The 230,686-nt window shown below is 40.3% G+C and carries 213 protein-coding genes, 8 pseudogenes and 1 riboswitch (2 of these 222 running past the window's edge); of the genes and pseudogenes, 33 read left to right on the top strand and 188 right to left on the bottom strand.

What is annotated here, in order from left to right; genetic code table 11:
* The 18 genes from NQ550_RS09320 to NQ550_RS09235 all read right to left on the bottom strand — a co-directional run.
* Positions 1-1,006, bottom strand: the 5' portion of a protein-coding gene (locus tag NQ550_RS09320) for an NADH-quinone oxidoreductase subunit NuoF (protein WP_022380689.1). It extends 866 nt beyond the left edge of the window; the window shows 1,006 of its 1,872 coding nt (coding positions 1-1,006); it begins with the start codon at positions 1,004-1,006; its stop codon lies off the left edge, out of view.
* A complete protein-coding gene (locus tag NQ550_RS09315; protein ID WP_008703034.1) occupies positions 1,003-1,482 on the bottom strand; it encodes a complex I 24 kDa subunit family protein in 480 nt (159 codons plus the stop codon). Before NQ550_RS09315 ends, NQ550_RS09320 begins: the two co-directional genes overlap by 4 nt.
* A gap of 323 nt (positions 1,483-1,805) precedes the next feature.
* A complete protein-coding gene (locus NQ550_RS09310; protein WP_025576998.1) occupies positions 1,806-2,507 on the bottom strand; it encodes a YoaK family protein in 702 nt (233 codons plus the stop codon).
* A 322-nt stretch (positions 2,508-2,829) separates the two neighbouring features.
* Positions 2,830-3,396: a Fe-S-containing hydro-lyase gene (locus NQ550_RS09305; RefSeq protein ID WP_022380686.1), complete on the bottom strand. Its 567-nt coding sequence runs from the start codon at positions 3,394-3,396 to the stop codon at positions 2,830-2,832.
* A gap of 1 nt (position 3,397) precedes the next feature.
* A complete protein-coding gene (locus NQ550_RS09300; protein WP_025576997.1) occupies positions 3,398-4,240 on the bottom strand; it encodes a fumarate hydratase in 843 nt (280 codons plus the stop codon).
* Positions 4,241-4,410: 170 nt separating this feature from the next.
* Positions 4,411-6,024 carry an FAD-dependent oxidoreductase gene (locus NQ550_RS09295; protein ID WP_025576996.1) on the bottom strand — a complete coding sequence of 538 codons (1,614 nt, stop codon included), beginning with the start codon at positions 6,022-6,024 and terminating at the stop codon, positions 4,411-4,413.
* A 14-nt stretch (positions 6,025-6,038) separates the two neighbouring features.
* Entirely contained in the window at positions 6,039-6,716 is a 678-nt protein-coding gene (locus NQ550_RS09290) for a 2Fe-2S iron-sulfur cluster-binding protein (protein WP_008703029.1), read from the bottom strand.
* A 178-nt stretch (positions 6,717-6,894) separates the two neighbouring features.
* Positions 6,895-7,749, bottom strand: coding sequence for an FAD/NAD(P)-binding protein (locus NQ550_RS09285; RefSeq protein WP_022380684.1), 855 nt, complete (start codon positions 7,747-7,749; stop codon positions 6,895-6,897).
* Positions 7,749-8,780, bottom strand: a complete 1,032-nt coding sequence (locus tag NQ550_RS09280) for a 4Fe-4S dicluster domain-containing protein (RefSeq protein WP_008703028.1) — start codon at positions 8,778-8,780, stop codon at positions 7,749-7,751. The genes NQ550_RS09285 and NQ550_RS09280 overlap by 1 nt, the downstream gene beginning before the upstream one ends.
* Positions 8,781-8,783: 3 nt before the next feature.
* The gene (locus NQ550_RS09275) at positions 8,784-9,758 is read right to left on the bottom strand and encodes a 4Fe-4S dicluster domain-containing protein (protein WP_022380682.1); all 975 of its coding nucleotides are present in this window, start codon (positions 9,756-9,758) and stop codon (positions 8,784-8,786) included.
* Positions 9,746-10,189, bottom strand: a complete 444-nt coding sequence (locus NQ550_RS09270) for a hydrogenase iron-sulfur subunit (protein WP_008703025.1) — start codon at positions 10,187-10,189, stop codon at positions 9,746-9,748. The genes NQ550_RS09275 and NQ550_RS09270 overlap by 13 nt, the downstream gene beginning before the upstream one ends.
* Positions 10,180-12,168 (bottom strand): CoB--CoM heterodisulfide reductase iron-sulfur subunit A family protein, encoded by a 1,989-nt coding sequence (locus tag NQ550_RS09265; RefSeq protein ID WP_022380681.1) that lies wholly within the window; start codon positions 12,166-12,168, stop codon positions 10,180-10,182. Before NQ550_RS09265 ends, NQ550_RS09270 begins: the two co-directional genes overlap by 10 nt.
* A 6-nt stretch (positions 12,169-12,174) precedes the next feature.
* The gene (locus NQ550_RS09260; RefSeq protein ID WP_008703021.1) at positions 12,175-12,564 is read right to left on the bottom strand and encodes a 4Fe-4S dicluster domain-containing protein; all 390 of its coding nucleotides are present in this window, start codon (positions 12,562-12,564) and stop codon (positions 12,175-12,177) included.
* Positions 12,561-13,355 (bottom strand): CoB--CoM heterodisulfide reductase iron-sulfur subunit B family protein, encoded by a 795-nt coding sequence (locus tag NQ550_RS09255; RefSeq protein WP_022380680.1) that lies wholly within the window; start codon positions 13,353-13,355, stop codon positions 12,561-12,563. Before NQ550_RS09255 ends, NQ550_RS09260 begins: the two co-directional genes overlap by 4 nt.
* A 596-nt stretch (positions 13,356-13,951) precedes the next feature.
* A complete protein-coding gene (locus NQ550_RS09250) occupies positions 13,952-14,902 on the bottom strand; it encodes an L-lactate dehydrogenase (RefSeq protein WP_008703016.1) in 951 nt (316 codons plus the stop codon).
* A gap of 227 nt (positions 14,903-15,129) precedes the next feature.
* On the bottom strand, positions 15,130-16,461 hold the full coding sequence (locus NQ550_RS09245) for a threonine/serine exporter family protein (RefSeq protein ID WP_020993881.1): 1,332 nt from the start codon (positions 16,459-16,461) through the stop codon (positions 15,130-15,132).
* A 68-nt stretch (positions 16,462-16,529) separates the two neighbouring features.
* The gene (locus NQ550_RS09240; protein WP_022380679.1) at positions 16,530-17,330 is read right to left on the bottom strand and encodes a DUF4866 domain-containing protein; all 801 of its coding nucleotides are present in this window, start codon (positions 17,328-17,330) and stop codon (positions 16,530-16,532) included.
* Between the two features lie 206 nt (positions 17,331-17,536).
* On the bottom strand, positions 17,537-19,132 hold the full coding sequence (locus NQ550_RS09235) for an AAA family ATPase (RefSeq protein ID WP_022380678.1): 1,596 nt from the start codon (positions 19,130-19,132) through the stop codon (positions 17,537-17,539).
* Between the two features lie 993 nt (positions 19,133-20,125).
* On the opposite strand from NQ550_RS09235, the gene NQ550_RS09230 reads away from it, so the two are divergent.
* Positions 20,126-20,467 (top strand): hypothetical protein, encoded by a 342-nt coding sequence (locus NQ550_RS09230; protein ID WP_278287266.1) that lies wholly within the window; start codon positions 20,126-20,128, stop codon positions 20,465-20,467.
* A 129-nt stretch (positions 20,468-20,596) separates the two neighbouring features.
* The gene (locus NQ550_RS09225; protein ID WP_334319809.1) at positions 20,597-21,604 is read left to right on the top strand and encodes a tetratricopeptide repeat-containing glycosyltransferase; all 1,008 of its coding nucleotides are present in this window, start codon (positions 20,597-20,599) and stop codon (positions 21,602-21,604) included.
* Positions 21,605-21,679: 75 nt separating this feature from the next.
* On the opposite strand, the gene glmS is transcribed toward NQ550_RS09225, so the two are convergent.
* From glmS to NQ550_RS09120, 21 genes and pseudogenes are all read right to left on the bottom strand, one after another.
* Positions 21,680-23,521: a glutamine--fructose-6-phosphate transaminase (isomerizing) gene (glmS, locus tag NQ550_RS09220; protein WP_022381098.1), complete on the bottom strand. Its 1,842-nt coding sequence runs from the start codon at positions 23,519-23,521 to the stop codon at positions 21,680-21,682.
* 263 nt (positions 23,522-23,784) lie between these two features.
* A complete protein-coding gene (locus NQ550_RS09215) occupies positions 23,785-25,407 on the bottom strand; it encodes a hypothetical protein (protein ID WP_008703003.1) in 1,623 nt (540 codons plus the stop codon).
* 78 nt (positions 25,408-25,485) lie between these two features.
* The gene (locus tag NQ550_RS09210; protein ID WP_008703001.1) at positions 25,486-25,749 is read right to left on the bottom strand and encodes a hypothetical protein; all 264 of its coding nucleotides are present in this window, start codon (positions 25,747-25,749) and stop codon (positions 25,486-25,488) included.
* 361 nt (positions 25,750-26,110) lie between these two features.
* Positions 26,111-26,830 carry a glycosyltransferase family 2 protein gene (locus tag NQ550_RS09205; RefSeq protein ID WP_008703000.1) on the bottom strand — a complete coding sequence of 240 codons (720 nt, stop codon included), beginning with the start codon at positions 26,828-26,830 and terminating at the stop codon, positions 26,111-26,113.
* A 235-nt stretch (positions 26,831-27,065) separates the two neighbouring features.
* Complete coding sequence (locus NQ550_RS09200; protein WP_025576993.1) at positions 27,066-28,223, bottom strand: ABC transporter ATP-binding protein; 1,158 nt, start codon at positions 28,221-28,223, stop codon at positions 27,066-27,068.
* A 79-nt stretch (positions 28,224-28,302) separates the two neighbouring features.
* Complete coding sequence (locus tag NQ550_RS09195) at positions 28,303-29,289, bottom strand: FecCD family ABC transporter permease (protein WP_370865700.1); 987 nt, start codon at positions 29,287-29,289, stop codon at positions 28,303-28,305.
* 172 nt (positions 29,290-29,461) lie between these two features.
* Positions 29,462-30,601: an ABC transporter substrate-binding protein gene (locus NQ550_RS09190; protein ID WP_120062355.1), complete on the bottom strand. Its 1,140-nt coding sequence runs from the start codon at positions 30,599-30,601 to the stop codon at positions 29,462-29,464.
* Positions 30,602-30,679: 78 nt separating this feature from the next.
* Positions 30,680-31,699, bottom strand: coding sequence for a hypothetical protein (locus tag NQ550_RS09185; RefSeq protein ID WP_020993880.1), 1,020 nt, complete (start codon positions 31,697-31,699; stop codon positions 30,680-30,682).
* Positions 31,700-32,023: 324 nt separating this feature from the next.
* On the bottom strand, positions 32,024-33,421 hold the full coding sequence (locus NQ550_RS09180; protein ID WP_008702995.1) for a sirohydrochlorin cobaltochelatase: 1,398 nt from the start codon (positions 33,419-33,421) through the stop codon (positions 32,024-32,026).
* 200 nt (positions 33,422-33,621) lie between these two features.
* Positions 33,622-33,798: riboswitch (cobalamin riboswitch) on the bottom strand.
* Between the two features lie 197 nt (positions 33,799-33,995).
* Positions 33,996-34,322: pseudogene (hisI, locus tag NQ550_RS09175) on the bottom strand (phosphoribosyl-AMP cyclohydrolase); the annotation flags it as partial.
* A gap of 78 nt (positions 34,323-34,400) precedes the next feature.
* A complete protein-coding gene (gene hisB / locus NQ550_RS09170) occupies positions 34,401-34,988 on the bottom strand; it encodes an imidazoleglycerol-phosphate dehydratase HisB (RefSeq protein ID WP_008702993.1) in 588 nt (195 codons plus the stop codon).
* A 107-nt stretch (positions 34,989-35,095) separates the two neighbouring features.
* Positions 35,096-36,400, bottom strand: coding sequence for a histidinol dehydrogenase (hisD, locus tag NQ550_RS09165; RefSeq protein ID WP_008702991.1), 1,305 nt, complete (start codon positions 36,398-36,400; stop codon positions 35,096-35,098).
* A 2-nt stretch (positions 36,401-36,402) separates the two neighbouring features.
* Entirely contained in the window at positions 36,403-37,050 is a 648-nt protein-coding gene (hisG, locus tag NQ550_RS09160) for an ATP phosphoribosyltransferase (protein WP_008702990.1), read from the bottom strand.
* A gap of 3 nt (positions 37,051-37,053) precedes the next feature.
* Complete coding sequence (gene hisZ / locus NQ550_RS09155) at positions 37,054-38,172, bottom strand: ATP phosphoribosyltransferase regulatory subunit (protein ID WP_008702989.1); 1,119 nt, start codon at positions 38,170-38,172, stop codon at positions 37,054-37,056.
* 763 nt (positions 38,173-38,935) lie between these two features.
* Entirely contained in the window at positions 38,936-39,469 is a 534-nt protein-coding gene (locus NQ550_RS09150) for a Holliday junction resolvase RecU (RefSeq protein WP_025576992.1), read from the bottom strand.
* A gap of 25 nt (positions 39,470-39,494) precedes the next feature.
* Entirely contained in the window at positions 39,495-40,055 is a 561-nt protein-coding gene (gene lepB / locus NQ550_RS09145; protein ID WP_008702987.1) for a signal peptidase I, read from the bottom strand.
* Complete coding sequence (locus tag NQ550_RS09140) at positions 39,979-41,004, bottom strand: RluA family pseudouridine synthase (protein WP_025576991.1); 1,026 nt, start codon at positions 41,002-41,004, stop codon at positions 39,979-39,981. Before NQ550_RS09140 ends, lepB begins: the two co-directional genes overlap by 77 nt.
* Before the next feature lie 81 nt (positions 41,005-41,085).
* Positions 41,086-41,739, bottom strand: a complete 654-nt coding sequence (locus NQ550_RS09135; protein ID WP_008702984.1) for a hypothetical protein — start codon at positions 41,737-41,739, stop codon at positions 41,086-41,088.
* Positions 41,736-43,682 carry a YgiQ family radical SAM protein gene (locus NQ550_RS09130; RefSeq protein WP_025576990.1) on the bottom strand — a complete coding sequence of 649 codons (1,947 nt, stop codon included), beginning with the start codon at positions 43,680-43,682 and terminating at the stop codon, positions 41,736-41,738. The genes NQ550_RS09135 and NQ550_RS09130 overlap by 4 nt, the downstream gene beginning before the upstream one ends.
* A gap of 102 nt (positions 43,683-43,784) precedes the next feature.
* Complete coding sequence (locus NQ550_RS09125) at positions 43,785-44,597, bottom strand: GTP pyrophosphokinase (RefSeq protein ID WP_025576989.1); 813 nt, start codon at positions 44,595-44,597, stop codon at positions 43,785-43,787.
* A 199-nt stretch (positions 44,598-44,796) separates the two neighbouring features.
* Positions 44,797-46,248 carry an aminoacyl-histidine dipeptidase gene (locus NQ550_RS09120; protein WP_020993878.1) on the bottom strand — a complete coding sequence of 484 codons (1,452 nt, stop codon included), beginning with the start codon at positions 46,246-46,248 and terminating at the stop codon, positions 44,797-44,799.
* A 169-nt stretch (positions 46,249-46,417) separates the two neighbouring features.
* Between NQ550_RS09120 and NQ550_RS09115 the strand changes: the two genes are divergently transcribed.
* Positions 46,418-47,344, top strand: coding sequence for a hypothetical protein (locus tag NQ550_RS09115; protein WP_025576988.1), 927 nt, complete (start codon positions 46,418-46,420; stop codon positions 47,342-47,344).
* A gap of 108 nt (positions 47,345-47,452) precedes the next feature.
* Here NQ550_RS09115 and NQ550_RS09110 read toward each other — a convergent pair whose 3' ends face one another.
* From NQ550_RS09110 to NQ550_RS09095, 4 genes are all read right to left on the bottom strand, one after another.
* Positions 47,453-48,085 (bottom strand): hypothetical protein, encoded by a 633-nt coding sequence (locus tag NQ550_RS09110; protein ID WP_008702979.1) that lies wholly within the window; start codon positions 48,083-48,085, stop codon positions 47,453-47,455.
* Positions 48,086-48,143: 58 nt separating this feature from the next.
* Entirely contained in the window at positions 48,144-48,638 is a 495-nt protein-coding gene (coaD, locus tag NQ550_RS09105; RefSeq protein ID WP_008702978.1) for a pantetheine-phosphate adenylyltransferase, read from the bottom strand.
* 126 nt (positions 48,639-48,764) lie between these two features.
* Entirely contained in the window at positions 48,765-49,316 is a 552-nt protein-coding gene (gene rsmD, locus NQ550_RS09100; protein WP_020993877.1) for a 16S rRNA (guanine(966)-N(2))-methyltransferase RsmD, read from the bottom strand.
* Positions 49,313-49,708, bottom strand: coding sequence for a methylglyoxal synthase (locus NQ550_RS09095; RefSeq protein ID WP_008702973.1), 396 nt, complete (start codon positions 49,706-49,708; stop codon positions 49,313-49,315). Before NQ550_RS09095 ends, rsmD begins: the two co-directional genes overlap by 4 nt.
* A 289-nt stretch (positions 49,709-49,997) precedes the next feature.
* Between NQ550_RS09095 and NQ550_RS09090 the strand changes: the two genes are divergently transcribed.
* Positions 49,998-50,225: an alpha/beta-type small acid-soluble spore protein gene (locus NQ550_RS09090; protein WP_025576987.1), complete on the top strand. Its 228-nt coding sequence runs from the start codon at positions 49,998-50,000 to the stop codon at positions 50,223-50,225.
* A 100-nt stretch (positions 50,226-50,325) separates the two neighbouring features.
* On the opposite strand, the gene feoB is transcribed toward NQ550_RS09090, so the two are convergent.
* The 5 genes from feoB to NQ550_RS09065 form a co-directional block, all read right to left on the bottom strand.
* Positions 50,326-52,659: a ferrous iron transport protein B gene (feoB, locus tag NQ550_RS09085; protein ID WP_025576986.1), complete on the bottom strand. Its 2,334-nt coding sequence runs from the start codon at positions 52,657-52,659 to the stop codon at positions 50,326-50,328.
* Between the two features lie 413 nt (positions 52,660-53,072).
* Positions 53,073-53,732 (bottom strand): DUF6465 family protein, encoded by a 660-nt coding sequence (locus NQ550_RS09080; protein ID WP_008704312.1) that lies wholly within the window; start codon positions 53,730-53,732, stop codon positions 53,073-53,075.
* 223 nt (positions 53,733-53,955) lie between these two features.
* Entirely contained in the window at positions 53,956-56,010 is a 2,055-nt protein-coding gene (gene recG / locus NQ550_RS09075; RefSeq protein ID WP_025576985.1) for an ATP-dependent DNA helicase RecG, read from the bottom strand.
* A 454-nt stretch (positions 56,011-56,464) separates the two neighbouring features.
* Positions 56,465-58,099, bottom strand: coding sequence for a DAK2 domain-containing protein (locus tag NQ550_RS09070; protein ID WP_044996080.1), 1,635 nt, complete (start codon positions 58,097-58,099; stop codon positions 56,465-56,467).
* Between the two features lie 58 nt (positions 58,100-58,157).
* Complete coding sequence (locus NQ550_RS09065) at positions 58,158-58,517, bottom strand: Asp23/Gls24 family envelope stress response protein (RefSeq protein ID WP_020993850.1); 360 nt, start codon at positions 58,515-58,517, stop codon at positions 58,158-58,160.
* Positions 58,518-58,725: 208 nt separating this feature from the next.
* Here NQ550_RS09065 and rpmB point away from each other — a divergent pair, with 208 nt between their 5' ends.
* Positions 58,726-58,914 carry a 50S ribosomal protein L28 gene (rpmB, locus tag NQ550_RS09060; protein WP_019161496.1) on the top strand — a complete coding sequence of 63 codons (189 nt, stop codon included), beginning with the start codon at positions 58,726-58,728 and terminating at the stop codon, positions 58,912-58,914.
* A 333-nt stretch (positions 58,915-59,247) separates the two neighbouring features.
* On the opposite strand, the gene NQ550_RS09055 is transcribed toward rpmB, so the two are convergent.
* The 16 genes from NQ550_RS09055 to rsxC all read right to left on the bottom strand — a co-directional run bounded on the left by NQ550_RS09055 (position 59,248) and on the right by rsxC (position 74,599).
* The gene (locus NQ550_RS09055; RefSeq protein ID WP_020993849.1) at positions 59,248-59,619 is read right to left on the bottom strand and encodes a GerW family sporulation protein; all 372 of its coding nucleotides are present in this window, start codon (positions 59,617-59,619) and stop codon (positions 59,248-59,250) included.
* Between the two features lie 2 nt (positions 59,620-59,621).
* Positions 59,622-60,650, bottom strand: coding sequence for a DUF2953 domain-containing protein (locus NQ550_RS09050; RefSeq protein WP_025576983.1), 1,029 nt, complete (start codon positions 60,648-60,650; stop codon positions 59,622-59,624).
* Between the two features lie 4 nt (positions 60,651-60,654).
* A complete protein-coding gene (locus tag NQ550_RS09045; protein WP_025576982.1) occupies positions 60,655-60,966 on the bottom strand; it encodes a hypothetical protein in 312 nt (103 codons plus the stop codon).
* 104 nt (positions 60,967-61,070) lie between these two features.
* On the bottom strand, positions 61,071-61,526 hold the full coding sequence (locus NQ550_RS09040) for an NUDIX hydrolase (RefSeq protein WP_008704324.1): 456 nt from the start codon (positions 61,524-61,526) through the stop codon (positions 61,071-61,073).
* A gap of 180 nt (positions 61,527-61,706) precedes the next feature.
* Positions 61,707-63,209, bottom strand: a complete 1,503-nt coding sequence (locus NQ550_RS09035; protein WP_081703157.1) for a peptidoglycan D,D-transpeptidase FtsI family protein — start codon at positions 63,207-63,209, stop codon at positions 61,707-61,709.
* Positions 63,118-64,491: an FtsW/RodA/SpoVE family cell cycle protein gene (locus tag NQ550_RS09030; RefSeq protein WP_022380997.1), complete on the bottom strand. Its 1,374-nt coding sequence runs from the start codon at positions 64,489-64,491 to the stop codon at positions 63,118-63,120. The genes NQ550_RS09035 and NQ550_RS09030 overlap by 92 nt, the downstream gene beginning before the upstream one ends.
* Before the next feature lie 5 nt (positions 64,492-64,496).
* A complete protein-coding gene (locus NQ550_RS09025; RefSeq protein ID WP_025576980.1) occupies positions 64,497-66,692 on the bottom strand; it encodes a U32 family peptidase in 2,196 nt (731 codons plus the stop codon).
* A 128-nt stretch (positions 66,693-66,820) separates the two neighbouring features.
* The gene (locus NQ550_RS09020) at positions 66,821-67,228 is read right to left on the bottom strand and encodes a cell division protein ZapA (RefSeq protein ID WP_008704329.1); all 408 of its coding nucleotides are present in this window, start codon (positions 67,226-67,228) and stop codon (positions 66,821-66,823) included.
* A gap of 134 nt (positions 67,229-67,362) precedes the next feature.
* Entirely contained in the window at positions 67,363-68,367 is a 1,005-nt protein-coding gene (gene ruvB, locus NQ550_RS09015) for a Holliday junction branch migration DNA helicase RuvB (protein ID WP_008704331.1), read from the bottom strand.
* A gap of 79 nt (positions 68,368-68,446) precedes the next feature.
* A complete protein-coding gene (ruvA, locus tag NQ550_RS09010; RefSeq protein WP_025576979.1) occupies positions 68,447-69,055 on the bottom strand; it encodes a Holliday junction branch migration protein RuvA in 609 nt (202 codons plus the stop codon).
* 532 nt (positions 69,056-69,587) lie between these two features.
* Positions 69,588-70,379, bottom strand: coding sequence for an RnfABCDGE type electron transport complex subunit B (locus tag NQ550_RS09005; RefSeq protein WP_022380994.1), 792 nt, complete (start codon positions 70,377-70,379; stop codon positions 69,588-69,590).
* Positions 70,380-70,392: 13 nt separating this feature from the next.
* On the bottom strand, positions 70,393-70,968 hold the full coding sequence (rsxA, locus tag NQ550_RS09000) for an electron transport complex subunit RsxA (protein ID WP_008704334.1): 576 nt from the start codon (positions 70,966-70,968) through the stop codon (positions 70,393-70,395).
* Positions 70,969-70,974: 6 nt separating this feature from the next.
* Positions 70,975-71,685: an electron transport complex subunit RsxE gene (rsxE, locus tag NQ550_RS08995; RefSeq protein WP_022380993.1), complete on the bottom strand. Its 711-nt coding sequence runs from the start codon at positions 71,683-71,685 to the stop codon at positions 70,975-70,977.
* Positions 71,685-72,293, bottom strand: coding sequence for an RnfABCDGE type electron transport complex subunit G (locus NQ550_RS08990; RefSeq protein WP_008704336.1), 609 nt, complete (start codon positions 72,291-72,293; stop codon positions 71,685-71,687). The genes rsxE and NQ550_RS08990 overlap by 1 nt, the downstream gene beginning before the upstream one ends.
* Complete coding sequence (locus NQ550_RS08985; protein ID WP_022380992.1) at positions 72,290-73,267, bottom strand: RnfABCDGE type electron transport complex subunit D; 978 nt, start codon at positions 73,265-73,267, stop codon at positions 72,290-72,292. Before NQ550_RS08985 ends, NQ550_RS08990 begins: the two co-directional genes overlap by 4 nt.
* Before the next feature lie 15 nt (positions 73,268-73,282).
* Positions 73,283-74,599 carry an electron transport complex subunit RsxC gene (gene rsxC / locus NQ550_RS08980; RefSeq protein ID WP_022380991.1) on the bottom strand — a complete coding sequence of 439 codons (1,317 nt, stop codon included), beginning with the start codon at positions 74,597-74,599 and terminating at the stop codon, positions 73,283-73,285.
* A gap of 184 nt (positions 74,600-74,783) precedes the next feature.
* Here rsxC and NQ550_RS23065 point away from each other — a divergent pair.
* Positions 74,784-75,326: pseudogene (locus NQ550_RS23065) on the top strand (ribonuclease H-like domain-containing protein); the annotation flags it as partial.
* A gap of 374 nt (positions 75,327-75,700) precedes the next feature.
* On the opposite strand, the pseudogene NQ550_RS23060 reads toward NQ550_RS23065, so the two are convergent.
* Positions 75,701-75,889, bottom strand: a pseudogene (locus NQ550_RS23060) (DUF6783 domain-containing protein); the annotation flags it as partial.
* On the opposite strand from NQ550_RS23060, the pseudogene NQ550_RS22545 reads away from it, so the two are divergent.
* A pseudogene (locus NQ550_RS22545) lies at positions 75,827-75,985 on the top strand (DUF6783 domain-containing protein). The pseudogenes NQ550_RS23060 and NQ550_RS22545 sit on opposite strands and share 63 nt — an antisense overlap.
* Here the strand turns inward: NQ550_RS22545 and NQ550_RS08970 are convergent.
* The 10 genes from NQ550_RS08970 to NQ550_RS08930 form a co-directional block, all read right to left on the bottom strand.
* Positions 75,986-76,633: a 4'-phosphopantetheinyl transferase family protein gene (locus NQ550_RS08970; protein WP_025576977.1), complete on the bottom strand. Its 648-nt coding sequence runs from the start codon at positions 76,631-76,633 to the stop codon at positions 75,986-75,988.
* Between the two features lie 11 nt (positions 76,634-76,644).
* Positions 76,645-76,947, bottom strand: a complete 303-nt coding sequence (locus tag NQ550_RS08965) for an STAS domain-containing protein (RefSeq protein ID WP_008704342.1) — start codon at positions 76,945-76,947, stop codon at positions 76,645-76,647.
* Positions 76,948-76,966: 19 nt separating this feature from the next.
* A complete protein-coding gene (locus NQ550_RS08960; RefSeq protein ID WP_025576976.1) occupies positions 76,967-85,951 on the bottom strand; it encodes a non-ribosomal peptide synthetase in 8,985 nt (2,994 codons plus the stop codon).
* Positions 85,952-85,964: 13 nt separating this feature from the next.
* Positions 85,965-87,710 (bottom strand): MATE family efflux transporter, encoded by a 1,746-nt coding sequence (locus NQ550_RS08955; protein ID WP_025576975.1) that lies wholly within the window; start codon positions 87,708-87,710, stop codon positions 85,965-85,967.
* 132 nt (positions 87,711-87,842) lie between these two features.
* Positions 87,843-89,270, bottom strand: a complete 1,428-nt coding sequence (locus NQ550_RS08950; RefSeq protein WP_025576974.1) for an outer membrane protein assembly factor BamB family protein — start codon at positions 89,268-89,270, stop codon at positions 87,843-87,845.
* Between the two features lie 40 nt (positions 89,271-89,310).
* Entirely contained in the window at positions 89,311-89,703 is a 393-nt protein-coding gene (locus NQ550_RS08945; RefSeq protein ID WP_025576973.1) for a hypothetical protein, read from the bottom strand.
* Between the two features lie 21 nt (positions 89,704-89,724).
* Positions 89,725-89,784 (bottom strand): hypothetical protein, encoded by a 60-nt coding sequence (locus tag NQ550_RS22825; protein ID WP_416386864.1) that lies wholly within the window; start codon positions 89,782-89,784, stop codon positions 89,725-89,727.
* 56 nt (positions 89,785-89,840) lie between these two features.
* Positions 89,841-90,677, bottom strand: coding sequence for a deoxyribonuclease IV (locus NQ550_RS08940; protein WP_008704353.1), 837 nt, complete (start codon positions 90,675-90,677; stop codon positions 89,841-89,843).
* Between the two features lie 265 nt (positions 90,678-90,942).
* Positions 90,943-91,503: a VanZ family protein gene (locus NQ550_RS08935; protein WP_025576972.1), complete on the bottom strand. Its 561-nt coding sequence runs from the start codon at positions 91,501-91,503 to the stop codon at positions 90,943-90,945.
* 250 nt (positions 91,504-91,753) lie between these two features.
* Positions 91,754-91,999 carry a hypothetical protein gene (locus NQ550_RS08930; RefSeq protein WP_025576971.1) on the bottom strand — a complete coding sequence of 82 codons (246 nt, stop codon included), beginning with the start codon at positions 91,997-91,999 and terminating at the stop codon, positions 91,754-91,756.
* Between the two features lie 353 nt (positions 92,000-92,352).
* Between NQ550_RS08930 and NQ550_RS08925 the strand changes: the two genes are divergently transcribed.
* The gene (locus tag NQ550_RS08925) at positions 92,353-92,517 is read left to right on the top strand and encodes a hypothetical protein (RefSeq protein WP_173698229.1); all 165 of its coding nucleotides are present in this window, start codon (positions 92,353-92,355) and stop codon (positions 92,515-92,517) included.
* A gap of 24 nt (positions 92,518-92,541) precedes the next feature.
* Positions 92,542-94,215, top strand: a complete 1,674-nt coding sequence (locus NQ550_RS08920; protein ID WP_259839887.1) for an IS66 family transposase — start codon at positions 92,542-92,544, stop codon at positions 94,213-94,215.
* A 490-nt stretch (positions 94,216-94,705) separates the two neighbouring features.
* On the opposite strand, the gene NQ550_RS08915 is transcribed toward NQ550_RS08920, so the two are convergent.
* From NQ550_RS08915 to NQ550_RS08900, 4 genes are all read right to left on the bottom strand, one after another.
* Positions 94,706-95,185 (bottom strand): hypothetical protein, encoded by a 480-nt coding sequence (locus NQ550_RS08915; RefSeq protein ID WP_025580435.1) that lies wholly within the window; start codon positions 95,183-95,185, stop codon positions 94,706-94,708.
* Positions 95,186-95,316: 131 nt separating this feature from the next.
* Positions 95,317-95,730, bottom strand: coding sequence for an SOS response-associated peptidase family protein (locus NQ550_RS08910; protein ID WP_025580433.1), 414 nt, complete (start codon positions 95,728-95,730; stop codon positions 95,317-95,319).
* Between the two features lie 156 nt (positions 95,731-95,886).
* Positions 95,887-96,642: an SDR family NAD(P)-dependent oxidoreductase gene (locus NQ550_RS08905; RefSeq protein ID WP_025580431.1), complete on the bottom strand. Its 756-nt coding sequence runs from the start codon at positions 96,640-96,642 to the stop codon at positions 95,887-95,889.
* Positions 96,643-96,655: 13 nt separating this feature from the next.
* Positions 96,656-99,466, bottom strand: coding sequence for an oxidoreductase (locus NQ550_RS08900; RefSeq protein WP_025580430.1), 2,811 nt, complete (start codon positions 99,464-99,466; stop codon positions 96,656-96,658).
* A 178-nt stretch (positions 99,467-99,644) separates the two neighbouring features.
* Here NQ550_RS08900 and NQ550_RS08895 point away from each other — a divergent pair, with 178 nt between their 5' ends.
* The 4 genes from NQ550_RS08895 (at position 99,645) to NQ550_RS08880 (ending at position 102,956) form a co-directional block, all read left to right on the top strand.
* Positions 99,645-101,219: a PucR family transcriptional regulator gene (locus tag NQ550_RS08895; RefSeq protein ID WP_081703303.1), complete on the top strand. Its 1,575-nt coding sequence runs from the start codon at positions 99,645-99,647 to the stop codon at positions 101,217-101,219.
* Positions 101,220-101,525: 306 nt separating this feature from the next.
* Complete coding sequence (locus NQ550_RS08890) at positions 101,526-102,299, top strand: DUF134 domain-containing protein (protein WP_025580427.1); 774 nt, start codon at positions 101,526-101,528, stop codon at positions 102,297-102,299.
* An 86-nt stretch (positions 102,300-102,385) separates the two neighbouring features.
* The gene (locus NQ550_RS08885) at positions 102,386-102,589 is read left to right on the top strand and encodes a hypothetical protein (protein ID WP_226839703.1); all 204 of its coding nucleotides are present in this window, start codon (positions 102,386-102,388) and stop codon (positions 102,587-102,589) included.
* Positions 102,555-102,956 (top strand): flavodoxin family protein, encoded by a 402-nt coding sequence (locus NQ550_RS08880; RefSeq protein WP_259839882.1) that lies wholly within the window; start codon positions 102,555-102,557, stop codon positions 102,954-102,956. Before NQ550_RS08885 ends, NQ550_RS08880 begins: the two co-directional genes overlap by 35 nt.
* Positions 102,957-103,125: 169 nt before the next feature.
* Here NQ550_RS08880 and NQ550_RS08875 read toward each other — a convergent pair whose 3' ends face one another.
* From NQ550_RS08875 to panD, 3 genes are all read right to left on the bottom strand, one after another.
* Entirely contained in the window at positions 103,126-104,109 is a 984-nt protein-coding gene (locus NQ550_RS08875; RefSeq protein WP_008704363.1) for a bile acid:sodium symporter family protein, read from the bottom strand.
* Positions 104,110-104,112: 3 nt separating this feature from the next.
* Positions 104,113-104,952 (bottom strand): pantoate--beta-alanine ligase, encoded by an 840-nt coding sequence (gene panC, locus NQ550_RS08870; protein ID WP_008704364.1) that lies wholly within the window; start codon positions 104,950-104,952, stop codon positions 104,113-104,115.
* Positions 104,953-105,061: 109 nt separating this feature from the next.
* On the bottom strand, positions 105,062-105,454 hold the full coding sequence (panD, locus tag NQ550_RS08865; RefSeq protein WP_008704365.1) for an aspartate 1-decarboxylase: 393 nt from the start codon (positions 105,452-105,454) through the stop codon (positions 105,062-105,064).
* An 829-nt stretch (positions 105,455-106,283) separates the two neighbouring features.
* On the opposite strand from panD, the gene NQ550_RS08860 reads away from it, so the two are divergent.
* Complete coding sequence (locus NQ550_RS08860; RefSeq protein ID WP_008704366.1) at positions 106,284-106,415, top strand: hypothetical protein; 132 nt, start codon at positions 106,284-106,286, stop codon at positions 106,413-106,415.
* A 64-nt stretch (positions 106,416-106,479) separates the two neighbouring features.
* Positions 106,480-106,689, top strand: coding sequence for a DUF6219 family protein (locus NQ550_RS08855; RefSeq protein WP_008704367.1), 210 nt, complete (start codon positions 106,480-106,482; stop codon positions 106,687-106,689).
* 594 nt (positions 106,690-107,283) lie between these two features.
* On the opposite strand, the gene NQ550_RS08850 is transcribed toward NQ550_RS08855, so the two are convergent.
* The 5 genes from NQ550_RS08850 to NQ550_RS08830 form a co-directional block, all read right to left on the bottom strand.
* Positions 107,284-107,937 carry a DUF2290 domain-containing protein gene (locus tag NQ550_RS08850; protein WP_008704368.1) on the bottom strand — a complete coding sequence of 218 codons (654 nt, stop codon included), beginning with the start codon at positions 107,935-107,937 and terminating at the stop codon, positions 107,284-107,286.
* Entirely contained in the window at positions 107,934-109,166 is a 1,233-nt protein-coding gene (locus NQ550_RS08845) for a DEAD/DEAH box helicase (protein ID WP_242833657.1), read from the bottom strand. Before NQ550_RS08845 ends, NQ550_RS08850 begins: the two co-directional genes overlap by 4 nt.
* Positions 109,167-109,217: 51 nt before the next feature.
* Positions 109,218-110,051, bottom strand: a complete 834-nt coding sequence (locus NQ550_RS08840) for a hypothetical protein (RefSeq protein ID WP_242833656.1) — start codon at positions 110,049-110,051, stop codon at positions 109,218-109,220.
* A gap of 287 nt (positions 110,052-110,338) precedes the next feature.
* Positions 110,339-111,592, bottom strand: coding sequence for an AbiH family protein (locus NQ550_RS08835; RefSeq protein ID WP_025580425.1), 1,254 nt, complete (start codon positions 111,590-111,592; stop codon positions 110,339-110,341).
* A gap of 211 nt (positions 111,593-111,803) precedes the next feature.
* On the bottom strand, positions 111,804-113,057 hold the full coding sequence (locus tag NQ550_RS08830; protein ID WP_025580423.1) for an AAA family ATPase: 1,254 nt from the start codon (positions 113,055-113,057) through the stop codon (positions 111,804-111,806).
* Positions 113,058-113,210: 153 nt separating this feature from the next.
* Here NQ550_RS08830 and NQ550_RS08825 point away from each other — a divergent pair, with 153 nt between their 5' ends.
* From NQ550_RS08825 to NQ550_RS08810, 4 genes are read left to right on the top strand one after another with little or no spacing between them, the layout of a single operon-like run.
* A complete protein-coding gene (locus NQ550_RS08825) occupies positions 113,211-113,543 on the top strand; it encodes a hypothetical protein (protein WP_259839867.1) in 333 nt (110 codons plus the stop codon).
* A gap of 33 nt (positions 113,544-113,576) precedes the next feature.
* A complete protein-coding gene (locus tag NQ550_RS08820; protein WP_259839865.1) occupies positions 113,577-114,125 on the top strand; it encodes a hypothetical protein in 549 nt (182 codons plus the stop codon).
* Positions 114,126-114,141: 16 nt separating this feature from the next.
* Entirely contained in the window at positions 114,142-114,780 is a 639-nt protein-coding gene (locus NQ550_RS08815; RefSeq protein ID WP_259839862.1) for a Mu transposase domain-containing protein, read from the top strand.
* A complete protein-coding gene (locus tag NQ550_RS08810) occupies positions 114,777-115,157 on the top strand; it encodes an ATP-binding protein (RefSeq protein ID WP_259839860.1) in 381 nt (126 codons plus the stop codon). Before NQ550_RS08815 ends, NQ550_RS08810 begins: the two co-directional genes overlap by 4 nt.
* A 31-nt stretch (positions 115,158-115,188) precedes the next feature.
* Here NQ550_RS08810 and NQ550_RS08805 read toward each other — a convergent pair whose 3' ends face one another.
* Together NQ550_RS08805 and NQ550_RS08800 are read right to left on the bottom strand one after the other, a co-directional pair.
* A complete protein-coding gene (locus NQ550_RS08805) occupies positions 115,189-116,052 on the bottom strand; it encodes an IS3 family transposase (protein WP_259838605.1) in 864 nt (287 codons plus the stop codon).
* A 56-nt stretch (positions 116,053-116,108) separates the two neighbouring features.
* Entirely contained in the window at positions 116,109-116,402 is a 294-nt protein-coding gene (locus NQ550_RS08800) for a transposase (protein ID WP_025581345.1), read from the bottom strand.
* A gap of 90 nt (positions 116,403-116,492) precedes the next feature.
* On the opposite strand from NQ550_RS08800, the pseudogene NQ550_RS08795 reads away from it, so the two are divergent.
* Positions 116,493-116,909, top strand: a pseudogene (locus NQ550_RS08795) (ATP-binding protein); the annotation flags it as partial.
* Between the two features lie 568 nt (positions 116,910-117,477).
* Here the strand turns inward: NQ550_RS08795 and NQ550_RS08790 are convergent.
* Entirely contained in the window at positions 117,478-117,894 is a 417-nt protein-coding gene (locus NQ550_RS08790) for a hypothetical protein (RefSeq protein ID WP_044996945.1), read from the bottom strand.
* Between the two features lie 163 nt (positions 117,895-118,057).
* On the opposite strand from NQ550_RS08790, the gene NQ550_RS08785 reads away from it, so the two are divergent.
* A complete protein-coding gene (locus tag NQ550_RS08785; protein ID WP_226840140.1) occupies positions 118,058-118,762 on the top strand; it encodes a PD-(D/E)XK nuclease family transposase in 705 nt (234 codons plus the stop codon).
* A 308-nt stretch (positions 118,763-119,070) separates the two neighbouring features.
* Here NQ550_RS08785 and NQ550_RS22540 read toward each other — a convergent pair.
* From NQ550_RS22540 to NQ550_RS08735, 10 genes and pseudogenes are all read right to left on the bottom strand, one after another.
* Positions 119,071-119,321 (bottom strand): annotated as a pseudogene (locus tag NQ550_RS22540) (sugar transferase).
* 104 nt (positions 119,322-119,425) lie between these two features.
* The gene (locus NQ550_RS08775) at positions 119,426-119,875 is read right to left on the bottom strand and encodes a PX domain-containing protein (protein ID WP_025581163.1); all 450 of its coding nucleotides are present in this window, start codon (positions 119,873-119,875) and stop codon (positions 119,426-119,428) included.
* Positions 119,872-120,342: a hypothetical protein gene (locus NQ550_RS08770; RefSeq protein ID WP_025581164.1), complete on the bottom strand. Its 471-nt coding sequence runs from the start codon at positions 120,340-120,342 to the stop codon at positions 119,872-119,874. The genes NQ550_RS08775 and NQ550_RS08770 overlap by 4 nt, the downstream gene beginning before the upstream one ends.
* Before the next feature lie 328 nt (positions 120,343-120,670).
* A complete protein-coding gene (locus tag NQ550_RS08765) occupies positions 120,671-121,900 on the bottom strand; it encodes an HNH endonuclease (RefSeq protein ID WP_081703341.1) in 1,230 nt (409 codons plus the stop codon).
* Between the two features lie 394 nt (positions 121,901-122,294).
* The gene (locus NQ550_RS08760; protein WP_172730366.1) at positions 122,295-122,888 is read right to left on the bottom strand and encodes a hypothetical protein; all 594 of its coding nucleotides are present in this window, start codon (positions 122,886-122,888) and stop codon (positions 122,295-122,297) included.
* 191 nt (positions 122,889-123,079) lie between these two features.
* Entirely contained in the window at positions 123,080-123,904 is an 825-nt protein-coding gene (locus NQ550_RS08755) for a transposase (RefSeq protein ID WP_259839844.1), read from the bottom strand.
* Positions 123,886-124,359 carry a hypothetical protein gene (locus NQ550_RS08750; protein ID WP_259839841.1) on the bottom strand — a complete coding sequence of 158 codons (474 nt, stop codon included), beginning with the start codon at positions 124,357-124,359 and terminating at the stop codon, positions 123,886-123,888. Before NQ550_RS08750 ends, NQ550_RS08755 begins: the two co-directional genes overlap by 19 nt.
* A gap of 460 nt (positions 124,360-124,819) precedes the next feature.
* On the bottom strand, positions 124,820-125,719 hold the full coding sequence (locus NQ550_RS08745) for a hypothetical protein (RefSeq protein WP_259839839.1): 900 nt from the start codon (positions 125,717-125,719) through the stop codon (positions 124,820-124,822).
* Complete coding sequence (locus tag NQ550_RS08740; protein ID WP_025579575.1) at positions 125,716-127,119, bottom strand: HAMP domain-containing sensor histidine kinase; 1,404 nt, start codon at positions 127,117-127,119, stop codon at positions 125,716-125,718. Before NQ550_RS08740 ends, NQ550_RS08745 begins: the two co-directional genes overlap by 4 nt.
* Positions 127,103-127,774 (bottom strand): response regulator transcription factor, encoded by a 672-nt coding sequence (locus NQ550_RS08735; RefSeq protein WP_025579574.1) that lies wholly within the window; start codon positions 127,772-127,774, stop codon positions 127,103-127,105. The genes NQ550_RS08740 and NQ550_RS08735 overlap by 17 nt, the downstream gene beginning before the upstream one ends.
* 214 nt (positions 127,775-127,988) lie before the next feature.
* Here NQ550_RS08735 and NQ550_RS08730 point away from each other — a divergent pair, with 214 nt between their 5' ends.
* A complete protein-coding gene (locus NQ550_RS08730) occupies positions 127,989-128,345 on the top strand; it encodes a helix-turn-helix transcriptional regulator (RefSeq protein WP_025579572.1) in 357 nt (118 codons plus the stop codon).
* A 74-nt stretch (positions 128,346-128,419) separates the two neighbouring features.
* On the opposite strand, the gene NQ550_RS08725 is transcribed toward NQ550_RS08730, so the two are convergent.
* On the bottom strand, positions 128,420-128,779 hold the full coding sequence (locus tag NQ550_RS08725; protein ID WP_044996579.1) for a helix-turn-helix domain-containing protein: 360 nt from the start codon (positions 128,777-128,779) through the stop codon (positions 128,420-128,422).
* 197 nt (positions 128,780-128,976) lie between these two features.
* Between NQ550_RS08725 and NQ550_RS08720 the strand changes: the two genes are divergently transcribed.
* From NQ550_RS08720 to istB, 6 genes are all read left to right on the top strand, one after another.
* Positions 128,977-129,660, top strand: coding sequence for a response regulator transcription factor (locus NQ550_RS08720; RefSeq protein ID WP_025579569.1), 684 nt, complete (start codon positions 128,977-128,979; stop codon positions 129,658-129,660).
* Positions 129,661-129,739: 79 nt separating this feature from the next.
* Entirely contained in the window at positions 129,740-130,654 is a 915-nt protein-coding gene (locus NQ550_RS08715) for an ATP-binding cassette domain-containing protein (RefSeq protein WP_044996577.1), read from the top strand.
* Positions 130,647-131,402: an ABC transporter permease gene (locus tag NQ550_RS08710; protein WP_025579566.1), complete on the top strand. Its 756-nt coding sequence runs from the start codon at positions 130,647-130,649 to the stop codon at positions 131,400-131,402. Before NQ550_RS08715 ends, NQ550_RS08710 begins: the two co-directional genes overlap by 8 nt.
* A 19-nt stretch (positions 131,403-131,421) precedes the next feature.
* Positions 131,422-132,339, top strand: a complete 918-nt coding sequence (locus NQ550_RS08705; RefSeq protein WP_025579564.1) for a sensor histidine kinase — start codon at positions 131,422-131,424, stop codon at positions 132,337-132,339.
* 296 nt (positions 132,340-132,635) lie between these two features.
* Positions 132,636-134,174: an IS21 family transposase gene (gene istA, locus NQ550_RS08700; protein WP_025579562.1), complete on the top strand. Its 1,539-nt coding sequence runs from the start codon at positions 132,636-132,638 to the stop codon at positions 134,172-134,174.
* A gap of 6 nt (positions 134,175-134,180) precedes the next feature.
* Positions 134,181-134,957 carry an IS21-like element helper ATPase IstB gene (gene istB, locus NQ550_RS08695; RefSeq protein ID WP_019161580.1) on the top strand — a complete coding sequence of 259 codons (777 nt, stop codon included), beginning with the start codon at positions 134,181-134,183 and terminating at the stop codon, positions 134,955-134,957.
* A gap of 386 nt (positions 134,958-135,343) precedes the next feature.
* Here the strand turns inward: istB and NQ550_RS08690 are convergent, their stop codons facing one another.
* From NQ550_RS08690 to NQ550_RS08575, 25 genes and pseudogenes are all read right to left on the bottom strand, one after another.
* Positions 135,344-135,667: a reverse transcriptase family protein gene (locus NQ550_RS08690; protein WP_044996580.1), complete on the bottom strand. Its 324-nt coding sequence runs from the start codon at positions 135,665-135,667 to the stop codon at positions 135,344-135,346.
* A gap of 67 nt (positions 135,668-135,734) precedes the next feature.
* Positions 135,735-139,226, bottom strand: a complete 3,492-nt coding sequence (locus NQ550_RS08685; RefSeq protein WP_025579560.1) for an ABC-three component system middle component 1 — start codon at positions 139,224-139,226, stop codon at positions 135,735-135,737.
* On the bottom strand, positions 139,214-140,701 hold the full coding sequence (locus NQ550_RS08680) for a hypothetical protein (RefSeq protein ID WP_172730335.1): 1,488 nt from the start codon (positions 140,699-140,701) through the stop codon (positions 139,214-139,216). Before NQ550_RS08680 ends, NQ550_RS08685 begins: the two co-directional genes overlap by 13 nt.
* Complete coding sequence (locus NQ550_RS08675) at positions 140,679-141,812, bottom strand: MBL fold metallo-hydrolase (RefSeq protein ID WP_025579557.1); 1,134 nt, start codon at positions 141,810-141,812, stop codon at positions 140,679-140,681. The genes NQ550_RS08680 and NQ550_RS08675 overlap by 23 nt, the downstream gene beginning before the upstream one ends.
* Positions 141,813-141,993: 181 nt before the next feature.
* Entirely contained in the window at positions 141,994-143,076 is a 1,083-nt protein-coding gene (locus NQ550_RS08670; RefSeq protein WP_025579555.1) for a hypothetical protein, read from the bottom strand.
* A gap of 356 nt (positions 143,077-143,432) precedes the next feature.
* Positions 143,433-145,046 (bottom strand): transposase, encoded by a 1,614-nt coding sequence (locus tag NQ550_RS08665; protein WP_025579554.1) that lies wholly within the window; start codon positions 145,044-145,046, stop codon positions 143,433-143,435.
* A gap of 579 nt (positions 145,047-145,625) precedes the next feature.
* Positions 145,626-146,021, bottom strand: a complete 396-nt coding sequence (locus NQ550_RS22820) for a tyrosine-type recombinase/integrase (RefSeq protein ID WP_416386863.1) — start codon at positions 146,019-146,021, stop codon at positions 145,626-145,628.
* A gap of 578 nt (positions 146,022-146,599) precedes the next feature.
* Positions 146,600-147,475, bottom strand: a complete 876-nt coding sequence (locus NQ550_RS08660; RefSeq protein WP_025579550.1) for a hypothetical protein — start codon at positions 147,473-147,475, stop codon at positions 146,600-146,602.
* A gap of 89 nt (positions 147,476-147,564) precedes the next feature.
* Complete coding sequence (locus tag NQ550_RS08655; protein ID WP_259839821.1) at positions 147,565-148,545, bottom strand: hypothetical protein; 981 nt, start codon at positions 148,543-148,545, stop codon at positions 147,565-147,567.
* Between the two features lie 467 nt (positions 148,546-149,012).
* Positions 149,013-150,032 (bottom strand): helix-turn-helix domain-containing protein, encoded by a 1,020-nt coding sequence (locus tag NQ550_RS08650; RefSeq protein WP_025579547.1) that lies wholly within the window; start codon positions 150,030-150,032, stop codon positions 149,013-149,015.
* A gap of 121 nt (positions 150,033-150,153) precedes the next feature.
* Positions 150,154-153,627 carry an HD domain-containing protein gene (locus NQ550_RS08645; protein ID WP_025579545.1) on the bottom strand — a complete coding sequence of 1,158 codons (3,474 nt, stop codon included), beginning with the start codon at positions 153,625-153,627 and terminating at the stop codon, positions 150,154-150,156.
* 11 nt (positions 153,628-153,638) lie between these two features.
* Complete coding sequence (locus tag NQ550_RS08640) at positions 153,639-154,421, bottom strand: hypothetical protein (RefSeq protein ID WP_172730333.1); 783 nt, start codon at positions 154,419-154,421, stop codon at positions 153,639-153,641.
* Positions 154,422-154,451: 30 nt separating this feature from the next.
* On the bottom strand, positions 154,452-156,377 hold the full coding sequence (locus NQ550_RS08635; RefSeq protein ID WP_172730332.1) for a hypothetical protein: 1,926 nt from the start codon (positions 156,375-156,377) through the stop codon (positions 154,452-154,454).
* 373 nt (positions 156,378-156,750) lie between these two features.
* Positions 156,751-157,266 (bottom strand): antiterminator LoaP, encoded by a 516-nt coding sequence (loaP, locus tag NQ550_RS08630; protein WP_025579541.1) that lies wholly within the window; start codon positions 157,264-157,266, stop codon positions 156,751-156,753.
* Between the two features lie 182 nt (positions 157,267-157,448).
* On the bottom strand, positions 157,449-157,649 hold the full coding sequence (locus NQ550_RS08625) for a hypothetical protein (protein ID WP_044996574.1): 201 nt from the start codon (positions 157,647-157,649) through the stop codon (positions 157,449-157,451).
* 231 nt (positions 157,650-157,880) lie between these two features.
* Positions 157,881-158,045: pseudogene (locus NQ550_RS08620) on the bottom strand (nucleotidyltransferase); the annotation flags it as partial.
* A gap of 3 nt (positions 158,046-158,048) precedes the next feature.
* Complete coding sequence (locus NQ550_RS08615; protein ID WP_025580016.1) at positions 158,049-158,576, bottom strand: VanZ family protein; 528 nt, start codon at positions 158,574-158,576, stop codon at positions 158,049-158,051.
* Positions 158,573-159,961 carry a DUF4062 domain-containing protein gene (locus NQ550_RS08610; protein WP_259839811.1) on the bottom strand — a complete coding sequence of 463 codons (1,389 nt, stop codon included), beginning with the start codon at positions 159,959-159,961 and terminating at the stop codon, positions 158,573-158,575. Before NQ550_RS08610 ends, NQ550_RS08615 begins: the two co-directional genes overlap by 4 nt.
* Positions 159,962-160,691: 730 nt before the next feature.
* Positions 160,692-161,354: a DUF6444 domain-containing protein gene (locus NQ550_RS08605; RefSeq protein WP_242833632.1), complete on the bottom strand. Its 663-nt coding sequence runs from the start codon at positions 161,352-161,354 to the stop codon at positions 160,692-160,694.
* 75 nt (positions 161,355-161,429) lie between these two features.
* A complete protein-coding gene (locus NQ550_RS08600; protein ID WP_025579983.1) occupies positions 161,430-161,963 on the bottom strand; it encodes a hypothetical protein in 534 nt (177 codons plus the stop codon).
* The gene (locus NQ550_RS08595; protein WP_147412352.1) at positions 161,956-162,177 is read right to left on the bottom strand and encodes a hypothetical protein; all 222 of its coding nucleotides are present in this window, start codon (positions 162,175-162,177) and stop codon (positions 161,956-161,958) included. The genes NQ550_RS08600 and NQ550_RS08595 overlap by 8 nt, the downstream gene beginning before the upstream one ends.
* Positions 162,178-162,187: 10 nt before the next feature.
* Positions 162,188-163,123, bottom strand: coding sequence for a hypothetical protein (locus tag NQ550_RS08590; RefSeq protein WP_025579987.1), 936 nt, complete (start codon positions 163,121-163,123; stop codon positions 162,188-162,190).
* Between the two features lie 416 nt (positions 163,124-163,539).
* Positions 163,540-164,457 carry a tyrosine-type recombinase/integrase gene (locus NQ550_RS08585; RefSeq protein WP_025579988.1) on the bottom strand — a complete coding sequence of 306 codons (918 nt, stop codon included), beginning with the start codon at positions 164,455-164,457 and terminating at the stop codon, positions 163,540-163,542.
* Between the two features lie 157 nt (positions 164,458-164,614).
* Positions 164,615-166,084 carry a hypothetical protein gene (locus NQ550_RS08580; RefSeq protein WP_025579989.1) on the bottom strand — a complete coding sequence of 490 codons (1,470 nt, stop codon included), beginning with the start codon at positions 166,082-166,084 and terminating at the stop codon, positions 164,615-164,617.
* A gap of 12 nt (positions 166,085-166,096) precedes the next feature.
* Positions 166,097-167,134, bottom strand: coding sequence for a nucleoid-associated protein (locus tag NQ550_RS08575; RefSeq protein ID WP_025579991.1), 1,038 nt, complete (start codon positions 167,132-167,134; stop codon positions 166,097-166,099).
* Between the two features lie 209 nt (positions 167,135-167,343).
* On the opposite strand from NQ550_RS08575, the gene NQ550_RS08570 reads away from it, so the two are divergent.
* A complete protein-coding gene (locus NQ550_RS08570) occupies positions 167,344-170,667 on the top strand; it encodes a restriction endonuclease (protein ID WP_025579992.1) in 3,324 nt (1,107 codons plus the stop codon).
* Here NQ550_RS08570 and NQ550_RS08565 read toward each other — a convergent pair.
* Together NQ550_RS08565 and NQ550_RS08560 are read right to left on the bottom strand one after the other, a co-directional pair.
* Positions 170,657-171,766: a glycosyltransferase family 2 protein gene (locus tag NQ550_RS08565; RefSeq protein ID WP_025579994.1), complete on the bottom strand. Its 1,110-nt coding sequence runs from the start codon at positions 171,764-171,766 to the stop codon at positions 170,657-170,659. The genes NQ550_RS08570 and NQ550_RS08565 overlap by 11 nt on opposite strands.
* Positions 171,766-172,953 (bottom strand): CDP-glycerol glycerophosphotransferase family protein, encoded by a 1,188-nt coding sequence (locus NQ550_RS08560; RefSeq protein ID WP_025579996.1) that lies wholly within the window; start codon positions 172,951-172,953, stop codon positions 171,766-171,768. Before NQ550_RS08560 ends, NQ550_RS08565 begins: the two co-directional genes overlap by 1 nt.
* 238 nt (positions 172,954-173,191) lie before the next feature.
* Here NQ550_RS08560 and NQ550_RS08555 point away from each other — a divergent pair, with 238 nt between their 5' ends.
* Positions 173,192-173,410 carry a hypothetical protein gene (locus tag NQ550_RS08555; RefSeq protein WP_147418325.1) on the top strand — a complete coding sequence of 73 codons (219 nt, stop codon included), beginning with the start codon at positions 173,192-173,194 and terminating at the stop codon, positions 173,408-173,410.
* A 222-nt stretch (positions 173,411-173,632) separates the two neighbouring features.
* On the opposite strand, the gene NQ550_RS08550 is transcribed toward NQ550_RS08555, so the two are convergent.
* The 21 genes and pseudogenes from NQ550_RS08550 to NQ550_RS08455 all read right to left on the bottom strand — a co-directional run bounded on the left by NQ550_RS08550 (position 173,633) and on the right by NQ550_RS08455 (position 190,542).
* Positions 173,633-175,231, bottom strand: a complete 1,599-nt coding sequence (locus NQ550_RS08550; RefSeq protein WP_025579999.1) for an AAA family ATPase — start codon at positions 175,229-175,231, stop codon at positions 173,633-173,635.
* Positions 175,232-175,509: 278 nt separating this feature from the next.
* Complete coding sequence (locus tag NQ550_RS08545; protein WP_025580000.1) at positions 175,510-176,187, bottom strand: recombinase family protein; 678 nt, start codon at positions 176,185-176,187, stop codon at positions 175,510-175,512.
* A 17-nt stretch (positions 176,188-176,204) separates the two neighbouring features.
* Positions 176,205-176,579 carry a hypothetical protein gene (locus NQ550_RS08540; protein ID WP_025580002.1) on the bottom strand — a complete coding sequence of 125 codons (375 nt, stop codon included), beginning with the start codon at positions 176,577-176,579 and terminating at the stop codon, positions 176,205-176,207.
* Positions 176,580-176,641: 62 nt separating this feature from the next.
* Positions 176,642-177,091, bottom strand: a complete 450-nt coding sequence (locus NQ550_RS08535) for a phage holin family protein (protein ID WP_025580004.1) — start codon at positions 177,089-177,091, stop codon at positions 176,642-176,644.
* Positions 177,092-177,488: 397 nt separating this feature from the next.
* A complete protein-coding gene (locus NQ550_RS08530; RefSeq protein ID WP_025580006.1) occupies positions 177,489-177,728 on the bottom strand; it encodes a hypothetical protein in 240 nt (79 codons plus the stop codon).
* A complete protein-coding gene (locus tag NQ550_RS08525; protein WP_044996666.1) occupies positions 177,728-177,937 on the bottom strand; it encodes a hypothetical protein in 210 nt (69 codons plus the stop codon). Before NQ550_RS08525 ends, NQ550_RS08530 begins: the two co-directional genes overlap by 1 nt.
* A gap of 190 nt (positions 177,938-178,127) precedes the next feature.
* Positions 178,128-181,184 (bottom strand): AAA family ATPase, encoded by a 3,057-nt coding sequence (locus NQ550_RS08520; protein WP_025580008.1) that lies wholly within the window; start codon positions 181,182-181,184, stop codon positions 178,128-178,130.
* Positions 181,185-181,245: 61 nt separating this feature from the next.
* Entirely contained in the window at positions 181,246-181,644 is a 399-nt protein-coding gene (locus NQ550_RS08515) for a hypothetical protein (protein WP_025580010.1), read from the bottom strand.
* Between the two features lie 60 nt (positions 181,645-181,704).
* The gene (locus NQ550_RS08510) at positions 181,705-182,478 is read right to left on the bottom strand and encodes a hypothetical protein (RefSeq protein WP_025580012.1); all 774 of its coding nucleotides are present in this window, start codon (positions 182,476-182,478) and stop codon (positions 181,705-181,707) included.
* Between the two features lie 160 nt (positions 182,479-182,638).
* On the bottom strand, positions 182,639-182,863 hold the full coding sequence (locus tag NQ550_RS08505) for a VOC family protein (protein ID WP_025580014.1): 225 nt from the start codon (positions 182,861-182,863) through the stop codon (positions 182,639-182,641).
* Between the two features lie 44 nt (positions 182,864-182,907).
* On the bottom strand, positions 182,908-184,149 hold the full coding sequence (locus NQ550_RS08500; RefSeq protein WP_147418324.1) for a hypothetical protein: 1,242 nt from the start codon (positions 184,147-184,149) through the stop codon (positions 182,908-182,910).
* A pseudogene (locus NQ550_RS08495) lies at positions 184,091-184,237 on the bottom strand (nucleotidyltransferase); the annotation flags it as partial. The gene NQ550_RS08500 and the pseudogene NQ550_RS08495, both read right to left, overlap by 59 nt.
* Positions 184,238-184,240: 3 nt before the next feature.
* The gene (locus tag NQ550_RS22815; protein ID WP_416386860.1) at positions 184,241-184,345 is read right to left on the bottom strand and encodes a hypothetical protein; all 105 of its coding nucleotides are present in this window, start codon (positions 184,343-184,345) and stop codon (positions 184,241-184,243) included.
* Positions 184,346-184,353: 8 nt separating this feature from the next.
* Entirely contained in the window at positions 184,354-184,767 is a 414-nt protein-coding gene (locus tag NQ550_RS08490; RefSeq protein WP_259839800.1) for a VanZ family protein, read from the bottom strand.
* Positions 184,764-185,930, bottom strand: coding sequence for a hypothetical protein (locus tag NQ550_RS08485; RefSeq protein ID WP_259839798.1), 1,167 nt, complete (start codon positions 185,928-185,930; stop codon positions 184,764-184,766). The genes NQ550_RS08490 and NQ550_RS08485 overlap by 4 nt, the downstream gene beginning before the upstream one ends.
* Positions 185,924-186,151, bottom strand: coding sequence for a hypothetical protein (locus tag NQ550_RS08480; RefSeq protein WP_259839796.1), 228 nt, complete (start codon positions 186,149-186,151; stop codon positions 185,924-185,926). Before NQ550_RS08480 ends, NQ550_RS08485 begins: the two co-directional genes overlap by 7 nt.
* 398 nt (positions 186,152-186,549) lie before the next feature.
* The gene (locus NQ550_RS08475) at positions 186,550-186,744 is read right to left on the bottom strand and encodes a hypothetical protein (protein ID WP_119242000.1); all 195 of its coding nucleotides are present in this window, start codon (positions 186,742-186,744) and stop codon (positions 186,550-186,552) included.
* A 303-nt stretch (positions 186,745-187,047) separates the two neighbouring features.
* Complete coding sequence (locus NQ550_RS08470) at positions 187,048-188,328, bottom strand: IS4 family transposase (protein WP_259839790.1); 1,281 nt, start codon at positions 188,326-188,328, stop codon at positions 187,048-187,050.
* A gap of 296 nt (positions 188,329-188,624) precedes the next feature.
* The gene (locus NQ550_RS08465; protein WP_025581200.1) at positions 188,625-189,140 is read right to left on the bottom strand and encodes a hypothetical protein; all 516 of its coding nucleotides are present in this window, start codon (positions 189,138-189,140) and stop codon (positions 188,625-188,627) included.
* The gene (locus NQ550_RS08460) at positions 189,127-190,209 is read right to left on the bottom strand and encodes a hypothetical protein (protein ID WP_025581201.1); all 1,083 of its coding nucleotides are present in this window, start codon (positions 190,207-190,209) and stop codon (positions 189,127-189,129) included. Before NQ550_RS08460 ends, NQ550_RS08465 begins: the two co-directional genes overlap by 14 nt.
* Before the next feature lie 129 nt (positions 190,210-190,338).
* Positions 190,339-190,542 carry a hypothetical protein gene (locus NQ550_RS08455; RefSeq protein ID WP_025581202.1) on the bottom strand — a complete coding sequence of 68 codons (204 nt, stop codon included), beginning with the start codon at positions 190,540-190,542 and terminating at the stop codon, positions 190,339-190,341.
* 14 nt (positions 190,543-190,556) lie between these two features.
* Here NQ550_RS08455 and NQ550_RS08450 point away from each other — a divergent pair, with 14 nt between their 5' ends.
* Positions 190,557-190,706, top strand: a complete 150-nt coding sequence (locus tag NQ550_RS08450; protein ID WP_172730367.1) for a hypothetical protein — start codon at positions 190,557-190,559, stop codon at positions 190,704-190,706.
* A gap of 183 nt (positions 190,707-190,889) precedes the next feature.
* Here NQ550_RS08450 and NQ550_RS08445 read toward each other — a convergent pair whose 3' ends face one another.
* From NQ550_RS08445 to NQ550_RS22535, 4 genes are all read right to left on the bottom strand, one after another.
* Positions 190,890-191,162: a hypothetical protein gene (locus NQ550_RS08445; protein ID WP_025581203.1), complete on the bottom strand. Its 273-nt coding sequence runs from the start codon at positions 191,160-191,162 to the stop codon at positions 190,890-190,892.
* A gap of 2 nt (positions 191,163-191,164) precedes the next feature.
* Positions 191,165-191,605 carry a hypothetical protein gene (locus tag NQ550_RS08440; RefSeq protein ID WP_025581204.1) on the bottom strand — a complete coding sequence of 147 codons (441 nt, stop codon included), beginning with the start codon at positions 191,603-191,605 and terminating at the stop codon, positions 191,165-191,167.
* Positions 191,606-191,712: 107 nt separating this feature from the next.
* Positions 191,713-192,048: an NAD-dependent epimerase/dehydratase family protein gene (locus NQ550_RS08435; RefSeq protein ID WP_025581205.1), complete on the bottom strand. Its 336-nt coding sequence runs from the start codon at positions 192,046-192,048 to the stop codon at positions 191,713-191,715.
* A gap of 172 nt (positions 192,049-192,220) precedes the next feature.
* Complete coding sequence (locus NQ550_RS22535) at positions 192,221-192,457, bottom strand: NAD-dependent epimerase/dehydratase family protein (RefSeq protein ID WP_242833707.1); 237 nt, start codon at positions 192,455-192,457, stop codon at positions 192,221-192,223.
* Positions 192,458-192,627: 170 nt separating this feature from the next.
* Between NQ550_RS22535 and NQ550_RS08425 the strand changes: the two genes are divergently transcribed.
* Positions 192,628-192,945: a DUF6618 family protein gene (locus NQ550_RS08425; RefSeq protein ID WP_025581206.1), complete on the top strand. Its 318-nt coding sequence runs from the start codon at positions 192,628-192,630 to the stop codon at positions 192,943-192,945.
* Here NQ550_RS08425 and NQ550_RS08420 read toward each other — a convergent pair.
* The gene (locus tag NQ550_RS08420; RefSeq protein ID WP_044996961.1) at positions 192,928-193,341 is read right to left on the bottom strand and encodes a hypothetical protein; all 414 of its coding nucleotides are present in this window, start codon (positions 193,339-193,341) and stop codon (positions 192,928-192,930) included. The genes NQ550_RS08425 and NQ550_RS08420 overlap by 18 nt on opposite strands.
* 166 nt (positions 193,342-193,507) lie before the next feature.
* Positions 193,508-193,693, bottom strand: a complete 186-nt coding sequence (locus NQ550_RS08415) for a group II intron maturase-specific domain-containing protein (protein ID WP_242833709.1) — start codon at positions 193,691-193,693, stop codon at positions 193,508-193,510.
* Positions 193,694-193,960: 267 nt separating this feature from the next.
* Between NQ550_RS08415 and NQ550_RS08410 the strand changes: the two genes are divergently transcribed.
* On the top strand, positions 193,961-195,241 hold the full coding sequence (locus NQ550_RS08410; protein WP_055058306.1) for an IS4 family transposase: 1,281 nt from the start codon (positions 193,961-193,963) through the stop codon (positions 195,239-195,241).
* A gap of 483 nt (positions 195,242-195,724) precedes the next feature.
* Here the strand turns inward: NQ550_RS08410 and NQ550_RS08405 are convergent, their stop codons facing one another.
* The 33 genes from NQ550_RS08405 to NQ550_RS08250 form a co-directional block, all read right to left on the bottom strand.
* Positions 195,725-196,645: a sugar phosphate nucleotidyltransferase gene (locus NQ550_RS08405; RefSeq protein WP_025578319.1), complete on the bottom strand. Its 921-nt coding sequence runs from the start codon at positions 196,643-196,645 to the stop codon at positions 195,725-195,727.
* A 55-nt stretch (positions 196,646-196,700) separates the two neighbouring features.
* A complete protein-coding gene (locus NQ550_RS08400) occupies positions 196,701-196,925 on the bottom strand; it encodes a hypothetical protein (RefSeq protein WP_259839781.1) in 225 nt (74 codons plus the stop codon).
* Between the two features lie 261 nt (positions 196,926-197,186).
* A complete protein-coding gene (locus NQ550_RS08395; protein ID WP_025578323.1) occupies positions 197,187-198,605 on the bottom strand; it encodes a flippase in 1,419 nt (472 codons plus the stop codon).
* Positions 198,606-198,856: 251 nt separating this feature from the next.
* Complete coding sequence (locus tag NQ550_RS22075) at positions 198,857-199,456, bottom strand: group II intron maturase-specific domain-containing protein (protein WP_326929098.1); 600 nt, start codon at positions 199,454-199,456, stop codon at positions 198,857-198,859.
* Between the two features lie 9 nt (positions 199,457-199,465).
* Entirely contained in the window at positions 199,466-200,161 is a 696-nt protein-coding gene (locus NQ550_RS22070) for a reverse transcriptase domain-containing protein (protein WP_326929096.1), read from the bottom strand.
* 24 nt (positions 200,162-200,185) lie between these two features.
* The gene (locus tag NQ550_RS08385) at positions 200,186-200,491 is read right to left on the bottom strand and encodes a hypothetical protein (protein ID WP_259839780.1); all 306 of its coding nucleotides are present in this window, start codon (positions 200,489-200,491) and stop codon (positions 200,186-200,188) included.
* A gap of 255 nt (positions 200,492-200,746) precedes the next feature.
* Positions 200,747-201,622, bottom strand: coding sequence for a 4Fe-4S cluster-binding domain-containing protein (locus NQ550_RS08380; RefSeq protein WP_025578327.1), 876 nt, complete (start codon positions 201,620-201,622; stop codon positions 200,747-200,749).
* 226 nt (positions 201,623-201,848) lie between these two features.
* Positions 201,849-202,073 carry a hypothetical protein gene (locus NQ550_RS08375; protein WP_025578328.1) on the bottom strand — a complete coding sequence of 75 codons (225 nt, stop codon included), beginning with the start codon at positions 202,071-202,073 and terminating at the stop codon, positions 201,849-201,851.
* Between the two features lie 13 nt (positions 202,074-202,086).
* Positions 202,087-203,190, bottom strand: a complete 1,104-nt coding sequence (locus tag NQ550_RS08370) for an acyltransferase family protein (RefSeq protein ID WP_025578330.1) — start codon at positions 203,188-203,190, stop codon at positions 202,087-202,089.
* 125 nt (positions 203,191-203,315) lie between these two features.
* The gene (locus NQ550_RS08365) at positions 203,316-204,674 is read right to left on the bottom strand and encodes an O-antigen polymerase (RefSeq protein WP_025578331.1); all 1,359 of its coding nucleotides are present in this window, start codon (positions 204,672-204,674) and stop codon (positions 203,316-203,318) included.
* 44 nt (positions 204,675-204,718) lie between these two features.
* Positions 204,719-205,420 carry an L-ribulose-5-phosphate 4-epimerase gene (locus NQ550_RS08360; protein WP_025578332.1) on the bottom strand — a complete coding sequence of 234 codons (702 nt, stop codon included), beginning with the start codon at positions 205,418-205,420 and terminating at the stop codon, positions 204,719-204,721.
* Between the two features lie 56 nt (positions 205,421-205,476).
* Complete coding sequence (locus NQ550_RS08355) at positions 205,477-206,535, bottom strand: NAD-dependent epimerase/dehydratase family protein (RefSeq protein WP_242833566.1); 1,059 nt, start codon at positions 206,533-206,535, stop codon at positions 205,477-205,479.
* Positions 206,532-207,242 carry an IspD/TarI family cytidylyltransferase gene (locus tag NQ550_RS08350; RefSeq protein WP_025578335.1) on the bottom strand — a complete coding sequence of 237 codons (711 nt, stop codon included), beginning with the start codon at positions 207,240-207,242 and terminating at the stop codon, positions 206,532-206,534. The genes NQ550_RS08355 and NQ550_RS08350 overlap by 4 nt, the downstream gene beginning before the upstream one ends.
* A 146-nt stretch (positions 207,243-207,388) precedes the next feature.
* Positions 207,389-208,477, bottom strand: coding sequence for a glycosyltransferase (locus NQ550_RS08345; protein WP_025578337.1), 1,089 nt, complete (start codon positions 208,475-208,477; stop codon positions 207,389-207,391).
* Between the two features lie 16 nt (positions 208,478-208,493).
* Positions 208,494-209,411, bottom strand: a complete 918-nt coding sequence (locus NQ550_RS08340) for a LicD family protein (protein WP_025578338.1) — start codon at positions 209,409-209,411, stop codon at positions 208,494-208,496.
* Positions 209,412-209,417: 6 nt separating this feature from the next.
* Positions 209,418-211,457 (bottom strand): pyruvate formate lyase family protein, encoded by a 2,040-nt coding sequence (locus NQ550_RS08335; protein WP_025578341.1) that lies wholly within the window; start codon positions 211,455-211,457, stop codon positions 209,418-209,420.
* A gap of 60 nt (positions 211,458-211,517) precedes the next feature.
* Positions 211,518-212,642, bottom strand: a complete 1,125-nt coding sequence (locus tag NQ550_RS08330; protein ID WP_259839773.1) for an acyltransferase — start codon at positions 212,640-212,642, stop codon at positions 211,518-211,520.
* Positions 212,643-212,697: 55 nt separating this feature from the next.
* Positions 212,698-213,543 (bottom strand): DUF4422 domain-containing protein, encoded by an 846-nt coding sequence (locus NQ550_RS08325; RefSeq protein ID WP_025578346.1) that lies wholly within the window; start codon positions 213,541-213,543, stop codon positions 212,698-212,700.
* A 31-nt stretch (positions 213,544-213,574) separates the two neighbouring features.
* On the bottom strand, positions 213,575-214,687 hold the full coding sequence (gene glf, locus NQ550_RS08320) for a UDP-galactopyranose mutase (RefSeq protein ID WP_025578347.1): 1,113 nt from the start codon (positions 214,685-214,687) through the stop codon (positions 213,575-213,577).
* Positions 214,688-214,858: 171 nt separating this feature from the next.
* The gene (locus tag NQ550_RS08315) at positions 214,859-216,310 is read right to left on the bottom strand and encodes a sugar transferase (protein ID WP_025578348.1); all 1,452 of its coding nucleotides are present in this window, start codon (positions 216,308-216,310) and stop codon (positions 214,859-214,861) included.
* 510 nt (positions 216,311-216,820) lie between these two features.
* Positions 216,821-218,491, bottom strand: coding sequence for an AAA family ATPase (locus NQ550_RS08310; protein ID WP_025578349.1), 1,671 nt, complete (start codon positions 218,489-218,491; stop codon positions 216,821-216,823).
* A 349-nt stretch (positions 218,492-218,840) separates the two neighbouring features.
* Positions 218,841-219,443: a hypothetical protein gene (locus NQ550_RS08305; protein WP_025578350.1), complete on the bottom strand. Its 603-nt coding sequence runs from the start codon at positions 219,441-219,443 to the stop codon at positions 218,841-218,843.
* Between the two features lie 141 nt (positions 219,444-219,584).
* A complete protein-coding gene (locus tag NQ550_RS08300) occupies positions 219,585-220,619 on the bottom strand; it encodes an LCP family protein (protein ID WP_025578352.1) in 1,035 nt (344 codons plus the stop codon).
* A 22-nt stretch (positions 220,620-220,641) separates the two neighbouring features.
* Positions 220,642-221,610 carry a hypothetical protein gene (locus NQ550_RS08295; protein WP_025578354.1) on the bottom strand — a complete coding sequence of 323 codons (969 nt, stop codon included), beginning with the start codon at positions 221,608-221,610 and terminating at the stop codon, positions 220,642-220,644.
* Positions 221,611-221,680: 70 nt separating this feature from the next.
* A complete protein-coding gene (locus tag NQ550_RS08290; RefSeq protein ID WP_025578355.1) occupies positions 221,681-222,388 on the bottom strand; it encodes a polysaccharide biosynthesis tyrosine autokinase in 708 nt (235 codons plus the stop codon).
* A gap of 21 nt (positions 222,389-222,409) precedes the next feature.
* Positions 222,410-223,195 (bottom strand): YveK family protein, encoded by a 786-nt coding sequence (locus NQ550_RS08285; protein WP_044996356.1) that lies wholly within the window; start codon positions 223,193-223,195, stop codon positions 222,410-222,412.
* Positions 223,196-223,388: 193 nt separating this feature from the next.
* Entirely contained in the window at positions 223,389-224,078 is a 690-nt protein-coding gene (locus NQ550_RS08280; protein WP_259839762.1) for a CpsB/CapC family capsule biosynthesis tyrosine phosphatase, read from the bottom strand.
* A 140-nt stretch (positions 224,079-224,218) separates the two neighbouring features.
* Complete coding sequence (gene rpsA, locus NQ550_RS08275; protein ID WP_025578361.1) at positions 224,219-225,295, bottom strand: 30S ribosomal protein S1; 1,077 nt, start codon at positions 225,293-225,295, stop codon at positions 224,219-224,221.
* Positions 225,276-226,154 (bottom strand): 4-hydroxy-3-methylbut-2-enyl diphosphate reductase, encoded by an 879-nt coding sequence (gene ispH / locus NQ550_RS08270; RefSeq protein WP_025578363.1) that lies wholly within the window; start codon positions 226,152-226,154, stop codon positions 225,276-225,278. The genes rpsA and ispH overlap by 20 nt, the downstream gene beginning before the upstream one ends.
* 188 nt (positions 226,155-226,342) lie before the next feature.
* Complete coding sequence (cmk, locus tag NQ550_RS08265; RefSeq protein ID WP_025578364.1) at positions 226,343-227,014, bottom strand: (d)CMP kinase; 672 nt, start codon at positions 227,012-227,014, stop codon at positions 226,343-226,345.
* A gap of 185 nt (positions 227,015-227,199) precedes the next feature.
* Positions 227,200-228,567, bottom strand: a complete 1,368-nt coding sequence (locus NQ550_RS08260) for a BaiN/RdsA family NAD(P)/FAD-dependent oxidoreductase (RefSeq protein ID WP_025578366.1) — start codon at positions 228,565-228,567, stop codon at positions 227,200-227,202.
* 216 nt (positions 228,568-228,783) lie between these two features.
* A complete protein-coding gene (locus NQ550_RS08255) occupies positions 228,784-230,196 on the bottom strand; it encodes an oxaloacetate decarboxylase subunit alpha (RefSeq protein ID WP_025578367.1) in 1,413 nt (470 codons plus the stop codon).
* A 25-nt stretch (positions 230,197-230,221) separates the two neighbouring features.
* Positions 230,222-230,686: the final stretch of a sodium ion-translocating decarboxylase subunit beta gene (locus NQ550_RS08250; RefSeq protein WP_008704466.1), read on the bottom strand. It continues 684 nt past the right edge of the window; the window shows 465 of its 1,149 coding nt (coding positions 685-1,149); its start codon lies beyond the right edge, outside the window — the gene reads right to left on this strand; it ends in the stop codon at positions 230,222-230,224.

Below are 230,686 nucleotides of genomic sequence, written 5' to 3'. Positions count from 1 at the left end.
TCTCTACTGTACGGGGCGGTTTTACACGAGGCATACCTCTGTTACCCTCGATAGATGCGGTAAGTGCCGAACCTTCTCCACATACGAAAGCTCCGGCACCTCTGTTGATATGTAAATGGAAGTTTACACCGGAATTTAAAATATTATCACCTAACAGGCCATATTTTTCTGCCTGTTCAATCGCCATCCTAAGTCTCTTTACAGAAAGAGGATACTCTGCACGAACATAAATATATCCATTCTCCGCACCGACTGCGTAGGCTGCAATAGTCATACCTTCGATCATCTTATATGGATCACCTTCCATGACGGAACCATCCATAAATGCACCGGGATCACCCTCATCACCATTACATACAACATAGCGGGTTTTCTCTGCCTGGCGTGCAACCTGAGACCATTTCTTGCCTGCCGGGAATCCTGCACCGCCACGACCGCGAAGCCCGGATTTAGTTACTTCATCAATAACTTCCTGCGGGGACATGCTTCCCATCACTTTTGCAAGTGCCTGATAGCCTCCCACAGCAATATACTCTTCGATAGATTCCGCATCGATTTTTCCGCAGTTTTCAAGAACGATACGTGTTTGTTGATTTAAGAAAGGAATATCATCAGGATGTGGACAGACTGTATTATTATCACGATAAAACAGTCTCTCTACAGGTTTCCCTTCCAATATAGTTCTCTCCACAATTTCCTTACAGTCTTCCGGCTGTACGTGAACATACTGATAATCATATGGTTCAATTCTCATCAGAGGTCCAAGTTCACATAAGCCCTGGCACCCTGTCTTGATCACGCCTACATGAGGCACATCCTTCTGCATTTCAACTGTTACTCCATCAATTCTCTCACAGAGTACTGACATCTCTTCATAAATCTTCTGCGCTCCGGATGCGATACATCCGGTACCTGAACAGACAAGAACGCGGCAGGTATAAGATTTAATCTGCTCATTTACTTCAGCCTGCTTATTTAACAGGTCTTCTTTACTCTTAATACTCATACGCACTCTCCTCTCAGTTTATTCAAAAGTTCTACAGCTTTCTCAGGAGTCATCTTCGGATGTACTTCATCATTGACAGTCAGTGTGGGGGCAAGTCCACATGCACCCAGACAGGATACTGTTTCTACGGTAAAAAGCATGTCATCTGTAGTGTGTTTCTTGTTGCTCAGTCCAAGTTCCTTCATCAAAGCCTCTTTTACAGGCATGGATTTTCTCACATGACAGGCTGTTCCGTCACACACTTTAATGACATATTTCCCTTTCGGCTCAAAAGAAAAATTCTCATAGAATGTGGCTACACTGTAGGCCTTGGCTTCTTTTACTCCGATTTCTTTCGCTACATAAGTCAGCAATTCTCCCGGCAGGTAACGATATTCCGCCTGAATATCCTGCATGATCGGAATCAGCGATGCTGCTGTACGTCCATAGTGCTCGATGATCTCATCCGCTTTTCTGTAATAAGACTGGTCTAACATTCGGTTCCCTCCTTAAATAGTAATTTTGATATATCGGTTTTAATATAGTACCGATATATCGATTCCCACGCAGCTTTAGTTATTTTCAACATATGTGTTGTTGATATTATACATTATATAGTTGTTTTGCACAATATCATTTTTGAAATTTTCTGAAATTAATTTATAACAATTTGTTATAGATGTATAGTATTCATAAATGTATATAAATGAAAAGCAATTTCTTTAACAGGGTTGTTAATTTAATAGCAATATCAAAACAAAAAAAGATCATTGAAAAGAATATTATCTTCTTCTCAATGACCTTTCTGGAAATGGCTGCATTATTTAATTTCATGTTCCTCATGGAAATGCTTATATTTTTCTATAAACATCAACAGAAAGCTGATCATAAGGAATCCACAGGAAACCCAGATCATTCTGATTCCATAGCGTATGGACAGATTTCCACCAATGCCGGCACCCAAGGCAAACATAAGGATGATTCCAAAATAATACATCGCCTGTTTTAGCTGTTTTGATTTTTTTTCACGAAAATAAACTGACAACGCAGCTGTACCACTGCGCAAATTACCGATACACATAGTACTTGCATAGGAATATCCGTTTACCTTGCGGAAGGACTGTACCTGCATTGCACAGGCGAAAGATGCCATGGCATTTGCCAGCATATTGTATTCGGTTGGCAGGAAACCTACTGTAAATAAGATCAGGATTTCTGCCAGCAGAACACCCTGTCTCCAGTGGAGCTTCTGCGCATATTTATAATTTGCCTGTATTTTCTCCGCAACCCATACGCCCAGTGCAAAGAAAATAATAGGAAAGAAGTATCCCAGTCCTGCTGTCAGTTCTCCTGCCATAAAGTGCTGGCTCATAAGAACGACGTTTCCTGTCTGTGCATTACAGAATACTTCGTTTCTTGCATTATAGGTGTAAGCATCCTGAAAACCTCCTGACAGTGCCAGGAATGCACTGTTTAAAAAGGCTTCCGACATTTGTATTTCGTGTTGATTATGATCTTTCATGATTTTCCCCGTTCAAGTTTATTTGCAGTTATCTCCTGTACGGATAACTGCCTTTATTCTTTTACCGTTTATTTTCAAACATTCGAAATCCGCTGCTTTACTGCGTAAATCGCTGCTTTCTCATGTTTGGCGGGTCCCTTTTTGACCCTGATTATCATGTTATACGTTTATAGGTCAAATGTAAAAGATATAATTCATATTATTGTATATATGATTTTTATATATTGGATACAATATATATATAATTTTGGCTATATAAAGCAACTTCCATATACTGTATGTCTACAGCATATGGAAGTTATTTTTTTATGTATCTGCAGAATTACTTATCTCCGTGTTCTTTGAGATATTCTGCTTTTCCCATCTCGTACAGATTATTGCCTTCTGAGTCAATGATGACTACAAGAGGCATATCCTCTACATACAATTTACGAAGTGCTTCTGCTCCCAGATCTTCATAGGCGATCAGTTCGGCCTTTTTGATGCATTTTGCAAGAAGCGCACCTGCACCGCCGATAGCTCCGAAGTATACACCATCATATTTCTTCATGGCGTCTACTACTTCCGGAAGGCGGGCACCTTTACCGATCATTCCTCTTGCTCCCACAGACATCATTGTGGGTGCATAGGCATCCATACGTCCGCTGGTTGTAGGGCCTGCGGAGCCGATGACTGCGCCTGGTTTTGCAGGAGTTGGTCCTACATAGTAGATGGTTGCATCTGTAGGATCAAATGGAATTTTCTCACCTTTTGCAAGGGCCTCACACATTCTCTTGTGTCCTGCATCACGTGATGTATAAATAGTACCTGTTAATAATACCTGATCACCTGCATGGAGAGTTCTTGCCAGCTCTCTAGTAAGTGGAAGCGTAATTTTCTTTCTTTCCATCTCAGATCACCTCCGATTTATGGCGGGTTACATGGCAGTTGATATTAACTGCACATGGCATACCTGCAATATGAGTCGGCATTGTTTCGATATTCAGGCCGATGGCTGTTGTCTTTCCGCCAAATCCCTGAGGTCCGATTCCAAGCTTGTTTACTTTTTCCAGCATTTCTTTCTCAAGATCAGCATAGAACGGATCCGGGTTCTGAGTATCCAGAGGTCTCATCAGTGCTTTCTTTGCAAGAAGTGCACATTTGTCAAAGGTTCCTCCGATACCAACTCCGACTACCATTGGCGGACATGGGTTGGGACCTGCGGTCTCTACTACTTCAAGGATAAAATCCTTGATTCCCTGTAATCCTGCAGATGGTTTGAACATACGGATCTGGCTCATGTTCTCACTTCCGAAGCCTTTGGGGCCTACTGTGATCTTTACCTGATCTCCGGGAACGATTTCTGTGTAGATCATAGCCGGTGTATTGTCGCCTGTGTTTCCACGGCGAACCGGATCCTTTACTACAGATTTTCTTAAATATCCCTTATCATATCCACGACGTACACCTTCATTGATGGCATCGTTCAGATTTCCCCCGACAAAATGTACATCCTGTCCGATTTCAAGGAATACACATGCCATTCCTGTATCCTGGCAGATCGGCACATTCTCATTATCTGCAATATCAAAATTCTCAATAATGTTGTCAAGGACACCCTTGGCAATCTCTCCGTCTTCGCATGCGCGGCATGTTTTGATGGCGCATTTTACGTCTTCCGGAAGATGTTCATTTGCTTCGATACAGAGTTTTTCGATGACATCTGTAAGTCTGCTTACTTCTACTTCACGCATTCTGGTAAGCTCCCTTCTCTATTTCTGGATATGCCATTAAGAAATGACATATTCCCTTTTTCATTATATCAAAGGTTTCCGGTAACGGCAATTTCCCGGCACCGATACCGGAACATTTTTATCGTATACTGGTTACAGTAACTTTTATATTCTGATTGTCTGACCTTTTATCAGCGCTGCTCGTGACGGGCATATTTTGGAAGCAGTAACGGAGATACTTTGTCAGTATGTAAATCTGCTTTGTCCAGTTCATCTGCATATTTGTAGATATGATCCAGGTTCATTTCACCAAGCTCTACATTCTTGCATTTTGCAGCTGCTTTTTTACCTGCATTTCTTCCGAATACGATAACATCCAGAAGAGAGTTACCCATCAGTCTGTTTCTTCCGTGGATTCCACCTGCGGCTTCTCCTGCAACTAACAGGTTTGGAATTTCTTTTGTGAATCCGTCTCCGTTAATCTCAAGACCACCGTTCTGGTAGTGAAGTGTCGGATAAATAACGATAGGAACTTTTCTCATATCAATGCCGTAGTTCATGTACATACGGAACATAGCCGGGATTCTCTTTTCGATGGTTCCTTCGCCACCGAGGATCTCGATCATCGGAGTGTCAAGCCATACACCTTTCAGTCCGCCTGGAACTTCTACGCCACGGCCTTCTTCGCATTCACGGATAACACCGGAAGCATTTACGTCACGGGTTTCAAGCGGATGAATATAAGCTTCTCCGTTTGCATTTACAAGCTGTGCACCAACGGAACGAACTTTTTCTGTTACCAGAGCACCCATGATCTGTGATGGATAGATTGCTCCTGTTGGATGGTACTGGATAGAATCCTGATAAAGAAGGGAAGCACCAGCTCTATATCCAAGTACAAGTCCGTCTGCAGTTGCGCCATAATGGTTAGATGTCGGGAATCCCTGATAATGCATTCTTCCTGCACCACCTGTTGCGATTACAACAGTTTTGGCTCTTGCAACAGAATAATCTCCTGTTTCCATGTTAAGAAGAACTGCACCTGCAACCTGTCCTTTTTCATCTTTCAGAAGTTCAACAGCTGAAGTAAATTCAACTACCGGAATCTTAAGATTCAGAACTTCATCTCTGATGGTACGCATGATCTCAGATCCAGAATAATCCTTTGCAGCATGCATTCTCTTTCTTGAAGTACCGCCGCCGTGTGTGGTAACCATGGTTCCGTCTTCTGCTTTATCAAATTCAACACCAAGGTCATTGAGCCATTTGATGGCATCCGGAGCTTCCATTACCAGTCTCTTTACCAGTTCCGGTTTTGCAGCAAAATGTCCGCCGCCGAAGCAATCCAGATAATGCTGTACAGGAGAATCGTTCTCTTTGTCAGCTGCCTGGATACCACCTTCAGCCATCATTGTATTGGCATCACCGATACGAAGCTTTGTAACGATCATAACGTCAGCACCTGCATTATGTGCTTCGATTGCACAGGAAGAACCTGCACCGCCGCCGCCGATTACAAGTACATCTACATCATAATCAATTTTTGTAAGGTCAATTTTTTCGTTGATCAGACGGCTTGTTGAATGAAGCATTTCTGCCAGTTCCAGAGGAGCTTTCTGTCCTTTGTTCGGTCCTACTTTGATTTCTGCAAACGCGTCTGGATTATAATCCGGATGGAATTTCTCAAGAAGAGCGTCTTTCTCTTCAGCTGTCAGACGTCTTGGCTCTGTTGCCATACGCTGTGCTCTTGTAGCCTCTACCTTTTTGATGGATTCCATCATATTTTCTGGATATGGTGCATACATGTTTTACGCCCTCCCTATTTCTCAATTTCTCTGTTGTTGTAAAGTTCCTGCATGTCTGTGATTGGTTTCTGCATGATCTGCTCGATCAGATCATCATATTTACCTTCGTGGATTTCTTCTACACGTTTCTCCAGATGTTCGCTCTTAGGCGCGATATATTTACCTGTGAGACGTCTTGCCAGAAGACCTACCATCGGATGGGAAATACCGGCCGGACATCTTACAGAACAGCATCCGCAGCTTACGCAGTCGAAGGATTCCTCTGCACATTTTTCAAGTTCGCCTCTCTGTGCATATGCGATGTACTGCATTACATTTAAGTCCTGAGTACATGCTTTTGTACAGGCATTACATCCGATACAGCTGTAGATTTCCGGATAGAGTTCCATCATTACCTGCTGATTCGGTTTCAGGTCTTCGATGTTGTAGAGTCTCTTATCTGTAGGGAAGAACGGGATGCTTGCTACATACATTCCTTCCTGTACCTGTGTCTGACAGGCAAGACATGTTTTCAGCTCGTTTTCACCTTTGATTCTGTAGATTGTTGCGCAGGCTCCGCAGAATCCGTGTCTGCAGCCGCATCCTCTCTTTAATGTATAACCGGCATATTCCATGGCAGTCATAATTGTAAGTTCTGCAGGTACGCTGTATTTCTTACCGAAAAAATATACGTTTACCATATTCTTTTCCATTTGAGATTACCAGTCCTTTCTATATATATCATCTGTCGTCAGCAGCACATACAAGCTCGAATCCGCTACGCTACTTCTCGCTTGAGGGCGTTCGCCCTACAGAATGTTCTGTGAAAGAATGCTTATATGCAAGCATGACGCATTCCTTCACATCACTTTCTGCACTGCTCATTGCTTATCAATATTCTGCAGGTAATTCATCAATCTCGTCGCATCTGAATACCGGACCGTCTTTGCAGACGTATTTGGAACCGATATTGCAACGGCCGCATTTACCGATACCGCATTTCATACGAAGCTCCAGAGTTGTGTAAACCTGTTCTCTGGAGAAGCCCAGTTCTTCCAGTCCTGCAAGAACGAACTTGATCATGATCGGCGGTCCGCAGACAAGTGCTGTTTTGTTTGTATCGAATCCAATCTCTTTCAGATAAGAAGGAACGAATCCAACGTGTCCGTCCCAGCCTTCCTGTTCACGGTCGATTGTCAGATAAACATTAACTCCCTCTGCTTTCATCCAGACTTCCTGGATTTCTTTTAACTGTACCAGGTCATCTGCGGAACGGGAACCATAGAGGATATCTACTGTTCCGTAATCTGCACGGTTATCCAGTACATAGTTGATAACAGAACGAAGAGGTGCAAGTCCGATACCACCTGCGATAAACAGAAGGTTTTTACCTTTTAATTTATCTTCTACAGGGAAATGATTTCCGTATGGTCCACGGACTGTGATCTCATCTCCAACCTGAAGGCTGTGGAGATAATCGGTCAGTGCACCGCACTTCTTGATACTGAATTCCTGATATTCTTTATTTGTAGGTGAAGAAGTAATGGAAAACATACCTTCACTTACACCTGGTGCGCAGACCATTGCACACTGGCCAGGCATATGTTCAAAAAGTTTTCCTCCTTCAGGAGCGTTTACACGGAATGTTTTAACATCCGGTGTCTCCTGACGGATATCTGTGATCACACCAACCTTCGGGATCAGTGTGTCTAATGTGTAGTTTTTATGGCAGGTACATTCGCTCATTATTTTTCACCTCCCTGATTTTCAAAAGCTTTGATGACTTTTACGATATTTAAGGATGATGGGCATTTCTCAACGCAGCGGCCGCATCCTACACATGAGAACATTCCATTGTTGTTTACCGGATAGTAAACAAGTTTATGCATGAATCTCTGACGGAAACGCTGCATCTGGCTGTTACGGTTATTTCCGTGTGCCATCATGGTAAAGTCAGAGTACATACAGGAATCCCAGCAACGGTAACGCTGTACGCCGTGTCCTGTGTCATAATCTTTGATATCATAGCACTGGCAGGTAGGGCATACAAATGTACAGGTACCACATGCCAGACATGGTTTATAAAGTTCTTCCCATACAGGAGAATTGAAACGATCCATGTAATCTTCCTGTCCCCATCCTTCCAGAGAAAGATTAGAGTACGGAAGCTTCTCTACGATTGCGCGGATCGCAGCTTTCTCTTCTTCTACTTTTGCTTCGTCAGCATCGTTGAGAAGTTCTGCAACTGCTTTTGTAAGGGCTTCCCCTTTCTCTGTAAGAGGTTTCCAGTAAAGCTCTCCCTCGATCATCCATGTTGCAACATCTGCAACAGGGTCTGCGCAGTCAATACCGAATACTTTACAGAAACAGCTTTCTTCCGGCTCATGGCATGCAAGTGCTACAATCGTACCATGATCTCTTCTGGCTGCATAGAAAGTATCGATCGGATCACTTAAGAATACGTTATCCAGTACTTTTACACCCTGGATATCGCAGGCTTTCATTCCGAACACAACAAAGTTCTTTTCCTGTAATGCCTGTGGCTCAATGGAGATATTCTTCTCCTCTTTCTTACAGGTGTAGAGGTTTTCACTCTGTGGAAAAAAAGCATCTTTTGGTGATTTTACAGTTTTTAAAGTATCAAGACAAACTTCTGCATCTTCGCTCCATGCTTTGAAGTTTACCTGATCACTGACTTTGACCGGTAAATATAAATCCTGATCTGCGGCAATCTTCTGGAATAATGCCTGCAGATTCTCTGCTGCTATCTTATACATACATTATCCCCTTTCTGCCACGATACTCGGCTCAACATCTTCAAATGTAAAGTTTGTAAGAGGTCCCTTGGATGTTGAATCCTCTCCTGCCTGATATTCACCATAGAATGTATCAATATCTTTGATAAATTTACGATTGAACAGGTGAAGCGGAATTCCCTGAGGACATACTCTGCTGCATTCGCCGCAGTCTGTACATCTTCCTGCCACATGGAATGCACGGATGATATGGAACATCTTCTCTTCGAAAGAGTCCACGTTTGCTTTCTGCGCACTGTCAAACTTATTGCTGTCGAATACACATTTACGGCAGCTGCATGCAGGACAGACATTACGGCAGGCATTGCAGCGGATACATTTGCTTAACTGGCTCTGGAAGAATGCAAATTTTTCTTCCGGGCTCATTGCTTCGATCTTCTCTACTTCTGCAAAACGATCTGCATCTTTTGTGTCTTTGGACTCACCGATAAGTTCATCATAAATCTTATGTTCTTTTCCTTTACATACGTGACATCTTTCAAGCATTGCATCTTTGTATGCACAGGTCTTCTCACCATAGATTGTCTGAATAGTCAGTGTTTCTGCCTCATCTGTGATCTCTGCACCGGAAATGCTTTCGATACCTTTGATTCCCTGTTTGCGGATTCTCTCGATATCCAGTTTTCCTTTACATCCAACACCAATGATATAAGCTTTCTCACGGTCTACACGATGCTCTTTGATCAGCTGATTAAAGCTGTATGTATCACATGGTTTTAAACAAACCAGTGTCTTGCCTTCCAGTTTGGAAGCTTCGATCATATATTTGCTTAAGTTTGCACCGCAGAATCCGTTATATACAAAATCTTTCAGAGATTCTTCTGTTTCAAAGTAAGCCGGTTCCGGATTGTAAGGCAGATCTCCGGCTTTCCATCCCAGAACTCTTGCAACTGTACCGTCAGCAAGCAGTTCTTTTGCACGATTTATCAGCTCCTGCATCTTAAATCCTCCAATCTTACGTTCTTACCGAGTGAATGGATCTTCTCTACAAACTCATTCATAGTCTGGGAGAATTTCACACCTTCAGCAGCGGAAACCCATTCTACTCGTGTTCTTCCGTTTTCCACACCGATGTAGTCGAGCATGGAGAAAAGAAGCGTCATACGTCTTCTTGCATAGTAGTTACCTGTGCTGTAATGACAGTCTCCAGGATGACATCCACACATGATCACACCGTCAGCACCTTTCTCAAAAGCACGGAGGATGAACATTGGATTGACACGGCAGGAACATGGAACACGGATGATCTTTACGTCAGCCGGGTAAGAAAGACGGCTGCTTCCTGCAAGGTCTGCACCTGCGTAACTACACCAGTTACAGCAGAATGCTACAATCTTAGGTCTGAATTCTTCGTTTGTTTCTATCGACATATTGCATCTACCTCCGCGATAATCTGTCTGTTGGAAAAGCCCTGCAGATCCATAGCACCAGACGGGCAGGCTACTGTACAAGCGCCGCATCCCTGGCAAAGTGCTGTATTTACAACGGCTACTCTTCTTGTTTCACGGATACCGTGGTCATTTACCTGTTTATCCTCATAGGAAATTGCTCCATATGGGCAGACATTTGCACATGTAGAACATCCGTTACATAACAGTTCATCGGATTTTGCTGTACATGGGTTGGTTGTCAGTTTATCTTTGGCAAGAAGGCCGATTGCCTTAACTGCTGCTGCGCCAGCCTGTGCAACTGTCTCCGGAATATCTTTCGGTCCCTGGCATACACCGGAAAGGAAGATACCTGCTGTAGGAGATTCTACAGGACGGAGTTTTGCATGGGCTTCTGTGAGGAAGTTGTTTGTATCAATACTTGCTGTAAGCATAGTAGCGATCTTACGAACATCCGGGTTCGGTTCAATGGCTGTTGCAAGAACGACCATATCTGCTTTCTTAAGGATTTGTTTGTTGTCGATCAGGTCAGATCCCTGTACAAGAAGGCTTCCGTCCGGCTGTGGAATAACTTTTCCTACCTGGCCTTTGATGTAGTTTACGCCGTACTGTTCTACGGCTCTTCTGTAGAACTCATCGAAGTTCTTACCAGGTGTACGCACATCAATATAGAAGACTGTTACATTTGTATCCGGATATTTATCACGGATCAGCATTGCATGTTTTGCTGTGTACATACAGCAGATCTTGGAACAGTATGGCTTTCCTCTGTCATCAGAACATCTGCTTCCCACACACTGGATAAATACCAGCTCTTTCGGAGCCTTTCCGTCGGAAAGACGCTCTAAGTGTCCTTTTGTAGGACCTGCTGCATTCATAATACGTTCCAGTTCCAGGGATGTAATAACATCTTTACTCTGGCTGTACGCATATTCATCATATTTGTCAAGTTTGATGGTATCAAAACCTGTAGCAACTACGATTGCACCGTATTTCTGTGTTACGATCTCATCCTGCTGATCGTAATCAATGGCTCCTGCCTGACATACTTTGGAGCAGACACCACATTTTCCTGTTTTAAATTTCAGACAGTTCTCACGGTCGATAACCGGAACATTCGGGATTGCCTGTGCAAATGGAGTGTAAATAGCAGTTCTGTTATTTAATCCTCTGTTAAATTCGTTCGGAATCTTCTTGGACGGACATTTTTCCTGGCAGACACCGCAGCCTGTACATTTGTCCATATTTACACTTCTTGCTTTCTTTCTGATATCAACGGTGAAATCACCTACGAAACCGCTGACATGTTCTACTTCACTGTATGTATAGATATTGATCTTCTCATGTGCTGCTGCCTCTACCATCTTAGGTGTGAGGATACATGCAGAACAGTCAAGTGTCGGGAATGTTTTATCAAGCTGTGACATTCTTCCACCGATACTTGGAGTCTTCTCTACGATATCTACTTCATATCCTGCATCTGCGATATCCAGGGCTGTCTGAATTCCGGCAATACCGCCGCCGATGATCAGGGCTCTCTTTGTAACACGGCTCTCCCCTGGCTGAAGAGGTGTGTTTAAGTTTACTTTTGCGATTGCTGCCCTGGCAAGGATCACGGCCTTCTTTGTAGCCTCTTCCATATCCTTGTGGATCCAGGAACAATGCTCACGGATATTTGCAATCTCCACCATGTATGGATTCAGGCCAGCTCTTTCAGCTGCTTTTCTGAATGTTGCCTCATGCATACGTGGAGAGCATGAACAGACAACAACGCCTGTCAGGTTTTTCTCTTTAATGGCTTCCTGAATTTTAGCCTGGCCTGCTTCTGAGCACATGTACTGGTAGTCTTCTGCATGAACGACACCCGGCTCTTTGGCAGCTAATTCAACAACTTTTTTTACATCTACCGTAGCGGCGATATTACTTCCGCAATGACAGACAAATACACCAATTCTCTGCACGCTGGCTTACCTCCTGTATCTTCTGAATGCACTTACCAGAAGCTGCTGTGGCAGTTCCGGATCAAGAAGCTGTGGTATCTCATCTGCTTTCAGATAATCGCCGCCTTTTTCACGGACAACTAACTGTCTTGCTGCATCGATGATCTTTCCCGGTTTTACATCTCTTGGACAACGCTCTACACAGGCGAAGCAGGAAAGGCATTTCCAGAGAGACTTTGAATTGACAAGTGCTTCGATATCTTCATTTACAACATAGGATACAAACTGATGTGGCTTGATATCCATTTCATTGAAAGATGGGCAGGTAGCAGAACATTTTCCACATTTCATACATTTCAGCGGATTGGTTCCGGAGATCTCTTTGATCTTTTCTGCTGCTGAATGCTGGTTTCTCATTTTGCCACCTCCTCTTTTACTCCGAGGGCTTCTGCAAGGAGCTCTGTGAAATAATATACAGGCAGTTCGCTGGAAGCGTTTTTATTTAAATTATATTTACACAATGGACAGGCTGTGATCAACATATCTGCGCCAAAGCCTTTCGCACTGTCTTCGATTTTCTGACACATGTTCTGAGACATATCTTTTTCTTTCAGAGAAATGTAACCGCCGCAGCATTCATTTCTGTATGGATAGATTACCGGTTCTGCCCCAAGTGCACGGATGAAATCTTCCATGATTGTCGGATTCTCAGGATCATCGAAAGCCATGATCTTACCCGGACGTAATAAGAGACATCCGTAATATGCTCCGATCTTCTTTCCTGTAAGCGGGTTTACTACTTTCTCTTTCAGCTTGTCAAAGCCAACTCTGTCGCGAAGCACTTCCAGATAATGGAGTACTGTTGTCTCGCCAGCATAAGGCTCGTCAAGCTGCATGTAATTATTTGCTCTGGTGCGGATATCTTCCACATTCTTCATGTCGTCATTGACACGTTTGATCACGTGATGACAGGCAGAACAGATTGTCACCAGATCCTGGCCTTTTTCTTTGGCCTGATTAAGAGCACGTACGGAAGAAAGTTTCGTAGCGATCTCGTCAGTTCCCAGAGGATAAACACCTCCGCAGCACTGCCAGTCTTCGATCTCTTCCAGTTCAAACCCAAGTGCTCTGGCGCTGGCTCTGGCATATTCGTCCAGATCTTTCGCCTTGTTTCTCAGGGTACAACCCGGATAATAACTGTACTTCATACTTAACATTATCCTTTCTTAGTTGTTCAGATAAATTCATGTTGCTCAAATAATGATATCAGGGTCCAAAAGCAATTTGCCCCGATATATAGCGCCCGTAAATAACAGCCGCTAGTCCTTGTCTTTTTTTTAACAATATATGGACAAAAATATAAATCAAGTCTAATACAATTACTTTTTATATCTTTGTTGAGACATAGAAAATAAAAGAGTTCGCACACCCTTCCTCCGCAATTAAAGGAGTGTATCAGCTCGATTTCCGAAAAATATTATATCATATTGACAACATTTTAACAAGAGGTTTTTGATAATTTTTTTATCACGCATCATTGCTCAATTCTTCTGATCTAAATTAATCTTTTTCAGGCAGATAAAATCTTCCGCTTTTCTATTTACTCACAATCATAGTATCTTTCAAAAAATTAATAAAAATATTATTTATATATTTTTTTGCTTTTGATATATGTAAGCCAAAATTCGTCTGTTTCCGCTTACAGTACAGAATTTTGGCTAATAATTAAAAAGGAGTAAACAGTAATATGGATTCAGAAGAACAGGCTGTACCTGTACTTCTGAATGTTTTGTCTGATATATTATTAATTAAGGTCAATCTGAGCAATAATTTCTTTCAGTGCATCTGCACTCTTCTTAAGCTGTTCGATCTCAGCTTTTGTCATTCTCATTGGAACTTTGCCCTGTACACCATTTGGTCCTACCAGAGTTAATGTACTCAGGCATACATCATCGATTCCGTACTCTCCATGCATCATAGTAGATACTGTAGAGATAGACTCTGAAGAAGATACAAGAAGGCTGCAAAGTTTGCATACAGAAGAGGATACTGCATAGAAAGTTGCACCTTTCTTGGAAATGATCTCACCGCCAGATTTCTGTACATACTGAAGCATTGCTTCTTTATCAATCGGTTCAATATCCTTACCGAGTTTCTTCTCAAGGTCGTAATATTCATCCACACTTACACCTGAAATATAGGCACCAGACCACGGAATAAAGGATGTATCTCCATGCTCACCGAATACATAGGCATGGATATTACTCTGTGCAATCTGGAAATGTTCGGATAATCCGCAGCGCAGACGTGCAGAGTCAAGAATTGTACCGGAACCAAGGATCTGGTTTTCTGGAAGTCCGGAAATCTTTGTAAATACATAAGTCATGATATCAACCGGATTGCTTACGATCAGATAAAGGGCATTTGGAGCTGCCTTTACGATCTCCGGTGTGATAGATTTGAGGATATTTACATTTGTCTGTGTAAGTTCAAGTCTTGTCTGTCCTGGTTTACGGGCAATACCGGATGTGATGATAACGATGTCAGAATCCCTAGCATCTTCGTAGTCTCCGGCAATGATAGAGATAGGATCTCTGAAGCAGGTTCCCTGGATAATATCCAGAACTTCACCTTCTGCTTTCTTTTTGTTGATATCGATCAGAACAATTTCAGATGCGATATCCTGGCTTGATAAAGTGTACGCGATGGTAGATCCGACGCTGCCGGCTCCAATGATAGTAATTTTACTGCTCATAATCTTAATACTCCTTTTCTCCTAACAAAATTGACGTCTTAATGATAACACATTGTCAAAAAATTGACAAGAGCTTTTGTACAGAAACCTGAACAATTTTTTCGTTTAAATATTTGTTTGGAAGCATAAAATTGTTTGTTAGTTTGATATAATTTTCACATTTTCCTATTGGAGTAGATACTTGCAATTTAAGCAGTGGTTGGGGATTTCCCTGATTTTTGATTCGGTTAAGTACAGTATCTGAAAGCTTTATCTGTCAGAATACGTGCAAAGATTAGTCCTAATGGCAACGCTGCAATGATAAGGATCGCAGACGCAAACCAGGATGCAGCTACTGATAATGACATAATACCAAGATTATAAAATCCTCTGTATAAATATAATCCCGGAACCATGATAACGATTGAGGGAACTGTTACAGATATCCTTGGATATCCGACTTTATTCTTCAGCAGGGACGCCAGAAGTCCCGCAGTAAGTGCACCAATAAATGCGGCTGCAGCAGGAGGAATATTTGCAAGGTCTACCAGTTCCAGTCTCAGAGTATTGGCAACTGCTCCTATCCCGGCTGCTGCGACTGCCAGACGAACCGGGCTGTTAAACATGATAGAGAATCCAAACACTCCGCAGAAACTTGCAAGAAGCCTGAATAAGATCCACTGCTCTGTTGACAGTGAAAGTTTTATAAAATCTACAGGTTTCAAATGCAGGATCAGTGCCATGATCCATGCTGACATAGTAGCTACCAGAATAACGATCAAAGCATAAGTCAGACGTTCTATTCCTGAACGCATATCCAGTTTTGCAAGGTCAATACCACTGGTAATAAACGGAAATCCCGGTATGATAAAGAGCATTGCACAGATATATCCCGCTTCGTGCTGAACAGAAATACCAAATAATATTTCTCCAAGTTTGAGCAGACCTGCATATGCAAAACATGCCAGAGATACAGAAGACACAATACATAAGAACAATGTAAAATGGTGTTTGGTCAGTTTGCAGCGGAGATAATTTCCAATTCCTGCCCCGACAAATGCACAGAACATCTCAATCGGACCGCCCCCAAGAAGGAATGTAAATCCGCAGCATGCGATCGCTGCAGCAAGTCCCAGTGCAGGCGGGGAATATAGACCATGTGTTTTTTCAATATTGTCAAGAAATGTATGCAGCTGTTCTCCTGACATATGTTTTCCTTCTTTTTCAAAGTTTCGGATAAAGTGTTCCAGACGATTTAACTTCAAAGTATTTACGCCTGTATTAGTCAGGCACAACGACTGGGTAAAACCATTTTCTCCGTCATAACATGTATATTCAATGGACATCAGACCAATATCCTCCGTACACGTAATGCCAAGTGCTTCTGCCAGTGTATTCATGGAACTTCTCACTCTCCATGCTCCGGTACCGCATGAGAGAAACATAATCCCCACACGTCCGATAATGGATGCTTTCTCTGCGATGCTGGAATCTACAACTGGTACATTTCCCCCATTTTCATCTGTATACTCATGCCAGGCAACATCCATATGGTTCTTTTTAATCACTTCCTGCGGCATTTTTCTCACTTCCTCATTCTATATTGTCAATCGGATAAAATCATCCGCTTTGCTACTTGCTTGATTTGTTAAAGCTGCAGACTGTCATTTCCTGCTTTCTCCATCATTTTCTCTCTGCATGCCAGTACGATTCCGTCAATCTCGTCTAAATGCTGCAGCATTTTTTTCTCAAATTCATGGATAGGAAGAAGAATTCCAATTTCATCATAGGGTTTATCCGGATTCTCTTTCTTCAGACCTGTTTCCTGTCCGTAGTATACCATGGCTCTTGGGGCTTCTTCCTGAATCTTCTGGAAAGCATCCCATACAACGGCATATGCCTGTGCTTCTGTCAGACCCAGTTTACAGGTGTCGGGAAGTGCATAAAGAGCCAGGACACCACGTTTACGGTTATCTTTTTCTTCTGTAATGTTCAGACCTTCTGTATAGGTACGGACAAGATCATAACCATCTGCAAGATACAGTGCAGATCTGGGGGCACATTCATGATGTTCATATGTTTCCTTGAATTTTGCATATTCTCTGGCTGAAACCTTTTCCCCGGGAAGAAGTCCTCCGGCTGCATCTGTAAGGAGCACCGGGTTCTCTCCTGCTTTTCCGTGGAATTTCTTCGGGATCAGATAAGCCTCCCTTAACAGGTCAAACATACTTCTGCCGCATAATTCCAACAGCAGTGCACTGATATCACCGTTCTGGTACGCATGAAACAATACCTGCAGGAAATGATCTCTGTCATTATCTGTCAGACGATGGTCGTCATCTATATGGTCATAAAAAACTCCGCTTAATCGTCCGGATGCTTCCGGCGAAGCCAAAATTTTAGAAAAAATTGTTTCTACTGCTTCTTCTCTTGGCAAAACTGTACTCATAATTAACTTCCCCTTTCCAATCGTATCAGATTCTTTTTTCGGTTTTCATTATAGTCTTGCTTTTAGTAATGTCAACATAAAAAGAGGGAATTTTCTGATATCAATTTTACATAGATGCAAGCTAAAAATTATATAAAAAAGACATTCCATCCACTGGGGTAGAATATCTTTTCTCATAACTTATATGATTCTTTTGAAGTTACGTTCTATATACACAGTGGAAACCATTTTTCGATTACACATCGATGTACTTTTTCTTTTTTATCGTAGTTGATCCCCACCAGCAAAATATCTCCTGTATACTGCTGTAATGACTCTGGATATTTTCGTTCTTTTATCTGATTCAGAGCAGTTTCTGCGTCTTTGTTCCATTTCAATTCGACGAGTAATGCAGGATAATAGTCTCTGTACAGTGGTTTGGGGATGAAGACGAAATCTGCGAAGCCTCTTCCTGTCGGGAGTTCCCGGATTGGCTTAAAATAGTATTTTATTGCACTTAGGTACGCAATACTGAGTACGCTGCTCAGGGAATTCTCGTTATTGTACTGAATCACTGATGTGTATTCTGCATGGATTTTCTCTATCTGTTCAGCAACTGTTTCTGCATCCATTTCCCAGGTGGCTTCCAGTAGTTTCTCAGATTCCTGCTGGAATTCAATCAGTTCGTTCCATTTATTTCGTTTGGTTGCGGCACGAAATTCCTGACGGATTTCTTCATTGGGAATATAAGCTCTCTGGGTTCTCTGGTCGTAGGCAAGGTAACCCAGGTGGATCAACAGAGTCAATACATCATCTTTGTCTGCGAAGCTGACCATATCATTCTGAAATTCATTGACATTTACTTCTACAGAGGAACCGGACAGCATTTCTATGATGGATGTCCGCAGACCATCAAAATCCATGTTGATCAGTGGCAGGATTGACAGATAGGTTCCTGTCTGTGACCAGTAGCTCTGGAATGTCCGCATAATTGTCAGATTTACTAACGCATTTGGATTATATACATGGTAATCTCCAAGACGGTAACCATCGTACCACCGCCTCACTTCTGCAAAATCTATCTCATATTTTTCACACAAATCGATTACTTCATCTTCATTAAAACCGATATATGGTGTCAATGGGCCGGCATTAAGCATTGTAAACTGGGTGAAATTATTTAAGGCAGACTGGGTTTTTAATTTCTTTATCGGTAAAATTCCGGTCAGATATGCAAGTGCGATATATTTTGATGCCTCAATTCCTTTAAACATGTTTCTGAGAAAGTCAATATACATTTCCTGTGCTGCCTGATTATGGGCTTCATCACGAATCAGAACATCCCATTCATCAATGATTACAATAAACTGTTTTCCTAATACAGTATTAATGCGTGCCATTGCTCCATATATAGTGCTGTTTTCCACCAGATTGACTTCAGGATAAGTCTCTCTTAATTCGGAAACAACGATATTCGTGATATATGAAATTAAATTCTCACTGGAACCTGCTGATATACAGCACCATTGTACATCAAAACGAATGACATCATATTTATTTAAATGTTCGTAAAAATCCGGACATTTGCTGATTTCCAGTCCTGAAAACATTTTTTCAGTGTCGCATCCTTTACTGTAATATGCAGTCAGCATATCTACAGTAACAGATTTCCCGAATCTGCGCGGACGACTGTTACATATAAACCTGGCATTTGTGCCCAATACTTTATTTGTATATTCCAATAATCCCGTTTTGTCTATATATACTTCTGAATTGACTGCACACTGAAATGCTGCAGCATTCGGATTTACAAACATACCCATTATCTCACCCTCCCTCTTTATTATTGATAGCTTTTCTGTCTTCTTATACAGCATCTTATAACCTCCTTAATAAATATGTTCAGGAGTTCCTGTCTTTTAGAAAACTCCTGCTAGAAATAAATAGTGAAAATTAAAGCATGACTTTTCTGAAAGAACAGATTCATGATCTGTATATGAATTGAGATTTGGCTGTAACTGTTGAAAATACCGGACAGTTACATAGATTTAGATAATTAGAAAATATGCTTTTGTTTATCATAGCATACCGGAACTTATTGGGCAAGAGACAAAAAAGAATCCAACGCATAAACCTATATGTTTTATGCATCAGACTCTTTTCATTTTTGATAATTATCCTGTCAGGAAAATATAATTATTTTCCACAGCAGTTTTTATATTTCTTTCCTATAAAGTAAAAAACTCGCGTATTGCGTAAAATCTTACCCGTAAAAGAATGTTTGCTGTATAGCATGGGAAGTTTAGTACCTGATACAGTTACAGATGAGTATATCTTGTCTGTAAAGGATGCTGTCAACCACCCTATGATGTAGCGCCACTTTAGGCAGCAATACCTATTGGGGATAAAAGGTCGAAGGCGTAAACCGTTACTACGACTGGGCAGTTACAAGCCCATTGCCTTTAGGTAATGGGTAGTTGACAGTTATACAATAGTAAGTCACAAACTCACATATGAAACATATACTAATATCGAGAACTGCAATCTATTATTGTCAGATTCCACGACAACTGCCGGAATGTCCTGTAAAATTACAGTCTGCCGGGCAGACTGTCTAGTCTGACGATATAAGATTTTTCCAGAGGTGATACTTTTCTATGCTGTTTAGTCGTCATACCTCAGATGATCCGGAATTATCCGGTACATCCTGTTGTAACAATAACAATCGCTGTAGCTGTGACTGTCAGGGACCTCAGGGGCCGCGCGGTTGTCCTGGTCCTACCGGACCCAGAGGCTGTCCCGGTCCCGTTGGTCCAATGGGACCTCAGGGCCCCCAGGGTGAACCCGGACTTCAAGGCTACCCAGGTCCTGTCGGACCTGTTGGAGCCACTGGCGCTACCGGACCTGTCGGAGCTACCGGAGCCACTGGCCCTGCCGGACCTTCCGGAGCTATCGGACCTACTGGCCCTGCCGGGCCTATCGGACCTACTGGTGCTGCCGGGCCTGCCGGACCTACTGGAGCCACTGGTGCTACCGGACCTGCCGGTACTGTAGCTCCGGCAGCGGCCGTAGCAGATGCCACAGGTCAGACAGATATTGTAACCCAGTTTAATCAGCTTCTCGCAAATCTCCGCGCAGCCGGACTTCTTGCAGCTTAAACCTCAGGAGGGGCAAATGCTCCTCCTGATTTTCTCAAAAGGTGCTTTAAATTATCTTCCATGATTTCTCTCAGCCTTTGTATGATTGTAAAAAATGAAGAAAAAGTATTGCCACGTATCCTGAAACCCATGAAAGAAATTGTAGACAAAATTCTTATCTGTGATACCGGTTCTACAGACAGGACCAAAGAAATTATCAGAGAATTTACAGCAGAAGTTTATGATTTTCCATGGAAAAATGATTTTTCTGCTGCCCGGAATTTTATTTCGGAAAAAGTCAGTACTGATTACTGGATGTGGCTGGATGCAGACGACATGATCACTCAGGAAAATCTGTACAGACTAAAACAATTAAAAGAAACACTGAGTCCGAACACAGATATGGTTATGATGGATTATGTCACAGATTTCGATGAATGGAATCATGCTGCATTCTCCTGTTACAGAGAACGCATCTTAAAAACTTCCCGAAATTTCAGATGGCGGGGAAGAGTTCATGAATCCATCATTCCCACCGGGAACATCCTTTATTCTCCCATACAGATTGAACATCGCAAAATAAAACCCTGCTCTTCCTTTCGAAATCTGCACATCTATCAACAGATGATCGAAGAAGGAGAGCCTCTGGAACCCAGAGACTTATTTTATTATGGCCGGGAACTTTTTTATCATAAGCAATACGAGTATGCCATCTGTGTTCTGAAAAAATTTCTGAAAGAGCCGGACGGCTGGATTGAAAACAGACTGGACAGTTGTCTGGTTCTCTCCTATTGTTATCAGGCATCAGGCAATGACCAGCATGCTCTTGAGATACTGTTTCACAGTTTCATGTCAGATATTCCAAGAGCCGAAATATGCTGTGAGATTGGGAAAATATTTTTTATGAAACAGAACTTTTCCATGGCAGCTCACTGGTATCATCAGGCACTTCTTGCACCGGACAACAGCCAAAACGGAGGATTCTATATTCCGGACTGCCATAATTTCATACCATTTCTGCAATTATGTGTATGTCTGGACAAATCCGGAATGCACAAAGAAGCTTTTGAATTTCACCGGAAAGCCAGAACACTGAAACCGGAACATCCTTCTGTTATTCAAAATCAGATCTATTTTCATGAGATTCTGGGATTTTGAAAAAAAATGCCACAGACCGTATTAATCCTTTACAGTCTGTGGCATTACGCTACATATTGTATTGTTTTCCCGGCACTATTCTACAGTTACACTCTTAGCCAGATTTCTCGGCTTATCTACATCCAGGCCTTTGGCTACGCTGACATAGTAGCCAAGCAGCTGCAAAGGAATAACTGCCAGTGAAGTTGCAAAGTGTGGATCTGTTTTCGGAATATAAACTGTGAAATCTGCAGTATCTTCTATATTATAATGTCCATATGTGGTGAGTCCCATCAGGTATGCACCGCGACTCTTACATTCTACCATATTGGAGACTGTTTTCTCATAGAGATGATTCTGCGTGAGAATACCGATCACAAGAGTTCCGTCCTCAATCAGAGAGATTGTGCCATGTTTCAGTTCTCCGGCCGCATAAGCTTCTGTGTGTACATAACTGACTTCTTTCATCTTAAGGCTGCCTTCCATACTGATGGCATAGTCAATACCACGCCCGATAAAGAAAGCATCCCTGGCATTTGCCTGCTTAGCCGCAAACCACTGGATACGCTCTTTGTCATCTTCAATGATCTTGGCAATCTTATCCGGAAGTGTTTTCAGCTCTGCGATCAGCTCCTGATATTTTTCTTCTGTAATCTGTTCTCTGACTTTTCCAAACTGCACTGCCAGTGCATAGGAGGCAATCAACTGAGTACTGTATGCCTTGGTAGTTGCTACAGAAATTTCCGGTCCCGCCAGAGTGTAAAAAACATTATCCGCTTCTCTGGCAATGGAAGAACCTACCACATTGACAATTCCCAGTGTACGGATACCTCTCTGTTTCGCCTCACGAAGTGCCGCAAGGCTGTCTGCTGTTTCCCCTGACTGGCTGACAATGACCACAAGACCTTCCGGATCTAAAATCGGATTTCTGTATCGGAATTCCGATGCCAGTTCCACACGTACCGGAATCCTTGTCAGATCTTCGATCACATACTGGGCTGCCATTCCCACATGGTAAGCAGAGCCACAGGCTACAATATAGATCTGGCTGATCTTTTTGATCTCCTCATCTGTAAGACCTACTTCTGAGAGATCAATACGATCATCTTTGAGTACAGAATTCAAAGTATCCCGAACTGCTTTCGGCTGTTCATGAATTTCTTTTATCATGAAATGTTCAAATCCCGCTTTCTCCGCCGCTTCTGCATCCCATTCAATTGTTTTCGGCTCTTTCTGGATCTCATCACCATCCAGATTGTAGAACGTGATCTCCCCTTTTCTGATACGAGCCATCTCCAGATTTCCAATATAATATACATTTCTGGTGTATTTTAAAATTGCAGGAACATCGGATGCAATGTAAGATTCACCGTTCTCCACCCCAAGGATCATCGGGCTGTCTTTTCTTGCCACATAAATCTCTCCCGGGTAGTCTTTAAACATGATCGCAAGAGCATAGGAACCGCGGATACGGACCATTGCATGGTTAATGGCATCTACCGGTGTTCCGAGATATTTCTTATAATAATAATCCACAAGTTTAACTGCTACTTCAGTGTCTGTAGATGAATAAAACTCATAGCCATTGCGGATCAGTTTGTCTTTCAGTTCCTGATAATTCTCAATGATTCCATTATGAACTGCTACTACGTTACCGTCATCACTCATATGGGGATGCGCATTTGTCTCAGATGGTTCTCCATGTGTCGCCCAACGGGTATGTCCGATACCACATGTTCCAGGTACAGATTCTCCATTATTAGTTTTATCTGCAAGAACTTTCAGTCTGCCTTTCGCTTTAATAACCTCTGTATCACCTTCGCCGTCGCGAACTGCAAGTCCCGCTGAATCATAACCTCTGTATTCAAGTCTGGACAGACCATATAATAATATAGGTGCTGCCTGATGATTACCTGTAAATCCAACAATTCCACACATTTATATTTATTCCTCCCATATTTTCCAGATATTTACAGCATTATAAAAATACTGCTTTATTATATTATAAGAGCATTATGGAGTAATTTCTTATAATATAATAAAATTTCAGGGGTTCTCTCTGTCATATCGTGTCTCATTGTATCATGATGTTCCACATATGGCAAGAAAATCCCCTGAAACTGTGTACTCTGTTTTTACGAAAGTACTTTCATCATTGTTTTATCCACGTTATCCTTTGTGTCTTTTTCTGATTACCGATTTCATTTTACTTTCTGCTTCTTTACTGTTGACCAGCCGCTGTATATCTTTCTTCCATTCTCATCATATCTGTATGAACGGATTCTGTAATAATATGTATGTCCTTTTTTCAGTTTTGCATTTGTGTATTTTGTAGTTGAACCGGATTTAATTACCGCTGCTCTTACGTATGGATTAGTGGTTCCTGCCCGGCGATAGATCTCATATCCGTCTGCACTCTTTGCCTTTTTCCATGTAATCACAAGTTTCCCGGCAGTCCTGTTTGATATACCTGTAATTGAAGTTTTTGCCGGTTTTGCAGTCAGATCATCAGCAGAATACGTTTCCTGCGTCATATAAAGAATGGAATTTTTTCCGGTTCCATATAAGCTCTTTGCTTCTTTGTCATATGCAAAATATATATTCGCACTGTCTGTCGCATATGTATAGCCCCGGGAAATACTTCCTGAAATCGGAGTATCCAGAAACAGACCTCCGTCTTCTCCAACTGTTCCTTCATCGCTGTTTGTGATATCTGCCATATAATATTTACCGTTATTTGCCACAATATTCCACATATGAGGACCTTCACCTGTACCGCCATTCATTATACCGGTCACTGTATAGCAGGTAATGTCACTGAGATCGCACAGATACTGAAATGCCTTGGAATAACCTTCACAGACCACATTAGTACTGTCATCTCCGTCAAAAACATAGATTAACTGCCATGGATCTCCGTATTCATCATCCTCCGTCACATCATCATTGTAGGAAGTCAGGTAGCAGATCATTTCTTTATATCCGTACAGCTTTTCTGTCTCTGTATAACCCTGAAATTCTTTTACGATCATTCTGGCATTTTCTGCTGCACTTTTTGCAAGCTGTACAATCCCTGCATTTACTTTATATTTACCGGAAGCATAACTGCTGATCACCGGCATAGATATGGAAAGATTTTCAATTTTTACAGTTGTTTTGTTTCCTGCTGCCTTTGTGCTGTAACCATACTGCCAGGTAGTAGCTGCAGTCTTTTCGTACCAGTACAATTCATATGGACAATCTACAGCCAGGCAATCGATAATCTTTGAAATATCCAGTTCATTAAGGTGTGCGGCTACTTCTCTTTTGAGCGCATTACCGCTTGCTGTTGTCTGCCAGGTCAGTCCCAGATCTGAACTGACTTTAAACCTGGTAGAACCACCTTTCGATGCCACTGCGCTGATTTTACTCTTAAGTTCCTCATATAAGGTCTGCTGCTGTCCATTCAGTACATCCTCACCCAGAGAAGCTGCTGGCTGTGTGTCCGGATCCTGTCCGTACAGAATGTCATTCAGATATTTCTCCAGAAGCTGTCTGTTATCCACAGCACCGTTTTCGTCCGGAATTACAGCCTCTGCAAAGACTTCTTCGTCTGAATCTGCTTCATTTGAACCTTCTTTGTCCGAAATGCTATCCTCTGTATCTGATGCAAACTCCGCATTATCCGCAGTTTCCTGTTGTACATCAAATTCTGTTGCATCATCTGAATTAAATTCAGAAACTGTACCATCTGTGAAATCTGCTGCTGTTACAGGTGTTACCGTAATTCCTGCTGCCAGAACCAGGCTCATTCCCAGACTTATGAAATTTTTCTTTCTGTACATAACGCATTTTCTCCTTATCTGTCGTAAATATAGTATATTACTACAATACTTTATTTCGACAGATAAAACAAGATTTTTTTATAATCCTTGTTCTCCCGCCAGATAGCACAGGTCTGCAAGACGTTCATATTTTGTCTGCATACACGCAATATAGTCATCCAGAAATCTTTTTACACGATACGGGATATCTAAACGCTCATATCGGTTCTCAAATTCCGTCAGGTCACTGTTATCCTGCCTGATATACTCATCTGCTGCACTGATTTCCGCCTTCAGAGCAGAAAGTTTCTCCTCGTAACGACCTGTTAATTCCATTTCGCACAATTCATTCATTTTGTTCATCTTATTCTTTTCTCCCTATTATTATTTTTACATTTGTGGTAACCTTGTTACCTGTGTGTGTTGTTTTGTTATATGTTGATTTGTTGTGTTATGTGTGTTATGTACCCGATGTGTGCAGATCGGTACATACCGTTTTCTGTCTTATTACAACTATAATTGTAATTTTGTTTAAAGAAAATGTCAATTCATTTCGTCCGACATCTTATGATATGATTCGACATTTATCTGAAAATACAAGAAAGAATCCTGCCCGGAGGGCTTTTTTATGTTATAGGAACATTACGAAGTAATTTCCTATAACATAAAAAAACTGCTATTCCTCACGATCACTGTAGGAACAACAGTTTTTTTTCATCATTTTTTATGTTCGGCGGATAATCCTGTTCAATTTCACAAAATCTATTACCGCCTGTTTTCCGATCTTACAGATTTTCTTCATGTTAATGGAATTCACCCCGCCCTGACGAGGTCTGAATGTGACAGGAAGAAATTTGATGCTGCATCCCTTCTTCTTATAAATAACAGCCAGAAGTACATTGGAAAGATTAAAGTCCTTCGGAATCAGATGTATGTACCTGGCCATCGTCTCTGCTTTCATCAAACGGTACGGAGTGTTGGCATCTGTCAGATTTACCCCAAAACAGATACGGATAACCAGTTTCAGAGTTTTTGTTACAAAAACACGTGATATTCCATCCTGTCTGTCTTTTCTCCAGCCGATGACCATATCATATTTCTGTCTTCGTTTCCAGAACGGTTCAAATTCTTCCGGCAGTGTCTGGCCGTCTGAATCTGTCTGGAAAATGTAATCTGCACCATTTTTGAGTGCATACTTATAGCCATAAAGCACAGTTGCACCATGACCGCCGTTTGGTTTTGTTATCGGAATCAGCAGAGGGCGTGTCTTTGTACACTGTTTCAGTTTTTCATATGTAGAATCTTTGCTCCCGTCATCAATGACAATCAGACGTGACTGACCGTTTCCGTTATGCTTCTCTATAACAGGATACCAGTCATTAATGACCTGTTCAATGTTATCCTGCTCATTGTATGCCGGGATAACAATGTATAACTTATCCATATTTCTCTCCTTTGGATGATTGATGGTATCCATTATAGCATACATATACATGAAATAATAATATTATTTCGAAAACGATGTACTATAGCTGTTACTGTTCACTGCTAATATCCCGCGAGGTGTTTTTTGTGAGCGAAGGTCACAGAAAACCCGAGACATACTGCGCGAATTTATGCGATTAGCATAAATTCTGTGCATCGCGAAGCGTGTTGCTGGGAACGGAGTGAACAGTAACCTATAGCTCTGCCAGTATTCCCAGCTCCCGCGCAAGGCGAAGCAGTTCCCTGTTTGCGGCATTCACTGTTCCGAAGTCTTTCAGAGGACAGATAACTTTCTGACATTTTTTCATCAATTCCACAGCCTTATCATAAGATTCCTGTGAAATACTTTCGAAAGGTTTCTCTGTAATCACCTGGTCTGCAAGTGCACCGGCTACCTGACAGTCTACATCATTCGTGTGAAGCACTCCTGCCGCAAATGGAATTCCCTGTCTCTGCAGTTTTCGATAATACGGAATTCCGCTTCCATTACCGCCAATTACAAACACCTGAGGTTCACCTCTGGGCGGATCCATCTCCACACATCCAAAAGCAGCATTATAGCTTCCTCTGGTAATTCCATACAACTTCTGAATATACTCAGAAGTAAAGATTTCTTCCGGAGCACCATATTTTTCTATATATTCTCCATGTACACAGATAACTTTATCAGATATTTTCTGTGCAAGATCCAACTCATGCAGCGACATGATCACTGTAAGCTGATGATCCAGCACCATCTGTTTCAAAATGGTAAGAAGTTCCAGCTTATGACGGATATCCAGAAAAGAAGTCGGCTCATCCAGTACAATGATCTCCGGCTCCTGACAGATAGCCCTGGCAAGAAGGATTCGTTGTCTCTGACCATCGCTGATGGCTGTAAAATCCCTGTCTTTTAAATCCCATGCATGGACGGTTTCCATTGATTTCTTTACCTTTGTCTTATCCTCTGCGGAGAGTATTCCCAAAGTTCCTGTATAAGGATAACGCCCTGTGGCTACAATGTCTTCGCAAGTCATCAGTTCCGGACGCATACGCTCTGTGAGCACGACTGCCAGTTTCTGAGAGACCTCTTTATTGGTCATCTTTGCCATTTTCTCTTTATCCAGATAAACAGTACCGCTGATCGTGGCAAGCTGTCTGGTGATGCTTTTAAGAATAGTGGATTTTCCGGCACCGTTAGGACCGATGAGAGTGAGGATTTCTCCCTTTTTCAGCTGAATATTGATTTCTCTGATAAGAGGTTTTCCGTCATATCCCACAGTCAGCTGATCCGTACGGAAAAAATACTGTTCCTGCCGGTCTGCTTTGTTATTTTCTGTTTCCTTTATTACATCTGCTATTTTCTCTGACATATTTTTTCCTGTTTTCCTTTTTTATGCTGCATCTTATAGTAATCTGCCCGGATAGCGTATTCTACTCCTGCTTTTTATATCAATTTCTCTTCTGTCTGCGGATCATGATATAGATTACAACCGGTGCGCCAAACACTGCTGTTACGGAACTGATACTGAGTTCTGTAGGTGCAAATACGGTTCTGGCGATCAGATCACAGAAAAGACAGAATACTGCCCCTCCCAGAAAACAGGCCGGGATCACAAGGAGCGGTCTGGCTGTTTTCAGCAGGCTTTTTACAATGTGAGGCACTGCAATGCCAACAAAAGAAATTGGTCCTGCAAAAGCTGTCACACAGGCAGACAGAATACTGGATAAGAGAATCAGTCCTATGCGGAACAGCTTGATATTCACTCCCATATTCTGGGCATAAACTTCACCCAACTGATAGGCACCGATAGGCTTAGACATAAAGAACACGATCACCATTGTGAGCAGAACTACTATTGCCATTACTTTCACATTACCCCAGGACATTCCTGAAAAACTTCCCAGTGACCAGTTGTGAAGATTGACGATATTGGAGTCATCCGCAAATGTAACTACGAAATCTGTAACTGCAGAACAGATGTAACCGATCATGACACCGCTGATAACCAGCATGGACATGTTGTGGACTTTTTTGGCAACCAGCAGGACAAATCCCATGGAAATCATAGAACCGATAAATGCTGCAATGATCATGGCTGCAGAACCCATGGAAATAGATCTGCTCAGAAAATAAATCATCAGAAGTGCAACTACCAGCTTGGCTCCTGAAGAAATTCCAAGTACAAAGGGACCTGCAATAGGGTTATTAAAAAATGTCTGAAGAAGAAATCCGGATACAGAAAGTGCTCCTCCAAGAATGATCACTGACAGAATCCTGGGAAGACGGATTTCCCATATTATATTGTAAGCAGTCGCATCTCCCTGATGTCTGAAAATAATATTCAGAATCTCACTCACTGAAAGATGAATGCTTCCGGCATTTACATTCCAGACAAATAAAATCATCAGAAACACCGCCAGTATAAGAAATGCCATCCAGTATCTGGCTGTACGTTTTTTGTCATCCATATTTTTTGTTCCTTTTGTTTTTATATTTCCTGCTTTTGGCAGTTATGCAGAATCCCGCAAACATATTTCAGTGCCGTTCGTAAATAACTATACCAATCGCATAGGATGCGGATTCGAGTGTGCCGAAAAGTTATAAATATCATTTTAACTTATGCATATATGCAAGTTCATCCAGCGAATCATCATCTGTAGTAAGGATTGTATGAATATCTTCGATCATGGTTCCAAGTTCGGTGGTTTCCTGGAAAAGATTTTTACCCGTACACCACACATTTCCATCCTTCACTGCCTTAAAATCTGCCAGAAGATTACTTTTTGCCAACAATTCATCAATAGTAGAAAGTTCACCGTCGATAGTACTGTTATAGATGATATAGTCCGCATCTTTTGCTTTGGCATAAAATTCTTCCATCTGCATATTCATGGTAGACAAAGCGTTATCACTTTCTCCTGTATCTTCGGGAACATATTTGCCGCCTGCCAGCTCGATCATGTTTGAAACATAATCACCATTCTTTCGCACATTGACAGCACCTGTGGAATTAATGTAAAAGAATGCTACTGTTTTACCTGTATCTTTATCATCAGAGGTCAGAACTTTGTCAAGCTTGTCTGTCTGCTCCTTAAATGCCTTCTCAGCTACATCTTCCTTTCCGAGAAGCACAGCATAGAGTTTCATCCATTCAGTTCTTCCCAGAGGATGGCTCTCATAACTGGAACGTTCTACCATTACCGGGATACCAAACTGTTCCAGTTTCTCTTCCACCTCCGGATTATGATGGATCATAGTTGATTCAATGGCAAGACCACAGCCTTCATCCAGGATCAGTTCATAATCCGGTGCATTGTACTTGCCTGCATAAATCATTTTTCCGGATTCCATGGCATCTTTTGCTTCCTGGATATACCATCCATTCTCCTGAGTTCCTGAAAGACGAATGCTGTCAATACCGTCAATTGCGCGGAAAAGATCCATGGCAGAGGTTGCTACCAGATAGATGTTGTTCAGCGGTTGTTGAATAACTGTGATATCTTTTTCAAGCCCCTTTGGAGCCTTTTTTCCCTCTGGAACTACAAGAAACTGTCCTTCCTGATCGATAGTAATCAGAGCATAGCCATCATTGTAATAGTCTACGCTGAATTCTTCTGCGTAGGAAAGTTCCATACTGTGGTCATAGGTAAGTCCCGGGATATCCACAGGAGTTTTTGCATTGTCTTTATCTGCTGCGTATGCTGTACAGACAGTGCATATACAGATAATAAATAATGCAACTGACATAAAACCGATAAATATTGTTTTTTGCTGTTTCTTTATTATGTTTTTCATCTTCATAATTGTTTCTTTGTTTGTATGTGATTATTTTGCTGTTTTTTCTGCTTCTTTGGCAGTTGTGGAATCAAAATTTAAGGTGTAGTCAATCTCGTGAGGCTCACTCATTGCTACTGTATCTGCTGTTACCTCCATCTCTGCATCAAATACGCTGACAGGGATTTCAAAAGTGGAGTTTCCGTCTTTATTAACCGGCTCATATTTCTCACCATCCACAAGCATATAATCATAGTTCGGACTGCTCCATACGATAGTTGCTGTAGCTTTATCGCCTTCTACATTAATGGCTGCAGGAGAATCAATGGTTGCTCTTCCTGAACCGCCTGTAAGAGTTACATCCATGGTATAGTCGCCGTCTTCAAGATTCAGATCTGCCAGAGTCTTACCTTCACTTGTCTTACTGTCTTTCGCATCTTTGTCTGTGTCATCTGCTTTGGAATCTGCATCTTTATTTTCTTTATCATCTTTTTTTGCATCTGTATCATCAGATTTTACAGGATTTTTGACACTTACCTTATGGTCATACCATTTTCCTTTTGTTCCGATCAAAGCTACATCGAATTCTTCATCAATTGCGGGTACCGGGATATCAAATCCATATACTTCCTCACTCATTCCATCGCTGTATGTAACAGTATCTGTGGTTGGCTCAAGAACCTCTGCCCCGTCTTTCTGTGCATCTTCTGCCTTTCCGACGAAAAGGTTTACAATTTTCTTAGAAGCAAGGCTTACATGGATAGTCATCTTGCCCTCCTTTACTGTAAGGGTTCCTTTTCCATCGTTTGCTTCATTTACATGGAACATTCCGCTGTCTGTATCAAATTCTGCTGTGTAGGTGCCATCCTCTAATGTATCACTCTTGGATGCATCTGTTTCTTTATTATCTGTGTTTTCTGAATCAGCATCTTTTGCAGTTGTTTCTTCTTTATCAGTGGTTTCTTCTGTTGCCGTATCAGTATCTGTCTTTGCAGCAACCGGGCTTGTACCGATCAGAGTAGCTGAAATAGTAAGTGCTGACATTAATAATGTAAATGAACGTTTCTTCATGATTATTTCTTCTCCCTTATCTTCATATTTTTTATAGTTTTTTCTATCGTGCTGTTCAACCCATCTGCTGCAGAGCAACAGGCTTTTGAACAGGTGATGGCAAATATATTATAGTAATTCCAGAAAATAATGCAATTAAGACAGTTCCTCTGGATCTTTCTCAGATGTGCGCACGTTACTGTGAACGGAATGAACAGAAACGTGCGAACTGTTTGCAGTATTTTATGGAATTGCTATGACTTCTTTTTTTCTTATCATATAATATATCTGCCCGGAAACTTTTGCAAGTTCTCCGGGCAGTTTATCTTGTTTGAACAATATTTTTTATTCAGCGTCAGCCTCTGCAGTATCAGCTGTTGTCTCAGCTGCGTCATCTGCCTGTGCATCGTCTGCACTGTCATCTGTTGCTTTGGCATCAGTATCTTCTGCTGCTGCATCGTCAGATGCTCCAAGAGAATCAATTGCTGCTTTTGTATGAGCCACATACAGATCTTCTACTGCTGCGATTCTTCCAAGACCTGCGATCTGACAGTCAACACTGTCGAAATCACCGGATGCCTCAAACTGAGATTTCCAGGAATCTGCATCATCACCAGCCATATCATTGTTAGCGTGGTCTCCGGCAACAACCATCAGAGGACGAAGGATTACATTCTTGAATCCTGCTTCTTTTACTTTCTCGATAACCTTGTCACATGCTGTGTCTTCCGGTTCTCCCTCTACAGTTCCGATGAAAGCGTTTGTGAATCCAAGATCATCCATCTGTGTCTGCATCTGGTCATAGGTTACGTTAGCTGTATGGGATGTACCATGTCCCATGAATACAAATGCTGTGCCTGCATCTGCTGCTGCTTTCATATCATCAAATCCAGCTTCCTTGCAAGCTTCATCTGTGATCGCCTGAGCAACTGCTTTCTTGTCATCATTGATTACTGTAGCGTCATCACCAACTTCACCGAGCATTGGCTCTGCAATTGCAACAGATTCAAATTTGTCTTTGTATCCATCAATTGCCTCTGTCATTTCATCATATTCTGCACCATGCATCAGATGTGTCGGCTGTACAACAAGATTCTTAACACCGTTAGCTACTGCACGGTCAAGAGCCTGCTGCATATTATCGATTACTTCATCATCTCTTGCCTGTACATGGTTGATGATAATCTGTGCTGTAAATGCACGTCTTACTGACCAGTCCGGATATGCTTTTGCAAGGGCATCCTCGATTCCTTTGATATCCTCTGCACGGCTGTCGTTGAAGGATGTACCAAAACTTACTACAAGAAGTTCATTCTCACCAATCTCATCCTGGTTACGAGGATCATCTTTGGAAGCATCACCTGTGTCACGTCCAAAGTATTCAGGGCTTGCTTCTTCACCTGTTACCAGTTCTTTCTGAGCATCTGTAAGTTTGTCCCATGCTTCTTTTGCTGCTTTGCAGTCTTCGTCAGTTGTGTCTGTTCTTTCCTGAACATAAATCTTATCGATCAGGGCACCAACTTCGTCTGCGGCTTTCTGATCATCATCAGAAGCTTCTGTTGTATCATCAGATGCTTCCTCTGTATCTGCTGCATCTGCATCGTCTGCAGCTGCTTCTGTGTCATCTGCAGCCTCTTCTGTTGCTGCATCATCAGATGCAAAAGCAACTGTACCTGTTGCTGCTGTCATGGAACAGGTCATGGATACTGCCAGTAATAAGGCTAACATGGATTTTCTTTTCATTTCGTTTTTCCTCTTTTATTTCTCGTATTTCCGGACAATTGTATGCACAAAAAAGGCAACTGCATATTCTGCAGCTACCGCTTTCCCATAAATACATGGTTTATATGTACCAGATATATCTGTAATTTCGATTCTGTCTGATTCATTTAATAAAAGAGCTATGTATCGTTATGAGAATACAGGTTCTGTATACCGCAGACCTTAAATTCTACGCCAAGGCAGTTCTCCTGACTTCGATCATCGCTGTTTCTCCCTTCCCGGTTTCCCAGTGGTTTCTGAAAAGCAGCTCCCATACACAGTGACGGTATCGCTCCGGATTCTCACCGGATTCTCTTTTGCACATCAAGTACGATGCAACCTTTGCGTTATAACATTGCACATATTCAATTCGGATATTCTTTTTTTATCACATTTTAACAAAAATGTCAATACAATTCGTGTATATTTTCCTTTAATGTTTGGCATTAATGTTACTGTTCACTCCGTTCACAGTAACGTAGCCAAAATTCATTCCAGATTGCCTGCGGCAATGGAATTTTGGCTTGTATGTATATTATCGCGTTATTCATTACACTTCTGTCAGGGCTTTGAAAAAACAGGTTCTGTTTCCGGTATGGCAGGCTGCACCGATCTGCTCTACTTTAGCAAGGATCGTATCATTGTCACAATCCAGTGTAAGGGATTTTACAAACTGGAGATGTCCGGATGTGAGTCCCTTCGTCCAGAGTTCATTGCGGCTTCTGCTCCAGTAAGTCATTTTACCTGTTTCAAGAGTGGTATTAAATGCTTCTTCATTCATATACGCCAGCATCAGCACTTCGTTTGTCTGATAATCCTGGGCTATAACAGGTACCATTCCATCACTGTTTAATTTAAAATCAGACCATGCGATGCTGCTTTTTAAATTCACTGTATTTTCCATTTTCTGTCTCCATCTAATTTATTGATTGCCATAAATCATTTCGTAAATTTTCAAATTTTACAAACTGCCCTTGGTAGACAGAACATCTGTGATCCTTGGATCATAGGATGTGGCTGCGTCCAGTGCTTTGGCAAAACTTTTGAACATTGCTTCTGCTACATGGTGATTATTCCCACCTGCCAGAACCCTGATATGAAGATTCATGCCACAGGCATAGGAAATGGCATAGAAGAACTCTTTTACCATTTCCGTGGACATGTCACCGATCCTGTCTGTGGTAAACTCTGCATCCCATACAAAGTAAGGTCTTCCGGACAGATCAATCGCACAGAGCACCAGGGATTCATCCATGGGAAGGATGCAGCTTCCATAGCGCTTAATCCCCTTTTTGTCACCAATTGCTTCTTTTAATGCAGTTCCCAGAACAATTCCTGTATCCTCGATGGTGTGATGGTCATCCACCTGAAGATCACCATGGACTCTGACACTGAGATCAAAGAGCCCATGACGGGTAAATCCATCCAGCATATGGTTAAAAAATCCCACACCTGTCTCAATATCAGAATATCCGGTTCCATCCAGATTTATTTTTAATTTGATTTCTGTTTCTTTTGTATTTCTTTCTGCTGAGGCTTCTCTTGCCATGGTTAAGTCCTCTCTGTCTTACTTATTTTCAAACACTCTGAATCCATTGTTTTAATGCGCAAACTACAGTTTACATTATAGCAGATTTCAAATTCAAAGCCTTACCATTATTCTTTATCTTCATCCTCAAAACGAACTGCAATAGAATTTGCATGTGCAGTAAGCTGCTCAGAAGTTGCAAACTGAATGATATCTTTGTGTATATTACGCAGTGCGGATTTTGAGTAATATACAATACTTGATTTCTTGATGAAATCATCTACGGAAAGGGCTGAGAAAAATTTGGCTGTTCCGTTTGTAGGAAGTACATGGTTCGGACCTGCAAAATAATCTCCCAGTGGCTCGGAACTGTACTCTCCGATAAAGATCGCACCTGCATTCTTCACTTTCATCATATCTTCAAAGGGATTGGCTGTCACGATCTCCATATGTTCCGGAGCGATTTCATTGGCTGCCTCAATCGCCTCGTCCATATCCTCTGCGATCAGAATGTATCCAAAGTTATCAAGAGACTTCTGAATGATTTCTTTTCTGGAAAGAACCTCCACGAAACCTTTTACTTCTTCATCTACTTTCTTCGCAAATTCCTCACTTGTAGTGATCAGGATAGCACATGCCAGTTCATCATGCTCTGCCTGGGAAAGAAGGTCAGCTGCCACAAAATGCGGATTAGCTGTCTCATCTGCAAGAACAAGGATCTCACTCGGTCCTGCAATGGAGTCAATGCTTACATAGCCATATACTGCTTTCTTTGCAAGAGCTACGAAAATGTTTCCGGGACCTACGATCTTGTCTACCTTCGGAATACTCTCTGTTCCGAAAGCAAGGGCACCGATCGCCTGTGCACCACCCACCTTATAAATCTCATCTGCTCCTGCTTCTTTGGCTGCTACCAGTGTGGAAGCGCATACTTTGCCATCCTTTCCGGGCGGTGTTGTCATAACAATATGCGGGACTCCTGCCACTTTCGCAGGTACAATATTCATCAGTACAGAAGACGGATAAACTGCTTTTCCACCGGGTACATAGACACCCACACGATTTAACGGTGTTACTTTCTGTCCAAGCATAGTTCCATCTGTTGTGCTTGTAAACCAGCTGTTCTGGATCTGTTTTTCATGATACTGACGGATATTGACCAGAGCTTTGCGGATCACTCCAAGAAGTGCAGGATCAATCTGCGCATAAGCCTCTTCAATTTCTGCATCTGTGACGCGGATAGTCTCTTTTGTCACATCAGCTTTGTCAAATTCTTTTGTATAGGCAAAAAGGGCTGCGTCCCCTTCATTTTTTACTTTATCAAGGATCTGAGCTACTGTGGATTCAAATTTCCCATAGTTATTCGGGCTTCTTTTCAGCAGATTCTCAAGAATATCCTTTGTTGATTCTTTTGTTAATTTTACTGTACGCATCTTTACATCTCCTCCTGAAGAACTCTTCTTAAGTCTTCAATAAGTTTACGGATTCTCTCATTTTCCATCTTCATGCTCACCTGATTGACTACCATTCTGGCAGACAACGGGCAGACCTCTTCCAGCACCTTCAGTCCGTTTTCCTTCAGTGTACTTCCGGTCTCCACAATATCTACGATCACTTCAGACAGACCAACGATGGGTGCCAGTTCAATGGAACCGTTTAATTTGATCAAATCTACTGTCTGGTGTTTTCTGTTAAAGAAGTAATCCTTGGCAATATTTGGATATTTAGTCGCCACACGGATCAGCTGGTTGTTCTCCAGAACTTCTCTGGCACTCTCCGGTCCGCAGACACACATCTTACATTTTCCAAATCCAAGATCCATCACTTCATAAAGCTTACGGCCTTCCTCCAGGATCGTATCCTTTCCCACAATTCCGATATCTGCCGCACCATACTCTACATAGGTAGGAACATCCGGCCCTTTTGCAAGGAAGAATTTCATCTTCAGTTCTTCATTAGTAAAGATCAGTTTACGGGAATCTTTATCTTTCATCTCTTCGCAGGTGATTCCTGCTTTCTCAAACATCTCCATTGTTTTGTTGGCAAGTCTGCCTTTTGTCAGGGCAACTGTCAGGTATCTCATGGCTTATCTGACCTCCTTTTTCAAACGTAATGCCACACATCTGCCCTCTGCACGAAGTTTCTGTGCCTCTTTAATGGCTTCTGTACGGTTCTGTGGCTCGTATTCGATTACTTCCGGCTTCTCCTCTTTCTCAGAGATCAGTTTCTGGCTGGAAAGTGCAAGAAGAAGGTTATCTACTTCAAGGGCAAATCCGATAGATGCCGCAGGTTTGCCAAAGTGTTTCATCAGGCCATTGTAACGGCCTCCCTTGATCATAGGTTCACCGGTTCCGTAAGTATATGCCTGGAAAATGATACCTGTATAGTACTGATATTTACTAAGCATTCCAAAATCGAAAGAGATATACTTTTCATATCCGTAGTTTTTCATAATCTCATAGATTTCTTCCAGTCTGGAAACTGCCTCCAGTGCGCAGGCGTTGTTTGTCAGACTTCTGGCTTTCTTTAAGACTTCTTCTGAACCAAACATCTGTGGGATTTCAGTAAAGGCTTTCTGCATACTGTCTTTGAGTTTCTGTTCTTCTACAAACTCTTCTACTCCGAAAGAATTTTTCTGCGAGATCAAAACACGAAGACGTTCTTCTGCTTCCGGACCGAGTTCGGCTTCTTTTAATAAGGATTTGAAGTAATCTACCTGTCCGACACTGACCTGAAATTCTGTAAGACCTGCTGCCAGAAGGCATTCCACTGTCATGGCAAGAAGTTCTGCATCTGCATCTGCGGATTCATCACCGATCCGTTCTACTCCCATCTGTGTGGTTTCTTTGAGATGTCCTCTGTAGCTGGTGTTATTAATAAATGTGTTTCCTGTGTAGCAGAGGCTTACAGGTTCTTTGTCCGGGGAAAAGTAGGTTGCACAGGCTCTGGATACAGACGGGGTGAAGTCAGGTCTGAGTACCAGGGTATTGCCTTCTCTGTCAAAGAATTTATAAAGTTCTTTGGATGGGATGGTTCCTACTTCGCGGCTGAATACTTCAAAGTATTCGAATGTCGGGGTTTCTATGTCTTCATAGCCATACTGGTGGAAGACGCGATGGATTTTCTCCTGTACCTTTCTTTTCTGGCTGCATTCGCCGTTGTAGATGTCTCTTACACCTTCAGGGGTGTGGAAAATACGCTGCATGGGTGGTCCTCCTCTTGGTTATGTTGTGATTCTTTTTGTTATTATTTTATATTTTACTTTAGTGCGGTAACGTGCTACCAAATCAATGTGTAACTAGGTAGAATTATAATAGGTTTTCAAATAAATGTCAAGTACAGTTAATGTTATTATATTGTTGTTTTTGTCTATTCGTTATGTATGTTTAGAGGGACGCTCAGAAACATATTGTATTTGAGGTGCGGTTTCGGTGCCTAAGAGCTTCTAAGTCTTCAGAAAATCTGCTAAAACCATGAGAAGAAAAGCCCGGAATTACTCGCTATCGCTCAGACAAGGGGCTTTTCTTCTCATAACGCAGATTTCCTGAAAACTAAGAATCTCTAAGACACCTGCAAATGCACCTCAAATACAATATGTTTCCGAGCTGGTTCTCGCAATGCGGAAGACAAGGATATCTGACGCAAGATTTCACACTCTGATAAGCTGAATCAATATGTATTAATTAAGAGGCTTGCTATAGTGTGCCAACAAGTTGATTTCTTCATAGTTACTGCCAATACACAGCGCAGAAATTTATTTTATTTCCGGTGCATTTGCAGGTATCTTAGAGTTTCTTAGGCAAAAAAAATCTGCGTTATGAGCCGGCTGTTTCACTGTCTGAGCGAAGTCGGCGACGGAGCGAGTTTGAGAAGACGGCTCATGCTTTTAGCAGATTTTTTTTGCCTTAGAAACTCTTAGATGCCGAAACCGCACCGGAAATAAAATAAATTTCTGCGCGTCCCCTTTCCTATTCCCGTTCATTAAGATCAGTCTGAACTCCATCAAGAAAGGGCACAAGAAACCCGCTTTTTTTGTTCAAATAGTACTGAGGCTCCAGTTCTTCGCGCCGGAAGCTCTTGCGGCCGCCTTCCTGCATCCGGTTCCAGAAAGTAAGGAGACTGCGCAGTGTAAGGTAATAGAACTGGTTTTCATGGCTGTAGAATATAAGAAAAAAAGCCACCCCTCCCTGCTTTTCAAATGCCTGCATAAATTCCACCTGATGAGGATGGATATTCGCAAGCGGAAAAGTATCCGCCGCACATTCTTTGGCATCAAAGCAGACAGGGATGCCCTGTACTGCTCCAATATAGTCTACAGTGCTTCGTTGCTCGAAATATGCCAGCGTAATATGACGGTTTTCCTTATCCATACGGACAGGTGTGATCGGAGTGGGAATTTTTTGGATAAGTGCCAGTCCCTTTTCTCTGTATTGTTCATTTGTACGATTTACAAGATCCTCCAGAGTGGATCCCCGCAAACCTCTGCTGTTCCATGTTGCCACTTTATTTCTCCGTAAATTTTATTTTCTACTTCAATAATTTTACCGACGGATAATACCTGATAACTGCCTTTCCGACAATCTCATCAAAGGTCACAAAACTGGTGCTTTTCCAGCAACGGGAGTCTTTGGAATGATTGCGGTTATCACCCAGGACGAAATAGCTGTTTTCGGGAACTTCATACGGGCCAAAGCTGCCCCTTGGTTTTTCCGGAACGAAACTGTCATCCAGAGGAATCTCTGAATCATTGATATAGACTTTGCCGTCCTTAATCTGTACTTTTTCTCCCGGAAGTCCGATGACTCGTTTGATGAAAAGCTTGCTTTCGTCATCCGGGTATTTGAAAATAACAATGTCAAAGCGTTCCGGATCTTTTATTTTTTTTGATATTTCATGTCCGAAGAAATCCAGATTGAGTCCATATGCAAGGCGGAATCCGAAAATACGGTCTCCTGTCATAATGGTTTTTTCCATTGATTCGGAAGGAATTTTGGCATTGATCAGTACTACGCTATTCACAAGCGTTACGATCACTACTACTATGATGATCATTTTTGCGTAATCCCATATTTCTTTCCAGATTCTCATGATAAGCCTCCTCAAGATTTTCCTCTTTGATGATTTTACAGAAAAGCTCCGGTGCCGGCGCCACAAAGGTCTGGTCTGTCTCCGGAATTACTAACCTGTATGCATGGAGAAGCTGATGCCTGACTCCATGGCGGATATATTGCTTATTAAATTCAGAATCTCCGTATTTGGTGTCTCCAAGCAATGGATGTCCTGTTCCTGCAAGGTGAGCACGAATCTGGTGAGTACGGCCTGTGATCAGCTCAACTTCCAGAAGAGTTATTTTTCCGTTGCTGCCAAGAGGACGATATTTCGTTTCAATCGGCAGGGAATCTTTGAATTCCTGTCTGCTTACGATTACTTTGTTTGTTTTTTTATCTTTGTGCAGATAACCCCTGATATGATCCGGTTTTTCTATTTTGCCTTTTGTGAGGCAGATGTAGTATTTGTGAAGTGTTCTGTCGTGGAATATCCTGGACAGAAACTGCAGACCGGCAAGGCTTTTACCTGCACAGACCATTCCGCTGGTATTACGGTCAAGTCGGTTACATACAGAAGGTCTGAAGGTTTTGAGCTGTTCTTCTGTAAGGTCACCTTTCTTTAAAAGGTAGCCGGTCAGATATTCTACAAGGGACGGTTCCCCGTCATCTGCCGGCTGTGAAAGCATCCCTGCCGGTTTATTGATGATAATGATATCAGAATCCTCGTAAACAATATCCAGTTCGCAGTATGCTCTTGCTGCCTGACTGCTTCCTGCAAATTTATCGAAAGTTTCATCACTCAGAAACAGTTTGATGGTGTCGCCTTTGAGAAGTTTTTCGTTTCCTGTGGCTTTCTTTCCATTTAGAGTGATGTTCTTTTTGCGGAGCATTTTGTAAAAAAAACTTTTAGGTGCTTCTCTGAGAAGCTTGGCCAGATATTTATCAAAGCGCTGGCCCGCTTCATTTTCTTCTATAATAAATTCTTTCATATTTAATTGTTCCTGTATAATTATACCAAACTCCGAAATAACACATTGCTATAGATATATTTTGTAATTGAATTCCGGCGACTACAGACACAATGCCAGAATGGTCTGTCGGATCAGTTCGTTTCTGGAAAGATCCGGATATTTTTCGTCCGGGGTAAATTTGATTCCTTCTTCCAGACTTTCTCTGTGATCGTTCATGGAATCAAGACGTTCCAGGAACGGACGGAGATCTGTAAAAATTTTCACCGTCACTTTATAACCGTTTTTACGGATGATCTTCTGGGAATTGGTTTCCATGAAAGATGCATCGATTTTCGGATCACTGCTGTAAGCCACTACTGTATTTCCACATACTGCTGCTGCATCAATATAGGCACTTTTTTCATAAAAAGTCATGTAAAGTTCATATGCCATATCCAGACTGCCCTGATGCTCATGGATTTTCTGATATAATCCGGCATCCATTGGTCTGCATTTCAGAATCATGATCAGATTCACCATGGATTTACATGCCGGAAGACAGCCAACTACAGTTACAACTGTCCAGACAGTCATTCTTGTCTTAAAATAGAACCAGGATGTAAAAAAGATGAATAAGGGTACTGCAAAAAGAATTGCAGTGATGATCAGGCGGCGTCTCTTTTCACTTCTGAAATATCCGAAGTTCCCTTTGGATACTTTTGAAGATGTTTTCGCTTTACTTTGTTTTTTATTTCTGTTTTTCTTTTCTGTCACTTACGTCCTCCTCTGGAATTTTTCTTATGTATATTTCTGATAGTATTCTTCTTTGCAGATGCTGAACTGTTTTTGTTATTTTTGCTATTTCTGCTGTTTTTCGCATTCCGACTACTGCCCTGAGTATGCTGTTGGCCTCCATGATTCTCTCGAAGCGGCCGGATCAAACATTTAGGGCCGTAACCTACCAGGTCCATTCTTCCGGTCATTTTGAGGCCTTCCAGCACCAGTTCTCTGTTTGCAGGATTCTTGTACTGCATCAAAGCTCTCTGTATTGCTTTTTCATGGGGGTTCTTCGGCACATATACCTTCTCACCTGTAAGAGGATGGATTCCCGTATAGTACATACAGGTAGAAAGAGTAGACGGGGTTGGATAGAAATCCTGTACCTGTTCCGGGGTAAAGCCAAGATCCCGGACATATTCCGCAAGTTTTACTGCCTCTTTCATGGTACATCCCGGATGGGAGGACATGAAATACGGGACAGCATACTGCTGCTTTCCTGTTTGCCTGTTTGCCGCATCATATTCCTTAAGAAACTGCTGATAGACGCTGTGACTTGGTTTTCCCATATACTTCAGAACCTGATCAGACACATGTTCCGGTGCCACACGCAACTGCCCACTTACGTGATGTTCCACCAGTTCACGCAAAAAAGTCTTGTCCCTGTCTGCCACCACATAATCAAAGCGTACACCGGAGCGGATGAATACCTTCTTCACTCCCGGGATCTTCCGCAGCTTCCGAAGCAGAGAAACGTAATCCGAATGATCTACAGTCAGGTTTTTGCATGGCGTGGGAAACAGGCACTGCTTATTCTTGCAGACCCCTTTCGTGAGCTGTTTCTGACAAGATGGTTGTCTGAAATCTGCTGTGGGACCACCCACATCGTGAATATAACCCTTGAACTCAGGATCATTTGTCATTCTGGTAGCTTCTTCGATCAGAGACTCATGACTTCTGGTCTGAAGAATTCTTCCCTGATGAAAAGTCAGGGCGCAGAAATTACAGCCGCCAAAGCACCCTCTGTTGCTTGTCAGGCTGAACTTGATTTCTTCCAGTGCCGGAATTCCGCCCAGCTTCTCATACATGGGATGAACTTTCTCCGTATAAGGCAGGGCATATACATCATCCATTTCCTCCTGTGTCAGGGGCAGAGCAGGAGGATTCTGTATAATATATCCCTTTGTCCCATAAGATTCTGCCATTGGTCTGGCGCTGAATGGATCTGTATTCTGATACTGAATGGCAAAGCTGTCTGCATAAACCTTCTTGTTTACTTTTACTTCCTCATAAGAAGGAAGAATAATCGGATCATAAACTCTCGACAGATCCCTGCACTTAAATACAGTTCCTGCAATATAGGTAAGTTCCTCTACCGGCAGTCCACTCGCCAGCGCATCTGCAATCTCTATGATCGAATGCTCACCCATTCCATAGGAAATCATATCTGCCCCGGAATCAAGGAGTACACTGTGTTTTACTTTATTCTCCCAATAATCATAATGTGCCAGTCGTCTCAGGCTGGCTTCAATCCCACCCAGGATAATGGGTGTCTTTTTATAAGTCTGACGGATCAGATTGCTGTACACGATCACCGCGCGGTCAGGACGAAGTCCCATCTGGCCTCCCGGTGAATAGGAATCTTTCTGCCTGTGCTTTTTAGAGACTGTATAGTGATTTACCATAGAGTCCATATTTCCCGCAGACACCAGAAATCCCAGTCGAGGCTCTCCAAATACCTGAATACTCTCCTTCTTTCTCCAGTCAGGCTGAGGAATGATCCCCACTTTATACCCACGACTCTCCAACAGTCTGCTGATGATCGCAGTACCAAAGGAAGGATGGTCCACGTAGGCATCACCTGTAATATAGGCAAAATCTACCTGCTCCCACCCTCTCTGTTTCATTTCTTTCTTTGTTACCGGTAAAAAATCCTGCATTTATATTTTCCTCGTATGTATTATAGTCATGCGGATACGATCATCCGCCACACAGTTCTACATCTGCAGCAAACCTTTCAAATTATCATTTCCGGATAATAATCAGACATGATGATACACTGCCTGTGCCCGGTATCCTTCGGATATAATATCAAGCTGTCTGTGGAACCGCTTCAGTTGCTGAAGATCTTTTGTTTTAAATACTCTCAGGAACTCATCCTGAATCTTCATAATCTCCCGCTTATTTGCAATCTTGTACAGATTTTCAATGTTGATCAGAATATCCTTCACCAGATTAGACTGCATCTGTGACGAATTCTGTGCATCCATAATCTCATTCCGCACAGAAGACATCTCATGGTCAAGAGCATTAATGGCATCTGCTGCCTTGCTCAGACGTTCTGCCACATGCTCCGGCATATCCCCTTTATATTTATATTGCAGGGAATGCTCAATCGTCGCCCAAAAGTTCATAGCCATTGTACGGATCTGTATCTCCGCCTGCAGCTTCTTTGGCCCTTTGATCGTATCCACTGTATAATAAATAATCAGATGATAACTTCTGTAACCACTCTGTTTAATATGCTTCAGATAATTCTTCTCACTCTTTATAACCATATCGCTTCTCTTCTGGATCAGGGAAGCAACCGTCTCTATATCCTCCTCAAACTGGCAGATAATACGAACACCGGCAATATCCTCCAGTTCTTCTTCCATTCTCTCCATAGGAATATGCTTGCGCTGCATTTTCTCAAGAATACTGCTCACGCTCTTAACCCTGCCCTCCACCTGCTCAATCGGGCAGTAAACATCATTCTCTTTACATTCATCAATAATGTGATTGAATTTCACTTCCAGCTCTCTCACAGCCAGTTCATACGGGCACAAAATGCTTCTCCATAACTGTATTTCCATTTTCACTCGCTCCTTGCATTTCATACATTTTGTTATTATAGCATAGATTTTGAAAAATATCTCGCTAATATGAATAGTTTCTGTTTTTTTTAGAAATGCCTAGTTCCGCATTCTGATACAGTATATGCAAAGCACCGGACATATAGAACATTCAAAAAAGCACCCCTGCCGCCAAAGCGCAACAGGGATGCTTCCAACATCACTCTTTAAGAGCCTCCAGAACTTTCACCAGATACTTCCAGACTCTCTCTGTAGAAGAAATACTAAGCACCTCTTCAGACGTATGAATATCCTTCATATCAGGTCCCAGAGACACACAGTCAAGTCCTTCCATCTTCTTATAGAAAAGTCCACACTCAAGTCCTGCATGGATTGCCACCACATTCGGTTTCTGTCCATACATTTCCTCATATACTTCCACCATCTTATCACGAAGCGGTGAATCCTTGCGATACTCCCACGCAGGATAAACGCCCTGTCTCTCATACTCTCCGCCAAGGAACTCCGTCAGATAGGCAATCTTGTCAGAAAGGGAATCTCTGGCTGTCTCCACAGAACTTCTGATACTGGAACTTCCCATTACCTCATTCTCAGAAGTCTTCAGAATACCAATATTCGTAGAAGTCTCTACCAGTCCTTTGATCGTTCCGCTCATTTTCTGAACACCATAAGGTACATTTACAAGGAAGAAAATTACTTTTTCTTTACTTGTGGGATGAAGAACCCTTACTTCCTGTTTTCCCTCATCTTCAACAGTTACTGTGATACCCTCATCAGTTCCTGCATACTCTTCTCTCCATGCTCCCTGCACAGAAGCCGCATATTCTCTGACAGCATCTACATTTTCTTCAAGAACAAGGATTTCTGCTGTAGCCTCCCTTGTAATGGCATTATCTTTCTGTCCGCCCTGCACACTGATCAGTTCAAAATCTGTTTTCTCATCCAGACCATGGAGAAATTTTCCGAGAAGAGAATTTGCGTTTGCACGATTCTTGTCAATCTCAGCTCCGGAATGACCGCCCATCAGTCCGCTGATCTTAACTGTCAGCTTCTCTCCCTCTGCATCCAGTCTTGTCACTGGAATATGGCTGACTCCGGAAAGTCCGCCTGCACAGCTGATCCAGAGGCTTCCTTCTGCTTCAGAATCCAGATTGATAAATCTTCTTCCTTTTAATACACTGCAGTCAAATCCAACTGCACCCAGAAGACCGATTTCCTCATCTACAGTAATAAACACTTCAAGCGGCGGATGAGCAATTGTATCACTTTCCAGAAGTGCAAGACCATAAGCAACAGCAATTCCGTCATCACCACCAAGGGTTGTTCCGTTTGCAGATACATAGTCACCTTCTACAGAAAGATTTAATCCGTCTTTTGTAAAATCATGCTCTACATCCGGACGTTTCTCACATACCATATCCATATGTCCCTGAATGATCACTACAGGAGCATTCTCGTATCCCGCTGTGCCCGGTTTATAAATAACCACATTATTCATCTCATCCTGAACATATTTCAGATCATGATCCTTTGCAAACTGAACCAGATAGTCGCTGATCTGCTTTGTATTTCCTGAGCCATGAGGAATTTTGCATATCTCCTCAAAATAATGGAACACTCTTTTGGGTTCACAATTCTCTAAAACTGCCATAATTATATTACCTCCAAAAATCACACATTTGTCTTATAATATACCATTGTTTTCCCGATATACGACAAATTTTCCAGATATATTTTACCCAAATACTATAGCATTTATTTTCATTCTGCGCCATATAAATTTTATAAAGAATGGCAAACAATTGCAAAGAGGTTGTTGTATGTCCAAAAACACCATACTCACCGGTGGTATTTGTTTTCTTCTTGTCTTTCTTCTGCTGCATCCTGCTGAAAGTCTGTCCTGTGCCAGAGCCGGAATGACTCTGTGGCTGAATACATTAATCCCAACGCTTCTCCCATTTATTATTCTCACAGGAATGCTTACACATACCGGTCATATCCGGAAACTTCTCCTGCCATTTGAATCATTCTTTCATATTTTTCCGGGTGTCAGCATCTGGGGTGGTTATGTTTTCGTTCTCGGAATGCTGTGTGGTTATCCTCTGGGAGCCAAACTTGCCTCTGATCTGTATGGATTACATAAAATCAGCAAAAAAGAAGCTCTTTATCTCACTACCTTCTGTAACAATCCAAGCCCTGCCTTTATCATTACCTATCTCTGTAAGTCCTGTCTTAAGGATACAGTACCTGCCGGCATGGTCTTTGCGAGTATTTTTTCAGCAAATCTGATATGTATGCTGTTCTTTCGTTTTTTTGTGTACCAAAATGCCACCATCTCAGATTCCCCAGGATTTTCACCCGAGATTTCTTCTCGAAAAAATATACTTGATTTTTCTATAATGAACGGTTTTGAAACCATTACACGTCTCGGAGGATATATTCTATTGTTCTCCATTCTGGCAGGATGTATCAGATATTATGCGCCTTTTCCACTTCTCTATCAATACCTGCTGCTCGGATTTACAGAGATCACTTCCGGACTTTCTCTTATTTCAGTTTCCGGACTGCCATACATGACTCGTATACTTTTGTCCGCTGCAGCCACCGCATCCGGCGGTCTGTGCATCCTTGCTCAGACAAAAGGTGTTCTCCACCATGACCTCAGCATTCTGCCTTATTTTATTTCCAAGTGTATCTGTACATTCCTTACAGCAGGTATTCTTTACTGTCTGATTTCCTATCTGTGAAAATAAATTCTTTCCGGGAACTGTCATCATTTCATTATACAAAATCAGGGCAGGAAATTTTCCTGCCCCTTGTTTTCTCATCTTCTATATTTAATAACTGATTTATTTTTAGTTCTCTCCCAGATCATCTAACAGATCGTCATCATCATCTTTCGCTCCGTCATTATCATGATAAGAGCCTGTAATTGCTGCAGCCTGTGCTGTCTGAGGTGCAAGTTCCTGACGATTGTGGTTTACAACATCAAGACAGCTCTGCAGGGAATCAATAAATGTTTTGTATTTCACACCTGCATCCTCTAATGTTGTATTAAGCACACTGCCAATATTGGCCATCATATCATCTGTATAGGTGATCGCGCTGAGACGAATGCTGTTTGCATCCTGTGTTGCAGAATCCAGAATCTCCTGTGCCTGTTTGTTAGCTGCATTGATCGTATCATTTGCCTGTGCATATGCTTTCTGCATAATCTCATGCTGTGTTACCAGTTCCTGTGCTCTTGCCTGCGCATCTGCGATCAGTGCATCTGCCTTAGTCTGAGCATCCTCAAGGATAGCGTCCTTATTGTTAATGATCTTCTGATAACGTTTAATCTCATCCGGAGTTTTCAGGCGGAGTTCTCTCAGAAGTTCCTCAATTTCTTCTTTATTTACCACAATCTTAGTAGTTGACAGTGGCTGGAATTTACAGCTGTCCACATATTCCTCAATCTCACCGATAATCTGTTCAATTCTGCTGCTCATAGTATATACACTCCTTATTTTCTATTTCTGTTACTGTACGCTCTATGTGAACAATAACTTATTTGTTGTCTGCTGTAAGACGAATCTTCTCAATAACTGCATCCGTTATCTCGGCCGGTGCAAACTTACTCAGGTCGCCTCCAAAATGTGCAACTTCCTTCAATATTGTAGAACTCAGGTATGCATATTCCAGACTTGTAGTCAGAAATACAGTATCTACATCCGGTGCAAGTACACGATTGGTCTGAGCCATCTGGAGCTCATACTCAAAATCTGTAACTGCACGAAGTCCACGTATGATCACCTGAGCGTGATTCTCTCTGGCAAAATTCACAGACAATCCCTCAAATGGTTTTACCTCGACATTAGGAACGTCCCGAGTCGCCTTTTCTAATATATTAACACGTTCCTGCACAGAAAACAACGGACTTTTTGAAGAATTATGTAAAACGCCCACTATCACTTTGTCAAAAGAAACTGCTGCTCTCCGGATCACATCAAGATGTCCATAGGTAGCCGGATCAAAGCTGCCGGGATATACTGCTATTTTCATTTATTTTTACTCTCTCTTTCCTCTGGCACATACACATATGCATAACAACACGAATGCTGCCTGCAGGCAGCAATCTTATGATAATTTCAGGAAGCAATGCATTCATTCTGAAATTATTATAGTTAATTATGCACGTTCTAAAAATACATGCTTATTTGTTTTATACTCTTTCGAACGCAGCTGCCTGTAACCGAGAGATTCCACATAACTGAAATCCGTCTGAAGATCCGCTTCCACAATAATAAGTGTATTCTTATCTGCAACTGTGCTGTCTTTCAGATATTCCAGCACCTGTCTTTCCAGTTCATTATTATATGGGGGATCCATAAAAATAATGTCAAAAACACCTTTTCCCTCAAGGGAACGCAATGCCTGCAACACGTCCATGTTCAGCAGTTTACCATCTTCTGCCAGTTTTGTAAATGCAAGATTTTCTCTGATGCATGCAGCAGCTTTTGGATTCTTCTCCACAAACACTGCATAAGAAGCCCCTCTGCTCAGAGCTTCGATTCCGATCCCGCCACTTCCGGAAAAAAGATCCAGGAAACGGCATTCCAAAAGCTCCGGCTGAAGTATATTAAATAATGTTTCTTTGATTCTGTCAGTAGTAGGTCTTGTGTCTATCCCCGGAATTGTTTTCAAATTAAGCCTTCTGGCTTTACCTGCGATCACTCTCATTTCAGATTCAGTCTCCAATCCAGGTCTCCTCTTGCAAGCCCTAAAATAAGAAGTTCTGCTGTGGCAATATTTGTCGCTACAGGAATATTGTACTGGTCGCATCTTCTCACGATGCTTGTGATATCCGGTTCTTTAGGATCGATCATGACCGGATTGTAGAACAGAATGACCATATCAAGATCCTGACGCTCTACCATCTCCATAAACTGCTTGTCTCCACCAATACTGCCGGCAAGGAATTTATGCACATGAAGGCTTGTCGCTTCTTCTATTCTCCGTCCGGTTGTACCTGTGGCATAGACCTCATGTTTGGCAAGTATATTCTTATAAGCGATGCAGAAATCTTCTATCAGTACTTTTTTACTGTTATGTGCGATTATACCTAAGTTCATAGTTTCTCCTCTCCGTTTCTCCTATTTATTTTGCGGATTTTATCTTTTATCCACAATCCTAACTGTAATTATAACAAAGCACTAAATAAAACGCAATTAAAACTTAAAAAATATACATAATTCATAATTTATTAATATTTTTCTTACAGTCATCATGCAAGTTTTCCTGTTTCCATGCTCTTCCTGTCCATGCGAAAACTTCCAGTGTATTATTTCTGCATCTTCATATACTAGCATTGCAACACAAAAACACTTTCAAAAGAAAACAACAACCAAGGAGGAAATTGATATGTCAAACACAAAATCTTCTAACCAGACAGCTGTACCGGAAGCAAAAGGTGCGTTAGACCGTTTCAAATTCGAGGTTGCAAATGAATTAGGCGTACCGCTTACAGACGGGTACAACGGTAACCTGACTTCTAAACAGAATGGTTCTGTCGGAGGTTATATGGTCAAAAAGATGATCGAAGCCCAGGAAAGACAGATGTCCAGTGGTTCCCAGGGCGGACAGTACTAATCAGATAAAAGCCTCTCAGTTGAGGAACTGAAAAAAACCGATGGTGATGACTGAAAACAGTCAAATCCATCGGTTTTTCTATAAAAGCGAATTAATAAAATCAGATCATCCCTATCAGATGTACGATCAGTGCAGCCACCCAGGCAATCACACACTGCCATACCACAACACCAACAGCCCATTTGCTGCCCATTTCACGTTTGATCGAAGCGATAGCCGCCACACATGGTGTATAGAGCAAACTGAATACCAGCAGGGATGCTGCTGCCAACGGAGTCAGTACAGAGGCAATATTTCCACCGAAAAGTACTTCCAGAGTAGATACCACGCTCTCTTTTGCCATAAATCCGCTGATAAGAGCTGTACAGATTCTCCAGTCTCCCAGTCCGATTGGTTTAAATATAGGTGCCAAGACTCCCGCCACCATTGCCAGAATACTGTCTGCAGAATCTTTTACAAGATTTAAATGCAGATCAAAGCTCTGCAGGAACCAGATTATCATTGATGCAAGCAGGATAATAGAAAACGCTCTCTGCAGGAAATCTTTTGCTTTTTCCCACAAAAGCTGACCTACATTCCTTGCTCCCGGCAGCCGGTAATTGGGAAGTTCCATGACAAACGGGACGGGATCTCCCTTGAAAAGAGTTCTGTTATACAAAAATGCCGCCAGGATTCCCACCAAAATTCCAAGCAGGTAAAGACCTGCCATAATAAATCCGCCCTTCTTCGGGAAAAAAGCACTTACAAAGAAAGAATAAATCGGCAGCTTCGCAGTACAGCTCATAAATGGAGTCAGCAAAATCGTCATCTTTCTGTCACGCTCACTTGTAAGTGTACGTGTGGCCATAACAGCCGGAACCGTACATCCGAATCCGATCAGCATTGGTACAATACTTCTTCCGGAAAGGCCGATCTTACGCAGAAGTTTGTCCATCACAAAAGCAACACGTGCAACGTATCCGCTGTCTTCCATAAGAGACAGAAAGAAAAACAGGGTTACAATAATCGGCAGAAAACTGAGTACACTTCCCACACCTGTAAAAATACCGTCAATGACCAGGCTATGCATGGCACTGTTTACATTTGCTGCTGTCAGTGCTGCTTCTACCAGCGCAGAAACCTTATCAATTCCAATCTCCAGAAGCCCCTGAAGCCACGCTCCGATCACATTAAAGGTAAGATAAAATACCAGTACCATGATTCCGATGAAACAGGGAATCGCTGTATATTTTCCTGTAAGAATCTTATCAATTTTCTCACTTCTGATTCTCTCCTTACTCTCTTTTGGCTTTACAACTGTCTGTTCACACAAACGCTCAATAAAGTCAAAACGCATATCTGCGATCGCAGCGCTTCTGTCAACCTGACGCTCTGTTTCCATCTGCTGTACGATATGCTCCAGCATCTCCGTCTCATTTGTGTCCAGCTTCAGCTTCTCAAGAATCAGCGGATCTCCCTCGATTGCCTTGGTTGCTGCAAAACGGGTAGGAATATCAGCCTGCGCCGCATGATCCTCAATCAGGTGCATGACCGCATGAATACAGCGGTGTACTGCACCGTCATGGTCACTCTTATCACAGAAATCCTGACGCAGCGGATGTTCCTGATATTTCGCTATATGTAACGCATGGTCAACCAGCTCATCAACCCCTTCATTCTTTGCTGCGGAAATAGGGATTACAGGTACTCCAAGCAGCGATTCCATCTTATTTACATCTATAGAACCCTGATTTCCCAGCACTTCATCCATCATGTTCATTGCAACTACCATAGGAATATCCATCTCCAGAAGCTGCATGGTCAGATACAGGTTTCTCTCAATATTGGTAGCATCCACAATGTTGATGATCGCACTTGGTTTCTCATCCAGGACAAAATTTCTGGAGACAATCTCCTCACTGCTGTAAGGGGACATGGAATAAATTCCCGGAAGGTCTGTGATTTCTGTATCCGGATGGCCTTTAATCGAACCGGTCTTACGATCCACCGTTACTCCTGGAAAGTTTCCCACATGTTGACTGGAACCTGTCAGTTGGTTAAACAATGTAGTTTTTCCACAGTTCTGATTTCCCACCAATGCGTACGTCAGTGTAGTTCCCTCAGGCAGTGGATGTTCATCTTCTCTGGAATGATACTTTCCATCCTCTCCAAGTCCCGGATGTGCCAGGTCGCTTACAGCCTCTATTCCGGCGTGACTTCTGCTTCGCTTCGGGATCTGTTCGATTTCTATCTGCTCTGCTTCCGCAAGTCTTAATGTCAGTTCATATCCATGTACCTGTAATTCCATGGGATCTCCCATGGGTGCAAACTTCACGACTGTGACCTCAGCTCCCGGAATCATACCCATATCCAGGAAATGCTGACGCAGGGCACCCTTGCCGCCAACCGACGTGATCACAGCACTTTTTCCGATTTCCAAATCTTTTAATGTCATTTTCAGTCGCTCACCTTTTGTATTTGTATTTGGTTATCATCGTCGTTATTATAGCAATCCTCGTAAATAATGCATCTTAATCCAGCCCATCAGAGTGTGAAACCCTGCTGAACTGTCTTAAATGCATTATTTACGAGGATTGCTATAGCCGATTTTTCTCAATAACCTTATGCAGATAGCTTATACTAACTGATAATTTTTGTCAAGTAGCAGGTATGTCTCAATTTTTTTATAACCGAAAGCACAAAAAACTCAGATGAATTTATGTTATCATCTGAGTTTCTCAATGTCTTAACCTGACAGGTCATTAAACCTGTCTGTGATTACTTCATTACTTATTATTCTGATCATTCTCAAGTAACTGATTTATGTGATTGCCATAAGATTTGAAAATTGTTCTTATCTTTTATATGTCAGATCCACACAGAACCTGTAATATCACCGTTAATTACATAATATGCTTTGTTCTCTTCAGGTTTGATATAAATCTTAATATCTTTGAGATCTTTCTCCTTTTTACCCAGTTCGTCTGTCCAGATTCTTCTGACATTACTTAAAATATTTTTTGTATATACTTCTCTGCCCATGAACTGAATATATACTTCTGCTGTTGCTTCTTTCTTAGTGGTTCTTCTTGTTGTCTTCTTCTCGGCAGCTGTCTCTTCAGCCGGTTTCTCAGCTGTCTTAGCAGGAGCCTTCTTTGTAGTTCTTTTCGTTGTTTTTGTTGGTTTTGCAGCAGTCTTTGTTGTTTTAGCTGTCTCTTTTTTCTCGGCTTCTTTCTCTGTTTCTGCCGGTTTCTTTTCTACAGTGTCTGCTGCTTTAGCTGTTTCTTTCTTCTCGGTTTCTTTCTCTGCTTCTGCTGATTTCTTTTCTGCAGTCTTTCTTGTTCTTCTTGCTGCCGGTTTCTTTGCTGTTGTTTCTTTCTTTACAGTCTCTGTTTCAGCAGTTTCTTTCTTGTTTGCTTCTTTATTTACAGCTACTTCTTCAGCAGTTGTCTTTGCAGGAGCCTCTTTAACTTCGGTTGTCTTCGCAGTGGATGTGTTGAGATCTGCTGTAGTTGCTTTTGTTGCCATATGATTAGCCTCCTTACAAGGTATAAGTATTCGTAACTGCTCAGTTTTGTACAGTTACAGGTATTCTTATGTTACCGAAAATATGATAAACAGTAACATTCTTTTATGAAAATAGAATACTACGAATCTTCTGCTTTTGCAATGTTTTTCTGTTTTTATAATCTAGGCATCTTATAAACAGTAACATGAACAGTATTATTTTTTACTCTGTATCCGTCATTTTCTATAGTCCTAGATTCTGCAGATCTTCCTTCATATATGCCGAAAGTCTCCTCTGAAGTTCCTCATTCTGCGGAAGGCTTAAATCCGCATCAAGGGACAGAATCTCCGAAGCCGTTTCACTGGCAGCTTTCAGGATATCCGCATCCTGATAGATGTCCCCCAGTTTAAATTCCAGCAGACCACTCTGGCGGATTCCAAAAAGATCACCAGGACCGCGAAGCTTCAGATCCTCTCCTGCAATATAAAATCCATCATTGGATTTGTTCAGAATCTGCAGACGTTTAGAAATTTCCTTTGCACCATTTCCCTGCATAAAAATGCAATATGACTGATATTCCCCTCTACCGACACGCCCGCGAAGCTGATGAAGCTGTGCCAGCCCGAAACGCTCGGCATTCTCCACCATCATCACTGTAGCATTAGGCACATTCACTCCTACCTCAACTACAGTAGTAGATACCAAGATCTGAATTTCCCCTGCGGCAAAAGCCTCCATGATCACATTCTTCTCTTTCGCTTTCATCTTTCCATGAAGAGAAGCAATCTTTATATCCGGCGAAAAAACATTGCGAAGCTTCAGGGTATAATCCAGCACATTTTCCCCATCCATCCCTTCGCTCTCCTCCACCATTGGACAGATCACATAAACCTGCCGTCCCTGACGGATCTGCTTCTCCATAAAAGAATAAGCCTTCGGCCTGTAAGAAGTATCCACCACACAATTTTTAATGGGAAGTCTCTGCGCAGGAAGTTCATCAATTACTGAAATATCCAGATCCCCGTATATAATGATCGCCAGCGTCCTTGGAATCGGTGTAGCACTCATCACCAGCACATTAGGCGGGTTTCCCATAGTAGTCAGTGCTTCCCTCTGTTTCACACCAAAACGATGCTGCTCATCTGTAATAACCAGTCCAAGATTATTGTACTGCACTTTTTCCTGAATCAGCGCATGCGTTCCTATTACCAGGTTAGCCTCTTTTGACGCGATCAGCGCATATTTTTTCCTTTTCTCCTTCGCAGTACCTGATCCTGTCAGCAAAACCGGATGCCCAAAATCAATATTCTGTTCCTGCAGCAACTTCTCCATTGCCTGAAAATGCTGCCTTGCAAGAACCTCCGTAGGTGCCATAAGCACTGCCTGATATCCATTCTCCACAGTCATGATCATTGCGAGAAACGCAAGGATCGTCTTACCGCTTCCCACATCTCCCTGCACCAGTCTGGACATCAGGGCCTGGCCACTTAAATCCCTCTCAATCTCATGCCACACATTCAACTGCGCCTTTGTCAGATCATAGGGCAGACTTTCAATAATCTGCTCTGTCGTCCACACCGGATGCATGGGAAACGCATTCGGTGCTTCCTCCGTCTTCTCCTTCAAAGACTGCACAGCAAGAATAAAAAGAAGAAACTCGTCAAACACCAACCTTCTCCTTGCAGCTAACAGCTCCTGCATATTTTTGGGAAAATGAATCGCAGGAATCGCAAAATTCCTGTCTGCCAGGTGGTACCTTTCCTTATACTCATCTGCCAGATACTCTGCCTGAAGCTTCTGCTCATCAAGCACCTGATGGATCAGCTTCACGATCGTCTTATTAGAAAGCCCCGCAGTCAGTCCATAAATCGGCTGAAGACTGTGCAGAATCTCCTCATAAGCCGCAGGAGTAAAAATCTCAGGATGCTCCATCTGCAACTTCCCCTGCTTCCTGACGACACGCCCCCGCAGAACAAACCTGCTGCCTTTCCTGACTGCAGAGCGCAGATACGGTGCATTAAACCACGTAACAGAAATTTTCCCCGTAAGATCTGCCACAGTGGTCGTGATCACCTGAAGATTCCGCACCTGATTCACATACACACCCGTTATAACCGCCACAGAAATCGCCACAACAGCTCCCTCTTCCAGAGACCGGATCTCAACAGGCTCCTCATACGCATCATAATTACGTGGATAATAACTCAGAAGAGATTCCCTATCCGTAACTCCTATTTTCGCAAATAACTTTTCCGTTTTCTCCCCCACGCCCTTAAGGGTTCTCAAAGATATCGACATCTATCTCCTTTTCCTTTCTAAAAAATCCATCACAAATATAAATTTAACCAAATCAAGTATCCGGCTATCCGGCAGAGCAATTATTCGGTTATAATCAAGTAAAAACGGACTATGTCATCCGCCCAGCCAGCTGCCAGGCGGGAAAATTATTTGTTTTTGTGTGCATTTGCAGGGATCTTAGATATTCTTAGGTTCCGGAAAACTGCGTTATGAGCAGACAGTCTCACTGTCTGAGCGAAGTTTGCAACGGAGCGAGTTTGAGAGGGCTGCTCATGCCCTTAGCAGATTTCCGGAACCTTAGAATATCTTAGTTCCCGAAACCGCACACAAAAACAAATAATTTTCCTGCCGTCCCTTTTTAATACGAAAACGGATATACCCACCCTCAACAATGGCCTATACCCGTTTTCATCACATGAACTATTCGTTTATCTCTCTCAAAAACTCTATTATCCTACTCTACAGAAATAACATAATAATAAATCGGCTGTCCACCCGCATTCAGTTCCACATCACAATCCGGACAAGCCTCCTCCAGAGCCGTTGCCAACTCCTCAGCTTCAGCCTCCTCAGTATCAGCACCATAATAAATACTGATCACCTCAGACTCATCATCCACCATCTGGGCAACTGTCTCCTTGGCAACTTCCATGCGGTCCTTGCCAACAGCCAGGATTCCATGATCACCGATACCCATCATATCCCCCTCATGGATCTCCTTATCATCAATCCTTGTATCACGCACAGCATACGTGATCTGTCCGGTCTTCACATGTTCGATTGCCTGAAGCATAGCCTCAGTATTCTCCGCACTGTTCTTCTCGGGCACATAACTGATCATGGCAGTAATTCCCTGCGGAATGGTCTTAGTCGGCACAACCACGATCTCTTTATCCTCAGTAAGATCCCTTGCCTGGTTTGCAGCAAGAACAATATTCTTATTGTTCGGGAAAATATAAATAGTCTTTGCATTTACTTTTGCAATGGCATTGAGCATATCCTCTGTACTCGGGTTCATTGTCTGACCGCCCTCGATCAGGTAATCCACACCCAGTTCCTTAAAGATCTCTGTCATTCCCTTTCCCACAGATACGGAAATAAAGCCAACTTCCTTCGGTGGCTGTGCTGCTTCTTCTTTTTCTTCCTGTTCTGCCTGTTCTTTCGCTATTTTCTCGGCATCCTTTATAAGCTTCTCCTGATGCTCCTCACGCATATTGTCGATCTTCATACGTGAAAGTGCACCAAAGGTAAGGGCTTTCTCAATAGCCTGTCCAGGATGATTGGTATGAACATGAACTTTCACGATCTCGTCATCTGCAACAAGCACAATAGAATCACCAAGGGACATCAGGAATTTCTTAAATTCATGCTCTGTCTCCTCGGACATCGGCTGGTTCAGAAGAATAATAAACTCTGTACAATAACCAAATTTAATATCAGCCTCTGTCTGTGCATCGATCTTAGTCACAGCAGGACCTTTTGCCTTGTCAAACTGTGTATAATCAATCTCTTTGCCAAGGAAACCATCATATGCACCATGGTATACTTCCAGAAGTCCCTGTCCACCGGAATCCACTACTCCTGCTTCTTTCAGAACCGGCAGCATCTCCGGTGTCTTTGCCAGAGTTTCCTCCGCATGAGCGATCACGCTCTGGAAAAATGTATCCAGATCCTCTGCTGTCTCCGCAAGCTCTACAGCCTTGGCAGCAGCCTCTCTTGCAACAGTAAGGATTGTTCCCTCCTTCGGTTTCATGACTGCCTTATATGCAGTCTCCACACCTTTCTCCATGGCTGCCGCGATATCAATGGCATCCAGTTCCTTACTGTTCTTAACACTTCTGGTAAAACCACGCAGAAGCTGAGAAAGAATAACACCTGAGTTACCTCTTGCACCGCGCAGAGAACCGGAAGAAATCGCCTTGGCCAGTGACTCCATGTCAGGCTCTCCCAGAGAACCTACTTCTGCTGCTGCTGCCATGATCGTCATTGTCATATTGGTTCCTGTATCTCCATCCGGTACCGGAAATACGTTCAGTTCGTTGATCCATTCTTTTTTAGCTTCCAGATTCTTGGCTCCTGCAAGAAACATCCTGGAAAGTATTCTGGCATCTATGGTTTTGTTATTCACCACAAGTTCCTCCTCTATCCTAATCAATTGCGCGTACACCTTCTACATAAATATCGATCTTATCGATCTCCATTCCTGTAAAGGCCTCGACTTTATATTTGACATTGCTGACAAGGTTGTCTGCAATTGTACTTATGTTCACGCCATATGCCACAATAACATGGAAATTCAGGCGGATTTTATTGTCCTCTGTAATTCTGACGCTGATGCCATGTTTCAGGCTGTTCTTTCCAAGAAGCTTTACCAGTCCGTCCTTCATACTGACTGCAGCCATGCCTACGATACCAAAACATTCTACAGCAACGCTTCCTGCGTAGGTTGCGATTACATCTGTGTCAATTATGATCTGACCTAATCCGGAATCTATACGTCCATTCATATGGTTACCTCCAATGCTCATTATTGTATGTAAGTGTATTATAACCTCTTTTCACAGAAAAAGAAATATAATTTTTGAGTTTTTTCCTTTTTTTGCTTGCAAAAGCACAATTCATCTGTTACAATGTAATCTGTTGAACACAAGGTTACTGTTCAGACGCTATGCACACAGCACGACAGTAACAATAAAGCGTCAAGGAGGTGCTATCATGGCTAAATGTGCAATCTGTGAGAAAGCTGCTCATTTCGGAAATAATGTAAGTCATTCACATAGAAGATCCAATAAAATGTGGAAATCTAACGTAAAATCCGTTAAAATCAAGACTGCTGAGGGTGGAGCTAGAAAGACATATGTATGTACTTCTTGCTTAAGATCCGGTAAAGTAGAAAGAGCATAATAACACCATTACCCCTGTTGCAACAGGGGTATTTTTTTTGCAAAAAAGACTGTCCCTCTGTTCAGATATTCTTTACCGAATATTCTGCCTGAGCTGACAGTCTTTTTTTATTTCATATGTCAAACGGGATATTCGCAATCTTCTGTAAAGTTAATGACAGAAAAGATGATATCCCAACAACAGGAAAACTCCGGCCGAAACCACCAGAACCACATTTTCTGCGATCAGCATCCCGATTATCATCCCAATCCCTATGAAAAACAGCATAAAGCCGAACAGCTTTTCCAATTCTTCTGCACCTTTTTCATCGGTTTGCTATAGTCTATGCAAAAATTATTTTTCTGATTCGCCGACAGATTCTTCGTCACCTTTTCCGGAGGTAAAACGGTCTACAAAATCCGGAACCATATCAAGGATCTTGGTGAGACCATCCTGATTTTTCACATTGACCAGCTTTGTTGTTCCATTCTGGATCACAAGCACTGCACAGGGAGTCATCTTTCCTGCCATTCCGCCGCCGCCGTTATCCTTCTTCTCTCCGGAAAAAGCACCGGCACCTACACCGAAAGATACATCCATCAGAGGAAGAATGATCGTATCGCCTACATGGATTGCCTCTCCTACCACTGTTTTCGCAGAAATAAAACTGTCCATTCCCTTGAATAATGAATTTACGGTTTCTTTAAAATTGTTTTCATTTGCCATGGTCATGCCCTCCTGGTTTTCCAACGTTTTATAACGTATTTTATATTTTTATTGAAATAAATACTCACTGCTGCCCGCACAGGAACAAATCCGTAAATCCTGCCTTTTGCCCTGATGTTTCCATACAGATAATTCTCACTGTCAAAGCGGGGATCGATCTGTATACAGTTTTTGTGAAATGGAATTGTCATCCCAAGTACAGCAAGTGCCGCACCTGTCAGCGCCGGATCTTCAAAAGAAAAAGTAACCTGCCCTTCTATCCTTGTAGGAAAAATATGCTTAAGCAAAAATTTTCCATGTTTCCATACAAGTTTTCTGGCAGCTGTCACTCTGGGATGTTCTATAAACGCCTTCCACCAGGACACATTCTTCTTAATCTTCCCGAATGTCCTGCGGATATTTTGCAGTTTTGTACGAATCGACTGAAAAATATTTCGGATCCGGTCATAGATCCCTTTTATAAAAAACTGCCTCTTCTTTAGACTATTCCGATCTGTATCATCTGCATTCAGTTCCTGCTGTCCGGATATCTGACTGTTTCTGATCCTCTCTGTATCAGCAGATGTATCTGAAGCTGAATTTCTGTCTGTTTTCAGATCCTCAGTCTCCATATTCTCTGATTTCGGGTGATCAACCACTGATTTTTTATGCTCTTCTTCCCTGTTTCCGTCTGTGCCGGATACAGATACCTTTTCTGCGCCGGATTTCTCCGGATTTTTCCCGGATTTCTTTGTTACAGCCCTCTTCTCCTGCCGTTTTTTCAACAACTTGTCTACGGGAATTCCAAACAGATGAAAGGATATCTCCATCTGCTGATCTTTCCATTCCGCTCTCAGCGAAATCCCATGAAACAGCCAACTTACGATACCCTCTCCCTCTGTCTGTTTCCAGCCACCTTCTGCCTTGACAGCTGATGCCTTATATCTTACAGGACAGAACAGTACAAGAAGAACTGCCAGTAAAAGAAGGCCCAGCAGAATTCCCAGGATGATCAGTATAAATTTAAGGATCAGCCATAAAATATGTAACATATTCTCACCTGTTTTCTATATATTCAGCTGTTGCGAAGGTTCCCGTTTCCCTGTACATTTCATCGATCAGACTTCGCACCATCTCCAGGGCTTCCTCTTTGCCCTTCGCCATTCCTATGATCTTCGGACAGATTCCATAAAAGCTCTTCTGTATCAGCATTGCTGCAGGAATAATATCCATCAGATTCACAGGATTCTCTGACAGAGTAAGGAGATAAATTCCCAGAACCGGTTTTCCGCTGTTCAGTTTCTTTTTTATCTCCTCAGGATCCTTTACAGATTCCCCTGCAAGAAAATTCTCCTGCCATTTCAGCATCTTACACCCTCTCCCGTTTCTATAACACTTCAGTTACAGTATTTCCATTTTCTCCAAAATTTAAACCGGGCTGCGTTGCAAAAAAACACAGCCCTGTTCTCTCGTTAATAATACTTATGCTGTTTTCCCCAGAGTCCATTGCTTCTCATCTCCAGATATTCCTGATAAGCACGCTCTACGATCTGCTTCTCGTTTGAAAACCTCAGCAGATGATAGATCTCATGAAATTTATAATATCCGGAATCTACAAAAAACTCCTCTCTCTGGGGCTTACTATGATAATTATCCGCAGTCATAAGATACCAGTGTACCTCTTTGAAAACCACGTCCTCCGGAACGGTAAAGTTATATTGGCTCTTTCCGATGTATTTCACAATGGTCGCACGCACTCCAGCCTCTTCCATCACTTCCCGCAATGCTGTCTGTTCATGCGTTTCGCCTGGTTCCACTGTTCCTTTCGGCAATACCCAGCCCTCATAACGGTTCCTGTAAGATTTATACAAAGTAAGAATCTTACCCCGATGAATTACCACACCGCCACAGCTCGTTGCTTCTATCATAATGCAATCCCTCCTGTTTTGCGTGGTATTATAAACTGAGTATAGTATATCTCTTTTTTTCCAAACCCGCAAGCTATAAATATCATTTCATAACATATTACCGATTAATTAGTTACTGTTCACTCCGTTCACATTAACGTAGCCAAAATTCATTCCAGATTGCCTGCAACATGGAATTTATTATTGCTTATCATAATAATACGCATCAAATATCTGCTCTGCGATGGGCACTGCTGCTTCACTTCCGGTACCGCCATTCTCAACAATGATCGCAACTACCAGATCCGGATCATCCACGTTGGAATAACCGATAAACCAGGAATGACTGGAACCATTCTCATCAAATTCCGCTGATCCGGTCTTGCCTGCCACTGTATATCCTCTTCCGTTCAGAGCCGATGCGGTTCCGTTTTCCACAACACCTTTCATAAGCTTTCCAAGGATATTCGCCTCATTTGTTGTCATCAGACGTTTATAGCTCTCCGGCTCTGTTGTCTTCACTGTCTCTCCGTCTGAACTTACAACAGAATCAATGAGATAAGGCTTCATGAGCTCCCCGCCATTGGCGATCGCACTGGTAATCAGCGCCATATGCATAGGTGATACCAACGTATTACCCTGTCCGATGGCAGTCTGCATAACCTCTGCAACAGAAGATTTTCCATTTAATGTAAAAGTACTCTTTTTATAGGAAGAAAGCGGAAGACTCTTATTAAAAAGAAGATCCTCGGCTGTTTTTTTCAGAGAACTGCCTCCGAGCATGGTTCCGATCTCTGCAAATGCACTGTTACAGGAATTGGCAAAAGCACTGTAAAAATCTTCCTGTCCATGAACAGTTCCGCCATAGCACCTGATCGTGTGATCTTCTCTGGTAATACTTCCCTCACAGAGATAGGAAAATCCCTCCAGACTGCCCTTGGTTCTGAAATAGTCCAGGGCAGTTACCACCTTAAATGTAGATCCCGGAGGATAGGCTCCGTTTGTAGCTCTGTTCAACAGACTGCTGTCATTGGAATCATTTACCAGTGTGTCCCAGTTCTGGGAAATAGTATTCGGGTCAAAGTCCGGTCTGCTCATTTCCACCAGAATCTTACCTGTAGAGGGTTCTATGGCAACAACCGCCCCTCTCCTGTCACCAAGTGCATTATAGGCAGTTGACTGAAGATCTGCGTTTAACGTCGTGTTCACAGAATCACCCGTATTTTTCTGATTCTTAAACTCATTTTTCATCTGGTTCAGGAAAAATTCATGAGAAGTCAGAAGTTGGAAGTTCGCCTCTGATTCCAGTCCGCTTTTTCCATTAGTGTCATATCCGACTACATGAGCGAACATATTTGCATAGGGATAAGTACGTTCCTCTGTTCCGTCTTCGTAAACATTGGTCTGGGCAAGCACCTGCCCATCTGCAGATATGATCTTACCTCTTACAACCCTGTCTGAAAAAGTATCCTGCCTTGTATTATAGGGACTATTGATAAAATCATCGCTCTTTGCATAATTAAAGTAGATCAGATATCCGATCATACTGACAAAGATCAGCACAAAAAAGCAGGATACCAGTGTATACTCTCTGTTACGGGGCCTTCTCTTTTCAGAAATCTCCCGGGCTTTGCGCTTCTGGCGCTTCTTCAACTCTCTGCGCCGTTCCTTTTCTTCGATATCTCTCAATTTCTTCGTCCTCATCTTCTCTCAAAATATACAATCCCTGAATGATCGCCAGCATCAGTACTGTACACGCGACAGAACTTCCTCCATAGCTGACCAGAGGAAGAGTTACACCTGTCATAGGGATAAATTTCGTTGCTCCGCCAATTGTCAGAAATACCTGAAATGCATATTCCGTACCAAGTCCAAGTGCGATCAGTTTGTAGAATGGTTTCTTAATTTTAAGCGCAATATTTACGATCATCAAAAAGAAACTCATACATACCAGGATCAGGCAGATTGCAAAAATCCCACCCAGTTCCTCACAGATTGCACTGAATATAAAGTCATTCTTGACAACAGGGATCTTCTCAGGCGAACCCTGACACAATCCCATTCCAAACCATCCGCCGGTTCCAATGGCAAACAGTGACTGGACGATCTGGTATCCTTCATTCTGATATACCGCCATGGGATCCTTCCAGGCTGTCACTCTCTGACGCACATGGCCAAACAGATGATATGCGACAACTGCCCCTGCAGATCCGCCTGCAAGACCAAGTGCCAGATATCCCACATTTCTGGATGCCACATAAATCATCACAAGATATGCCGCAAAGAAGATCACTGCACTTCCAAGGTCTCTGGAAAGTACAAGAATCCCCACATGCAGTCCCGCCACTACCGTAGCCTGGACCACTTTTGAAAAATCAGCACCTTTTCTCAGCAATGCCGCCATAAAGAACACAAATGTAATCTTTATCGCCTCTGAAGGCTGGATTCCCATCAGGGAAAGTTTTGCTCCATAGCTTGTCTTTGCAAGCACAAATACCGCCGCCAGCAAAACGATTCCGATTCCCGCATAAACCCATGTCAGGTCCTTGAGAAATTTCATCTTCCTGATCAGGACAGGTACGATCAATGCCACCACATTTACGCCTGCCACAATCACCAGCTGTCTGGTAGCTGTGGAAACATCCAGCCTGCACAGCATAATAAATCCTACGCTGAGAAGCATGCACATATTGTTGAGCAGTAAAATCGATGCTTTCTTATAAAAAATCCTGTACAAAATCTGGATTCCCGCAAAAAATGCCATCATTTCGATATAAAACAACACGACCTGAAACTTACCTGTCTTCAGGTAGATGACCAGAAACGCAGTGAAATCCATAAAAAAGATAAGCATCAGCTGCTGGCGCAGCGATTCGTTTCTCTCCTCCTCACTCTGCTGTTTCACCAGATAGAAACAGTGAAAAGTATAAATCACCATCAGGGTAAGGATCACATACTTGGATAATTCTACAATTACATTAATCATATGCCTTACTCGGCTCCTCTTTTAAAATGTCCCTTTGTATATTCCCGTTTCGGAGGATTCTTCCCATCACGATAAACAGCTCTGAACTCTTCATATATCTTCACCGCATCCTGAGGCTTCTCAATGGTAAATGCAAGTCTCAGGGAAGAGACACCAAGTCTGTCTATCTGTGATTTCTCTTTCAACAGGCCGTAAGGGATACTGTTGTAAATGATATTATAGCAGGGTATACAGAAATCTGTATTCTCAGTTTTCCATGGGTTACATATACATTTCGCCGTAAATTCTTTATCGTAACGGTCTTTTAAAGTTACCCCTTCTTCCTTATGATTACATCCGTAAAGATTTTTATGCACACACTGGGCCGATATCATAAGAGGCAGATATCCGTAGATCAGCATCTCGCTGTCCCGGTTATCTCTGTGGCGGATTTCCCCTTCGTTCAGCTCAAGCGGTACCGTATTTCTGAGGACTTTCTGATCTTTCCAGAAATCAGCAGCTTCATCATTCCATGTATACATACTGTGATCCAGAACACATTTCTCAGCCAGACCTGCCTTTCGCAGAACTGCAAAAGTCTCCAGATTTCTTACCAGAAATCCTGTCATTCCTCTGTCCATCCACTCTCTGATCCTGGTAAGAAGCTCCCGGGGCATCTCACCTCTCATAATATGCGGAAGAGACAGATACATCTCCATTCCTCTGCTTACACAGTCATCCAGGCAGACCTCCATGGCATCAGCGTTCAGATACATTCCATGTATCCCCTCTCTTTTATATAACGCCAGTGCAGTGGATTTTTCTTCACAGGAAATATAAATCGGAAGATTTTTCTGCTTTGGCGAATCTGCTTTTCTTCCGGCATCCTCTGATAAGCGTTTCTTCCCATTATTTTCTTCTCTCTTATATGGTTTGAGCAATTCATTTTCCAGCGATTCCAGTGCCTCTCTTCTCGCCTCATTCAGCATTTTCATCGGGATAAAAATATTCTCATCCATCTGGATTTCCAGATTTTCCCACTCATATTCTGTATTTCCAAGCTTCTCCATCTGTGAACGGATGCGCTCTTCTGTCAGCGGCTGGTTCTGCGCATACTGTACCTCACCCACAGACGCAAATCCATGGATTCCCCTGCATGACACATCCAGTATAGCAGGACTTCCTGGAAAAAGAATGAATGTTCCCTGAATTTTTTCTTTCTTTTTTCTTAATACAGGACTGACATCTCCTGTTTTCTTCTCATTACTGAATGCCATCATGGACGGACCATTCTGCATCTGATAATAACCGGTACAGGAACCTCCCCTGTTAAACAGATCCAGCAGATATCTCTTATCCTCCTCTGCTACCCTGTAATTCTCAGCTCCCTTCTCAAAAAGAAGATCCAGGTACTTCCGATATACAGAAGTTACCCCTGCTGTATATCCCGGCTGCTTCATCCTGCCCTCTATCTTAAGAGAAGTAACACCAACCTCCAGAATCTGCGGAAGAATCTCTATCGTAGAAATATCTTTCAGACTCAGAGGACATAGTTCTTGCGCTTTCCTTTTCTCTGACCGTCTGCCATTTTCCCCGCAACAAAGCGCCGTCTGGTAAGGCAGACGGCAAGGCTGTGCACACCTTCCTCTGTTACCGCTTCTTCCACCCAGGATACTGCTCATCAGGCACTGTCCCGAATAACTGTAACATAAAGCTCCATGGACAAAAGATTCAATCTCGATAGGACTTGTCTCATGCATCCTCCGGATTTCCTCAAGGGAAAGCTCTCTGGCAGTTACCACTCTGGAAGCACCCTGTTCTTCCAGAAACTTCATCCCCTCCGGACCTGTCACAGTCATCTGCGTGCTGGCATGAAGATGCATACCCGGAAACATCTCCCTGATCATCTTAAACACACCCATATCCTGAACGATCACCGCATCCAGACCTTCCTTATAATATGGAAGCAGATAATCATACAACTGTTCAGACAGTTCCCTGTTCTTCAACAGCGTATTCACTGTCAGATAAAGTTTCCTGCCATGGATATGAGCAGTATCAATGGCACGCAAAAGCTCTTCCTCTCCGAAATTCTTCGCATAAGCCCGCGCGCCAAAGGCTACTCCCCCTACATAAACCGCATCTGCACCTGCACCGATCGCTGCCTCAAATCCCTCATAGGAACCGGCAGGTGCCAGAAGTTCAATCTCTTCTCTTTTCAATTCTATACCTCACGTTTTCTATAACAGTCATCTTAAATGCATTATTTATGAGCATTGCTATAATATTCAAATCGAATACATATGAAACAAATCATAAAGGGGAAATCACCGAAGTAATCCCCCCTCTATTATTTCAGCAGCTCATCAATCTGCTTTTCCAGTTCCTTATTCTTTCCCTCCAGAAGGCTCTTCTGTTCCAGGGCTTCCTGTTCATGCTTCTGCGCTTCCTCAATCTGCATACGAAGCGAGATCAGCTCATGCTTCAGATCATACATCTCCTGATCCTTCTGCTGTAAATCCTGTTCAAAAACCTCCGCCTGTTTCTTTGCCTTAAAATAGTCATCTGTAATATTCAGGCTGATAAGTGTATGCTTGGTCTCCATGGGCTGTCTGCTGTAACCCGGCATAGCACTTAACTCATCCATCTTTTTATTTATATAGGATGCTACTTTCTGAAAATATTCTTCCGATTCATAGCCTCCCAGCGTAATAATCTTACCACCTATGATTACCTTTGCTGTATTTTTGACCGCCATCCGTACGAGCCTCCTGTATCTTCCTTCAATCTGCCCGGAACCCCGGACATTTACTTCATTATACTCGAAAGCAGTCGAAATGTATAGGAATTTTTAAAAAACTTTTACTTTTTTATATTTTTACACCCTTAACTTCAGTTTTTCTCCGGCATCTGATAGCCCAGATGCTCATACGCAAGCGCCGATGCCATACGTCCTCTCGGCGTACGGTTCAGGAATCCATTCTGCAGCAGATAAGGCTCATACACATCCTCCAGCGTACCGGAATCCTCCCCTATCGCCGCAGCCAGAGTCTCCAGTCCCACAGGACCACCCTGAAAATTCACGATCATAGTCTGAAGAATCCTTCTGTCAATCTTATCCAGACCATACTGATCCACTTCCAGAAGATTCAGCGCAAAACACGCCACATCATAAGTAATCCGTCCATCATACTTCACCTGCGCAAAATCACGAACCCTCTTCAGCAGACGGTTGGCAAGCCTCGGAGTTCCCCTGGATCTCTTGGCAATCTCAGCCGCACCCTTCTCATCAATCTCCACTCCAAGAACCTGAGCAGAACGGATAATGATCGTCTTAAGCTCCTCATGAGTATAAAACTCCAGATGATGCATCACACCAAAACGGTCACGAAGAGGTGCAGACAGAAGTCCTGCCCTGGTAGTCGCCCCCACCAGCGTAAACTTCGGCAGATCCAGACGTATAGACCTGGCAGAAGCCCCCTTCCCGATCATAATATCAATAGCATAATCCTCCATAGCAGGATAAAGGACCTCCTCCACCTGCCTGTTCAGGCGGTGGATCTCATCCACAAACAGAATATCTCCCTCCTGCAGATTATTAAGGATTGCAGCCATCTCCCCCGGCTTCTCAATAGCCGGCCCGGAAGTCACCTTCATATGAACCCCCATCTCATTGGCAATAATCCCCGAAAGAGTAGTCTTACCAAGCCCTGGAGGACCATAAAACAAAACATGATCCAATGCATCATGCCTCTGCTTCGCAGCCTCTATATAAACCTTCAAAGTACTCTTGGTCTTCTCCTGACCAATATAATCATCCAACGTCTGCGGCCGGAGATTCCCCTCCAGAGAAAAATCCTCCTCCGTCACATCCGTAGTTATAATACGTTTCTCCATCTGTTACCCATCCTAACCTATAACAATTCTATAACAATACAGGCAATCCAATCTACCAGAGCGTGAAATCCTGCTTCAGTTAAAAATTCTTCAGCGCAGCCTTCAAAAGACCTTCCACATCATCCGGTGACACATCCGTAACCTTACGCACCGCACGAAGCGCATCCGCACTGCTGTATCCCAGCGCAACCAGAGCCTCAACAGCTTCCTGCCTGCCATCCGAAACCTCACCGGCTCCCACTGCTGCCCTCTCCTGCTCATGAACCAGCTTCAATTCAAACGCATCCTCCAGCTTCATCTTATCCTTCAGTTCAAGGATCAGCTTCTGAGCAGTCTTCTTCCCGATACCCGGAGCCTTCGACAACGTCTTCACATCATCCGAAAGAATTGCAAACCTCAATTCATCCGCCGTAATCCCCGCCAGAACCCCCAGCGCAGCCTTCGGCCCCACACCATTCACGCCAAGAAGCAGCTTAAACATCTGCAGATCATCCTTAGTCCTGAACCCATACAACTTCATGGCATCCTCTCTCACACTGAAATAAGTATGGACCTTCACATCCTCCCCCATACGAATCTCAGACAAATCTGCCCCCGTCATATATATCTCATAACCAATCCCCCCGGCCTCAACAACCACCGAGCTCTCAGTCATATCCACAGCCATTCCATGAACAAACGCAATCATGATACATCCTCCGTCCCAAATTCATCACTTCCGATTCATCATACCACATCCCACCCCATAACGCAAACATATATTCGCGTATATTGTTCGCGCGCCTTACGAAACAGTTACTGTTCACTCCGTTCACAGTAACTTAGCCAAAATTCATTCCAGATTGCCTGCGGCAATGGAATTTTGGCTTGTATGTCTCGGGATTTTGGCATATTCATGCCAAAACACCTCGCGGGATAGTGGTGTGTGAACAGTAACGCGAAACAACCAGTAAACAGCGCGGGGCATTACTTCGGTTTGGGTGAATTTTGCAGGAAGCGTAGTAACTCTTAGTTCCGGGAAATCTGCGTTATTCGAAAAATGCTCACTGTCTGAGCCGCTTCGCGGCGAGTTTGAGCATTTTTCGAATGCTTTTAGCAGATTTTCCGAAACTTAGAGTTCCTAGCTTCCGAAACTGAACCCAAACCGAAATAATGCCCCGCGCGTCCCTTAATCGAAAAAAAAGAACCGCCATGCCTTCACACAGCAGTTCTTCCTCCCATTACTGAATAATATGTCTCGGACAAACCTCTTTACAAGCCCCACAATTCGTACACTTACTATAATCAATATGCGCACAGAAATTATCAACCGTAATCGCCCCATTCGGGCAAGTCTTCTCACACTTCTTACATCCGATACAGCCAACCTCACACGCAGAAGTAACAGCCTTACCTTTCGCATGAGAACTACACTGCACAAACGTAGTCTGCTCATAGGGCACAAGCTCGATCAGATGCTTCGGACACTTGGCAACACACTTACCGCAGGCCTTACAAGCCTCCTTATCAACAACCGCCACACCGTTCACAACATCAATCGCCCCAAACGGACAGGCCTTCACGCAGCTTCCAAAACCAAGGCATCCATAAGTACAGGACTTCGCACCACCACCGGGAATGAAAGCCATCATCTCACAGTCTTCCACACCTGTATACTCATAATTATCCTTCGTCTTCTCACAGGTACCCGCACACTTCACATACGCCACCTGACGGGCAGTCTCCACAACTTCCTGTCCCATGATCGCTGCGATCACTTTCCCGACTGGCTCACCGCCTACCGGACATCCGTTTACAGGTGCCTCACCTTTGGCGATTGCTGCTGCCAGGCCATCACAGCCGGGATAACCACAGCCACCGCAGTTATTACCGGGAAGCGCCTCACGAACAGCAACTTCCTTCTCATCCACTTCCACAGCAAACTTCTTACCGGCAACACCAAGGAAAACACCGATAAAAAGACCTACTGCCGCAACCAGTACAGTTGCCGCGATAATTGCTCCTATATTCATACCAGTCCCCTCCTTAAATCAGTCCTGAAAATCCGAAGAAGGCAATTGCCATCAGTCCGGCTGTCAGCAGAACTGTAGGGAATCCCTGGAAGGATTTTGGAATGTCATTGTATGCGATTTTCTCACGGATACCAGCCATCAGCACGATGGAAATAGTAAATCCCACTGCTGTTGCAAATCCGTTCACTGTTCCCTGAAGAACATTATACTCTTTCTGCACGTTTGTAAGGGCAACACCAAGAACCGCACAGTTTGTTGTGATCAGCGGAAGATACACACCAAGTGCCTGATACAGGGAAGGCATTGTCTTCTTAAGGAACATCTCTACAAACTGTACCAGCGCCGCGATCAGCAGGATGAATACGATAGTCTGCAGATAAGTCAGGTTCGTAGGAACCAGGATAGCATTGTAAATAATACCTGTCACAAAAGATGACAGTGTAATAACGAAAATGATCGCACCGCCCATGCCGGCTGCTGTCTCAACACTCTTGGAAACACCAAGGAAAGGACAGAGGCCAAGGAACTGGCTGAGGACTACGTTATTTACAATCGCTGAGCTTACAAGTATGATCAAAAGTTCTTTCATAATCCATTACCCCCTTTTTCCCTTACACATGGTATTGCCACAGGCTGCACAGCTTCCGCCGCAATCAGGATTACTTGGATCAATGCCACGTTTGGCTGCACCGATTTTGAATTTGTTCTGTAATGCAGAAAGCGCTGCCAGAACAAAGAATGCTCCGGGTGCCAGGATAAAGATTGTGATCGGTTCATAACCAGCCTTACCTGCTGTAGCATCTGCCAGAGGAAGGATCTGATGTCCGAACAGAGAACCTGCGCCGATCAGCTCACGTACTGCACCGATACAGGTGATACTTAAGGTAAATCCAAGACCCATACCAATACCATCAAACAGAGAGGCAATCGGTTTATTCTTGGATGCATATGCTTCTGCACGTCCAAGGATGATACAGTTAACTACGATCAGAGGAATATAGATTCCAAGGGAGTCATACAGGCTTGGGATAAATCCCTGTAAAAGAAGCTGTACAACTGTTACAAAGGAAGCAACAACTACGATAAATGCAGGCATACGCACTCTGTCCGGAATAAAGTTTCTCAGAAGAGAGATCATTAAGTTGGATGCTGCAAGGATCACTGTTGTAGTAAGTCCCATTCCGATACCATTGGTTGCAGATGTGGTGATAGCCAGTGTAGGACACATACCAAGCATCAGTACAAAGGTAGGATTTTCTTTGATGATTCCGTTATATAAACGTTCAGCAGGTGTGTTTGGTTTCATCACTGATTTCCCCCTTTCTCATACTGGAATGCACATAATCCGGCATTAACACCGTTTGTCATGGCATTCGTTGTAATAGTGGCACCACTTAACGCATCGATCTGATCATCCGCTGTGGCACCGGTCTTTGTATATTCAAATTTATCTACGTTCTTATCTTTGAACTGATCCTTAAATGCATCTGTGTTTGCTCTCATACCAAGACCTGCGGTCTCACCGATGGAAAGAATGGAAATTCCATTTAAGGTACCGTCATCCTGGATACCCATTGCAAACTGGATATCTCCGCCGTAACCCTCGGAAGTGGTTACTGTAAATGCATATCCCAGTTCATTGCCTGAAGCATCCTTGGCAAGCATAGTCTCATCTATGGACTGTGCCGCATATCCGTTCTCATCCAGATAAGACTGCATGGCATCCGCATCCACATCCACTGTCTCAAAGCTGTCCGCATCTGCAAATACTGCCTTATAAGCATCCTGTTTCGCCTGAGCTTCCTGCTTTGCAATAGGATCTGCCGTAATATCCTGGACTACACCAAGGGCAAGTCCTGCCACCAGTGTGATCACTGTAATGGCTATGGTATCTTTGATAATTCTGTTACTCATGCCTTTTTGCCCCCTTTCCCAAATGCCGGGTGACGAGTCACACGTTCAATCATCGGAACTAACAGGTTGCAGAAAATGATCGCATAGGATACGCCCTCTGCGGAACCGCCAAAGAGACGGAAGACCGCAGTCAGTACACCAAGACAGACACCGTATACATACTGTCCTCTTGGTGTGATCGGTGTTGTGACATAGTCTGTAGCCATAAACCATGCACCAAGCATAAGACCACCGCCGAAGATGTGGCTGAACAGATAGTTCACGTCAAATCCCTTGCCTGTTCCAAGCATGTAAAGGATTACAAATACTGCGAAACTTCCAATATAGGTAAGCGGAATCTTCAGATCGATCACCTTGAAAACCAGAAGGATTGCTGCTCCGATCAGGATCGCAAGGGCAGAAGTCTCACCGATAGTTCCCTGGATATCACCGATAAACATATGTAATACAGATACAGAACTGTCTGTAAATCCATTCTGTTTCAGAGCTGCCAGAGGAGTTGCACCGGATACAGTATCTACCACACCTCTGAAGCTGTCGCTTACTGCGAAATCTGTCATCTTTCCTGCGAAAGAGATCATCAGGAAACATCTTCCTGCAAGTGCCGGGTTCATGAAGTTCTGTCCCAGACCACCGAAGAGCTGTTTTACAACGATAATCGCAAATGCACTGCCAAGTACAGGCATCCAGAGCGGAATTGATGCAGGCATATTTAATGCAAGTAATAAACCTGTAACAACTGCACTGAAGTCTGTAATTGTGTTCTTCTTATGCATCAGCTTGTCATAAATCCACTCAAAGAATACACTGGAAGCGACGGTGATCACTACTACCAGTAAGGCACGAAGGCCAAAATTATAAATTCCAAACAGTGTGGCCGGCAGAAGCGCCAGTGCCACAAGCTGCATGATTTTGCTTGTTGTCATCTTATCCCGGACATGGGGATTGGATGATACATGTAACATCTGATCCATTACGATGTCCCCCTTTTACTTTTTCTTACGGCTTGCCAGAACCATCTTACGCATAGATTTGATCATCTGGGTCAGCGGACGCTTGGCAGGGCAGATATAACTGCAGCAGCCACATTCGCAGCACTCCATACCATCAAATTTCTGGAAGCTCTTCATGTCACCATGCTCTGCAAAGGTTGCAAGTCTTGCAGGAATGACATGGCCGGGACAGACTCCTACACATCTGCCGCAGTTAATGCATGCAGTCTGTTCGGCATCTGCCACATCATCCTTCTCCAGGCAGAGACATGCGGAGCTTGTCTTAATACATGGTACATGAGTGTCATACATGGCAAATCCCATCATAGGACCACCTGAAATTACTTTGGATACATTGTCTGTCAGTCCGCCAGCAGCTTCTATAAGCTCTGCCATATCTGTTCCGGAAAGGACATCAAAGTTCTGCGGATTCTTAATCCCCTGTCCTGTTACTGTCACGATACGGTCCATAACAGGTTTTCCAAGGATAACGGCTTCATAAACAGCAATTACGGTATCTACGTTGTCAACTACGCATCCTGCATCTGCCGGAAGCATGGCAGAGTTGATCTCTCTGTCTGTGACAGCTTTGATCAGGAAACGCTCACCACCCTGTGGGTACTTGGTCATCAGCTCTGCTACTTCAATACGTGGAATATCTTTTACCATTTCTTTCAGTTTCGCAATACAGTCAGGCTTGTTATCCTCAATACAGATATATCCCTTCGCATTGTCAAAGAGCTTCAGCATAACTCTTAAGCCCTCGATCAGCTTCTCAGAGTCATCCAGCATTCTTCTGTAGTCACTGGTAAGATAGGGTTCACACTCGGCACCGTTTACAAGGATATGATCGATCTTCTCCGGTTCCTTTGGCGCAAGCTTTACCTGTGTGGGGAATCCGGCGCCGCCCATTCCCACTACTCCGCCTTCTTTAATTCTCGCCAAAATCTCCTCTTTCGAAAGATCTTCCAGACGTGCAGGAGTAAATTCCACACTTTCATACTGCTGGTCATTCTCAATGATAATGGAATTGACCATAGAACCTGTTGCTGTCAGGCGCGGTTCGATTCCTTTTACCGTACCGGAAACAGACGAATGGATCGGTGATGAGACAAACCCCGCAGCATCTGCGATCTTCTGTCCTGCGAGCACATGGTCTCCCTTCTGAACTATCGCTGCAGCCGGAGCACCGATATGCTGGGAAAGAGGATATACCATATCTCCCTTTGGCAGATATTTCACTACCGGACTGTTCTTGGATAATTCTTTTCCGTCATAAGGATGAACACCACCCTTAAAGGTTAAAATTCCCATTTCGTTCCCTCCTTTTATATTAAGCACCACCAAAGTGCTCTATTTTTGATAAAATCCATATACTTTTTTGTACATTTTTATCAACCTGTTTATAATATAAACCATTTTTTCAAAAAAAGCACTACCCAAATTTCATTTTCTTGTGTATAATTAAAAACAATTTCAGAAAGGAAAAATTATTAACATGATTGTTAAAAAAATGCCCATTTTACAAGGGTTTCCAGACTTTGAGACTGTTAAATTTTTCACTGGAAAATTCTTCCAAAAATACAATTTTACACCTGTTTTTTACGACATTGAAACCACCGGATTATCAAGAAATTCCACGTATTTATACCTGATCGGAGCTGTTGGAATTGAAGATGAAACTTGGAATTTTTATCAATGGATGGCCGAAAATGCCAGTGAAGAAGAGACAATTCTGAGAATTTTTTCACAATTTCTTCAGCAATATAATTTGATGATTTCTTACAACGGAGAACGATTTGACCAGCCCTATCTGGAAGCACGATATGAAAAATATGGAATTCCCTCTCCGTTTACAGGAAAACAGTCGCTGGATCTCTACCTGACATTAAAACCGTTAAAGTCACTTTTAAAACTGTCTGCCATGAAGCAGCCCTGCATGGAAGAATTTCTGGGGATCAAAGACAGGATTTATGATAATGGTAAGGAATGCATTAAACTTTACAAAGATTTTCTGAAAAAAAGAGATGCCTTTACAGCTGATGAAATCCTTGGACATAACCTGGAGGATGTGCTAGGACTTGGAAGAATCTTTGATATGCTGGGATATCTTTGCATCTATGATGGAGATTATGAAGTTACATACAGTGAATTTGACGGAGACAACCTGATTCTGAAACTGAAGCTCCCCTGCACACTGCCACAGGAATTTTCCAATGGAAACACCGACTTCTATCTGACAGGAAAAGACGAAGAAATCAATTTAATTATCAAAACAACTGACGGGAAACTGAAACAATACTATGCAGATTATAAGGATTACTATTATCTCCCGGAGGAGGATACGGTTATCCCGAAATCTCTCGGATCCGGAATTGACAGAAAGCACCGGAAAGCAGCAACCAGAAATACCTGTTACACCTGGTTTACCTGCTCCGATGCCTTCCTCAGTTCTCCCGTACAGCAGAAGCAATATCTGACATATACGCTTTCCTGTCTGATTGGAACTCTAGAGCGCGTCTGAAAAAGGCTTTCTGCAAGATGTGCGTCACAATTTGTGGGATATTTTGCCCGGATGAGGGCGCCGTAGCGGGCTACGGCAACTGAATTCGGGTGAAATATCCCGCAAAGTGGGGCGTGCAGATTGCGGGAATGATTTTTCAGACACGCTCTAGAACGTGTCTGAAAAATCATCTGTGATCATACATAAATATCGTCAAAAGCAATTTCCAATGGATTGTGAAGAGAAAAAGCCCTCTCACTGCTGACCGAGAAAATATAACCGTCAAATTCCATTGTCTCAAAAAAGCATGGCCTTTCTGAGGATTTTCCGAGGACAAACCCCTCTTCTGTGGGAACCACTTCAAAAGAATCCAAAGGGAGGCTCATTCCTCTGCCTGTCATTTTCATATAACTTTCTTTTAATGTCCAGAGCGTAAAAAACGCCTTATCTTTGTTCTTCGCAGCCTTGATGTAAGCAAGCTCTGAATGGTAGAAATAATGTTCTGCCACCTCAAGAGGCGCATTGGCATTTTTCTCAATATCGCACCCGACTTCGCAGTCTGACAGCACACCCACAACATAGTCCCCCGCATGAGATACATTAAAAAAAAGGCCATCCACAACCGGCTTTTCATTGTCAGAATATCTCAGGCAGCTTTCCGTAAGCCCGTTTTCATCGAGGATTTTTCTGATGATGATCCCTGCACCCAGACTTCTTTTGCGGTCATCAGGCATACGATACCTGATGACCTTTTCTCTTCTTCTGATCCCAACCAGATCCAGAAGCCTTTCATTCTTAAGCGGATCCTCAAAATGATTAATATTGATCCTGTATAATTTCTGCATCTGATCAACAGTTACTTCTTCTGAATATCGATCTTGCTGTCAAACCCTGTAAGGCTGAATACATCGTAAACCTCATCAGAAACATTGATGATCTTAAATCCATCCTTTTGAGCCATTTTTTTGTAGGCCACGATCACCTGACGTAAACCTGCAGATGAAATATACTCCAGATTTGTAAAATCAAATACCAGACTTGTGATGCTGTCTTCAAGTCCGGACAGAGCCTCCCCTAACTGGGGAGCTGTCTGTGTATCAAGCCATCCGCTGATTTCCATAGTTGCTTTGTTACCTTCTGTTTTTGTGATAATTTCCATTGTAATTTTCCCTCCTGAATCAATCAAAAAATGTAAGTCTGTCAAGTGCTGCAATTGCATTTTCCAGATATCTGTCATCTGTAACCGGCCATTTATAATCCAGCCTGTACAGAACCTGTGCTGTAAAACGATTGCTGTAATCAATGGTATAGATTTCATTTTCATTATGTGAGGTATAGGCGATCAGTCCGGAAACCGCATCAGAATCCTGACCGGTCTTTGCAAATTCCTTCACTGCTGCCTCAAACTCCTCATCTCTTACAATATCAATCCTGAATCCATAGCTGCGCATTGCGTAGATCAGGTCTGCCATATAAATATGATGGCTGTTACATGCATGGAATACAGTAAATCTCCGGTCGGTCTGAGCCAGTCTCAGAACTGCCAGCGCAGTAGAATCAATCGGTGAGAATTCTGCCACCTCATGCATACCGCCCATAGGGAATTTACCTACAGCCGCATAACCTCTCAGGCTGCGAAGGAATCCATTGGTAATGAAATTAATCTGGAACTCGCCGTCAGAGTTTCGGCTCATCAGATTACCTACCCGGACTACCTTGCCGTCCAGTCCCTCGGAAACTGCTTCCAGAACCGCCCTCTCTGCCAGGAATTTGGTGCGGATATATTCGTTGGTAATATTCTGTCCGATGTACAGATCATTCTCACAGAAAACTCTGGACATTGGCGGAACACCGTCAGAACCTTCTCCCGCAACGGAAACCGTAGAAATCTGGATCAGTCTGCGGCCGTTATTCTTACAGAAATCGATCAGATTTTCCACACCCTGCACATTAATTCTTTCCAGTACATCATCAGCCGCAAAATGCTTTACGCAGGCAGCGCAGTTAATGATGGTGCTGAATTTATATTCTGAAAATCCTGTTACCTGTTCCTTTGAGGTAATATCCCCATCCACACAGATAATACGGCTTTCAAACAGCTCTTTGTATGGATCATCAAAATAGTACATCAGCATGTTCATCATTCGCTTTTCAGGCGATTCATATTTGCCCTTACGTACAAGACAGTAAACCTTACCGTCATAATTGTCAAGGAATGCTTTAAGGACATGGATCCCCAAGAAACCTGTGGCACCTGTGACCATAATATCTCCCAGCTTTTCCTTTGTGATCCGGTCTGCATTTTCTTCTGTATTTGCGCTGATCACATTCTGGATCCTGTTATAGTTATAATCCGAAAATTCATTCTTGCTCTGTGCAGCCTCTGTAACTCCGTCATCATCAACCAGAGCTGCAAGTTCCCGTACAGTAGGATATTTGAAAATATCCGCATATACCAGTGAAATATTCTTTGACAGACACATAACAGCAACCTTGGATGCAGTAAGGGAAGATCCGCCCAGCTCAAAGAAGTTGTCCTCAATCCCTACTCTTTCAATTCCCAGTGCTTTCTCAAAAATCTCACAGAGTGCTCTCTGAGCTGCAGTAACCGGCTCTACATAGCTGGCAGTGTTCGTGGTTACCTCCGGCATTGGCAGTGCTTTTTTATCAATCTTACCGCCCGGTGTCACAGGCATTTCCTCAATGCTGACAAAGAAAGACGGCATCATATAATCCGGGATCAGCGGCTCCAGGAAGGTCTTCAGTTCATCCTCCGGGATGGCTTCTCCTGTATAATAAGCTGTGATATATTTATTTCCACCCTTTTCAATTACTGTAACGGCTGCATTTTTCACCAGCTCATGTTTCAGAAGGGCACCTTCGATCTCACCAAGCTCCACACGATATCCTCTGATCTTCACCTGTGAATCGATCCGGCCTATGTACTCAATATTTCCGTCACCTTTCATGCGGACCATATCACCGGTCCTGTAAAGACGGCTTTCATGCTCACATACAGCAAATGGATTTTCTACAAACACAGATGCTGTTTTTTCCGGAAGATTATGATATCCTCTGGCAATCTGCCTTCCTGCGTGACAAAGTTCGCCGGACGCACCCACCGGAAGCCGGTTCAGATTCTCATCCACAATGTAGCTGCGCACATTCCGCTGTGATTTTCCGATCGGGATGTTGTCATACTGTCTGTCTACCAAAAACTCTGTGGAAGAAACCGTATTCTCTGTAGGACCGTAGCCATTGATCATCTGATAGGTACGGTTACGGTAATGCTTGAATTTCTCGCCGCCAAGTGTAACAAATTTAAGAGCAGGTGCATCCTCCAGAAGTTCTGTAACCAGTTCTCCCATCTGGGTAGGGAAGGTTACGGTGGTGATCTCTTTTTCCTTTATATATCTGCTTATGGCAATGGCGTCCTTACGGATACTCTCCGGTAAAATATACAGGACTGCTCCTGCGGTAAGAGGTGCAAACAGATCGATCACTGATGCATCGAAACAGAAGCTCGCAAACTCTGCCACAATGTCATCCGGTGAAGTATTTCTGCTCAGTGTGATATATTCGATCAGGTTCAACAGATTTCTGTGCTCGATCATAACACCCTTTGGCTTTCCTGTGGAGCCTGAGGTATAGATCATATAGGCAAGGTTCTCCGGTTTCGGAGAAATAAGCTCTGCAGAAAGTTCAAAATCCTCAGCCTCATCTGACACACTGTCCAGACTGATCACATTTCCGTCATAAAATTCCACAAGATTCTGATACTGATCGATCACAAGGAGATTTCTTGCTCCTGAATCCTTCAGCATATATTCAATTCTGCTCTGTGGATACTCCGGATCCAGAGGAACATAAGCTCCGCCGGCCTTCATAACACCCACATAGGCTACTGTATATTCCTTTGTCCTGCCGCACAGGATACCTGCTGCCTGTTCCGGTCCAAATCCGTTTTCCGTAAGCTTCTGAGCAATATAATCAGACATTCTGTCCAACTCTCTGTAAGTAAAATCTCCGGAGTCATCCCGCACTGCCGGTCTGTCCGGATATCTGGCAGCCATCTCCTTAAACAAATCTATGAAGGTCTTTCCTGCATGTTCCGGAATATCCTCCATCTGAGTTTCTTCCTCAAACATCAGCCGGATATCAGCCGGATCGCATTCCCTTAAGATTCCCTCTGCAGTGGTTTCCAGATTGTCAGCCAGATACCGGATAGTTTCCTCATGGTACATATCCCCTCTGTACTCAATCTCAAAGACAAATCTGTTCTTTTCAATGGAAATGCTGACAGAAACCGGTGCCTTTGCCATGTTCAGGCTGACAGGCTCCTCCTGTGCATATTCCCCGCCAATGGTGTCAAAAGCAAAATTGTCGCCCTGGTAAATAACCATGGCATCTGCCTTAATATCAAACTCATGGCTGATCTGTGAGAAAGGATAAATATCGTTGTTCATGGAATCGATCAGCTGTTTCTGTACACCGCTTAAGCAATCTTTGGCTGTTCCTGAGAAATCGCAGAAAACAGGGAGTGTTTTTACCAGCATACCCACTGTTTCCGAAAGTCTGGAATCGTTTCTTCCATGGTAAATAGTGGTAAATACAGCATCCTTTTTGAAATTATATTTTCCAAGTGTGATACCAAAAGCGGAAATGAAGAATACATTCTCCGTAATTCCATGCTTTTTACAGAATTCCTTCACATCCTGCACAGAAATGGATCTGGTCTCTCTGTGGTAAAGTTCTGCTGTTGGAGCCGCACCGTTTTTGTCCGGATAGAAGCTGATGCTTCCACCTGCATGTTCAAATACTGACTTATAATAATTCTCTGCATTTTTATAGATATCACCTGCCAGGGCATCTCTGTTATCCAGTGCCAGATCATAGGAAGTATAACCTTCCGGTTCCAGCTTCTCACCGCTGTAAGCTCTGTTAATATCATTAATTATAATAGCCAGAGATGTACCATCGGCAACAATGTGGTGAAGGTCCAGGAACAGATAATTGCCATCACAGGTTCTGTAGATTTCAAACCGGAAAAGCTGTTCATTAAACAACATATATGGACGTACCAGAGTGTCTCTGTTCATTCCGTTTAAAATCGGTGTTTTATAACTGAGCCCATCGTTTCGTTTCTGAAGTACATTTCCGTTGTCATCCATAAACAGACGGGTTTTCAGATAAGGATGCGCCTCAACAGTACTGTCAATGGCTTCTGCCAGTCTGTCCAGATCCACCTTGTTATCAAGCTTTAACAGATACGGGATATTGTAAATGGTAGAACCCATATTTGCAGTACACTCAATGAAAATCCCCTCCTGAGTGTTGGTAAGAGGATAACTTTCCTGTACTTCTCTTTTGCTTTCTTTTCCCGCAGTTTTTACAAATTCCTCCATCATTCGGATAGTGGGATGATTCTTAATATCTGAAGTTTTGATCACAATGTCAAAGGCTTTGGAGATCAGGATATTCAGCTTAATGGCAGTGATGGATGTCAGACCTGCCTCATAAATATCTGTGGTAATCCCAAAATCCGTATACCCCAGAACCTCTGCGATACAGTCAAATAATATCTGCTGAACCTCATTCTCAGGCTTAATGATCTCCGCTGCTTTTTTCTCAGGCAGAGGAAGAGCCTTTTTATTTACCTTCTGGTTCTGGTTCAGAGGAATTTTGTCAATCTGCATGGTAACTGCAGGTACCATATAGGCAGGCTTTGTCTCTTTAATAAAATCATTCAGGGCATTGATATCAACAGTGCTGTCCGATACCACATAGGCAGCAATATATTTTCCACCATTTGGATCATCAAAGGCAACTACAGTGGCATCCCTGATGCCCTCATATCTGCGGATCACTTCCTCAACCTCAGAAAGCTCAATCCTGAAACCTCTGATCTTAACCTGGGAATCCTTTCTGCCAATGATCTGGATATTTCCATCCGGAAGAAATCTTGCCACATCACCTGAATGATACATCACTTCGTATCCCGGTGTATCATCATAAAGATTCTTTGTATAGACCTCGGCAGTTTTTTCCGGCTTGTTAAGATATCCTCTGGAAACCTGCCAGCCGGTGATCATCAGCTCTCCGCATGCACCGGGAGGAAGCATATGCCCCAGCTTGTCTGTAATATAAAGCTTCACATTGTCAAGTGCTTTTCCGATCGGGACATTTGGATAATATTTGTCCACTTCAAATACAGTCGTAAAAATAGTCGCCTCTGTAGGTCCATAAGCATTGATAAACTTATAATCTTTTGGCGGCTCACATGGAACCAGTTTCTCTCCTCCTACAGAAAGATATCTCAGGCTCTTACAATCCATCTCCAGCGCAAACTGCCTTCCCACCTGAGTAGTCATAAAGGAATGCGTGATGCCATTTTCCTCAAAATAGCGCTGCAGTCCAATGAAATCCAGACGGATCTCCTCCGGAATAATGTGAAGCTGTGCACCGTTTGTGATGGCACCGTAAATATCCATCATGCAGGCATCAAAACCAAAGGAAGCATATGCAGCTACCCTGGAATCCGAATCTATGCCATAATACCTCTTGAACCAGTGACAGAAAGCAGTAATATTTCCATATTCCAGCATACAGCCCTTTGGCACACCTGTGGAACCGGAAGTATACAAAAGGATAAACAGATCATGCAGCTGCGGCTTCTTAAGCACAACATCCCTATCCTCCAGCTGCCAGATCTGATCTGTAAACAGCACCGGTCCTTTATATCCGTCTACCAGAGGAAGAAGCTCTCTGTCAGCAATGAGAAGCTTTGCAGAGGAATCCTCCATCATGTACATCAGGCGGTCCCTGGGATAGGTTGGATCCAGAGGCTGGTAAGCTGCACCTGCCTTTATCACGCCCATCGGCGCGATCGCCATATATTCACAGCGAGGGATCAGAATGGAAACAACATCCTCACTGCCGATTCCCTGGGATGCGATATATTTTCCAAGTCTGTCGCTGATCTCATCCAGTTCTCTGTAAGTATATTTTTTATCCTTAAATACCACAGCCGTATGGTCAGGAATGGTCTGTACCAGCTCCTCAAACATATCAGCGATGGTCTTACTTCTGTCATATTCGCAGGCAGTATTATTAAATTCCGCAATTGTGTCCGCTCCATTTTGGGAAAGAACAGAAACTTCCGAAATATATTTTGCTTTCAGCAGGGAATCCATAGCTGCCTCATAGGATTCCAGCATTCCACGTACAAAGGCTTCACTGTACATGTCACTGCGGTATTCTGCAGTAAGCACATATTTATGATCATATTCTCTTACCTGGATCAACAGAGGCATCTTTGACATATCCGGAGAAAGGTCATGACCCCTGGCAACGGTATCACCGATTGGGAAATCATCCCCAAGCTCTGCCTGATATGCAAATACCAGATCAGAATTAATCCCGTACTTTGCACAAATATCAGAGAACGGAAAAATATCATTTGCCATGGAAGACAGAATCTGCTCAGAGAGCTCTGTCATATAGGCCTGTATGGTGACTTTCGGATCACAGGAACAGTAAACCGGCAGAGTCTTTACAAGCATGCAGACTGTATTCTCCAGTCTGGAATCATTTCTTCCATTATAAATAGTTGCAAAAAGACTCTCCTCGGAATTGGAATATCTGCTCATGAGAATGCCGAATACACCTGTAAACAGAATGTTTGGAGTAACCCCCAGCTTCTCGCAGGCAGAAAGTACCAGAGACTCTCCGGTGTCCACAGGCATCGACTGATATCCTCTCTCAGGAGTCTTTCCTGAGCAGTCAGGAAGAGGCAGGGATTCTGTCTCAATTCCCTCGAAAATACTGTCATAATATTTCTCGGCCTTCTTATATTTTCCCTCTTTCATCTGCTGTTCTTCATCAAGGGCAGCATCAAAGCCTGTGTAGGATTCTTTCTCCAATTTCTCACCCAGATAGGCCCGATCGATATCCTCAAAAATAATATCATAGGAATTACCATCTGCCAGGATATGGTGGAAATCTGTAAAAAGATATTTCCTGTCTTCTGTCACATAAATCCCCGCCCGGAACAGCCGTCCCTTTTCCAGCTTAAAGGGACGCACCAGCTCATCTTTCATCTTTTCAAACTGCTCATTTGTGGTCCGGACCACCTCTGGTACAAAGGCTTCCTCACAAGGCTTCTGCACCATCTCTCCGCTGTCACTTAAATAAACCTTTGTCAGCAGATACGGATGTGCAGCGATCATCTGAGAAATGGCATCTGACAGCTTCTGAACGTCAACAGAGCTTTCCAGTTCAAACAGGAACGGAATATTGTATACCGTACTCTCAGGATTCTTCATGCACTCTGCAAAAATACCCTTCTGGGAGCCGGTAAGAGGGTAAACTTCTCTCTTTTCATAGGTTCTGATCTTCGGTGCAAGCATCACATATTTTTCCAGTTTCTCCACCGTATTGTTTTCGTGGATATCACTAGTTTTCACAGTCACTCCGAATTCCTCTGAGATCAGAATACAAAGCTTCATGGCACTGATAGAAGACAGCCCCGCCCTGTAAAAACTTGTGTCAGTTCCAAAAAAATCATTCTCCACAACGTCTGCAACGATTTCAAAAATCTTCTTCTGCATAGGAGTCTGGGGTTCTTTCAGATTCTTTGGCTGTGCAACCGGCTTTGGCAGTGCTTTCTTATCAATTTTGCCATTCTGTGTCACAGGCATCTTTTCCAGTTGGACAAAAACCTCAGGAACCATATAATGAGCCAGGGACTCTAATGCATAGGCAGAAAGCTCCTCTGTATTGATCTGGCGGTCAGCCATAAAATAGCAGCAGAGGAATTTGTTATCTACAGGCAGAGTAATGCTGGTAATGATTCCCTCATAGGAATTGATCACTTCCTCGATCTCACCAAGCTCAATCCTCAGACCGCGAAGCTTGATCTGATTGTCTATTCTTCCGAAAAATTCAATCTCACCCTCAGGGCTGATCCTTGCAAGGTCACCGGTCTTATAAGCTCTCTCTCCGTTAAGATCAATGAATACAGCCTCTGTTTTATCCGGCAGATTCATATAACCTCTGCCAACACCCAGTCCTGCGATCACAAGCTCTCCGGTCTCTCCGTCCGGAAGGATCTTATTCTCTTTATCTACAATATATACCTTCACATTACCGTTAGGCGTACCAATGGTAATGTTTCTGCTGTTCGTAATTACCTTCATGGTACAGCTGATGGTAGTTTCCGTAGGTCCATAACCATTCATAATATAAGCATCCGGGTTTACTCTGCGAATCTTGTCATACAGAGCCGGAGGAAAAGCCTCTGCACCTACATCAAACACCTTAATCTGAGAAACTGCTTTTTCAAGCTGGGGCAGATCGATCATATTGGACAGGTAAGTAGGAGTTGTGGTCATAATATCCACTTTATTTCTGACGATCAGCTCACCCAGCATAAGAGGATTCAAAATCTCCTCATCAGAGGCGATCACCACAGTCATCCCGTTGGTAAGTGGCAGAAATTCCTCCAGAACAGACACATCAAAGGTCATGGCTGCCATGGAAAGAGAAACCGATCCCCTGCTGACATAACCATAAGTTTCCGCATTTTTCGGATCCGGATTTACAAAATTGGCAAGGTTGATATGTTCGATCAGCACACCCTTGGGCTTGCCTGTGGAACCAGAAGTATAGATACAATAACAAAGATCATGCTCCCCGATCTTTACCTGAGGATTCTCTGTATTCTCATTCTCCAGAAGTTCCTCGATCAGAAGTACTGTACAGGGAAGCTTAGCAAACAGTTCCCTTCGTTCCTCTGCGATCTCCTTTGTTGTGATAATAAAAGGAGCTCCTGAATCCTCAAAAATATACCGGATCCTGTCATCAGGATAATCCGGTGTGGCAACTGCAAATGCACCTCCTGCCTTCAGGATACCCTGTCGCACTGCATAGAAATCACAGCATCTCTCAAGAACCACACCTACGATGGTCTCCCGTCTGACACCTTTTTCCACAAGTGCATTGGCAATCCTGTTGGCCCGTTCATTGAGCTGTGCATAGGTAAAGCTCTCTTTGCCGGAGACAACTGCACATTTCTCAGGATGAAGCTTCACCTGTTCCTCGAACAATTCTGTTACCGGCCGAAACTCAAAAACAAAATTGTTCCTTTCATTAATATTTTTCATTTTCATGTACCTCCTAAAAAGATATTATGGTATTATTCATATCAATCGCACGAATATAATCCATGGATTTTGATACCTTCTTGACAAGTTCAATCCCATGTATATCAAAGTCTTCACTGTCATACTGATATTCCAGAGGGTTGAAATTTACACCGTTATCTCTGATCCTCAGTCTGCAGAGATCATCCTCCAGACAGAGGTTAATGTCGATCCAGTTGGAGGTTTTTCCCCCGAATCGTATAATATTTACAGTCATTTCCTCCGCACACACTGCGGCAAGATTTGCCTTGCTTTTAGAAGCTCCCTGTTCCTGGCAGAACTCTATGATCCTCTTATGAACCGTTTGTGCTTCCTCCATGGTACTCTTAATGGAAAAATCCAGATTAATCCCCGGATTTTTGTCAGGAACAATATAAAAGCTTGTATTCTTATGCCTGATTTTTCTGAAAATACAGGCTGCAACTGCAGTTATGATCTCAGTGGCAACAAATCCTGCTGCAATTCCGTCGATACCGATCCCGTCAATCTGTTTCCATACAAGGATTCCCACCAGGGTTGCAGGCAGAACTACCACCGCATTCTCCAGAAATGTGGCAAAGCTTGCAATGGCTGTCTCCTCAATGGACTCGTAATAGCTGATAATAAACTTATTCCACAGATAAGGTGCCACACACAAAGCAAAGATTCGTAGCGCCTGGACCATATGGCTACCCAGCTCGCCACCGCCGCTTCCGAACATAACAGTGATTTCCTCGGTAAACAGCATAATAAGGACAAAGATCACAGCCAGCAGAATGTAACTGTATTTCAGCATCTTTTTACAGAGAACCCGGATTCCCACGTAGTCCTTCTCTCCAAAAAGGATTCCTGCCACATTTGGGATCACACCGATAATTCCGCCTGTAAGCATCTCGACGATCAGCAGCACATTGTCACAGACAGTAAATACTGCCATACCTTCCTCGCCCAGCTGGTTCATGATAATGGTATTCAGTCCAAGCGCCTTTACAAAATTAGCTGCCATAAAGATCAGCATTGGCACGCCTGTGATGATTGCTTCCTTTGTGATTCCAAGTTCGCCCGGCTTTAGCAGGATCAGGTGGAGGTTTCGCTTATCAGAGCGGATATAAAGCACAAAAATTCCCATTGCAAACAGGAAACCAAGAACAGTTGATAAGGATGCACCTGTAATTCCCAGCGGAGTATATCTGAGGAATATATAGTCCAGCACAAGATTGATCACATTGGCTGCGATAAGGTAGGCTGATGCCAGCTCCGGATGATTCTCCACCCCAAGGTAATTGACCATCATCAGTCCAATTCCGATCACCGGTGCCCCCAGCATACTTACACGTATGTAATCTCTGGTATAACCGGTCAGGACACCGTCACCTGATACCAGAAGTCTGGCAACAGGTTCTGCTGCAGGAAGGGCACAGATTGAAAAAATGATTCCCACCACAAGTGTTACTATAAATGTGGCAGAAAACAATTTCGATGCCCCTTCTTTGTCTCGTTTGCCAAGCATGTTTCCCACTGCTATGGAACCGCCGATACCAAGGCAGTATCCTGTCAGCTGAACGATTGTCTCCACAGGCAGGCTCAGGGTAACTGCAGACATTGCCTCCACCCCGATCAGGTTACTTACAAATATCGTATCTACGATATTTCCCAGCTGAAGCGCCAGAGACATCATAATCCCCGGAATGATGTACTTATTCAGCTTGGCATTCAACAATCTGTTATTTCTCTCTTCCATCGCTCCCTCTCCTTTGTTTTCAGTTTTTTCAAAATATTGTGTCGTAAAACTGTAAGATATTTAAATTTTACCATTTAGTGCGATAAATAGCAAGTTAATAAAGAATGGGAGAAAGCAAATAAATATTGCTATTTACTGCAGTCTGATTCCCCATATTTTACAGTCCCTGGTGCCTACAACCGCATAGTTATCGTAGACAGCCGGGGAAGCCTCTATCACACCCTCGCTGACAGATAATACATCTTCCTGTTTACCTGTTTTACCATCAAGAAGGCGGATGTCACCTGTACTGTTGCAATAAAGAACCTTTCCTGATCCGTCTTTGTTATAAACGCACACCGGAGAAGACCAGGCATATGAGGAAGAATCCTCCCATGCTTTAGATCCGTCAGATTTTCTCAGACAGGCAAGAACTCCGGATGCATTGTCAGAGGTCTTTGCCACTGTCACATATATATAATCGGCAAGACTGTTCTTTCCACAGGCAATCGTAGACTGAACTCCACCGGAAACACCGTCATCAGTAGTACATTCATAATCTGTATGCCACACGATCTCACCGGTTTCTGCATCAATCTTCCAGACAGGGACAGTGGCTGTGTCATAACTTCTCCATCCAAGGCGGAAGGAAGTACTTACATACAGATACAGATGTCCTTTTTCGATTTCCAGAACAGGCGTTGAATTAGAATCATCCAATGTATCCTGAACCCATACCAGCTGAAGAGTGTTCAGATCCAGACACATAAGATTTCCCCCATTATCGGTCATAAATATATAGCCTTTATAGATTGCCGCACTGTCTTCCATTCCAAGCCAGAAAGACTCTGTACTGCTTCTTGTTCCATAGTAGCGCCATTTTACAGTTCTGCCCGGATCAATGGATAAAGTCCCACTGTTCAGATTATATTTTGTATTCAGCCTGATCAGATAAAGGATTCCATTCTCTCCCGGATAGATCAGGGTATCTGTCTCTGCATCCACAAGTGCTGATCCGTCAAAAAAGCTCAGACTTCCTCTGAGTGAAAACTCATCATTGTCTCCAAAAGTATACATAACACTACAATCCAGCAAGTTTACTACAAATACCTTTGCAGTTCCTTCGTTGCTGTTATATCCGGCGCCAACATACATAATCGGATATCCTCTCGGATCAAGGGCACCCGCACCCTTAAAAGTATATCCCAGATATAATGGGTCACGTGTCTTTTCTCCCGTTCTCAAATCCAGAAAATACACATAACCATCCATACAGGCATAAATCACCTCAACCAGTTCATCATCTGCCTTTGCTTTCTCTGTCATATTCATATGTGCTTTGACCTCTTTTGGCCATTTCATCATAAGCGGCTGTCCTGTCCAGCCACTTCCTGTCCAGACTGCACTGCCCGAAGAAAGAGAACCTGTATCTGCAGACCACAGTTTGTCCAGCCTGAAATCAGTCATATCTGCATAACCATGGGAAGGAGCATCGCGAAAACTGTTTCCGCGGAATGTGACGATCCCATCCACCTCAATATTAGTATAGCTGATCAGATTTTCCGGTTTTGTAGAATCCACACAATGAGGCTGAAAATTAATCTCTTTAGTCTCTTTCCTCCTAAAAAATATATCCTGTGAACTTCATCTTCTGCCTGGCTGTATCCGGCACATCGATCAGCCCAAAGCGGTAGAACATTCCATATATATAACTCACTCCGCGGATGTCGCCCAGAGCTTTGGGTCTGTCAACCACAGCTCCCACCTTCTTTATGTTTCTCAATGCCAGCAGCACTGAACTTAACGCCAGACTCTTACTGTTCTCCCTACGGTCGATCCACAATTCCCTTGTGTAGTCTCCATTCCGACCCTTTCTTACTTCATAAGTGAACGGAAGCCCTGTATAGGTTTTGAAACTCTCACCTGCATAGAGTAAAATAACCTCCCACAGATACTTCTCGTCCAGTGTTTCTCTCAGCTTCTCTACTGCCTGATATCCTTGTCTTTGCTGCATTCCTTCCTTTTGATCTCACTCCTACTCTTTTGATTTGCACTTACAATTTGTCAGAACGCTAAAGCGCGTTTGAAAAATCATTTCCATAATCTGCACGCCCCAATTTATCTTTCTGATTCGGACAGATATATTTATACTCATTTCTGTTTATACTCATTTCTGAGCAACGCAATTTCATGAGTCCATCCCTCATCGTCATTTGGTGTCTCCAGAATAAACGGAATTCCCTCTGTGGCAGGATGATTGATAACGCGGACAAGTGCCTCCAGTCCTATTTCACCTTCTCCGATTCTGGCATGGCGGTCCTTATGGCTGCCAAGGGGATTCATGCTGTCATTTAAATGGATGGCTTTTAGTCTGTCCAGACCTATTATCCGGTCAAATTCTTCAAATACGCTGTCAAGATCGTTTACAATATCATATCCACCATCCCAGACATGACAGGTATCCAGACAAACACCTAATTTATCTTTTAACTCCACCCTGTCAATGATCTGACGAAGTTCTTCGAAATTTCTTCCTACTTCTGTGCCCTTTCCTGACATAGTTTCCAGAAGTACAATCGTACTCTGATCTTTTGTCAGCACTTCATTGAGAATTTCTGCAATTTTACTGATTCCTACTTCTGCACCCTGTCCTACGTGACTGCCCGGATGAAAATTGTAATAATTTCCCGGTGTCATTTCCAGACGTCTCAGATCATCTGCCATGATTTCCCTGGCAAAATCCCTGAGGTTTTCTTTGGCAGCGCAGCAGTTCATAGTGTAAGGCGCATGAGCCACCAGCTTTCCAAAATGATTCTCCTCTGCCAGCTGCCCAAATGCCTGCACATCCTGCGGATCAATGTCTTTGGCTTTCCCTCCTCTTGGATTTCTGGTAAAAAATGCAAATGTGTTACCGCCATTTGCCAGCATCTGCTTCCCCATTGCAAGGTAGCCCCGGGATGAGCTTGTGTGATTTCCTATATATAACATCTTTTTACTCCTCTTCTGTCGTATTTTCACAGTACCAGTTTATAGCAATCCTTTTATCATACATTATAGATTTTTTCAAAATTTTCTTTTTCATATCTGCATTATAGCATTTTAACAGATTTTGTTAAACATTTTTACTGTTATAAACAACTTTACGTCAAAAAGACATTGCTGTGAACGGAGTCAATTGTTCCAAAATTTTTCAGGTTGCGCTTATGAACTATCTTCATGTCAATGAAGACAATATTTCATCTGGTCCTGCCCTTTACTTTCCATGCACCAACCTTAACATCCTATTCCCCAACAAACACCCCAGCATACATCCCAAACTATTATGAATAATATCGTCAAACTCAAACAACCCTCTGCAAAGCAGCAGCTGACTAATCTCGATAGCAGATGATACCGCAATTCCCACAAGCAATCCCATCCACCATTTCAGTTTTCTGCCTGTCAACCCCGGCAATAAAATCCCTGCCGGAAAAAGCAGCAGAATATTCAACAGATTCTCCTGCAGTAAGCCATCTCCCGTAGTACTTCCCAGTCTGCCACATGTACCAATCCCCAGGATTTCCTTCCATGACCAGAATACCTCCGGCTGATACTGCCTGATCCCCGGAGTCCTCGTAAAAACAGTAGAACCAAATACAATTGCAAAAAACGTCAGAAGCAACAGTCCACAGACTGCCTGAATAATCACTATTTTATGCAGCCTTAATAATACTGCTGCCAGAAAAACAGCCATCAGGAAAACCACTGCAAAAGCAATAATTTCCCTGATTGTCCAGCTTCGATTATGTGTAATAATAATCTGATAAATGTCCACTATCTATCTCTCCCCATCCCATGAATTCTGATTTTAACTGCCTGTCAATCGGATATTCGCAGTTTATCAGAAGGAGCTTACAATCCTCCTGATATAAGCAAGTTCCCACCCACTGCTTATCGCTTTTTGCAACCTCCGCAGAGGACTTACCTGATTCGGTTATATTTTCATTTACAATGAATTATACCAAAACTACCTGATTCTTACAAAGCACTTTTATCAATATCCTTCATATAAATCCCCGGGCATTTCATGGTGTCTGACCAAGAGTATTACGCAGTACCTGAAACCAGTAGTTGCGGACACGGATCGTTTCTTTATGGGCATCCGCTACCTCCGTCTGCAGTGCCTGGATCTTATGTTCATAGGCTCTGCACTCCTTTTGGTGGAGTTCGTTCAACTTAACATACCGTTCACCGGATTCCAGTTCTTTATTTTTGGTCTGTGTGGCTTTCAGCCGACATATAAGTGAGATGTGATTATACGCATCAGGCATATGTTTTCCTCCAGAACAGTTATAATCACATAGAAAAAAAGCGAATCACCAGAAAGTGCCTTTTCGTCAATCTGACTGTGGATAAATAGCTGTTTTATAATAAAAAAAGTATTCATGCAGACCTTGAAGCTTCAAGAATGGGTTCCCAAAACTAGAATCTAGTGTATAACTTTTTCACAAAAGTTATACACCGAATCCTATCCATTCTTTCAGACAGAGGCCTTATATCTGCTCATTTCCAATCTTATAATGGAGATTTATCCACAGTCAGATTGCCCAATGGGTCATTTCCGGGAATTCGCTTTTTTCCTGCATTTCTGCTATACTTTTTTCAAGAAAGAGAGGTTGTTTTTATGGAGATTGATTTTATACAGGAACTAAAAAAACGTGATGAACTTCTTGACGGCTATCTCAGGCAGATCGAGATCCAGGAGAAATTCATCCAGAAACAGAAAGAGCTGATCGAATATCTCGAGGATCATATCTCAAAGATCACAGATATCGTCAGCAGTGTTTAGCAGGACTGTACCGGAGGAAAACGTATGCCTGATACTTATGATCATATCACTCTCATGTGTCGGCTGAAAGCTGCACAACGCAGAAACAAAGAACTGGAATCTGGTGAAAGATATATCCAGTTAGAAGAACTTTATCAGAAAGAGTACAACGTTTATGAACATAAGATTGAGAAGCTGAAAAAAGAACTTGCAGATGCGCACAAAGAAACGATCCGTGTGCGCAATTACTGGTTTCAGATACTGGAGGATATGCTCCGGGAGTTTGAAAAGGCACAAAAAAGGTCCGCGCAGGAACTCCGAAAAATGGAGATCCGTGCACTGAATGCAGAAAAGCAAAGAGATGATGCACTGGATAAAGCAGCCGTTTTCAGACATCAGTTTTATGAAGCGGCATCCAGACTGGAAGAAGAACAGGGAAAGAATCTGAAACTACGGGCACAGATCAACCGCGATTATGAAAACTCTTCTATTCCTTCTTCAAAAGCAGTACGACGCAAAAAGATCACAAACAACAGGGAAAAAACAGGCAGAAGACCAGGCGGGCAGCCCGGCCACAAAGGGCACTGCCGGAAAAGGCAGGAGCCTACACAGCCAGTTATTCTTCTTCCTCCACCTAAAGAAGTGCTCGAAGACTGTGCTTTTAAAAAGACTGCCAGGACCATCGTAAAGCAGATGGTAAGTATCCGTATGGTCCTGAATGTAACGGAATATCATGCAGATGTTTATTATAACAGTCATACGGGAGAACGTGCACATGCAGCATTTCCAGACGGAGTTATCGATGATGTGAATTATGATGGCAGCATACGGGCATTTCTGTTCCTTCTGAACAATGACTGCTGTACATCTATTGATAAGAGCAGGGCATTTCTGTCCGACCTGACGGGTGGAAAACTGAATATTTCCAAAGGCATGATAAGCAGACTAAACCGGGAGTTTGCTTTAAAAACTGAGCCTGAACGCAGGTCTGCCTATGCAGATATGCTGCTTTCCCCTGTTATGCATACGGATTGTACAAATGCCAGGGAAAACGGAAAGAGCTGCCAGGTATATGTCTGCGCAACACCGGACGGAAAAGCCCTGTACTTTGCCCGCGAGAAAAAGGGACACGAAGGAGTAAAGGGTACGGTTACAGAAGACTATCAGGGGATTCTTGTCCATGACCATGATATTACCTTTTATAATTATGGAGCAGATCATCAGGAATGCCTTGCCCATGTACTGCGGTATCTGAAAGCCAGCATAGAGAACGAACCAGACCGTACCTGGAATAAAAAAATGCATGCACTGGTGCAGGAAATGGTCCACTTCCGAAATGGATGCCGGCAGCCACACGGACCAGATCCGGAAATAGTCTCCGGATTCGAAAAACGATACCGTGAGATACTGGAAACTGCCCGGAAAGAATATGAAAACATTCCGGCAAATGATTATTATAAAGACGGGTACAATTTATTCCTGAGAATGGAGAAATACATGCACAACCATCTGTTGTTCCTGCATGATATCCGGGTACCTGCCACGAATAATGAAGCCGAAAGGCTTCTAAGGAATTATAAGCGGAAACAGGCGCAGGCCGTGACATTCAGAAGTTTCGAAAGCATCGATTATCTCTGCCAATGCATGAGCATGCTTGTTTTGATGCGCCTTGAAGATCCGGCAAATATATATGACAGAGTGTCTAGAATATTTGGATAAAGAAAACCGATGACTTTGACTGTTATCAGTGACTGTTATCAGTCTACACCATCGGTTTTCTCAAGTCCAGCTAACCCTTGAACAGTAACAGGAACAGAAAAAAGTGCCTCAAACATTGATGTAGGTATTACGCATGATCCCTACAATATCTCCACTGCATATATTCATCTTCGGAAATCATTGTAGCTTTTCATAACATTATAACGAAATGCTGTGATTCTCTCTGAATTGTCAGTGATGCCATAGCAAAAGAGATCGGTGGTTTCGACAAGATAAGCAATCTTTATTACGACGGGAACTGGAGCGAACACTGGTATGCCCGTGTGACTATTGGGAACCAGACAAAAGATTACACGTTTTGTCCGGATGTGAGTACTGGAGACATTGAAGAAATCCAGAAAATAAATTTTATGGACACTTCTAAAATGACAAAAATATACTAACCAAACAAATGGGCAGAAACAGCTTTAAAACTGTTTCTGCCCTGCTTTTATAAATCTATGTTATCCATTTTTGTATTACCACTCTTGCGGTAGATTTTCATATATTTTCCGCTTGTATCCAGAGTACTCCGATTCCACCTGGCGGTATATGTCTGCTTTACTTTTAATTTGACGTATCCTTTGTACAATTTTAATGTTCCAGTGCCGGAATTGCCCCATGTATCTTTCCACTTAAAAGAAACTGTGTTTCCTTTACGCTTTGCTGTAATGGGAGCAGTCGCATAGATAGGCGAACCATTGACTCCCAGTTTTTCAAGCTGAAGCCTGACTTTGGTACTGGTAACCTTATTTACAATGACGGAATAGCTCGGCTTGATGGTGACCGTCATATTGCTTGAAACAGACCATGTTTTTGTGTAGGTCCCGGTGTATTTACCGGAAGCTGCTTGGGCTGGCTGGTAAAACGTAACAGTAATCATGATAGTCAGCATTAAGAATAGTAATCTGGAAAACCTTTTTCTCTTCATGGTAATCAAATCCTCCTTTATGTTTATAAACATATTGTACTACTGGATTTATATGGAAACAAGGACGAAATACGGATTTGGAAGTTTTAAAAACCTTGACCAGGGCGAATATGAAATCACAGAAATTAAGACTAAGCCTGCAGAAGTACAGGCATTTTGCTATTATCAAACCAGTCACAGAACCCTGCCATGTACAGCACAGAGGAATCCAGTCTGGTAAAGATACTCTTTTCTTTCAGGGAATTCCATTCGTAGAAACCGCCTGCCGGAATCAACAGCCGGTGATATAAGATCCCGTTTTGAAAAGAAGGTTTATCCAAAACAGTTTCTACCCTTGCACTGATGACCAGACCCTTGCTTTTTGACAGGGGATATCCCCATCTGCATATACCCAGTTCCAGTCCGTGTTCTGACTGTCCAATGACTGGTGCGACATCGGTCGGACGGATATCTCCTTGTGCCAGCCGGATCCTCCCATCTATGTTCTGTACCACTCTGGAAATATCTTCCGTCATACCGGGATCAATGTAATATCTGCTGCACATAGTTCTCTCCTATTTAAGAATTCATGTACTGACAGTACGTTAGACTTGGATGATTTTCCTTAGGGTACTATATTTTGATTTATCTCTGCAGTCAGATCCTAAGTACTGAAAAAAGGAGTCCAAATGACTCCTTTTTCTAATGCATATCAATTATTTTTAAAATATCGTATATCCGCCATCTACAGCCAAAGCCGCTCCATGGATGAAACTAGCTTCGTCTGATGCAAGGAATGCAATAGCCTGTGCTACTTCGATAGGTTCTCCAGGACGTTTTGCCGGACTCATTCCAATCTTCATTGTTACCGGATGCTGTGGAATTGCAAGCACACGTGCAATCATATCTGTTGCAATCGGTCCTGGAAGAACAGCATTTATACGCACTCCTGTACGTCCATGATCCAATGACATCTGACGGGTGAGTCCAAGAAGGCCATGTTTGGCAGAAGTGTAAGCAAGCCCTCCGCGGCCTGCTGCGGTTGCTGCCATGGAAGCTACATTGACGATGGTTCCAGCCCCTTGTTTTTCCATAATAGAGATTATTTTCTTGCAAAGAACAAATGGTGCTGTGAGATTTGTTGCAAGAACGGTGTTCCATTCATCCATTGTAATCTGATCCATATTGGCAGTTGTTCCGCCTACTCCTGCATTATTTACGAGAATGTCAATTTTTCCGTAGGTGTCCAGAGCTGTTTTAACCAGGTTATCAAGACTTTCATCAGATGTCACGTCTGTTTTACAGAAAATTGCTTCTCCTCCGGCTGCCTTGATTGCATTCACACAGCTTTCTCCCAGTTCTTCCTTTGTTCCAACAACTATGACTTTTGCTCCTTCTTTTGCAAAGAGTTCTGCGGTTGCTCTTCCGATTCCTCTTGTTGAACCAGTAATGATTGCTACTTTGTTTTCAAACTTCATGGCAATGCCCTCCTTATCTTCTTCCTGTTTCCATGAATGCTGTTCTGTCATACCGTGCGGTAAGCAGATACGGTGCCAGAACATCTGCGTCAATCTCTTCACATAAATTCAGTTTATGAACCATCAGATCATTTGAGGAATACGCACCTCCAATGACTGTTCTGATTGGAAGTTCTCCCCATGGATCATCAATGGACGATTGTAATTTAATCGCTGCAAAACCAGGCTCCCATGAATGGTAATTGTATTCACAGAGATTCTGAAGCAGAGCACCATTCTGGAAATGTGATTTTCCTTCTTTATCCGGTTCGCGGTCAAGGTGGAAGTAGAAACCACCGCCATATGTCTTTTTACCGGCTTCTGGGAACTGATACAGCATTCCGGTCATTGCGTTATTATATTCACCAATCTTGAGATCAATATTTACAAGTTCAGTACCACGACGGCAGACTTGAGCGGTCACATGATCATTGTTTCGACGGATTACAAATTCAGATCCCAGTTTCTTTGGAATTGATCCATTGTCACGTCCACACTGAACTGCCATTTCTGCACCAGTTCCCCCAAGTACAAGCCCTATTGGATATAATCCAAGCTGTGTTCCATATGTACAGTAAACACCAAGGATTGCTTCATAATAATCATCAGCAAAGGTAGGCTCCTTAACATGGCACACAGATACCGTAACTACAGGCACGGAAAATGGTTTTAACGGTGCAGGCAGAACCTTTGCAACCGCCGCAGGATCGGTAAGGTATGCAAGATATATTCCCTCCTGATTTTTCATAAGAGAGATCTTACCGAAATTAGGCATTTCCTCCGGAGCGGTGATAAAGCTTGGAGTTTTGACAGATGTCTTAAACAATTTTCTTGCTGCTTCAAAACCACTTCTGGATGCAGGAGCAATCGTACCGTCTTTCACAGCATTTCCGATAGCCTGAGCATGGATTCCTTTTTCTTTTAATTCTTCAACAAGATGGTTGTCCGGGCGGAAACCAAGTGAAAGAACAACAGCATCTGCAGCGACTTCCACATTTATCTTATCGTTCAATCTTTCAAGAACAACTCCATCTTTTTTGATCTCTTTAAGGGCATGTGCCATCATGAACTGGGCATTGTATTCTTTCAATCTTCCACATACATCTGCAACATTTGTATGATTTGCATTAGGAGCAACTTTGTCAAGCATATCCGCAAGTACAACAGTATTTCCTTCGTAACAGAGATATTCTGCTGTTTCAAGTCCCGTAACACCTGCTCCGATGATCATTACTTTTTTATTCTTCAGTCCGGCTTTTCCGGAAAGAATATCTTCGATTGTATATACATTTTCTCCAGTTATTCCGGGAATAGATCCTGGAATGACAGATTTAGAACCTGTTGCTACAAGCACCGCGTCCGGATTCATTTCTGCAATTTTATCCGCAGTCGCTTCCATATCAAGTTTTAATTCAACTCCAAGTTTCTCAAATTCAACATTATAATAATCAGCAATCCAGCCCATACGTTCTTTGAAAGGAGGCTTCTTTGCAAGGTTTATCGTACCTCCAAGCTCACTCTGGCGGTCAACCAGTGTTACCTTCATGCCGCGTTCAGCAAGTGTTTTAGCAGCGATCATACCACATGGACCGCCACCAACAACTACTACCTTATGTTCCTGAGTGTCATATTCTGCATTTCCATAAAGACGTTCGCGGCATGCACGTGGATTAACTGCACATTCCGCCGGAATACCCGCGCCCATCCATGCATTCAGGCTCTCAAAGCAGCGCAGACAATTGATACATTTACAAATTTCATTCTCTCTTCCTTCAAGTACCTTGAGTCCCCACTGTTCGTCTGCGAGCCAGCTTCTTCCCATGGAGACAAAATCAACAATACCTCCTTTCAAAAAGCTCTCAGCTACCTGTGGTTCACGTATGCAGGAAACTCCTATCACTGGAATAGAAACGTGATCTTTTACAGCCTTGATCAGATCTTTTCTCCAACCCTGGGGGAAGGAGATCGGCTCTACACATACACTTCCTGTTTCGTATAAACCAACAGACACATCAATAAAATCAATCCCGCATTTCTCAAGCGCCATTGCAATCTTAACTCCATCCTGGATATGGATATAATCCTCTGTTACTCCTGTCTTATCCAGAAATTCTTCCACGCTTAAACGGACACCGATTGGAAAGTCTGGTCCACACTGTACGCGGATTCCATTTATGATCTCAGTGATCATACGAAGCCTGTTTTCAAAGGAACCACCATACTCATCTTCGCGTTTATTTGTGTAAGGGGAAAGAAACTGTTGTAATAGATACCCATGAGCCGCATGAAGCTCTACTCCATCGCAACCCGCTTTTTTTACTCGTACAGCACCTGAGATAAACTGTTGGATCAAAGCTTTTACTTCTTCTGTTGAAAGAGCCCTTGTTTCCTGCTGAAGATATTTGCACGGTATTGCTGAAGCAGATACTACCGGGCCGCCTGTAAGAGCAGTTACTGTTTCACGTCCAGGGTGATGCAGCTGGATGAATATCTTTGTCCCATATTTATGTACTGTTTCTGCAAGCTTTGCAAGACCTTCGATATGTCTGTCTTTTGAAACAGACAGCTGACGCATCATCCCTGCACCATGCAGATCGTTTACCCTTGCAATCTCCGGAATAATAAGCGCTGCGCCACCAATTGCACGTGCCTTATAGAATGCAATCATGTCTTCCGATGGAGACCCATCCATCTCCGCCAGGCTTGTACCCATCGGTGACATTACAAGTCGGTTTTTAAGTGTAATATTTCCAATTTTTCCCTGTTTAAAAATTTCCTGATACATGTACACCCTCCTTTACTTGTGTCCCTTGATTATTATGGCTTAAAAATAACATTTTCTTTGTTAAAAAAGCAACGGCATAAATATAAAAAAGACATTGTGTATTTATGCACAATGCACTATAATTAATAATAATCAGCAAAACACTGTGCATTATGCACAAAGAATTGTAAAGAGGAGTATGAAAATGCTGTTTTCCGATCTTATTGATTATTTAAAAAATGAAAAAAATTTTAACATAATACTAAATTGTTCTACTGATCTTCATGAAATACGAGATGTAGAGCTGCTGGATGGCACTCAAACAAGATACGCCACAGATATTGTCTATTTTGGTTATCCCAATGTTTTGTCTCCTGATATGCAGCCTTCTCAATGTATCCTTGTTCGTGGAGAAAACTATCTTTTTCCTTATTCCTGTACGGATCGTGCAACAGTACAGGCAAAAGAGCTTTTTGCAGTTTTTAATGCAGCAAAACAGTTTCTTCAGACACATGAACAGGTTAGTTTATATGAAGAACTGGTTCAAAAAGGCCACTCTTCCCATAGCCTGGATGAAGTGATTAACTCTGCATCCATCAAATTAGGATATTCCTTGGTATTTTGTGACAAGAAATTCCGTATCCTGTCATATTCTACATCAATTCCGGTTACGGATAAATTATGGAAAAAGAATATTGAACGTGGATATTGTACATACGATTTCATTAAAAATGTAATGTCATTGGAAGCTGTCCAGGGGGCTTCAGCCAGCATTGAGGCTGTTGAAGTATCTTGCCCGGAATCACCATATCGTAAATGTAGTTCGAAAGTGTTTTTAAACGGTGTTCAGGTTGGTTTTGTTCTGATGATAGAAAACAATATCCCTTTTACCGCAGAACACTTAGCAGCTATGAGTGATGTAAGCCGGGCAATCAGCTCTGTAGTTGGACATTATCATCCTGAACTGTTTCAGTACACCAGTGCGGACCAGCAGCTTCTTGAAGCCCTGCTGATTGGAACTCCGGCTGATATATTGGCAGATTCCATTTCTCATCTTCGAGTATCTGATGCAATGTATGCACTTTGTATCCAACCGAAGACATTTTTGAAGGAAAATAAATTAAAGCAGCAGCTTTATCCTGTGATCCGACATATCTTTCCGGAAGCATATATGACTGTCCACGACAATGCACTAGTCCTTCTTGTACCAGATCAGAGTTCTGTTATATTTGTAGATACTCAAAAAATAATGCTTAAAACGATGGCAGAGTATCATCTGGATGTAGGAATCTCCCTGGTTTTTTCAAAAATGGATGAATTTTACAGAGCTTATCAGCAGGCGCGGACAGTTCTTGAATGGAATCACAGAATCCCTGATAACCTTAAGAAGGAAATATCATGGGATCAAAGGTATCCGATGGAGCATCAAATTCATCGGTATTCTGAAATTGAGTTCTACGAAATGATGAACAAGATCAAAGAACCAGAAAAACTTGCAGATTATATCCACCCTGCCCTTTACAGACTGAATAAATATGACCAGAGAACGGGAAATGAACTTTACCATACACTTGAGGTATATCTACAGTGTTTCCATAACAATAAGGAAACAGCTAACATTTTGTGTATTCACAGGAATTCGCTGGCTTATCGAATGGAAAAAATCATTGAAATAGGTAAAGCCGATTTAAACGATCCCATGACAGAGTTTCTGTTGAGAATGTCTTTTAAGCTTGTGGAATATTTGAAGATAAGAGACCTCGATCTCCCCTGATATTTAAAATTGTAGCTTTTCATAACATTATAACGAAATGCTGTAATTCTCTCTGAATTGTCAGTGATGCCATAGTAATGGAGATAACCAGTCAGTATCTCATTAAGCTTCTCTCTGTTGACTGTGAGTTTCAGCTTCTCTTCAAGATATTTCGTACTGCTTTCCAGAAGTCTCTCCGATGCCCGTTTGCTCTTCGCAATTGAAGCAGGGGACTTACTTGATTTGGTTAAAAAGGCATATGTCAAAAATGTTATTGACATATGCCCTTTATAGAACTATTATATTATAACAAGAAAGGAGCAGTTTATGCCAAGACCAATAAAATGCAGAAAAGTCTGCCATTTTCCCAATGTTTTAGAATTTCTTCCGGCAGATGATACGGAGAAAAAAGCCCCCATTATTCTGACGGTAGATGAGTATGAAACAATTCGTCTTTTGGACAAGAAAGGTTACAGTCAGGAGCAGTGTGCAGTATCTATGCAGATCGCAAGAACAACAGTTCAACGAATTTACGAGATTGCCAGGAAGAAAATAGCAGATGCACTTATTGATGGACATCCGCTTAGAATTGAGGGCGGGGATTTCAGAATCTGCGATGGTCAAAGTAGCGACTGCAACCTTGGAGGATGTTACAAGCAGGAGCTTTATCAAAAATATGCAGTGGAAAAAGGAGAAGGTATTATGAGAATAGCAGTAACATATGAAAACGGACAGATTTTCCAGCACTTTGGACACACAGAAACATTTAAGATTTATGATGTAGAAGAAGGGAAAGTGGTACATTCAGAGGTAGTAGATACCAACGGAAGCGGACATGGCGCATTGGCAGGAGTTCTTAATGCATTGAATGCAGATGTTTTGATCTGTGGCGGAATCGGAGGGGGCGCACAGACAGCTTTAGCGGCAGCCGGTATTAAGCTTTTCGGAGGAGTTTCCGGAGATGCAGATGAAGCGGTAGAAGCCTTTATCAATGAAACACTTGCGTATAATCCAAATGTGAAGTGTTCTCATCACGAGCACAACCACGGGGAAGGACATACATGTGGCGAGCATGGATGCGTAAGCCATAGCTGTCATTAAGAAGAATGGTTCGCCTAAGAGCGGCTACTGGGAGATTGTAGATAAATATCTATACTTTATAGGGCCGTACTTCATAGGGTCGAACCATGACATTCTTTACTAACAGTAAAAAATATGCCAAAAAGATTAAGAAGGCAGAGAAATGTGTGGTATATGAAAATACAGTCAGAGAACTGTTTAGCTGTGAGCAGTTCAAAAAAGGTGCAGAAGCAAAAGGACATCAGGTGAACATGGTACAGAGCCTGCGACGGCTGTATGAGAAATGGCGGTACCTGTGTATTAAAAGATGACATGGCTGAAATACTCGGAATGTTTCGGAAAGCAGATGTACTTGTACTGGCTACTCCGGTTTATTTTTATGGAATCAGTGCCCAGATGAAGACCTTTATTGACCGCACTTATCCTATCTGGCAGCATCTTGGTAAAAAAGAAGTTTACTATATTATATCGGCTAGTCTGGGCGAGGACATCATTGAAAGACCGCTTGGTGATCTGGATGGTTTTGTAGAACATCTGGAAGAATACAAGATTGCAGGAAAGATATATGCAGCAAACGTGATGGATGCCGGATTAGTCAGAAATCAAAGTGTTTTCAAAAAAGCCTATGATATGGGATATTCCGTTCAAAATGCTGAGAAATTGAGAGTTGGCGAATAAAGCTTATAAAAAACAAAGGGATAATTATAGATGTCATAAAAGCAAAAAAATTCAAGTAGTTATTTTTGCCCCGGAATCCGTTAGCTGGCAGTAGATAAGCAAATTAGTTTCTTATCACTGTTAAGCCAAGGATTCCGGGGATTTTTTGTTTTCTACGTTCCCTTGTTATTTATGCTGCTGACACACCATTTTCACCTGTGCGTGTCCTGTTTTCTACGCCGGAACGGCGGATTCCTGCAAAGATGGAGCCTGCAATATTATGCCATACACTGAAAATAGCACCTGGAAGAGTTGCCAGTGGATTGGCTACAAAGTTAGCTGCTGCCAGAGAAACTGCCAGTCCGCTGTTTTGCATGCCCACTTCAATAGCTATAGCTGTTGCCCGTGTATATTCTACATGGAAAATTTTTGCTGCAAGGAGCCCAAGCATCATACCACAGAAATTGTGGATCGCAACAACGCCAAGGACCAGAACTCCGCAGCTTAAGATTTTCTCTGCATTAATTGCCACGATTCCGCCAATGATCATAACAATGGCTACAACAGAGATCAATGGCATAACATCTGAAACTTTATCTACATGATCTCCTGCAAGTGTACGGAGAAGGATTCCAAGAAGTACAGGAACCAGAATTACTTTTACAACAGAAAGTACCATTGCCCAGAAGGATACTTCCACCCAGGCACCTGCCAGAATGTACACAAGAAATGGAGTCATAACAGGAGCAGCCAGAGTGGAAACGATGGTCATTCCTACTGAAAGTGCAACATCACCGCCTGCAATATAGGTGATCACATTGCTGGCTGTTCCACCAGGACAGCATCCCACAAGAATCACACCCAGAGCCAGATCTGCGGGAAGATTCATAACTTTACACAATACCCAGGCTACGACTGGCATGATCGTATACTGTGCAACTGCGCCAATGATCACTTCCTTTGGTCTGGAAAAAATTGCCCGGAAGTCTTCCAGACGTATGGTCAGTCCCATACCAAACATGATCACGCCCAGAAAAACAGATGTATAATTTGTCATCCATGCAAATCCATCCCTCCAGAAAAAGGCAAGGCATGAAAAGGCAATGATGATGATTCCAATATATCTGGATGCAAAACTGCTGATTTTTCCTATTTTCTTTAAAATATTTTCCATATATTATACCTCGTAGCTGAAGTTATCGATCAGTCTTGTTTTGCCAATATAGACAGCCATTGCTACGAGAACATTATGATCAGCTTTTTCCACAGGCTGCATGGTAAGTGCATCTACCATGGAAACGTAATCGATTTTTGCCAGAGGCTCTGCCTCGATCACTGCACGCATTTTGCCGAGAAGTTCTTCTGCGGAAATGCCTGCGTGAATGATTTCCTGTCCGAGTTTTACGGATCTGGACAGACAGAGAGCAGCCTTTCTCTCTTCATCGCTTAAATATGTATTTCTGGAGGATTTTGCCAGTCCGTCCTCTTCACGGACAATCGGGCAGCCTACGATTTCTATATCAAAATTCAGATCCTGGACCATTTTGCGGATGATGGCCAGCTGCTGAGCATCCTTCTGTCCGAAATATGCTCTGTCCGGGGCTACAATATGGAACAGCTTGGTTACAACTGTGCACACACCTTTGAAATGGATAGGACGTGTTTTTCCACAAAGTGTCTCAGATAATGTATCGATACTTACAAATGCATGGGGATCATGATACATTTCAGAAGGTTCAGGGCAGAAGATCAGGTCTGTGCCAAGACTTTCACAGAGTTTGCTGTCGCGTTCGAAATCTCTTGGATATGCCTCAAGATCCTCTGTCGGACCAAACTGTGTTGGATTGACAAAGTCAGACACAACTACAATGTCGTTCTGTTCTCTGCATTTTTTGATCAGACTTGCATGTCCCTCATGAAGAAATCCCATTGTTGGAACAAGACCTATAGTTTTACCTTCTTTTTTCCATGCTTTGATCTGTTTTCTTGTTTCTTCTACTGTTTTTGTTACCTGCATTGTTATCTCCTCTTTCTCGGTCAATGGACCGGTATCATAGTTTTTGAGATAGCCTCTTTTCTGAATTCACTTTCATCTTATGATAGCCTCTAATCTGATATCAACGTTTTCAGGCCATGTCTTTCAGCAGACCATGTTTCTCATAATTGGTCACTCTGCTGATCTTATTCTCTTCATCTACAAATACAACTGCAGGCTTATGAGTGCGTGCCTCTTCAGGCTCATATCCTGCGTAAGCCATGATGATAATCTTGTCACCTGTGCTTACACATCTTGCTGCTGCTCCGTTCAGACAGATCATACCGCTTCCGCGTTTTCCGCAGATTGTGTATGTCTCGAATCGACTGCCATTGTTCACATCTACAATCTGAACTTTCTCATATTCCAGTATTCCGGCAGCTTCCAGCAGTTCTTCATCCACAGTAATGCTTCCCACATAATCCAGTTCAGCCTGGATAACAGTTGCTCTGTGGATTTTTCCTTTTAACATTTCTATTGTCATCTTATATAGTCCTTTCCTGCGGGAAAAATCAGAGTCAAGCAGCACCATAAAAAGGAAATATACCTTTATGATCTGCAAAAAAAGCGCATCAGGATACACTTTGACCCTGAAACGCTTCTGATTGATTCCCTGTATATTGAGTCCTGTTTCTGATACATAAAATATGTTTTACTATTCCATAGATTATTGGAAATCTGATTTTTTGTATCATAAATACCGGCTCGTATCTTTTAAAATTACATACATCCCTCCGTTCCCGTTTCCGGATTCCGGCTGGCTGCTTTTATATAAGATTCCAGTGATTTCAGCCAGAGTATAGTTTTGAGTCCAAATACTATCTCTGAGTGGTATTATTACATCTGGTCAGTTATTTGTCAATAAATTGTTTATTTACTGGTTACTGTTCACTCCGCGTCCAGTAATACACTGCGAAATACAATAAATATGAATCTCCTTGTGCAAAGCCCAAGGAGTATCGTTTGCTTCGCAGACTTAATTTATGCTAATCACATAAGGAACCAAAAAATCACTCATCTGACAAACAATCAGACGGATAGCCTCATCCAACCGTACCTTCCCGGGAGTTATTTCCAATTCGTTCATATGTGCAAAGAAATTTTTCCGAAAGACTTCATACGGCATCAATAACTCTGCCGCAAACAGGTTTGTAATCTGAATGTCAGAAACTAAACAGCTATTACCATAAAAATAAAAAGTTTCTCTTTATGATACAGCTCTCCGAACACTGAAAGAAAAATCTGTCGGAAATAAGCTGCCTTCCACGAAATCCCTCTATGCTGAAAAAGACCGACTTATTGAATTGCGAAATATGCAACGGGAAGATTTTTCTAACCGCCGGAATTATGAACGGGAGTTTCGTACCGTGTCTGCCAATATTGATATGATCCTTGGGAAGAGCTACGAACAGGAACAGCAGATTGAGAAAGAACAGAATTTATAAATTTCCTGTTTTCATGCTTTCTAAAAAGAGGTATTATATAAAAAAACGCAGGAGGTATATTCAAATGAAAGCACATAAATATTGGTCACTTGGTGCATTGGCAGCCATGATTGGAACCTTTTATACCGGCTATAAAAACATGAAAACTGCTCACAAATATTTTGCTTGCAGCTCTCTTCTCTGCATGATTATGGCTATCTACTCCGGTCATAAAATGATTTCTGGTAAATCCAGAAAAAAGAAAAATTCTGTTTCTAAAGAATCTGCAGAATAATCAAAACTAAAGAAATGTTTACATAGGATTGCCTGATGGAATAAATATTTTCCATCAGGCAATCTTGCTATTTTACATCTTTTTTCAATCTGTCGTATAATATATGTAATCCTGTAATCCCATCAAATGAAAACAGTCCTTCTTATCAAACGTTATTATAAGTTTAACCGCAACATTTTTTCTTCCCAGAACAATTTCATACTCTGTTGATTGTTGATAAGAGAGGAATAAATGATGATACACAATCAACAACTGTTCTCATCTATATTTTCCGCAACTCCCTTTATTTTCATAATAAAATTAAGAAAGGCCCTGCACTTGGCAGAGCCTCCCAGCATTTTCTTTTGAGAGCTTTTGCTCCCTAGCCAGATTGTGGTAAATGCTAAACCCTTATAAAGCTGGTAAGGCACTGCCTCCTGGCACAACACCTTACTTCAACGCTTGACAGACACTCCTGTTGCCTGTTGTTAATATTATATTAACTTGCCACCATGAATATGTCAATTACTTTTCTACTATAATTTACACTATAATTTTATAGCTGTTTGTATGAATATAGATTCTCTAACAATTTCCATATTTCATTCTCCATTTTCATACTATTATTCTGCTCTTATTTATGTCTTTTTCTGCAATATGTTCTTCGAAAGCTACTATACCCTCAATTTCAAAATTGAATTCCAACTGTGAACTCGGAACATAATAAAAATGTTCCATAATAAATTTCACAAATTTCATCGGTGATATTGGACGATCTACAGGAATTCTACAATTTTTATATCCCCCTAAAGTAATATGTGAATATGGATGATGCAGTTCGCTCTCCTCCGGATCTCGATTGTAATCAGCTCGAATAATCACAGGCAATACAGATTTATTTAAAATATCTCCGTAAATATAGTCAACATCGTATAATTCCGGATCATTCTGATAAAGTTCATACGACGGTGATGGATAATACCCCAATCTGTGCGAAATCAATTCTTTTCCCGTTCTATTAAAGCGATACATCAACTGTATGATACCGCCATCTGGCAATTTAACATTATAATTATGATTTTTTTCTATTTCATCATAAATTGTACTGTAATCCATATTCCTTAAATATAACGAAATATTTTGATATTTTTCCCATACAATATCCATTTGTTGAATTACAGGATAGTTATATTCTTCTGCCAGTCCACATCTGATCAATTCCCTTGTAACTTTCTTTAACTCTCGAAATACTTTTTCTTGTTCTTTCAATTATACAGCACATCCTTTAAGCGATTCACAGTATCTTCATCTAAATCTTCTTTTCGAATTTCTCCATTTGCAAGTTTACTGGTAATATCCGCCAGATTAGAATTGCTTTTTCTGATATCTCTTAATTCATTTTGAGTCATGTCTCTATGAATAATTCTCATATTCTTTCGTTGTGATTTGTCCGGGTACGTGAACTCTAATTGAAAATTCCTTTCCTTAACGCTGTTAAACTCCTGTATTAACAGATCCATATCATCTCCGATTCCGCTAACCCGTACCCATGCCTTCGATCTTGTCATAGCAGTAAATATAATATTTCGTTTTCTTGATAAGTTGATGCCTCTTGCGCAAAGATCCGCATTTATCAGATAAACAATTGCTGCTTCATTTCCTTTTGCTCTGTAAATCTGAGAGATTGCAATAGAATCCTCCTGAAAAAAATCATCTGGTGTTGTCTGTACCCCAACAATATGCGATTTAATTCCCTTTTCCATTAATTTAACACGGATATGTGACACGTAACTCTTCGTAATTTTGGGATCAGGGTGAATGATCATAATGTCCTGATATCTTAATTCTTCATCATGCAGATTTTTTTCGATATCTTCAACTATCCAATCCGCTTCCTGTACATTATTTTCAAATCTTCTAAATTGTATAAGATCGTCAATTGACGAATGATCCTCTAAAAATGCAGGACTTGTTTCTTCTGTTCTATATAGCGTTACAAATTCTCCATCTCTGATCACACCTTCTTTCACTGTATATCCAATATCTTCCCATAACTGTTTATCTTCAAATAATTGAACTAACGATGTTTCCTCCCGTGCCTCTTTTTTTCTGTAAATTCCAAATCCCAGGCTGTGTGCTGTAATAAGAACTGGTCTTGAATTACGATAACATTTTGATAAGACAATATCCTCCGCCTTACCATTACTGTTATCAAGCACTACATTCGGCCGTCCATTACTGTATCCAAAAATGTCTTCCGGAGATTCAACGTTTTTGTTATCCAGGCTTTGGAGTTCATCATATGCATATACAAGCATACGGCTTTCATGTGGGAGTGACATATAACACATCTGAAGAAAATATTTTGAAAAATCCTGTGCTTCGTCTACTAAAATCACATCATACAATGGCTGGGGATTCGTTACTGATTCTACGGCTTCTTCACATACTCTGTCAAAAGCAGATGAATTTCTTCCATATTTCTGGCACGCATCCATATAATCATAACAAACTAGATTATTTGCCTTACAAAAATTGAAATACAGACCTTATGAATTTTTACTTCCCCATGCATGAATTATTTTAATTCTGCTCCAATCAGGTTCCTCATTTGTATTTTCAACAATAAAGTTTGTGATCAGTTGAATAAATTGACCCTTTAATGCCCGGCTGTTAAATGTAACTGCTATCATCTTATTTTCATACATAGTATACAGATATGCTACCTTTAATGCCAGAACAATTGTTTTTCCCGATCCTGCCAGACCCCGGATTCGTTGAACACCTTCTACCGTTTCAATGACTGCCTTACTTTGATACTTGTCCAGGCAGGAAATCTGGTCTTCAATTGCTTTTAATTTTGATCCCCTTGACGAAGCCTTCTGAAGATTTTTTCTGCCACCTCTTTTTTTCAGTTGTGAAATCATCTGAATCGCTTCCAGTAATTTCTTATAATATTCTTCGCCCTGTTTCCATTCCAGACTTTCTAAATATTCCTTTACTTCTTCTATTGATGTACAAATTTCATCACTCTTCGTTTTATAAAGGGGTGCATAAGACAGTACATTAATCGGCACTTGTAAAACTCGTCTTTTTGACAGATATCCATATCTTTTCAGCTTGGCTTCCATATTATTATATAGTTCATCCAATAACTGAATTTTATCTTCCATATTTTCTTCTGCTAATGTTTCCAGATCAAAAAGCACAATACCCGTCTGTTCGCTCACTAACAATGCATCAACTTTAATTTTTCCATCAATTCCCCCTAAAACAGGGTAGCCCAAATAAAAATATCCGTCTAATCCCATTGTTTCCAAAAGATTTATAATTTCATTTGCAAGCACCTGTTTAGATGTAACTCCATTTACAATTGTAAGCATCTTATCACCCTTTACTTTTAATATGTCATGTTTTTCTGAATATCATTTCTATCATATTGTCACACAGGGAAATTAAATAACCGAACGGTTAACGATTTTTCTCAGATATATGTCTTAATATAGCAGATATACTACCGATTGTCAATCATTGACAAGACATTTCTTCATCTCTTTCTCCATCGTGCATACTAACAATATCTGTCTTATCCACATATATTCTGGAATTCAGAGCAAACTGAAATGCACTATTGTCTGGATTCACAAATCTTCCCATGCTTTATTCTTTTTTATTTTTCCCTCATGGAATCAGATTCCAATGTGCACGTATTTATCTTTTGAAACACTATTGTTTTATTTTTCCCACCCGTTCTCTTTACCAATTCATCCTGCCCTATAATTTTTATCAGATTGATAATCTTCTTTTTATAATCCTCTTTATCAGTGTAAAAAATTATTATCTTAACATTTTCGTTTAAAATAAATTTTTTTAATATATCCTTATCCGTAATATCTAATGAATGTCCAAATATAAAAACTTTATGGTACTTAACTACTCTGTGATGCTTTTTAACTATTCCATTCTCTTTAACGATTGCTGATATTTCATATATTTTTTTCTCAGACTGAATTTCCTCAAGCCAGCCTTCATATAACCCCCCTGTTTCCTTATGTATTCTTTGAAAAAATTTCTTAAATTCTATAAATTCGAGGTCTTTATCTCTCGCATCTCCTTCCAGATATTCATCAATTCCAAGCACCATATTTGTAGATTGGATATCATTCCTTAAATCAGCTTTTCCATGCACATAATCAAACTCCAAAAACGGATGTTCTCCGTATATCCTCTGATATGCACATGTATAGTTGAACGATAAAATTTTGTCCAAATATGGCAAGTTTTTTATATCTGACAGTCCATTTCCCAGCATAAAATTGCTAATATAATCTGAGAGATAAATTTCAAGTGCACGTGTAAGTTTATTCAGATCTTCCAGAAGTTTCTGTTTCCAAAAGTCAATTTCTTCTTTTTTCCAGACATGGGTCGCCATTCCTGATGAACTATCCATCTTTTCCACAAATAGTGCAAGAACGTTTAATTGCCTTTGTGAAAGCACCGTTCCTACGCCTCCCTTTTGTATGGTCTCTTGTATATCCCTGCTTACACTGTTGAATGTCTGTATAATCAGGGAAATTTCACTTTCAAAGTCAATCCACCCGTCTTTCCCTTTTTGCTCTCTGCTTTTATACACCTCTGAAAAATATTTAATCCATGCATTATCCTTGCACAAATCACTTAACTCATGAATTGTTTTTCTTGATTGATCATATAAATACTGATCAAATTCAGAATCTTGTTTGCTATTAAATAGGTCTGTAAAATACTTATAGCAATGGATATCCTCTCCCGCAATCAGTTCTAATCTTGAACTTTCTTGTGCCTTATGCTTGTAAAAAAAATCTATAAACTTCAAAAAATCCGCATATTTCGTGGGCAAACCATGTGCCAAATCAAATCCATTTCCTATTATTAAAATATTCATCCTTTGTCCTTTACTGGGTATGGATTTCTCCTTCCTCTTTTCTCTCTCATTTACATAATGACATAATCCAATTACATTCTGTTCATTAATCTTTTATTGGCAGTCGTATACCAAAAACATATACAAATTTTTATTTATCACTAAGTAATTAGCTATTTCTGCATACAGCCTTTTTAATTCTTCACAGACTTCATCTGGTATTTTCCCTCGTTCAAGCTTTATCATCTGCTTCAATCATCTCCATATCCAATTTTAAAATCTTGCTTTCATGGCTGCCTGGACTCACCATTTCTTTTAATTCTTTATAAAGTGTTTTGGCTTTTTCATAGTTCTCATCATCCATAGCAGATGAAAATTCTTCCAGATACTGATTAAAAATAGCGGTTTTAGGTTCTACACCCATCTTGTGTTCCTGAATAGCTTCTATACTCCAACCTTTATAGCTGCCTTCTTCTCCTGCGTACTGCATCGTTTTAATATCAAATAACTCTTCTGCATTTAATGACTGAATAACAAATGGTGAATGCGTTGATACAATAAACTGGCAATTAGGAAATGTCCTCTTTAAATCATCAACTATTTCTTTCTGCCACTTTGGGTGTAAATGCAAATCTAGTTCATCTATCAAAATAACAGCATCTTCCTCTAATGGATTTTGAGAATCCGGATTCGCCATGGACAATCTTTTTGCAATATCTGCAATAACTGATAAGACTGCTTTATACCCTCCGCTTAACTGATCAATCTGAAGATCTACCCCATCTGCATTCGTCATCACCATTCTGGCCGGTGCCAACTCGATTCTTAAATTGGAATAGCCCTTTATCATTCTTTCCAGAGCTGTTCTGACACAATTTAATTTAGGATTTTTATATTCTGGATTCTCTCGGAGTCCCCGAAGTTCAATATCTTCTTCTGTCTTAAACCAATCATAAAAATCTCTAAAATAATTAACGTTATCAAAACAATTTCTGAGTGCATCTGTTACCTGAAAGTTTTTTATATGACCTCTCTGTGGCACTTCTCGTATAATCCTATCTGTTCCATAGTAAAGAATTAACGGCAACTTTCTCTCTTCAACACATTGAGAATATTTTGCCTTTAATTCTTTTAAAGACTTGACATCTTCAACTTTTACATCTCCATTATTTTCAAACGGCTGCTGTGATGAAAGTCTACGTCTATTTGTCCAGACATATTTTTCACCATCCAATGTTATCCCCAATGTAACTGTTGTGCCATTGGCTCCATTTCTTATATCCTTATTTGCCAGATCACATTCTTTCATTGCTTCTACATTAATTGTTCTCAATACCGGTACAAATCCTTTTGTGATTCCCTCCAGGATTGTTGTCTTTCCGCTAGCATTATCACCAATCAACGCAACAAAATTCTTATTTTTAAACCTGATTCTTTGTTTTTGAATACCTCTAAAATTCGTTAATTCTATAAAATCGACCTTCACTGTGCAAATTCTGCTCGAACGGTACGCCTATTCTGAAATCGGCGGTACATTCATTCTGATTTAGCGGTACGCGTTTTCTGCTCAAAGCGGTACGTTTTTCCTTTATTATTGTGATGTAACTATTATTCATCACAGTGCAAAGGAGAAACTATTATGCACGACTACAATACTATTCTTGGAGTCATAGAACTTCGGCTCAGTAAAGTCAGTTATGACTCTGTACAAAAACGTTACCGGATCGAACGGAGCGGGATTGCATTAATCATGAACCGCTACAAAGATTCAGGCTTATCATTGGATAATCTTCGGCAAATGCCAGCCTCAAAGGTGGTTGATCTCATCTATCCAAAAGAAAACCTTCGACATAAGGATATCCAACTGCCTGATTTTGAAAAAATACATGAGCAGATGATCCAAATGGGAAAACATGCTGACTTGAGTTTTCTATGGATTGATTATAAAAAAGAGCATCCTAACGGTTACTAGCTTGCTCAGTTTTATAAGCTGTATCGTGATTTTATGGTAGATACTTATGGTACTTCAAAAACATCTATGCCTGTGGAACGGATCCCTGGTGAAAAGATGTATATTGACTGGGTAGGCGACCAGCCGGAACTGCTATTGGACACAACAACTGGCGAACTTCGGAAAGTTCACATTTTTACAACTACACTTGGTTTTAGCAGTCTTGTTTATGCAGAGATCTTTCCGGATGAAAAACTTCCACATTTTATTACCGGTACAGTACATGCACTGTCTTATTATGGGGCAGTTCCTAAATATCTTGTCCCGGACAATCTAAGAACAGCTGTTACCAGGCATAGTAAAGATAAACTTGTGCTGCAGTCAGCTTTTTCAGATCTGGAAACTTTTTATGATACGATCGTTCTGCCGCCGCCACCAAGGAAACCGAAAGGCAAACCAACAGTTGAAAATCATGTGCGTTTCTTGGAGACGCATCTGGTAGAAGAGTTAAAGAAAGATACTTATATCTCTCTGGAAGCTCTGAATGCTGCGGTCAAAAAGATCGTAGCGGACATCAACCAGTCCTTTCCAGAAAAAATCTGACATTCGGAAATCCCGCATGAATGGATTTGAAAAGTACGACAAACCGCGTATGAACCAGCTTCCAGGCGAAAGTTACACACTTTGTGATTATAAATACTTTCTTAAAGTTCCAGATAATTACCACCTTGAGTATGATGCCCACTACTATTCTGTATTGTATACCAATAAAGGGAAGCCTGCAATTCTTAAGGCTACAATGACGGAGATACGGATCTGTGATGAGTATAACCGGCTGATCTGCCGCCATCCAAGATCTTACCGTGATTTTCCTCTTTACATTACAGATGACAATCACATGCCTCCAGAACACCTGTATTACAAAGAAGTGAATGCACATGACGGAGCTTATTACAGACGATGGGCATCTGTTTATGGAGAATCTATGGTAACTCTTATTGACAGGATACTCCGCAGTTCCAAGCATGAGGAACAGGCATACAACAGCTGTGCCGGTGTACTCCATTCCTGTAAAGATGTTCCTCACAGACTGATTCAGGAGGCTGCTGAGAAATGCGTAGAAGCCAATGCTTGCAAGTATTCCTATTTCAAGAAAGTACTTAGCATGGTTCAGAATAATCATTCCAGCAGCGCTATAAACGGAACCGGAAAACTTCCTTCCCATACAAACATCCGTGGAAAGGAGGCATACAAATGAGTTCATCCCATGACATTACATTAACACCTCAGGAACAGGCTCTGATCATGCGTCTGAAGAGTTTCCGTGTTCCAGAAATGGCACATATCCTGGAAGAACAGTTGAAAGATCCCAATGCAGATCTGAACACTTTTATGGAACGCATGGCATCAATGGTTGATGCAGAGTGGCAGGCACGGGCAGATAAACGCTTTAATCGTCTGATGAAAGAAGCGCATCTGCGATACCCGGCGGCGGATCTGGACGATACTATTTACCGTCCAGAACGTCAGCTTGATACCCAGACAATAGAGCGACTGAGTACCTGCCATTGGATAGAGGAAGGAAAGAATCTCATTGTAACAGGTGGTCTTATGTCAAGAAAAAGTACAAATTAAATACAACCAATTTTCTCTTTTTATGTAATTGTTAACTTGCTAAGCTTGTTACAGTCGTTTCCAGATTTTTTAGATATTGTTCCTCATATTCATTTGGAGATAAATATCCACAATGACTATGAATACGGACGGTGTTGTAGAACGTCTCGATATATTCAAAAATCAATTTATATGCATGAGTATAATTGAAAATTTTGAAACGATTAATCCACTCTCGTTTTAAAAGGGCATGGAACGATTCTATGCAAGCATTGTCCCAAGGATAAGCCTTCTTGGAATAGCTGTGAATCATTCCTTCCGTTGCCTTGTGAAATGCTTCTGATACATATTGACATCCTCTGTCACAATGAAAAATAAGCGGATTTTCAATATGTCTGGACTGTTTTGCCTTTTCAATACATTTTACTACATGAGATGCCTCCAGCGTCTCACTTAGTACCCAGGAAATGATTTTTCTGGAATATAGATCCATAATACTGGTAAGATATACAAATCCTTCATATGTCCAAATATAAGTGATATCTGAGCACCATACAGCATCTGGATGTTCTGGATTAAATTTTTCGTTCAAAATATTTTTTAGTTTCTGGCTTAGATCAGAATCAATGGTTGTTTGAGTATACGGTTTGATCCATTGCGCTTTTATTCCCATTTGACGCATATAATTTCCCACTGTTTTTTCAGTAATAGTTTCTCCGGATTTCCGCAATTCAGCTGCAATTTTAGGAGCACCATAGTTTTGATGTGAATCATCATAAATCTTTTGGATTTTTTCTTTTAAAACAGTTCGACGAATAGACGTGTCCGAAGGAACCCGCTTCTTCCATGCATTATAACCAGATCGTGAAACGTCCAATTTTTTCAGTATCCCGCTGACAGAAACTTGACGTTTCACAGGCAGGTTGTTAATTTCTTCTACATATTTAGATGTAGCAGCGTAAAGAGTTTTTGTCATTTTCCCAGAATACCGATTGCTTTTTTTAACACTTCAAGTGCATCCTTTGTATCGCGTAATTCTCGTTGCAGACGTGCGATTTCTTTTGCTTCATCACTTGCGTAATTGCCTGAACCACGAGTAGGAACAGTTCCTTCATGTTCCTTTGCTGATTTCATCCAAGTCTTTAGTGCTGATTCACTAATTCCAAGATTTTCAGCACACTTACGAAGCGCAATCTCAGGATGCTCCAACCGATATCTTACTGCATCTTCCTTAAACTCTTGTGAATACCTTGTACCTCTTGCCATAACCATTCTCCTCTCTTGATCTATGACTATCATATAATATTTATTGAAAATGGTCATGTTTATTTTGTACTATTTATATTCTAACATCAAGGATCTTCCGCCAGTGGAAAAACTTATCTAATCAATGCTTTTTGTGTAACTGCAATGAAGCAGTCTAAGAGTGTAAAGTATATAAAAGCGAACACTCTTATGAGCGAAATGGAACAGGCACGTATCAAATCCACAAATCTGGATTACCTGAATAAGCTGACCAAGCTGGATCTTCTTGTGATCGATGATTTTGGCCTTATGGATCTCGATCTTGATAAATGCCGGGATCTTTTTGAAGTCCTTGACACCAGGGATGGAAGGAAATCAACTGTAGTCATCTCACAGTTTCCAGTCAGTACATGGTTTGATATGTTTGCCGATAACACCTACGCCGATGCGTGTCTTACACGAATCACGGATAAGCACCATACGTATCGTCTGGAGATGAACGGTATAAATATGCGTGAAACAGAATGATGTAATCTAGCGGTACTTCGTACCGTTAAAAATGGAATAGCCGTTCCGCAGTAGCGGAACTGGCGTTCCGTTTAAGCGTAATTTGCATTCACTGCGTCACCTTCTTTGTCTAATATATATTGATTATATCTTACCCTTTGCCTACCTGCAAGGTTTTACTATTCTTATCTAAGGTTTTCATTCGACACATTCACTAATAGTTGTGTATATTTTTTCAGATTCGTTGCTTGTCATCTCCTGCAAATCCAAATAAAATAAAATTTTTTCACTTAAAAAGGCCCTGTGTTCAAACAGAGCCTTTTAACATTTTCTTTCAAGAATTTCTCTCTAGCCAGCTTGCGGTAAATGTAAAACCCATATTAAGCTACTAAGATACTGCTTTCTGGCACAACATCTTACTTTAATGCTTAACAGACACTCTTGTTGTCTGTTGTTAACATAATATTACTATTCTAATATAAATATATCAACTTGATTTTTGCAAATCCTTTTCTTTGTTATTACCTCACTTTTTCTAATTCATCACACAAAGCAAGCAAAATCAAAAATACTCCCTCAGAATAAAAACCTATACTAAATCCACAGATCTTTGAAATAACCCGACTCGTTTTTTATAATCGCAAACATAGCTTGGCAATACATTCTTTGCTAGCAAATTATTATAACGAAAAACACAACAAATACCTTTATCAACTCTTTGGTCATATAACTCATATACTAATTGTATTGTTTCGTCATCTGAATAAAAGTCTCCTGGGATCTCTTTATGTATTACAATTTTAACTGGATACTCTGCTTCTATTGCTTCTACACATTTTTTAAAACCAAAAATCGGATGAATTTCTATTTGTAAATCATTAATTTCATTCAACATCTCTTTAACTGTTGGATGAATATTAAGGTAATCCCTCTCTATATTTCCCCTTGATTCTTCATCGGTATTTGGCTTTTTAAAATTGAGGTATTGAGGATTACTATTTGTCATGTTAAAATAAAGATATAGAAATTCATGTTCACTATATCCCATTTTAAAGGAAAGCAGGTGGTGTTTTCACAATGAATAATACAGAAGAAGCACTAGATTTTGAACAAAACATAAAGAAGATCTACAACGCCTTAGAGGTTTCCGCCTTTTAGACGATGATTTTATGAGTAAAGTTTTTGAAGATAAGACATGTGCTGAATTTCTACTTCAAATCATTTTGCAAAGGCATGACCTTAAAGTACAGTCTGTGCAGGGACAATATGATATAAAAAATTTACAGGGACGTTCTGTTCGCCTGGATATATTAGCTGTCGATACCAATAACCGCACTTATAATATAGAAATCCAAAGAAGTGATCGTGGTGCCGGTGCAAAACGTGCAAGATATAATAGCAGTCTTATAGATGCCAATATCACTGAAGCTGGCGATAAATATGATGCCCTCACTGAAACCTATGTGATTTTTATTACCGAAAATGATGTATTAAAAGCCGGGCTTCCAATTTATCATGTTGACCGCATCATCCAGGAAACCGGCGAACCATTTGGTGATGAAGCTCATATTATTTATGTAAATTCCCAAATTAAAAATGAAACCGAACTCGGAAAACTAATGCACGATTTTTCCTGTACTGATCCGAAAGATATGTATTATAAAATACTTGCTGACAGGGTACGTTATTTTAAAGAAGATGAGGAAGGAGTTTTGACTATGTGCAGAGAAATGGAAAATATGCGAAAAGCTGAACGCATTGAAATTGCTAAGCGTATGCTGGCTTCCGGTAAACTCACTTACGAAGATATTGCCGCTTTTACAGACCTGACCTTAGAAGAAATCAAAGCTCTGGCTGTACAGAAGACCGCATAACGAGACAAAAATGACTCCCCATGAAACACACTACATGTCATGTGGGAGTCTTTTATGTTACCATAGCAATTTTAATGTTATGTTCTTCTCTGACACAGTTCTACTCCAAATAATCTTGTGGAAATTTTGCTTTTGATAATATATTCTCATAACAATCAGGATTTTCTTTCACATACTCATTCATATCACTATCACTCGCAAAACATAAAATAGCAGTAAATGGTTTTTGACCTTTGTCTTTTGTGCCTAAGATAACCTTTGTCTTATTATCTAAAATTTCATATGATTCTCCACTTCCGGTCTTTCACTCACATCGACCCTTCATGCCTCAAAACCGAAGCCACCGTCTTAATCAAAATCTTAATATCCAATCCAAAGTTCCAATTCGCAATATACTTCATATCCAGTTTCACAACTTCCTCGAAATCCGTAATATCGCTTCTCCCCTCACCTGCCACATACCAGTAATCCCTGGTTTTATCGCAAGTCGTGCTCGATGATGCAGTTCATACTTATCCCATTCATCCAGTGTCGGTGGTCTTGTGCCTACCAGTGACATGTCTCCTCCTTATGTCAAGTCAGGAACAACTTTAGAGTACAAAAAAAGCCTCTGATTACTCAGAAACCCTTTTCACTAAACTAGCTTTTGCAAACACAAAATATCTATTCTGTTTTATCATCAAGCACCTTATCCATAAAACTATATAGCACATCCGGATAACAGTATTTTTCTTCAAGATAATTTTCTACCAGTAATTTTAATTTTTCCATTTCCTCTTGCATTGATTCTGTATATCCTAATAAGCTATTAAGTGGTAATACACTATTGATTTTCACCATCAACCCTATCGTATTATCCAAAGAAGAGGCTGCTTGTGGATCTCCATGATAGATTTCAAATAAAAAAACAAATCCTTCTCCTGATTGTAAAAAATAAGATTTTGACTCTTTTATAGAATTTGTCATATAATCAAAATCGCCTCGTCCATTTTCCAGTTCTTCTAAAATATCTCTTCTATTTTTAAAAGAAGAAAATGGTTTCCAATCCAATTTTCCTTCTCTTGTTTGTTCTATTAATCCTCTAATAAAACCTTCCACATGATCTCCCATCATAATGCATATTCTCCTTTTTTCAATATATTCAAAATATCAGAAACTATTACATCAAATTTTTGAGAATCTTCTAAATTATCTTTTTTCTGCCCATTTAGCTCTTTCGATATTTTCATCAATTCTTCACGCTTCTCATTAATACAATCCATATCTTTTTTTGATATAACTCGATCATATCCCCGCAAATCATTAAGATTTGCCAATACATCATTGCATAAAGAATATGTTACAACTCCCTCATCTGCTACAACCTTTCTTTTCAATTCTAATTTTTTTATGCAGCTTTCTTTATATTTATTAAAACGATCTTTATCTATAGCTTTTACTTCTGCTTCTTTTATATCTCTTTCAATTCTTCTTGCTGATCGCATTGTCTTTACAGTTATAATCAAGCTAATTATCCCTATTATCAAAGAAATAATTCCGACTATATTACCCGTTAGAGAATCCTTCAATACTACTATCAATTTCTACTTACCTCTCTTTACATTTACATAAGCAAAAATTTATCTTTATCCGATGTTCCATCTATATATTCTATTTTTTTCGTTGCAGCAAATTTTTTTCATAATTTCTGTCAACCCTTTATTTATCTTTTATTACTACAATCTTACAATACTTTTTACATAACTCAAGCTCTTATGCCAAAATATGTACTCTAAAATATGCTTATTGCTGAATTTTTCAAAACTACATTTAATAATGCACATTCATTATCCTAGATAACATTAAAAAATCTTAAAATATTTTATTATCGAAACAAAAATCTTTATTATCACTGGATACATAAACATCTTATACTTCTATTTTATCAATTTTAGTAAGAAAAGCATCCATTCTCTTAAATTTTTTCATAGTATATGAGTAAATATTTATTTTTCTTTTTTTGACAAGCATATTTATAAGTAACGGATATGATACCACTTCGCTATATCCTTCTTTGATTATTTTGGTTACTTGTCTAAAAGTATTATCTTTTAATTTATCATCTGCATCAAAATATAGTAACAAACTTTCCAAATAAAATCCCATCAAATCATAAAAACTAGAGCTTTTTTCTTTTCTTTCCATTTCTTTGAACTTATCAACCTGGAAATAATCCATTCCTAATTTATCAGAAATTACATCGGACATATTCTTCTTTAATGACTCTTTTTGTATTGCTACTTCCACACGCTTCTTTAAAATATTTATCTCCATACAAGGTTTCACATTAAAATACATTGCATATGTAAGTATATCCTTAGGTCTTCTTATGTAAAATTGTGGGTTTTTTCTGTCTAATTTTTGCAAAAGCTGCAAGTAGTTTTCCGAAATATATATATTATTATCCCATTCTTCTGACAAAAGTACATAATACTGAAATGTATTAAACAAATCCACATAACACCAAAGCATATTTTCTTGGCTGAATAAGATTAAATTATGATAAAACTCCATATTAGTTTCTAATTCAAGATAAGTATCTATTGGATTTAATGCAATAAACGGTATAAGCGGAAACTTAAAAGAAATTTTTTCAATATCCTCATTCTTCTTATTTATTTCAACACCTTTTCTTAATATTTCAAAATCTACTCCCTTTTCTATCGCAAAATTAAAAGCTATTTTTGCAATTCCGTTTTTGAAAGAATTGTTTTCAATATTAAAATCATATGATATAATTTTAAAATCTAATTTAGAAGCATCACACTTCATCTTTTTACTTAATTCAGGACATCCTACTACTTTTCCATTCTTTATTTGAACATTATAAATTTCATTATCATATTGGGCTTTTCCTGTACAAAGCGGATGTGATTTAGTATTATTTGTCTTGGCAAAATGTTCAATATGGCTAATTATTGGATTAAAAATTTTTGTAAAAGGAGCATCAATATATTTACTAATATAATTATTACATTTATCACAACATATATCTTCAGACTCATATAATCCACCAATAGCATTTTGAATAATATGTTCTTTACTTCTTGTAACAATTACCTTTCCACAATAAACACACTTTTCTCTTTTCGACATCATATTTCTCCTGATTATAGAACACTGTTTCAATAATAAATGATTATTAAAGTGGGATTTAGAGGTACGGCCTCTGGGCACAAATTCATTTATATAACGCTACCTCGTTCTTATGATTGTTTATTTCATGCAGTCATCTGGCTACAAATCCCACATGTACCCGTAGTGTATCCCATCAGCATCCACACATACATTGCCAATCCAGTTTTCATAATCACTCCTCCGTCAATTTTTATATTTTCCACAAGATGTCTTCCTTTGAATGTAACCTTCATGCAACTCAACCAAATTCCAAGTATAGCAATAAATGGCTTAAATGAAACCTATTGTCTTTAATAATAACATTAATAAAAATTTTTAGCAAGAATTGTGCTACATTAAATAACCCCACACAAAGTCATTTATCTTCGTCTTTTTCATCGTCTACCTTTTCTTTAATAGCCCAACTTTCATCTAAAAAATTAGGTATATCTTCTGGTTTTACAGCCTCATAATCCATTCCAAACATATTATCGACACTCAAATGTCCAAATGTAGGAAGCCCATTTGCTTCCTGACTCACTTTTTCAATCATCTTATTATTTTTTAATTCTTCTTCTATTGTCTTAGAAAAATAGATATTTTCTGTATGCTCAAATATTAAATAATTTATATACTGTAATACTTTTTCCCGTGAAGTAGTATTTATTTGATGTCGTAATCTTCGATAAATCTTATCCCTCTTATGATAAAATGCCAATACAACACTTTTTTCCTCCAACGGTAATACCGCTATATGAACATATTGCATCCTCACAGATTTATCCATGTTACCCACGTCATTAAGTATATCACCTTCCATATCATATGGTAATACCATGGCACTCTGAGTTGCTATTGGTACTTTATATGGCAGAACCTCCCAAAACAAAATCTGGTATCCGCCTTCCTTATTATTATTTGCTATATCCTGATGAAACAATACTTCTTCTTGATATTCTTTTTGATCCAATACTTCATAGGGTCAGACCCCAATGTGGTCAACCTAGCGTCAACTTAGGGGCATATTAGCGAATAGCCTCCAATGCAAACTACAAAACAAATCGGTTTATGCTAGAAAACAGTTGCTGTTTTGTTGGAAACTAGAAGATTTATAAAAATGACCGCACTTAAATAAGCCTATTGATGAATGCTGGCTCTATTTTAAAAAGAAGCTTTTTTATTTCGAAAATGTGAACGTCCCTTGGATTTCAATTTCTTCCTTGGAAACGACCTGCCGGGCAGGAGCTGTGATCTGCAGCGTACAGCATCTGTATATAACTGTTCAATAATTGAAAGCTCAAACAGTCCGCAGAGTATTTTGGGAACAATACTTTTGATCCGTCCAATGATAAATGCACGATTGGCCTGATAACGGAACTTATTTGTGCTTTTGGCAGAAATCTGTATTTCCTCATCTGCTTCATTTTTTATAAGGGAGGCCAGATTCGATAAAAGCATATTTATATAAAATTCCTGCTGTATAGACACTGCAGTAGCACCGGAAAACTCTTCCATGGCAAAGCGGCTTTTTAGTTCTTTGTACTTAAGTTCTACAGGCCATCTGTAGAAGTAAAGTTCCCGGAACATATCTTTTGTAACAGCAGGATCAAACAGGTTTGTTGCAAGATATTCTTTTGTGCCATCATCAAGCGGAATCTCAAGGACACGTATAGGTACATCGGAAGTACCTTCTTTTGAAGTTCCCTGAAGAATGGAAATCATATCACCATTGCATTTTTTAGATAAATTGATTCCCTCTTTCAGTCTCATAACACAGAGATGCCCATGCTCTACACAGTAGCGGAACATATCTTCTGAATAATAACCTCTGTCAAAAATAATAATACTGTTGTTATATAGTCCCATATCTTCAAGAACTTTAAGATGTTCTAATGCAGCTGCTCGTTCAGAGGAAAGAAATTTATGGATAGATGCATGAAGGATATAATCATCCAGAACATCATAAATTATGGAAGCCAGTCCCATGGTATAACGTCGGTTTGGATCAGGATAGTGGACATTTCACCAAAGAAATCAAAAGTTGATTTTGAATTCGGAAGTTCGATCCTGGAACCATCTACTGCAAAAAGATGATAACCCTGCCACAGCTTTCTTGAAGGGATCTGGCTGTAAAACAGATCAACAGAAAGATAATAAAGTTCCTTAAACAGTGAAGGATTAATGAACTGTCTGGCTTTGGAAAGTGCCTGTTTTGAAACATCCGGAAAAGAAAGTGTGCCAAGTTCTTCTCTGATCTGTGAAAGATTCTGGAACATGGAAGCTTTTGAAGAAAAGAACAGATAAATAATAACTTGCAAAAGTGAAAGTTTTCTTCGCCGTACAAAATGTTTTTCCACCCGATGGGGTTCCAGTTTAACTTGATCTGTGATATAATCTTTAATGGATTGGACGATATTTTTACAAATATTAGTTCGATTCATATGGCATACCTCCTACGTATTGGAATAGATAAATATTTCGCCGGTAACGTAATATTGCTTAATCTATAAACCACATATTTAGGAGGATATGTCAAGATATTTATATAAAAAAATCCAGAATATAAGCCCAGAATCGTTGAATTTTCAGCATTCTGGGCTTAAGTTGACCACATTGGGGTCAGACCCCAATGTGCCTATGTGGTCAACTTTGTACCTTCATAGCCAGACTGTCCCGGAGGGGGAGCTACGCTTTTTTTAGCTGGTGAAGGTCATGGGAATTATGAAAAAGAAAAATGGACACGACGATACCTCCAAGGCACCGCCGTATCCTTTCAAGTCGTCATCGGCTTGTGGAAACTCAAAGAAACGGCGGCTTTGAAATCAAGCCGCCGTTCCATAGGCGTGTTAAATTATCTGCTGTACGACGGCTTTTTTTCTTTTGCCGTCGTGCGGCAGACTTTTAATTATTTACAATTTCTTCCCCAGCATTATGGACTTCAACGATTTCAACCTCACAGGACAATTTCATTTTGGCTGTGGAAAGACTATTTTCCAATTCATCAGCTTTTTCGGACAAGACCGTTTTGATATTGGAGCTTGTCAGATCAGCTTCGCTCAAATTATCCACATAGTTTTGAAATTCGGTCTTGAACTTTTGCAAGGCATTGTCACGATCCGCAACAGTAATTTGGGTTGGGTCAGAAAATGTGTAACTCAATCTGTATAGAGCATTAAAAACAAATTGATAGGTAATCTCTGCCCCTGCAACGCTTTCCTCGCCCGGAAGTTTTTCCAGCGGCCTTTCCTCCCTTTTCAGATAGGCAGAAAGACCAACACTGTCATTCATTTGTTCACAATACAATTCGTCAAGAGAGACCGCAAGTGTCATCGTGATGAACTCGTAATTTTCATCATCTGGTGAAATACTTGCAAGCACCTCTGCCTGTGCGTCTAACAGCCCGGAAATATCTCCATTATCCGGGGCAAGCGATTGGTTGAAATCGGCTACACTCTGTTGCTCATAATTTGCTGTTTTGAATGCGACCAGCTTTTCATAGGCGTCCGAGGTATCAGACCTTGTAACCGTGGCCTGTGCGGAGGTGTTGGCCTGCTTGCTGTTGGGGGGAGTAGCGCTATCTTTGGCATTACAGCCAGCAAGTAAGCTCAAACACAACACAGCGGCAAGCGGGATAATTATGCTTTTTTTCATATTGGAGAGCTCCTTTCTGTACTCTATCGAGTACGCTATCAGAATACCGCCGCAGTTTGAATTGATATTGTATTGAATATGTTTTTTATATGGAGTTGCAAAAGCGGCAACAGGTAAACCTGTCACCGCTTTTGTTAGTTGATATTTCAAAAAATTACTTTTATGCTAACACCATCGTCTGTATTTTGTACGCTTACTTCAGCATTATGCAAATTGATGATTGTTTTGACAATATACAAGCCCAATCCGCTACCGCCTGTTTGACGGTTGCGTGATTGCTCCACACGATAAAACGGCTCAAACAGTTTGGAAATATCATCTTCTGGAATGTGAACGCCCGTATTTTCTATTGTTAAATATACTTTTTCTTCTGCTTGGCGCAAATTTACACGGACGCTGTTTCCGGGCGGCGAATATGTCGCAGCATTTCCAAGAAGATTGTCAACTACCTTTTGAAGCAGCCCCATATCGCCATCTATATAAATGTCAGGTAACAGATTGATAGCCACAGACAATTCTTTCTGCACGAACAGATCATCGAAGGCCGCTAACCGCTGACGCAGGAATTGAGTAAAATCGAAATGTGTTTTGACGCATGAATATTGCGGGGCTTCAATTCTTGAAACAGTGAGTAGCTCCTGCACCATTTTTTCTAACGAATTTGTCACTTCCAATGATTGTGCCAAATAAGTTTCTCTGTCCTTGTAGCGTCCTACTCCGCAAAGCATTCCTTGCAACTGGCCTTTGATAATTGTGATTGGGGTTTTCAGTTCATGGGAGGCCGCAGAGAAGAACTCCATCCGTCGAAGCTCTAACTCTTTTTCTTTATCAATATCGACCTGTAGTTTTTGGTTGGCCTCCTTTAATTCCATAAGAGCCGCAGAAAGATTGCTCGACAAACTATTCAAGCTATTAGCCAATACGCCTATTTCATCTGTTCGCTCAACAGGACAAAAGTTGTTAAAATCCATATTTGCCATCCGTCTTGACATTTTACTGATTTTCTTAATGGGAGCAGTTATATACCACGCATAGAAAACCGCCACCAAAACAGAAACTATTACAATGACAATCACTAATGCTGGAAGTGCCTTATGCAACGCCTCCACCACTTGGCTTTCCTTGTCTGTGTTCTTGGCAAGTAACAAAGTATAGGAGTGTGTCTCCCCGATAAAGGAAACAGTATAGTGTGCGCTTGTGTCATTGGGGCTGTAGTCACTTATTTGCTTTCCTGTGGCTGTGTCCGTGTCTGTAAGGCCGACTTCTTCTCCAGCAGAGTTAAACAGATGGAATAGATATTCATTGTTATAATCCCCAGTTAGCGTATTATTGGCGATTGAAAAATAAATGGCAGTTTCACCCTTGTCTGTCATGGACAGCTCTTGTGCAAGTTCGTCAGCTAACCACTCAACATCCGATGGAGCATAAGAATAGATATACGGCGCAAAATGGAGAATGAAAAAATAAGTTATGCCACAGCAAAATGCTATCAAAAGTGCCGATATAATAAATACCTTAACAGCCAGCTTGCTTTTAATCTTCTTTATCAATTCTATATCCCACCCCTCTGATTGTTTCTATATAATCGGCCTGCCCCAACTTCTTCCGCAGGTTTTTTATATGCGTGTCAATAATCCGTTCATCTCCGAAAAATTCATATTTCCAAAGTGTTTGTAACAAATTTTGCCGTGTCAATATCCTGCCTTTGTGGGTCAGCAATTCCCGCAGGATTTCAAACTCACGAGGCGTTAGGTCAATAGGCCCTGCTGTTGTATAAACTTTGTAACCGTCCAAGTCCAAAATTAAATCCCGATATGATATGGTGTGTGGCATATCTTCTTGTTGGGAAGAACGGCGCAATATCGCCGCAATTTTTCGTATCAGCACAGACATGGAAAAGGGTTTTGTAATATAATCATCCGCCTCTAAATCTAATCCCTTGATCTGATTTTCTTCTGCGTCCAAAGCTGTGAGCATAACAATAGGAATATTGGATTTTCGCCGGATAACTTCACACACTCCGTAGCCGTCAATTTTGGGGAGCATAATATCGAGCAAAACCAAATCAAAACCCCGCTCGGAAAAATAGGAAAGAGCTTCAACCCCATCGGAAGCCAAAGTAACCTCATAGCCAGCCTCTTGTATAAAGTCATGTAATAGCGCCTGTATCGCCAAGTCATCTTCAACTATCAAAATTTTCTGCATAGTCCCACCTCCCGACTTCTAATTGTAGCAGAGAAATATGTATCTATTGTGGAGTTTCAAAATTTTTGTCAGTATCTATTATACCGCCGTCCCTTCGGACTATCAATGATGTCGTGCGTCCCGAAGGGACAATAAAATACTACCAAAACATAAAATTGTGTTTCGCTCTCATAATCACACCTGAAATGTAGAATGATATAGGGGTGATATGAGAATGTACCAAGACACCAGACGGCTTGACTTCCACGCATTAGGCCGGGAGATCAAGCGCAAAAGAGAGGCGAAAGGCTGGACACAGGAATACCTTGCACAGCTCGTAGACCGTACCCCTCGTTCCATCATGTATTTTGAGAACCGGGGCCAGCATCCGAGCCTGAACACCTTTTACCAAATCGTCACCCTGTTGGACATTTCCGTAGACCAGTTTTTCTATCCTGACAGGCAGAACGGCGAAAGCGACTGCCGCCAGCATATTGACAGGCTGCTCAATACAATGGACGAAAAGGAATTGACGGTCATGGAGGCCACAGCAGAGGGACTACAAAAAGCCAGAGAAACGGAGGTCAAGTAAGAGGGCCTTCGTTTTTCTCGTTTTAGGGGGCTTTTCGGGGGTGCCGCTAAAATAGCACAAAAAAACAGAGGCTCTTATTTCTGAACCTCCGTTTCTCTGGCTTTCTTGAGCCCTTCGGCTGTGGCCTCCATGACAACTAGCTCCTTTTCATTCATGGAGTTGAGAAGTACATCAATGTGCTTTCTGCAACTGTGTTCGTCCCGCTGTTCTTCCCGGTAGAAAAACTGGTCTACGGAAATATCGAACATGGTAACGAGTTTGAAAAATAAATTGAAGCTGGGATGTTGTCCCTTATTTTCAATATTCATAATCGTGCGGTCTGTCTTGCCGACCAGCTCCGCCACATAGGCCTGTGTCCAGCCTCTTTCTTCTCTAGCTTGTTTGATTGCCAGCCCGAGCCCATGAAAGTCAAACCTAATTTCATCTTGGTTCATTCTCATATCACCCTATATCATTGTACATTTCGGGTTGAATTATGAGAATGTAATGGAATTTGATGTTAAGTAGCATTTTATTTCACTATCAAATAGCCACATGATTGAATATAGCAAACGATTGTGATAAAGTTGATACGAATATGCCATAAAATTATATTCTGCAAATTGATCAATGTTAAAGAGAGGTATTTTATATGAATTACACAATTCTAATAGTTGATGACGATATGGCTATCAATGATATGCTTGTTAAATATCTTCGGAAAAATGGTTATATAACATATTCTGCTTATTCAGGAACAGAAGCCCTTCTTTTTCTTGAAAAGCAAAAAGTTAATCTGATTATTTTGGATTTAATGCTTCCCGGTCTTTCTGGTGAACAAGTTTTAGCAGAAATAAAGAAAACAAAAAATGTACCTGTAATCGGTCTATCTGCAAAAGAAGATTCTAAAAGTAAAATTTCCTTATTGAAAAACGGTGCTGATGATTATGTAACGAAACCCTTCGATATAGAAGAACTACTTGCAAGGATTGAAACGATTTTGCGACGGATTTATGAAAATCAATATACATCAAATTCCTTGTTATGTTGTGGCGATTTAAATTTAGATACAATAGGAATGGAGGCCACTCTAAAAAATCAAAAATTGCCCCTTACAAAAAATGAGTTTGCTATATTGAAAATGCTTATGGAACATCCGCAACAAGTATTTACGAAAGATATGATTTATGAGCAATTATGGAATGAAGCTTTAGAAGGAACTGAAAATGCTATCAATGTTCATATCAGCAACTTACGCAAAAAAATTGCTGCAATAGATAATAGTAAATCGTATATTAAAACGGTTTGGGGAATTGGGTTTAAGATGGACATATAATCTTTATGAAATCCTTAGATTTAGAAAATAATTTACTTAAACTTATCCCTTACACTAAAACCACAAGGAGGGATATATCATGGAATATATACTAAGAACGAACACAGTATCTAAAAAATACACAAATTATTATGCTGTTGATAAAGTATCCATTTCTATTAAAAAAGGCGAAATATATGGCTTGATTGGAGAGAATGGTGCTGGTAAGTCTACTTTAATGAAAATGATTGCAGGTTTGGTTGAACCATCAGAAGGCTCTGTTGAACTATTTGGAAATTTTGTTCCCCAGACTGAGCGTTATCGTATTGGTTGTGTGATTGAATCTCCGGCACTTTATGCAGAATTAACCGCAAAACAAAATTTGGAAGTATTTAGAAAAGCATATGGACTGTCAAGTAAAGAATCTGTACAACAAATTTTAAAGCAGGTGGGTCTGTCACAATATGAAAATAAAATTGTCAAAAAATTTTCATTAGGTATGAAACAGCGTTTAGCCATTGGCGTTGCCTTGTTGGGAAATCCTGATTTTCTGATTCTTGATGAACCTATCAATGGCTTAGATCCGACTGGAATACAAGATATGAGGAATTTCTTATTAAAACTAAATAGGGAAGAACATATTACCATTATGATTTCCAGTCATATCTTGGGGGAATTGTCAAAAATTGCAACAAAATACGGCATTATTAAAAATGGCAAGCTGATTGAAGAAATTACTGCAAAAGAATTAAATGAAAAATGTCAATGTTGTTTAAAAATTAAGGCATCAGATACTGCACAGGCCGCTATTTTAATAGAGAAAAATCTCCATACTAAAAACTACGAAATTCTTTCCGATAATAATATTCGGATTTTTGAATATGTAGACAATCCCGGAATTGTAAACTCCTTACTGGTTAATCATGGAATTGCTGTTGATGAATGTACTGTAACAAAGGAGTCACTGGAAGATTACTTTAATGAAAAAATGAGAGGAGGCATAGTCAATGCTTAATTTAATTAGAGCTGATTTTTATAAAGCGATACATGGAAAAGTCTTGAAAGTATGTTTTCTTATGATGACAGGATGGATATTCTTATGTGCTTATGCACAAAAAGCAACGATTGGCATGAGAGAATATTTGGTAGGTACAGAAGTTTCTGCAAATTACTGGGATTCTTTTTTTAATTATTACCCAGTTGTATTCCCTTTGATTATTTTTTGCAGCTACTATTTCTCAAATGATTTTCGTCAAGGGACTGTAAAACATTATATAGAAAAAGGTCTGTCACGATGGAGTTACTTCTTCTCAAAATTGGTAATTGGCTGGATTGTATCATTCTTTTTTTTGGTGTCTGCCTTTTTAATTGGTTTGTTATGTAATAAAATTTTTTTTGGAATAAGCGGTCTTACTTTTACAAGCATTAGCAATATAGTGTCCTACATATTCTGTGAGGCATTATATCATATGGCTGTATCAACGCTCGCAATTTCACTTGTTTTTCTCATAAGAAACAGTTCAGTTAGCATGGCAGTTAATGCTTTGCTTATATTTTTTGGTTATCTGGTTCTTCATGGATTGGAAAGTATTTTGGGCTTAGGATATAACATCACAATTTTTTGGGCAATTAGTAATATCAATAAAACAAGAATAGATATGGCAGTTCAATGGCTTCCAACCGCAATTATCATTTTCTTCGCCTATATGATTATATTTGGTGGAGTTATAGGAACAATTTTCAAGAAAAGAGATATTACATAATGCAGGGAGGGATAATGTTATGAGTGTGCTACTTCAAATATATGCTATCATTGTGACACTATCTCTTATTATTGTTTTATCATTTTACTTGCTTCATTGTAGGGAGGTAACCCGGTTAAGCCAGAAATTGCAAACACTTTTACATTCATTTACCCATGCGGAATTGACATTAGATTTTCCTTCTTCCGATATAACCGATCTTGTAAATGCTTTAAATGAATTGTTTCGAGTTTACCACAAACAAGTATATTCATTACAAAAAAAGGATGAGGCAATCAAAGAAACAATTACAAATTTAGCTCATGATCTTAGAACACCTGTGACTGCTATTCAAGGATATACCCAAATGCTTCTACAATCGCCGGAGTTGTCCGAGGAAGATTTAGATGCAGCAGCTGTTATAAATGAAAGATTGAATGTTTTAAATCAGTTACTAAATCAGTTGTTTGAATTTGCACGAATAGAAGCTGATGAAATGGAATTTTCTTATACTACATTTGATTTAAATGCTGTTTTACGCTCTGTTGCAGTTTCCTTTTTTAAATCTTTTGAGGAACGCAAAATAATTCCAGCATTAAGTATTGCAGAGATTTCTTTTCCATTTTATGGAGATGAAAAAGCAGTAACCAGAATTTTTGAAAATATCATTTCTAATGCCTTGTCACATGGGAAAAGTGATTATCATTTTTCATCTTATGATGATAATGAAAATTACCATTTTTCTTTTCAGAATTTTACAGACAGCATAAATGAATCTGATATAGACAAAATATTTAATCGTTTTTATACAACAGATTTATCCCGTTCCCGCAAAACAACCGGTTTGGGTCTCACAATAGCAAAGAATTTAACAGTAAAAATGGGCGGTTCTATCAGTGCTTCTCTAAATAATAATGTTTTTGAAATTGTAGTGTGCTTTCCTAAGCAAAAAGGATAAAAAACTGATGAGCCTGCTTTGGTGGTTAAAAAAAAACGCTTATAAAGTAGGTGTATTGACTATCTTTTTGTACAATTTATTCGTTATATATAATAGAAAGTGCTTTCAGTAGAAAAAGGAGGAAAGAAGTGGATGCTGAATAATCCGGTGCCCGTGTCCCTGCTGTCCGGTGACAGGAAACCGCAAATCCGTTTTTTAGGAAACCATCCTTCCGGTAGTGGAAACCTTTATCATAAATCCTTTAGAATGTAATCATGCACCAGCTGGTGTAAATTCATTCAAAGGAGGTCATGACCATGACCAAGTATCGAGAGATTCTCAGGCTAAAAAGTCTGGGACTCAGTCAGCAGAGCATTGCCGACAGCTGCAATGTCTCCAAGAAAACGGTTAATCGCGTTTTGAAGCGTGCAAAGGAATTAAATATTTCCTGGCCGCTTGATAAAAGCGATACCGATGCTGTTCTTGCAGAAATGTTTTTTCCTTCTACAAAGCAAGTCAGATCCAATAAACGGATGCCTAACTACGATTATGTCCATAAAGAATTACTCCGTAACGGAGTCAGTAAGAAACTCTTGTGGACAGAATACATGGAGGATTGTCATGCAAATGGCGAAGAACCACTTATGTATTCCCAGTTCTGCTATCACATCCAGCAGGATGAGCAGAAACGACGTGCTACCATGCATATCAACCGGAAACCTGGTGAGCAGGTTGAGGTCGATTGGGCAGGAGATCCTGCAACAATCCTTGATCCGGATACCGGTGAGATCACCAAAGCCTATATATTTGTCGGCGTGATGACTTATAGTCAGTACGCATATGTGGAAGCATTTCTGGATATGAAGCAGAAATCATGGATTAATGCCCATGTTCATATGTATGAATATTTTGGTGGTGTTGCCAGAATTCTCGTACCGGATAACTGTAAAACAGCGGTTGTCCACAATGGTGGCTTTAAAGACCAGCAGGTCAATGAAACTTATCAGGAAATGGCCGAATACTACGGCACCGCTATTATCCCGGCGCGTGTCAGGGCTCCAAAAGATAAGCCGAATGCTGAGGGGACAGTAGGAAATATTTCTACTTGGATCACAGCAGCTCTTCGGAATGAACAGTTCTTCTCCCTTGCCGAATTGAATCTAGCAATCAGAGATAAGCTGGAACTGTTCAACCAAAGGCTCTTTCAGAAGAAAGAGGGTAGTCGGCGAAGCTTATTTCTTGGGGAAGAAAAACCATTGCTGTCACCATTACCTGCTACCCGTTTTGAACTGAGTGACTGGAAAGCAGCCACTGTCCAGTTCAATTATCACATATCTGTGGACGGAATGCTATACTCCGTTCCGTACGAATACATTAAAAAGAAAGTTGATATAAGGGTAACAGACACCACGATTGAAATTTTCTACAACCATAACCGCATTGCTTCCCATCGTCGTCTAAAAGGACGCCCTGGGCAGTACAGCACCATTACTGAACATATGCCGGCAGACCACCAGAAGTATCTGGAATGGAACGGTGACCGCTTCCGTAAATGGGCTGAGCGGATTGGCATAAATACGTACACTGCAGTCAATGCAATATTGACCTCCAAAAGTGTGGAACAACAAACCTACCGAAGCTGTATGGGGCTTCTTAAGCTTGCTGAGAAGTACTCAGATGCGTTACTGGAAGCTGCCTGTAAAAAGGCATTATCCTATACAGCATCACCCAGTTACAAGAGTATTAAAAACCTACTTGTAACCGGTTCAGAAAAGCTGGCATCGGAAGCAATCGATACCAAGACCACACATAAAGCACATGGCATCACACGAGGTGCCGATTACTATCGGAGGTAAACACATATGACCAATCAGAGTACAATGGATAAGTTAATAGAAATGCGCCTTACCACAATGGCAGATGCATTCCGCAATCAACTCAATGACCCAAAATTCAAGGAGGTTCCCTTTGAGGATCAATTCGGTATGCTGGTGGATATCGAATACAGCAGTCGCAAAAACAACCGTCTCAAAAGACTGATCAAGAATGCCGGTTTCGATCAGCCGGAAGCGAATATCATGGATATCAACTATACTTCCGGACGCAAGCTAAACAAGGAACTGATTCGCAGACTTGCTACCTGCGAATATATATCTGAACATCGGAATCTTTTTATTACCGGTGCTACAGGCTGCGGTAAAACTTACATGGCCTGTGCCTTTGGCATGGAAGCCTGTAAGCAGTATTACAATACCAAATATATCCGTCTGCCTGATCTGCTTATTGATCTGGAGGTGGCACGGACAGATGGCAACTACAAAAAGGTGATGGCTAAGTATGCCAATCCCGTTGTCCTGATTTTGGACGAATGGCTTCTATTGAAACCAACGGAATCTGAACAAAGAGATATCTTCGAACTACTCCATCGGAGACGCAAGAAATCTTCAACGATTTTTTGCTCCCAGTATGAGTTCGAGGAATGGTACGACCAACTGGGTGGTGATGATAGTCCTCTGGCAGATGCAATCATTGACCGCATTGCTCATGACAGTTATCGTATCAACATTACAAGCATTGATGCCGAACATGATATCTCGATGCGAGAGGTTTATGGCTTGGACAAAACATTACGTGAGTAAACTCGCATAAGCGGTTCCCGCTAGCCCGGACAGACGGTTTCCCGTCTGCCGGACTTGCGGTGTTACCGCACAAGAATATTCAATTCATTTTTGGAAGTTAAGGTTTTTTCAAGATTTTCTGCCAAAAAATCCCTATTTTTCAAGGTTTTTTACAATCTGCCATTTTTTGAGTGTTACTTTTTCAGGAAGTTAAGGATTAAGGATAGTACGGTTATTTTTGCGTGGACGACCCTGCTTCCCCGTATTTTCAGGAGGGAGTAAATCAACAATACGATTCCATTCATCATCAGTCAATTCATATCGCCGCAACATAATAAACACCCCTTTTTCTTTATTTTATCATGAAAAAGGGCATAAAAACATATGTTTTGTGCAATTTTTAATTTTCAAACACGCTCTAGTTTATCTTCGTAACAATATATACTCAGTGGACGGGTTTTCCCATTTGGTTTGGGTATTTCGACCCTTCTGGCAGGTTTCGGTTTATAGGAACGATTCTTAAGTCTTTCTACAAGTTTCTCCAGATTTTCTTCCAGGTGTTTCCCGTATTCTTCTTTTGTTATCCCATCTATTCCTGTCGCCTTATCCTTCTGCATCGTTTCATGACACTTTTTCAACATTTCTTTATTGATCAGGTGTCCAATAGATGTAAATACCATGTTTGGATTTTCTTTGGATAGCTGTGATATTCTCTCCAATTTCGTTTCCATTATTCTTCTACCTCTGTGTGCAGATAATGTTTCCTTTTCGATATGATTCCGTATGCCAATGCTTTTTCTATTTAATATTTTCTACCAAGTCAATAAAGCAAGAACTATAGTATTGATCGTCCAATTTACGTCTCAGAATATTATAAATTTTTCTATCATGTGTGGACATAATTATCTGGCAATCCGTACTTTCTATAATACTTCGAATCATATCAGAAAACCCCAACATATTCATATCATCAAAATGACTAATAGGATCATCAATAAATATTGTTCTAAAAGTAAGATTGTTTGCTGTTAATGCTCTCCCAAAGAATGAGCTAAACGCTACAGTATTTAATTGAGCTGTACTAAAATACCATTCTGGACGATACGAATCTGTCTCATCTCCAATCTGTTCATTAACTACAATATAAAGTTGTGGCTCATCTTTTTCATTAAATGACAAATGATAATCAACATTTTTCATAAAATCATGCGGATCAATTTTCTGATATATTTCGTTCATTATATTCTGACTAAAATAATCCTTTAGACTCTTTTCAAAAGTTTCCTTTGCAAGTTGAAAATCCTCTTCTGCTTCTTTAGTTTCTTCTTGTGTAGATGCGTAAATTTCTTTATTCGTATCAATTTGTTCTGTCACACTTTTGTACTTCTCGAAATAGTTTCTCGCACTATTTTCTTCTTGAATTTGCACTAAATATTCTACTTGTTTCAGATAGTCATCCGCAGATTGCATCCATTTTTTTAAATCTCGTTCTACTCCTTCTTTGGTAAAATCACTAAAAAACTCACTAATAGATACCACCTTTTTTAAATGTTCTAATTCTTTAGATTGTTTATCTTTATCTGCCAGGAGTTTTTCCTCATTCTCTGCTGCAACATCGTTGTATGTTCTAATCTGATTTTCTAATTCTTCTATTTCGTGTAAACAATTTTTATCTTGTAAGCGAAGAGCTTCTAATTCTTTATAAAAATCATAATTTTCTGGTTTTTCTTTAAGAATCATTATACTGGTGAACATTTGTGGATCTTCCAGAAAACTTTCTTTTCTTTTCATAACGCTTTTTATGCTTTCTTTTATAGTTTTTATCGAATCAGATAGTATTTCTTTCTGGCTCTGTAAACTATCTCGTAACTCTATATAATTCTTTCTTTTTTCCTCCTGCAATTTCTCCCATTCTTTTACTGTAGCTAAAGAATAGATATCTAAATTGATTTCGTGTTGAACAAACCAGATACGCAAATCACTCATTTCTTCTTCTAATTTGTTTTTTTGTTTGCTAAAATCCTCTTGTAGTAAATAACAGTTTCGTAAATCATTCTCAATTTTCAATATATCTTGTTTTACTACTTCTTTCTTCCCACTTTTCCTTTCTTCAAATATATGCAATAACCTTTCATATTCACCTAATATTTTTGTTGCTTCCACTTGAGCATTATAAAAATCTTCATTCAATTTCTCCGTATTATCAAAATTATAATTATCAATAGCAGAGACCAATGCTTCCCAATTTTTAAACTTTGTATGACATAGCGGGCAATCTTTTTCTTCTTTATGAGACTGTAAATATTGTTTTGCTTTATTACAAATATCCTGAACAGTCTCTTTACTTTGATTAGCCTTATATGCCTTTTTTCTGTATATGTCAATTTTTTGAATTTGATTTTCATAAATTTCTTTTATTTTGCATAAATCTTGTTTCAGTTCAAATCCAGCTAACAATTCTACGTCAAGAAAATTTTTGCTACCCATATCGATTTGTTCTATATTCTCAGATAGAACTATGTTCTCAATCTGGTTAAATTTTTCTCTTCTTTCTAATAGAATTCTTTTATACTGTTCTATTTGTTTCTTTATTTTTGCCAGATTGTTCTCCAAATCTTTTAGCTGACTTCTGACAAAATCCATTTTTTCTGCGTTTGTATCAATTTCTTGCATTTTCTTTTCATCCAAGCTGTCCACTATTTGATTTAGTTGCTCACTAACCTTTTGATACCTACTCAGATTTTCGTCATACTGGTGCGAAATGGCCTTGAGATTTTTATTAAAACTATTCTCCTGATTATCCAGCTCTAGATAAATATATAGCTGCTTTTCTACTTTATCGTAACCATATGAATCAATTAGTTCCAACAATTCCAGTTTTTCTTTTACAGCGGTAATTTCTGATTGAAGTTTTTTGAGTGATTGAATAATCCTACCTAATTCTCTTTTTCTTTTGAGTTTTGTTTCGCACTCCCTTAAATAAGATTCAACCTGTTGAATCGCATCCAATTGTTGATAAAAATATGTTATACCTATAAGCTGAATATTTTCAGCAGCACTAATTTTTTCTGAAAGTTTTTTTAGTTCAATATTTTTTATTTCTCTTTCATAAATCTGTGCTTCATTAATTAATTCATCATATTCTAGAGTACCCGCATTTTGAGCATCAAATAATATAGGTCTGTTTTGATTTGGAAACGAATTATATTTATATATTATATCTATAATTCTTTGCACAGAAAGCTTGTCTTTCATCAGCTGTGATAATTCTTTTTCCAACAACTGCTTATCCTCTTCTAGATCTGATAATTCACGTTTTTTTCTTTTATACACGTCATATAAATCAATAAACTCTTCTCGTTCATTACTAAGAGGTGCCGCACTATCTGTCCATTCTTTAAACTGAGCAGTTGGAGATTGGGCCGAAATAAAACTATCAATTTTATCATGAGGAAGAATCAGTAAGTCCCAAATTTTCCTTTGACTTTTTGCTCCAGTAATATCTTTCCCTGGACTAGCAGAAATAAATCTACAGTCATTCCCATCTTCTTGTAGATTAGCAACTTTTCTTTTTATCACTAAACCATTATCTAAATTTATTACAACATACGCCTCTTCATGGCTATGATCTCGATGATGATAGATGGGTCCCTTTCTTTTTCCTCTTTCTTTAGCCTCAAGAGCAACTATACGTCCCACCTCTCCCTTAAGAGCATATTCAATCCCGTCAAATATACTGGTTTTTCCCATTCCATTTTTTGCATAAATTAAGACAAAACTCGCCGGTCGTCTATTTCTATCCTTAAAATCTATAACTTTCTCCCCTTCATATTTACGAAAATTCTTTAATGTCAGGCTTTTCAGCTTTGGGTGTGTTTTTATTGGAGCTTGTATATCAATTTTAAATATTTTGCTTTCAACCAATTGTTTATATTCTTCGTCAGTGTCACATCTTTGTTCAAACACATATTTCTTTGCTGAAAAAGAATCCTCCTCAATCTGATTTTTCATTTCAAGATTTATTTCTTTAGAAGTAAAGAAACAAATATAAAAATTACTTTTTTCAATAATAGATTCTATTTTTGTTTGATATTTTACTGCCACATAATAGTTTATTTCTTTCCAGTTTTGGTACAGATCTTTTAGTTCAGAAAACACGCAAATAAATATATGCGAATGATAAGAGGTATCCGCATGCATTTTACGAGTGTAGTAACAGCATTTGCATCCCCACTTATCGATCAATGTAGTCTGTAATTCCCAGTTAATTAAACTATTTATAATTCCCATAACTCTTTCAGTACCCCCGCCATATTTTCTTGTAACAAGCATTTATCAATTTTATTTCTACTCATCAAATCCAGCATACGATCAACACTTATAGCAGCCAAATTGCAATGTATAGCTGCACCATCAATAATATCAAAGTTTTCCGACTCTTTGCTATTTTCAGGTAAAAACTGTCCTAATTTATTCTTTAGTGCCCTATTAGAACATTCCGCACATGCAGTAATATCTCTCACAATTGCACGGCATTCATGTCTTGGATATAGAAAAAAACGTCCATTATTACTATTTAGAACAAATAATGTTCCATTTTTTAGTTTTCCTCGCTTTGCAAAGTATTCAGCTTCTATTAAGCGTCCTAAAACCGATTCTGTTTCATCCTCAGTACAAATATATTCCACTTCAACTTGATCATTTTCATAAGGATCTGGCATATTTATCACTGGCTTAGTTACATTAGCACCAGAAACAAACCCCGAGCCGTAAAGTATCGCCATTAATTCTAATTTCCCAGTCCAAAATTTATCACACTTCTTTCGATCACTTTTACAAGATAATTCATCGTACCATTTTTCAACGCAATTTTCGGGTAATAAATCACAATCTTCCATTAGTTCTTCTGAAAAGTCATAAAACAACCTTTTAGCTTTGCTCCTGCTACTCGGAAATGTAAAACCAGCTAATTCTTTATATCTCTCAAAAGAACGCGGATACTCTGAATGTAAATTGGTAAGTTCCAGTAATTCTCTGCACTTTTCAGAAGAAGTAGCCCTTAACAATGTTCCTGAGGAATTATCACCACATTCTTCTGAAATAATACATATTAAGTTTATGCTATTATTTCTAAAAGAAAATAAACCGGTTCCCGAATACCCTTCCATTACACTACTACGAGAACCCATTCTCCCTATTGCACTAAATTTATATTCTATAGAATATGTTTTATTCTGAGAAATACCATTGATTCTCCCCTGCAATTCGCGCTTCCCATCTAGGAAATTCGCACCTTTTTTTTCACGCTCTTTATCCATAGATAATGGAAAGCCATAACCATATAATTCCTCTGCAAGTATTCCCTGACTAATTTTCATATACCCCATTGTATTCATCCACTCTTGCCATGGGATAAGAATCATGGCAATGTCAGCAATAGATGACGGATCTGTTTGCATATAATCAGGATGAATACATATGCTTCCTTCTTCAGGGACAAAGTCCGAAATATTCATAGCTAATTTTGCTTCAACATTAATTTTTTGAGGATTTCCAAAACTATCCATGCAACCTAACGATAAACATATCTGTGATTCACCTTCTTTGAATATATCGATTATCACATGTGCAGCGGTGAAAACAACAGCCATTTCCCCTACTTGTCTTAAAAACAAGATTCCAGACCCTTTCAATTGGTCCGATTCGTCTTTAGCAATTCTTACCGACAGACGATTAATTATCTCAAAACATTCCGTATTCTCCATATATATAACATCCATCCTTTATCTCTAGAGCTTGGTCATCTAACAGATACAAAGATAGTTTCTTTGTATCTATAAACGCTCTACGATCCTCAATAGTAAAATATCTTTCATGATATTCTGTATTATACCAATCATAATTACAATACAGATTAATATCTTTTTTACCTGCATTTTTCAGCAGATGAGAAAGCACAACTTTACTGGGTACCTTCTTATGATGACCGTTTGTACTCAATAAATAATTATTCGTCCTAATTGTTTTTAGCAAAGAATCGGAAGTGTTACTTCTGCTGCCATGATGTGACAATTTTAATAAATCGACCTCGAAATGATCTGCGTCGTTGATTTTTTTAATTCCTTGCAAACAGACTGATGGTTTTGCATCTCCTAAAAAAGCCAGTTTTATACTATGATATTCAAAAATAAAGGCTATAGAAGAAGCATTATTGGGAGATGAATCACTCAACAATTTTTCTTGCATTAAATCAGCTAAATTCTTTTTCACCATCTCAAGATTACTTGCATATTGAACATACTCGTTTTCTCTTTCATACTTTTCCCATTCATTTGCAAACTTAATTAATTCTTTTTCTCCAGGACTAATAAATCGCATTGTCGCGCCATTAGGTAAAACAGCTTGTTGTCCATATACAACATAATCAACCAAACGATCTTTCAATCCTTTCTCTGATAATAACTCCCCAAATTTAATTCCATCCTTTACACCATATTCTTTATAATTCTGGTTTACACGAATCTGATCTTCTATGCAAACAGAGCTTTCCAAAATTTCGCCTGTCCCTTTCAGATTCCTATGTATACCTTGGTATGTATTAAAATAAATTCGTTTCACTGTTCTATCCAATATATCATTTGAAATTCTACAAATGCCCTCTAGCGCTCCTTGTATATGATCATAATCAACGTGAGTTAGCACAAGTGCTTCTATTTTTTCTTTACGTTCATCAATAATACTAATAATTGATGCAAATTCCTCCCCACATTCATCAGTTCCACCATCAATTAAGATGTGACTATATACTTCATTTTCACCATATGCAACCCAAATAAAATCTCCTTCATTCGCAGGCAAAGCAAATATCTTGACCATTATGTTTTTCTCCTATCCTGTTACTGTTACAAAAGACTTTTTGAATATTCTTGTACTTAGAGTTCTTCCGCAAAAGACTGTATTTTACAAAATATCAGAAACAGATATCCAATATTTATCAAGAAATTTGAATTTGATTTTCAGAAAAAACGCAAATTTGCGAAAGAGCCTTATGCGAACGTCATATACACCCATCAGAATGATGACTATCCGAACTTGTGAATGCATAACCTTCTTCAATCATTCGCCTCTCATGTTCAGCATACCATTTTTTCGCGTACCGTTCAGTTTTGTTCTCACCTGGAACGAAGACTTTAGTGTACCCGTCTTTATCTCCCACAATGGATGAAGCAAATGCCGTTTCAGGATAGCCTATTATGTTCCCTGCGTCATACTTCAAAATCATGTTCTCTGCGATTGAGTAGCAAAAGACACTGGCATCGGATTTATACAGACCATCCTTTGAAAAAGGATAGTTCTTAAATCGTATACGGTTATACTTTGGATTCATGCTATGAATAAGAGACTTTTCTGCATCAAGGCTTATCTGGCTAGGTGTTACATCAAAATCCCCGATGAGTCCTTTCATCCAGTCATTCTCCGTACTGAATCCCGTGAGCATCGTACACATATAGGAATCGATAGTGAACGGCATCAATATAAGTTCTTCACTTTTGTCAAAGCTAGGTGATATTACTTTCTCTTCTATAAGCATATCCTGTAGGGCATGATGTGCCTTAAACCTTTGTGTCAACTTCTCCCTAACTGTTTCTCCTACATAAAGAACATCATAGGTAATAGCCGAGGTAAAATCACCCTGTATCTCAATGTGGAACAAATCATTACTAGCGTAATAAATCAGTTCATCAAAGGTAAATCCAATATTGGGAACAGCTTCACCCTTATCATTAAAAGCAAATAGCCATACTTTCTGAGCTTTCTCCAATCCCTCTGGTTCCGTTTTTATTCCTGCAAAACCGTTCAAAGAGTATTTTGGATTTGTTAATGCGGGGATGAAAATACGGAAGGATGCTTTACCCACCTCAACATCAAGGATTAAGCAATGTTCATCTGATATTTCCCTTCGTGGAACAAAAACCGGAGCTTCTCGTTTGCCTATGATATAGAGAGAAGCATTGTCGAGGCTTTCTTTCTCACGCCAGAGTTCAGTATTGAGTACAGGTGATTTCTTTATACGGTTAAAATCTTTGATAGAGATAGGAGAGTGAGTTAAATGTAAATTTGTTTCTAATATATTGTTCATATGGGTAATATTCTCCTTATTAGTTAATGTAATACGGCCTTTTGCGGAAGAACCATACTTAGAAACCGTGAATCCGGAAAATAGGAAATCAGAATTCCGATAATCGGAAATCGCCGTATTTGTGCTTGATTAAATGTCCATTTCTATGAGAATATTTGTCAAGTCCTTGCCGCTTCAGCGGTGCGTAGCAGCCTTTATAATTATTCTCATGGAAATATAATTTTTCAAGTATAAATGGTTTGAGTGTCAAAAGTCATGTTCTGAATCATGCATCAGCAAAAAGCTAGAATTTTTAAACATGACTGGTGATTGTGGGAGTCAGAACCCTCAATTCCGACTCTCACCCTGCCTCATTTTCAGGCCATTACCAAATTTTGCGCAGACTCCACCCGTAAACGGCGATTGTGTCGAAAAAGTTTACCAAAATTATATGCCCCAATTTTAAACAGGATGAACTGTCTTGAACGCAGTTTCCCAAACACTGGTATTTCATCAATGTGGTATTTTCTACGCAGTACAGAAGGAATCCCCTCTATTGCATTACACAACCGAGTCAGTTCGATGTACTTTGCAGTGGATAACTTTTCCGAATATCGTGCTCTGGATACCATGCTGGCTGAGGCGTGAACCGCATAGTTCTTTTTCTGTGGCTTGCTTTTGCAATCGTTTTTGTGTGGACAGTCCTCACAGCAGTCTTTTGGAAAAAGCGCACGGCACATGCCTGTTTTAGGATAATACGTTGTTTTGAGTGGAACATACCCCATTGGACAGATCAGCATCTTTGTTCCATCTTCTGAAAATTGAAATTCGGCATAGAACTTATCAACTGGTTTTCCGGTAAGTGCGGTTGTTATCAGCTCAGTGTTTTTACGCTCTGCAAGCCTCTGGTTTTCCTGGCTTCCATATGCTCCGTCGGTGATCATGATCTCCGGCTCTGCGTTATCTGGTCTGTTTTCCAGATACTCTTTGCAAAAAGCACTGTCGCTGTGAATGTTCTCTTCAAAACTGACTCTGGTAATAAGGCTGTCTCCGGCTTCTCCGACGGTTTCTACTACATTACCGATATAGCCTTTGTGGGACTTCCCTGCTTTGCTCCGATAGGTCGCATCAGGATCGGATGGATTCTGCAGACTCGAGGAACGGATTTCCTTCTTGTCACAGGCATGAAGATTCCCTTCCTCATCAACCGTGCCCTGTTCTCTGAGAACCCGGAGCAGAAGCTGGTGTTCTGAAAAACTATACCAGAGTTCATCAGACATGAGGTCTTTTACTGCCTGTGCTTCCCGAAGGACTTTTTCCAGGCGTGGTGACACATCTTCTGTTTTACAGTAATAGATCATCTGATTGTGGTCATCAGCATCAAGATAATGGCGAAGCCCGGAATTGATCAGTTCGTCATGCCCGAGTCGGTGAATTAGACAAACAGCATTTGCAGTGGTCTGATAGATGATTTCCAGACGTGACATACGCTTGCATCTGGAAGCAATCATCAGACTATCCATACGTTTTACGTTTGAATGGAGATTCATGTATCTTGCATAGATATCTGCGAGATGCAGCATTTCTTCCTCAAGAAGGTTTGTGCCAGTCTCCATTTCGTAGTTATAAAGCCTTTCTCTGAAACGGCTGAATGTCCGGTCACTGACTGGCTGTTCAGCAAGATGTGTCGTATGCAGAGCATACTGGTAGCGCACATCACAGCAGATGGATTCGACCAGTTCATCGTCAGTAAGCCCGTTGTTTTCTTTCAGCATAAGGCTTCCAATGATGAAATTGATCGGTGTATTTGGCCGAGAAGCATTGTTGTTGCTATAAAGAACAGCAAAGCGTTCTTCATTGATAGCCGGGAACACAATATCAGCAAAATCTTTACACCAGGAATTCATGATTATCTTCTGCGTTCTTGGAGAAAGATTTATAAAACTATCATTCAGAGTGATCTGTTGATACTCGTTTGTTTTAAAGGACATATCGGTACACCTCACTATTGATATGTCCTAATTATACAACAATAGTGAGGATTATGGTAGATAGGTGCTTTTGACACCTAAATCAATCTTGAGACTTCAAAAAAAGAGGACTTAAAACCAGAACCCGGTGTATAACTGTTCATAAAAAGAGCAGCAGAAAAAACTATAAACACAGTTTTTCCTGCTGAAAATGATTATCCACAAAATAAAAAAATAAAATTCGTCATTTTTTACAATGACTTATGCATACCTCTGAACAGCAACCAAGCATCCGATGTTGCATTCTTCCAAATTATGTAACCTTTTTGATATTATCAGGCTAATCGCGCATTTATCATCGGACGGATCAAGATCATCTTTCCAAAGATCCTCTGTGATCTGTCTGAACTCTCAGTTATTGAGAAGCTGTCCGGTGCCGTTCACAGCTCCTTCCCGGTAGATCATTTCCAAGAAAAAAATTAAAGTCAAAAGGACGTTCACATTTTAGAAATAAGAAAGCTGCCTTGTAAATAAAAACACTGTCACATTTAAGCTTTATTTAAGTGCGCCTTTTTGGTGAATTTTCTAACTGGTTGAGGATTAATCCTGCATTTTTGCGGTAAACCATAGTATATAATCAGAATAAAATCTGACGATTTTCCTTAAGTTGACGGTAAATTGACCACATTGAGGTCTGACCCTAGAGTCTTTCTGCCAAATCCCTTTGACAGTCTTCGATACGGAATACGGAGCCTTTACTGTTACGAAAACCTCAGGAATATCGCATTTAGGACGCCAGTCGAGGATATAATCAGCAAGGGCGTTCAAGGTGGCACCGTTCAGTTCAGATACGATTGGCGTATGAGTTTTTGACTGCACTACTGACACTTTGTGATTGTGCCAGTCTATATCTGATAACTTAATGCCTATGATGTCGATTCCGCGAAGCCCTGTGCAGTATGCAACAAGTATAATCGCAAGATTCCTCTTTCCAATGGTGCTAGCTGTATCAGCTGCCTGGGCTATTCCCGAAATCTCTTCTTCAGAATAGGCCGGGATAATACGTCAGTGATCATTTTTCAGCTTCAGAAGAGTATAATCACGGTGCAGGCAATCATTCCCATGAGCCCGAAGGTATTCCGTGGCGTACTTTACACACCTTAACGTACGTCCGGTACTGTCTCCGTTCGAAGCCGGTACTTCGTCAATCAGAAATGACATGACTATAGTATCATCAATGAATTGTGGCTTTATCCCGATCTGTTCAGCGTACCACAAAAAATGTCTGGTGGGAGCCCGGAGATCGTTTTTTGTTGCAGGACTGACAGGGTAACTGTCAAGTATCATTTCAACAAGGTTGTTTGTCTCGTTGGATACAATGTACTTGAGCGGATGAGATTTAGTGCTCGAAAAATCAACGATGCCTCTTTCCGCAAGCGAAGACAGCATACGCATAACGCGCAGTTGGAATCGATGATATTCCCTGCATATCTCACCAGAAGAGCACCTTGTATCAAGATTGTCCTTGTAGGAATCCATCAACTCTGGACTGTATGAGAAGTCTTAGTATCTTATTATTTCTGTTCTTCCGTTCCACACCACATGGCAGAATACAAGAGTTTCAAATAATCATGAAGATTCTTTTTCCAATTTATATATTCCTGGAAATCTTCATCCCATTGACCGCTATTCATTTTCTGCAGACATGTAGCTGCTTCTTTTTTTCCGGAAAACAATTTTTCGAGCAATTTCTCCTGTGAACAGGTTATAATCTTTCTATAATCCGGAAACTCCCTCAACTTCAACAAATATTTTCCACACGGAGAATTGCCATGCATATCATGTATACTCAATTTCTCTCGTTTACTCAACTCCATTTCTTCCATAGTCAGAGGAAGAAATGGAGGAAACAATACTTCCTGCTCATCCCACTTCGCATACTCCGCTCCCAAAGCCTGCTGATAATCTACATAAAGACTATTTTCTGAAGTTTCAATTTCCAGAAGAATTATCTGATTCTTTTTAGAAAAATCTGATTCAAAACCTCCCCTACTACACGAAACAAAAGACTCTGTATATCCTTTGGTATATGCACTTAAAGAAGCTTTACGATCTACTCTCCTTACTGTTGAAATAACTGACTGCTTTTCTTTATTCTGACACATTACTGCAAAAATCCCTGTGTATATAGCAAGTGTTTCTTCAAGTAGTTCAATAAATATCGGATTTAGCTGATGATGTTCCTGAAATATACGTTCCTTTTCATTTTCATAACCATCAAAGAGTAACGCATTCAATGTACGGTACGCATCTTTATCTCTCCACAATAAATCTTTCGGGTCTTTAGAATTCTCAGAACTATTTATTATCAAAAGCTTTCCCTCTTCTGTTCTTTTTCGTATATCTCCACCATAAAATCTTAACATATCAAGTTCTTTTTTCGTTACCACGCTATCACATTTCCCTTCTACACCTAATAATATGCCAAACTCTGGATTACTGATTTTCCAACTATCTGACTAAAAGAACTCCACAATAATCATTTCTTCCATTCAGATTTTTCTTCCATGTTTTTTTCCCATTTATGCATATTGTTAATCCTGTTTTCTGTATACTGTTTGCAGAGTTCATTATCTAAAATCGAAATATCCAGCATTCTTTGAATATACTCATTTAGTCTCTCTGGATCCTTTACTTTTTCAAATTCCCATTTCATTCTCAGTTCATCATATTGCAAAAATATACTTGTTCTCTGATGCAATTTATCTGTCAATGAAAAGACCTTTGATATCCCTGCCTGAAACGCAACTATACCAAGTGCACATATGGCCATTATTTTAAACCGTTCAGGATGATACTCTATCGCATTAAATGCCAGAAATATTCCTGCTAAAACTCCAAAAAATATCTCTGTCCCAAAAATCCACTGTACTCTGTTTTCGTACATTTCTCGTTTTTTATTTGCATTACTAATCTGGTCCTTCAGTTCATTTCTAAACATACACTCCCGACCTTTAAAGCTCATAATCTCCCACTTGATAACAGAATAACATTTTCTTATATACAACTGAAGATTCTTTTTCCATTCAAGATAATACTTAATATTATCAATATTTTTCACATTATAATTATTCCTTCTGACCTGTTCCCAGACAGCTTTCGCATTCTCAATTGAAGAAGGGTCTAAAATCATTTTTCTAAGTTCTGTCAGCTCATCTCTTATTTTTTCAGTCAATACAGTGGGAGATATCTTTGAATCCTTAAATACAACCAGATATTTTCCATAAGGCGGCTTATTCCTGATTCCCCGCATTATTCTTTCATCCGGTGTCAATTCCATTCTTTTTAATTCAAGATTCATAAATGGCGGAAAAAGAATTTCTCTTTCATCTGGATACTTACTCATTTCTCCTAATACCTCATTTATATCCAGATACTCTATACTTTGATCAACCTTAAACTCAAAAAATGTCAGATCCTCTTTTTCCTGAAATAAATTCACCTGTTTCTTCTCGTTCAATGTTGCCGACAGAAATGATTCATTAAACTTATGGGTCTTCATGTGAAGATATGTGTAACGTCTGTCATCCCGATACGTATATGCCGTTCTTTTTTTAATCAGATATGTATACTTGCAGATTGCTGAATATAAATTACAATATACATCCAAAAGCTCATTCATATTATTCAGAATGTCCGGATCCATCCATCTTCCTTCTGCTGATAATCGAACCTGCTCACTGCCAATGTCATCAAACATCAACATATTAATTACTTCATAGGCATTTTCTATAGCGTAGAATTTTTCTAAATGCTTCTCGTTATCCGATAACACAATATTCTTTCCGGCATTTTGATAATACAGCAAACTACGAATCTCTTTTGCTGAAAATATATCTCTATATGTTCCATTATCCGCTTTTTTTCTTCCTATACGCTCCAAGCTCATCTTTTCTTACCCTCACACATTTCTTCGAACTATACCAGCTAATTTTCCTCCCGCTGTATCATAAAGGCTCCATCATCATCTTCTTTTGTTAAAGATACTACATATGACATATCTGCACATTCCTTAATCAATCCCTTCATTCGCAGCTTCTCTTTCATATTCAGTTTTAATATTCCCTGCATACTTTCATATAACATATAATATTCTTCTGGCTGTTGTTGTAGAATTTTGTCAATTTCATCCTGCCATTCCGGGTAAGTACATCTCAGATTTTGGAGCTTTTTTCTCGAAATCAAAGTGTCCTTATTTGTAAATTGTAAAGTTGGCGCAATCGCATTATGCATTTCTTTATCAATCTTCTTACGTGACAAAAACATCTTATGAACAACAGGTGTTCTGTCTTCTCCTGATGAAAAAGTAAGAACAAGCCCTATTCTGCATGCCATATCTATCGTCTGGAAAGGCCTGAACCGGAATGCTATAAAACACATTTCACTTATCATATTATTAATCAGAATACAATACATGGATTTTTGCTTTTTGGAAATAATAACCTGTCCCTGATATTTCTTTGCAACATTCTGTTCTGTATGATTTTTCTCACCCGTCCATAATATGAACTCAGCACGGCATATTCCCTCTGAAGATCTGTTCAACGACAGTTTCCCCTTAAGCCATTTATCCTCCATTTCACCTGTACTATGAAAAAGCGTATAATATTCTCCTAATATGCCTTTAAACTCTTCATCATCTGCATTTGTAATAAATCTGTTATTTAACGGAAACACTACTGTATTTTCATTCACTGATCCATTGATCAGATAATCCGTACCAACCTCCAGGACATCTGCAAATGCCATCAACTGATATAATGTGATTTTACATTTTCCGCTTTTTAATTTTGAAATTTCCGGCTGCTGAATAGAATATCCTTTTCTCTGACATAACCTTACCATATCCACCTGTGAAATCCGTTGTTTTTTCATCAATTCTTCTACTCTTATCCATATCTGATCCAGACATATAAGTTTATCTTTTACTTTTTCGGATTTATCCATACTCCCCCCTGATTCCAAATTAATTCTTTAAATTTCACTCATATATGCACAACCTTATTGCATTATTTTTAGTGATTAATATTCTCATATAACCGTTTCTGTCCAGTCATACCCTTTTCTTTCATTTGCAACAATCTATATATGCCTTCAGAAACTCTTTACATAATTCTTTGTACTGTTGTGTAATAGCACCTCTCTGCTGAAAACTCTTTTTATTTACACCATGCCTCATGGTCCACTGCACTGCCCGCTCCCATGCCGGGTTATTTAACACATAATCCCAAAAGTTCTGCTCCCTCTCTATTCCGTTATTTTCTGTATCTATATCAGGAATATTAATCTTAATAAACCATTTTTTCATCACTCCGTAAATATCTACATTAAATGGAAACAGTATTACTTTATGATTTTCGAGATACTCTTCTGTTAAATCATTGTTAAGCGGAGCTTTCCTGACATATAATTCTGAAAATTTTCTGTCATATTCCTTACCCACCACAATATAATATTTTTCTTGTTTTATTGCCATAAGCAAGATTTCTCTTAAATCGTTTTGTTCTTCTGTGTCAGTATTCTGTTCCTTTTTCAAGTTGTATCCTGGATCATACACTGACAGAACCATGTCTTCCTGATCAATACTTTGAATTTTAAACAATTCTCTATTAACACTCTTTTTCTCTATGAATTCTTCAAGAATATTGACCAGAATCGGATCGGTAATAATATAATTCGGATCTGCTTTCGTTTTTACAGTTTTCTTTAAATAATTTTCTGTTTTTTCTCTTATATTCAGCCCATATTTACTGGTTTTTTCCACTTCTTCAGAAGCTTCTTCATTCATTATGGAAACAATATCCAAAATTTTTTCAGCTTTACTCTGAAGATCAGTCCTGTTAACCTTCCATACAATCATTTTATCTTCTGATGAAAACCATTCGTATACATCATTGAAAGTAACATGGACACTATCCTCCAGCTTATATTTCTTTGTATCTTTTTTCAAATGCTGCATAAAATATGTTGTGTCTGCCCATACATTTTGTTCACAAATATACGCTACATCCGAATTTTTCCCAAAATAAAGAACCCCCATTAATAATAAATATGGACTCCTGGAATTTTTCACTACATCAGACAACTGATTTTTAAGTCCAAGTTTCTTTATATGTTTTGCTACAATCTCCACATATAATTTAAAGCATTTCCATGCCAGTTCCTCAAACCTGCCATTCATTTTCTCAGTAAAATGACTTCTACTTATCAATAGACAATCAGAGGCATTCATTCCCATAATATCCATACTCACCGGAATATATCTGGATATCAGATTGTCTTCCTTTCTATTTTTAATAGTTTTATTCCTTACCAGAACACCCTTATAACAGAACTTATCGCTTATCATCTGATCAGAAAACAATTCTGCATCATTTTCCATTTGAACAAAAACTTGTTCATCTCTCATCCAGAAACAAGCCTCACTCATGTCATTCTTTAAGATATAATCTATATTACTACCAGTGTCTCTTAATATAGTCCCGGAATCCTTATCAAGAAATTGCTGCACATAAGAATCAACTACTTCACCGGATTCAGATTTGGATAACTTTTTCGATATTATTGCCACACGAACAGGAATAAAACTATTCGGAATCACCTCACCAATATATCTTGTGAGACATTTTTTTATATCCCGTAATATTCCATCATAATCAAAAACTCCATTACCTGTATTTAAAATACTCTCATAATGTCCTGATTCCTGAAGTTTACTCAAGAAATCCGCCCAGTCAACATCCAATATCAGTTCTGTACCAACCCGATTATCTGATAAGAAAACATAATTAATCTTTCCCAGCTGTCTGGGTGAATACAACTGAATATCCAATCCATGTTTCTCATTCATGCCTCTTGTTATAATTCTGATCCGGTTTGTCATCATAAAACCAGACTGAATACCTATCCCAAAACTACCTGTTGGCTGCATCCATATCGGCATACGTCCTATCTCTTCAAAGTATTTCTTACGTCCGCTCCATCCGGTTCCAATCACAGCCAAAGCCTTAAGGCATTCTTCATCCATACCTACACCTGAATCAATAATATGGACCCTCAATACTTCAGAACAAGATTTCTTTCCTACATCTGAAACGGCATATTCATCTTCCTGAACAAGCTCCACTCCAACTTTAATGGCATAGTCTTTTAAATTAACGTAATCCAGACTAGAAAGAGTTTCATCTACATGTCCATTTTCATCAGCAGTAAAAACATGCATATTTTCTTCTTGTTTCCATTTCAACCATAACATCAGCTTCGTAGCATCCATAGCATTCTGTATATATTCTCGCAGAAATACCAATTGTTCTTCATACAGCTTATCACCGATAAGGACACTCATAAAACGTTTGTTATCAACTTCGAAACGCGCCTTTCCAAAACTCTCGTATTTTTCACCATTCAGATAAATCTCAAGATTACAATAATTGAATGTGCATCCTTCCATTTCTTTCGGTGCCACACGATTCCAGTTAGAAGTAATATTCCCGATATCCTCTCTAATATACTGAAACCACTGATCCATAATTTTGCACACTTCATAATCAGTAGTATACGCTTTTGCCTGAATCTTTCGCTCTGTGACAAGAAAATGTGAGATGGATAAATGTTTCTGCAAATGTTTCATACTTGTTTTTGGCAATGCCCCAAAATGCTGCAGAAGCATACTATCAAACCGGTTATTATCCAGGTCCAGCAAATCTCCAATACGAAGCAGTAACGCTATAAACTGCGGATGTATTCTTTCAGTTCCAAACCCAATCGTCTCCTTAGGCAGTTCCGAAAAAATATAATCCAGATCTTTACCATGAGAATATACTACTTTTCCAAGTAAATTATAAAGACGGTTTTCAGCGACTTCTATACCTATAGTTTTAGACAGATTCTCAAAAAACTTTTTACTACGTTCCTCATGATGGCATCTAATATAATCTGCCGTAATCATCATCACATTTTTCTTAACAACAACAGGCCAGTCGTTTGTCAGTTCATATATCTGAAATACGTTTTCGCTCTCATCAATTCCATCTAATTTTTCTTTATTATGCAGTACATTATGTAGCTGGCGACAATATTGGAGTGCTTCCTGCATATCAGATTCCGGATTATTACAAATATTATCCAGATACTTCTGAAATTCCCTGTCATCCCGCCAGAGTTCCAAAGCTTCCTGATGCTGAATCACCATTCCAATATCATGACCATACGCCGCATTCAGCAAGAGCCATGCATTTCCAATTCCGAATCTTTCTATTCTCCATCTTCCCAATAACATCTCTATAGATTCAATTATCGTTCTGGAATGTTCCTGATCATGCACACTATAATTAGGAAAATCATGCGCTATGATGGAAGTCTGATGTATATATCTGTTTTTAGTATTCTGCCACTCATAATAAATCTGTATTTTTCTATTATCCGATGCACATTTCTGAGAAAAAATCTTCTCCAGATAAGTATCCGCATTAATACATATCTTAACATTGTTCTGATTTCCTTCATTAATTACGTTAGTGATTATCATATCATTATCATTCATAGTCTTTCTCCTCACATCTCGGTTATATTCAATACATTGTCACGAATCCCTTTAATAATTTGATTTTTGCATATACTGATTCCAGATGATAATTTATTACCTTCTTCCGCCAAATCAATTTGTTCTGTTAATTTCTCAATTATTGCAAAAAAATGAAGTACAAATAGCTCTTCTATACGTATTCTATCTGCTTCATCTGTCACTGCTTCCCAGAGATCCCGATAATTCTGACGATAAGATTCATTGATTTTCATATCAGCATCAGTCTGAAACAAGAGATAATATATAATTACCAACCCATTTTCTTTCACTTCTAAATACAATCCATCTGCATATCTCTCGCATATCTCACACCATCTTCTGATAAGGTACTCCCCTTCCCGAAACATACAGGCAGACAAAATAATAACATCTGTTTCCGGTTTTAATTCTGTTTCATTAAAACATTCTGTTATTTTATATCCGGATCTACCATTATCTTTAAGACTTTCTGCAATCTTTTTTAACAATGGATTTGTGCAGTAATATTTCTGATTTTTATTATAATCTATCTCCTTCAAAAATACTTCCTCATCCCATGCCATATTATTACACGCCGCTGCCTTTCGAAATAATTCCGGATATAAATACACTGGAACATAATACTCCTCAGGATGAATACAACCTTTCCCCATATCCATCAGTTTAATAGTACATTCCATATAAAAATTCTGAATCGCCGCAATAAATAACCGTATACTACGTTTCACTAAAAACACCACCTCTATTTTTTGTAATAAAAAAAGACCTAACAATCGCGTTAAGTCTTTTTATATAGTTATTTGCTACAAAATTCCAATATACTTCAAATCTTCTCCCCATGAATCAGAAAATTCATCTATCCATTTACGAAAAATTCTCTCCATCAGTCTATCTCTGTTATCCTGCATAAGCATTCTCTTATTTTTTATGAGTGTGTCCATATCTGTACGTTCATCACTGTAATATAAACTTCCCCATTCCAGTTCCTCCGCAGATACAAACACATTTAAATAGCCATGATCTTCCATCCAACTTTCCAGTTCATGGAACATATATGAGATAAGATTAAAATAAAGTCGTCTGCTCTTCTTACTGTCATACTGACAGATTTTTTCACAATTATGATAGAAAACTTCCACAATAAATTGAATATATGAATTACGAAACGGCAAAACAACATCACTATTCTCGCCATAGCGATATCCTCGATAAATAATATTATCCTCTACTCTCAAACTGTTTCCAATCACACTCTGGTCTGTCATCTGAAGAATAACACTCAAAAGCATCTGCTTTCTTGTCTGAAAGTCCTTATCTGATGTTTTATGAAAAACATAATCCTCTATTTCTTCTATAGGTGTAAATATATTATCCGCTTTTTGTCTCTTTTTTCTAAGAATCTCAAGTCTAATCTGAGCAAGTAATCCCGGAATATCATTTTTAATATGTTCATATTCAATATTCCTGAACTCATTCTGTCTCAGAATCTTTGTAACTGGTTTCAAATTTCGAATACGTTCAAGAAATTCTTCCGGTTTCCATTCGCTTAATTTACCTGTATATTTAATAAAATCTTCCGAAAAACTCTCACCCATAAATTGCTGATCAAGCATTAGTTGACAATTCGTAACCTTAGAAACCATTGTCCTAAATGCACTATACACATATAAAGAAAAGAAAAACACATTCGCTCTAAAAACAGCTATACCTAACTGCTTCATACTAACTGCGTTCTCCTCTACAGCTTCTTTTTCTTTTAACTGTCTATATACCTTTTTCTTCTGTTTCAGATAATTAGTGTTCATATACAAACAATTAAAGATTGCCCATGCATCTTCAAAGCTTATAGAATCCATCACTGCAAAAGGCGTAAATATCATCTGTACATTATCACCTGCTTCCTCATATCTGCATTTAACGATCAACTCTGGTGCATAATCTCCCAAAGTCTTAACTACGTATGGATTATAATATTGGAAAAAACCGCACTTTATCTCTTCGTCACCTGTAACAGAATCCAGGCGATCCGGCCATAAATACGAGTTATCCACATATTTCCATTGAGTTCCTCCAGCAGCACACAATCCTCTGAAAATCTCTCGCTGAAAACTGATAATATATGGATTACCTGTTGTTTCTTCCCTATTTTCTTCAATAGCAGGTCTGATAAACGGAAGCTCTATCACATATGGTATCATCTCCTGCTGATACATAAAAATTTCCTGTGACGAAATCCATCCTATTTCATCAATACCAACATAATAGCAAATTGTCAATGATTCAAAAAATCTTTCTACTAAAGCAGAATCATCCTCCTGCATCATAAGTTTATTCTTTAATTCCAGCTTGGATTCCGGTGCACATGCTACAACCATCTTAATCTCAAGATTCGGATTCATTCTCATGATGAATTCATATATCTGATAAAGAGAGCGTCCTGTATTCACAGTATCATCAAATACATAAACAGTATGATATTGATCATCTAAAGTACTTATGGATTCCTTAATGACAAAACGATTGCTCAAAACCACCAGACTGCCATATTTCTTATCCCAATCCCGAAGACAGCTACGTAAACTCCGGTATAGCCAGTATGCTTTTCGGCACATAAAAATAACCGGTGCATTCTCAGCAACCGCTTTGTCTAAAACATCTATCAATGCCCTGATCGTCAGTTTTCCTCTTTTATCTCTCTCATATAAACTGTATATGCTCCTTTCTGTCATATCCATTGCTCCCTTTCTGCTATATCCATTGCTCCCTTTCTGTCTTGTACCACTCCCTACACAATATGCAAATGTGCATATTTTTATGCACATTTGCAAATTACTTAATAATATACCAGTTACCCAATTTTGTCAATGATTTATGTTCGACTTTTTCAACAAAAAAAGTGTACAAAGTACCATTCCACTATGTCACAAGTGAATAAATATAATAGTACTATGTCCACTTCTCTTCTTAAACGCGACACTGCGACGATTTAAGCCCTCCGCTTTTATCCATGTACTATATTATATCAATTTTCCAATATTATTCAACATTTTTCGCGAAATTTCTGTCAAATTGCCATATTTCATTCCAAATCACCGGACTGTCTCATTTAATCTTAGAAATAATCTCCAATCCAATCTCTACATCCATGCTCCTTCCAAACATTTCTATAGCAATATGGGCTTTTCGCTTATGCCTGTCAATCTTCTTTATACAATCTTCCATACCCTTTAATGGTCCATCAAATACTTTGACATAAGCATTCTCAATAACTCCTGTAGACATGCGTACCAATTGTTCTTCTCTTCCCAGTTTCAGAAGCAAATCCACTTCCTCTCCTGATAACGGAACAATTTGTTCCCCTGTCCTCAATAATCTGATCATTCCTGTTACTTTTCTGAGACTATCCATAAGCTGTTTCAAATCAGAAGTAACCAAAAACACATATCCCGGAAAAAGTACTGTTTCCTGAATATGCCACTCACCCTGAAACCGCTTCTTCTGCTGATAGTATGGAACAAAGCAGTGTTCCAATATATTACTGCTGATTAACCGCAGACACTGGCATCGGGCATTTTCTTCAGTACCTGCCCGCACCTGCATTACATACCATAGCGACATTAACATTCCTCACCCTTCATTAAGAACATAGGTAACGTGAACTTCCTGAAAAATTTTGCAATCATCTCTTTTAATCTGCATGTTCTCATCTTCACTAACAGAAGATTTACTTCTCTGCATTTCCACCAGCCTTGCTGGTTTCGGCTTATAGGACTTTTTCTTTAGACGTTCTATAAGAGCGTTTATGTTTTCTTCCAGACTTCTCCCCTATTCCTCTTTGATATGGTTTCGCAGGTCAGAACTGTGAGGAACAGTTCTCTCTCGACTTCCCTCTGGTATTTATTTTTGTTCATACCTTCCTTGGTACTATTCGGACCTCCGACTACCTGCATTTCTTTTACCATCCTTCTTCTGGTTGTCAGGCATACTTTCTGTTTACACACGTTGTCTTCCATCCAGACCACGATGTCGACCCTCTGGTGACTTTAGGATTTCGGTGCTCAATAGCTATCCCTGTTATCTTGCTGTCTACGCTTAGCCTGCAACGTTACCGCGACAGACTCAAGACTCGCTTCAAATGCTGTGGTTAGCAGCTTATTTGATGGGGCTTCCACCCACCGGACTATATACCCTTAGCTGGACGCACGGTCTGACCACAATGCTCACTGCCTTCAGCGGACAACGAAGATTATCTTGTTAAATCCGGCTTCGATGGCATCATGGATGGAATAGTCCATAATAATCTCATCATGTAATCCCACCGGCTCCAATTGCTTGATTCCTCCGCCGAAGCGTGAGCCGATACCGGCTGCCATAATCAGTAATGTTGTGTTTTTCATATGCTATTTCCTCCATTTGAAAATCAATCGCCAAAATGTATATCCAGCCACACCACCCAGTACATTCATAATTACATCATCTGTCTGCAGATATCCCCGCTGTGTCACAAACTGTATCAGTTCAATGCCAGCGCTGAGTCCAGTCAGCACCAGAACGGCTGTGCGAAATTCCCGCAGTCCTCTATGCAACATCGGAAGAAACACCCCTACGGGCAGGAACATAATCATATTCTCAATCTCATGCGCTCTGCTCTGCGCTGTTGTTCCCCAGGTGCTGAAAGGAATCAAATCAGCGGCAGTTCTGCTTCCCGGTTCTCGTGACAGCAGTGTGACCTGAAGCAAAACCGCTCCGTAAAATGCCAGAAACATACTCTTACCTAGCAGCGAAACATAGTTGCTCCGCTTTTCCTTGTCCATGATTCGACTGTGGTTTAATACTGTTAAAGCCAGGGCAGTACAAACTGCAGCCGCCAATCCATATTTCAGATATGGAAATGTATCGCAGATATCATGCAAAATAATCTCTATCATTCCGTGTCCTCTGCCAATACTTCAACCTTGATTTTCCCCACTACCGCATCCGGAAACTGCCGACACTGATAAGCCACTTTTATATCCGCTTCTCCCACTTTCTTCGGAATCATATAAATCTTTTTAAATTCAACCATTCTTCCTTGCAGCAGCTTGTCCAAATGCAGTACAACATCTCCATCTTCCACTCTACGGTAAAAATCTTTGTTAAATGGTGTAAGCAGCGACACCGGAACATTCATCAGCTCTGACGGATACGCCAAACCGGAAGCTAAAAATACCCTGCTTGCACAGTCAAACGCATTCTGCATCTCAAGGGACGGTATCTTATGGATGGCTTTCTTCTGTCTGGCCGCATGGAACGGGTCTGAAATAGTGCTAAACTTCGAAAGAGATTCCCACTCATCCTCATCAATCACCCATACATTTTCCGGCTCGTCCATGTCCACATAGATTTCTTCCGCCATCGCCTTTCCATCATTGTGCAGCGTAATCTTTAACTCTACCGCATTTTCCATGCAAAGAGACATCTTCCATTTTCGCAGATATGTTTCCAGCTCCTCTATATCCGGAATTCTCTTTTTAAATGCAGCTAATTCCTTTTCGCTTACCCAATTCTCCAAATCATTCGGAATCTTATGATTCAAGATATCTCTGGCATCCTGTTCGAATAGTTCAAAGGTCATTTCAGGCACATCGGGGTCTGTTACGGCAAAAGACATATTTTCATCCATATACTCCACATTATCCAGGACTGGCAACTTCGGCAGAATAAGCTGAATCTCATCCGCATCATTTATCTCTATCCACAGATTGGGACGCTTTTTATCCGTTTCTTCCTTCTCATTCGATGCCAGTTTCTTACAATCCGTCACAAACGGTTCATCCGTTATCACTGCTGTACGCAACTGATTCAGCAAAAGGTTCTTTAAGTCAGCGGCCCTTTTAAAAGTATGATACAATGCCTTATTTTCTACGGACTTTCGATATTCCTTTAGTTTTTCCAACTGTGTCCTGTCCGTATCCATCGGTATGTCTCTGTCGCAAAAATAAAGCATCACCGGTTTATTCGCTTTCAGATGATATTCAATCTCCTCCACCGTGCCACTGGCAAAACCTTCTGTCGGTGTCCCAAGCCTTGTCCAGAATATCGCAATCAGCATATCACTCCGCTCACAGAGCTGGCGATTCAGCGTCTCTTGTGGCGGACATCCCATACGGGCGGCAGAATCTTCTTCCCATCTCAATGGAAGAAACACGCATTTTCTCTCCGCTGTGTTATGGCGATTCCACTCCGCCAAAGCCTCCACAACCTTTGCTCGTTCCTTCGCCACATCAGATGGAGAGGCAATCATTACATTATATACATTTGCTTTATATGACATTTTCAACCTCCCACGGGGAAAAACTCACTGATTTTAATAGTGCCTGACTTGTCTATCACACACCACGCAGGGATTCCCCCTTGGATGACTGCCGCACAAATAGTGCGGCGAATATTTTATAAAACTTTTAAATTTTCTTTATAGAAAATTACCGATACCTGACCCCTTCTATCTTCTCAAACAATTGGAGTTGTCTCATAGTATCTGACCCTTGCAGCCTAAATATAACTGGCAATTTCCGTAAAAGAGAAGCCAGGAAGAAAGAATTCCATCCTATTTTTGTTTCAGCGCCCAATCCGTTCGGGCTGGCAGCAGACTTATATTAGTTGTGGGAAAGAAAATAGAAAACATGTAAATCGTATTTCTGGAATTTCTTTACAAGTCACCTCTGCAAAATTATATTTAGGTCTGGAACACCCATCAGATCGGGAAAACGATAAACAACAATTTTCGCCTCAATATGTTGGTTAAAACAGCCTTTATGAATTTTTCAGAGAACTTTAAGACTTAGTTTATTTACTTTATTCATACTTCATATGGTCTGACCCCAATGTGGTCACAGACATATACCTGACAGTTTTTCCCATTTTCCCTGGCATTTGTACAGTCTGTATGCATGACAGGAGAAAGCAGCATATCTGCGCAGACCTGCGTTCCGCTTCAGTTTTTAAAGCAAACTCCCGGTTTAGTCTGCTTATCATCCCCTTGGAAATATTCAGTTTTCCACCCGTCAGGTCAGACAGAAATCCCCTGCTCTTATCAATGGATGTACAGCATGTACACGTTCACCTGTCTGACTGTTGTAATAAACATCCGCATGGTATTCCGTTACATCCAGTACCATTCGGATATTTACCATCTGCTTTACAATGGTTTTTGCGGTCTTTTTAAAAGTACTGTCTTCCAGGACTTCTTCCGGTGGCGGAAGAAAAATGACTGGCTGTGTGGGCTCCTGTTTCCTGCGGCAGTGGCCTTTATGTCCTGGCTGTCCGCCTGGTTTCCTGCCTGTTTTTTCTCTGCTGTTTGTGATCTTTTTACGCTGCACTGCTTTTGAAGAGGGAATGGAAGAGTTTTCATAATCCCTGTTGATCTGGGCAGTCAGTTTCTGGTGCTTCCCTTTTTCATCTTCCAGCTGGGTCAGGACGTCATATAGCTTATGAAGAAGCTCTTTTTTCTTATCATACAGTTCATCACATTCACGTTCTGCTTTCAGGGCACGCTGCTCAAGCGCCTTTTTCTCTGCCTGCAGCTTTTTTATTTCCCGCAGATGTTCTTTCTGCATATCTTCGAATACTTCAAACCAGTAATTGTGGACACGGATCGTCTCCTGATGGCATCTGCAGATCTCCTGGTCACGCTCTTTGAGCATCCGTTCCAGGGAACGGATGCTCAAACTGTAGACAAACTTACTTTGATGATGTCATCAAAGTAAGTTTGTCTACAGTCTGAAAGGCTCCTTACGGAGCCTTTACTTGCCAGCTATAATTCTGCCTGCATCAAAGCCAAGCAACATCAATTCTATAGCCTGAGCATCAGTTTTTCTAAATTTAAGATAATAATACAATGTGTCTAAGAAATTCGTGAATGCTTCCTTTTTTTCTTTTGTAAGCGGTATGTTTATATTATCTCTTAATATGAAGCTAGCAATACGAGCTAATAAAAATTTCTCATTTATATATAGCCATTTATCATCTTCAAGCTGGGCTTTTAACTGCAGAGGCCGCCTTTTCAAAAGCCAGAACGTTTCGTATGCCTTGATTTTCACCTCATTAATGTGACCTATTTCCTGATAACTTTTTAATCTTTGAATATCAGAATAATAGTCCATAACAGCGTGATTCAGTGCCATTTGGTGAATAAAGACCTTATCCTGCAATTTATTGCTATCAATAAAGGCTTGCATCTCTGCTTGAAACTGCTTTATGCGATTCTTAATTGCTTCTTCCGTTATCTCATCAACAAGACCATTATAGTCAGTATAAATATTCTCAATATTACGCATTCTCACATCCTCGTAATTCATCTACCAGAAAATAATTTTTCGACATCAGAAAGTTACAAAATGCATCACATTCCACCTCTTCCATTTCACCAGTATGAATTCTTGCACTGTTCTTCAATTTATGGTTTCTTACCACACCTGACTTTATCTGTCTCATACTTTCATTGGCAAAATCTTCTGTCTCTTTTGAATAATAATTTTTTTCTGACATCATAAATTTCCTCTCATTCATATAATACATTTTGTATACATGCTGCAGCAGTATTATCATCTAACAAAGGTTCTTTCTCCTCAACAGGACAAGCCTTACTAATTTCGTCTTCTTCATCTACTATTTTTTGAGACTCATTTCCATCCGGTTCTGTCTTCACTCTTTGCAAATGCTCTTCTTCCAAACGCTTTACTTCACAAAAAAAGCTGCTCATCTCATCCGCTAGCCCCGTTAAACGATTCAGCAGACTGGTGTATTGCTGAAATAACATGTCATCCTGATAATATGGATAAACAATGTGGTGATCTATTTCACCCCATCCTTCCTCAAACAATGTCCTCACTTGAATCTCAATATAAACGCCATGATATTTAACGATATAATGTACTGATCGATATATCTTTTTATTTTTTATTTCATCAGGCGGAAGCACAGTTTCATATATCTCTCGTGCATCACCATCTCGAATATGAACCTTCGGCATTTCCGCCATATAAGTATGCTCTGTATCCTCGTCAAAATCCTTTAAGCAATCATCCAAATAGTACTGGGGATTATCTTCAATTTTTTCTTCAAGATATGCGTGAAATTTCTTCCAATCAGCTTTAAAAAGTATAAAACAACGAATTCCAATCAAGTCTGTAAGAAATTTTTCATAATTATCCTTATCCAGCGTTCTATACTTCTTATAATTCTCCTGTCGCTTTCTGATAATCTTTACAATTAAATGTTCTGCATCCTTCACTCTTGTTCGTATAGAATGAATACCATTTTCGGAAATGTTCATCAAGAACTCTTTCTGAAATTCAGCCAGTTTCTGTTCATATGAACTTCTCTTTTCGGAAAAGTCTTTATAAATATATTCAAGCTCTTCCCATTTAATATCAGCTACCTCAAATTCATCTTCAGAAATATTATATTTCTTTAATAGTTCATTTTTCGCAATCAATCGGTAATCCCACCCTCATAGTCAATACTTATATATGCCAAAACATCCCTGCAAAGTTCAATACTTCACAAGAATGCTGATAAGTCATAACATAAATCCCCTCGTAGTCTAATACGCTACAGCATCTATGCTTATTATTCAATTTGCAGCTATACAGATATAACTAAAAAAATTCTCCATTGCTTTATTATATCTAAAACATTTTCATTTTTCAACTTTTTTATCACATTTTATAACTTTTCTATGAACCATTTATGATAATGTCCTAATATACCACAAAGGAAAACGTCCCAATGTAGTATAATTGTAAACTTACGACTACTGGTTCACCTATATTTCCACAGAAAATCCAGTATTTATGCGGGTAAATCGATTTTAGTCGTAAATTCACTGGAAGTTCACATATTGGCAGAAAATCATGCCGCACCAACGATTTTCATATTATTCCGGGGATGCAGCTCTTTTAATATTTCAGCCTGTTTTTTAGCCGCAATATGTATATAAATCTGAGTTGTTTTTATGGAACTATGGCCCAAAATCTGCTGAACACAGCTTACATCTACGCCCTCCTCTATTAAATATGTCGCAAATGAATGACGAAACATATGAGGAGTAATATTTCTCTCGATCCCAGCCTGCTTTGTATACTTCTTCAGCATCAGCCGGATAGATTGTTCCGTATACCTGCTTTCTCTGTTGTTTACAAAAAAATAACCACTTTTCTTGATCGACTGCTCATTTTCATCGTAATATTTTTTCAAGACCTCTAAAATTGAAGTGTTGCTGATCTGTACATATCGTTCCTTCCCGCCTTTTCCCATAAGCCTGATCAAGCCCGTATTCAGATTAATGCTGTCGTCCCGGATGTTGGAGATTTCATACACTCTCGCCCCGGTTGCGAAAAACACTTCAATCACGGCTACATCACGCAGCATAAATTTACGGGATGCTTTATCGTTCTCATTCAGGCATTGATACATATGGTTCAAAAGCTTCTCTATTTCTTCCCTGGGAATGATTCTGGGGAGGGTTACTGTTTCCTTGAATTTGACTTTTATTTTCCGGAAAGGGCTTTCAGCAATGATTTCAGTTTCTTCTAAATAGTTATAAAACGCTTTTATTGATGCTATCTTCCGCTTTACAGTCTTTTGCTTGTAGCTCTTATGCAAATGCGTAACATACTCCTCAATCTTTTCCTTATCAGGTTCATCCACACATATATATTCGAAATACTGACGCAAGTCAATACGGTATGCTTTCAGTGTTTTCCTATCGAGTTCCTTTCGATATTCACAGTACTCCAAATATGCTGCCAGTTTATCTTCTAATCTCATTTTAGATTCCTCCTATCTGTTATAAGCATCATACTACCGTATTTGGCACTAATTTCAATAGGAGCAATTATTAAATATAAAATGCAAAAATATGTTCGGGCAAAAAATTTCCTGTGCCATTGACCTTTTCAATCAATGCGCAAGGGGATTTTTTTCTTTACTTACAGAACCGGCCAGCAATCTTTTTTAAAAAAGGAATTACAACCGGAGCTTCACTAATATATTCTACAATCACAAGAAGCACCAGAAGAAAAACAACCCATAGGAACAGATATATCTTTTCAGATTTTCCTATCGTCTTCTTCATATCTAAGATCAGATAGTCACCCCGAAAGCACTCCTGAATATCATCCTCGGTCAATATCTTATCGTAGGATTTTTTCAGTTTCTCATAACTTTCATAAACTTTATTCATCTGATACTTTGACTGCCCATAACAAATGAACAGATATACCACAGAACCCACCAGGACTAATTCCAGAATTACCGTGATATCTTTTGTAAAAATATTGTTCAACGGCTGGTCTGATACAATACCGGCTATGACCACTGTAAATAGGAAGCCAAATATTGCTATAACATTTGCTTTAAACTTATCAAGTAATTCTGTGGCGTATTCCCCGGTTCTCGACACAATGTCACTTATAAATTCTGCCACTTTGTTTTTCAGTTCAAGATACTGTCCTACGTTATCTTTCAAATACAGATTGTAATTAGACTGGATAGAGGAAAGAACTTTTTCGTCCAGGTTCAGCAGCGGCTCATATTTGCAATGCAGACAGATAATATTTCTTGCAATAATGGCTTTGTCAATAGAACTTCCGCCTGAATATATCCAGTCATATATTTTGTACAGCACCTGGTTTCCCGTTATCTCATTTAGACGGCATACATAATCAACAGAACGCTGTCCCATGATCTGCAGTTTCATCTGCCCGCCCTGAATCGTAGCATTGGATGCAATGAAGCCTGCTGCCAAAATTGTTTCCAGCTTCATGAACAATTCTTTGAATGGGTTTCCCTCATACCCTACTTCTATCTTAAAATCATCCGGCAGCAATCCATAGGAATCCTGGTTATAAAAGTACGTATTATCCCTACAAGCCAGCAAACGCTGTGTCCTGCTAAAATTACAATCAATCTCTCTATTCCCCACAGGAAGAAAATACATTGTTTTCGTATAAAAAATATTTGGACTGTCAAATAGTTCAAACACTATATTTTTCCCTGCCCCATCCAGAAACATAGAGAATGTTTTCAGCACGTCTTCCATAGATAAACCGACAATATCCTCCACAAACTTTTGGTATCGGTAAATTGAAAAGTGCCCATCTGCCAGTGTTTTATTTATCTCTATTTTTGTAAAAATCATCTCATCTTCCAGTGTCTCTTCAATAAACGCTCTGTACTCTGCTTCAGTTGAATTTTTCACTATTATGAAGGGATCTTCATTTTCCAACGACAAAAAAATTCTGACTTCATCCCTTGATGGAATCTTTTGTATGACCTCCATCAATTCTGAAAATCCTAAAGCCTGAGAAGATGGGAATGAAAAACAGGCGGAATAGAATTTCCTGCGTTCTTCTTCTTTCAATCCCAAAACCTTATCCCTTATATGCTCCAGCAAAGCAAATCCCTCCTATCTCCCCTCCCTACGCTCAAATGTCCGGAAGGTTATATCATTATCCATACGGATCTTGAGATACCGTTTGCCATCACCGTCCTCATATGCCTCAATGATGTCTTCCAAATCTTCAACCGCACTAGATACTTTGATCTGAATTCCGCTATATACATCATACGTTTTCTTCATTTTAGGCTTAATCATTGACAGAACTGGCTTAAACTGATGGTCAAAGTGTTGTTTTTCAGGCAGGTCGCACAGTTTCTGAATAAGTTCTTCTTTCTTTTCCGCCTTCATGTCGTTAGGGGAATAATTCTTAATCGTTTTATCTAACATTTCAGAAAAATCAAACTGCTCGACACTACTGAAATACAAGTACATTGCATTCCGGATTACCATATGGTCATATGGTGCATCTTTTTTCAGATTTCTGCTCAGTGTACTTTCTACGGCTTTAAACGCTCTCTTGGTATTAAGCTCATCACTTTGAAGTTCATTTAACTCCAGAAAATCATGCCACCAGTATTTCGCCACCGTATTAGAATATATTCTGGCTAAAAATTTCACAGAATTCAAATCATCAATCTCAAACAGGCAGGTTTTCCAGATCTTTTTTGTGTCCTTTGAAAAGCCTGATTTAATGCTGTAATCACTATCATCAAAGAAATCCGTATGCTCTACCTTCGCCAACAGAAACAGCACCTTCCCCTCATCCTCGATCAGAGCCAAGATCAGGCTTCCTTTCTGCACTCTAATATCCATACTGGCAATCTGCTCTTGTGCCTGTCTTTCCTTTCGGAGCAGGCGTTCTGCTATTATATCAATCCTTTGCAGAACTATTTCAGCCTCTGCCTGGTGCTTTATGATCTCTAATATACTGCTAATGACCTCTGTACCCGTTGATTGTGTTTTGTATTCCCTTACAGAAACATTCCCATTTATGTAAGAAATCAACTGTTCAATATACTCCCCAAACTTTGGCATAATATTTCTTGCTGAAATTTTATTGTTTTCATAATCAATCACCCTGATGGCCTGTGTAACGATTCTCATAAGCATATAACCTCTTTATCTTCCGCACTGAATAAACACTGAATCTCTTGTCTGAATTACTGCTATGTACTTCTTCATTTCACTGTAGCTTAAGTATACCACACACATGTAAAGCAAGCAAAAGAATTTACTGTTATCTTTGCCATGGTATCCACAAATATAATAGATAATTAGCAGTTATCCATTACTTCCTATGGAGATGAATACAAATGAACATCCAGCAATATATACACAGCCTTACAGACGAGGAGTTTGAACAGCTTTGCACGGAATACCTGACCTTGCATTATAAAAACAAAAATATTACCATACACGGTACGCGTTTGAAAAAAGATGGTGGAAAAGACATTGTAGGAACTGCACAGGATGTCCCCTATGAAATATGGGCTGAATGCAAGAGGCACAATCGTGCCCTTGGTCTTGAGAAAATATCTAAAAATGTTATTTTGGTTATTTCAAAAGGAATTAATGAGCTGATTTATTTCTCTACAAGTGATATTACCAGAAATGCGGTTAAACATGTTTCCATAGTTGCTGCCAAGCATAATTTTTCTGTCACTTTCATATATGGGAACCGTCTGTATCAGGAATTATCAATTCTTCCACGTTTTCAATATGGTTTTGAAAAATCAAATGAAATAATAAAAAATGATTTAAGAATATCTCGTTTTTTTAGTGTATTTGAAGATACGGAAAAATATACAGAAGAATCGGAACTCGTATTGCAACGAGATAATATTTTTTACATTGATATTTATCTGACTAATTTGTATAGTGCAACTGTTTCAGATGTAACCTGCACATTACCGAAAATGGCAGATATTATATTTCATGTTCCTGAAATCCACAATTGTTTTAATATGCTGCAGGGAAGTAACCGTGTTATACAAATACGCGCTGAAGTATTAAGCTCTTACACCGTGAAGCATATACCCGCACTTACTTTAAAATATAAGTGCAATGGTCATACATATTCCAAAAAAGTTCCCGGAGGATTTATAGATCCAACAAAACTCATCTACTATCCATTGGTAGGAGAGAATGTACAGAATTTCTTAAGCAGTAAAATTCTTCCGCTTCTGAAGGGCAACGGATTCAGCCCAATTTATATGCTTAATATAACTGGGAAATCAGGAACAGGAAAAACACGGCTATTGTCTGAAATAATAAATTCTGCTAAAAGTTATAATTTTCAGACGTTATATTGCGATGCAAAAAAACAAAACGGATTTGAAATTTTAAGAGAATTTTTATGTGCTTGTCTGGGGTTACCTTATGGCACTGGAAATATCAGCTGCACATTAGATGATTTTTCTAAAATAATCAAGCAATATTATGGGAACTCAAAAGTAAGTGAGGCAGTTTTTTCTTTTGTATTTCATAAGAAATTAGATCCTGATATCTTATATTATCTGAAAGAGGCACTTCTTTTCTTCTCTTGTAATATAGTAGGCGGAGTTTCTTTAATTTGGACAATAGACAATTTACAATGTCTGGATAAAGAAACTCTGGATATCATATATTTCCTGATTGCACATTTACAGGAATGTTTTCCTGAAATGATTTTTTCTTTAGGCACAAATACAGAAATTGTGCCTCTTGACTCTCAGGGATTTGTAAATGAATTTTTGGCTAAAATAAACGAATACGAAGACGTGGCTTCGTATGTGTATACTTGCGGTGAAATGCAGAACAATGATGCGAAAACATTGTATTATCATGCTATTCCCAATTTGCAAGGGTTTGATTATTTTACGCGCCTGCTATTAAACAAAAGCGGAAAACGACCATTTGATATTATTATGCTGATTCACTGGTTTTATGACCAGAATTTAATTAATATATCAACACATAATATGGTGATTCCTTCAAAAAAAGAAGAAATTGAAAACTTTATAAATAAAGTACCTGTAAAAAGCAAGGAAATTATCGATCAACGCTTCCAACTGCAAATGCATAAAAAATTCTCTTTTGATACCACATTGGGATATTTCGATGCATTTAAAGTTGTTGTGAAGTCAATATTGTATTTTGGAGGAGAAACACCTGTTGATTTTTTGGCTAGTTTAAATATAGACGGTGATATGTTATTTGAATTAAGTCAATCTTTATTTTTTAAGTACATGGATAAATACCCTAAAATTGTATTTTACCATGACAATATTTACAGATATTTTGAAGGGTACCAATTTTATCAGAATGACCGCTCGCTTTCTCTGAAAATTATTAAGTGGCTAAATGAAAATGCCTGGTACAAATCCAACCTTAGGACAACAGCAATTTTTGACTGTTATATACGCGCTTCCGAATATGAAGAAGCTGTCAGGTTTGGAATATCTTCTATCTCAAGCGAATGTGACAAAAGAAATTTTCAGGCAGTCATACATATTGGCACAGAGCTATTAAAAGATGTTCCGAAAACTCAGGATGCTTCCGAAGAATCAGTGCCTAACCCCTTTGCAGAATTTATGGATGCAGGAGCAAAATTTCATGTCTACTATGCAGTGGCAGACGCATACAGAATTTATCAGGATTTGTCTCAAAGCGTATATTATTATAAGAAAGCCTATAAAATATTGCAGCAATACAGTATTTCGGAATTTACGTCCATTGATACCTGCCGTTTCTTTCACAGGTACTCAAATGCCTGTATTTCAGCAGCGGATTATGACGATGCATTAATCGTCTTAGATTATTTCAAGAAGTATAAAGGACGGAATAACTTTTATGATTTCATTATGTACAATCGGTATTCTGTCGTATATTTAGCGATAAATGATATAGAAAACGCATTATTGTCAATTGATGAATCATTAAAAATAGCGAAAGAATGTAAAGAACCACAGTGGGAAAGTGTCTCTTATTCAGACAAAGCTTATATTTATTATCGTGCCTATGAAGATAAGGAAAATACAATTCTATATTTTAGCAAAGCGGTAGAAAAACACATTTCTGAAAAAGCAACCATCAATCGAAGTGCTGAAATTCTTGCGCAGGAAGCTTTTGTGGATTTACTAACAGATAAGCTGGAGGATGCAGAGTATCTGGCAGATTTGGCACTGAACCGTGCACTTGAAATTAATGGAACAGCAATGGAAATAAAAAGCAGAAATTTATTAGGAATTATTCAATATTTCAGTAATAAAGCTGAAGCTGCATTTTCCACATGGCAAAAGGATCTTGTAATTTCCGCTCAAAGGGTGAATAAAGATGGAATAGTAAAGCTGCATACAAATTTAGGCGCTGCCTACATTCTGCAAAGTAAATATGTGCCAGCTAAGGAAGAACTTGAACAGGCATATGCTCTTTATCAAAAATTCAAGGTCTCCCCGATAACACACAAGCCGCTAATCTACAATTTGCTATTCATTTATAATATTTTGGGGGATACATCAAAAAGAGATAAGCTGTTTGAAAAGGCTTATTTCGATAATCTCTCTTCTTACTACAACCAGCTTATCTCTGGGAGCGAAAACATCTTGACAGACGGCTATTGGCCTTTACAGTTTAAACATGTATTCTTTAACTATTAGTTTCCAGGGAATCTGATCCGTACATCAGGTTCCCGTTTTTATCAAAAATAATATCCTCTTCATTACGATTTGTAAACCAATAGTAGTTATCCAGCAATAATCTGTAATCATCTGCAAAATATACAATAGGAATATTTAATCGGCATATATCCCAGGTTACATTTTCCTGCAAAATAATGTGTGTGGCGCCGGTAACATTTTTTATATCTAAAAATTGCAAAATGGAAATGTCAAACAATTGTGTGAACAGCTTTATGTATTTATCACGGTATAACGAATTACTAAAACTTACAACAATGACACTTTTTTGCGATATTTTTTTATAATTTGCTTCCATCCAGAGCTCTTTTAAATAGTTTTCAGCATTGCATAATTGATATAATTCATCGCCCCATTTTTTGAATAAATATGCTTTTACATCTTGTCTAAAAGGTACTGTCCGAATAGGTCCTGAAATCTGTCCACGGTGAAAAACTTTGGCGTTTGCGCACATTCTGTTTGTATAGCCAGCTTTTCGAACACGAAAGGCCAGGTCTACATCGCAATGAATGTTCATGCACATTTCATCCTGTCCGCCAAGTTCCTGGTATAAATTATGATTCATCATCATGCAGCCAGAAGACACAAGAGGAACATCATGGTCTTTTTGGGAGAATGCAGAAGGCTTTCCATGGCGAAGAAACAACAGAATATCAATTTCATAAATTCCCATACCATATCCAAATAAGTTTCCGGAATCTGTTTCATAGATTGTCGCGGATACACATCCCTTTTCCCCTATATCTGCATATGTTTTTTTCATGTTTTGTAGCCAATTACCTGTTGGATAGATATCACAATCCATAAACAGCAATGTATCATACCGTGCGTGATCAACAGCATAATTACAGGCTGCTGCATACCCTTTATTTTCCGGCATATTTAATACCTGGACAGAATATTCATCCTCTAAAAAGTTAATATTCATGGTTGGATTGTCATTGACGACAATAATTTCATATATATCTTCTGCTTTTAATGCATCCTGCAGCAGATTGATACACATTTTTAAGGAAGACAATCCATTATAAAAAGTTATGATTGTTGAAAGACCTTGCATTATTCTTTTCCCTCCAGTACATTTTTTATTATATTTGCGACTGTTTTGGAAGCACGTCCGGTTTCGCACAGGCCATACTCTTTCTTCATCCAATCCAATGTATTTATTTCTTTTTGCGATACAGCTGCTGGAAGTTTATTTATAACTTCAGAAACTGTATATGCTTTTGGAAAAGGCAAAGCATTAAAATCCTGATTAAATCCTCTGTCCGAAAGATAATCCTCTAAATCTGGACAATATATCAGTATAGGTTTATTTAATAATGCGAAATCTGTAATAATACTGGAATAATCACTGATTAAAAAATCAGCTGCTATAAGTAATTCCTGTACATCTTCATAAGATGAAGCATTTATTACTTTTTCTGAATTCCCTGGCCAGCATTTGGGGTTATAAACATTTGTATGCATATGAATGACAAACGTCCACTTATTGCCTGTACAGTTTTCCAGTTCTGTCAATATTTGACTGGATGGTAGTGTGTATTGAGTAACTCCCATATCCGCTCGAAAAGTAGGCGCATATAATAATATTTTGTTGTCTTCATTAATTGATAGACAAGACTTTACTTTTTTAGCTATAGTATTACGATCTCCGTTTAACAATACATCCGTTCGCGGAAGTCCTTTTTGCAGTATCTTTCCTGAATACCACATATCTCTTCTTATAAGAAAGGTAGAAAAGTCACTATTAGACAAGAATAAATTTATCATTTTAGAATCATTTTTTGCACTATCAATATACCTCTTGGACAACTTATTTATTGCTGCACGTTCCATATTTTTCAGTCGAACACCACCATGCCATGTCTGGATATAATATTGATTTTTTCGCTTTCGAACATATCGTGACTTGCGGCGATTAGAAATCCATATTTGAGCTGTTACCTGTTCGTAAATTCCCCGGATCGAATGATATGGAACTTGACGTATGCAAGCTGGCATTTCAGGTGGATTTTCAAAATCGCATAGCCAGACTATGTTTGCCGTGCAATCTAATTTTAACAGTTGTTGAATAATATATTTGGGGCTATCACAATAACCGTGATTTTTGAAACATGAAACAACAATTTTCCTTTTTTGAACAGGAAATATTCTGAAAATATAAAATAGTAATTCTAAAATTTTATCCTGCATATACTCTATCTTTTTATTTTTGGTTTTTATAAATAGGCGATTTGATTTCATGTATACCATTCCTCTGAAAAAGAATATCCTTAATACAATTAGAGATAATGGATAACTGCTAATTATCTGCTATTCATTATACCAGATATTCCCAAGTTTTTCCATACTAACAAATACAGTACTAAAAAAATTGTTTTGATTTAGAGTATTTTCGGAAAAATGTTTGTAGTTGCAGCCTTTTCCTCAATTTGCTAGTGTGCTGGCATATTGATATTTAGCCAAATATTTCTGGCTGTTATTGCCGTTTTATGGTACAATAAAAGAAACGGCGGTGATATCCTATGGCAAGACCAAGGTATCCACAGATGATCTCTTGGTAGACAGCCTTCATCACTCTGTATCCACGGCAGACTCCGAACTCCACCGTCTGCTGCTGGACTGCAATGCTACCGAAGAGGAAATTCTCACAAGGACTGTAAAAGAGTTAAAGGCGATTTTATATGGATTAGGAATTTGAATTCTCAGGCGCACCGTCTGAACACAGCATAACTACAAAAGTTCAAACTACATAACAGAAAACTGCCCGCATAAGCGACACAGCGGCACCCTTGATTTTTCTTGGGTGCTGTCTGTGGTATAGCGGGCAGTATAAAAATAGCCCACCATGTAAGTTTCCTTCTCCGTAAAATCATTACGAAGTTGGATGCTCACATGGTGGGCTAAGATATTTTTGTACTATTTACATTTCGTATTTTTCAATCTTGCACTGATGTTCCTTAGTTTTCCTATCGTAGTTGATTCCTACAAGTAGGATATTTCCTTTGTATTCTTCCAGTGCAGTAACATATTTTTTATCTTTAATCTGGGAAATAGCACCTTCAGCACTCTTATCCCATTTCAGTTCTACAACCAATGCCGGCTTCTTTGAGGTTCGTTTGGGAATGAAAACCATATCAGCAAATCCTTCACCGGCAGGCAGTTCTCTTATGATTGTGTACTCCTTTGCTGCTGTGTAATACGCAAGCTGAATAATACTTGCCAGCGATACCTCATTGTTATACACAAGGCTGGAGCTGTTTTGCATATGAACATCCTGTAGCATTTTTGCTACTGCTGTTTCATTCATTGCAAGGGTCGCTTTTAGAAGTTTTTCTGAATTTTCGATTGCCTTGTAAACTTCATCCCAACCTCTATTTCTGATTGCAAGAACGAATGCACTGCGGACTTCTTCATTCGGAATAAATGCTTTTTCAGTTTTGCTGTCATAGGCAAGGTATCCCAGATGAATCAGTAAGGTCAAAACATCATCTGCACAGTGGAATGTGGTCATATCATTTTGGAAAGAACCTACTTCTATTTTGATTCTTGCTCCGCCCAGCATTTCCACAATTCTCTGCTTTAGGCCGTCAAAGTCCATTTCGATATAAACTTTGAGTGATTCATATGTTTCAGTTTGTGACCAATAATTTTGAAATTCTTCGTTATTGATTGCTTCCATTACAGAATTCGGACTGTATACATGACCAACCCGGTTCAAATAATAGCCATCATACCATTTCTTCATTTCTGTAAACGGCATATCATGCTCTTTGCAAAGCACTTTAACTTCTGCTTCCGTGAATCCAATATACTTTGCTATTCCTCCCGGTGAGGTCATGGTAAGTTCTCTAAAATTATTTAAAGCAGACTGTGTACCATATTTCTTGATTGGCAGAATACCTGTGATATATGCTAGTTTTACGAATCGATCAGCAGGGCCTCCCTTGAAAAGACTTCTTAGAAAATTAATATACTCAGACTGCAAAGCAAGATTTTCCTTATCTTCTCTAAATACACAATCCCACTCATCAATGATGATTATGAACTTTTTCTTAGTTTCTTGGTTGATATTCGCAAGTGTTGCCGCAACGGAATTTTCTTTTTCATTCACATATTGAGGATATTCCTGTCGAAGTTCTTTCAATATCTCGCTCTGTATATATCCTAATACAGTCGTGTTTTCTCCCTCTTGAATTTTTCCGATTGCAACGCCACGCATCCACTGAATATCAAGACTAATTACATCATACTTATTGAGATGCAGTTCAAACGATTTATCTTTTGCAATTTCAAGATTGCTAAAGACTTCACTGGAATCGCAACCTTTACTGTAATATGAAGTTAGCATTTGAGCAGCCAATGTTTTCCCGAATCTTCTCGGTCTGCTGGACGCAATCAAATGTTTTGCTTTTCCAATACAGCCATTCATATATGCAATCAAACCTGTTTTATCGACATAAATATCTGCTTGAACAAGTTCTGCAAATGTTTCATTCCCTGGATTTAAATAGAGTCCCATATTTGCACTCTCCTTTCCAGCTCGTCTGTCTCGCATAAACAGCCAAGCTGTTCGGTGCTTTACTCGGCGAAGAGTATAATACACCCATTATGTTTATAATTTACCACAACGACGCAAAAATAGCAAGCGAATTGCAAGTTTATATTCTGAACTGTCTGTAAATTCACAATTTATCAAACATCTTTATCAGTAATACACCACCCGATAACAGTCCGTGAGGAACTCCAAGAACTCCACCGACATAGTTTCCACAAAGTGCTTTCCATTTATTCTCTCGGCTACGGTTCTGCCTTTGCGGAACGCTCATCCGTGTAGGTGTAAAGCGGTGTGTTATAGCCGATTCTGAACATCGGCTCATTGCAGCCGTCCACCCCATAGGTCAGGTTTGTAAACGGGGAAGCATTGTTTGCCCGGCGCTTCTTTTCTTTTTTATCCCTGGCTTCTTCTCCTCCCAAAAGCATCATCTGTGCCTGATTCCAGGTATGCCGGTCAATGATTGCTACATGATGGTCTGTCACATAATACTTTGGTGCATCTCCTTCGTTGATACTGACTTCATGGGTCAGGAAGTTTTTTGTGACAGTTTTCTGGCTTTCGCAGTCACCCACATACTTTTCATTTCGGAGGATAAACAGCACTGCGTCTGCCCTCCAGATGCTGCCCCGCACTGTTTTCTTCCCCATCGCATTGAGTTCCTTGGCGATGGCAGTTGCGGATACACCGCACACATAGCGTTCAAAAATGTATCGAACAATCTCTGCCTGCTTCGGGTTGATGACCCATTCCCCGTTCTCTCCCTTGTCATATCCCAGCATCCGGCTTAAGTCCACCATTGCCTCACCCCGCTGGAATTTCTTCTGGATGGACCAGCGGATGTTATCCGAGATGGATCTGCTTTCATCCTGTGCCAAAGCGGAAAGGATGGTAAGGATCAGCTTAGTGCATCCAAACGACACACTGCCAAGGCAATTCCTTATGGAATTAACAGCACAAAACCAACAGAAAGGACGTTATCCTTCATACCATTCAGCATCTTGATCTCTTCATAGCGGCTTTCAGCTCCAAGCGTTTTCAGCTCACCATACCCAATCGTTGCCGTATTCCCGTCATTTTCATATTCGGAGGGAGCTTCTTCCCGCTCCGGCGGCAGATCTGCGTCATTGTTTCCGCCACCATTTTCTGGTTCTTCATTGTCAGCATCCCCCGGCTTGTCCACACTGCTATCTCCGGCATCATTGGCACTGTCATCCTCCGGGACATCATCCAGATAGAGAACGCCCCTTACATACACAGGCTTCCCGAATGGATTTTCGTCCGGACTTGTTAAAACAGCTTTTGTCAGGCTCATCTCGATTCCTCCTTAATTTCGGAGCGGCGCAGAAAACCGTCTCCACGCCGCCCCATTTTTACTTACTCCTCAGTTTTGTTGTCATCTTCCGGCTTTTCATCCTTACCCGGCAGCTTCTTTTCATCGGAAAGCTGGATGAGCATATCCCGCAGTTTTGCAGGGATAGGGATTCCGATCGCTGCGGAATTTTCCAGAATGCTGATTCCCTCATTCGCCAGATAGAAGAAAATCACTGCCGTGCAAATCGCCGTTCCGTTCTGAAGAACCTGCGTATCCAGGATATTGGCAATACCCACGAGAACGAAGATGCACACCTTCTTTGCGATGCCCTTAAAGCCCACCGCACTGGAAAGCTCCTTCTTCACGCCTGCTGCTAAAATCCCTGTAAAGTAGTCCATCACCACAAAGATGATGAGTGCGTAGAGGAAACCGTCAAGGTCACCGAAGAACCATCCCAGAAAACCATCCAGAGCTGCAAAAGTCAGCTCAATCTTGTCAATTACATTCTGCATATTACTGTCCTTTCCGCCTTTTAAGGCATAAAAATAGACAAGGCCGTTTTTAGATCAAAGATAAATGTGTACTTATATATAAAACACAGTCCCTTCCTGTGCGCATCAGGAAAAGGCTGTGGAAAATTATTTGCCAAAAGCATGGATTACCGCACCAACAACACACTCGCCGATTCTCACATCGACAAGTATTGCCATATAACGACAAAAAGCCGGAACAAAATGCTATGATCTGCATTGATTCTCAATACATCACATAAACATTTCGCTCCGGCTCATGCTCGTTACTTTATTGGTAGTGCGGCATCGCTCAGTTGGCGACAAGATATATATTCTTTTTTCGTTATCCTCACAGGTCTGACAGCCTACATACTTGTAGAGGTGACTGTCTAGCTTTCTATGATTCTATATTTGCTTCTGTAAGCGGCGTTTCATTCCGAATGCTTCCATCCTGAAAATAGATTGTTACCATCTTTATCGGCTGATTATAAACTCCTTCTGTAAATTCAAGCGATGTCATATAATCATCTTTCTTTTTGTGGGTCACTTTTGCCACCGGACAGCCTTTTAATTCTGCTCGGTTCCCCACGTGAAGTTTATTGTGCTTAGTTCTGATTTCGTTTGATTTTTTCTCCATTAACAGCCCTCCCATTCCTGTTTAAGTCGAATAAATTCTCCCATTGTTTCTACAAACTCATCTTGAATTTCTTCAAGCTCTGCTTGTAGTTTGCTGTTTTCACACATCAAGACCTCTAAATCTAAATCTGTCACACCTATCTCAAGGTCATATTCTTCTGAAACATACGCACTGGGACTAAGACGGCAGCCATTTTCTTCGGCTTCCATCGGGGTTATCAAGCAAGACACATCTCGCAGAATTTATGATATGTTCATAATGTACATTATTGTGTAGGATAAAAAAGCACCCACAGTTCAAGCCGTAACCTAAACCATGGGTGTTCTCCTCTGGCTCAAGTAGCTTTCACTACTCAAATTATGCCAGAAACCTATTCATTTGTCTGTGATAAAACGTGTGCTATTTTTCTTCTCGGTTTGTTAAGAAATTATGAACATATTCTACGGTAGCAGGTTCATCTTTAATCTGCTCCATTAACATTTCTCTCAATTCTATCTCTTCTTCAGACTCCGCATCTATGATGCAGAAAAGATTATTACACAACTGGAATTTTGCTTCTGTGTCGTTCGCCTTATACTTAACCAATATTTCAAGCAATTCTTTAAATTTCTGAATTCCTTCCTCCGGTTTGTCTAACAGTAGCAGGCACGCTGCTACGCTGTCAAGTACATCAACCTCCACATAAAAATCTTCCGCATTAAACTTTTCAGCTAATACATAATGTTCAAGAGCGTCCGCTGCATTATTCTCACTAAAGAAAATATCCGCAATTTCCTGATGTGCAAGGGCCAGTTTTCTATTTCCATCCTCAGACATTTCAGACCAGATATTGATGCATTTCAGATACTGAGCCTTCGCCTTCTCATCTTCGTCTTGATCGTGTAAGCAACGTGCATAGTTGAACAAAAAGTCTGCAACATCCGGAAGATAATCCGAACTCATTTGCTCAGAGGTTGTAATAATATACTCAAAAATATCGTCTGCATCCTGATGCTTTCCCTGTTCCCATACAACCAATGCTTTTGTGTTCAGGCTTCTCATTCGTGTGATGCTGTATTCCGCAAACAATTCTTCCTCGATACTTCGTGCCATCTCATTGTATTTTAACGCCTTGTCATAATCTCCTGCTATGTACCAAAAATATGCGAAGTCATGGTATATAACTGCTGTGTCTGCGTGGTGATTCCCCAGTTTTTCTTTTCTGAACTTGATTACCTTCATGAACGCATCATAGCCCTCTTGCACATAAGTAGTTCCAAATCCAGCATTCATCAACTCTGTACAAATTGCCGCCAAAGTACTGTAGCAAATAATCTGATCCGAATCATTAGCATCCTCATCCTCTGCATTTATGGCTCGTTTGATATAATCATAAGCTTCAAAGAAATCTCCGGCATCTACTAACATCCTCGCCATATTACTACAAGCCGTTGAAATGTCTTTGTTCCTTGTTTCACCTTCGCTCTTTTCCGCTGCATCAATACATTTTTCAAAATAACCGCGAGACTTTTTGTAATCACCCCGTATCTGATATAAAATGCCATATTGAGAATTCAAAATCTCCCTGTCTTCCTGCGGCGAATTATTCTCATCAAACAGTTCTTCTATCGCTTCAAGCACAGCAGAAGCTTCCTCAGCCCGATCAAATTGGAGAAGAAGATCAGCCTTATTCCGATAGCTATATGCCAGATCTGATACAGAAAATTTTGAGGTATCTTTCTGTATCTCTATAACAGTATCAATTAACTTTTCACAGAGCGAATAGTTACTACAGGCAAAACACACATGAAATAAACTGCTCAAAAAATCAGTGTCTTCTTCCTCACCCCAATGATTTTCCATTATGTCCGCAACAGACCATGAAAACGGAATCAGATAGGCTTTTTCATACTCTTTGCCAAACACCGGACCGGTATTTAGTTCTTCTGACAATATGGAGACAAAAGGTCTGGACAAGCTGTATAACTGCTCTTTCTGCTGTTCCCGAACCGCAGCCGCAATCACAGAATGCATCCAGTAAATATGTTTTCTGCCGTTAATGACATGCTCCAGCATACCCATATTATATAATCCGAGCAGACGGCTGTTTTTTTTTATATTAAACCATTTCTTCGCTTTGGGAAAATCAAACTGAAGGTTCGGAATAAGCGAAATAAAAGTAAGAACACGCTTATCCTCTTCACTGTAATTCACAAGAGAAAACAGGATACACATCTGTCTGATGATCGTTTCATCGTTCTGCATTTTTTCGTGTTCACAGGAGACATCTTCCTCACTCAATTTAAAACCACACTCTACCAGCTTTGCATACAGTTCATGCAAAGAAAGTTCTTCCAAATATGCCACTTTAGCGAGAAAGACAATCATAATAGTCAGTTTTGCAGTCAAATCAATAATATCATTCAGCACTTCGTTATCACGCTCTGCATACTGATAATGTTGATAAAATAAATCACGGCACTGTGCCATTTTCAATGGCGGAAGATACATGATACGATTAAATCCCCGCAGTATTTTCTGTCTGCTGGTTATGAGAACACGGCACGGAAGCATACTTAGTTTTCCAAGGAATTCGTCATTCCCGATGTTCTCAATATTGTCGATTACAAAAAGCAATCTTCCTTTGCTGTCGGCACACAAATCCTGCACAGCCTGCCACACATCTTCTAAATCACACTTCAAATGAAGTGCCTGTTTCATAGAAAGACAGATGTCATGGTTGTCATAAGGAATCCACGCAATTTTTTCAATTTGGCTTTCTTCTGTTGGAGTGTTCTGCAGCTTATTCAGGAATTGTTGAACCACTACTGTTTTACCAAGACCTCCGACACCGGTGACCATCAGCTTACCGTCACCCTCAACGATTTCCTGATAGACTTCGTTTATTTCATCTATTCTGCCAACCAGCCTGTCAACCGCTGCATTCGGAATATTTGTAATAAACTTAGGATAGGACAGCAACGGCTGTTCTTCTCCCAAACGCATAAAGTCAATATTTAAAACCGTATGTTTCCCTTTGGAAGAAGCATAATCCGCATGATTTAGAAAAATCAAAACTGCCGCAACTGCTCTGGAAATCTGATATGGTGTATCGTCATTAAAACTACTTTTGATAGTTCTACCGGTTTCTTCGGATACTTGTTCACATTGTTCAAGCAGCTTATTGGCTACATCAACAGGAGAATTAATATTTGTAAGGCAGACCCGCTCAATATCACGGCGAAACTTTTCAAATCCTTCCGGCGTATGAAGTTTCTTTACCGCTCTTAAGTGAATCGTCTGATTCCCTGATGTTATTTTACGGATTGAGTCATTATCATACAGAGCATCCCCACTCATGACGTAAATCGCCTGAAATAACTGCCGATACAGCTCTTCTTTTTGAAAAATGCCAAGTGATTCCTTTACCAAGTCATACAGAATATTAAAAGCGTTATAAAAATATTTTGTCTTCATCGTTTCATCCATCCTTTATCGTAAAAGGTCTGCCTTTAGTATATCATAAAAACTGTTTATGTCAGTGCTTTATTTTTTCTATCACCCCACACAATTCCATCACAACCCTTGCTCCCAGCTTCATGCCTTCTATATATGCAGCCTTTTCATACTCTGAAACCGCCACATTCACCTTCGCTTCTATGCTGGCTGCTTCCTCACTCCAGACTTCCTTATCATATCCAAGTGCTTCGGTCAGCTCATCCATAAAAGCTGTGTATGACTTCCTGACTGTTTCGTTCTCCACGAGGTTTGTTTCTGTGTATTGGAAGTACAGAAACTCGGCAATGGAATCTATATCTCCAAAATATCTGGGCGGATGGTTTAACAAATGAGTGCGGAAAATATCCAAAATCTGCTCTGCTGTGTCCGTGTGGACAATACCGGAGCGATATATTTTATTAGTTTTTTCTCTCATCATAACAATCACCTTCCTCTTTTTTGTATGGTGATGTTACCTCTGAACCCGCCGTTCAGCAAGTCATTTCTCCGCTACAATTGTATTTTGTGAGGTACTCTCCTGCCACCTTTTATTTATCACCCCAAGCCGCACAAACACTGGATACAGATACGATGCGCCGAACACGCCCAGTTTCTTCGGTCCAGTCGCCTTCTCTCCCAGCTCCAGTGCCTTCTGAAAAGCAATATCCACTGTGGATCTCGTGATACTCTTTTCCTTCCGGGTAAAAAACAGTTCGCCGCCCTTCACCTTATATGTAAAACTCAGTCCTTTGCTCGTCTTGAAAGGATAGCCCTGAAATGCCACAATCGCATTCCACAAATTATCTGCGGATGGTTCCTCTGCCATTTCTGCTACAGCTTTCTTCCTCTCCCGGTACAACTTCTCCCGATCAGCACCAACGCTGCTCTCCTTCATTTTGTAAATGATTTTCGTGTACGGAAGGTATGAGTTCACGGAAGCCCGAGAACGTTCCAGTGTGGACATAATCTCCTCCACACTCTTCCCCTCTTTCCACAATGAAAGCACTTCATCCACTGTGGCTGATTCATATATCTTTTTACCTTGCACTTCCCCGGCTGTGATGAGCAGCTTGCGGACTTTTAAGGGATTCAACCCACAATCAAGTTCATCCACGATTGCCTGGAGAGATGGGTGGTTCCCGTACTCATCCAGAGCTTCATATACCCCAACAACCGCTGCCAGAAGTTCTTCCGTAATTTCTTCTCTATCATAATCCGGCTTCTTCTTCGGCTTCCCGGCATGCCAGGTTCTGTTCGCTTTTTCCACACTCATCTTTATCACTTCATCTTTCTAAATCGTAACTATCTATATATAAGTCTTCAAAGAGAAGCCGATTTCTCATCGGCTGTCTCTTACGTGACAGTGACAGGATTCCCATAATACACACCCCCTATTCTTTTGGGTAGTATGATTCATTTTCGACTATCTTTTCTCACATCTTCGCCGCTTCCGGATGTGATACTCTGGCAGGTGGATTGGACACACCGAAGATTTCCAGTTCTATATTTCCACATTGCAAATCCGATTTCCAGTCATTTCTTTCCGGGCGATAGTTCTCCCGGATGACAGAAAAACCTAGCTTGTTGACATAGAAATCTTTTGAACGGTTGTAATCTGATACTATAATTGCTATGTGATGAATTGCTGTTAATTGCATAAATCTGATACCTCCCACAAGTTACCATCTAACAGTAACCCCACTTAGTCCTTCTTCATTTGTTTCGAATAATATTTACTGTCAAAATCGCTCTTTTTAATCGTATTATTTCTATAATCTGCGACTAATTGCATTAACTTATCCTGCGGTACACTCATTCCCTTTCCCAGAACAAACAGGTTAAAATGCTTAATCTTCTTTCGCTGCAACTTATCTATACTTTTTGTCAGGGCAGGATGAAGAACATAAATGCAATCATTATTTACATTTAACAAATCATTTCCTGTAATATAAGTTACTTTTGTAGAGTCTAAAAATTCCTGTGTAACATACCCTTCTCTGTTTAATGACGTTGGTATTATTCCTAGCATTCCCAGCTTGTACAACATTGAAAAAGGATGATGAATCGCATCACACTTCTTGCAATTTCCTTTACATCTGGATAAACCATTGAATTTTTTGCATACATCGTGAACATCTCGTATAAACATCAAGTTTCTATCAAACAAACTCAGCAACCGTTTGAAATTATTAGTCTGTGCCCAGAAGTTCGGTAACATACTAATCTTCTCGTAATAATAACAAACATTTCCAGATGCAAGAGAAGGGTCATTATTAAATGCAAGTTCGGCTGCCGTTTCCTCAATCAACTCCTTAACCTTTTCCCCTCGACCAAGAACTGTAGCTATTTTTTTAATCTCAGGCATATGTTCTGTTAATACTCTTCCATACTCCTGAATGTCATGAGCTCTGTCAAAAGAATGACGGAAAATACTGTCAAATACAGATTCACTAAGTGCCAGATTATACGGATGACACAGGGTTTTAACGCCCACAAATGCTTCTTCTTCCATGCCATCCATCTTCGCCAATGATGGTTCAAATAAATAATCTGGATCCTGGTTTCCAATGCACTCATAAAAAATTTTTCTCTGCTCTTCCTTTGAATAATACAATTCAACATAATTGTTCAATGTTTTCTTGCTGTTTTGTCCAAGCAAATTTTCTTCACACGCAAATGCTTCTTTTCGAATCGTATAGTTCACTTCTATTGTACTTTGAAAATCTGTTTTTATTTGCGATGCCGCAACTAGCAGTCCCAATTGAAGATACTGCCAGATATTAACATGCCGATATTTATCATTATCTTTTGAATAAATACGTAAGCTAATATTTGCAGGTACAGTATATGTTTCACACCCATAACAGCAGTTAAACTTACATACTCTTGTTAAATCCGGCTTCGATGGCATCATGGATGGAATAGTCCATAATAATCTCATCATGTAATCCCACCGGCTCCAATTGCTTGATTCCTCCGCCGAAGCGTGAGCCGATACCGGCTGCCATAATCAGTAATGTTGTGTTTTTCATATGCTATTTCCTCCATTTGAAAATCAATCGCCAAAATGTATATCCAGCCACACCACCCAGTACATTCATAATTACATCATCTGTCTGCAGATATCCCCGCTGTGTCACAAACTGTATCAGTTCAATGCCGCGCTGAGTCCAGTCAGCACCAGAACGGCTGTGCGAAATTCCCGCAGTCCTCTATGCAACATCGGAAGAAACACCCCTACGGGCAGGAACATAATCATATTCTCAATCTCATGCGCTCTGCTCTGCGCTGTTGTTCCCCAGGTGCTGAAAGGAATCAAATCAGCGGCAGTTCTGCTTCCCGGTTCTCGTGACAGCAGTGTGACCTGAAGCAAAACCGCTCCGTAAAATGCCAGAAACATACTCTTACCTAGCAGCGAAACATAGTTGCTCCGCTTTTCCTTGTCCATGATTCGACTGTGGTTTAATACTGTTAAAGCCAGGGCAGTACAAACTGCAGCCGCCAATCCATATTTCAGATATGGAAATGTATCGCAGATATCATGCAAAATAATCTCTATCATTCCGTGTCCTCTGCCAATACTTCAACCTTGATTTTCCCCACTACCGCATCCGGAAACTGCCGACACTGATAAGCCACTTTTATATCCGCTTCTCCCACTTTCTTCGGAATCATATAAATCTTTTTAAATTCAACCATTCTTCCTTGCAGCAGCTTGTCCAAATGCAGTACAACATCTCCATCTTCCACTCTACGGTAAAAATCTTTGTTAAATGGTGTAAGCAGCGACACCGGAACATTCATCAGCTCTGACGGATACGCCAAACCGGAAGCTAAAAATACCCTGCTTGCACAGTCAAACGCATTCTGCATCTCAAGGGACGGTATCTTATGGATGGCTTTCTTCTGTCTGGCCGCATGGAACGGGTCTGAAATAGTGCTAAACTTCGAAAGAGATTCCCACTCATCCTCATCAATCACCCATACATTTTCTGGCTCGTCCATGTCCACATAGATTTCTTCCGCCATCGCCTTTCCATCATTGTGCAGCGTAATCTTTAACTCTACCGCATTTTCCATGCAAAGAGACATCTTCCATTTTCGCAGATATGTTTCCAAATCCTCTATATCCGGAATTCTCTTTTTAAATGCAGCTAATTCCTTTTCGCTTACCCAATTCTCCAAATCATTCGGAATCTTATGATTCAAGATATCTCTGGCATCCTGTTCGAATAGTTCAAAGGTCATTTCAGGCACATCGGGGTCTGTTACGGCAAAAGACATATTTTCATCCATATACTCCACATTATCCAGGACTGGAAACTTCGGCAGAATAAGCTGAATCTCATCCGCATCATTTATCTCTATCCACAGATTGGGACGCTTTTTATCCGTTTCTTCCTTCTCATTCGATGCCAGTTTCTTACAATCCGTCACAAACGGTTCATCCGTTATCACTGCTGTACGCAACTGATTCAGCAAAAGGTTCTTTAAGTCAGCGGCCCTTTTAAAAGTATGATACAATGCCTTATTTTCTACGGACTTTCGATATTCCTTTAGTTTTTCCAACTGTGTCCTGTCCGTATCCATCGGTATGTCTCTGTCGCAAAAATAAAGCATCACCGGTTTATTCGCTTTCAGATGATATTCAATCTCCTCCACCGTGCCACTGGCAAAACCTTCTGTCGGTGTCCCAAGCCTTGTCCAGAATATCGCAATCAGCATATCACTCCGCTCACAGAGTCATGATTCAGCGTCTCTTGTGGCGGACATCCCATACGGGCGGCAGAATCTTCTTCCCATCTCAATGGAAGAAACACGCATTTTCTCTCCGCTGTGTTATGACGATTCCACTCCGCCAAAGCCTCCACAACCTTTGTTCGTTCCTTCGCCACATCAGATGGAGAGGCAATCATTACATTATATACATTTGCTTTATATGACATTTTCAACCTCCCACGGGGAAAAACTCACTGATTTTAATAGTACCTGACTTGTCTATCACACACCACGCAGGGATTCCCCCTTGGATGACTGCCGCACAAATAGTGCGGCGAATATTTTATAAAACTTTTAAATTTTCTTTATAGAAAATTACCGATACCTGACCCCAATGTGCACATATCCATTTGATGTAGTTTAGACACTGCAACGACTTTTGTTACAGTCCAAAATTATTTTTATCGATATTTTATCATAAAAATGTCTGTTTGTTGTAAAATAAAAATGTCTTTCTTATCAAATAATTATATTTCAAAATAGCTTTTATATCTCATATAACATTTTATAAAAAAAGAAATGTTTTCCATTCCCTTATTTGCTTACGGAAAACGTTTCTTTTCATTTACTCTTCATAAAGATTTCCGTTCTCATCGATCCAGGTTCCGTCTCCGTTATTGTAAAGGACTCTGGATTCTTCATCGCCTTCATCTGCTGCTACAATTGATGCCACACCGGACGCAGTATTGAATCCACTGGTATATGGCACGCCTGCCCCGGTCGCAGGCAGATACAGTTTCGTATGAACAAGCCCTGCCAAAAGCGGTGTGGTAAGACCTGCATTCTGCCTGAGTTCCGGTATTCTGCGTATTTTTTCAGATGAATAATAAATCGTTTCTTTTAAGCAATTTTTCTAAACGTTTTTTGATTCGACCACATTGGGGTCAGACCCCAATGTGGTCAACCTAGCGTCAACTTAGGGGCATATTAGCGAATAGCCTCCAATGCAAACTACAAAACAAATCGGTTTATGCTAGAAAACAGTTGCTGTTTTGTTGGAAACTAGAAGATTTATAAAAATGACCGCACTTAAATAAGCCTATTGATGAATGCTGGCTCTATTTTAAAAAGAAGCTTTTTTATTTCGAAAATGTGAACGTCCCTTGGATTTCAATTTCTTCCTTGGAAACGACCTGCCGGGCAGGAGCTGTGATCTGCAGCGTACAGCATCTGTATATAACTGTTCAATAATTGAAAGCTCAAACAGTCCGCAGAGTATTTTGGGAACAATACTTTTGATCCGTCCAATGATAAATGCACGATTGGCCTGATAACGGAACTTATTTGTGCTTTTGGCAGAAATCTGTATTTCCTCATCTGCTTCATTTTTTATAAGGGAGGCCAGATTCGATAAAAGCATATTTATATAAAATTCCTGCTGTATAGACACTGCAGTAGCACCGGAAAACTCTTCCATGGCAAAGCGGCTTTTTAGTTCTTTGTACTTAAGTTCTACAGGCCATCTGTAGAAGTAAAGTTCCCGGAACATATCTTTTGTAACAGCAGGATCAAACAGGTTTGTTGCAAGATATTCTTTTGTGCCATCATCAAGCGGAATCTCAAGGACACGTATAGGTACATCGGAAGTACCTTCTTTTGAAGTTCCCTGAAGAATGGAAATCATATCACCATTGCATTTTTTAGATAAATTGATTCCCTCTTTCAGTCTCATAACACAGAGATGCCCATGCTCTACACAGTAGCGGAACATATCTTCTGAATAATAACCTCTGTCAAAAATAATAATACTGTTGTTATATAGTCCCATATCTTCAAGAACTTTAAGATGTTCTAATGCAGCTGCTCGTTCAGAGGAAAGAAATTTATGGATAGATGCATGAAGGATATAATCATCCAGAACATCATAAATTATGGAAGCCAGTCCCATGGTATAACGTCGGTTTGGATCAGGATAGTCGGACATTTCACCAAAGAAATCAAAAGTTGATTTTGAATTCGGAAGTTCGATCCTGGAACCATCTACTGCAAAAAGATGATAACCCTGCCACAGCTTTCTTGAAGGGATCTGGCTGTAAAACAGATCAACAGAAAGATAATAAAGTTCCTTAAACAGTGAAGGATTAATGAACTGTCTGGCTTTGGAAAGTGCCTGTTTTGAAACATCCGGAAAAGAAAGTGTGCCAAGTTCTTCTCTGATCTGTGAAAGATTCTGGAACATGGAAGCTTTTGAAGAAAAGAACAGATAAATAATAACTTGCAAAAGTGAAAGTTTTCTTCGCCGTACAAAATGTTTTTCCACCCGATGGGGTTCCAGTTTAACTTGATCTGTGATATAATCTTTAATGGATTGGACGATATTTTTACAAATATTAGTTCGATTCATATGGCATACCTCCTACGTATTGGAATAGATAAATATTTCGCCGGTAACGTAATATTGCTTAATCTATAAACCACATATTTAGGAGGATATGTCAAGATATTTATATAAAAAAATCCAGAATATAAGCCCAGAATCGTTGAATTTTCAGCATTCTGGGCTTAAGTTGACCACATTGGGGTCAGACCCCAATGTGGTCCCTTCCAATACGGTGAATTTTTTATATCATGTTTTTCATCCGTTGGATCTCCCATAAAAATTACAGATGCACTTGTTTCCTCTTGCTGGATATACTTATTTTACATTTTATCAGCTATTGAATTATATGTATCAACAACTATTCCTTCCAAAACAGTAATATATTCCTTTACAGCCATAAGATACACATTTTTATTTGTTTTGAGCAGTCTTTCTATTTTATCTGGATCCGCATGTAGATATAAACCATACATCACATCCTCTATAGCTTTATAAAGATTAAGACTCGTCCCGTCAGACAAAATCACTTCCATATAATAATTATTAAGCTTCTCAAACTTTTCTCTAAGAATATTAATATTTTCTCCCACTTCTGGATACATCTTATCAATGGCATCAAATACATTACTCAAATATACATCTTCCCTATTATAATCATATTTCCTAAGAATCATTAATTTAGTTTGTAACATAACATAAAAAGCTTCTGTATTTTCTTCACTCACTTCCTGATTCTTATAAAAATCATAAAATCTGATATATTCTTGTACAGTGTATTCAAATCTCTTCAAAATCTGTTCTTCATCTATTTTCTTTACGCTGTTATTCTTCCCCATCCGTGCTTTCCTCTTCTTTAATAGCCCAGCTTTCATCTAAGAAATTAGGTATATCTTCTGGTTTTACAGCTTCATATCCTATTCCAAACATATTATCAGCACTTAAATGACCAAATCTAGGAAGTCCATTTGCTTCCTGACTTAATTTTTCAATCATCTTATTATTCTTTATTTCCTCTTCTATTTTCTTAGAAAAATAGACATTTTCTGTATGCTCAAAAATCAAATAATTTATATATTGTAATACTTTTTCTTGTGAAGAAGAATTTATTTGGTGTCGTAACTGCCTATAAAGCTTATCTCTTTTATGATAAAATGCCAATACAACACTCTCATCTTCTAATGGAAACACTGCTATATGCATATATTGCATTCTGACAGATTCATCAAAATTATATATTTCATTGAGTATATTTCCTTCCATATCATATGGTAATACAATAGCACTTTGAGTTGCTATTGGCACTTTATATGGTAGGACTTTCCAAAACAAAATCTGATATCCACCTACTTTATTATTCTTCGCTATATCTTGATGAAATAAGACTTCCTCTTCATATTCTTTTTGGTCTAAAGTTTTTATTTTAGATAAATCATCCGGATTCTCATACATTCCCAATTCTCGCTGTAATACTGGAATCAATTCTTGTTCATTTGCACGCTTACTTAACTGCAACAGCATATTTTTTACTGCAATTTCTGCAAGAAATTTATCTGTTGGCGGGTGTATTATATTATCTGGATTTTCATAATCCTGAAAGAATTTCGCATCACATTCCCTACAAATATAATTAAATGTGCCAGATTTATTTACACCTCCATCCAAATCTACTACTCCTATATCAAATCCCATTGCCAATGATGCATGTAAAACTTTTCCCCTATCTGCAATCGGACGTAAACACATTTGTGGAACAGAATGAGAATTACAAAAACTGCTTTGTTCTTTTCCACACAATATACATTTTGGGGGTTTTGCTTTTTTTCGTGCTTCAGAAAGCATTTTATTCACTTTTTTTCTAACTTCTATAATATCTGTACCTTCTGGAATATTATCAAATAAACTCATAATTACCACCCTAATATTCTACATTCCTTAAGTTTCTATAAGTTGATGGTAACATAGACAAATTAATTCATCAATAGAATTTCAGAACTATTAACTCTAACAATATCGTATTTTTATTTGATATAACATTTAATCTGTATTTTTCAAACTAAAAACAACCATTTTCTGTTCTTCCAGGTACTCCCCTTTAAAAGAATACGTCTTTTCCGGATTTAATCCCCATCCGATGAGTGTCTCGTACACGAATTGCTTACTGTGTATCTTAAAACTTCTATGTAATTCCAGAAATCCATCAGGTACACGGACAGACATAGTATCCTTGCCATCATTCATAGGGTCAGACCCAAATGTGGTCCGCAGCTGCTAAAGCAGAGCATCCGGAACGCTGGAATGGACGTGCAACCCGTGACTGGAGTCTTCCGGATACTGTATATCTGAACCCAGATAAGGTACACGAACAATCCGAAAAAGCTGATGAGCAGATGGCTGTTTCATAAAATCTATTCATTCAAAATGATGGTGATCAGGCAGGATTCTGTGCCTGACGTGATTGCCAATAAATGTGGATAATTTATTGATACTCACGTCAGGTATAGAACAATGTCTGATAATCTGCAAGAACAAAAAATATATTTTTTTACTGACAACTACCTTGACAATCAACGAAGTTAAGATTTACTCTACGATATCTTCTTTTTTCTCGATTCTTGGTCTTCTTCTGACTCCCGGCTTTCTTTTAGCTCTTGATTTTCTTCTGATTCTTGATTTTCACACTGCTCATCATATTTTTTTCTCGTATCTGACTCGAACCGTTCAATTTCTTTTCTCCTTTTGGTCATTAATTCTACTTCACTTCTTTTTACTATCTCAATCGACTTCAATGCCGCAATTAAACATAACACAGCAAAGAAAATAGGTAGCAAATTGTTCAATAAAAATTCTACAATCTTCATACTCATTCCTTTCTTTTTAAAAATAATTCACTTTGCCATGAAATAATTATAGAGGAAACCGTACATATGATTGATGCTATATAAACAACCCACACTATATTATCAGGATTGGTTTTTATAGTAGTATAAGTCGTAAGTTCAAAAAAAGCTACAAACAACAGCAAGTAAAATATCTTTTTATGTACTTGATCCTTTTTATTAAAATCAGCCTTAAAATAATTCATTACTGAAGGTGTAATTACTAAAAAAGCCGATAAAATGAGTTCTCCATCACCGACCATTCTATTAAAGTCCGCATAACCATTGCGACATATATTAATAATTATAGAAGTTAATATTGGAAAAAAAGTAAGTATAACTGTTCCTACCCACCAATCTATCATATCTTCATTTGTCTCTGATTTTAAAATATTTTTTTCATCTGAATTTGATTCCTTTTTCATAAAGTTCCCCTATATAACCTGTATTTTATATATTTAGTAACTAAATCAAGGTACACTTCACATACTTCTATCTTTAACTGTTCTAACATATATATTTTCGCTCTACCCTACTTTCCTAGCAAGATATCCAAAGTGTGCTTTACTCCGATTTCCGAACTAAATACACCACTCCAACCAAGATTCTCTAATTTTTTGCTACTTAACACCTGTTTTGCAATCGGTGTTCTGTAAGCTAAATCAACATCATCTGGATCAGCGAATACTACTTTGCGATTTGCTGCTGATGCTATTATCTCTGCTAACTGTGCAATTGTAAGTCTAACATCCGGATTTGCTGTATTATAAGCCTCACCACATTTTCCGTTAATAAGAACTGTAATAATTGCCGAAGCACAATCACCAATATAGTTATAGCTACACATTTGTGTTCCAGCACTTTTCATAACTATATCTTCATTATCTAGTATGGCTCACGCTAATTAGCAACCTGTTTCATTTGTATAAATTCCCATCTACTGCGTTGTCGTCAATCGGCGTAGCCACCGCTACGCCTCATTCCTTCGCCTTGTAGATGAAAATTTATCCAGCATGAATCAGATTGTTAATTAGCGTGAGTCATACTAGTACATTTCTACTAATGAACTGAACATTTGCACGGTTATCTGTTGGAGTAATACTAGGTCCATAAGTATGACAAGGTCTAACCACTACAGTTTCCATGCCATACTGTTTACTATAAGATGCGCAGAGGTTTTCTGCTGCTCTTTTACTTGTAGGATAGCATACTTCATAGGGTCTGACCCCGACATCTATTTGGTGTCGGACCCGGACATTCCCACAGGATATCTTCACAGACAGGGCACTGGACGATATCTATAAAGAATCTACCGGGATACCGCGGCGTATCAACCGCATCTGCGAAAAGAGCCTGATGTATGCCAGCCAGCAGGGAAAACGCCTGATCGATGAACATCTGGTGCGTTATATCATTGAACACGAAATGCTGGGAGGTGATGTCTGATATGGGATCCTATTACCAGTGCAGTGATCCGGACAGCAATGAAAAAAACTGGACCGGTCATATCCGTCCATTAAACATAAACAGAAATGAGTTTGAGGTGACCGCCCGTGGAAGCACTTTCCATCTGCTGGTAGGAAAACATGCATATGGAAAGTATCTGTGTATTCCCAACTGGGGGATCGGCACAGAAATATCGTCCCTGTCGGACTGCTTCTGGAACAGGGGACGCCTTGAACAGGACTATTCGGAGCTGTCAAAGGTGGACGTCATCAGTATCGTAAAAGCACTTGAAGCACTCAGCTCATATGTAACATTGTAAATGAAACAGATAATCCGGCAGGAAATCTGCCGGATTGCACAAAAATGCCAATGACACAAAACTCAGCAGATCTGTGACATGGGAGCAAATCTGATTAGTGACAAACTGAGACTTCATAGGGTCAGACCCCGGAAGCGTTCTATTTTTCTTTATAAAAACATCTTCTTGTATTCCAATCTGCTCTGCATACCATTTATGAATCTGCACATTATATTGTTCCAATTTATGAGCATAGGCGGCAAATTGTCTTGCATCTTCATCCTTAATGTATCTTAAATATCTTCCATTATCATGATATGTGCGTATCGAATCACTAAACCAGTTTTCTTCTACCGGATATAATCCCATATAAGAATCCTTAAATTCTTTCACTGAAGAATGCATAACAAACTTCATAGGATCAGACCCCGACATTTTTCAATATTTCTGGGCTTATATTTTACACTTTTTTACCAAAATATCTTGACATTCCACTCTATTTCCGATTTTATAATTCTTTTATAGATTTTTTAGCTCTGCTTTATTCTTTTTAGTTGTACTTCACAGGGTCAGACCCCAACATTCATACTACCCAATTATAGCTTTTCTTCTGGCTTCTCCGGTTCAGACAATAGAACAGGCCTCTCATGATGTTATATCGGAATGCCGTTATACTTTCTATATTGTCCGTAATTCCATAGTAATGGTAATAACCAGTTAGTATCTGGTTAAGTTTTGCAATAATCTCTTGTAATCTGCATGTTCTCATCTTCACTAACAGAAGATTTACTTCTCTGCACTTATTTGCAAACTTCTTCTTACTGGTTTTCCTCTTCACTCTTTCTTTATGGGGTCTGACCCCAATGTGGTCAACTTAAGCCCAGAATGCTGAAAATTCAACGATTCTGGGCTTATATTCTGGATTTTTTTATATAAATATCTTGACATATCCTCCTAAATATGTGGTTTATAGATTAAGCAATATTACGTTACCGGCGAAATATTTATCTATTCCAATACGTAGGAGGTATGCCATATGAATCGAACTAATATTTGTAAAAATATCGTCCAATCCATTAAAGATTATATCACAGATCAAGTTAAACTGGAACCCCATCGGGTGGAAAAACATTTTGTACGGCGAAGAAAACTTTCACTTTTGCAAGTTATTATTTATCTGTTCTTTTCTTCAAAAGCTTCCATGTTCCAGAATCTTTCACAGATCAGAGAAGAACTTGGCACACTTTCTTTTCCGGATGTTTCAAAACAGGCACTTTCCAAAGCCAGACAGTTCATTAATCCTTCACTGTTTAAGGAACTTTATTATCTTTCTGTTGATCTGTTTTACAGCCAGATCCCTTCAAGAAAGCTGTGGCAGGGTTATCATCTTTTTGCAGTAGATGGTTCCAGGATCGAACTTCCGAATTCAAAATCAACTTTTGATTTCTTTGGTGAAATGTCCAGCTATCCTGATCCAAACCGACGTTATACCATGGGACTGGCTTCCATAATTTATGATGTTCTGGATGATTATATCCTTCATGCATCTATCCATAAATTTCTTTCCTCTGAACGAGCAGCTGCATTAGAACATCTTAAAGTTCTTGAAGATATGGGACTATATAACAACAGTATTATTATTTTTGACAGAGGTTATTATTCAGAAGATATGTTCCGCTACTGTGTAGAGCATGGGCATCTCTGTGTTATGAGACTGAAAGAGGGAATCAATTTATCTAAAAAATGCAATGGTGATATGATTTCCATTCTTCAGGGAACTTCAAAAGAAGGTACTTCCGATGTACCTATACGTGTCCTTGAGATTCCGCTTGATGATGGCACAAAAGAATATCTTGCAACAAACCTGTTTGATCCTGCTGTTACAAAAGATATGTTCCGGGAACTTTACTTCTACAGATGGCCTGTAGAACTTAAGTACAAAGAACTAAAAAGCCGCTTTGCCATGGAAGAGTTTTCCGGTGCTACTGCAGTGTCTATACAGCAGGAATTTTATATAAATATGCTTTTATCGAATCTGGCCTCCCTTATAAAAAATGAAGCAGATGAGGAAATACAGATTTCTGCCAAAAGCACAAATAAGTTCCGTTATCAGGCCAATCGTGCATTTATCATTGGACGGATCAAAAGTATTGTTCCCAAAATACTCTGCGGACTGTTTGAGCTTTCAATTATTGAACAGTTATATACAGATGCTGTACGCTGCAGATCACAGCTCCTGCCCGGCAGGTCGTTTCCAAGGAAGAAATTGAAATCCAAGGGACGTTCACATTTTCGAAATAAAAAAGCTTCTTTTTAAAATAGAGCCAGCATTCATCAATAGGCTTATTTAAGTGCGGTCATTTTTATAAATCTTCTAGTTTCCAACAAAACAGCAACTGTTTTCTAGCATAAACCGATTTGTTTTGTAGTTTGCATTGGAGGCTATTCGCTAATATGCCCCTAAGTTGACGCTAGGTTGACCACATTGGGGTCAGACCCCGACATTTTATAAGCATATCAAAAAAAGCAGAAGATATCTAATCCTTTTAGGAATAAATATCTTCTGCTTTTAAGTTAATGACATTGGGATTTTTTATGATTTTATTTCGTTCTTTTTTCTTTAGGTGGAAAAATCACTGGAAGTTCACATTTTATAGATCTTTTAGAGCTAATTTATTCTTTTTAGTTGCACTTCATAGGGTCAGACCCCGACATTCTTTTCTTCTCTTTCCACTCTATTTCCGATTTTATAATTCTTTTATAGATCTTTTAGCTCTGCTTTATCCTTTTTAGTTGCACTTCATAGGGTCAGACCCAGGAAGCTTCTACTGAACAGTTCAGACTTGTACATGCCATCCGCCAGCATCTTCTTGAAGCTGTCCTTTACTGCTGCGACATCCTCGTGATAGGTCATGCCGTACCAGGTATCGTTTGTTTTCAGAACCTTCACGGACATTTTACCCTGCTCCAGCAATTCACCGATGAAGATGGGAATCAAGTATTCCGCTTTCAGAGGATTGCCCGGGACTTCTTTCTCGAAAAACTCTTTGAAGCCTTCCTCCAGAACCTCCAGAAACTCAGGAGTTAATCCCCACATATTCATAGAAACCAGAGAATTCACATCAATCACTTTTCCGTCTGCTTCTGCCCCATCCGCTGTTTTTACGATGTTCTTGGTCTCTACGACCTCAGTCAAGTTATTTTCCGCATCCATCTTGCAGATGCCGCGGGTCACACCACCATTATCGGACAGTGTGTTCTTCAGCACAAAACCTGCCATACAGGACTTACCGCCGTTCACCAAATAGTTATGGACGGCTTTGAAGCCCTCTTTGCCGTAGTAATCATCTGCATTAATCACAATGAATGGGGTTTTGATTGCTTTCTTCGCCGCAAGCACAGCCTGACCGGTTCCCCACGGCTTTGTACGTCCTTCCGGCAGAGCTCCCGGGATGTCGTTGATATCCTGGAAAGCGTAGTCCACAGTGACATCATGAGAAGTGCAAATGGAGGCAATACGGTCACCGATGACCTCTTTGAACTCTTTCTCGATATCCTTACGGATGATAAATACCACATGGTTGAAACCTGCCTCAATCGCATCATGAATTGAGTAGTCCATGATGATATGATTAGCATCATCCACCGGCTCCAACTGCTTGATTCCTGTTCCAAATCGGCTGCCGATACCGGCTGCCATGATAAGTAATGTTGTTTTCATAATCTCTCCTTACTGCATTCTTTCCGCCTTATGTGGATACGCCTTTAAGAAATACTTAACAATAGATACTGAGCGGTCGCATCTTTCCATTGTCCTTCGGTATTTCCACCAGCCTTGCTGGTTTCGGCTTATAGGACTTTTTCTGTTTACACACTACAGAAGAAAATGCAGGTTCTCTCCAGTTAATATATATTCCCTGTATAACATGAATAGTTCCAACCAACACCGCATAGGTATGTAAAATCTCACCATAACGATAAATACATATGTTGTCTTCCATCCAGACCACGATGTCGACCCTCTGGTGACTTTAGGATTTCGGTGCTCAATAGCTATCCCTGTTATCTTGCTGTCTACGCTTAGCCTGCAACGTTACCGCGACAGACTCAAGACTCGCTTCAAATGCTGTGGTTAGCAGCTTATTTGATGGGGCTTCCACACACCGGACTATATACCCTTAGCTGGACGCACGGTCTGACCCCGAGTATTCCCCTTGTTTATACACATTTTATGAAGTGCTACCCCACTACTATCAACACTTCTATTTTTTCTTTGTTAATTTTTTCAAAACCTGACTCTCAATTTCCCATACAAGCGACTCTTTCAATACTGTCAAAATAATACCATATCCACCAAAGAAAAGAACAGCCGAAAATACCAACGTTACAAAATTTCCCATTCCCAGCATCTTAACCCAGCTTGAACTTACCACTCCAACAACTGTTGCTAATATAACTGCGCCATAACGTACATTCCTGTAAGCTGGTGTAACTTCTTTTCTTAATGCAATAAACTGTACTATCCAGACAACACCTTCTGCCACAAGAGTACCAATTGCTGCTCCTGCTGATGCCAATTGTGGAATCAATATTGCATTCAAAATCAGATCAACAACTGCTCCTGCAATTTCCGAATACAAAACCACTTTTTCACGTTCCAATGGAACCAACATCTGAATCCCCATAATATTCGTCAGACCTATAAACAGAATCGTAGGCATAATAATCTGCATTGGAACAACTGCTGAAATATAAGCATCTCCTGATAAAAACAGAATCCCTTCTTTTGCATACAAAATAAAATAAACGGTCAAAGGAACCGCAATCAGGAAAACGAAATTAATAGCCTTTTTCGTAATTCTCCGGAATTCTTCCATTTCATGATGCTCTATGTAATAAGAAGCCCTTGGCAATAGCACAGTTCCCAGAGAAGTAACGATTCCCAATAATACACCCTTGATTTTTACAGCAGCATTATAATATCCAACATCAGCATCTGTTTTAATAAACCCCAACATAACCGTATCCAGGTTAGTGTAAATTGTCGTAGCACATGACATCGCAAAGAAAATCATGATTGGTCCCAAATGTCTCCGAAAATTGTAGTCTCCGACAGGTTTTAGATGAATGTAACGGTGGACATTAACTAAATTACAAATATTCGAAGCTGACGCAGCAAAAATAGAAATTCCGCCATAAATAACATAATCACTCTTCTGATGGATCAATGCAAACATAGCAAGGAGTGCTATAAATTTAAATAAAATAGATCTAAGTGTAATATATGTATATTTCTCCAATCCACGATACAGCCAATCCATACCAATTGTATTAAATAACAATGTGGTACTCATAATCAAAAATAATAGACGTTCTGCCTGCAAACGAGGTACACATCCCAAAGCAATTCCGAATGCAATATATGTTATTGCCGTCATACCAACATTAATAACAAATATTTCCTGCACAGTCCTGGATAATTCAACTTTATCATCCCGTACCTTCGCACACACCCGGATTCCATAAGTGGGAATTCCCAGCTGCGCAAACAGCGCAAAATAAGCAATCACCGAAGTTGCAAAAGACACTTTTCCAGTCCCCTCCGGTGATAAGATACGCGAAACATATGGAAACGTAATCAATGGAAAAATGAACGATGACATTGTAAGCAATGCATTCATTATAAAGTTCTTTTTAATTGAAGTTTTTTTCAAAGCTGTTCTCCCTGTACTTTTCTAACGTATTTTGTACATGCAATAACCCAATATGTGAAATCTTTTTGAAATTTATCATTGCCAGTTGCATTCTTAATATTTCTTGTGGATTTCATGGGTCGAGTAGGTGAACCCCTTACGGTCGTACACCTCTCACAGAATTCCGGACGTGCGGCTTTCCCGCATCCGGCTCTTTGCGAAACGAATCGTTCACATTATCATTCATATATATTGACATATATCCGAGGTCTTACCAGTGGATAGCTGTTATCCAGCATATTTAGAAATTCTATCCAGTTATAGCTTTTCTTCTGGCTTCTCCGGTTCAGGCAGTAGAACAGGCTTCTCATGATGTTATATCGGAATGCTGTTATACTTTCTGTATTGTCCGTAATTCCATAGTAATGGTAATAACCAGTTAGTATCTGGTTAAGTTTTTCAATCATCTCTTTTAATCTGCATGTTCTCATCTTCACTAACAGAAGATTTACTTCTCTGCACTTCTTTGCAGACTTCTTCTTACTTGTTTTCCTCTTCACTCTGAATCTGCCATTCCTACTTCTGGAACAGTAGTGTGTAAAACCCAGGAAAGTAAAAGTGCCTGGTTTCGTTCCGGTTTTTCTGCATCTTTCTTTTGCATAACGCCCGAACTCTATCAGACGGCTCTTTTCTTCCTCGAGGCTTAATCCAAAGTGTCCCATTCTATGTTTCAGATGTTCATAGAACCACTCTGCATCCGATTTATACTGGAATGTTACCACAAAATCGTCGGCATATACGACCAGACCTGCATATCCTTTCAGCTTTGGTGTTATCACCTCTTTAAATCACCATACCAGTACGTAATGCATATAGATGCAGGAGATTACAAGAGAACAGACAGAACCTTGTCCACTTCCTTCTTCGGTTTCTTCAAATTCATAGTTGTTCATAATCCCTGCCTTCAGCATCCGCCTGACAAGACGGATGATATTGGGGTCTTTGATCCTTGATCCTATAAAACGTATGATCCATTCATGGTCAAGATGCTGGAAGAACCCTTTAATGTCTGCATCCAATACATAACTTGTTGGTTTTCTCTCCAACATCAGGTTTAATTTTCGGATTGCTTTATGACATCCCCTGTTGGGTCGGAATCCCATCATTTCATCATAAAACATTGGTTCAAACACCGCTTCCAGTATTCTGCGCAGTGCTTCCTGCACCAGCTTATCTTCGTAACAATAGATACTGAGCGGTCGCATCTTTCCATTGTCCTTCGGTATTTCCACCAGCCTTGCTGGTTTCGGCTTATAGGACTTTTTCTTTAGACGTTCTATAAGAGCGTTTATGTTTTCTTCCAGACTTCTCCCGTATTCCTCTTTGGTAATCCCATCAATTCCTACAGCTTTCGTTCCATCCATCTGGGCATGACAGCTCTTAAGCATTTCCTTATTAAGCAGATGTCCTAAAAACGTAAATACCATATCTGGATTTTCCTTTGCGTTTGATAATTGTGATATTCTCGCCAATTTCGTTTCCATTAGTACCTCTATCCCTGTGTATAGCTAATGTTTCCTCTTTGATATAGTTTCGCAGGTCAGAACTGTGAGGAACAGTTCTCTCTTGACTTCCCTCTGGTATTTATTTTTGTTCATACCTTCCTTGGTACTATTCGGACCTCCGACTACCTGCATTTCTTTTACCATCCTTCTTCTGGTTGTCAGGCATACTTTCTGTTTACACACTACAGAAGAAAATGCAGGTTCTCTCCAGTTGATATATATTCCCTGTATAACATGAATAGTTCCAACCAACACCGCAGAGGTATGTAAAATCTCACCATAACGATAAATACATATGTTGTCTTCCATCCAGACCACGATGTCGACCCTCTGGTGACTTTAGGATTTCGGTGCTCAATAGCTATCCCTGTTATCTTGCTGTCTACGCTTAGCCTGCAACGTTACCGCGACAGACTCAAGACTCGCTTCAAATGCTGTGGTTAGCAGCTTATTTGATGGGGCTTCCACACACCGGACTATATACCCTTAGCTGGACGCACGGTCTGACCCCAATGTGCTCCCTGTCAATAGTCAAGTGGCAAGGCGTGGCGGAATACTGGTGGTTCAAATTTTGCAGATTTCCACAGGTATTGAACTTCCAACGATCCTCAGCCCCTCTTCAATTTCTATCTTATACTGCCCCATCAGCTCATCACTTACGCCATTATATTCTGGCAGCATTATCTCATTCCCGCCATCAATCAACGACTGATACTTATTCGTTCCAAGATTATGTTCCTTGAGGATTTCAATCTTCAAAAGGTTCGAATAGCTTTTGGCTTTCGATTCTATCAGTTCAACCACAGCTTTCCTGTTTTCCTCACTATCCGTGTAACCGCCGATAACCGGCAAGCGAAAGACAACTGGCTTGCCGCTGTTCAGTAATGTCACAAGATTGTTTTTATATAGCTCAATCTTTCCACCGAGAGAAGATGAGCACAAATCATCACTCAGAACCTTAATATCAACGTAAAACAGGTCTATATGCTTGATTGCAATGGAAAGTTGTGCTGATGAGCAGAAAAGGCTTGTCTCCACAACTATGTGGATTTGCTCATCGTTAAGCCGTTGAAGCATAGGATCAAGCTCTTTCATCTGGAGCATACACTCGCCGCCAGAGAACGTCACTCCACCCGTAAGGGAGTCCAGATAAGTAACCGAATTAGAATTACAGGAACCGTAAAACGCTTTATCTTTTACAACTTCGGCGTACAGCTCATCTGGGCTATACCATTTTCCATAGGTTCCTTCTTCTTCAACTTTACCGTTATGATTCTTCCTTACATACCTTTGCTCTCTGTGCAGTAAATTTTCCGGATTGCTACACCAAGGGCAGTGTATTGAACAGCCTTTAAGAAAAACCGTAGTCCTAATTCCAGGGCCGTCGTGCAGAGAGAAACGCTGGATATTGGTGAGGAGGATATTCTTTTCAGGTATCATATCAAATTTAAATCACTTCCCTCTTACAAATTTGTTACTGACAAGCTTAAATTCTCCAACGATAGGCTATGCTACATAATATTCTAATTTTTGAGCTTAGCCCTCATTTTCTTCAAAGCGCCAATTGCATTTGACAAGAAAAACTCATCCCGCAAAATAAGCAAAATCATAAAATAGCTGAAAGCACCAGCGATAACCAAAATCGCTGTATTAAAGATTCCGCTTGTTAAGAAATATCTGCACGGTCACCAAATAAATCCAGTGCTTTTCTCATATTTCGCACATAAAGAATGGTATGGATTTTCTTTGGTGAATGTTCATTATATGATAAAAAAGAGTTAACAATTGCACTGCCAATCAAGCCTGTTGCTCCAGTAATCAGTATGCTTTTATTGCCTAATTCATCAAATAAAGGCATTTCATCTAGCGATATTTTATAATAGTCAGTCATCTTTCCTCCAAATCTAATATAAGCAGATTTTCAAATTGATCTTTTTCAAGATCCAGACCACCCAAAAAGCAAAAGCTGTCGAAAGAAGAATGCGAGATAAAAACACCGCAATTGCTCCTAGTTCTGAGCCCAAAATGCAAACGCCAATAATTTCGTTCACACCCCACAAGATAAGATAATTTATCGGGTCAGCATACAAATAAATTCCAAACGCATAAGAAGCGGCATTATTCAAGCTATCTTTGCTTTGTTGCGAAATCATACTCAAAATGTTTGCACACAAGTCCCACAACAAGATAGTCCCTATAAATGGAGTAATCGTCTCACGTATAATCCAACCACCATGTGGGATATTCAACGAAATAACATATGCCGCGAAAAAAGCCGCTATATTTATCAACCTCTGGAATCTGCTCTTTATTGGAAATCTGCATTGATCTATCCACTTTCCCATGTAAAACCAAAACACATATTTAATGGGATTGCCTAAAATCAGCATTTTACCAAGGACTTTTTGAACGATTATGCCACATATTAATAACGCGGCTGGAAATATAAATTCTCCAACTTTCTGATGCTTCCTGCAAAACCCTTCTATAATATAAGCTAAGATAAAAACCAAAAACAATGATTCCAGATACCACAAATAAACATCATATGGAACTAGAACTTGAAATAAAGCACTAAAAAAGGGATGTTCCAAATCCTTATAATATCCTGAAATCCATTTAATAGGAATATTTACAATCATCCATGTAAATATCAAAGGTACAATAAGTCGCTTAAATTTTATTACAGCTAAAGATTTGAGACTTCTGTATCTTCCCTTTTCTATCTGCCTAAAAAAAAGCATTCCGGAAACCGAAAAGAATGCAGGCATATGAAAAGAATAAATAAAAGAAGACACATAAAGCAGCAATTCATGGAATGCTGTATCTTTTATCCCCGCATCATTCATCGCTTCATAAATGTATATTCCACCAAAATTAGTATCGATTGTGTAGAATATCCCATGTCCTATTACAACCAACACGACAAGGATTACACGCATTATCGTAATCTGCGTGTCATATTTCTCTCCCCCCCCAGACCGTCCGAAAACTTGATTTTTCAGCATAAAATTAGCCCCTCTTCTTTCTATGTGTCATTGCTACGAAAATAAAATTCGTAGCAATGTACATTTTTTATTTATATTGAACACCCATGTGAGTGAATCAATCTTAATTTCAGTGAAGACTCATCCTAGTTTTCGGACAGTCTCCCCCTGGTTTTCAGCTTTAACTCACACAAAAATTTTAAAGCTATCCACCATACTAGATAGTAAAGGAACCTAGGAGAAAAAATCTCTTCGTAAAATTTATTTGAAAAAAAAGAAAACAAAATTGTATAGTACATATATGAATAAGCCAGGACATTCAAATCAATCCAATCATTTTTTACCTTACTAGATCGGATTGCTTTTAAATAAATTTTTTGAGATAAAATAGCCATAAAAATCACAAATATAACAACGCCAACATAACCTGCGTCATACAAGAAAGAGTAATAAGTTGTATACACATTTCCCAAGCTGAATCCATTAATATACTTAAATGGAAGATTCAATTCATGCGACCAATCACTCGGAAAAATCTTCCCGCAAAGCCAATTTATTGCTACAGCAAAAGTTTGGTTTTCTGTTATGTCAGCACCGAATCTCCCTGCCTTAATAAACGTATCCAAATTTTTAATCTCCGCAGATAAATACATTGCCAAATAATCCATTGGTGACCTTGTTGAATTTCTACCAAGCAAGTTTCCAAGGGTTTGAAAAGAAATCAATGCAGCAATAGATCCTAGAATGCACACCATAACATATTTAAAAGGAAGTCTGCGCTTTTTTCCTGTTTGTTTTTCTCTCAATAACAAATATTGTGTAACTATAGCCACGAGCAATGAAAATAGCGGTGTGCGCGAACCAAATATCACGCCACACACTCCGCTTAACACAATGTTGACAACAAGCAGCATTCTATTATTTCCAGATTTTTGAATAATATCATACACAAGTATGTATCCCCAAATGTACCCTGAAGCCATACAAAAATTTCTCATATGTTTAACAATCATTGGTATAGCAATCTTATCTTCTGTAAATGTATTTGCATAGCGAAAAACATAAATAGCGTCAGCTAGTGATTCACCAGACAATCCTCTTAAAAAGGCTATAATCAACATAATCGTGACCATTTGAAATGCAGCAAATAAAAATAATTTCAAAGAGTTTATTTTGCTCTCATTTCTATTTTTTATCAAAGCAGAAGAATTATTCTGCCCTAAATTTTCCCTTTTTTTATTGATTACGACAGTAAATCGCCGTGTCCATTGGGTTGAAAAAGATACAACAACAAAGAGTATTGATCCGCCTCCTAGAACCCACATTGTTGCACTTGATAAATTCAAATCCCATACTTCAACATATTTTATTGCAAATACGGCTTGTACAAAAAATCCAACGACAAAGGCAAACTGAGGTGTCATCAAGGCATTTCTGTATGAGCTCATCAAACAAAACACCAACAACACGGCATAAATTACTATTAAAACAACCAAATTACCCATCAATACCCATTCCTTCTATTAAGATATCACTTGCCTTAAATAAATCATTGAACCTTTTGTCCATAATAAGCGTTCGGTCCGTGCTTCCTCATGTAATGCTTGTCCAACACATACTGCTTTATCTCGGCATTCGGATTCAAAGCCAAAGTCTTGATGTCCATTTCCGCAACCTTTTCCATGACCACAGCATTATATACAGCATTAGCAGGACTTGTTCTCCAAGCGAATGGCCCATGATTTTTCACCACGATACCAGGAATCGCCATTGGGTCGTACCCCAATCTTTCAATCGTCTCGATGATGACCTTCCCGGTGTTCAGTTCATAGGCTTCCATGACTTCGACTTCACTCAGTTCTCTTGTACAAGGAATGTCTCCGTAGAAATAATCCGCATGAGTTGTTCCGAGTGCCGGAATGTTCATGCCAGCCTGTGCAAAGGCTACAGCATTGGTGGAATGCGTATGAACGATTCCTTTTATCTCCTTATACCTTTTATATAATTCCAGATGGGTCTTGGTATCAGAAGAAGGCTTCCATTTGCCATCAACAGTCTCACCACTCTCAATATCCACAACCACCATGTCTTCAGCAGCCATTCCGTCGTAGTCAACACCGGACGGTTTAATGACCATGTATTTCCTGTCTTCCGATATTCCGCTGACGTTTCCCCACGTGTAAATGACGACGCCCTTGGCAACGAGGTCAAGATTAACCTCACAGACAATTTTCTTCAAATCTTCTAGCATAAACTTTCTTCCTCTTACTCTCCATTGCAATTTTAAATCCCAGGCGAAATTTTAGCTTATTCTCCGCAGAGGATTTTTAGCGTGTGTTCTATTCCTTTATTCACAGTAAATGCACCTTGCCACCCGAGGGTCTCTATCTTTCTCGTACTCAAAACCTGCCTTGCAATCGGTGATCTATTAGCCAAATCAACGGCAGTCGGATCCGCAAAAAAGACCTGTTTACCTGCTTTGTTTGCAATCGTTTCAGCTAACTGAGCAATTGTACATCTCGCTTCTGGATTTGCAGTATTATACGTTTCTCCAGAATTTCCCTTTATCAAAACAGTCAAAAGTGCTGACACACAATCAGCGACATAGTTATAGCTTCTCATCTGAGTTCCAGCGCTCTTCATAACAATATCTTCGTTGTTTAAGACATTGCGCAAAAATTGTACATTGGCTCGATTGTCCGATTGCGTAATATAAGGCCCATATGTATGACACGGTCTAACTACGACCGTCTCAAAACCGTACTGTTTTGAATAAGATGCGCACAAGTTCTCCGCTGTCCTCTTTGCCATTGGATAACAAGAACGAGGCGATTGCGTATCCAAATACCCGGAATAAGTTTCCTCAAATGCACCAATGGTCAAATCTCCCTGGCCGTACACTTCACCTGATGAAACATAGAGCAATCTTTTAGCACCGTGCGTCCTTCCATATTCAAGTAATCTGTAGGTGCTATTTACAGTTCCCATTATTGTTCCAACCGGGTCACCATTAAACGCCGCAGGGTACGCATTACCAGCTGCATGAATGATATAATCAACATCAACATCGAAATCAATATTAGAATTCAAATCATATGAGATCGGTTGAAATCCTTTAAATTTCCCATACTGGCTTTCGAGTTTCTGCGCATTTCTCCCAGCTGCTATCACATGTATACTGGCTCCTGAAGTCTGATTATATCTTAACAACACATCTGTCACAAAAGAGCCGATTGTCCCTGTTGCCCCGGTGATGACGACAGACTTTCCCTTTAAATTCTCCAAATCAACAGTATGCTGGATAGCTACATCCAAATCAGCTAAATATGTTCTGCTATTATGTAAGTCCATATCATCCACCATCACTTCAGCCAATCTGATCTCTTTGCTACAAGAAGTGCTTTAAAAATATCAATATCCTCAACTGTCGTTAACTTAATATTCTTCTCAGATCCCGCCGAAAAATAAACTTGTTTTCCCATTTCTATCATCAATGTACAAGATGCAACAGAATTTGTAATTCCTGCTTTAAGTGCTTCCCGATGAAGTTCACAGATATCGCCAATACGGAATCCTTGTGGGGTCTGTGTTCTCTTGAGCCTGTCTCTTGGATAACTGCCAATAGAAACCTCACCATCTTCTGTCTGCATCATAGCCTCAGCACAAGGAATTACAGTGATCGCATTTCCATGTTCCTGTGTAACTCTAATGCAATCGGATATGATCTCAGCAGAAACCATTGGCCTAATCGCATCATGAATCAGGACAATATCCTCCGCTGAATGGTGCTTTTCAAGTTCATATACGCCATTACGGATAGAATCCTGTCCATTCTTTCCACCAAGAACAACATACTTAAGCTTTGAAATGTTGAACTGATTCGCATATGCCCAAAGAACAGATTCCCATCCTTCAATGCAAACAACTGCAATTTCGTCAATCTCCGGATGCTTCTGAAATGCTTCCAGCGTATATACAATGACCGGACGCTCATTGACCGTCAAAAACTGCTTCGGTATATTCTGATGCATACGTGCACCAGAACCACCAGCGATAAGTAGTGCAATGTTCATAAGTCGTAATCTCCTTTATATAAGTTTGAAATACAATTTCATTAATCATACAAATTATATTTCAATTTCAGCCCTATGGGATTTTCAATTACTTTTATACTTGTATCTCATAATTTATAACGCTGTTTTTCGCCTTTCGCATTTTCTTATATCAGAGTATTTATATAACGCAAACACTCATCCAAGGCTTTGTAAAAATAATAACCATTTCTTAATTTATCTGATATATTTTTAGTAGCACAGCACATATCATCGTACTCCGTTTCAGATATATCGCATAATTTTTCTTCCAAATCACTAAGATCAGTAATAAGTAGACCCACTTTATTTTCCTTAACAAAATCCGCGACAGCTGCTTCATTCCATACAATCACGGGCAACCCGGCCGTTAAGTACAACGAAGTCTTATGCGGGTCATTGTACCGCAAATAATTTCCAGTATTTCCTGCACAAGTATTTGCCTGTGGCCCATCCCATACAAGTCCGAATCTTCCCTTAAGGTGTCCCGGTAATTCCTCTGGTTTAAAGGATCCAACATAAATCATGTTGGGACCTCCCTTGTCAGTTTCATAATTATTACCAAAAAGATAAATCTTTAAGGATTGATTCTCCTTATTTGATCCATCAATTATTTTATAAATATACCCACATTTGCTACTCGCAAGATTGCCTGCGATAGCTATAGATAGTTGGTCTTGCTCCGAAGTCAATATGCAAGGCTCATCAGTCAAATAATCGAAAATCTCAAGTACAAACAATCTTTCTGAGGCAAATCCCTTCGAGACAAGATAATCTTTCATATGCTGGTTATGGCAAATAACAGCATCAAAATGTTTCAGAAGAATGTTATCACCGATTTCATTTGTCCTCCTCTTCTTCCTTACAAAGCCTTCGATTCCGCCTCGCAAGGATTCCAAATCGTGTATTAGGGCAATAAAATAGCAACCTTTTCTTTGAATTATCGGCACCATTTTCTCTGCCAATCTTTTTCCGGAAAACGGGTGCTGATAAATAATCACGTCACCTCTCTTTAGCTTTACAAGCACCTTAATCCAATGTACAGTCAAAACAAACGCCAACCAAAATCTTTGAAAAATGTTATTCTTTTTCTTTAACGCAAACGGGATAGCTATTCTCTCATATCCTCTTCTTTGACAAAGCACCGCTATATCATCCGGAGCTTTGGCACCTGCAGTATTGCGTCTCTCCCGGTCTATATCAACATAATAAATCATTGTCGTTCCCCTGTTCTTATTCCTCGCCAAAATCCAGCTCCATCAGCGGATGCTGTTCACGCTTTTCAATCGGCGGAATTTCCATATAGTTCTTACCATATAACCTCGAAAGATAATTGTCGTATCCCTTCGGCATTCTTACTTTAATTCCTTCAAATTCCATCTCGATCGTTTCGCAGCTATCACTTCTTAAAAGTAGCTCACCAAAATAGTGCTTTCTGCCAGTTGGTATCGATGTGAACTTCGAGCCGTTATTTTTGCACATAGAATATACTTTTATTGTTAACTTGCTGATGGTATCCAAGGTAAGCCATGAAAACAATCTTCCTATAATTTCTTTCTTAGAAAACGCTCTCTCTAATTCGGCGTTTCCCTCAATATAAGGCTTCAAATATGGCATATCATTATATGTTTTCCTGCAAGTAAGCAAATAGCCAAATGCCAAGCAGAGAAATCCGTGCAGTTTCCTCAAAATCACGTTGTTTGGAACATTTTCCTGGATAAATATATCAATATAAATTCCATTATCTGATTTTGACAACTCATTAAAAGATTTATAAACCGTTCCCTTCTTTTTTATCTGAACATGTGCTAATCCGTGATTTCTTCCCAGTTCAGGAGCCCACAGCTCATATTTTCCTCCCAATTCTTCATCAAAAATTGCTTTAAAGCGTTTATAACTCTTCCTTGTCAAATTAATATCTATATCATCATCCCAAGGAATAAATCCTTTATGTCTGACAGTTCCCAGTGCTGTTCCGCCACTCATGGAGTAGGCTATATCGTATTTTTCAGCAACAGCCAAGAAATCTCTGAACATACCCAATTCTACATTCTGAAGCCTCTTTAATTCACAATCTGTCAGGGTATGCATATTATCAAGCTTTCTAAATTTCATTTTAAATTGTGCATGTGAATCAATTTTTTTATTCATAATATCTTACATCACTTTCTCCGCAGCTAATGCCCTTTCAATTAACAAGTCTTTATAGCTTTCCGGAAGCTCGTTAAAATACGCGCTAAATCCCCAGACACGAACAATGAGTCCCTTATACTTCTCTGGGTGCGCCTTCGCATCTATCAACGTCTTGCTGTCAATCAGATTCATCTGCATCTGGAAAAAGCCCAATGCTATTGCGCCTTTCATGAAAAGGACAAACTTGTCCAGATTTGTATCAAGCAGCGACTCTGTCATGAAGAAGTCAATAACGTTTCCGTTGAACCGCTGTTTGTCATATTCAAGCTTCCCGGCAAATCCCACGATTTCCGTATAGCCAGCATCGGTGCAAGAGATGTGTGTGTTATACGGCTTTCCACTTTTTCTTCCGGAGAAATCAGCCGGCATCTTCTTGCTCAAGATGTTGTAACCAGGAGAACTCAAACCAAACTTCACAGTTCCCCCAAGAGTATTCTTATACTGCTCCGCTTTTGTGGCAACGGACGCTGTAATCTTGTTAACAAGCTCCTCCGTCTCAGGGTCATCATGACCGTAAGACTTTCTCAGACTCGTAATCTCCGTGTAAATCTGATCAGCATCCTTCGCCTCATTCGAAACAGCGAAATCGTTCATCCTTGCCTTGTTCATCTCCGCCAATGTGTGCTTCTTTTCCACAAACACAAGACTGTTGATATTACAAAGACTATCCACGACATTTGATATTGCAACCGTGGTCACGCCGTAGTTGTTATATTTAACCGCTCCTTCTGAGACATCTTTACGTTTCTCAGAGCAGCCGTCCATAAACATGGAAACCAGAGGATCCTTTGCCCATTTCAGAGCATTGACACCCTCCAAAAATTCAGCAAAGCACTTTTCATTTTCTTTTATGTAAGCCTCAAGCAAAGCTTCAAAGGAAGCATACTCCTGCCCGTTGTTAAGTACTCTATCCAGAGCCTTAAAGTAATCGAAGACCATCACGTTGTTTTGATCCAGCGACTTCCCTACGATATACGGCTCCCAACAGGCGGAAACACAATAGGAATAAGCATCCTCTTCCGGCATTCCAAAACTGAGCAATGCAGGTACAACAGCTTCGTCATTTGAGAAAAGAGGGCTTCCTGTTTTTGCAGTAAGGCAGGACACAGCAGTCTTCAAAAGCTTGTCGGGCATGCCTTTCCCCACACGGATGAAAGTCTTCGGATCTGGCTTGCCAAGCTTAGCCTGCTCTTTCAGGAAAATCTCCGTCAAGTCATTGCAGAAATATGAACCATCAGGATTGTTGCCACCAAGGATAGCAATCTGCCCAATATCGCCCTCAAGAGCATCACTCTTGTACTCCGGATATTTGCTTAAAGAGCTAAGGAAGTCAGCTACAAGAGCTGAAGCAGAATCATAGCTGATTTCCCCTGACTTAACATCGGCATCATACAGGTCTCCAAAGATTAAATCCAAGCGTCCAAGGCCATTCAAACGGTGCCTTGTCTGCCACATAATCTGGTTGAAGAAAAGCAGGCGCTGCAAAGCCTCATCGAAATGCCGCGCAGGTCTTGTCAGCATATTTTCAAAGTACTTTATCTGATTATTCTTATAGGAGTTGCTGGACGCTTTGACCGCCTCAAGTATGCGCACACGGAGAGTTTCAATCCCATTTGCTACCGCCTTGGCTTCTGTACCGTAATTATCAGAACCAGCAGCCTTCTTAGCCAATTCCTCAAACGAGCCGTGAATAACCTTGTCATAGTCCAGCGTAAAGTTGCTCAGTATATTCCCTGGGGCGGCAATTGTTTTCCCTTCATCAAGGAAATACACAAAACGGCTCTTGCTATCCAATGAAATCTCCACTGTCTCAAGGAGCTTCTTTGTGTCATAGCCAACTGTTCTCTTTTCACTCGACTTTACGGCTTTGATCTTTGAATAGGCTTTAGCAACATGCCGCAACATATCAACTTTTCCTTTTTCATCAAATTGATGCTTCTTTACGAAAGGAACAACATAATTTACTTGCCACATATCATTTTTAATTTTTGTTTTTAAACTCATTGTGTTCCTCTTCTTTCCTTCTTTACCTTATTTTAAGGCCACACTTTATTTTCATTTTCTTTACAACACATATTCTCTCAAAGGTTTTATCTTCGACATAATCCACGATCCGAAGAATGCTATAATCACAAATATCACCCCAAATACCGGCATTACAAGCCAATACAGATTGAATGACACCGGAGATACTTTCAAAAGCTTGTATGTAAAATGAATAAACACGGGATGTATCAGATATACCCCAAAGCAGAGCCTATCAACATTCCACACACCCCCCCTGTGTACATCATCTATGTCCATGCCTTTGAACAGCAAAAATGCAAATATACCGGTTAATCCAATAATTGGACTATCATATCCAAGATAATCTCCGCTTCCTGATAACAAAGCTACCATTACAGCAAAAATCAACATGCTCACAAATCCAGCTGTTGCTATTTTTCTACCGACCTCAATATATTCTTCCAGAAAGTGACCGCACACCACATAGAAAACGGAAAATGTAGTAAAGGGAACCATAAACGAAATCTCAATGCGAGCCACACTCTCTATTAGAGGAATACAAAAGTTAAACAGGAATAGTATGAGCAGGAATGTTCGCATCGTCTTTTCATTCATGTTGTCTGTAGCATTTTTAAGGAATGGTAAAACCAGATACACCCCAATCAACACATACAGATACCATAAGTGCCCGAAGCTCTTGCCTTCAATCACATTCATTACGGCCTGCAGAATCATTAATGGACTTACCTGTTTAGTCTCCATGGAAATCATCATCACGGAAAACGGCACACCAAATATAAACAGTGCCAATAATATTCTCTTGCAGTATTTCCTTATACAGACATCCCATGTGATGGCTTTGTCTTTCCTTAGAAGCAATGCTCCCGTTATCATTAAAAATACTGGAACAGCCCAGTAAAGCATCCGATAAGCACACAAAAAGAAAAGATACTGATTATCTGTTAGTTGAAACAGTTCTTTATTGTCCGTAAGTGTAGAGTTTGTATGTAGAAATACAACTGCTATTGTCGCGACTATCCTGAGAAGCGAAATGTCCGTAAGCTTGCTTGCTTGCTTGCTTGCTTGCTTGCTTGCTTGCTTGCTTGCTTGCTTGCTTGCTTGCTTGCTTGCTTGCTTGCTTGCTTGCTTGCTTGCTAAGCGATTATGTGTCGTCTCTTCCATGTGTCAAGCCCTTTTCCTTAATTTTCTGAAATTTTTCTCGGCTATTTCGCACTGTTTAGAAGCCGTGCTCATATCTTCTACCTAAGAACTTAGCCTTCAAAAATGCTGTTCCCTTGTTCCACCAGTTAATCGGTTCCATGTGTATATGCTGGATTTCCTTTACCTTTAATCCTTGCGCTTCTACTTCTTTATCTAGCCAGACATTCAGTAGGATTTCTCCAACTCTACCCGGATACCGAGCTTGGAATGCGGAGTAGTTGCTCGTATCCACTCTTTTATCCAGTTCATGCAACACATCGAAAAGGAACGAGCAGTACTCGTCAACAAAATCCGCTCTCATCACGAACATATTGAACATATATCCGCTTTTCTTTTTAAGAATCTTGTCATAACTATCAAGATACTGCGGATATCGTTCGCTGATGATTTCCCTTGTCTTCTCCAAATGTTCTATGTAGTGAGTGTGTGCGTAATGCGACTCTAAGGTTTCAATCACATAGTGGCGTTTTTCAGGAACGATAACGTCGTATTGTTTACACAGAATCTGCGCTTCTTTGCTGTTTAATACCGATTTCCACTTACTTTCTTCACCGTTCTCGGCTTTCTTCTTCCGTAAGCAGAAATGTCGTCTGTAATGTGCTAATCCCAAATAATCAGCTTTCAGATTCTTCCACATCCAGTACATTCCGGTAAGTTCACAGAAGTAAGGATTAAGTTTTGATATGTTTTCTCCGGTATTATCGCCCTGATAGCCAATTGACTCCTTACCCTCAGCTCCGACATGTAGTGGTATGTATATATCATCCTGCGGCATACGATATTTCTTGTGCGCCGCTATAATGATTTTTATGTCTAATGCTTTGTTTTGTTTATATGATTCGTTTGATTTATTTTGGCTCATATCGCCTACCCCTTTTAATCCGTATTAGGCTTTAAGCCAATTCCTTCTCGCTCATCTCCAACGCCGATGCCACCACAGCATCCATGTCATAGTACTTGTACTCGCCCAGTCGCCCGCCAAAGATAATATTCTTCTCACCCTCGACCAGCTTCTTGTAGTCGGCATAGAGCGTCCCATTCTTCGCATCATTGACCGGATAATACGGTTCATCTCCGGGTTTCCACTCAGAGCTGTACTCACGGGATATTATGGTCTTCGGCAAATCATTCCCGTTTTCATCCTTACCGAACTCGAACCACTTATGCTCGATAATGCGTGTCCACGGCGTTTCTCGATCTGTGTAGTTCACAGCGGCATTGCCCTGGAAGTTCGGCTTGTCGAGGATTTCGTTTTCAAAGCGAACGGAACGGTACTCCAGATAACCGAGGGAATAATTGAAATAAGCATCAATCGGTCCGGTATAAACAACCTTCTCTGCCAGCGCATCCAGTTCCGCTTTATGCTCCAGATAATCCACGCCGAGCCTTACCTCTATACCATCAAGCATATGCTCGACCATCTGCGTATAACCGCCGATTGGGATGCCTTGATATAGAGCATTGAAATAGTTGTTGTCAAAAGTCAGGCGTACAGGCAGGCGCTTAATAATAAACGCCGGCAGGTCTTTGCAGTCACGTCCCCACTGTTTCTCCGTATAACCTTTAACCAGCTTTTCGTAGATATCTCTACCGACCAGACTGATGGCTTGCTCTTCCAGATTCTTCGGTTCACCGGAGATTTCTTTCCGCTGCTCATCAATCTTGGCTTGCGCTTCTTCCGGTGTCACCACGCCCCACATCTTGTTGAATGTGTACATATTAAAAGGCATGGAGTATAACTCACCTTTGTAGTTAGCCACCGGAGAGTTTGTGAAACGGTTGAATACCGTAAAGTTTTGGAGGTAATCCCACACAGTCTTATTATTCGTGTGAAAGATGTGCGCACCATACTTGTGGAAATTGATACCTTCTACTTTTTCAGTATAGATATTACCGGCAATGTTTGGCCTCTTATCGATGACCAGAACAGATTTCCCATGTTGATGCGCTTCATGCGCGAACGTAGCTCCGTATAGGCCAGAGCCAACCACCAGATAATCGTACATAACTTAATTCTCCCTCGTGTTTATATTTCTTCCTCTTTCGTATTTGCTCGTATTCGTCGTCTATAAATTCACACTGCGGCTATTCCACACTGTGGCCATATCCGCTCAGCCACTCCCGCGGTTCTGGTGTGCGCACCATCTCGCACAACCCTTTAATTTTAGCAAAAACAATCACATCGACCCGTCTTTCTTCGCAACCACCATCACCGTCTTCAAAAGAATCTTAATATCCAACCCAATATCCCAGTTTTCAATATATTCTTTATCCAGTCTCACAACCTCTTCGAAGTCCGTGATATCGCTTCGTCCGCTGACCTGCCACATACCGGTGATTCCCGGCTTGATTGCAAGTCTCGCTTTATGTCGCGGTTCATACAGGTTGGTCTCCGAAATCAACGGCGGTCTTGTTCCCACAATGGACATATCTCCTTTCAGTACATTAAAGAACTGTGGGAATTCATCCAGGCTTGTCCTTCTGATGAAATCGCCCACTCCTGTCTTATGCGTTCCGTCCGGAAGTACTTTATTCCCGATTACTCTGGGGTCAAAGTCCATCTTGAACATTTTCCCATCGCCCAGTTTGTTCTCTTTCATGAGCTCTGCTTTACGTTCTTCTGCATCCATATACATGCTGCGGAACTTGTACATTTTGAATTTCTTTCCGTTCTTTCCCACACGTTCCTGAGAGAAGAAAATCGGGCCCGGTGATGCAAGATAAATTGCAGGACCTACGAAAAGTGTGATAATTCCAGTAAAAATACAGCCCACCAGACCGCCGAAAATGTCCATAAGGCGCTTCAGGAAAAGCTGACCGAAGGATGCGTAGTTAAGGCTTGTGGTGAGAACCGTGTAGTTTCCCACCTTTTCCACAAATTGTCTTTTTCCTGTTTTATTGGTGATCTTGGAAAGATTCAGGTGAACGGTTACACCTGTTTCCGTAAGCTGTTCTATCAGATCTTCCGGATAGGGAAGGTGCTCGGGTATTACCATAAGTACTTCGTCAATCCATTCCTGGCACACATACATGGATGTGCTGCTTTTTGTGGCTACCACAGGAACACCGCAGATTTCCTGACCGGTGCAGTCCTCATCGATCACAGCTACACCTGCAAAAGAATATCTGGCATAGTTGTTTTCCTGCATGTTGCTTACCACCTTCTCTGCCTCAGCTTTGGATGTGACGATCAGAAGCTTCTTGTCGCCACCATTTTTCATTTTTCTATGTAAGGAATTCTTCCAGATTTCCCTTACCATATAAGAAAAAAACAGATAAATGATCACAGTGGTAAAAAGAATCAGCCTGGAAAAGCTCTGTCCTTCCTGAATCACAAACAGATAAATGATTGCCAGCACGCCTACTATGACAGACTGTTTCAAAGTTGCTACGAATTCTTTGTAGTGTCCTCTTTTCAATACACTTTTCATGGTGCCTGCTGTAAAGATCACTACCAGGTCTGCCAGGCAAAGAAAAACAGCCATATTACGATACAAAACATCGCTGTATAAATCCATTTCCATCCCGCGAAGGGCATACGCCAAAATAAATGACAGTTGCAGGCAGATCATGTCCAACAGCATAAAATCAGCATGCTTCAGCCAGCCATCTGAATCTTTCCTATACATTTTTTCTTTTCCCTTCCAGTCTCCATTTCATATCTCATAGAGATTTTATGATACCCGTGTCAAAGGTGATCACCGTAGAGATGCCAACCCTGATAAGCTCACTGTAGCTTGCAAAACGCCAGATGACGATCATTCCTTTTTCGCAGATTTCGACAGGATTCGTGGAGTATTTTACTCTACGAATCTGTGAAATTCTTCTGTTTATGACAAAGTTTTTTAACAAACAGAGGGAGTTTTTATATGGTATTTAATCTATCCCTGCAAAAATCATGATCAAAGTGGGCTGACTTGGGTGCTATTTGCCGTTGCAATTATGGTCAAAAGCCCTCGGAATTCCCTGTTTATGGGAGTTCCGGGGGCCTTTTTTCGTAGAGTAAAATACTCCACAAATTTGCAGCGCATTTTGGACTATATCCTAATAAAAGAAACAGCAGTTTACAGGCTATCTTGTCTGTTCACTACTGTTTCTTCTTTTGTGTATTCTTATTCAATTTTTTCTTTGGTTTGTTTCTATTTTTTCTTTACCATACACCGTTTTCTGAAAAATGAGATTCCATAGCAGAGGATGTGGTCATAGTCTTCCTCATATTCTTTTGTATACATCCGGTCATTGATCTGGTTCAGGGCACGTTCACATTCTGCTTCCATTTTTTCCATTGTCTTTGCATATTTTGCTTCAAAGACCGCCACCCGGCTGTTAACCGGATCGTATACTACAATATCACTTCTGCCCTCTCCATGCTCTTTGTTGGAGTCTACCATATATCCGGCTCCTGTGAAGATTCCTGCCAGGAATGCATGATAAAAGTCCTCTCTGTAATCATGGTAGCTGATGGTTCTGCGAAGGAGGGCTGTCATTTCCTTTGTGACAGCTTCACTGTCTCCCTTCCAAACTGCAGCAAATAAATGGTTTCTGTTCCAGGTTTTTGCACTGTCATCAAACCACCGGATCACTGTTGTCTCAAATATTTCCCGTATCTCTGCATTGGGGATTTGCAATGCTGCAGATCCTGCCGGCAATTCCCGGTTCAGAGTTTCCGACCGTACCTGTGTCAGGTACCCTGTCAGATACAGAACACTCCATAGATTATCCTCTGAAGAATGGAGGTAGTCATAGGTCAGGTTCTTATCAATCTGCTGGATGATGTATCCTCCTTCCATGAGAATTTCCAGTTTTCTGGTAATACTGCCTCCGGCATAGTCAATAAAGGATCGGATAATGGCATTGTCACTGGTGTTTTTCCAGTATCCTGCAGGTTTTGCCTGAGGATTATGCTGTAGTTCCAGCACATAATTCATCACATCCCAGGGACAATATACATCCCAGTCTCCAAAATGATACCCATCGTACCACTGTTTTATAAGTTCTCTCTTATCTGTGATCTCTCCGTCTGCCAGGATCTGATCTACTTCCCTCTGCACAAATCCGAAATATTCATTAAGCCTGGAATCTGCTATAGTATCTGAAACAAAGTTATTTGTGCCTGTAAAAATGCTCTCCTTTGCAATTTTCATACACCCGGTCACCACTGCAAAACCAAGTGCCCGGTTGTCCTTAAGAGCCTGCATCAGACCCTTCATCACGTCCAACATTTCTTCGTAGTAACCATTGTTATTTGCTTTTGCCACAGGCACATCATACTCATCTACCAGCAGGAGCACCTTTTTTCCATAATAGGTCTGCATCATGTCTGTAAGCAATATCAGGCTGTTCTTGATCTCTCCTGCTGTGGCTTTCTGGCTGGCGATCTGCACAAAAGCCGTTTTCTGAAATTCTGAAATTTCCTGGCTTTCCAGCAGGTAACGGTGCCTGTTAAACAGATTGGAAATCACCATGGTCAGCATGTCGTAAGCACTGGAAAAATCCAGCCCGTCTACCTGCCGAAAGGACAGAGATACTGTAGGGCACTGATTCATCCACCGGCTGCACAATTCCTCACTGGCTGAAATTTCCAGTCCTGCAAACAGATCCCGGCTGTTCTTTTTGATATCGAAAAAGTTTTCCAGCATGCTCATTGCCAGTGTTTTGCCGAAACGTCGGGGGCGGGTGATCAGTGTTACCTCTGCTGGTTTGGGATTCAGCAGTTCTTTTACCAGACCGGTTTTATCTATATAGTAGAATCCTTCTCTGCGGATTTTCTCAAAATCGGAAATTCCCACAGGGATGTTCAGGTTCTTCATTCAGACAACTCCTCTCAAATACATTCATTTCCTGTTGTTTTCATCATACCATGAATCTGCTGTCCACACAAGAATAAGCCTGCCGCTGTTCACAGTCAGTTTAGGCATAGCGACAGTTATGTCTGTTTCTCATGCTCATTTTTATTCATTTCGAATAATATTCACTTTTCAATGTTCATCACCAGCTGTGCTGGATATAATCACTCAGGATTCCGAGAGATTATTGGAGCAGTCATTTCTTTGCGCTTTATTAAATTTTCTTCATCAACACTCACCTATTGAATTTTTTGTAAACCAAAAACAGCCGCCATTTCTGGCGGCTGCATTTTATTTCTGAATTACCGAATAATTATTCAGCATCTGCAACAACAGTGAAGAAAGCACCATCATCTAATGCAACTTCAAGAGTTTTGTTCTCTTTGTCAACGCTGATCGGATCAACGATCTGCCATTTCTTTGCATCTTCTTTGCTGTAAGCTACAAGCTGAATGTTCTCCATAGTATCTGTGATACTTGGAACAGAGATCTCAACTTCATATTTACCATCAGCATTCTTCTCTGCTTTGTCTGCATCAAGTACTTTGAATTCATCAAAACCTGTAACGAATTCTTTTCCGTCAAGTTTCTGAACGAGTTCATCGATAGCTGCTTTAACTTCTTCGTCTGTTGTCTCTTCTGAAAGGGTTTTCAGAACGTCAACGAAACCAGCAACTTCCATTTTACCTTCGTTAACCTGTTTGAAAGCGTCAGCTACTGCCGGCAGTTCTGCCTGCAGATCTGCAAAGCCTTCTGCTTCTTCGATCTTCTGAACAACTTCATAGATTGCAGACTGTTCAGCAGATACTGTAATTGCGCTTGTGCGGCTTCCTGCTGCACTGACACCTACAGTAGCACATCCTACACCAAGGGCAGTTGCTAAAGCAAGTGTCATGAATTTCTTTGCAAGTTTCATAATGCACCTCTCCTTTTGGATTATTTTTATATTGATAATCGTACAGGAAGTCTGTACGAATTATCTCTGAGTAATAATAACAGTACTAATGACTATTTACCACCATACAGTTTATTCCAAACCGGCTGTCTTCTAACCGGTTTATTGAATTTTCTCATAAAACATGGAAATAATCAAGTCTGACAGAGCATCTTTATCTACATGATACTCATCAAAGTTCTTACCTTGCGTTCCCTCACCCGGTACCGTCTCTGTATCAGTGATACCGTTTCCTGATGCTGCAAGGAGTTTCGCAAATATGTCATTTCCCATGCTTGTAACTGTATAGCTCTTAATACTGTCGTAGAGGTCTGTCACAAATCCGGCATCCTCTCCTGCCTTCTCCTGGGCTTTCTGAATTAATGCCTGGAGATAGGTTTTCTGTCTCTCCTGACGGACCAGAGCACTCTGGGTCCTGTCAGTATCTCGATATCGTACAAACTTTTCTGCGTTTTCACCTGTAATGTTAACAACAGCGCCTTCTTTAAATTCCGGATCTACATCCTCAAGGCTGTTGTCAGGCACTGTGATCTGAACTCCTCCTACGAAGTCCGTAATCACCGGAATACCATCCATGTTCATGGAACAGTATCCCTGAATCGGAAGTCCGTCCAGCAGATTGGATACTGCTGTCTTCATCAGTTCACAACTCTTCTGTCGACCATCACCAAATGCGTATTGAATATTTATGTGGTCTGTTGTCATTCCAAGACTCTTACCGGATGGATTGAAAACCTCAATCTCTGTCATAGAATCTCGCGGGACGAAGAGCACTTTAATCTTCTCCGTCGCTCTGTCCATAGAAACCACAAAAATCGCATCTGCCTGTCCGGCATCTTCCTGTGTTTGATAAGTATCTACCGATTCTCTTGTATCAATTCCTAGAAATAAGTAGTTGCTGAGATGATCGTTATATTTATATGTCGCACCCTGATATTCCACAGTGTCACTACCTGATGTCTGGCTCGTCTGATTCTGACCGTTACTGTTCTGAGCACCTGTATTTCTGGATGATGCTTTTGTCTGCATCATAAAATAATACCCGCCGCCCAAAACTGTAAGAACTATGATCAGGATAATTATCAGAATCATATAAATCTTTCGTTGTCTCGCAGCTTCTTTTGCTGTTTTTTTCATTTTCATTCCTTCAATCGTTTATTCAGCTCTGGCTGATATAGCCAAGCTCCTGCAATTTCTGGAACACTGCCTCTGCCATAGCCTGCTGTGCTTCATGAGTAGCAGACAGCTGCTGTGTCACATTTGCAAGACTGATATAATGTTCGCCCCACTTCTCGCTGAGCACCTGATCGAGTGCTTCAGAAGTCACGCTTCCATCCATAGGGCGTGTTCCTACAACAATGAACTGGTCTTTGTTCTGGAATGTATTTAAAATCTGTTCCTGCTGCTCAGCAAGCTCTGCAGGATCATGATTCCATCCGCCATAGTATCCCATGAAGATGACAGGTACACAGTCCATATCATTTCTGGTAGTCTGTTCTTCTGTAAGATCACGGATTCCTGTCTCTGTTACATTCAGCTGCGCACCATTTGCAGCCTGCTGATGTTTCGCAATATATCCCTGAAGAGTTTCATCACTTACACCGGCCATCTTCATCATAGAAAGTGTACCGCCGCCCTGAAGAGTCTTGTTAATCACTGTCAGGTTATATCCGTTGTCTGTCAGAAGTTTCTGAAGTACTGCCATGTAGGAATAAGTGTTGGATTCCTCACCATTGATCAGATCATCTCCCCAGCATACGACACCGGAAATTGTTCTCGGTGCTTCTGCTTCAGTAGTATCTTCTGCCTGTGCCGTCTCCTCTGCATCCTCTTCCCCGGCTGTGTCTTCTTTCTTCTTGCTCTTCTTTGTCTCACTGTTATCGGCATCTTCTGTATTCTCATCTTCGGAGGATGCCTTCTCTAACTGTGCAGCGTGTTCCTTTACTGCTTCATAATCTTCGATTCCGCTCTGCTGGTTACCTGCAAGTTCTGTCAGACGTTTGGCTTCTTCCTGCTCTGTATTATAGCTCATCACAAGAATTGTACCGAGAACCCCCACCAGGATAATACAGATAAAACCCAGCAAAATATTTGTCTTTTTCCCTTTTCTCTTCTTATTTCTGCTCACTTTTCCCAATTTTCCTTTACTGTTAATTATGGTTATGATATCACTTCTGAACGATTATCAGACAGCGATATTATTTCTGGGACTCATCATCGCTTCTGCGATAGTATTCACCATAATGTTTGTAGTAAGAAGAGTAATATTTGTCGCCACTGGTGTCTATCTTATTCATAACAGCTCCCAGAACACGGCATCCGCTTCTCTCAAGCTGCGCAAATGCCTTCTGTGCATCTCTGTATCTGACGCTGCCTGGCTGGATCAGGAAGATCGCTCCATCACAGCATCTGCCGATTACCGCAGCATCGATTACAGTTCCGATCGGCGGTGTGTCAATCAGTATGTAATTGTAATATTCCCTGACTTCTTTCAGAAAAACCCTGAAAATGTTCTCGCTGAGAAGTCCTGAAGGGTTTGGTGCAGCCGGACCTCCGAATATAATGTCCATATTCGGGAAATTCGTCTCATAGATAATATCCTGCAGTCCTACCTGCCCACTGAGAAGTTGGGAAAGTCCTTTGACCTCTTCTTCTACTCCCAGTCGTCCTGCATAAGCAGTCTTTCTGATATCCGCATCCAGAAGAAGCACTTTCTTACCGATGCTTCCAAGCTCCTGTGCAAGGCTGAGTACTACATCACTCTTACCTTCATTCGGAAAGCAGCTTGTAACCAGAATTGTCTTTATGCTCTGACCGGACAGCTGGATATTTGTACGCAGCGTTTTAATCGCCTCGCTGTAGAAATAGTCCGGTTTTCTTTTATCTGTTAAATTGAGTTTCTTCATTGCTCAGATTCCTCCATTACTCTAGCGACGCTTCTTGTTCTTCTTATTGCTCTTTGGTTTCTTGTTCTTCATGTTTACGTAGTCTTTTCTGTCAGGAACCTTGGCAAGTACAGAAACACCGAGATATTTCTCAATATCTTCTTCTGTCTTGATAGTATCATCCATTACAGCGTATACAACTACGATTGCCGCACATGCAAGAAATCCGAGTAAGAAGCCAATTGCTGAGTTCTTCATTACACTTGGAGAAGTTCTCTCTGTAGCAATCTTACCAACTTCGATGATCTTAGGCGGAATAACTTCCATCTTGTCTCCGATATAGGATGAGGAAACATTCGCAATCTCATCTACGATCTTCTTAGCCATTGTAGAATCCGGATTATCAACAGTGATCTCAAGGATACGGGTATCTGTCGGATTATTAATCGTTACATTCTCTTTCAGATCCTCCGCTGTCATATCCAGGTTCAGATTTGTAACTACCTGTTCCAGTACAGGAGTACTTGTGATCAGTACTGTGTAATCACTTGTCAGACTGGCACCTAACTGCAGATCCGCCAGAGATGTCAGCGTGGTTTCCTTTGAGAGAACAAGCATACTGGATGTTGAACTGTAGATTGGTGTCATCAGGAACTGTGTACATGCAGCTCCGATACAGCCACCTATAAGAGCAACCATCAGTACCAGCAGAATTTTCTTTCTGAGTGCATGAAATATTTCCAGTAAATCAATTTCAACTTCATCGTCATTGACATCAAGTGCCTGCACCCTGCTGCTCTCAAATTTGCTGTTCAAATTGTCTAACATCTGATATTTTCCTTTTCCCTTTTTCATTGTAGTTTTCGTAATTATCCGGCTGATTTATTTTACAGCAGACAGTTACAGTTTTACATAAACCGTATACATTTTACCGTAGTACGTATAAAAAGTCAATTGCGAGTGACATTATTCTTTGAAATTCTTTAAAATCTGACCACAAAGTTGACTCGGTCAAAATCCATTAAATTTTCTGATCTATGATTTTCTGTGGATTTCGAATGAAAAGCTGTTTCGCATAGTCTGTATCCATTTTCTTTATTACATAGCTATAGGCTTCCCCGATTCTGGAAATTCTTTTACTGCTGTCATGGCAGTCAGAACCTACAAAATGAACCAAGTCATTCTTCATCAGCTTCTGACAGTAGCGTTTTGTAAAAAAGCCACATTTTCCCACAATGCTGTCTGCATTGATCTGCATATAAGCTCCCATCTCTGTCAGTTCTTCTACAAAGTCCAGATCTGTGCGTGTCGCTTCGTATCGTTCAATATGTGCAACAATGGGTCTATACCCGCCGGAAAGCATTGCAGACAGGCGTTCTCTGATATAGGATGCCTCTGAATTGTGAGAGAATTCTACCAGCACATACCTGGAACCAGCCATGGTAGCAACTTTTTTCTCACGAAGCATAGGAAGCATCTCCATATTTGCATGAAATTCGCATCCGAGGTAAAGATGCAGATCTTTACTGATATCTGCTGCCGCCTCTTCTGCAAGCCGGAATTGTCTCTGTACTTTTTCCAGAGGTGTCTCAAACATCTGAAAACGGAAATGAGGCGTCAGAATAATGTTTCTCACTCCCTGCTTATATTCCATCTCCAATAATTTTCTTGTTTCTTCAATATCCGCAGCTCCGTCATCCACTCCTGGCACAATGTGGCAATGTATATCGAATATTCCTTCTTCGAGCATTCTTGTTATCCCTTCTGTCAACAAAACTGCCGGATATTCAGCAAGCAGCTTTCCATCCGGCAGTCTCTGTTATTCAACACAACTATTTTTGTTGTCTGTTATTATTCTTCTGCAGCTTCCTCAGCCGGTGCCTCAAGAGCTTTCATGCTCAGGCTGATCTTCTTGTCTTCGCCGTTGAAGTCAACAACCTTAGCTTCGATCTCCTGTCCGATTGACAGTACGTCTGCTGGTTTAGCAACGTGCTCTCTGGAAATCTGGGATACATGAAGAAGTGCATCTACACCAGGTGCAAGCTCTACGAATGCACCGAAGTCTGTCATACGTGCAACTTTACCTTTAACTACGTTTCCTACAGCGAAGTCCTCAGCTGCTGTGAGCCATGGATTTGCTTCCGGGAATTTAAGGGAAAGTGCGATCTTCTCTCCGTTGATCTCTTTGATAAGAACTTTGACTTTATCGCCAACAGTGAATACTTTCTTCGGGTTCTCTACTCTGCCCCAGGACATTTCGGAAATGTGAAGAAGTCCGTCAGCTCCGCCCAAATCGATGAATGCACCGAAATCTGTAACGTTCTTAACAGTTCCTTCAACTGTATCGCCAACATGGATTCTCTCCATTAATTCTTTCTGTTTCTCTGCTTTCTCAGCGAGAAGAAGCTGTTTACGGTTACCGATGATGCGGCGTCTTCTCGGGTTGAATTCTGTGATAACGAATTCAATCTCCTGATCTGCATATTTGGAAAGGTCTTTCTCGTATGTGTCGGAAACCAGGCTTGCAGGAATGAATACTCTTGCTTCGTCTACGTTTACACAAAGTCCGCCGTCAAGTACCTGAGTTACAGGAGCTTTTAATACTTCCTGATTCTCAAATGCTTCTTCAAGACGTTTGTTGCCTTTCTCTGCTGCCAGTCTCTTGTAAGTAAGAGTAACCTGACCTTCTCCATCGTTTACTTTGAGAACTTTTGCTTCCATTGTGTCTCCAACGTGAACAGCATCTGTGAGTACAAGGCTTGCATCGTTAGAGTATTCGTTCTTTGTGATAATACCGTCTGCTTTATAACCGATATTCAGAATAATCTCATCTTCTTTTACATCGATGACAGTACCCTGTACAATCTCTCCATTTCTGATAGTCTTTACGGAATCTTCCAGCATTTGTTCAAAACTTAATTCTGACATGTTCTTGAACCTCCTCAATAATTTTGTTTGGGGTGGAAGCCCCTGCTGTAATACCTACATAACTACTGCATTGGAACATTTCAGAATCCAAGTCTACAGGTGTTTGTATATAGTAAGTATTTCCACATTCCTTTTTACATATTTCAAACAGCTTTTGAGTATTGGAACTATGCCGGCCACCTACGACCAACATAGTGTCTACCTCTCCGGCTATGTTTTTTGCTTCTCTCTGCCGTTCTTCGGTAGCATTACAAATAGTGTTTAAAATATTGAGAATATTTAAAACATTATTATCATACCTCTTTTTGCAAAGAATTTCAACTAAATCTTTAAATTTGTTGTAATTAAATGTCGTCTGGGACACAATACTTATTTTTTTGCCTTTTGGGGGTACAAATACTTCGGCTTCTTCTTTGTTTCTGATCACCGTGTACGGTCCCTGACACCAGCCGCAGATGCCCTGTACTTCGGGGTGGTCTTTGTCACCGATGATGATGATGTGGTTTCCTGCAAGGCTTTCTTTTTCCACGATCCTGTGGATTTTCAGGACGAAGGGGCAGGTCACATCTACGTAGGAGATGTTTTTTTCTTTCAGCTTATCGTAGATGGGTTTACCTACGCCGTGAGAGCGGATGACTACTGTTCCATTCTGCAGGGTGTCATCCGGGGAATCCAGGTCTGCTTCTGCGATAACATGGACGCCACGAGCTTCCAGATCCGCTACTACGCCTTCGTTGTGGATGATCGGGCCCAGAGTGAAGATTGGTTTCTGTTCTGTGTCGATCAACTCGTAGACTTTGTCCACTGCACGTTTGACGCCGAAGCAGAAGCCTGCTGTCTCTGCTACTTTAACTTTCATAAATAAATCCTTTCCTTACCCGTAAAAGAATGTTTGCTGTATAGCATGGGAAGTTTACAGTTACAGATGAGTATATCTTGTCTGTAAAGGGTGCTGTCAACCACCCTATGATGCAGCACCACTTTAGGTGATAGGTAGTTGACGGGCAAATAGCGTAGTCTGAAACAGATAATCTGTCCGCCTGACCGTTATTTCTGTATCTTCTTATTATACACATCAAGAATAGCATCTACAACCTGATCAATTCCCATTTCCGAAGAATCTACAAGCACTGCGTCCTCTGCCTGTTTCAGAGGGGAGATTTCGCGGTTCATGTCGCGTTCGTCGCGCTCGATGATGTCTTTTCGGATCTGGTCCAGGTCAAAGGCTTCTCCCTTCTGCTCATATTCCAGGGCTCTTCTTTTTGCTCTGGTGTCTGCGCTTGCTGTGAGGTAGATTTTTACTTCTGCGTTTGGAAGGATAGTTGTGCCGATATCTCTGCCGTCCATAACTACATCATTTTTCTCTGCAAGAGTTCTCTGAAGTTTCAGAAGGTGGGCTCTGACTTTCGGGTTTGCGGAGCTTTTGGATGCCATGTTTCCTACCTGTTCGGTGCGGATCATAGCATTTACGTTCTCTCCGTTGAGGATGACAATCTGTTCTCCGTTTTTGTATTCGATGGAGATGTCAGCGCCGGAACATACCGCCTCGATCTCTTCCTGATTTTCTCCGTTTACGCCATGGTTCAGAAGATATAAAGCCATTGCCCTGTACATGGCTCCTGTATCTACATAGATAAATGATAATTCTTTCGCTACTTTCTTTGCGATGGTGCTCTTTCCTGCTCCTGCAGGTCCGTCGATGGCTATGTTACATCCCATTTTCGTGGTTCCTCCTGTTTCTATTATTCAAACAGATTTTCTCTGTTTTATTATTAATGTTTATTAATCAGTCAAGCGGATATTCGCAATCCGCTTCGCTCCTTGCTCATAACCGAATCATAGATATAATTCGCATACACGGTACTCATCATCTGCTTGTTTCTGTTGTTTCTATAGTAAGCAGCTTACTGTATGGCCTGTGCTGCCAGATATGCGGTAGACCAGGCAATCTGTAAGTTATATCCACCTGTCACTGCATCCAGATCCAGTACCTCGCCTGCGAAGTAAAGACCTGAGATTTTCTTTGATTCCATTGTTCCGGGATTGATCTCTTTGACAGAGACGCCGCCTCTGGTGATGATGGCTTCTTTGAACTCACCCATTCCTGTGATTGTGAAGGGGAAGGCTTTGATAAGGTCAATGAAGTGCTGGCGTTCTTCTCTGGAGATGTCGTGGATTTTCTTCTCTGCGGGGATTCCACCCAGTTCCAGCATTACCGGAGTCAGAGATGACGGGAAAAGTACGCCAATCACGTTCTTGAACTGTTTGTTTGGTCCTGCTTCAAATTCGCGCAGGATCCTGGCATCCAGCTGTTCTCTGGTAAGTGCCGGCTTCAGATCCAGATATGCGGACAGTTCGCCGTTTGGTGCTTTCGCCAGTTTTGCACCGATGTGGGCACTGGCGGACAGGATCATGGGACCTGTGACTCCGAAATGGGTGAACATCATCTCTCCGAAATCCTCATAGAGTACTTTCTTTCCATTCTTTATGGTAAGTCCTGTGTTCTTAAGGGAAAGTCCCTGAAGCTTAGGGACATAGTCTTCTTTTGTCTTTAATGGCACAAGGGAGGGAGCAATGTCCGTGACTTTCAGTCCCAGTTCTCTTGCGAAGCGGTATCCGTCGCCTGTGGAACCGGTACTCTGATAAGAGAATCCGCCGGTTGCCACGATGACTGCATCGCCTTCCATGAAGGTTCCGTCTGTAAGGATGACTCCTGTGATCTTCTCCTGCGGTATGTCAGGTGATTTTTTTCCTTTTCTGCCTTTTCCTGCAGCAGATCCTGATTCTGTTAATGCGGCTTCTGATTCAAGGGTATTTACGGAATCTGTTACAGATTCCGTTACAGATTCCGTTACAGGTTTCTTTACGATTTCCTGTACAGCAGTGTGAAGATGAATTTTTGCTCCTGCTTTCTTCAGTTCACGTTCCAATGCGCGGATGATGTCTGAGGAATGGTCAGACTGTGGAAATACGCGGTTTCCACGCTCTACCTTCAGAGGGACACCTGCTTTCTCAAAGAACTCCATTACATCCTGAGGGGTAAATGAATAGAAACTGCTGTAGAGGAACTTGGGATTGCTCATCATTGCAGGAAAGAGTTCTTCTGTGTCGCAGGCATTTGTCACATTACATCTGCCTTTTCCTGTTATGAAGACTTTCTTTCCCAGTTTCTCGTTCTTCTCTAATATGTGAACTTCATGATGGTTACGGGCTGCAAAAACCCCTGCCATCATTCCGGCGGCTCCACCACCGATTATTATAACTTTGCTCATGGAATATTCTCCTGTATTTATTTTACCCTGCAGATTGTCTATTTCATCATGGTTCCACGTCTCCGCTTCGCTACGATCAATATAGATATGTACCACTGGCAGCATATACCCATTGGCACATTATATTCCCGGGTATCATATTCTTTCATAATAACGCAAAGGAGCCTGCTTACGCAAGCTCCTTTTTTCGTTTGGACATATTTAATTACTGATCAATTATACAGGATATGCTCCGTTCTTTTTGTCAGCTGCTTTCTCGTCAACTTTTGTTTTCTGAGCCTGACGGTATTTGAAGAAGTCCATAGCTACCTGTGGGAACAGTGCGTATGTTAATACGTCTTCATCCTGTTCCTTGTACTGAGCCATTTCGCTCTCAAGTTTCTCAAGCTCGTTGTCAAGAAGGTCTGCAGGACGGCAGGTGATCGGTTTCTCATCGCCGATGCACTTCTTCTGTACTTCCGGATTAAACGGTTTTACAGTTGCGCCGTATTTTCCTAACAGGATATCTTTTGTTTCTTTTGTAACCATTTTGTATCTCTCGCCCATAAGTACGTTGAATACAGCCTGTGTACCAACGATCTGTGAAGACGGAGTAACAAGTGGCGGTTCACCAAGGTCTTTACGTACACGCGGAACTTCCTCGAGAACATCGTAGAATTTGTCTTCTGCGTGCTGTTCTTTCAGCTGGGAAGTCAGGTTGGAGAGCATACCGCCCGGTACCTGGTACAGTAAAGTTTTGATGTTAACACCAAGGTTCTTCGGATTGAGCAGTCCGCTGTCAAGAGCTTCGTCACGGATCGGACGGAAGTAGTCAGCGATCTCGGAGAGAAGCTTCTGATCAAATCCTGTGTCGTATGGTGTATCCTTAAATGTCTCAACCATAACCTCTGTTGCAGGCTGGGATGTTCCCAGTGCAAATGGAGACATTGCTGTATCGATGATATCCACACCTGCTTCTACTGCTTTTAAGTAAGTCATGGAAGCTACACCTGAGGTGTAATGTGTATGAAGGTCGATCGGGATCTTAACTGTTTCTTTTAATGCTGTAACAAGCTCTGTAGCTTTGTTTGGAAGGAGAAGACCTGCCATATCTTTGATACAGATGGAATCAGCGCCCATATCTTCAATACGTTTTGCAATGTCTGTCCAGTATTCCATTGTGTAAGCATCTCCTAATGTATAGGAAAGAGCTACCTGTGCATGAGCCTTCTCTTTGTTTGCAGCGCTTACAGCTGTCTGAAGGTTACGAAGGTCATTGAGACAGTCAAAAATACGGATGATGTCGATTCCGTTTGCAGCAGATTTCTGTACGAAGTATTCTACAACGTCATCTGCGTATGGACGGTATCCAAGGATGTTCTGTCCACGGAAGAGCATCTGAAGTTTTGTGTTCTTGAAGCCGTCACGTAATTTACGAAGTCTTTCCCATGGATCTTCGTGAAGGAAACGAAGGGATGCATCGAATGTTGCACCACCCCAGCACTCTACTGCGTGATAGCCGACTTTATCAAGTTTATCTACGATCGGAAGCATCTGTTCTGTGGTCATACGTGTTGCGATCTGGGACTGATGAGCATCACGGAGAATGGTTTCCACAATTTTAACAGGTTTTTTCTCTAATTCTGCCATTATTAAATCTCCTTTATAAATTCAATTATACACCAAAAATAGCCATGAATGTTCCGGCTGCTACGGCTGTACCGATAACACCGGCAACGTTCGGGCCCATTGCGTGCATCAGAAGGAAGTTTGTAGGATCTGCCTCTGCACCCACTTTCTGGGATACACGGGCTGCCATAGGTACTGCGGATACACCTGCGGAACCGATCAGCGGGTTGATCTTTCCATGAGTCAGTTTGCAGAGCAGTTTACCAAGCATACATCCGCCGAATGTACCGATTGCAAATGCAACAAGACCTAAAACTACGATCTTCAGAGTATCTGCGTTTAAGAATGCTTCTGCACTTGTGGAAGCACCTACGGATGTACCCAGAAGGATAACTACGATATACATCAGGGCATTGGAAGCTGTTTCTGTCAGCTGTTTTACAACACCGCACTCTCTGAACAGGTTACCAAGCATGAGCATACCAACCAGCGGAGCTGTTGTAGGCAAAAT

Source organism: Blautia wexlerae DSM 19850, from assembly GCF_025148125.1.
In the GTDB taxonomy this organism is placed as follows: Bacteria; Bacillota; Clostridia; order Lachnospirales; family Lachnospiraceae; genus Blautia_A; species Blautia_A wexlerae.
Note: the sequence above shows the minus strand (reverse complement) of the source record. Positions and strands in the feature narration are given on the sequence as shown.

Bases quoted from the DNA above. Each gene is read 5' to 3' on its own strand.
- NQ550_RS08665 (WP_025579554.1), bottom strand. From the start codon at position 145,046: ATGTCCTTTAAAACAAACGAGTATCAACAGATCACTCTGAATGATAGT.
- NQ550_RS09240 (WP_022380679.1), bottom strand. From the start codon at position 17,330: ATGAGTACAGTTTTGCCAAGAGAAGAAGCAGTAGAAACAATTTTTTCT.
- NQ550_RS09295 (WP_025576996.1), bottom strand. From the start codon at position 6,024: ATGTATGCACCATATCCAGAAAATATGATGGAATCCATCAAAAAGGTA.
- NQ550_RS08285 (WP_044996356.1), bottom strand. From the start codon at position 223,195: ATGTTAGACAATTTGAACAGCAAATTTGAGAGCAGCAGGGTGCAGGCA.
- NQ550_RS09045 (WP_025576982.1), bottom strand. From the start codon at position 60,966: ATGCTGAAATGGCAGGAGAATTTTCTTGCAGGGGAATCTGTAAAGGAT.
- NQ550_RS08335 (WP_025578341.1), bottom strand. From the start codon at position 211,457: ATGAGTTTAAAAACAAAAATTAAAAATGATATGTGGCAAGTAAATTAT.
- NQ550_RS08255 (WP_025578367.1), bottom strand. From the start codon at position 230,196: ATGGCAGAATTAGAGAAAAAACCTGTTAAAATTGTGGAAACCATTCTC.
- panC (WP_008704364.1), bottom strand. From the start codon at position 104,952: ATGCAGGTAACAAAAACAGTAGAAGAAACAAGAAAACAGATCAAAGCA.
- NQ550_RS08985 (WP_022380992.1), bottom strand. From the start codon at position 73,267: ATGGATCAGATGTTACATGTATCATCCAATCCCCATGTCCGGGATAAG.
- NQ550_RS09250 (WP_008703016.1), bottom strand. From the start codon at position 14,902: ATGAGCAGTAAAATTACTATCATTGGAGCCGGCAGCGTCGGATCTACC.
- NQ550_RS09020 (WP_008704329.1), bottom strand. From the start codon at position 67,228: ATGGCGGTCAAAAATACAGCAAAGGTAATCATAGGTGGTAAGATTATT.
- NQ550_RS09275 (WP_022380682.1), bottom strand. From the start codon at position 9,758: ATGCAGGAGCTGATAAATCGTGCAAAAGAACTGCTTGCTGACGGTACA.
- NQ550_RS08410 (WP_055058306.1), top strand. From the start codon at position 193,961: ATGAATCGAACTAATATTTGTAAAAATATCGTCCAATCCATTAAAGAT.
- NQ550_RS08565 (WP_025579994.1), bottom strand. From the start codon at position 171,766: ATGCAAGGTCTTTCAACAATCATAACTTTTTATAATGGATTGTCTTCC.
- NQ550_RS08955 (WP_025576975.1), bottom strand. From the start codon at position 87,710: ATGGAAGAGAGAAATAACAGATTGTTGAATGCCAAGCTGAATAAGTAC.
- NQ550_RS08705 (WP_025579564.1), top strand. From the start codon at position 131,422: ATGAGTGTGCTACTTCAAATATATGCTATCATTGTGACACTATCTCTT.
- NQ550_RS09005 (WP_022380994.1), bottom strand. From the start codon at position 70,379: ATGAATATAGGAGCAATTATCGCGGCAACTGTACTGGTTGCGGCAGTA.
- NQ550_RS09215 (WP_008703003.1), bottom strand. From the start codon at position 25,407: ATGTACAGAAAGAAAAATTTCATAAGTCTGGGAATGAGCCTGGTTCTG.
- NQ550_RS08670 (WP_025579555.1), bottom strand. From the start codon at position 143,076: ATGAACAATATATTAGAAACAAATTTACATTTAACTCACTCTCCTATC.
- NQ550_RS08425 (WP_025581206.1), top strand. From the start codon at position 192,628: ATGGGATCCTATTACCAGTGCAGTGATCCGGACAGCAATGAAAAAAAC.
- NQ550_RS08710 (WP_025579566.1), top strand. From the start codon at position 130,647: ATGCTTAATTTAATTAGAGCTGATTTTTATAAAGCGATACATGGAAAA.
- NQ550_RS09195 (WP_370865700.1), bottom strand. From the start codon at position 29,289: ATGGCATTTCTTATACTGGCGGTGTTTCTGATGATTTTATTTGTCTGG.
- NQ550_RS08360 (WP_025578332.1), bottom strand. From the start codon at position 205,420: ATGCTAGAAGATTTGAAGAAAATTGTCTGTGAGGTTAATCTTGACCTC.
- NQ550_RS08800 (WP_025581345.1), bottom strand. From the start codon at position 116,402: ATGGCAAGAGGTACAAGGTATTCACAAGAGTTTAAGGAAGATGCAGTA.
- NQ550_RS08385 (WP_259839780.1), bottom strand. From the start codon at position 200,491: ATGGAAGACAACATATGTATTTATCGTTATGGTGAGATTTTACATACC.
- cmk (WP_025578364.1), bottom strand. From the start codon at position 227,014: ATGGGATGTAACATAGCCATCGACGGACCTGCAGGAGCAGGAAAGAGC.
- NQ550_RS08445 (WP_025581203.1), bottom strand. From the start codon at position 191,162: ATGAAGATTGTAGAATTTTTATTGAACAATTTGCTACCTATTTTCTTT.
- NQ550_RS09055 (WP_020993849.1), bottom strand. From the start codon at position 59,619: ATGGCAAATGAAAACAATTTTAAAGAAACCGTAAATTCATTATTCAAG.
- NQ550_RS08735 (WP_025579574.1), bottom strand. From the start codon at position 127,774: ATGCAGAAAATTTTGATAGTTGAAGATGACTTGGCGATACAGGCGCTA.
- NQ550_RS09080 (WP_008704312.1), bottom strand. From the start codon at position 53,732: ATGGCAACAAAAGCAACTACAGCAGATCTCAACACATCCACTGCGAAG.
- NQ550_RS08715 (WP_044996577.1), top strand. From the start codon at position 129,740: ATGGAATATATACTAAGAACGAACACAGTATCTAAAAAATACACAAAT.
- NQ550_RS08960 (WP_025576976.1), bottom strand. From the start codon at position 85,951: ATGAAAAATATTAATGAAAGGAACAATTTTGTTTTTGAGTTTCGGCCG.
- NQ550_RS08815 (WP_259839862.1), top strand. From the start codon at position 114,142: ATGAATGGATTTGAAAAGTACGACAAACCGCGTATGAACCAGCTTCCA.
- NQ550_RS08885 (WP_226839703.1), top strand. From the start codon at position 102,386: ATGACATTCTTTACTAACAGTAAAAAATATGCCAAAAAGATTAAGAAG.
- NQ550_RS09290 (WP_008703029.1), bottom strand. From the start codon at position 6,716: ATGGAAAAGAATATGGTAAACGTATATTTTTTCGGTAAGAAATACAGC.
- NQ550_RS09200 (WP_025576993.1), bottom strand. From the start codon at position 28,223: ATGTCAGAGAAAATAGCAGATGTAATAAAGGAAACAGAAAATAACAAA.
- glf (WP_025578347.1), bottom strand. From the start codon at position 214,687: ATGTACGATTATCTGGTGGTTGGCTCTGGCCTATACGGAGCTACGTTC.
- NQ550_RS08440 (WP_025581204.1), bottom strand. From the start codon at position 191,605: ATGAAAAAGGAATCAAATTCAGATGAAAAAAATATTTTAAAATCAGAG.
- NQ550_RS09140 (WP_025576991.1), bottom strand. From the start codon at position 41,004: ATGAAAGAATTTATTATAGAAGAAAATGAAGCGGGCCAGCGCTTTGAT.
- NQ550_RS08510 (WP_025580012.1), bottom strand. From the start codon at position 182,478: ATGAGTGTGGAAAAAGCGAACAGAACCTGGCATGCCGGGAAGCCGAAG.
- NQ550_RS08375 (WP_025578328.1), bottom strand. From the start codon at position 202,073: ATGACTGACTATTATAAAATATCGCTAGATGAAATGCCTTTATTTGAT.
- ispH (WP_025578363.1), bottom strand. From the start codon at position 226,154: ATGAAAGTTAAAGTAGCAGAGACAGCAGGCTTCTGCTTCGGCGTCAAA.
- NQ550_RS08790 (WP_044996945.1), bottom strand. From the start codon at position 117,894: ATGACAAATAGTAATCCTCAATACCTCAATTTTAAAAAGCCAAATACC.
- NQ550_RS08725 (WP_044996579.1), bottom strand. From the start codon at position 128,779: ATGAACCAAGATGAAATTAGGTTTGACTTTCATGGGCTCGGGCTGGCA.
- NQ550_RS09180 (WP_008702995.1), bottom strand. From the start codon at position 33,421: ATGAAAAGAAAATCCATGTTAGCCTTATTACTGGCAGTATCCATGACC.
- glmS (WP_022381098.1), bottom strand. From the start codon at position 23,521: ATGTGTGGAATTGTTGGATTTACAGGTAATCATCAGGCAGCACCTATA.
- NQ550_RS08500 (WP_147418324.1), bottom strand. From the start codon at position 184,149: ATGATGAGATTATTATGGACTATTCCATCCATGATGCCATCGAAGCCG.
- NQ550_RS09070 (WP_044996080.1), bottom strand. From the start codon at position 58,099: ATGTTTCTTGCAGGAGCCAAGAATCTGGAAGCTAAAAAAGAATGGATC.
- NQ550_RS08785 (WP_226840140.1), top strand. From the start codon at position 118,058: ATGAGTAAAGTTTTTGAAGATAAGACATGTGCTGAATTTCTACTTCAA.
- NQ550_RS08450 (WP_172730367.1), top strand. From the start codon at position 190,557: ATGTGGTCCGCAGCTGCTAAAGCAGAGCATCCGGAACGCTGGAATGGA.
- NQ550_RS08460 (WP_025581201.1), bottom strand. From the start codon at position 190,209: ATGAGTTTATTTGATAATATTCCAGAAGGTACAGATATTATAGAAGTT.
- hisG (WP_008702990.1), bottom strand. From the start codon at position 37,050: ATGAGATACCTGACAGTTGCCCTGACAAAAGGCAGACTTGCCAACAAA.
- NQ550_RS08915 (WP_025580435.1), bottom strand. From the start codon at position 95,185: ATGAAGAGAAAAAGGTTTTCCAGATTACTATTCTTAATGCTGACTATC.
- NQ550_RS08925 (WP_173698229.1), top strand. From the start codon at position 92,353: ATGGAGATTGATTTTATACAGGAACTAAAAAAACGTGATGAACTTCTT.
- NQ550_RS08675 (WP_025579557.1), bottom strand. From the start codon at position 141,812: ATGGTCAAGATATTTGCTTTGCCTGCGAATGAAGGAGATTTTATTTGG.
- NQ550_RS08550 (WP_025579999.1), bottom strand. From the start codon at position 175,231: ATGGGACTCTATTTAAATCCAGGGAATGAAACATTTGCAGAACTTGTT.
- NQ550_RS08535 (WP_025580004.1), bottom strand. From the start codon at position 177,091: ATGCAGAATGTAATTGACAAGATTGAGCTGACTTTTGCAGCTCTGGAT.
- rsxC (WP_022380991.1), bottom strand. From the start codon at position 74,599: ATGGGAATTTTAACCTTTAAGGGTGGTGTTCATCCTTATGACGGAAAA.
- NQ550_RS08380 (WP_025578327.1), bottom strand. From the start codon at position 201,622: ATGATACCTGAAAAGAATATCCTCCTCACCAATATCCAGCGTTTCTCT.
- NQ550_RS08610 (WP_259839811.1), bottom strand. From the start codon at position 159,961: ATGTCATATAAAGCAAATGTATATAATGTAATGATTGCCTCTCCATCT.
- NQ550_RS08315 (WP_025578348.1), bottom strand. From the start codon at position 216,310: ATGTATAGGAAAGATTCAGATGGCTGGCTGAAGCATGCTGATTTTATG.
- NQ550_RS08300 (WP_025578352.1), bottom strand. From the start codon at position 220,619: ATGAAAAAAACAGCAAAAGAAGCTGCGAGACAACGAAAGATTTATATG.
- NQ550_RS08595 (WP_147412352.1), bottom strand. From the start codon at position 162,177: ATGATGTCAGAAAAAAATTATTATTCAAAAGAGACAGAAGATTTTGCC.
- NQ550_RS09050 (WP_025576983.1), bottom strand. From the start codon at position 60,650: ATGTTACATATTTTATGGCTGATCCTTAAATTTATACTGATCATCCTG.
- NQ550_RS08940 (WP_008704353.1), bottom strand. From the start codon at position 90,677: ATGTTATATATAGGAAATCACACAAGCTCATCCCGGGGCTACCTTGCA.
- NQ550_RS08350 (WP_025578335.1), bottom strand. From the start codon at position 207,242: ATGAACATTGCACTACTTATCGCTGGTGGTTCTGGTGCACGTATGCAT.
- NQ550_RS08455 (WP_025581202.1), bottom strand. From the start codon at position 190,542: ATGAATGATGGCAAGGATACTATGTCTGTCCGTGTACCTGATGGATTT.
- NQ550_RS08820 (WP_259839865.1), top strand. From the start codon at position 113,577: ATGGTAGATACTTATGGTACTTCAAAAACATCTATGCCTGTGGAACGG.
- NQ550_RS08290 (WP_025578355.1), bottom strand. From the start codon at position 222,388: ATGAAGAAACTCAATTTAACAGATAAAAGAAAACCGGACTATTTCTAC.
- NQ550_RS09120 (WP_020993878.1), bottom strand. From the start codon at position 46,248: ATGGCAGTTTTAGAGAATTGTGAACCCAAAAGAGTGTTCCATTATTTT.
- NQ550_RS09125 (WP_025576989.1), bottom strand. From the start codon at position 44,597: ATGGAAATACAGTTATGGAGAAGCATTTTGTGCCCGTATGAACTGGCT.
- NQ550_RS08520 (WP_025580008.1), bottom strand. From the start codon at position 181,184: ATGAAGACAAAATATTTTTATAACGCTTTTAATATTCTGTATGACTTG.
- rpmB (WP_019161496.1), top strand. From the start codon at position 58,726: ATGGCTAAATGTGCAATCTGTGAGAAAGCTGCTCATTTCGGAAATAAT.
- NQ550_RS09090 (WP_025576987.1), top strand. From the start codon at position 49,998: ATGTCAAACACAAAATCTTCTAACCAGACAGCTGTACCGGAAGCAAAA.
- NQ550_RS08345 (WP_025578337.1), bottom strand. From the start codon at position 208,477: ATGATTTATTATGTTGATATAGACCGGGAGAGACGCAATACTGCAGGT.
- NQ550_RS08720 (WP_025579569.1), top strand. From the start codon at position 128,977: ATGAATTACACAATTCTAATAGTTGATGACGATATGGCTATCAATGAT.
- hisB (WP_008702993.1), bottom strand. From the start codon at position 34,988: ATGGCAAGAGAAGCCTCAGCAGAAAGAAATACAAAAGAAACAGAAATC.
- NQ550_RS09065 (WP_020993850.1), bottom strand. From the start codon at position 58,517: ATGAATGGACGTATAGATTCCGGATTAGGTCAGATCATAATTGACACA.
- NQ550_RS09035 (WP_081703157.1), bottom strand. From the start codon at position 63,209: ATGAGGACGAAGAAATTGAGAGATATCGAAGAAAAGGAACGGCGCAGA.
- istA (WP_025579562.1), top strand. From the start codon at position 132,636: ATGACCAAGTATCGAGAGATTCTCAGGCTAAAAAGTCTGGGACTCAGT.
- NQ550_RS08600 (WP_025579983.1), bottom strand. From the start codon at position 161,963: ATGCGTAATATTGAGAATATTTATACTGACTATAATGGTCTTGTTGAT.
- NQ550_RS08875 (WP_008704363.1), bottom strand. From the start codon at position 104,109: ATGGAAAATATTTTAAAGAAAATAGGAAAAATCAGCAGTTTTGCATCC.
- rsxE (WP_022380993.1), bottom strand. From the start codon at position 71,685: ATGAAACCAAACACACCTGCTGAACGTTTATATAACGGAATCATCAAA.
- lepB (WP_008702987.1), bottom strand. From the start codon at position 40,055: ATGAGAATCTGGAAAGAAATATGGGATTACGCAAAAATGATCATCATA.
- NQ550_RS08530 (WP_025580006.1), bottom strand. From the start codon at position 177,728: ATGGAGAAAAAATCAAACGAAATCAGAACTAAGCACAATAAACTTCAC.
- hisD (WP_008702991.1), bottom strand. From the start codon at position 36,400: ATGCGTACAGTAAAATTAACAAAAGAATCAACAAAGGATATTCTTGAG.
- rsxA (WP_008704334.1), bottom strand. From the start codon at position 70,968: ATGAAAGAACTTTTGATCATACTTGTAAGCTCAGCGATTGTAAATAAC.
- NQ550_RS08330 (WP_259839773.1), bottom strand. From the start codon at position 212,642: ATGGAAGAGACGACACATAATCGCTTAGCAAGCAAGCAAGCAAGCAAG.
- loaP (WP_025579541.1), bottom strand. From the start codon at position 157,266: ATGTCGCTATGGTATGTAATGCAGGTGCGGGCAGGTACTGAAGAAAAT.
- NQ550_RS08415 (WP_242833709.1), bottom strand. From the start codon at position 193,693: ATGAGAACATGCAGATTACAAGAGATTATTGCAAAACTTAACCAGATA.
- NQ550_RS08645 (WP_025579545.1), bottom strand. From the start codon at position 153,627: ATGAATGATAATGATATGATAATCACTAACGTAATTAATGAAGGAAAT.
- NQ550_RS09315 (WP_008703034.1), bottom strand. From the start codon at position 1,482: ATGTTAGACCAGTCTTATTACAGAAAAGCGGATGAGATCATCGAGCAC.
- NQ550_RS09285 (WP_022380684.1), bottom strand. From the start codon at position 7,749: ATGAGCGAATGTACCTGCCATAAAAACTACACATTAGACACACTGATC.
- NQ550_RS09235 (WP_022380678.1), bottom strand. From the start codon at position 19,132: ATGGGTATGTTTGTAAATCCGAATGCTGCAGCATTTCAGTGTGCAGTC.
- NQ550_RS08860 (WP_008704366.1), top strand. From the start codon at position 106,284: ATGCAACGGGAAGATTTTTCTAACCGCCGGAATTATGAACGGGAGTTT.
- NQ550_RS08755 (WP_259839844.1), bottom strand. From the start codon at position 123,904: ATGGGACTGGCTTCCATAATTTATGATGTTCTGGATGATTATATCCTT.
- NQ550_RS09030 (WP_022380997.1), bottom strand. From the start codon at position 64,491: ATGATTAATGTAATTGTAGAATTATCCAAGTATGTGATCCTTACCCTG.
- NQ550_RS08810 (WP_259839860.1), top strand. From the start codon at position 114,777: ATGAGTTCATCCCATGACATTACATTAACACCTCAGGAACAGGCTCTG.
- NQ550_RS09040 (WP_008704324.1), bottom strand. From the start codon at position 61,526: ATGATAGAAGCAACGAGCTGTGGCGGTGTGGTAATTCATCGGGGTAAG.
- NQ550_RS09300 (WP_025576997.1), bottom strand. From the start codon at position 4,240: ATGCGTGAAGTAGAAGTAAGCAGACTTACAGATGTCATCGAAAAACTC.
- NQ550_RS09205 (WP_008703000.1), bottom strand. From the start codon at position 26,830: ATGGATAAGTTATACATTGTTATCCCGGCATACAATGAGCAGGATAAC.
- NQ550_RS08305 (WP_025578350.1), bottom strand. From the start codon at position 219,443: ATGAAACTTGCAAAGAAATTCATGACACTTGCTTTAGCAACTGCCCTT.
- NQ550_RS08525 (WP_044996666.1), bottom strand. From the start codon at position 177,937: ATGGAAGCCGAAGAAAATGGCTGCCGTCTTAGTCCCAGTGCGTATGTT.
- NQ550_RS08560 (WP_025579996.1), bottom strand. From the start codon at position 172,953: ATGAAATCAAATCGCCTATTTATAAAAACCAAAAATAAAAAGATAGAG.
- NQ550_RS08340 (WP_025578338.1), bottom strand. From the start codon at position 209,411: ATGAATAAAAAAATTGATTCACATGCACAATTTAAAATGAAATTTAGA.
- NQ550_RS08420 (WP_044996961.1), bottom strand. From the start codon at position 193,341: ATGAAGTTTGTTATGCATTCTTCAGTGAAAGAATTTAAGGATTCTTAT.
- ruvA (WP_025576979.1), bottom strand. From the start codon at position 69,055: ATGATTGCGTTTGTTCATGGAATGGCTGTGGATATGACTGAGAGCTCG.
- NQ550_RS08400 (WP_259839781.1), bottom strand. From the start codon at position 196,925: ATGGAAGACAACATATGTATTTATCGTTATGGTGAGATTTTACATACC.
- NQ550_RS08575 (WP_025579991.1), bottom strand. From the start codon at position 167,134: ATGAGAATCGTTACACAGGCCATCAGGGTGATTGATTATGAAAACAAT.
- ruvB (WP_008704331.1), bottom strand. From the start codon at position 68,367: ATGGAGAAACGTATTATAACTACGGATGTGACGGAGGAGGATTTTTCT.
- NQ550_RS08465 (WP_025581200.1), bottom strand. From the start codon at position 189,140: ATGGGGAAGAATAACAGCGTAAAGAAAATAGATGAAGAACAGATTTTG.
- NQ550_RS08470 (WP_259839790.1), bottom strand. From the start codon at position 188,328: ATGAATCGAACTAATATTTGTAAAAATATCGTCCAATCCATTAAAGAT.
- NQ550_RS08505 (WP_025580014.1), bottom strand. From the start codon at position 182,863: ATGCAATTAACAGCAATTCATCACATAGCAATTATAGTATCAGATTAC.
- NQ550_RS09190 (WP_120062355.1), bottom strand. From the start codon at position 30,601: ATGTCAGTTGCATTATTTATTATCTGTATATGCACTGTCTGTACAGCA.
- NQ550_RS08685 (WP_025579560.1), bottom strand. From the start codon at position 139,226: ATGGGAATTATAAATAGTTTAATTAACTGGGAATTACAGACTACATTG.
- NQ550_RS08365 (WP_025578331.1), bottom strand. From the start codon at position 204,674: ATGGGTAATTTGGTTGTTTTAATAGTAATTTATGCCGTGTTGTTGGTG.
- recG (WP_025576985.1), bottom strand. From the start codon at position 56,010: ATGTCGATATCTTTGAGAACCCTTAAGGGCGTGGGGGAGAAAACGGAA.
- NQ550_RS08585 (WP_025579988.1), bottom strand. From the start codon at position 164,457: ATGAGATTAGAAGATAAACTGGCAGCATATTTGGAGTACTGTGAATAT.
- NQ550_RS08750 (WP_259839841.1), bottom strand. From the start codon at position 124,359: ATGAATCGAACTAATATTTGTAAAAATATCGTCCAATCCATTAAAGAT.
- panD (WP_008704365.1), bottom strand. From the start codon at position 105,454: ATGACAATAGAAATGTTAAAAGGAAAAATCCACAGAGCAACTGTTATC.
- NQ550_RS09110 (WP_008702979.1), bottom strand. From the start codon at position 48,085: ATGAGCAGCAGAATTGAACAGATTATCGGTGAGATTGAGGAATATGTG.
- NQ550_RS09210 (WP_008703001.1), bottom strand. From the start codon at position 25,749: ATGAACAAAATGAATGAATTGTGCGAAATGGAATTAACAGGTCGTTAC.
- NQ550_RS09185 (WP_020993880.1), bottom strand. From the start codon at position 31,699: ATGAAGAAACGTTCATTTACATTATTAATGTCAGCACTTACTATTTCA.
- NQ550_RS08930 (WP_025576971.1), bottom strand. From the start codon at position 91,999: ATGCCTGATGCGTATAATCACATCTCACTTATATGTCGGCTGAAAGCC.
- NQ550_RS08260 (WP_025578366.1), bottom strand. From the start codon at position 228,567: ATGAGCAAAGTTATAATAATCGGTGGTGGAGCCGCCGGAATGATGGCA.
- NQ550_RS08910 (WP_025580433.1), bottom strand. From the start codon at position 95,730: ATGTGCAGCAGATATTACATTGATCCCGGTATGACGGAAGATATTTCC.
- NQ550_RS08650 (WP_025579547.1), bottom strand. From the start codon at position 150,032: ATGGATAAATCCGAAAAAGTAAAAGATAAACTTATATGTCTGGATCAG.
- NQ550_RS08435 (WP_025581205.1), bottom strand. From the start codon at position 192,048: ATGAAAAGTGCTGGAACACAAATGTGTAGCTATAACTATATTGGTGAT.
- NQ550_RS08395 (WP_025578323.1), bottom strand. From the start codon at position 198,605: ATGAATGCATTGCTTACAATGTCATCGTTCATTTTTCCATTGATTACG.
- NQ550_RS08730 (WP_025579572.1), top strand. From the start codon at position 127,989: ATGTACCAAGACACCAGACGGCTTGACTTCCACGCATTAGGCCGGGAG.
- NQ550_RS09270 (WP_008703025.1), bottom strand. From the start codon at position 10,189: ATGTCGATAGAAACAAACGAAGAATTCAGACCTAAGATTGTAGCATTC.
- NQ550_RS08840 (WP_242833656.1), bottom strand. From the start codon at position 110,051: ATGCTTACAATTGTAAATGGAGTTACATCTAAACAGGTGCTTGCAAAT.
- rsmD (WP_020993877.1), bottom strand. From the start codon at position 49,316: ATGAGAGTGATCGCAGGTAAAGCCAGAAGGCTTAATTTGAAAACAATT.
- NQ550_RS09225 (WP_334319809.1), top strand. From the start codon at position 20,597: ATGAAAGAAATTGTAGACAAAATTCTTATCTGTGATACCGGTTCTACA.
- NQ550_RS08945 (WP_025576973.1), bottom strand. From the start codon at position 89,703: ATGCAGCAAAGACAAGGATATCAGGCAGTAGAGAAGCTGAGAGAAACA.
- NQ550_RS09115 (WP_025576988.1), top strand. From the start codon at position 46,418: ATGTCCAAAAACACCATACTCACCGGTGGTATTTGTTTTCTTCTTGTC.
- NQ550_RS08370 (WP_025578330.1), bottom strand. From the start codon at position 203,190: ATGCTGAAAAATCAAGTTTTCGGACGGTCTGGGGGGGGAGAGAAATAT.
- NQ550_RS08895 (WP_081703303.1), top strand. From the start codon at position 99,645: ATGAAAATGCTGTTTTCCGATCTTATTGATTATTTAAAAAATGAAAAA.
- hisZ (WP_008702989.1), bottom strand. From the start codon at position 38,172: ATGCAGCGTATTTTCCACACCCCTGAAGGTGTAAGAGACATCTACAAC.
- NQ550_RS08835 (WP_025580425.1), bottom strand. From the start codon at position 111,592: ATGAATATTTTAATAATAGGAAATGGATTTGATTTGGCACATGGTTTG.
- NQ550_RS08970 (WP_025576977.1), bottom strand. From the start codon at position 76,633: ATGCAGAAATTATACAGGATCAATATTAATCATTTTGAGGATCCGCTT.
- NQ550_RS08570 (WP_025579992.1), top strand. From the start codon at position 167,344: ATGAACATCCAGCAATATATACACAGCCTTACAGACGAGGAGTTTGAA.
- NQ550_RS08515 (WP_025580010.1), bottom strand. From the start codon at position 181,644: ATGATGAGAGAAAAAACTAATAAAATATATCGCTCCGGTATTGTCCAC.
- istB (WP_019161580.1), top strand. From the start codon at position 134,181: ATGACCAATCAGAGTACAATGGATAAGTTAATAGAAATGCGCCTTACC.
- NQ550_RS08635 (WP_172730332.1), bottom strand. From the start codon at position 156,377: ATGACAGAAAGGAGCATATACAGTTTATATGAGAGAGATAAAAGAGGA.
- feoB (WP_025576986.1), bottom strand. From the start codon at position 52,659: ATGACATTAAAAGATTTGGAAATCGGAAAAAGTGCTGTGATCACGTCG.
- NQ550_RS09245 (WP_020993881.1), bottom strand. From the start codon at position 16,461: ATGCCGCAGGAAGTGATTAAAAAGAACCATATGGATGTTGCCTGGCAT.
- NQ550_RS08890 (WP_025580427.1), top strand. From the start codon at position 101,526: ATGCCAAGACCAATAAAATGCAGAAAAGTCTGCCATTTTCCCAATGTT.
- coaD (WP_008702978.1), bottom strand. From the start codon at position 48,638: ATGAAAATAGCAGTATATCCCGGCAGCTTTGATCCGGCTACCTATGGA.
- NQ550_RS08615 (WP_025580016.1), bottom strand. From the start codon at position 158,576: ATGATAGAGATTATTTTGCATGATATCTGCGATACATTTCCATATCTG.
- NQ550_RS22070 (WP_326929096.1), bottom strand. From the start codon at position 200,161: ATGGAAACGAAATTGGCGAGAATATCACAATTATCAAACGCAAAGGAA.
- NQ550_RS08690 (WP_044996580.1), bottom strand. From the start codon at position 135,667: ATGGAAACGAAATTGGAGAGAATATCACAGCTATCCAAAGAAAATCCA.
- NQ550_RS08775 (WP_025581163.1), bottom strand. From the start codon at position 119,875: ATGATGGGAGATCATGTGGAAGGTTTTATTAGAGGATTAATAGAACAA.
- NQ550_RS08540 (WP_025580002.1), bottom strand. From the start codon at position 176,579: ATGAGCCTGACAAAAGCTGTTTTAACAAGTCCGGACGAAAATCCATTC.
- NQ550_RS09260 (WP_008703021.1), bottom strand. From the start codon at position 12,564: ATGAGAAACCAGCATTCAGCAGCAGAAAAGATCAAAGAGATCTCCGGA.
- NQ550_RS08485 (WP_259839798.1), bottom strand. From the start codon at position 185,930: ATGCTGATTGCGATATTCTGGACAAGGCTTGGGACACCGACAGAAGGT.
- NQ550_RS09095 (WP_008702973.1), bottom strand. From the start codon at position 49,708: ATGAACTTAGGTATAATCGCACATAACAGTAAAAAAGTACTGATAGAA.
- NQ550_RS08825 (WP_259839867.1), top strand. From the start codon at position 113,211: ATGCACGACTACAATACTATTCTTGGAGTCATAGAACTTCGGCTCAGT.
- NQ550_RS08965 (WP_008704342.1), bottom strand. From the start codon at position 76,947: ATGGAAATTATCACAAAAACAGAAGGTAACAAAGCAACTATGGAAATC.
- NQ550_RS09255 (WP_022380680.1), bottom strand. From the start codon at position 13,355: ATGAAGTACAGTTATTATCCGGGTTGTACCCTGAGAAACAAGGCGAAA.
- NQ550_RS08325 (WP_025578346.1), bottom strand. From the start codon at position 213,543: ATGAGCCAAAATAAATCAAACGAATCATATAAACAAAACAAAGCATTA.
- NQ550_RS08405 (WP_025578319.1), bottom strand. From the start codon at position 196,645: ATGAAAACAACATTACTTATCATGGCAGCCGGTATCGGCAGCCGATTT.
- NQ550_RS08490 (WP_259839800.1), bottom strand. From the start codon at position 184,767: ATGATAGAGATTATTTTGCATGATATCTGCGATACATTTCCATATCTG.
- NQ550_RS09130 (WP_025576990.1), bottom strand. From the start codon at position 43,682: ATGCAGGATTTTTTACCGGTAACAAAGAAAGAAATGAAACAGAGAGGG.
- NQ550_RS08680 (WP_172730335.1), bottom strand. From the start codon at position 140,701: ATGGAGAATACGGAATGTTTTGAGATAATTAATCGTCTGTCGGTAAGA.
- NQ550_RS08900 (WP_025580430.1), bottom strand. From the start codon at position 99,466: ATGTATCAGGAAATTTTTAAACAGGGAAAAATTGGAAATATTACACTT.
- NQ550_RS08310 (WP_025578349.1), bottom strand. From the start codon at position 218,491: ATGAAGAACCTGAACATCCCTGTGGGAATTTCCGATTTTGAGAAAATC.
- NQ550_RS08845 (WP_242833657.1), bottom strand. From the start codon at position 109,166: ATGGATGCGTGCCAGAAATATGGAAGAAATTCATCTGCTTTTGACAGA.
- NQ550_RS08880 (WP_259839882.1), top strand. From the start codon at position 102,555: ATGAGAAATGGCGGTACCTGTGTATTAAAAGATGACATGGCTGAAATA.
- NQ550_RS08855 (WP_008704367.1), top strand. From the start codon at position 106,480: ATGAAAGCACATAAATATTGGTCACTTGGTGCATTGGCAGCCATGATT.
- NQ550_RS08480 (WP_259839796.1), bottom strand. From the start codon at position 186,151: ATGTCATATAAAGCAAATGTATATAATGTAATGATTGCCTCTCCATCT.
- NQ550_RS09305 (WP_022380686.1), bottom strand. From the start codon at position 3,396: ATGGAAAGAAAGAAAATTACGCTTCCACTTACTAGAGAGCTGGCAAGA.
- NQ550_RS08765 (WP_081703341.1), bottom strand. From the start codon at position 121,900: ATGATGTCGAAAAGAGAAAAGTGTGTTTATTGTGGAAAGGTAATTGTT.
- NQ550_RS09230 (WP_278287266.1), top strand. From the start codon at position 20,126: ATGGGACCTCAGGGCCCCCAGGGTGAACCCGGACTTCAAGGCTACCCA.
- NQ550_RS09280 (WP_008703028.1), bottom strand. From the start codon at position 8,780: ATGTATAAGATAGCAGCAGAGAATCTGCAGGCATTATTCCAGAAGATT.
- NQ550_RS08990 (WP_008704336.1), bottom strand. From the start codon at position 72,293: ATGAGTAACAGAATTATCAAAGATACCATAGCCATTACAGTGATCACA.
- NQ550_RS08920 (WP_259839887.1), top strand. From the start codon at position 92,542: ATGCCTGATACTTATGATCATATCACTCTCATGTGTCGGCTGAAAGCT.
- NQ550_RS08905 (WP_025580431.1), bottom strand. From the start codon at position 96,642: ATGAAGTTTGAAAACAAAGTAGCAATCATTACTGGTTCAACAAGAGGA.
- NQ550_RS09310 (WP_025576998.1), bottom strand. From the start codon at position 2,507: ATGAAAGATCATAATCAACACGAAATACAAATGTCGGAAGCCTTTTTA.
- rpsA (WP_025578361.1), bottom strand. From the start codon at position 225,295: ATGTCAGAATTAAGTTTTGAACAAATGCTGGAAGATTCCGTAAAGACT.